Genomic DNA, 183,729 nt, shown 5'->3' on the forward strand with positions numbered 1-183,729 from the left:
ATCAGGCCAAGAATACATGCCTGAGTTCCTTACCTATACTATTGTTGTTATAAAATATTTTATAATAGTGATAGCCGGCTACTCCGTTATACAGGACACTACTAAAAATGAAATGTTTGTTTTTTTGTTACTAGGTGCAACTACCGTTTTTTTACAAATGTTCGTCTTTTACAACCCATTAAAAGATTATGGGCGTTACAGTGGGTTCTATTTAAATCCAAACTCATTAGGGTTTATTTGTATGATGGGCTATGGCCTTACCTATGGTTTGCAAAAAAAATGGCGAACGCTAGGTCAAATAGCCTTTACCTTTATTGGTTTTTTAACCTTTTCCAGAACATTCATCATAGTATGGCTTTTTATGAACTTATTATCCATACGCCTATCAATAAAAAATATTCGCGTTTTGGCCATAGGGTTAGGATTATTTATAAGTCTATTGATTTTTAATTCCTTCTTACCGAAATCAAACCCACGCTTAGAGGCCATGAGCAACATCTTACAAGGTAAATCAAACAATACCGGCAAGTTAGAAGAAGACAGCAGGACCCAAACCTGGGCCATTTACTACCCTGCCTTAATGGAAAAACCCGTATTTGGTAATGGTTATAATGCCTTTGCTGGTGGTGCCAAAGTATCGCCTGTAGGCCCGCATAATTCCTATATCAAAATTATGGGTGAAGGAGGTATATTTTCTTTGCTTATTCTTCTTATTTTATATGGGTTGTTGCTTAAAAATTCTTGGATTAATTTTATCGAAAAGCCTAGCTTATTTCTGATGACCTTTTCCTTGTGTCTCTACTTGCTGACCAACCATAATTTTTTTGATTCAGGCTATATTCTCTTTTTTACCATGTGGCTACAATATGAAATTTTAAAAAAATCATCTCAAATCAATGTAGAAAAAGAATAAAATTTGTAGCCGCAACAAGGATAAGTTATCCTCATATTCATTAAAAATTACAAATGAAAATAACCTTTGTCATATATGGTTTAAATTCCGGAGGTGCAGAAAGGGCAGTGACAGGCCTTGCTAACTATTGGGTTAAAGACCATGAAATATCTATTATTACATTAGTAAAAACTGCCCCATTTTATGAGTTAGATAAAAATGTAAATTTATTTCATTGTCTGGAGCAACCAAAAACAAGTACAACTGTTTTAAAATCCCTTAAGGATGGTGCTTTACGAATATTAAAATTAAGAAAAACATTAAACAGATTGCAACCAGACGTAGTAGTAAGTTTTATGCTTACCTCCAATATTTATTCCATTTGTGCTTCCAGAGGGCTTAAAATCCCTAGTATTATATGTGAAAGATCAAATCACAATGTGAACAGTTTACCTAAAATTCAAGAATATTTTAGAAATTTAAGTTATCCTTTCTGTTCTTCCCTAATTGTACAAACTGAAGGTAATAAAAACTATTATGAAAAAACTGTACCGAAAGTTCAGAAATGGGTCATCCCCAATGCTATTGCCTCCGAATTAAAATTAGCTAGACAACCCGTTGCCAATTCAGAAAAAATAATCTTAAATGTCGGTAGTTTTAAAAATGGCAAGGCCCAAGATGTTTTAATTCGTGCTTTTGCCCAATTGCCCACATCCGATTGGCGTTTGGTATTTCTAGGACATGGCCCCAATATGGATAAATTTAAAAACTTGGCCCAACAATTGGGAATCGCCGACCGTGTTTCATTTAAAGGGGCACAAAAAGATGTAGCATCTTATTACAACAAAGCGGCCATGTTTGTGTTTACCTCAGAGCACGAAGGTTTTCCCAACGCCCTTTTAGAAGCCCTATACTTTGGGGTACCCAGTATCTCCACGAACTGCCCCCATGGGCCATCGGATATGATTGCCGATGGTGAGAATGGTTTTTTGGTACCTGTTGGTGATGTAAATGCTTTGGCAAAAAAAATGCAACTATTGATGAATAATCCCGAACTACGAGATAAATTTAGCCAAGGCGCCTTGGAATCCACCAAGAAATATGAAATGGAACCCATTGCCCAGCAATGGATGCAGGTGATTACATCGGTGACCTCTAAAACAAATTAATAGCATTGTAAACAATCGAAATGTCGATGTTTCGTTATAGTAGCATAATAAACATCGAACCAAACTCTCTATATCAATATCTATGTGTGGAATCTACGGCACTACGCTTCCTTATAAAAAAGAACAAGTACAAAAAAAGTTGGAACGGACCCAATTCCGTGGACCTGACCAAATGGGTATTTTAACTTACGATAGCCGTATAGGGCCTATTACTTTTGGCCATAACCGACTTAGTATTATCGATTTGGATGCACGGTCTAACCAACCTTTTACCTACCAAGACCAAATACACTTGGTTTTTAATGGGGAAATATACAATTTTAGGGAGCTGCGGGAATCTCTCTCTAAAAAAGGATATGCCTTTACCACCACCAGTGATACCGAAGTGGTAGGGGCCGCCTACCTAGAATATGGTGAAGATTGCGTACAACATTTTAACGGCATGTTCGCCTTTGTTATCTATGATGTAAAAAAACAACACCTGTTTGGGGCCAAGGATCGTTTGGGGCAAAAACCTTTTTACTACCAGATAAGCGACCAGGGTTTTGAATTTTCAAGTCAAATATCGTCGATACAACTTTTTAACGACCGGTTAAGCATTAGTCAAAACAGTATTGAACAGTATTTAGCGTGGAACAGCATACCCCACCCCAATTCCATTTTTAACGAGGTAAAAAAACTGAACGATGGCCATGCCTTTACCTATGACCTAGAATCGAAAGGTTTTAAAGATTGGCGCTACTGGGATATTGCTTTTCCGAAAGCACAGGCCTACCAAGGCTCTTATAAAGATGCCAAAAAGGATTTGGAAGCATTGTTGACCGATGCGGTCGACCACCGTATGATAGCCGACGTTCCTTTAGGCGTATTTTTATCGGGTGGTGTAGATTCGTCCCTAATTGCTGCTTTGGCCGTAAAAAATTCGGAACAAAAGGTAAAGACCTTTTCCGTAAAGTTCAATGAAAAAGGCTTTGACGAAAGTGCCTATGCCCAAAAGGTAGCTGACCACCTACAAACAGACCACCATGTGATTAATTGTGATTATGCAGAGGGTATTGAGCTAATTGAAAATTTTAGCCATTATTATGACGAACCTTTTGCCGATGCTTCTGCCATCCCCTCTATGTTATTGGCAAAGCATACAAAGAAGCAGGTAACGGTGGCCTTATCGGGTGATGGTGCTGATGAAGCTTTCCTCGGATACCGTCGTTACCAGAAATTGGAAAAAATTGAAAACACCCTTAAAGTACCCTATGCACTACGTATGTTAGGCGCTCCCCTCTTAAAGATTTTTCAGAACAATAGATACAACGGGGTAAAGGATATACTACATGCCAAAAGTGCCGGAGAAGCGTATTTAGCCATGATGGCCAATACCAATGCCTCTTGGTTACATATTGACAAACGAGTTTCACAAGTTCAAGAGTTAAAATATTTACTGGAATCCGATAAAAACAGTTTTGAAAGCGCCGGAGATTTTGATCTAAAGACATATTTAAGTTGGGATATTAACACCAAGGTTGATCGTGCCACTATGGCCTATTCATTAGAGGCCAGGTCTCCCTTTTTAGACTACAGGGTCGTAGAAATGGCACAAAGCCTGCCTACTGCTTTTAAGTACCAAAAAGGAAAGCAAAAACGGATTCTAAAAGATATTTTATACGACCATGTTCCCGAAGCCTACTTTGATCGCCCTAAATCGGGTTTTGGAATGCCCTTAAACATCTGGTTTCGTAACGACTTAAAAGATCTGGTGCTTTCGGAGCTTTCAATGAATAACCTAAAAGATATTCCAGGAATCAAACCAGCCGTAGTGACAAAACTAATTGACCAACATATGAATGGTAGCTGGAACCACCATACCATGATATGGAAACTATTGGTACTCAGACAATGGCTAGGATCTGTAGGTAAACCATATTCAATAAAAGGTAATAATTCGTAATTATGAAAAAAGCATTGCAATCACTTTTCGTATTTATACTCCCTTTGATTCCAGACAAACAATTAGTTCAATTGAAGTTTAGATGGCATATGGGCTACTTTCCCAATCTTAAAAACCCATCTACTCTAAACGAAAAAATAAATTGGCTCAAGTTATATGATCGAACTCCCTTGCATACACAATGCTCGGACAAATATTTGGTAAGGGAATACATAAAGGAAAAAATTGGAAATCAGTTTTTAGTCCCTTTATATTTCACCACCACAAATCCAAAAGAGATAACTCCAGAAAATATTTCGGATGTACCATGTATAATTAAGGCAAACCACGATAGTAGTGGGGGTATATTTGTTCATGATAAATCTGAAATTAATTGGGAAGATGTACAAGAGACATTTAAAGAGCGTTTGAAATTAAATTACTATGTAGGGTCTAGGGAATGGCAATATAAAAATATTGAACCAAGAATAATTGTAGAGAAACTGCTACAAGACAAGAATGGCAATATTCCTTTTGATTATAAACTACATTGTTTTAATGGTAAGGTACGCATGATCAGTGTGGATATGGGAAGAGGTACCGACCAACACTATAGAAATTGGTACAATACCAATTGGGAACGCGAAGAATTTAAATGGTCATCTCCCAAGGGCAACGGAAAAAGTACCGACCCCAGCGAAGAAGATGCCGAAAGGCCTACAACACTCAATGAAATGATCCGTCTTTCTGAAATTTTGGCGGAACCTTTTTCATACGTCAGAGTCGACTGGTACGATGTAGACGGAGTTTTATACTTTGGAGAATTGACCTTCCACCATGATGGTGGTTTTAGACCTATCGAACCAAAAATATGGGATAAAAAACTAGGTAACGAATTAAAGTTACCTATATAAAGTAACAACTTTACAACTTAATTTTAAATTAATTAAAAGATGGGTTTTCGAAAATTATTTTATCAATTTATATGGACCGTAAAGTATTTAAGGGTCAAATATGTCTACAATAAAAAAATCGCTCTAATCAACAAAAAAAACAAGTGCGAACAAATCTCTTCATTATATAAGAACAATATTAAAGAGACATTCGGTTTATATGGTTTCAAAAAAATACCCACAGAATGGCATAGGTTTTATACGAATACCATAAAAAAAGAAGATGTTCAGTTTATTCCTGAAATACTATTTTATTCCCGTGTAGAACCATCTTTAAACAATTCAACGATGTATCCTGCTTTGGAGGACAAAAATTTACTGGACAAATTTTTTGATGATTCTTATTTACCAAAATCAATTATAAAAAATATTAATGGTTTTTTTTATGTGAACAATCTTCAAGTTTCAAAGGAAACTGCAATTGAAACATGTGCTAAACATAAATCTATGGTTATAAAACCCTCTATTGGAACAGTAGGAGGAAAAGGTGTCAAGAAGATTGAATTATCAAATAATAGCAGTCAAGAACTAGATACTTTGTTTAACAAATATAAAACTAATTATATAGTACAGGAAATTGTGGAGCAACACCCTCAATTGGCTTTATTGAATAATACCTCATTAAATACCATTAGAATCATTACCTATATGAGACAAGAAGAAGTGATTCCACTATCTGCGGTTATTAGAATTGGCAGAGCGGGTTCCTTTACTGATAATTTAACTTCCGGAGGTTATGCTTGCGGTATTAACGAAAATGGAGAGTTGCGTGTACGCGCATTTGACACTTATGGCAAGGGATATTCTAAAACTGATAATGGTACCATTCTTGAAAATTTTCAAATTCCGTGTTTTGATTCGATAATTTCTAGTGTTAAAGAGCAACATCAAAACATGCCCCATTTTAAGTTAATTTCTTGGGACATTGCTATAAATAACAAATCAGAAGTTATTATTGTCGAATTTAATGCTATGGGACAAGATATAAATCTGCATCAAATGTGTAATGGTCCTCTATTTGGAAAATATTTTGATGAAATTCTCAACATCACCAAAAATTATGACCCATTAAAGCATCTTATTGAATACGGCGGTTAACAAAATTGACAACTACTTAATTTAAAGATAATTATAGTATTTTATTTTTAACATTTACATGAATAAACCTATAAAAATAACATTTGTTTTGCCTACTCTACAGGCTGGTGGAGCCGAACGTGTAGTCTCATATATAGCTCAAAATATCAACAAAAAACTTTTTGAAGTAACATTAGTAGTTACCGGAAGTAAAGATGACACCTCCTATGAATTAGAATCTCTTAAAATCGTTTATTTAAACAAGAAAAAGGTACGTTTTGCAGTACTTTCCCTAATTTTTCAATTTATTAGAAACCCTTCGGACATTATCTTTAGTTCATTATCCCATTTAAATACCATAATTTCATTTATATCGATTTTATTCCCAAAGAAAATATTTATTGCTAGAGAAACCTACATACGTTCAAACACCCCTGGCTATAAACCATTCGAAAAAGGTAAAATTGATAAATTTATTGAATCAAGAAGTTTTAAACTTTTTGATTACGTCATTTGCCAATCGCAAGATATGCTGAACGACACTAAAAGTGAGTTCAACATAAATGATGAAAAATTAAAAATTATACAAAACCCTATTACTGATGGATTTTGTTTAAAAGATAATATGAGCGATAATAATGCTATATCTTACAAATTCATAACGGTTGGAAGACTGGCCGCAATCAAGGGTCATTTAAGATTACTAAAAGTCCTCTCAAAATTTAAAAAGCCTTTTAAATATACTCTTATAGGGGACGGTCCTTTAAAAACAGAAATATTAGAAAGGGCAAAAGAACTAGGTATTTTAGAAAAGATAGATTTTATACCCTTTTCTAAAAATGTTAGAGATTATTTAAGTAAATCAGATTACTTTTTACAAGGATCTTACACAGAAGGATTTCCAAATGCTTTATTAGAAAGTTGTGCCGTTGGAACACCCGTAATAGCTTTTAGTGCTAGGGGAGGCACAAAAGAAATTATAGAAAATGGGGTAAATGGTTATTTGGTAAATACCGAAGAGGAGTTTTTAGATCGTTTAAACAACCTTCCAGAGCTAGACCCCAAAGAAGTATCACAATCGGTCTATAACAAATTTGATAAAGCCATAATTCTGAAAAAATATGAAGATTTTTTCATGGAAGCCGTAAAAAACAAATAAGATGGAGAAACATCAAAAAATTTCCATATTCATTTATTCGATGGATGGCGGAGGCGCAGAACGTGTTATGTCCTATTTACTCCCCTATTTAAAAAACAAAGGCCATGATGTAGTCTTGGTGCTTATGAACGATACAATGGCCTATTCGATACCAGAGGATGTGCCTATTTACTATCTTGAAAAATCGAAAGGAGACGAACCCGGCATCTTCAAATTTCTAAAGCTTCCGTGGTTGGCGTGGAAATATGCCCGTTTGTTAAAACGCCTACAAATTACCCATTCCTTTAGTCTTTTAACAAGACCTTGTTACATTAATATTATGGCCCGTTGGTTTACAAACCATCCCTATAAACTAATGGTCAGTGAACGTAATTACCCAAGTTTACAGTACGGTTATGGCGATGCTCAAAGTAAAATCAACACATTTTTGGTAAAAAAACTATATCCGAAGGCAGATATGGTGATCAGCAATGCAAAAGCCAGTGCTGAAGACCTGGTACAAAATTTTAACGTTGCCCCCGAAAAAACAAGGGTCATCTATAACCCTATTGACCTTGAAAAAATTAACGCCATCACACCCGTTACAAATTTCTTTGATGCTAGTTATACCAACCTTGTTAGTGTAGGTAGATTACAAATAGTGAAAAATCAAAAAATTTTAATAGAAGCCGTAGCGCCGTTCGAAAAAGTACGCCTCTATATTTTTGGTGAAGGGGAATTAAGACCGGAACTGGAACAACAAATAGCCGACCTTGGTTTAGAAAACCGTGTATTCTTAATGGGGTTTGAGTCTAATCCATTTCAATACCTAAAAAGTGCCGATTTTTTTATTTTTGGCTCTATACACGAAGGTTTCCCTAATGTTTTATTAGAAGCTATGTGCTGCGGTCTTCCCATTCTAACCACCAACTGTAAGTCGGGACCGGACGAAATTATGGAACTGGAACACCCAAAAACAGACGATATAATGATTACCGATTACGGGATACTGACCCCGGTGGGCAATGTGGATCTATTAAAAAAAGGACTGGCCTATTGTTTGGAGCATCCTGCTTTTTTAGATAATTGTCGCGTACGTGTGAAAGAACGCATTCAAAATTTTGAAAGGGAACCTATTTTAGAATCTTATACCCATCATATTCTATCATAACCATTCTATGAAAGATCAAAAACACCCCCATAAAAAGAAAAAAGTAATTCGCACAGCTGCCCTATCGGGTTCTCTGTACATACTTCTTGAGGGCCAATTACGTTTCTTGAACCAATACTATGATATATTGGCCATTGGTTCAGATGATGAAGACCGGTATTTGGAGAAAATGGAGCAGCGCGAGGGCATTAGAACCAAAGAAGTTACCATAGAAAGAAAAATAAATATTGTACAAGATTTGGTTTCGTTGTACCGTCTGTATTGGGTCTTTAGAAAAGAAAAACCCTTTATGGTACATAGTATTACACCCAAGGCCGGACTATTGACCATGATGGCGGCGTACTTGGCCCGTGTACCTAAAAGAGCCCATACCTTTACAGGGTTAATTTTCCCTACCCAAACCGGGGCAATGAAAAAACTGTTGCTCTTCTTTGATAAACTTATCTGTAGGTTCGCCACCCATGTTTACCCAGAGGGCAATGGTGTTAAAAATGACCTATTGGCATATAAAGTAACCAAAAAGCCCCTAAAAATAATTGCCAACGGAAATGTAAACGGAATCGATCTTGATAAATTCGACCCTACACTTTTTTCAGAGGAAGAGAACATACAATTGCGCAAAAGCATTGGCATAAACGAAAGCGATATATTGTTTATCTACATTGGTAGATTGGTAAACGATAAAGGCGTAAACGAACTGGCCTATGCCTTTGGCGAGCTTTGTAACAAACACTCCAATGTCAAATTAATGTTGGTAGGTTCGTATGAGGGCGAAACCGACCTTTTACCCAGTAGCACCTGGGAAAAAATAAAAGCGAACAAGGCTATTCATTATGTAGGCCACCAAGACGATGTACGCCCTTATTTGGCCATTTCGGATGCATTGGTATTTCCTAGTTACCGAGAAGGTTTCCCTAACGTTGTATTAGAAGCCGGAGCCATGGGTTTACCGGCCTTGGTTACCGATATAAATGGCAGCAATGAAATTGTTATAGAAGGAAAAAATGGATTGATCATTCCCTCAAAAGATGAAAAATCACTCCTAAATGCCATGGAAAATCTATTGACCAATGATGAACTAAGAACGCAATTGGCTCAAAATGCCCGTCACATGATTTCATCAAGATTTAATAAAGATGATGTTTGGGCCGCTATACTTAAAGAATACCAAACTATTGAAAACGAGTAAAATACACTATAACCCAAGCAAAAAACAGTACTTTTAGCATAAAAACATCTAAAACGACTCCTTTTAACCATAATATCAGAACTTCTTCGAATTCTGAATTTACTTTCACCTGTTTTTGGTTTCTTTGAATTATGCAAAAAAGTATCATAGGTTATGGCTCTATCTTCCATAAAGAAGATCCTATCCAGTTTACTAAAGAATCGGATAGCTCGTTCTTAGGAGAACACCAACTTTTCTATGCCGGGCGTTATGCCATAAAACATATTATTCATGGCATTGCGAGACATAAGAAGATAGCAACTATTTGGTTGCCGAATTATTACTGTCCCTTTGTAAAAAAATGGCTAGAACAAGAATTCAACAGCATAAAATATTATGATGTAGACCCTTTTGATGCGGATGTAGAAATTGCTTGGTCTTCCTTTTCTTCTTCAGATGTTGTTTTGGCAAACAATTATTGGGGAATTAAACAATTTACCATACCCGAAGGAAAAAGACCAACGATCATAGAAGATCACTCACACGGTTGGTTGTCTAAAGGGTGTATAGAAAGTAAGGCCGATTTTTGCATTGCATCGCTACGAAAAACAATTCCCGTGCCATTAGGTGGTATTGCCTGGAAGCCCAAAACCAGTTCCTGTTCCATTCCTATGCCCTTAATGGAGAATAAAGAACTTAACGCAGAGAACCCCATGGTAATGGCGTGGAATTATATAGATAAGGCCATGACCAAAAAAGCGGTTTGCGAACACCAAAACCAAAAAGAGGAATTTTTGTCGGCCTATGGTGAAGGAGAAATGCTACTGCGAAACACGCAGGCCATATATCCACTTAAAAAACAACACGAGGCAATAATTCGTAACTTCCTTTTTAAAGATTATAACGCCTATAAAAAGAGACATTTGGCACTTATTGAAACGAAACTAACGCCTTCTAATATGTTCAAGGTGGTTTCTTCTAAAAACAATGTTCCGTTCGGGTTATTAGTAGCTTTTAAGGATAGGGAAATGTTGAACGATTTTAAACAACACCTAATTTCAAACGACATATACCCGGCAGAACTTTGGCCCCAAAACCAAATAGCCCAAGAATACAAGTATCTATTGAATGTGCATATAGATTATCGTTATAACGAACAAGACCTGTCATATTTCGCAGAAATAATCAATAAATGGCAGCCACAAACACTCTTTATGGACTCGCAGGACGACTCGGGAACAAAATCGGTACTGTCTAAATAACGGAGTCCCTATCCTTAAGTTTTCATACTAACAAAATAATCGATTAACTTAGCCGTTCACCAGTATAGCGAATAACACATACCTTAATGATCTATAAGAATTATTTTAAGAGACCATTGGATTTTATGATGGCTCTTGGAGGACTCATTGTTCTCTCCCCCATACTATTGATTGCTATTATAGTTTTAGCCATAAGCTTTCGTGGAAATCCGTTTTTTACACAAAGACGCCCAGGTAAAAATGAAAAAATATTTTCAGTTCTAAAACTGAAGACCATGACCAATAAAAAGGATGCCTCGGGAAACTTGCTACCCGATTCTGAACGCTTGACCCCCATGGGGATTTTTATACGTAAGACATCTATCGATGAATTACCTCAGTTGATAAACGTGCTTAAGGGCGATATGAGCTTAATTGGCCCTAGACCACTGTTAATCAGATATTTACCGTACCATACCGAAGAAGAAAGAAGACGTTTTTCTATACGCCCGGGAATTACGGGACTGGCACAAATTTCAGGTAGAAATTTCATCACATGGGAAGATAGGTTTGCCAAAGATGTAGAGTACGTAGACAACCTAACATTTGCCATGGACGCCAAAATTTTTTGGGAGACACTAAAGAAAGTGATTTCCTCGGATGATATCGAGGTCGATCCTCAATCTAATCCTCAAATGGAGTTTTTAGATGTTGAACGTAGTTCTTGGGAACAGTTTAAACACGTTAAAAAACAATAGCCATGAAAATTGTATTTATTGTAATGCGATTTGGCAAAGATGGCCTAGCTACCAACATTTTGGACCTTACACGAGGTTTGGTGCACAAAGGGCATGAATTACATATTATCACCAGTGGTTTTAAAAGCATTGCTTCTGACGACTACACCTTTTTTGAAAAACTAAAAACCGAGTTCAATACCCTTGGTGTTCAACTCCATTATTTTAAAGAACCTTCTGGCAACGCCTTAAAAAAAGGATTTGGTTCTATTGCAAGCCTTGTTAAAATAAGTTCTTTACTGGTACAATTGAAGGCCGATGTTATTCATTGCCATTCTCCGAACCTGACTTTTATTCCGTGGCTCTTACGTAAAAAATATGTGTCTACGGTACATGCAGATACCATACGGCCCAATGCCCGATACAAACACCCTAATTTATTGATCGCCGTAAGTAAAGGGTCTCAAGAATTTACGGAAACTGTAATGGGGTCGCCATCAGAAAGTATTAGAATGGTCTATCATGGTATCTCCGACAGATTTGCAAATGAAATACCCCAAGAGGACCTAAAAGCCCTAAAAATAAAAAACGGGATTCCTACCAATAAATTAATAATAGGGTTTGTTGGAAGAATTTCAGAAATGAAGGGCACCGATATTCTAATGGAAGCCATAGGCAAATACCTGCCCGGTCCATTAAAAGAAAAGATTCATATTGTACTGGTAGGCGATTACCTTAACAAGGACAAAGAGCAATGGTTAGAAAATATGTTGCAAGAAAATCAATTGCAAGATATGGTTACCGTCTTATCCTTTCAAGACCCAAAGCCCTTTTATCAGTTATTTGATGTTTTTGTGTTGCCATCACGTTCAGATACTTTTGGTTTGGTAGCGGTAGAAGCCATGATGAGCGGTTGTTGTACCATACGTGCCAATTCTAACGGTGCTTATGATCAAATAGACGATGGGGTCAACGGAATGATCTTCCCTATGGAAGATGCCCAACAATTGGGACAAAAACTGGCACAAGTACTTTCTGACGAAAATTTACGGGAAACCTTGGCAAAAAAAGGAAAAGAAAAAGCTTTGGCCAATTTTACACACAAACAAATGATCGATAATACCTTAAAGGTATACGAAGAACTTGTGAGCATGTAGCCAAGGCCATATATTTTTTAACAACCTGTAAACTAAAACTACCTGTTGTTTTCCCTATACTTGGGAAAAAAGCCCTCTCTTACATTTTCTATGGCCGCACGGTCATCGTCCACGGTTACCCCAGACAGTTTTAAGCATTCCAAATATTGTTCCGGCATCACAATTTTTCTACCGGTATAAAAATCGATATCATCATCAAAAGGGAAGTATTTCTTCTTGTACAGATATAGCTTGTCTTCCTTGCCATTAGACAGCCCACCGCCGATCAGATAATATTTGAGTCCTTCTTCATTGGCCCATTTAACGGCACTGATCTTTAAAAATTCATTAGGCCTCAATTTAAAATAATCGGAATCGGTTCCTCCCAAAAAGGAATACATAGTAGCTTCCGAAATCAAGAAAAGTTCTGTAGAGATCGGAGTGCCGTCTTTATAGACCAATCCGATAGCGCATTTTTCTTGATTATGCTTCCAAAATTCAACAAAATACTCCAATGGATGATAAAAAGAGTCAATAGCATCCCTCCTATCCATAGTACCTATATATACCTGATAAAAGTCCTTTATCTCTTTCTCGGTAATATCTTTATAAAAAAGCTTAAATTCTAAACCGGTCTTCTCGGCTTTACGAAATTGGTTTCTGGTATTGGATTTTAGATTGGACCAAAAAAGCTCCCAATCTGTAATATCTCCTTTCACATTTAATAAAGAATGTACCGCCTCCCCAGAATAATACTTATAATTATCAAAGAAATTAAACCGTAAGAATTCCGACACTACGTTGTTTTCCTTATACCACTCGTCTACAAACTTCCAAAACTCAACAATCAGATCCTCTGAAATACCCTCTTTAAAAAAAGGTCCGTTATAACCCCATGGGCTACTGACATCTTTAAAACCCGTATCCTTATCCTCAAAGATTATTTTTCTAAGAAAAAATGGCATTACGGCAATAACTTGATCATTTGAAGACCTAAAAACAAAAAAGTTCAAACGTTGTTGTTCGTTTTGCCCACTATTCAATAGTTCATAACAGTAGTATGCACTTTCACAACCTACTTCATTCAAAGCCTTTTTATAAAGTGCCGTATGCTGGTTGTTATCGAACGAATAATTATTTAGTGTAAAAGTCTGTGTAGACTGCATGTTTATATGTTTTGTGAAATAGAACGCATATTAGTTCAAAGAATTGTTTTTTTTGTCTACAAAAATTATTCTTGAATTAAACTTTGTTCCTCGTTTTAAAGTCAACAAAAATACGCTAAAGACGCCAGATTCAGAATCCTGTTCACTCATATTTTTCACTTCAAATGACAATAAAAAGTTGAAACAAAAAAACTTAGCTCAAAACAATGATACGACCTAACATTCTTTCCATAAGAATTAGGCAGTCCATTTGTAACTAAAAAACTACACAGATATAAGAATACGTTTACTTTTTTCCAAAATCGGACAAAAGACTAATTTTCAATGACATAATGATATAATTATTATTGTATTTAACTTTTTTTTATCATAATTTCATACCGTTCCCCTTTTAATCTCAAAATACACTAAAATGAGAAAAACCTCTTGGGGAATTATTTTCTTACTTTCATGCGTTTACCTTTATTTTGGTTTTGGTCCGCTCGTAGTTGAGCCAGGTCTAACAAACCCTGAACCCGTAGGCGCATTTTTGAACGGAAAATTTCCTGATGCCTCCGCATCGGATTTGCAATATCAACCTGCCTTTCCAAATATTTCTTTTGATTCTCCATTGACCTTTACAAGTCTTCCTAGTTCAAACAAGTTGGTCGTAGGCCAAAGGAACGGTGAAATATATTGGTTCGAAAATGATAACAATGTTTCTCAGAAAAACCTTTTGCGGAATTTGTCGGATGAAGTGGGCGTAGTTTGGGACGGAGGTTTCTTGGGTCTGGCAGTTCATCCGGAATTTGGACAGGCCGACAAAAACTATTTCTATATATATTACACGACCAAAGATAACCAAGGGCGTGATTACCCAGATGCATTCATCTCTGGTTTTGGTTGCGAGCGAGAAGATTATTGGGGTAATTTTTTAATACTAAAAAGAATTACCGTTGATCCCAACACATTTATATCGGACTCCAACGATGACTTGGTAATGATTAAAATGAGAATGTTCAGTTCTACCCACAGAGGGGGTGGCTTGGTTTTCGGAAACGACGGCTTTCTGTACTTGGCCACGGGAGACCAATCTGCCTATGCAAAACCACAAAATATTACGACCAATTTAGATGGCGGAGTATTGAGAATCGATGTTGACCAAGATCCATCAAAAAGCCATGCTCCTACCAGAACATTTACAGAAGACGGGCGTTTTTCAGACGAGATATCCGGCATCGGTTATGGAATTCCGAATGACAATCCCTTCTTGAGTCCGGATGGAAGTAATTTTGAGGAATATTACACGATCGGACATAGAAATCCCCATAGAATGACCAAAGATAGGGTTACAGGAGATTTTTATATCGGTGAAATAGGAGAAAGTAGACACGAGGAAATAAATAAATTGGAAGTCGGCAAAAATTATGGCTGGCCGGTTTACGAAGGAAATTACTTTAGGGGAACACAATGTGTAGATTTATTAGATAATATGCCACATAAAGCCCCTTTATTGGCTTTTTCAAGATCAGAAGCCAACGCCCTCATCGGTGGTTATGTCTATAGGGGCGATAACATGCCAGACTATTACGGTAAATATATCTGTGCCGATTATGGTGTCGGAGAAGAAATATGGGCAGTGGACACAAATACTGGCGACTATGAAATAATAACGCAATTTTCACCCACCAATATCATGTCGTTCGGTGAAGATAATAATGGAGAATTATACCTTTTAAGTCAAGGAGACAATGTTACCTTATATAAATTGGGGCAAGAAAGCTCCCTTTCGGGATCCATGCCTCCATCATTGTCCAGCACCGAGGCATTTGAAGACCTTGAAAATATGGAGCCAAGTACAGGACTGGTTCCTTACGAGCTTATAGAATCTTTTTGGTCGGACGGAGCACAAAAAAAACGATGGATGGCCATACCTAATAACGGTACTCACAATACGGCGGCAGAAAAAATTTCGTTTTCAGAAAATGGAGATTGGAATTTTCCCGTAGGTACCGTATTGATTAAGCACTTTGAGCTTCCCATTGATGAGACCGACCCAAACAAGACAAAAAAACTAGAAACCAGGTTCTCGATCAAGGCGAGTAATGGTTCGTTCTATTTTGCTACCTATAAATGGAACGAGCAAGAAACGGACGCCTATCTTCTAGAAACCGGTTTGGAAGAGGATATTCCTATAAAAAAAGCAAATGGAAGTACTGCATTTCAAAAATGGACCTACCCATCCAACCAAGATTGTATTGCCTGTCACAGCCCTGCAACCGGGGGCACTTTAGGACCTAGAACCCGATATTTAAATTCAGATTACACCTATGAAAAATCGGGGGTAACCTCTAATCAATTAGTAACCTTGAGCCATCTTGGAATCTTGGATGAAATAATTGACGATAACAAAACACAACAATACCAGACCTACAAGGCCCTTAATGACAACAATGCCAGTTTAGATGAAAAGGCAAGGTCTTATCTAGATCTAAACTGTGCTTACTGTCACAGACCGGGAAGCACCGGCGACAGAGCTCAATTTGACCTTAGATTGTTTAATGACCTGCAACAAACAAATTTATTAACGGCCGGGGTCAACACCCCCCTCGGTATTAGTGGTGAAAAAATTCTATATGCCGGAGATGCCGACAAATCTATTCTATATCATAGAATAAATAGCGCCGATCCAACAATTATGATGCCGCCAATTGCCAAAAACAAAGTGCATGGCGAAGCGGTACAATTAATAGAGGATTGGATCAATCAAATGGGATCACCTTCCACTCCCCCGAATACCGGTGACTATAGAATCGTAAACCACACAACGGGAAATACCCTTCAAGTATCGAATGCAGGACAAAATGATCGTGCCAACATTGCCGCAGGTGCTTATAACGAACTCGACAACGAACACTTTGCCCTCGAAGATGCAGGGGACGGTTTCTATCAATTTAGAGCACTTCATAGTGGTAGATATATAGATGTTGAAATGGGCAACACTGCCCCCGACACCAATGTTTGGCAATATGTAGGTAACAGTACGGACGCACAACTCTGGCAAATATTGCATGCAGGTAACGATTCTTTTTATATCGTCAGCAAACTTTCTGGGTATTACCTAGGGGAAAACCCCGATGGAAATGTTGCCGTACTACAAAACAATGATGGCAATGCCATACGTTGGAAATTTCTTCCTATGGGCGCAGTGCCAGATACGGGCATAGCATTACAAACCACGGCTATATCTACTTCGGAAGATGGCAGCGCTGACAATGTTGACATTAATTTAACTGCTGCTCCCGTAGAGGATGTTGTTTTACTGGTTGCTGGTAGTAACAATACCGATGAATACACAATTTCCCCATCGGAAATTACTTTCTCTTCTTCTAATTGGGATGTTCCCCAGACAATTACCATAACCGGTGCAGACGACTCTGAAGCAGATGGAAACCAGCCGTATACCATAGATATTTCCGTTGATGACTCTAGAAGTGATAGTAGTTACCATGGACTGTCCGTTGCCATAAATGGAACCAATATAGACGATGACGGTACCTGCAACGGCACCTTGGTGGACGTGACCGATCCCGTAGGAAGCGGCGACATCACCTCAAGGGACGACTTCATACCCAAGGAGGACAGGTTCAAGGCATTCGACAACAGGAAGGAAAGGGGCGATTTCAGCAAATGGCTCGATGCCGGGGGAATACCCGGACCGGCCGACCCCAGTTGGATACAGATCGTAATGGAACAGCCAAAAAGGGTCGAGGCCATCGTGATCACCAGTGCCAACGACGAGATAGGAAGGGACCCCGAGGACTTCAGGCTCATGGGATCCAACGGAGGCGCGTTCACCGAACTGGGCAGCTGGAGCGCACAGCAGTTCGACCAGAGGTACCAATCAAGGACATTCGAGGTCGCCAACCCAGGAACATACGCACAGTACAGGCTCGAGATAACAAAGAACCGGGGCGACCTGGAGATGACACAGCTCGCGGAGATCGAACTATTGGGGTGCGAGCCCTCCTCCAACGTGGAGATAGCGGTGACCGGTGTCGCCCTGTCCCCTACCGAAATGGAAATGGAAATCGGCGATACCGTTCAGCTGACCGCCACCCTGTCGCCCGATAATGCCACAAATACCGAAATAACCTGGGAAAGCCAGGACAACGCCATAGCGGAAGTGGACACCAACGGAAACGTTACCGCTCAGGCCACCGGTACCACCAACATTACCGTGACCACCGATGACGGGAACTTTACAGATACCGCAACGGTCACCGTACGGGAACCCGTCGTGGACGACGGTACCTGCAACGGCACCTTGGTGGACGTGACCGACCCCGTGGGAAGCGGCGACATCACCTCAAGGGACGACTTCATACCCAAGGAGGACAGGTTCAAGGCATTCGACAACAGGAAGGAAAGGAGCGATTTCAGCAAATGGCTCGATGCCGGGGGAATACCCGGACCGGCCGACCCCAGTTGGATACAGATCGTAATGGAACAGCCAAAAAGGGTCGAGGCCATCGTGATCACCAGTGCCAACGACGAGATAGGAAGGGACCCCGAGGACTTCAGGCTCATGGGATCCAACGGAGGCGCGTTCACCGAACTGGGCAGCTGGAGCGCACAGCAGTTCGACCAGAGATACCAGTCAAGGACATTCGAGGTCGCCAACCCAGGAACATACGCACAGTACAGGCTCGAGATAACAAAAAACCGGGGCGACCTGGAGATGACACAGCTCGCGGAAATCGAACTATTGGGGTGCGACCAAAATGAACCAAGTGCCGTTGGTCTATACTCTAAATTAGAATTCGACAATGTTTACCCTGAGAACGATAGCTTTATAATTGCACCGAACCCTGTAGGTGAAGCTAGAAATATCTCGCTTCAATTAACAAGTTCATTAACAAACAAAGAAGTGGCCGTTACGGTGTATAGTATGGAAGGAAAATTGGTTCATTCCTCTAAATTCATGAATAATGAAGGAATATCTGAACATTACATTCAACTGGATCGTAGCCTACCCCCGGGAATTTACATAATGGAGCTAAGAAACAATACGAATGAGAGGTATAGAAAAAAAATCATATTAAAATAGGCCCAATAACATACAAACTCTTTTAATAGCTTTTATACGGACTTTTAAATTTTAACGAGAAATTTTAAATGAATATAGCCTATAGAACACTAAAGTAAATTCATTAAAATGAACTTTACATAAAACCTTAAAAGTTCGCCCCTTAAAACAGAGATAATAGTTACTCATATGTTTTAATTGTACAACCATAGATTATGAAGCGTAAATTAAGAGACCTTATTGTTTACATATTAACACGTACACTAGGCAGGTGGCTTGTATATCTAAACCCTAAAAAAGCAACAGAATTAATAGAAAAAGGAATTACAAACCTAAGAAATACAAGTCGCTTAAATTGGAAAGAAAAATTAATGAGAAGGGCTATTCTATATACGGCCAAGAAGAAAGAAGATGTAGAATCCTTAGAAAAATTTCATCGTAATTATTGGGCAAACCATGGACATGATTTTTTTGCTTCGACAGAGAATCGAATGAAAAATGATTATTTACCCAAATACAAAGCAACATTTGACATTCTTGAGAAAGAACTTTTAAAAGACCCTAAAAAGTACACCGCCATCGTAGAAATTGGAACTGGAGATGGTAGTATTTTAAACTTTTTAAGTGAAAAGTTTCCTCAAATAAATAGAATGGTCGGTATTGATTTAAGTGAAATTCAAATTGAGAAGAACAAAATGAAATTTAAAGAAAACCCCAAATTGAAATTTGTTGCTACGGACGGTTTTGAGTGGGTGAAAGAAAACGGTTCAACAAATATGATTTTTGTAACATTCAGAGGTGTATTGGAATATTTCACGCAACAACGATTACAAGATTTTTTTCACAAACTGAACAGTCTGGGAAAAACGACTTTTTTTGCCGTGGAGCCTAACGGACTTGACCATGACTTTAGTATAAACCCAAATTCTCAAATCTATGGTAATGAATGCGCTTTCTCCCATAATTATGTCAAACTTTTCCAAAATGCAGGATTTAGCATATGGCATCAATCAAAAAAAATTGAAGGCGAACACCCGGATATTACAAGTATTATCGGGGCGAAAAATTTTTAACAAACCCTTTCTACTGTTAACACGTTAAATATCAACAATATAACACGCCACACTACCTTACCTTATTATTGAAATTGATAATGCTATGACCAATGAACAAAAAACAACAACTTAAATGGGCCAATATCTTCATATTAACGAATATTTAAGGATTATATAGGAAATTACTAAACTTATATTGCCACTCGTATTAACTTCAACAATTATAATGGTTTTGATCTATTTGTGAAATAGCTTTATAAACCGAAGAAATTCTCAATAACAGTAATAAATGGACGCATCCCAAAAAAAATTATTAGAGCAATATAAAACTCTTAACGATACTTTTGTTTCCTACCCAGAGGCTCCTTTACACCACCTTGTGAGCAAGCAGGCCTTAATGAACCCTGAGCGTACGGCGATAGAGTTTCATGGAAAAAAAATAACTTTTCTGGAGTTTGACCAAAAATCCAATCAATTAGCAAACTATTTATTGTCGTTAGGAACAAAACCCGGTGACTTAATAGGAGTTTGTCTACCACGTTCTGGAGACGTCTTGATTACCTTTATCGCAATAATGAAATGTGGTGCTACCTATGTGCCTTTAGATCCGGCGCATCCTTCCCATAGATTAGAGTTTATGTTATCTGATTCGGATGCCAAGTTTTTGATAACCACGACAGAATTATCTGAAATATTTTCTTCGGACCATAAAAAAATACTTAAAGATCAATCTATTGAAAAAATAGAAGAATTCTCTAAGGATAATCCAAAAATAGAGGTTCCTATGGATACGTTGGTATATATGATATATACTTCCGGTTCTACAGGCCAACCCAAAGGGGTTCCTATTTCCCATAAAAATTTAGTTAATGTACTGTGCAGTATGATAGATGAGCCGGGCATTGCAGAAGAAGATAGGATACTAGCCATAAATATTTTCTCGTTTGACATGTGCGGTGTTGAAATATATGCTCCTTTGGTAAAAGGTGCCTGTATTGTCATGGCAGACAATGACATGGTATTGGACAATCATGTTCTGTTGAACATTATCATAAATGAAGAAATAACATTTATGCAAGCCACCCCTACAAGATGGCAGTTGATTCTAAATGCCGGATGGGAACAACGTGTAAACTTAAAAGCACTTACTGGGGGTGAACCGATTTCAAAAAAACTAGCGAACGAACTATTGGATAGATGTGCTTCTGTATGGAATATGTACGGCCCAACGGAAACCACCATATGGTCTTCATTAAAAAGAATAGAAAGGGACGATGAGATAATTACCGTAGGTAAATCAATAGCGAATACAGCGATATACATTCTTGGAAAAAACGGGGAACTAGTACCATCCGGAACTATTGGTGAAATTGCCATTGCAGGTACAGGAACAGCTATAGGCTATTGGAAAAGACCCGATCTTACCCAAGAAAAGTTTGTTGAAAACACTTTTGAGCCGCAAAAAGGTAAAGTATTGTACAAAACCGGAGATCTAGGTAAAATTTTACCAAATGGAGAAATACAATGCTTAGGTCGAATAGACCAACAAGTAAAAGTTAGGGGGCACAGAATAGAACTGGGAGAAATAGAAGCTTTTATAGATAAGCTTCCGCATATTCAAAAATCTATTGTAGTCGTCAATACTTCCATGACAGGAGAACCCCAATTGGTCTCTTATATTAAGTCGGACAAGAAACTAAAGGACATGCCCGATTTTCACAAAAAAATCAGGGAAATGCTGCCAGATTACATGGTTCCTTCCTTTTATGTTCAGGTAGATGAATTCTCGAAAACCGCAAGTGGAAAAATTGATAGAAACGCCTTACCAGAACCAAAATATGAACGTCCGGATTATTTGGCTCCTTTCGTCAAACCTTCGACAAAATATCAAAAATTAATAGCCGAGGTATGGTTAGAAGTATTGAGAATACCTTCTATTGGTATAGATGACAACTTTTTTGAAATCGGAGGAACATCAATACTGGGACAAAAAGCGATAGTTATTTTACAGAAGAAGTTAAACACCTCTATTCCGATAACCAAGCTTTATCAATTTCCTACTATTCGAAAGCTCGCTGCCCATTTAGAAATTCCTAAGAAAAAGAATTCAACTAAAAAATCACAAAAAGGAAAAACCGAAAAGAATCTTCAGAACCATAAAGATATTGCGGTTATTGGAATGGCAGGAAGGTTTCCTGGTGCCCAATCTGTTCAAGAACTGTGGGATGTACTTTTAGAAGGAAGAGAAACAACTTCATTTTTTACGGCCGAAGAAATAGACAAAAATATACCAGAGGCCATACGCAAAGACCCTTTATATGTTCCTGCCCGTGGAGTTGTGCCTTCTGCCAAAGAGTTTGATTCTAAATTTTTTGGCCTTAATCCTAGGCTGGCCCTTGCCATGGATCCACAACAACGTTTGTTTATGGAAATATCTTGGGAGGTTTTAGAACAGACAGGTTACCTACCCAGACATTATGACGGAAGTGTGGGCGTATATGCCGGTTGCGGTTACAATACGTATTACATAAACAATGTTATACCGAACAATGACCTATTAGATCAAGTAGGTGAGTTTGTAGCCACTACCGTAAACGACAAAGATTACATAGCTACTAGAACCGCATATCACTTAAATTTAAAGGGTCCTGCCATTAGTGTCCATTCAGCTTGCTCCACTTCGTTACTTGCGATAGCAGAGGCTACAGAAGCTTTAAGAACAGGACAATGTGATGTTGCCCTGGCCGGTGCCGCCAGTGTAACGTCTCCAATGAACAGTGGACATTTATACCAAGAAGGAGCTATAAAAACACCGACAGGCCATTGCTGTCCATTTGACGAAAACGGTAAAGGAACGGTTTTTAGCGACGGTGCCGGAGTGGTATTATTAAAAACCTTGGAAGATGCCGAAAGGGACGGTGATACCATTTACGGAGTTATAAAAGGAATAGGACTAAGCAACGATGGCGGAGAAAAAGGAAGCTTTACCGCACCAAGTGCAGAAGGACAATCACAGGCCATTATCAATGCTTTGGACGATGCTCAAATATCTCCTTCGGAAATAAGCTATGTAGAGGCACACGGAACCGCTACTCCGGTTGGAGACCCTATTGAAATAGAAGGTCTTGAAATGGCTTTTGGTGAACAAGAAAAGAAAAATTTCTGTGCTGTGGGTTCTATAAAAAGTAATATGGGACACCTTACCTCAGCGGCTGGGGTTGCCGGTTTTATAAAGACAATATTGGCAATGTACCACAAACAAATTCCTGCTTCTTTGGGGTACTCAAAACCAAACCCACTGATAGATTTTGAAAATAATCCATTTTTTGTAAATAATGTTTTAAGAAATTGGGATGTTGAAGGAAAAAGGAAGGCAGGCATCAGTTCTTTCGGTGTCGGGGGCACAAATGTACATGTGGTTGTTGAAGAATATGAAAATAAAACAAAAACTAGCGACGAAGGAAGACCGGTACAACTGCTTACATGGTCGGCCAAGTCACAAAAAAGCTTAGATGGTTATCAAAAAGCACTGGGCGACCATATAGACAAAGCAGCTACTCCCCTAGCCGATATAGCCTATTCGCTCAATGTTACAAGAGACATCTTTAACAATAGAAGCTTTGTAGTAGCTGGTCAATTAACCGAGGCCAGCGAAAAACTATTATCTGAAAATAGTAAGGACGTAAAGAGTAACTCTTTAAGGACGATTCCAAGCGAACTAGGATTTCTATTTCCCGGCCAAGGATCACAATACCTGCAAATGGGAAAAGAACTCTATGAAAATGAGTCAGTATTTAAAGAGGCTGTAGATACATGTGCCGACATTTTACTGAACGAGTTTCAACTAGATATAAGAAACGTAATTTTTCCGGAAACAAATAACACAGAATCCGAAGAAAGATTAGAAGAAAGATTAAAAGATACGAAGTACACACAGCCGGCATTGTTCGTTATCGAATATGCCCTATCACAACTTTGGTTAAGCTGGTCTATTAAACCTACCTTTTTATGCGGACACAGTATAGGTGAATTTGTTGCCGCCCACGTAGCGGGAGTATTTACCTTGACCGATGCATTACGTTTAATAACGGTAAGGGGCAAATTGGTAAGCGAGCTTCCCGGTGGAAGCATGCTTTCCGCTAGAACCTCTGTAGACAATTTATCGAAGATTATACCGGAGACACTTTCAATTGCCGCGGTAAATTCAGATCAATTATGCGTAATATCGGGTCCGGACAAGGAAATTGAAAATTTTGCACAACAACTAAAGGCAGATGGCATTGCCAATATGCTTTTAGCTACGAGCCATGCTTTTCATTCTACCATGATGGAACCTATTTTGGATGTCTTTGAAAAAGAAGTCAGAAAAGTTTCTTTAAAAGCTCCGAATATACCTATGATCTCAACGGTAACAGGTACATGGTTAAGTGATACGGATGCTACAAACCCAAAATATTGGACAGACCATCTACGCGATACCGTGCGTTTTTCAGACGCAATGGATACTATTTTAAACATGGAGGATGATGCCCTACTTTTGGAAATAGGTCCAGGTCGTGCCCTTACGACATTGGCTCATCAGAAAAAAGGAGAGAAAACCGTAACTGCCATTTCCAGTTTGCCTTTACCCAAAAAGGGTGAAAACTCCTACCATGCGCTATTAACGGCATTGGGCCAATTGTGGTTAAAGGGTATAGAGCCGGATTGGAAAGAATTTTATAAAGACCAATCTAGACAAAAAGTACTGTTACCATCTTACGTATATGACCGTAAGCCTTGTTGGATAGACCCTCCAGCTTCAGTGCCTCAATTTATCGACAATTCAACCATAGAAGAAAACATTATTCAACAAGAAAGTCCTGTAGAGACTAAGATCAATCAAAGTATTACGAATATGAGAAAAGAGAATATCCTTCAAAAAATTTCAGAAATAATTTTAAAGACTTCCGGTATAGAACTTGAAGCAGGGGATACCACTTATAACTTTTTAGAACTTGGCCTAGATTCTTTAGTGCTAACCCAAATGGCCACTACTTGCAAGAGAGAGTTTGATACGGCCATTACTTTTAGGCAACTTAGTGATGAGTTGAATACACCAGAGCTCTTGGCAAATTATCTTGATGAAGTTTTACCTGAGGAAAGTTTTGCCCCTGAACCTGCACAACCAATAAGCATCCCGGTGCAGCAAGCAGTAAACAATACTTCTCCGACACCTGTTCCCCAGTCCATTCCGCAATCTACGGTGACAACAGGGAACCATTATATCAACAATACAGATAATACTGCAGTAAGCCTTATTGCCCAACAACTTCAATTATTAGGAAAGCAATTAGATTTACTTCAAGGGAACGGAACAATGCAAAATAGCCCTGTTCAAAATCAACCAGTTGCCCCTGTTACTCCCAATACAGTTCAAAATAATGGAAGTTTTAAAGCTCCTTTGACTTCTAGTACAACAACGTCAAATGATTCTTTGTCCGAAGAAGAGAAAAAAGAATTAAAAAAACCTTTTGGAGCTTCTCCGAAGATTGAAAAACAGCCCACCGAGATTACTCCCGAACACCAAGCATTTTTAGAAAAACTTATAAAACGTTATAACAAAAAAACAGCTTCGAGTAAGGCCTATTCGCAAAAACATCGCTCTTATATGGCCGACCCTAGGGTAGTTTCCGGATTTAAACCGGCAACCAAAGAATTGGTTTACCCTATTGTTATCGAAAGATCATCGGGCAATCGTTTGTGGGATTTGGACGGCAATGAGTACATTGACGCCCTTAATGGTTTTGGTGCCGGTCTATTTGGTCACCAACCAGATTTCATAAAAGAAGTTTTGCACAAACAAGTAGACCTTGGTTTCGAAGTAGGCCCACAACACCCACTTGCAGGTGAAGTATGTAAATTGTTATGTGAATTTACCGGCCATGATCGTGCAGCCCTTTGTAATACAGGTTCTGAAGCTGTACTGGGTGCAGTGCGTATTGCAAGAACAGTTACCGGACGTTCACTAATTGTCTCTTTCGCAGGTTCTTACCATGGTATCAATGACGAAGCCTTGGTACGAGGTTCCAAAAAATTAAAAACTTTTCCTGCTGCAGCAGGAATTTTGTCAGATTCCGTACAAAATGTATTGGTATTGGAGTATGGAACAGAGGAAAGTTTAAGAATCATTAAAGAAAGGGCAAATGAAATAGCTGCGGTCTTAGTAGAGCCCGTACAAAGTAGAAGACCGGAATTTCAACCAATAGAATTTCTTAAAAAAGTGAGAGAGGTTACCACGGAATCGGAAACCGTTCTAATTTTTGATGAAATAATTACAGGCTTTAGAACACATCCAGGAGGAGCACAGGCACTTTTTGGCATCAAAGCGGATATTGCAACCTATGGTAAAGTTATTGGTGGAGGTATCTCTATCGGGGCAATTTTAGGAAAAAGACAATATATGGATGCCCTTGATGGCGGGTTCTGGCAATATGGAGACGATTCTTTCCCAGAAGTAGGTGTTACCTATTTTGCTGGAACATTTGTACGTCACCCCTTAGCACTGGCCACTACCAAAGCTTCTTTAAATTTCATGAAAGAAAAAGGTCCGGAGCTTCAAAAAGGACTTTCTGAAATGACCGAAGGATTGGCCATTGAATTGAACAAGGAGTTTACTAAACGAAAACTACCTATTCAAGTCAATTATTACGCTTCTTTATGGAGACTTAAAATAATGGAGGATATTCCTTATTCCGAATTGCTATTCGTATTATTACGAGAAAAAGGAATTCATATTATGGATGGTTTCCCATGTTATATGACCATAGCGTATACACAAGAAGATATAAGAAAAATTATTGATACCATCTTAGAGAGTATCGATGAACTTATTGAAGTAGGCATCTTTAAATTGGAAACGAACGGTAGCGCTACCTCCAGTGGAAATAAGTCTTCTATAAAATCATTGAACACACCGCCTGTAGAAGGCGCAAGACTTGGTATGGACGAGTCTGGAAATCCTGCATGGTTTGTTGAAGATCAAAAGAAAAATGGATCGTACGTTAAATTTGACATTTAAAAGGTAACCCTAATCAAATAACCGAATTACTTTGATAGCATAAATCTAACGAAGTAAAACAATAAACAATATAATGCAAGACATAGTTGCCTTTAATCCGTTTGTCGGACCTGCAATCGAAAAAATAATTCCAATAGTACAAGCGCAAGCTGAAGTATGGATTGCCTGTAAGTTGGGGGGAGAAGATGCAAACCGAGCTTATAATGAATCTGTTTCCCTTATCTTAAAGGGCCATTTGAATAAAGCTGGACTAGAGGATGCCATACAGAAGTTAGTTCAACGTCATGAAGCATTAAGATCTACCTTTAGTAGGGACGGGCGTTTTATGACCGTTTTTGAGGAGCTACCCATTACACCTGTGTACAAAGATTTCTCGCAACTTGACGAAGCGGAAAAAAATAGGTCCGTAAAAGGTTATTTGTCTGAAGATGCCCATTATATTTTCGATTTGGTAGAAGGGCCATTATTTAAGATAGGTTTATTGAAATTATCGGAACTGGAACACCAATTAGTGCTCACGGCCCATCATATTATATGTGATGGTTGGTCTACAGGTATTATGCTCGAAGAAATAGGAAGTTTCTATTCAGCCTATACATCAGGAAAAACACCAGATGTTCCAGAACCCGAAATGTATAGCTCCTATGCCGAAGAAGAACAAGAGTTTATTCAAAGTAAAGACTATATTGTTACAGAACAATATTGGTTAAAACAATATGAAAAATCGGTTCCGACCGTAACACTTCCTACCGATTTTCCAAGGCCTCAATTAAGAACTTTTAAAAGTAATCGCTTAGATTTTGAAATTGACAGTGATTTAGTTGCCGACCTAAAAAAAGTTGGAATAAAATCAGGAGCCAGTTTTGTAGTTACCTTGATGGCCGCTTTTGAAGTGTTTCTTTACAGACAAACAGGACAAGATGACCTAGTTTTGGGGCTACCGGCCGCAGGCCAATCCCTGAGCGGAAAAACCCAATTGATAGGACACTGTGTAAATCTGTTACCATTACGAACTAAAATTGCCGCAAATATTCCTTTCAACGAATATTTAAAAACCAGAAAAATTGCATTGTTCGATGCCTATGAACACCAGCAATTTAGTTTTGGCCAATTACTTCAAAAACTTGCCATTGCAAGAGACCCTTCTCGGGTGCCATTGGTACCGATCATGTTTAATATAGACATGGGTATGGCCAATGCGGTTTCATTTGATGGATTGGACTATAAGCTAAAGAGCAACCCTAGGGCATATGAAGCTTTTGAGCTTTTTCTAAACGCGACCGGAACAGAAGATGAACTCATTCTAGAATGGGCCTATAACTCTGCTTTGTTCTCCTCTTCTACCATAGAGCAAATGATGGTTTCTTTTAAAGAAGTACTACACGGTATTGTTGCCAACCCAAGTATCGAAATAGGAAATATCGTAAAGATAGATACTAAACCTTATACGGACCTGAACAACACTGTGGTTTCTTATCCACAACTGGCATTACATGAACTTTTAGCCGAACAAGCTCAAAATACACCTCTAAAACAAGCTATAAAATTTGGCGATTCTAACATTTCTTACGAAAATTTAGAAAAGCAAGGTCACCAATTGGCACATTATTTTATAGAACAAGGGGTGGCGCCTGGCGATTATGTTGCCGTCTCATTACCGCGTTCAATTGAACTTGTGGTTACGCTTATCGCCATAATGGAATGTGGTGCCGCCTACCTACCTTTAGACCCTAACTACCCTAGCAAACGATTAGAGTTTATGTTAGAGGATTCTGAAGCCAAATATTTGATAACGACCAAAAACCTATCCTCTTCCTTAAAGTCCAATTCCAAGACTTTACTTTTAGAAGACATCTTTAAAGGCCTATCAAAATATCCCAATACATCTCCTAATATAAAAGTTGACAATAGTGAAGTAGTTTATTTGCTGTACACTTCCGGCTCTACCGGAAAACCAAAGGGAGTTCCTGTAACGCACAAGAATTTGGTCAATTTTCTGTATAGCATGTTACAAGAGCCCGGTATCAAAGAAACCGACAAACTACTCTCCATTACAACGATATCCTTTGATATTGCAGGTTTAGAACTTTTTGTTCCCTTATTAAAAGGTGCTTCATTGGTATTGACGGATGAAGAAACCGCCAGGGACAGCCGTCTTTTGTTAGAGGTCATGGAAAATGAGTCTATAACAATGATGCAGGCCACTCCAACAACTTGGCAAATGCTTTTAGATGCTGGCTGGAAAAAACCCTTGCCCATAAAAGCCTTGTGTGGAGGTGAAGCATTACCAATAGTATTGGCGAAAAATATATTGGAAAGAGTAGATGAGTTATGGAACATGTACGGCCCTACCGAAACCACAGTTTGGTCCGCCGTTAAGCAAATTTCAAAATCAGACGACCTGATAACCGTTGGAAAACCTATTGCCAATACTCAAATTTATATTGTAAATGAGCACAATCAGCTGGTAGAACCCGGTAAAACGGGTGAGCTGTGCATTGCCGGAGATGGTGTCGCCAAAGGATATTGGAAAAGACAAGACCTAACAGCTGAAAAATTCACAAAAAATCCTTTTGAATCAGATTTAGGCCCTATTCTTTATCATACGGGTGATTTGGCCAAATTACTTCCCTCCGGAGAAGTTCAATGTTTGGGTCGTATAGATCAACAAATAAAAATCAGGGGTCATCGTATTGAGCTCGGTGAAATTGAACAAGCCCTAGATTCTTTAGATGGCGTGCAATCATCCGTAGTATTGTTGAATGGAGATAATTTGGTCGCAAACCTAATTCCTGCACATATAGGAGATACAAGCACCGAACAAATAAACAGTTGGAAAGAAACTTTAAGAGAACAACTGCCCCCTCATATGGTCCCCCAGCAGTTTAATTTGGTAAAAGAATTTCCAACAACATTAAATGGCAAGATTGACAGAAAAGAATTACTTAATCTTTTATCTAAAAAAAATACTGCTACAAGTTTTGTCGACCCTAGCACAAAATCAGAAAAAATTATCGCCTCCATATGGCAAGAATGTCTTGGTATAGATAAAATAAATGTTAATAGTGACTTTTTTGAACTCGGAGGACATTCATTGATAGCCGTGAGGGTAATGACACAACTAGAAAAAGAAACAGGCAATAGATTGCCGTTAGTTGCCTTGTTGAAAAACCCAACGGTTAAAAAATTGGCAGCATATATGGATAGTGAATTCATTACCTGGGATTCATTGGTACCATTAAAACCAGAAGGAAACAAACCTCCTTTATATATAGTACACGGAGCTCATCACAATGTTTTTATATTTAATGACCTGGCCAAGCAATTAGACGATGACCAACCCGTCTACGCACTTCAACCAAAAGGTCTTAACGGCGTTTCGGAACCACATGACTCTATTGATGAAATGGCGGCACATTATGTCTCTGAGATTATAGCATCAAACCCTGAAGGACCTTATGCCCTCGCCGGATTTTCGTTAGGGGGAATCGTAGCTTTTGAAATGGCCAGACAATTAAGGGAACAAGGCAAAGAAGTAAAAATATTAGCTCTCTTTGATAGCTACGTCTTTCCGTACTATTACTATAAAAACCCTTTCAAGAAAAAAGTTGTATCGTTCCTATATCTTTTAGGAAGGGTAACTTTTATCTTCTTGAATATGTTCAGTAGTGCGAAAAATTTTAAAAGAAGGATCCAACTGATAAAGCTCCATGTTTCCGGATTATTCCTACGAATGAAAATCGGTAAGGAAAAACAACATGAAATGCAACATAACCGTTCATTGAAAATGGATACGATGCATAACCAAGCCACTGATCGTTACACGATTGTTCCACAAGATATGGTAGTGGACCTCTTTAGGGCCAAACAGGATATTTATTTCGCGCATGATTATAATTTATTGGGGTGGAAAAATATAGCTAAAAAAGGCATACGTAAACATATGGTACCTGGTAACCATATTGATATGTTCTCGTCGCCTAACGTAGAAGTATTTGCAAATAGCCTACAAGACGTTTTGGACAATTATGATACAGAAAACAAAGAGTAGGTTATTTTGTGGTACAGTAGAGACTCCTATTGATATTACTGCAACTATTTCTGAAAACAAATCTGAAATAAAGCTATTCAAAATAAAACTATCCGACTTTTACGATCGGAGCCCTGACCTGGAAATCTACCTAGATAATGTAGAATTACAGCGTTCACAAAAGTACCATTTTAAAAAGGACAGGAATAGGTTTATTATATGCCGGTCATTCCTTAAACTCTTGTTGGCGGAATATACCAAATTAGACGTTTCACAGATACATATCGACATACACCAAAACAAAAAACCCTATCTCCGCTCCCATCCATCCGTGTTTTTCAATGTTTCCCATACCAATGATTATGGCTTAATTGCAATAGGAAAAAATGCTGTAGGAATAGACGTAGAAAAAATAGATAGGGAAAACGATTTTTCCGAAACTATACCTTATATATTTAATAAAAATGAAGTTCTGGCACTAGAAAGTGCCACGGACAAGCAGAAGTTGTTCTATAAATTTTGGACCCGCAAAGAAGCTATTGTAAAGGCAACCGGAAAAGGTATAGAGGACGATTTTAGACAAATTCCATCTTCCGAAGGGCACCACTTGGTTACATCTCAATTATTGGCGGATATTACCGATCTAACGGTTTTAAGTTTTGATATTAACGAAGAATATATTGGAGCTGTAGCATACGAAGGAAATCATGAAGATATCGTTTCCCTGCAGTACTCACCACTTCCATCCATATCATCGTTTTAATTAAATGCGATTGTCATACTTAACCAGTACATAGTACGCTACTGGCTACTATACAACTTTGGAGTTTCTTAAAAAATATTATTTGGAATCAAATTGCATCTCTATTCTTTTAAAGAATTGGAGCGTGTTTTTAACCCAATATATCTTTAACATCCTATTAACCATCTTTACCCCTAGAATAAGTTTTATTCTCCTTCTTAACTTAGAAAAATAAGGTAACCAAGAACTATTAAAATGGTGAATAGCATAGGTATTCTTTGTAGTATGTATTTTTCCGGTTTCAACATCTTTAGGACTAAAGTACTCACATGGAAACAAATAAAACTTGCTCTCATCATTAATTAACCGATCCACCATACATACCTCCTCTTTTGTCATTGGCACAACCTGTCTTATCTTCTGTAGTTGCAACTTCATAATAGTAGGCATTATCACTATATCCATACTACCATCCTCTTTAACAAAGGATCTGTTGTCATAATACTTTAGACAATGTGCCAACCATTCGGAATTTTTCTCGGCCCCAAATACGGCCGCCTCGATGATATTGGCATACTCCAGTCCGACAAAATAGGGCAAGTGTAACAGGTTATCAAATTTCTTAAGAATTTGGACATCCGTATCTAGATAAATTCCACCATATTTATGCACTGCATACAACCTAACTATATCGCATGCGAAGGCATATTTTTTCTTTTCGAAAGCTTCTTTTGCAAATGGCCATTCTTCCAAATTAAAACGTTCCGTATCCCAAAGCATGAATTCATAATCAGGCAAAAGCGATTTCCAAGATGCTATATTTCTTTTTATGTCTAGTGGAAATTCCTCACCACTAAGCCAACAATAATGAATGATTTTAGGTATCATACATAAATTTTTTTATTGCACTATCGTTAAACTCGGGGGGGACTATGAAATTACCGTTTATAAAGCCATTTATTTAAAATAAACGTTCAACCAATGCTTTTATAAGATGAACTATAGATTCTTTATTCAACACAGTAAAACACACTAACATTTTAAAAATAAACATATTAAAATACTGTATTTCAGCTAATTATATTTCCTACAAAAGAGAAAGAAAAAACACGTACCATAATCCCTTTCTAACTTGAAATAGGACACTTTGCAACAAAAAAAGGCCGTTCAATATACTTGAACGGCCTTTTGAAGAAATTATAATTTATATGAACCTATTGAATAATTAAACGTTTTGAATCTGGCTCGTTGTTTTTGTACAATAACGTTACAACATATACTTCTTTCCTATAAAGACCTGTTGGTATTCGCAATCTATCTCCTTGTAGAACCTCATCGACCATAAATTGTCTAATCAGCCTACCAGCGCTATCATGAATCATAACACCTACTATTTCATCCATATCAAAATTATCTTTCATGATAACCTCTACATATTCGGTAGAAGGATTAGGTGCCAATATAAATTCAAAAGAGGGCTGTTCTAAAGTAACATTTTCTTCTGTTACTGTTATAGCTACGCTTGCTGTCGATTGTAACCCTGCATCATCCGTAACGGTTAAAATCACATCATAAGTGCCAATTACATCGAAGGTGTGTTCTGGATTGGCATCAGAAGACGTTACACCGTCTCCAAAATCCCAATTATATGAAACAATGCCTACATCGTCTGTAGATTGATCACCGGTAAAGGTCACCAACAACGGTGCCTCACCTTCGGTGACATCTGCACTAACTATGGCTATAGGTGCTTCGTTATCTACAACAGTTATTGTAATAGAGTCACTATCCATTAACCCTGCACTATCGGTAACGGTAAGTACTACCTCATAGACACCTGGCTGTGTATACGTATGTGCAGGACTATCTCCTGAATCACTTGTACCATCTCCAAAATCCCATGAATAGGTAACTATACCAACATCATCCGTAGATTGGTCTCCATTGAAAATAATTTCTACCGGTGCCACCCCATTCTGAATATTTGCATCCGCTACCGCCACAGGCGCTTCATTAACATCCACTACCGTAATTGTAGTAGTTGCGGTATCTTCTAAACCTCCTTCATCTGTAACGGTAAGTACCACTTCATAGACACCTGGTGTTGTAAAAGTATGGGTAGGGCTTTGTTCTGTTGAACTGGCTCCATCGCCAAAATCCCACAAATACGATACAATACCCACATCGTCTGTAGACGAACTACCATCAAAATTGACCTCTACCGGAGCTTCTCCTCCCGTATTGTCCGCTATTATACTAGCATAAGGTGCACCATTCACCGTAATGGTCAATGTAGAAGTATCCGACAGTCCACCTGCATCGGTAACCGTTAATTCAACCTCATATTCTCCTGGATTGTTAAAGGTGTGTGAAGGGTTGATTTCCGAAGAAGTATTACCATCTCCAAAATTCCACAAATAACCTATGATACCGTTATCATCCGATGATTGATCTCCTGTAAAATTCACTGATAAAGGTGCATTTCCACTAGTAATATCTGAACTGGCTACAGATTCCGGTGTACCGTTCACTGTAATCAATATAGCATCACTAGTATCGGTATAACCGTCACCATCGGTAACCGTTAATGTAACCGCATATGGTCCACCTGTAGTAAAGTCATACTGAGGGTTCACCTCTGTTGAGGAATCTCCATTACCAAAATCCCAGAGGTAACCTACAATATCATTTTTATCATCAGTAGAGGCACTACCCGTAAATTGCACGGTCAATGGCTCATTTCCACTAATAATATCTGCACTGGCCACAGCTTCCGGTTCAAACCCTGTTGGTAAGAATTGCCATTTATATAGATCACTGCCATCATCTGCATCTACAATTACATTGCCATCTGGTTCTACCGTTAAATAATAGCCGCCAGGGAAGACACTAATGATATAATAGCTACCATCGCCTGCCTCTACCACGTCCCATAACTGGGCGTCATTAAAATTACCGGTATACATCCAAACATTGGCTCCCGCATTTTGGTTTCCTCCTTGTATATCCAATACTAAATTGTCATGGATAGCCTTAATACTATAGAATCCATTTCCATCGGGTACCAGTTCAAAATGTTGATAGCTAGATGCATTATACACGTCTGTCACAAAGTTGGTATCTCTTGTAAGTCCACCATTCTCTGGCATAATACTTAGGGTGTTGCCAACATTTCGTAATCTATAGATTCCTGGTGGCGGTGCCCCATTGTCACCTCCATCATTATCATAATTGGTTCCTTTTATGTCGTCTCCCAATCCTATACCGTAATTAGTATCGGTGACAGGTGCTATAACCGAAACTTCTATGACTACCTCTTGGGCTCCATCCATATCTGCATCATCAACACCTGTAACCGTAACGGTCTGAGGTACATCCCAATTTGTTTGGTCAAAACTCAATTGCGTTGGTGATAAGGTCACCTCATCTGCACCTGATATAGCAGACACCTCAACTGTTACCGCAGCCGTAGGAGCTTCTGTAAGTACTACCGTAAAAGTATCGGTATCACCATCTTCGTCTGTATAAACACCATCCTTATTTATAACTAACCCGTAGTTTGACGAAGGATCTACTTCTTCAAACCTCCATTTAAAAATATCATCGCCATTCTCTACATCAACAATAATATTTCCGTTTGGCTCAATCGCTAAATAATGTCCTCCCATTTCACTAACAATAAAGTAAGTGCCATCTCCTGCATCTTCTAGACTCCATAATTGAGCCGGAGTTCCGTTAGCCGTATATTGCCATATGTTCGTACCTGGGTCTGAACTTCCCAACTCTACATCCATGGCTCTTCCACTGTGCACGGCAATAAGGGAGTACAGCCCATTATCTTCATATACCAATTCAAATTGTTCATGTGCTTGGCCTTGGTACAACCCTTGTTCTATATTTGCCATATTATCGGTATCGGCATTAGCAACTTCTATAGACAAGCCACTGCTCTCATTAATAATTCTGTAAATACCCGGCGCAGGTGGCGCTCCTTCTCCGCCATCGTTATCTTCATTATAACCACCAAATACCTCTACAAAACCGGCATAGGCACTATCACTACGAGGCCCATCAACGGCAATCTCAATATCATAATATTGAACTCCGTCCACATCTGCATCATCTACTCCCGTGACCGTAACTGTTTGTGGAACATTCCAATTCGCGGGCGTAAAGGTCAGTTCTGTATCGGAAAGTGTAAATTCATCGGTAGCTCCCGTGCCGGTCAGTACCAAGACCACGTCTTCTGATGGCGCCGATTTTAAAGCAACATCAAATTCATCGGCAGTACCATCTTCAGAGGTTATAAGTATGTCATCCAATATATCTATACCTATGGTAAAAGGTGCGCTCGTTGGCATAAATTCCCATCGTATACTATCGTCCAATGGATTTTCTACCACCAATACGTTTCCTGTATCGTCTTGTCCCAAATAATAACCCGACAATGTACTTATAATATTAAATGTACCATCTTCTGCATCCACTATTTCCCAAGTCTGTGCAGGTGAACCGTTTCCTGCATACTGCCATACATTAGTGTTTGGATCCAGTTCTCCGTACTGTACATCAAGATACCTGTTTGTACTATTCAATGCTCTTAGGTAATAATATCCTTCAGGTGTTTCTTGTAGCTCAAAATGTTGTTCTGGCAACCCTTCGTAGCTTCCACTAACAACGTTTGCCCCCTGTGAAACACTTCCCTCAAAAATTTGTAGTGTCTCGTTACTACCTCTATTTACAATTCTATAATTTCCGGCAGCAGGTGGTTCGGCCAGCGGTTGCAATTGATTTATCCAATCCATTATCAATTGTGCACCTTCCGTATCTACTTGCCCTTTGGCCAATGGTGGCATCATTACACCTGGGGTAGTACTCTGTACTCTATGGTATAACTGTGATTTTGATGCGTCTCCAGGATATACAATTCGCTCATCCGGGCCTAATCCGACGGACTCGTTCATGCCTGCAGTTAAAAGACCCGTTTGTGCCAAGGTATTGAACAATCTAAGATCAAAATCCCCACGATTTCCAGTAGCAGGCTGGTGACAATAGGCACAGTTATTATCTAAATAAGTACGAGCCTTTTCATCTATGGTTCCATTTACATCGCTCATGGCGACATGTGTCAAGTAATTTGGGGTATCGGTATCTGTAATGTTCTCGTTTAAAATACCCAAAGCACTTAATGTCACCAATTGATTTGCTTCCGTACCACTAGGGTCATGGGTAGAATAATCAAAATTTCTATTTAAAGAACGGGTTCGAGGCCCTAATGTTCCTCCTAAAGCCGGATTATGACACGTAACACAATCTGAATTGGAAGGATACAACCACTCTACATTACGTGTACCACCACCTGCAGCTGCAACCTCAATATTATCTGTTTCGCCTAATGACATGTCCACTAAATCAGCGTCGCTTTGGTCATCTCGCCATTTATAGGTTAGAAAATAGAAGTTGCCATCAGCTCCCTTAATTGAAAATCGGGTCTCTATTTTCTTTGTAATCGTGGGATCATTATCATCGACCGGGTAATCAAAATGTTTTACAAGAATAGACCCTACAGGAAATTCCCAATCGCCGTTTTCTGAAAACTGAATTTGTTCCTCAGGTGTATTGTGCGTACCATCATTGGGTATGGCCATCCATCGTGTTTTGTATGCTCCATCGGACCAGAATGGGTCTACCATCGTATAAGGGATAAAACCTTCTCTTACTGTAAGGTTGTTCATGTCCGTAAAGACCCCTGTATCCGAAAGTTTCTCTGGGGCAGCCTCCAAACTTATAGGGTCTTCTAAACGATACAGCTTAACACCGTTTCCTTGACTTAAAATATAAAGTTCTCCTTGATAATCTTGGCCAAAAGATACAGGCGCATAGGGTGTGAAATTACCCAATACCTGTTTTTCCCCTGTCGCAGTATTCACTTGCCAAATCGTCTTTTTAGCATAATCGGCACAAATATATTTACCTTGCAAACTAGGCATATCCGATCCATTATATACATAACCACCAATAATGGAGCTGGCTTCCGTTCTCTGAAATTCCACCAAGGGTTCCTCATGTGGCATATTGTTGTACAACTGTGCAACACAACTTGTTTTCGGACCTAAAGTTGCCTCATACAAGGGCCAGCCATAATTTTTACCTTTAGACAGTACATTAATCTCTTCGTGGGTATTCTCCCCTACTTCACCAATATAAAAAGTACCTGTAGCCCTATCTTTAGTCATTCTATGCGGGTTACGGTGCCCCAAAGAGTAATACTCTTCAAAGTTATCTCCGGTAAGGCTCGGAAAAGGATTGTCGTTAGGAATCCAATAATACTGACCCGAAAACTCATCGGCTTCACCTGCCCCAGGAGAAGAGAGCGTTCTTATCGGCGCATGACTCTTCGCTGGATCCATATCCACATCGATCCTCAACACTCCACCATCTAAATTCTCTGCAATATCCTGGGCATTTATATAAGCAGCTTGATCACCGGTAGATAGGTATAAAAACCCATCATCGCCAAATTCCATACCACCACCACGGTGTGTGGTATTGTACATTCTTCTCTTTATCATGGTAACCTTTGACCCAGGTACATAATTCAATGTAGTTGGATCCACCTCAAAACGTTCTAAATAAAGATAATTACCCTGAAAGTTTTCAACTCCACAAGAAAATCCTAAAGGACCATCCAATTCGTTATTTCCTGAATCACTTGTATAGTATACAAAAAAGTAATTTTTACCTGTCGTTCCAAAATCAGGATGTATGGCCAGTCCCAAGAAACCACCATCCCACACAACACCGACTTCCGCAGAAAGGTCCACCAATAAATTTTTATCTGCAGTGTTATCAACGTTGGGGAACCAATACACCTTACCGTCCCTTTGCCCGACTACAATTCTATTTTGCCCCGGTACAATATTAAAGTTCAAGGGAGTATCGAAATCCAAATTCGGAAATGCCACTTCATAAGGATCGGTAGCCGTTCCTGCAGGTGAAAAAGCAGTATCCGTAAAAGGATCAAAAGGCTCAGCTTCCGTTAACCCAGGACCAAAAAACATTGGTCCAAAACCCATGATCAAGGCTGCAGAACCAATAATACCTGAGGTAAGCAATAGATTCTTAAACGATTTTGCCTTAGTTGCGTAATTTTTCTTCATCATAATATTTTATAACGTGCGGTGTGCAATTTGTACTACAAAAAAAAAGCTTTATCACTAAGTGACAGATTAATATCGTTCAAAAGCCATATAAACACGTTTATTTTACGGGCTCCAAATTTACTTTATCCATGAAGTAAAGAGAAACCCTATTAGATTAAAAAAAACTACTTATCAACAATATTATCAAATAGGATGCGTTTTGAAATTGGAAATGGAGGAATGGCAGAGTGGTCTAATGCAAATAACAATGTATTTTGTTATTGAGGTTAACGCCTCCGAGGGTTCGAATCCCTTCTTCCTCCGCTAAAAAAGGCCTGTTTTTATACAGGCCTTTTTACTTTGTTTTAATTCCCCCAAAAAACCTTCTTACAAGTAGATAATCGATAATTATATCGACTTGGACAAATATTAGGCACTAGCCATTGAACTTCAATTATAATTAAAGAACTTTATACCAAATTTATTTTAAGAAAAATGTCTGAAAAAATTGCATTTGTAGGCGCCGGAATAGCAACTAGCTATACTTTGATTCCTTTTTTAGAGAGTTTGTCCACTAAAAAAACGGATAAAAAAATTGAACTTTTCATCATTGATAAGAGTCAAGATTTTTTTAAGGGAATGCCTTATGGCAATCGTTCGGGAAAATCGGTTCTTTTAATACAGGATCTTAAAAACTTTATTACCGAGCCACATAGAACACACTTTAAGAATTGGCTGAACGCCAATATAGATGCTCTTTCAGAAGAGTTTATGAAAAATGGTGGCCAGTATGCCACACAGTGGGTAGAAAAAAATAGTCCCTTATACAAAAAAGACCAATGGGACGATTTATACATTCCACGGTTTTTTTTCGGTAAGTATATAGATGAAGAGGTCCGCAAACGTTTGGATACATTAGTTGCTTCGAACAAAGTAAGCATTACATATGTTCAAAAAGAAACAGTAGCCATTAAAAAAAATGATGATAAATTTCACATAGCTTTTGATGACGCCACTGCAATCGAGACAGACAAAGTAATATTATCCATAGGTTCCCTTCCTTATAAAAAACTGTATAGCGACACTATTAAAAACAATAATACGGCACTATACATCAAAGAACCGTACGGCGTGGGCATGGAAGAAAACATGAACCAAATCGCCAACTTCATAAAAAATAGAAAAAAACAGGGGCTAAAAACCAAGATTGCCGTTCTTGGAGCCAATGCAAGTGGCTTGGAAATGATTTATAAAATCTGTGACAAACTACCAATTAACGAGTATGATACAACTTTTAAAACCCTATCGTCGCATGGCGTAATGCCCGACGGAACTTTTGATGCGGAAAAAGCCAAGCACTTTAAGGCCAAACACCTACAATCTTTGGCCGAAGCCGATAATTTAAGTGCCAGTGCAATTGCAGAGGCCGCCCATAAAGATATTGACGAAGCAGAAAAAATAGGACTGGGTGCAGCAACAACTGTGGGTATAATTTCTAAAGGTTTTGGAGCTTTATTACCAAAATTAAGTAAAGAAGAACTATTGAACTTTGCCTGTTTTCATGGCAACCAAATAGGTAGAAGACAGCGTTGTGCAGGTAATCATTACCTATCGGTAGTAGAAGAATTGACCAATCTTAAAAGATTTGAACATTTAAAAGGACGCTTTGTTGGATTAACGGAAAACCAAGATGGCCTGTCCATGAAGTATAAAACCGGCGAATCGTCCGATTCCAAAGAAAGTACCGAAAATTTCAATATTGTGATTAATTGTCTTGGAAGCGTTAACTTAACTGCTGACGACCTATCGCCCTTTCTTAAAAGCCTTGTTAACGAGGGGCTTTGTAGACCCAACCCTTCCAAAATAGGGTTTCATGTAGACGAAAATATGCAAGCTTCAAAAAACTTGTTTATTGCCGGCCCTTTATTGGCAGGTAACCAAATAGAAGACAAAATTTTCTGGCACTTAGAGCATTGCGCTAGAATAATTTGGTCCAGTTCGGTATTGTCAAAAAAACTGATGACATCTATTTAATTTATTGACATACTTCCTTTTATCGGTTAATTTTTAGGTGTTTTAAATCAAATAGGTTCAAGAATGAACTGTATATTTGGGACCGATAAAAAACGATTGCATGTCCCCGAATAAGAGTATTTTAAATTTAATAGTTTTATTTGTATTTTTTTCAATCAACTTGGCAACCAGTCAAGTGTCTTACGAAAACGCTTTTCCTAACCTAAGTTTCAATCTTCCGGTAGAAATACAAGCATCGATAGACGGCACAAACCGCCTATTTGTGGTAGAGCAACCTGGAGTTATCAAAGTATTTCCTAATTCACCTACCGCTAAAAACGATGATGTAGCGACGTTTTTAGACCTATCGGAAAAAGTAGCCTACAGCTCTGGACAAGAAATAGGTCTTTTAGGTATGGCTTTCCATCCAGAATACACAAAAAATGGTTATGTGTTTATCTATTATATCGACAGACCTTCCAACTATAGAATCAATATCGTCAGATACACCATCTCTAGCAGTAACCCCAATATGCTGGACCCCAACAGTGAATTCATTATCGCCAGGTTTACAAAAAATCAATCCGACTCTAATCATAACGGTGGTAAAATCTCATTTGGTCCCGATGGTTACCTTTACGCCTCTATAGGTGACGGCGGAGGCGGAGGCGACCCTCAAAGAAACGGACAAAACCTAGAGACCGTCTTTGGGAGCATATTGCGTATAGACGTAGATATTAACGGGGACAACCCAATTGAAACAAACCCTGAAGAACCGGATGGCAATTACGAAATACCTAGCGACAACCCTAGAGTTGGTTTATCCGGATTGGATGAGATATACGCATGGGGCATTAGAAATACATGGAAATTTTCATTTGACGAACAGGGTAGGTTATGGGGAGCTGACGTGGGACAAAACGTTTATGAAGAAATAAATTTGATTGCCAAAGGTGGTAATTATGGATGGAACAAATATGAAGCCAATAGCCAACCCAGTTATGGATCTAGCACCTCTTTGATAACAACACCAGAAATAGCACCTATCTTTTTCTATGACCATAGCGCAGGTGATGTTTCTATTACAGGAGGATATGTATATAGAGGTTCCCTGTCCGCTTCCGATTTACAAAACAAATACATATATGCCGACTATGTGTCCGGAAGGGTCTGGGCACTGGAATATGATGAAGCAAACGGAACTACTGACAACCAATTGTTATTTAGAACCAATGGTGAACTTATTTCCTCGTTTGGAGAAGATGAATATGGAGAATTGTATTTCTCCGGATATGGTTCGTCTGCTAAAATATATAAATTGACAGCAGAAAGTAGTGGTCCGGGAGTAACTCCGGTAAACGGTATCGGTAACTGGAAAAAAATATCATCGGGAATAAACGGTACCATAGAAACCATGGTAGAGTCAGAAGATGGAAGTATATATGTTGGTGGATCATTTACAAATGCCGGAGGTGTAGATGTTTCCAATCTTGCCATTATTAATGCAGATGGTAATTGGGAATCTTTTGCAGAAGGAAGTAATGGAACAATATACTCACTGGCTATTGCCGACAATGGAGATATTTTTGCAGCTGGGGATTTTACACAGATAGGAGGCACAAATGCAAACAATATCGCCTATTGGAACGGTTCTGACTGGTATACCTTGGGAGACGGAACCAATGGACCTGTAGCCAAAATAGCCTTTGATGCCACAGGAACACTGATTGTTGGTGGGGTCTTTACAACAGCTGACGGCATTACCGTAAACAATATTGCCCAATACAAAGATGGCTTGTGGAGTGCCTTGACCGATTCTTCAACGGGTATTATAGGCACAAATAACGAGATCAGGGCCATCGCTTTTGACGAGAACAATACGTTATATGTTGGAGGAAACTTTGATACGGCCGGGGGAAATGAAGCTGCTCGAATTGCACAATGGAACGGATCAAACTGGTCTGGTTTAGGAGCCGGCACCAGTGGATTTGTACAAGCCATAGTAGTACATGAGAACTATATTTATGCAGGAGGAAATTTTGCCTTATCCGGTTCACAAACCGTAAATAGAATTGCGAGGTACAATAGAACTACACAAGTCTGGGAACCCTTAGGAAACGGTTTAAGCGGAAATGTTAATGATATGACATCGGATGACAACTATATATACGTCGGAGGTAGTTTTGAAACCGCTAGTGATGACATAAACAATAATAAAATAATGATGAACACAGCCCGATGGAGTGTTGCCAATGGGTGGGAAGCCTTAGGCCCCAAAACAAATGTCGGGGTAGACAATAGGGTGAACTCTATACTATTTACCAAAAACAACACACAGCTTATAGTAGGTGGTAATTTTACGGCGGCCGGCGGTAATCCAACAAACAATATAGCCGTTTGGTCTGAAACTTTTTGTACGGAAGACAGCATAATAACCGAATATCGAATAAACGGGGAATCCAATAGTGGCAGTAATAATATTATAGTAAAAGAAGGAAGTGAGGTAGTTTTAAGTTTATTGCCCAACAACATTTCGTTTGACCTTACGCTACCTGACGGAACTATCGTTAACGGAGAATACACAATTGACACTATATCGCCAGAACAATCAGGAACGTATATCTATACTACGGAAATAGGATGCACCAAAAGCTTGGTAATTACAGTAGGTAACGACCAAGACAATGACGGAATCATAGATGCAAACGACATTTGTCCAAATACTCTAGAAGGGGAAACAGTTAATGAAAATGGTTGTTCGGCAAATGATTTTTCCGTCGATCAATTTCAGATTACATCCACAGGAACATCTTGCATCGGCTCAAACAACGGTTCTGTATATATAGAAGCAAAAACAGCTAATGATTACATCGCCAATCTAAGTGGCCCAGAAGGTGAAGCTTCCTTTCCTTTTTCTAAATCTTTGGAAATTTCAGATCTACAAAAAGGAACATACGATCTATGCATAACACTAGGTCCTACTTCTAACTATCAAAGTTGTTCTAAAATTATTATTACCGAACCCGACCCACTTGAAGTACAACTAGATTTTAATTCATCTACCAACAGTGTCACTTTAAAAATGAAAGGTGGCACGGAATACACCATTGATATAAATGGAAAGAGCACACATTACACCGATAAAGAAGAATTAAACCTTTTGCTACACGAAAATGTCAATAACATTACTGTTTTTTCAGACCAACCTTGTCTAGGAAAATTTGAAGAAACCGTAATTTTAGAAAATTCCTTTTTGGCATATCCCAACCCAGTAGAAAACAATCTTACCATAGATTTAAAACCACTAACCTCTACATGGGTCGAAATAACTATTTTTACGGAAACAGGTGTATTATTGAGCTCTAAAAAATACGAAGTAGACCAAACGCCGGTAACATTGGATACTAGCTCATTTGCTTCGGGTATATATATATTAAGATTAAAGAACGAAAAAATGAATGAATCTTTCAAACTGGTCAAACTATGAAAAAAGGTTTCGTGTTCATTTTATCCGGATTTATATTTAGTTCATGCAGTCCCGATTTGGATGTATTGGAATATACCAAGGCCAATATTAGCATAAATCTTGTTTTTCCTGAAAAGGATTCAGAATGTACCGAAGGTTCCCCTGTCTCCGACACACAAAGTGAAGTAGTTTTTGAATGGACCGATGAAAGGTCATCTGAGCCATATACAGTACATCTTACAAATATTTCCAATTCTGAAACAGTATTGATAGAGAGTGAAAGTACAGAAATACCTATAGTATTAGAAAAAGGCACACCCTATTCTTGGTATGTTACCGGAAAATATAATACCAGTAGCGATGTTTGGACCTTCTATAACGAAGGTAACGGCATTGCGTCTTTTATTCCTTTTCCCGCCTCTGCCCTATCCCCTATTTCCGGCGCTTCTATTTCTAGAACAAGTACCACCGTAAACCTAAGATGGAACGCAGAAGATTTGGATAATGATATTGTTGGCTACGACCTTTATTTTGGGGAAAGCACCGACCCCGAGTTACTAATTTCAGATATAGAAACCTCTAGCTATAGTGGAATACCGGTTACATCAGGAAAAACATATTATTGGAAGATAGTTACTAGGGACAGTATAGGAAACGAATCCACTTCTGCCATTTTTTCTTTTTCAGTAGGATAAGGGCCACCAATATTACTTACCAAAACATAATAAAAAAAATCCCGCTCAATTAAGAGCGGGATTTTTTGTCACTTATACTTTGGTTCATAAAACCTACTAAAACTCCAGAACTATAAATTCTGATCTCCTATTTACTTTGTGCTTTTCTTCTGGACAATATGTATTGTCATCACACTCATTCAATAACTGACTTTCACCATAAGCCTCGGTCGCCAATCTACTAGCTTCTACACCGGCTTTGACCAAATAATCTTTGGTGTTATCGACCCTTCTTTGTGATAGCCAATCATTATATTTAGAGGTACCTCGAGAATCTGTATGCGAAGTAATTTTAATTTTCAACTCCGGATTTTCATCAAGTATTGTTTTAATTTGATCTAAAACACCTTTAGATTCCCTAGTTATAGCAGAGGAATTTAGGTTAAAATAAACCAAGCCACTGTTTTTTATTTGATCTTCGATAGATTTTCTTCTAGCATTTTCAGCATCTTGTTTTGCTTTTTCAGCAGCGGCCAAAGCAGCGGCTTCCTTCTCCTTTTTCAATCTTTCCGCTAATAAAGCTTCTTCTTTCAATCTATTTACTTCAGCTATCGAATCTTGCTGACGTTGTCTTTCTGCCTCGATAGCGGCCATCAGTTCTTTCTTCTCCTCCCCTTTTTTCGAGAGCCCTTTTTCTATACCAAATTGGTATACGACCCCAGCTGCATGTTGAATGTGATTAGTAGCACCATCACCTTTACTCATGGCCCATTTACCGGAAGAATTGAAGTCCAATCCCCATCGATCAGAAATCCAAGTTCTGAAACCGACCACGGCATTGTAGGTACCACGCCCAAGATTGTTCGCGTCCGTGTAACCGGCACCAATTCCTACATAAGGATCAAACCAACCGGTCTCTCCTATAATCTTATTTAAGTCATAAGTAACTCTAGCGTCTATTGCATAATAATCGCTATCTTCTAAATTAACTACCCCATCTATTATCTTGCCTTCCTTGTACTTGTTTATAGTACCTATGGCCTCAAGCCCTAGACCATTTTTAAAATATCTGCCAATACTGATTCTTGACGGGTAAGGCAACATATTCCATTCATCACTGACGTTGAAAAGTCCGTCGAATACATTCCCCGAATCATCAACGGCATTAAATCCTATACCAAACATCCATGAGCTTTGAACAATACTGTCCTTAGCCGTAATCTCCAATTCTTCTTGGGCAAAAGTGGTATTGACCAACACACATACCAAAAAGAAACTCAATAAAATCTTAATTTTCATATATTATAATTTGGGTATTGAAATGTAAAATTACTACAATGGTTTTAGATTATAAAAAAAGTACTTTGTAAGGTAAGTATTATCGATTGATAGATGTATTCGTATAATTTACCGACGAAACTTACTGGAATTTAACAACCTTTTGGGTCTTAGGAAGTTTGTACATGACAAAAGGAGTGATTACCGCCCCTTTTAAATTAGACAAAGTCATTCTTTCCTTCTTTAAAAAGATACTTTGATCTGTGGTATTTTTAACGGACAACCTAAGTTTTGAAGAATCTTTATTTCCACCGCACCACACTATTACCATCTCTTTTTTGAAATCGACTTCAGGAATAGGCAAACCTGGCTTTCTTGTTCTATTTACTTTTCCAAAAAACTTTTCTAACTCATTTTGGTCATTTATGGTAAGAAATTCCTCTTCATCTTGCCCACTATAGTTGTCCTCTATAAGCAATGTTAGCTGCATTGTATCGGTATTGGCACTTTTAATCTGATCCTGACTTTTACAAGAAACTATTGAAATAACAAATAAAGAACACGCAAGTATACTCTTAAGCATTTTTAAACCTTCTTTTGTAAGCCCTTTCATAAACCTCTTCATACAAAGGCAATACTTTAAGTATATCGAACTTCTCCGCTTCTTTTACAGCATTTTTCTTAAACTTCTCAAGCGTAGCGTCATCCTGTAAGATAGAAATGGCCTTAGAGGCCATATCCTCAATATCACCAATATTGCTCAAATACCCCGTAACACCTTGTATATTAACCTCTGGTATTCCACCGGTATTACTAGAAATAACAGGAACCTTGTTTATCATAGCTTCCAAAGCCGCCAAACCAAAACTCTCTGTTTGCGAGGGAAGCAAGAACAAATCGGAGAAACACAGAATCTTATCTATCTCATTACTGTTGCCTAAAAAGATAACCCTATTGGAAATCCCTAAATCTTCACATAGTCTTTCCGCTCCTTCTTTCTCGGGTCCTTCACCGACCATAATCAGCTTCGCCGGAACTTTCTTCTGAATCTCATTAAAAACCTTAATGACATCAGGAATTCTTTTTACTTTTCTAAAATTACTGATATGGGTAACGATACGTTCATCTTCTTTGGCCATATTCGAACGCTGGCAATCTGTAAAAGAAGTATTGTATTTTTTCTTATCTATAAAATTAGGAATTACCTCAATCTCTTTTTTTATATCAAAAGTTTCTAAAGTACCCTGTTTTAAACTCTCTGACACAGAGGTTACCACATCGGATTGATTAATGCTAAAAGTAACCGCCGGCTTATAAAAAGGATGTTTTCCTACCAAGGTTATATCGGTACCATGAAGTGTGGTGACCATAGGTACATACATACCTTCTTCCTCTAACATTTTTTTTGCCATATAACCTGCATATGCATGTGGAATGGCATAATGCACATGTAATAGATCTATATTATAAAGCTTAATGGTATCTACCAATTTACTGGAAAGCGCAAGCTCATATGGTTGGTAGTGAAATAATGGATACTCGGGAACGTGAACCTCATGAAAATAAATATTATTGTTCAGAAGTTCTAATCTTACCGGCTGCCTATAAGTGACAAAATGAACCTCGTGCCCCCTATTTGCTAGGGCAATACCCAATTCTGTGGCCACTACCCCACTTCCGCCAAAGGTAGGATAACATACTATTGCAATTTTCATAGTTACAAAACTACTCTTTAATTTACAATGGAGTCGTAAATAGCTTGTTGAATCCTAGTTCTTAACCCAGATTTAACTAAAAGTGTATTGGATGCGGTAGGGTATGTTCTGTTCGACAAAAAGACGTATACGATCTCTTCTTCTGGGTCTGCCCACGTATATGTACCCGTAAAACCGCTATGTCCAAAGCTTTTCCTAGAAACACATCCGCAAGTAGGACCGCTATGTTCTAGTTGCGGTTTATCAAAGCCAACGCCCCTTCGTACATTTTTATCGCAAAAATAGCAGGTATTGAATTTTTTTACCGTTCTGGACTCAAAAAACCTTGTTCCTCCATAATATCCATTTTGCAAATACATCTGCATAATTTTCGCAATATCGTTGGCATTGCTAAACAACCCCGCATGGCCACCTATTCCTCCTTGCATGGCAGCTCCCATATCATGAACGTACCCTTGCACCGTCTGGTACCTATAGTAATCATCTTCTTCGGAAGGAACTATTTTGTTCTTCGGAAACTTCTCCAACGGATTATAGGTCGTGTAGTTTGCACCAATTCTTTTGTACAGAAAATCATCGGCCAATACATTCAGTTTTTTACCGTAGGTATCTTCGATGTACTTCTTCATTACATAATAAGGAACATCGCTGTAACGATATCTGTTCGACTTTAAATCTTGACGACCAATGCGATTATATATCGAATCGTTGTAAGCATCCATTAAATACAGATGATCCGCCACTTTAACCGAAAATCCGGGTGTCGGCTCACTTCTGTAAAATTCTTTCGACGGTTTTCTTTCCTTATCGAGCGTTCGTACATAAAAAGGAATCCACGCTGGTAATCTACCATAATGAGAAAGAGCCTTTAATACCGTTACATTTTTTATTTCCGTATTGGAATAATCGGGAATAAGTTCTTCAAATGTATCGTTCAAAGCTATTTTTCCTTCCTCTTCCATTTTCATGACCATAGGTAAGGTCGCCAATATTTTTGTCAAGGATGCCAAATCGTAAATATTATCGTTGGTGATTTTTGTATTGGCATCATACGTAGGTTTTCCGAAGCTCTTGTTATATACCACTTTCCCCTTTCTTGCCACTAAAACTTGGGCCCCCGGAAACATAAGGCTATCAAGACCTTGCTGTACCAATCTATCAACTTCTTTTAAGCCCTTGGTACTCAGCCCTACCCGCTCAGGAATACTATACCCTAATCTTTTCAACGGTTTTATCTGAACCCCACTACCAACCTTAAAATCGGCATTTGCGGTTACAGGCAACTTACCTATGGCCGGAATGGCACCAAAAAGCAATTCTGCCGTTTTTGCTTGGGCTATTTTACTGTTCTGATACGATACCACTACGGCATCAATATTCTGAAAGGTAGAAATAGCGGATAGCGCATAAGGTTTAGCAAATACACATAAAATAAGGTTTGATGTTCTAAGGTTAGAAATTTCCTGTAACCATGATAGCTCCCTATCGGAAAACTTATACGATTTCCATGGGCTATCATTACTTTTATGATGTCCTATAATCACCAAATTATAATTCGATAACTGGTTCTTTATCTCGGTAATATTATTACCGTTTATTTGCGTTACCTCGGCATACTTGTTCAACTCGTTAAAAAAGGTATCGTTGGGTGCATCGCCAAACTTCACATAAGCAATTTTCTTGTTCTGCAAATTTTTGATTCCTATCAGATCAAATTTGTTCTTTACGACGGTAATCGCATTTTCTATAGCCTCTTCATATATGAGGTCATCTTCCAGAGAATTCAAATCCTCATAAAGATTTTTAATTTTAATAGGATGATAATCATGGAGCCCTACCTTGTATTTGGACATCAAGATTTTCTTTACGGACAATGACAATCTCTCTTCACTAATTTTACCGTCATTGTACGCTTTTATCAACTTGTTTTTTGCCTCCGACACATTCTCCGGCATCAAAAGAATATCGTTTCCGGCCATAAAAGCGGCCAACTCCACATCGCCATCAGTACCAAATTTAGAAGCGCCTTTCATGTTTAATGCATCTGTAAACACCAAGCCTTCAAAACCCAATTCTTCTTTTAAGATCCCCGATATAATTTGTTCCGACAATGACGACGGCAAACCTTCTTTTATCTCTAAGGCGGGCACTTCTAAATGCGCTACCATTACACTACTAAGTCCTTGATCTATTAACTTTTTAAACGGATAAAGCTCTAAGCTATCCAATCGCTCTCTGGAAAATGGTATCAAAGGCAAATCTTTATGGGAGTCCACAGCGGTATCACCATGACCCGGAAAATGTTTACCGCTAGATAATACCCCGGCCTTTTCCATACCCTTCATAAACGCAATGCCTTTATTGGTTACGACCTCTCTGGTTTCCCCGAACGATCTATTTCCGATTATCGGATTTTTAGGGTTTGTATTGATATCTATATCTGGAGCAAAATTAATGTGAACACCCAAGCGTTTTGCATGTTGCCCTATCCTATACCCTACTTTTTCTACGATATTATCATCTTGTATGGCCCCTAAAGTCATGTTCCATGGAAAAGCATAGGTAGAATCTAAGCGCATTGCCAATCCCCATTCCGCATCCATACCGACCAATAATGGTATTTTAGAAACCGCCTGAAATTCGTTGCTTAATCTAGCCTGCCTTACAGGTCCTCCCTTCGAAAAAATAACACCACCGATCTGATGTGTCTTAATAAGTTCTTTTATTTTGTTGGCGTTCGATGTCTTTTGGTCAGAGGTTACACTAACCATAAACAGCTGTCCTATTCTTTCTTCTAAAGACATTCTTTGGTACTGCTCATTTACCCATGTTGCCTGGGCAAGGCTGTCTTCACTAACCAAAGGATTTTGTCCAAAAAGATTAAAAAAACCAAAAAATGTTATGATGCAAATTATATAAGGGCGCATGTAATTTGAATGTATGGAAATAACTTAAAAGCCCGAAAATTATTGCATTTCACCGATAAAACCTAATAAAAGTGGTGTTTAACAAAACATTGGCACTACAAAAAACGAGCGTGCCAACTTTCGGATGCAGGCACCTCCCAATGCTCTTTATACTCTCCTTTTGTAGCTACAAGGTTATTAAAAACAATCGTATTCTTCGAAATTGCTTTTTGTTTCGCCATTGCCTTAAAGTCCAACAATGTCTTGTAGGCCACATATTCACCTTGCTTATAAGACACGTTCATCTTATCCAACAGTTCTACGTTGTATTTCTTTTCAAGGGCCTGTATAAAATGAACCGAGGCATCAATGGAACAACCGGTGGCCGCTTGGTTTCTTTGATCTAGGGCAATGACCAAAAATCTATTATATCTTATCTCATAACCTGCCTCCAAATCTTTACCATGAGCGGTCCAATTTTCGATAAATGCATTCAACTCTTCTTTTATCTGAACCAATTCTTCTGGGGTAAAACTTCTATTCGCCTGGTAAATCCATACTCTTGAACTATCCGACAATGTATCAAAATCCACTAACATTATTCCTCCTATATTTTAATATTTGTAATATCCCTTTTTTTTTCAATTCAAGAAAGAACCTATAAATCCTGAGCATTGGCAATTAACTCGGCTATATCCAAAACTGCTATCGATGCTTCTTTTTCTTTGCTCTTTACACCATCGGTCATCATCGTATTACAAAACGGACAACCAGCGGCTATAATCTCGGGTTTGGTTTCCAATGCCTGCTCCGTTCTTTCTACGTTTACATCCTTATCTCCTTTTTCCGGCTCTTTGAACATTTGAGCACCTCCGGCACCACAGCAAAGCCCTCTTTGCTTACAGCTTTTCATTTCTACAAGCTCGGCATCCAGTTTTCTTATAAGGTCTCTAGGTGCTTCATACACATTGTTGGCCCTACCTAAATAACAAGGATCATGATAGGTAATACGTTTACCTTTATAACTACCACCTTCCATTGTAATACGGCCTTCTTCCAACAACTGTTTAAGAAACTGGGTATGGTGTACCACTTCATAATTACCGCCAAGCCCCGGATATTCATTTTTAAGCGTGTTAAAGCAGTGCGGGCAGGCAGTAACTACCTTTTTTACCTCATAAGCGTTCATCACCTCTATATTGGTAACCGCCTGCATTTGGAACAAAAATTCGTTACCGGCCCGTTTTGCCGGGTCACCGGTACAACTTTCCTCTGTTCCCAAAACTGCAAATGACACATTTGCCTTGTTCAGTATTTTAACAAAGGCCTTGGTTATCTTTTTGGCCCTATCGTCAAAACTTCCTGCACACCCCACCCAAAAAAGCACTTCTGGCTTTTGGCCCGAAGCGAACATTTCTGCCATTGTAGGCACATTCAATTCACTTGCCATTTCATTGTTTTTTTTAAGATTCTTTGCTCCAGTTTAGACGATCCAACTGATTAAAAGGCCAGGGAGCTCCATTATTCTCTATATTGCCCATCATATTATTTAGGTCAGAAGGGGCAGCAGACTGCTCCATAACAAGGTATTGCCTCATATCCATTATAATGGATAACGGATCTATACTTACAGGGCAAGCTTCTACACATGCATTGCACGAAGTACATGCCCATAACTCCTCTCGGGTTATATAATCGTCTAAAAGTTGTTTTCCGTCCTCTTTAAACTCACCCTTGTTCTTATCCATGATTTTACCCACTTCTTCCAACCTATCACGGGTATCCATCATTATCTTTCTAGGCGACAATTTCTTTCCGGTCAAATTAGCGGGACATTCACTTGTACACCGACCACATTCGGTACAAGAATAAGCATTTAAAAGCTGTACCCAATTTAGGTCCGTAACATCAGACGCACCAAATTTTTCAGGTTCGGCAGCATCTTCGGCAGGCGCCGCGAAGGGATCCGCAGATGGGTCCATCATCAACTTAACCTCATTGGTAACCGATTCTAAATTCTTAAACTGGCCTTTAGGCGTTAATTTACCATAAAACGTATTCGGAAAGGCCAAAAGAATATGTAGATGTTTTGAATAATATAGGTAGTTAAGAAAGAACAATATCCCAACAATATGCATCCACCATGTAATCCTTTCCAATAAAATTAAACCAGAAATGGACATGTCTCCGAACAATTGAGAAATGTATTGACTTACCGGAAACGAACCGGCCTGTACATAATGGTCTGCACCCAACTGCTGCAATTGAAAATCTGCAGCGTTCATAGTAAGGAACAAGAGCATTAAGACAAATTCTATATACAAGATCAGATTTCCATCCATCTTGGGCCATCCTTTCATTTCGGGCTTAAAAAAACGCTTTAACCGAATAATATTTCTACGGATCCAAAAAATGGTAACGGAAACGATTACCAGCAAGGCTAAAATTTCGAATGAAGCGATCAAAAAATCATATACACCACCCAAGCCTGCAAAAACCCTATGAGTACCAAAAATACCATCAATGATTATTTCCAACACTTCTAGGTTGATAATGATAAAACCTAGATACACTATAATATGTAATATGCCCGGAACAGGGCGAACGACCATTTTTGTTTGCCCCAAGGCAATTCGGGCCATATTAGCCCATCTCTGAGACCGGTTATCACTGACATCGACATCCTTACCTAAAAGAATGTTTCTTCTTAAACGAAAAATATTTCGAGTAAAGAACCCTATTCCTATCGCAAGAACGACAACAAAAAGAAAATTAGGTAAATATTGCATAACAACTATTCTATTTTATCTGCTGGATCTTCTTCGGGAACCTTATAATCTTTCTGTTTTTTACCAAAGACAGATACATTAACATAACGTTTTGGGTTTAACCTAAAATCTTGCAACAACAAATCCAACTCCCTTGAAGCATTATTTAAACTTACGTACAGCTCTTCATCTTTCATCAACTTGCCCAGAGTACCATCGCCTTCGTCAATTTTTGACATAATACCATTTAAACTGGCCATTGTAGATTCTAAGCTAGATAGTGTTCTACCTAGACCGGCATTGTTCAGCGTGTCGGAAAGTTCTGCAAAATTATGGGTCAATCGTTCAAAATTATTTAAAGAACTATCTAGTTTGCTCTCATTGTTTTTTAAAATATCATTCAATACCCTTGCACTTCCGTTAAGACTTACCATTAGCTCGCTCAGCCCATTAATGGCCTTTCGTAAATCTTGCTTTGTATTACCGCTTAAGACATCGTTTACATTTATAAGAACAGAATCTGCATCGCCTACGGCAGATTCGAACTTTTTAAACAAGGGGGTAAGTTTTTGTTGTGCGAGTTCTGTTAGGCCAGGCCTGGTCTGTGTGTTTAGGGTATCTCCAGACTCAATGGTGCGGGCACCATCAAAAACAGGTGTTATCTGTAGTCCTTTACCTCCGATAATACCGGTATCGTACAACTCTACGGTACTGTTCTTAGAAAATTCAAAATCACTGCTCACCGTAAAGGTGACCATAAGGTTTCCCTTTGCATCAAGAAACTTTATATCATTTACCTTTCCTACCCCAAAGCCGTTTATAGAAACCACGGTTCCTACTTGCAAGCCCCCAACATCGGGGTATATGGCATACAATGTCTTACTGTTGTCAAAAAGTGGAGTGGACTTTAAATAACTAAACCCCAATATGAATAAAAGTATTCCTCCAATTACTATAATTCCGGTTTTAATTTCTCTGGATAGTTTCAAGTAATCAGTTTTACGGTTAACAACAAAATTAGAAATAAATATTATATCAGGGAGATTTATTGCAAATCGTCTTGCAGCTCTTTTGGAACAGCTACCCTTTCTCCGTTCTCATATGCTACAATATAGGCGGAAGGATACCCTGTTCTGGCCGCTTTAGCTTGCATCATCTTAGCTTCCCTATAAGAACGTGTTTCTCCATACATGTATCTATAAAGATTCTTATAAGGCTCTTTTGAAAGTTGTGATAGGCCTTTAAAATTTTCTGGCTCCAAGGACAAATTTTTACCACTTGCCATTAACTGGACTTTAAAAATCACTTTCTGATTATTGGAACTCTCCGATGCATCGACCTTCTTTTCCTTTTCTATCACTACAACCTCCTTCACCTCTTCCTTTTTGGGAAGCTTTTTCTTTATATCATCGTCTATGGCCGGTTTTGGCTTACTTTCCTGCACTACCACTGCCACAATCTCTTCCGCTTTTTTCTTTTCTTCGGGTGTTTTCTGAGGCTCTTCTATTTCCGGAGCCGAAATTTCAGAACCAACAAGAGAACTATTACTTGTTGTTTCGTCTTTATATTTAAGAATGGCATCCGCTATCGCAGCTCCCATTTCCGATTGTCCTTTTTTCGAATTTAGATAAGCCCCTTCTTCTTTATTGGTCAAAAAACCGGTCTCTACCAACACACTGGGCATAAAGGTTTGGTGCAATACAATAAAACCGGCCTGTTTCACCTTGCGGTCATTACGCTTTAACCTACCGGACATATTTTCTTGTATTTTTTTTGCCAACGCAATACTTTGGTCTAAGAATTCTTCTTGCATTATGGTAAGTCCGATAACCGATTCTGGAGAGTTGATGTCGTAATCGGCATAACGGGTTTCATAATTATCCTCCAAATAGATTACCGAGTTTTCCTTTTTGGCGATTTCAAAGTTTTGTTTGTTAGCATGAAGCCCCAGCACAAAAGTACCTGCACCATGTGCATCTGAAGTATGCGAGTCGCAATGCACCGAAACAAAAAGATCGGCATTTGCCTTGTTCGCTATTTCCCCCCTTACATAAAGATCTATAAAGGTATCGTCCTTTCTAGTATAGATTACTTTAATGTCCTTATTCTTAGATAGTATCTCACCTACTTTCAATACAATATTAAGGGCTATATTTTTTTCTAAATATCCATTTCCCAAGTTTCCAGGGTCATGACCACCATGCCCGGCATCCAGTACAACTACAAAGGGGTCGGTGGTGTCCTCGACCGAATCATAATCGGTAAAAGAGGTAAGCAACAAGGGGCACACCAACAACAAGAATGCAAATAATGGTTTAATTTTCATATTCAATTGGGTTTTCACAGCCCTTTACATGGTTAAAATTATTGTAATACTCTATAAAGGGAATAAAAAATATATGTAAGTTTGACATCTGAATCTAATGGCCCACAGATTGCCAAACCTTTACAAAAATAGGATATATAGCCTTGCAATCAAATAAACAGAACGTACTTTTCCTATTCCTACTTTTTGTTGGTATATTTTCTCTGGTAGCCCAAGAGAACAAGGTTATACCCATTGAAGTAAAAGCGGAAAAAGACTCTATTGTAGCCCCTCTTTTCCCGAAACCTGTCGAAAACGACAGTGTTATGAGAGATTCTTTGGCTCAAGATTCCCTTAACCAAAAGCCTCCAATATTATTGGATAACATTAAGTACAAAGCCAAGGATTACGTTAAACTAAGCCAAAAAGAAAATAAAATATACCTGTACAACGAAGCAGAGATCTATTATCAAGATACCGAACTGAAGGCCGGTATCATTACAATGGACTACATTAAAAATGAGGTGTACGCCGGCCGTATAAAAGATTCTTTGGGCAATTACACCCAATTACCATATTTTAAACAGGGTTCCAATGTCGTAATTCCTGATTCTATCCGGTTTAATTTTGATACACAAAAGGCCATCATCTGGAATTCTAGAACTGAACAACAGGCGGCTGCAGGGCAGCTGGGAAGTGACGCCATGAAAGTTTATGCCGAAATCACAAAAAAAGAGAACGACTCGGTATACTTTTTAAGCGAGGCAAAGCTTACCACTTCAAAAGACACCATTAACCCCGATTATTACATCAGGGTAAGAAAAGCAAAATTTGTTCCCAAGAAAAAGGTAATTGCAGGTTTCAGTAATCTATACATTGCCGATGTTCCTACACCTATAATTATGCCTTTTGCCTATTTTCCATTATCCGTAGGTCGTGCAGCAGGTATTTTGATGCCCTCTTTCGGTAACGACCCCGATACAGGTTACTTTTTACAGGATATGGGCTATTACCTGCCTTTGGGAGATTATGCGGATGTAACATTTACAGGTGATTTTTACACTAACGGCAGTTGGGGGTTTAGAGCCACCTCGGTGTACACCAAACGATACAAGTACCGGGGAAACTTTAATATCAGGTACGAGAATCTAGTAAATAGCCAAAAGGGATTTAGCGATTACAGTCTTTCAAAAAACTATAACATTCAATTTTCACATTCCCAGGACACAAAGGCAAGTCCAAACTCAAGATTTTCCGCATCTGTTAACTTAGGAAGTAGCGAATATTACAGAAACTCTTTACAGCAACGAAATTTGCCCAGTACGCAGAACAACACTCTTTCTTCTTCTATATCATATTCAAAAACGTTTCCCGAATATCCGTCGGTAAACATGAGTTTGACCGCGACACACTCACAGCTAACGTCGCCTACGGTTCTTGAGTCCGATACGGACAACATTACTATGACCCTTCCTACCTTGCAGGCAAGTATGGAACGTATTTATCCTTTTGCCAAAAGGGATGGGATAAAGAAAGGAATTATTCAAAATATCAATTTTCAGTACGACTTAAACGCTCAAAATAGATTAACGACCAATGATGATGACTTTTTAACGGGCAAAATGTTCGACAACGCCAAAGTTGGCGCGGTACACACCATCCCTATAAACACCAACTTTAAAGTAGCAAAATTCTTTAGTGTTAGCATGGGCGGTAGTTATAAGGATGTGTGGACATTAGAGACCTTCAATAAACGTTATGATAGTGAATCGGACGCTGTCGTAAGAGATACCATAAGTGGCTTTGACAGATACAACCAATACAACCTTAGCGCTAGTATAGGTACCACCCTGTACGGAACTTTCAACTTTGGTGAGGACAAAAAGATACAGGCCATAAGACACGTAATGCGTCCCTCTTTAAGTTATGGATACGCACCCTCTTTTGATCAATTTTACGATGAATATATAGACGAAGATGGTGATGTGGTACAATACAGTCGTTTTGAAGGCACCCTTAACGGAGCCCCTAGTCTAGGAAAATCCAACAGTGTGAGTTTTTCATTGGCAAATACCCTCGAAGCAAAGGTCAGAGATAAGGATTCTACAAAAATAGAACCTAAGAAGATACCTATTCTAAGCAATCTTAACATCTCTACCTCATACAACCTAGAATCTGATTCTTTAAGGCTGAGCCCCCTAAGCATAAACGGAGGTACCACGATATTGGACAATAAAATGTCTATCAACTTTTCTGCGGGACTAGACCCTTATGCGATAGATAACAACGGTACACGTATAGACACATGGAATATTGATAACGGAGGTAGCCTTTTTAGATTAACAAGGGCTAACGCCAACATTTCCTATTCCATCAGTAGCGACATGTTCGGAAAAGATAAGGATGACAAAAAAGGTGAAGAGGAAGAAGACCCCTTCGACTATGTTGCCCAGAGTGGTGGTCGAACCGATGATTTATTTGGACGTGCCGATAGTTTTTCTGACAACCCTGTAAGACCGCAAGACAAGGACGAAGATGTTCAAAACCCCGTATATGGCACCAAAATACCATGGAACTTTAGGCTGGCCTATTCCGCAAGTTATTTAAACAGTGCACGGCAAAACGAGTTCAGCAGCCACTCTTTAATGTTTTCTGGAGATATAGAACTATCCCCGAGATGGAAAGTGGGCGGTTCTTCGGGGTATGATTTTAAAAACAAAGGTTTTACCTTGACCCAATTAAGATTTCAAAGAGATTTAAAGAGTTTTTCCATGCGTTTTAACTGGACACCTTTTGGCACATATAAAAGATGGTATTTCTTTATAGGTATAGACGCCTCTATATTGAGTGATCTAAAATGGGAAAACCGAAGTAAATCTTACTAACAACAAAACAACCACAATATGAAAAAGGTCATAAACACTGTAAATGCACCAGCACCGATAGGTCCATACAACCAAGCCATCTTGAGCGGAAACACCCTTTATATTTCTGGACAGATACCTATAGACCCAAAGAGCGGTGAACTTATTTCCGGTGACATTAAAAAAGAAACTCGCCAGTCCATGGAAAACCTAAAGGCTATTCTAGAAGAGGCCGATATGACATTTGAAAACGTGGTAAAGTCATCTATATTCTTGAGCGACATGAACCAATTTTCTCAAGTAAACGAAGTCTACAGCTCTTATTTTAACGAAGAAACCGCTCCTGCAAGAGAAACGGTCGAAGTTGCCAACTTACCTAAATTCGTAAATGTGGAGATTTCTATGATCGCTGTAAAATAAGCTACATATTCTCTCTATGAAATTCAACTAAGCCCTCTATAGGTCTTTGTCGAATAACACCTACGATCAAATCGTTTCTTTTTAATACGGTAGTAAGCTCATCCCTTAAATAATGGGCAATACTGCCTACAAAATTAATGGGCACCTTGGTAGCCAGTTCAAACTGCATAACGTAGTTGTTTATAAACTGCTGAAAACCTTTATCTATTACCCCTTTAGAATATGGGTGATCTTTGTTTTCTATCAAAAACCTTGCAAATGTAGCTAGGTACGTATTGGGGTTAGGTTGTTTATACAAATTCTCTTTTATGGTGTCGGCCTCCAAATCATATTGTTGGGCAAATTTAATACCAAGATCACCGGGCATTTTATTAAAGTAATAATCCCGTATCAATTTTCGGCCAAAGTAATTTCCACTACCGTCATCCATAGGAATGTAACCCAAAGAAGTTACCTTTTGAAACAATTGGTTGCCATCATAATAGCTACAATTAGACCCTGTACCAAGAATACATACGATACCCTGATGTCCTATTTTTGTTGTGGCATAAATAGCGGCATAGGTATCTTCCCTAACATCCGCTTTGGCATTCGGAAAAAAGTCTTTAAAAATATCCTTTAAAAACTTTTTCATTCTATCGGTACCGCATCCTGCGCCATAAAAAAACAGCTTTGTAACCTTGTCCCTATTTTTAGACAGCTCAAAATTATTGGCCAATCTATCCTCTATAACATCTTTGGTCAAAACTTCAGGACTCAAACCTAGCGTTTGGGTCAAAAAAAGCTCATTTCCCTTCTCATCCAAGGCTATCCAATCTGATTTGGTAGCACCGCTATCCACTATTAAAATCATACGCTTTCATTTAAAAAATAATCCTGAAAATAAGGAAAAATCGCCTTATAATCAGGATTAATATTATAAAACTAAATTGTTCCTTAAAGGCTGTTTACATGTTGAATAAGGTCTACCATTTTATTTGAAAAACCAGATTCGTTATCGTACCAAGAAACAAGTTTAAAGAACTTGGAATTCAACTCAATACCGGCACCGGCATCGAATACACTTGTTTTGGCCTCACCGATAAAATCTTGTGAAACAACCGCTTCTTCGGTATAACCCAAAACGCCGTTCAATTCTCCTTCAGAAGCAGCTTTGAAAGCTTTTTTAATTTCTTCGTAGGAAGTCTCTTTTTCTAAACGAACCGTAAGATCCACAACAGAAACATCTGCAGTAGGAACCCTGAACGCCATGCCTGTCAATTTTCCTTTTAAGGCAGGAATAACCTTCGTTACGGCAACCGCTGCACCAGTAGATGCAGGTATAATGTTCAACATCGCACTTCTACCACCTCTCCAATCTTTTTTAGATGGTCCGTCAACAGTCATTTGAGTTGCTGTAGTAGCGTGCACCGTGGTCATTAACGCTTCTTCGATACCAAAGGCATCGTTTAATACTTTTGCCATTGGCGCAAGACAGTTGGTTGTACAAGATGCATTGGAAACAATGGTATCGGAAGCTTTAACATCTTTATGGTTAACGCCCATTACAAACATTGGGGCATCTTTGGAAGGTGCCGAAATAACTACTTTTTTGGCGCCACCATCAATATGGTACTGTGCCGTTTCCAATGTTGTGAAAATACCGGTACATTCTGCAACAATAGCTGCACCGACCTCGTCCCACTTACAATTTTTAGGATCTCTTTCCGCAGTGATCCTAACAGTTTTTCCGTTAACGATCAAGTTACCGTCCTTAACATCTACGGTGCCATCAAAATGTCCGTGAACAGAATCATATTTTAACAAGTATGCCAAGTGCTCAACATCCAACAAATCGTTGATCGCAACCACGTCGACATCTCCACGTTTGATCGTTGTTCTGAACACCAATCTACCTATTCTACCAAAACCGTTTATTCCTATTTTTAAATTTGACATTTTCTATTGTTTTTAATCGATTAAAAAATTATGTAGTCATTATTTCAGAAACCCTTATCAGCTCCTTATCTATTTTTGTATGGCCCTTTATTGCCTTGTTTATAGGCGTTAAGGTTATTTTATTGTCCTGAACACCTACCATTAGATTGGTTTTGCCCTCTAATAGGGACTCTACCGCTTTAACACCCATTCTACTGGCAAGTACACGATCATAGCACGACGGAGCCCCGCCCCTTTGCATATGCCCCAATACAGAGACACGAACATCATAAATAGGCAAGTGTTCTTCTACGTATTCTTTTAATTCAAATACGTTTTTACCTGATTTATCACCTTCAGCGACTATAACGATACTAGAGGATTTTCCAGATTCCTTACTTCTTTTCAAAGATTCTAAAAGGCGGTCCAGACCTAAGTTTTCCTCTGGTATCAGAATCTCTTCTGCTCCTGCACCTACCCCGGCGTTCAAGGCAATATGCCCAACATCCCTACCCATAACCTCTACAAAGAAAAGTCTGTTATGGGAGCTGGCCGTATCCCTGATCTTATCTATACAATCTACTACCGTATTAAGTGCCGTATCAAAACCAAGCGTAAAACTGGTACCGAAAATATCATTATCGATAGTACCGGGTATTCCTATAATAGGGAAGCTATATTCTTGATTAAAAATCATAGCGCCCGTGAAACTACCGTCACCCCCAATAACCACAAAGGCATCTATACCTGCCGACACCAATTGATCATAAGCCTTTTTTCTGCCTTCGGGAGTTCTAAATTCGGTACACCTTGCCGATTTAAGAATCGTACCACCTTTATTGATGATATTATTCACGCTCCTAGCATCCATAGGTTTAAAGTCTCCTTCTATCATTCCTTGATATCCCCTATAGATACCCACACACTCAACTTTCATGTAGGCACATGTTCTCACGACCGATCTTATGGCCGCATTCATACCTGGAGAATCGCCCCCAGATGTGAGTACTGCTATTTTTTTAATATTTGATGACATGCGAAAATTTAAGCCAACGAAATTACTAAAACTTATGGCAATAAAGAAATGGCTCGACCATGCATTTTACTATAATCCCTTAAAAAAAAGACACTACTGTTACATATTAACCAAAAAATAATGTAAACCTGTAATTTATTAACATTTTAAGACATTCGAACACTTAAAATTCTAGAAAGATTTTGGCTTGGAATAAAAATTTAACAAGCTGTCTTTTCCCATTACGGTATCAGGATCGGGTGTTATTTGAGGCGTAGGGTTGTTTGCCGGACGTGCTCTTACAGAATTTTTCTTTAAAATTTTTCTGAACAACTCCCTAAAACTATCAAAATCTACCTCATAAGATAAGCCGGCGCCTTGGGTAGACCCTTGCTGGTCGGGAAGAATGGCCTCTATTTCACTTTGCCTACTAAAGAATTTCGCACTAAGACTACCTTCTTCGTTTAAAAGCAACTGTATCTCAAAGTCCCCCGCGATCAATGTTTCACTCGTTCCGCCGACGGGAACCCCTACTTGACCATTAAACAATACCCTATCCGATATTTGAGTGGATACGGTTACCCCTATACGATCATCCGTCTCCAAATCTGTACTTTGTATACCCTGTTCATACGATAGTCCAAAATTTAACTTATCGTTGCCCCCTCCCAAAATAGAGTTCAATATTCCTGAAGCGCTCTGCACCAAATTACCTGTAATCGCCTGCTGGTTTATACCACTTTGATCACTTACAAAAGAACCTTGGGCCAATAAGAAAATAGCATTTTTCTCCGCAACCGTAGGGTCTTGAAGCCTATACTCCAACTCAGATTTTACAATGGAGTTGGTTCCTGGAAAATCGATTCCAAATTCTATATCAGGATTTTCCAATTCGCCCGTTAACTTAATTATAACATCTGTTGCTATTCTACTGGTATAACTATCATCATCTAACAATGGGGCCGGATTGGCCGTTAACGAATACACGGCTTCCATATTCAACTGGGCCTGTAATGGCTTTTGATCCCAGTTTATAGTACCCCCGGGTTCCACTTTAAAAGTTTTATCTATTAACCCCCCGAATTTATAATGAAATTGACCTGTTACCACAACAAAGTCTCCGTACATCTCAAACTTGCCATTGGTATTTATCTGGATCAAAAGAATACCTTCCCCGGTTCCCTTTAAAGAACTGCCCGTTTTGGTATCGGTAACTATTTCCACTTCGGCATCTGGGGTTACATCTAGGTTAAATTCCAACTCCAGCCCCTGATAATCTTTTAATTCCCGTTGCTCATCAACGACTCCCTGATCATTCTTTTCTATAAAGTTTATAAAGGAATAATCTCCTACGGTCGCAACATCGCTTAATGGTATTTTTAAAGAAGTTCCTTTTGCCGTCTCTCCATCGACGGTAATATTCAATGCCGTTGTCGGTCCATAGATACGTCCCGTTCCATTTAAATAACCGGTTCCATAATACAGATCTCCTTCTTTAAATTCTGTATTCAATATCAAAAATCGATCATTATTGGTATTAACGTCTAAATTAAGGACCCAGTTATCAAAATAACTATGTGTAATGGTACCATCTAGGTTTGCCTTGGTCTTCTTGGCTACATCGGTTAAACCGATATTTTCAAAATCGAACGTCTGTTTATTTAGACGTACCCTAGATCTGGGCGCAAAGGCATAATCGACATTCAGATAAGGTATGGCAATGCCTGCATTGTCTAACGTAATTAGCCCGTCAAAATTAGGGTTGTTCACATCTCCGGTAATACTTACGCGACCATCCATATCGCCTCTAATATTATCAATGACCCCATCGCCCAAAGGACTAAAAGGTTCTAGATTAAAATTATTGAAATTGGCCACCAGATTCGCCGTAGGCACATCAGCTTTATTGTTTATTTTACCTACCACCCCAAATTTTTCCGTTCCGTTTTCACTTAGTTGCGAATTGACCTGAAACTCTGTTAGATCTCTATTTCCAACAATACTGATCGCCAAGTCGCCCAAGGGTATATCATTTATTCCAAACTGTTCTATATTCAAATTCGATGACGGTAGATAAATACCATCTTTCTGAAGAATATTCAAACTACCGTTCACTTCGCCCTGAAGCTTAAGACTATCTATTACCGGTGTAATCTTATTAAGGGAAACTATTTTAAATTGAAGTTGCAGGTCTTTATACGTAGAATCCGCCAACTGGCCCTTTAAACGAATTTGCTCCCGCTCATCGTTATTCATTACGATCTCTTGAATCGTAATACTATCCAAAGACCTATTTAATATGACTTTATTTTTAGAGTCCCCTTCTTTGTTAAGTATCCATTTATTGCCCTTAAAACTTACATCAGAGGTTTTTAGACCTATTACAGATTTGTTTTCTTTATTAAATGTATGATAAAAGTTTAGGTTATAACTGTCGTTGAACTCACTCCCCCCCTTAAATTCGGACCTAAAGAACAAGGTATCTTTCAATGTGGTGTTGATCAGGCTAAAATCTTTTACATCATAATACCTGGTCTTTAAATCACTAACGGACACATAGGTATTAAAAAGCGGGTTCTTGTTGTCTATCTTCAACTCTATATTATCGGCTTCATTGCCGTACGCCTCGATACTCGGAGATTTGAAATTCAGTTTAAAATCACCTTCGTCGGAAACAATTTTTCCCCTTATAAACGTATTGGGATCAAATTTCACCTCTGGAAAAAAGACATCTACTATCTTATTGTATATCTTGAAATTAAAATCGATGTTCTGCCCTTCCGATATTTCATACGGGCGGTAATTGGTATAAATACTACCTACGGAATTCTGCACCAATTTACCGAGTTCTTTCACCCTAAAGTTACCCCTCATATAACCTGTGATAATATCTGGGGAATTTATATTTATGGTTCTTACCGAATCGTTCTCAAAAGAGGACGTTACCTTAAAATCATCAAAGTAGTAGGTGTCGTTTGCATTCTGGAAATTTGTTTTTGAAAAACTTACATCCCCTACTATATTGTCTAAGGTCGTACCATTAATATTCATACTTACGTCACCCTTGAAGATAGAGACGCTATCGTTTATAAAATTTAATTTTCTAAGATCGGCAAATGCGACGGAAGCCTTAAAGTTAAAGTTGTTGCTTTCTGCGCCGAAATCTGCCAGCCCCTTAAAGTTAAATTTGATATTTTCATCGTTACTGGTAAGAGATCCATCGAACAGCTGTTCTTTTAAAATTCCGGAAACACTTAGGTCTTGATATTTATAATTATTAAACTCTATTGAGTAGATCTTACCAATGACCTCTGTATTTAGGTGCTCGGTAACAAATCCTCTTCCTTCCACATTAAAATCCAACGTAGTTTTACCCAGACTTTTACTGTTGACAAAATCTCCCAGGTCAAAATCTATCAACGAGACAAATCCTTTATACGTGGCAGCATCTATATTGTTAAAATCGGTTATGACGACATCTGAATAACTACTACCTACCGCGGTGTTCAAGTTTACCTTTGCATCTATTGAAGAATCTGTTACCAAGGCATTTCCCCTTATGGTAAATTGCCCCAATTTACTAAAGGTAGAAGGCAGGGAATTTCCTATCAAATTAGGCAACAAGGCATTAAGCTGGTAATAACTACTGGTTACGTTCTTCATCTTGGCATCCAAAATGAACGATTTCTGTTTATTGAAAAGATTTTTAAAATTAAAATCGCCCCTAACCCCAGTGTTATCCGAAATCAAGAACAAATTATCGACATTCAGATCATTTAGAACACCATTAAAATTGGCGGTTATCATTGCCTGTTTCCCTTTTCCGAATTCATCATAGACCATATTGACATCATCGAAGGAAACCGTTGATTCCTGAAAATCCGCAACCACGTTCACCTTATCGACAAAATCTTTAAAATCTTCTCTATTATAATTAAAAACAAGGTTGCCGTCCAGATTGGACTTGGCGGTTTTTATCTGGAGCGAATCAAACCGCATTTGTTGTTTGGTATACTTAAAATCGGTCCTCATGTCCTGAACCTGAATACCCCTTTTGCTCAAAAAGGACATTTCACCAATATCGGCAGTAACCTCGGGCCCCAAAATCTGAAAATCATCGGCTTCGATATTAAGCCCTTTAAAGTCCAACACCTTTTCATTTTCCAGGTTCTCGTCTATATATTGAAACCTGCTGTTGTTAATATCAACGAAGGATGATGAAAAGAAAAACGGAGGTGTACCGGGATCTCTTGGTTTGCCATCATCCAACTTATCAACGAATACATTGATGTTCGTGGTCCGCTCCCCGTAATAATTTTTCAACTTAAAATGAAGAGAATCAATATCGATATCCCCGAACTCTAAACGCCCCTGCACTAAATTACCTACGCTCAGAATAGACGTCTTTAGCTCGTTTATGTAGAAAAGCGTGTCTTTTTTATAATCCTCGATATACACCCCCCTCAAAGAAGTATCCCACGAAATCAAAGACACCCTTAGCCTATCTACATTTATATTGGTTCCATATTCCTTATTAATAGAATCTGTTGCATATTTGGCCAAAGTGGTCTGCACTATAGGCAATGAAAGCACAATAGTTCCCAAAACACAAGTCAACAATAGAACCAATAAAGTTCTAACCAGTATTTTCCTTAGTTTTTTGATAGGCCTTTTATGTTTTACCTTTGTGATTCAATTTTTGTTCCAAACATGACGGATAACGAAATTATTTATATTCTTGCCATAGAATCCTCTTGCGACGACACTTCGGTGGCCGTTCTGCAAAATGATACTATGCTGAGCAATGTGGTCGCATCCCAAAAAATTCACGAAGAATATGGCGGGGTCGTACCCGAGCTTGCCTCGCGCGCGCATCAACAAAACATTGTCCCCGTGACGAACCAAGCTTTAGCTAGGGCAAATATCGATAAAAAACAATTATCAGCCATAGCATTTACACGAGGACCTGGACTCATGGGATCTTTATTGGTAGGCACCTCTTTTGCCAAGTCTTTATCACTGGCCCTGAACATACCTTTAATCGAGGTAAACCACATGCAGGCGCATATTTTGGCCCACTTTATAAAAGATGAAAGCATGACCTCGCCCACCTTTCCTTTTTTAGCATTGACGATCAGCGGAGGTCATACTCAAATAGTACAGGTGAACGACTATTTTGACATGAAAATAATTGGCCAGACCTTGGACGATGCTGTAGGGGAAGCCTTTGATAAAAGTGCCAAAATTTTAGGGCTACCCTACCCAGGTGGACCATTGATAGACAAACATGCACTGAACGGAGATTCTTCGCGGTTCGAATTTCCAAAGCCAAAAGTAAAAGACCTTGATTTTAGCTTTAGCGGGTTAAAAACAAGTATCCTATATTTTATTCAAAAACAAACGGCACAGAACCCAGATTTTATAAGCGAAAACCTGGAAGATATATGCGCCTCTATACAAGGCACCATTATAAACATATTAATGGACAAACTAAAAAAGGCGGTCAAACAAACAGGTATAAAGAATATAGCTATTGGTGGAGGTGTATCTGCCAATTCTGGTATAAGGTCCGCACTTAAAGAAGCCGAAAACAAATATGGCTGGACGACCTACATACCCAAATTCGAGTTTTGTACAGATAATGCCGGCATGATCGGCATAGTGGGATACCACAAGTATAAAAGCGGACAGTTTACCGACCAAGGCATTTCTGCAAAAGCTAGATACAGTTTGACTTCTTAACACCTTAATTATGCAACTATTCTATAACGCCGATCTTAACGAGAACACTTCTCTATTTTCATTTGATTCTGCCGAGAGCAAGCATATCATCAAGGTGCTTAGAAGAAAAATAAATGATGAATTATTGATTACCAACGGCAAAGGTTTAATGCTCAGTGCCAAAATCATCGATGACAACCCTAAAAAATGTTCTGTAGAGGTTACCGGAATTAAAAAGGTACATCCACAAAAACATTGGTTGCACATGGTCGTCGCACCTACCAAAATGAACGATCGTTTTGAGTGGTTCTTGGAAAAAGCTACCGAAATAGGGGTAAATGAAATAACCCCCGTTATATGCCAGCGATCAGAACGAAAAACCATTAAATTGGAGCGGTACAACAAGGTGATCCTCTCTGCAATGAAACAATCTTTTCAGGCTTACTTACCCAAGCTGAACAATCTAACGCCTTTGGACGAGTTTCTCGAAAAACCCGCAGAAGGCAGCCTGTTTATAGCCCATTGCGAGAATATGGAAAAATATGAACTTAAAAGAAGCGTTATACCCGACACCCCCACCACCATACTCATAGGGCCAGAAGGAGATTTCTCTACCGTAGAAATAAAAAAAGCAACATCGAAAGGATATATGCCCGTCTCTATGGGCAAGAATAGGTTACGGACAGAAACGGCGGCTATTGTGGCCTGTACCACTGTGGCCATGATAAACAACGGCTGAACAATACGAGCTAATCGTTTTAAACCATATTCTCATATCGGCACAAAACATACCCTACCAAAAGCAAGAAATACCAACAATCAAGATAGTTTGGATTATTTCACGATCAATATTACGTAAATTTGATACTGAAATGCACCTTATAAAATGAAGCAATTTACTACAACACTGATCTTATTGTTTTTATTCGGCCTAAAGGTGAACTCCCAAGAAATTGCCATTTTAAAATATCAAGGCGGAGGCGATTGGTACTCTAACCCCACTGCCCTTCCCAATTTGATCAACTTTTGCAATTCCAATATAGATACCCGGCTAAACCCCAAACCAGAAACGGTAGAAGTGGGAAGCAACGCCATTTTCCAATATCCATTTATTCATATGACCGGACACGGAAATGTAGTTTTTTCACCGGAAGAAATGGAAAACCTTAGAAATTATCTGTCGTCCGGAGGTTTCTTGCACATAGATGACAACTATGGAATGAAACAATATATAGAAAACCAACTAGAAACCTTATTTCCCAATAACGGATTAGAGGAAATTGGGGCAGACCACCCTATTTTCTCTCAAGAATATAACTTTCCCCAAGGATTGCCAAAAATTCATGAACACGATGGAAAAAGACCGCAAGCCTTTGGCATTTTTCAAAACAATAGGTTAGTTTTATTGTTCACGGTAGAATCTGACCTTGGCGACGGGTGGGAAGATCCGGCCGTACACAACGACCCAGAGGAGATCCGGACCAAAGCACTACAAATGGGGGCCAATATTATTTCTTATGTTTTTAAAAACTGAATATGACTTCTAAAACCATTTCCAACGGAATTCTAAGAGCCCTGGGGATCATAACGGCAATTGTCGTTACCTTATATTTTCTTTATATAATCCGATCGGTTTTGGCTTATTTGGCCGCTGCCGCCATTGTTGCATTAATAGGAAGGCCCATTGTTCTTTTTTTAAGAGGAAAACTCAATTTTCCAAATGTTCTGGCGGTCGTCTTGACCATGCTTTTTATGATAGGCCTCTTAGTAGGTATTTTTGCCTTGTTTATACCATTGTTGACCGAACAGAGCAAAAATCTGTCTTTATTGAATATTGAAGAACTACAACATAGTCTAAACACCCTTTACCACACCATTACAGATTATTTTGGTTTATCGTCGCATGTGGTAGAGGATGTCATCGAAGACAACGAAATAGAAAAAAATATTCTTCAAGGAATGGATGTTGGTTTCATACCCGATTTTTTAAATTCCTTTTTAAATTTCCTAAGCTCTGCAAGTATGGGGCTTTTCTCCATTCTCTTTATTTCATTTTTCTTTTTAAAGGACAGTAAACTATTTCAAAAGGGTTTACTCACCTTTATTCCTAAAACCAAAGAACAGGGCACTATCAATTCAATTAATAAAATCAACAATTTATTGTCCCGCTACTTTGTTGGTCTCTTGCTTCAAATATTTATTCTTTTCGTAATATATACGATAGTTCTATTAATTGTAGGCATAGAGAATGCCGTTGTTATTGCATTTTTATGCGCCCTCTTCAACATTATACCATACATAGGCCCCATAATTGGTGGCGTATTAATGATTATACTAACAATGACCAGTAATCTTGGTGCCGATTTCAGCACTGTAATTCTGCCCAAAACAGGCTATGTACTAATTGGCCTTGCTATTGGTCAGCTAGTCGATAATTTCTTCTCTCAACCATTTATATTTTCAAGCAGCGTAAAGTCTCATCCTTTAGAGATTTTTCTCGTCATCATCATCGCCGGTCTGTTATTCGGGGTCGTGGGTATGATCGTCGCCGTACCTAGCTATACTGCCATAAAAGTTATTCTGAAAGAATTTTTGGCCGATAACAAGATCGTAAGGTCACTGACCGAAAACCTATGACATTAAAATGAACAATAATCTTTTAGAGAAAGAGGTTCAAGACTTCATTAAAAAAAACTTGAATACTAACGTACATAGTATTCTTCTAAAAAATATTGGTTTTTTAGATGTTACGCCCAAAGAACTTGTTGAACAAATAGAATCTAAAAATAGGGCAAAGAATAAATTGCCAACATGGTTTTCTACCACTGGAATATACTACCCCAACAAGCTAAACTTGTCGCAAACATCCTCAGAGACTACGGCCAATTACAAAGCGGAAATGATAGATGGTAAAACGCTGGTAGACCTAACAGGTGGTTTTGGGGTAGACACCGCCGCTTTTGCCAAAAGGGCCGAAAAGGTGTTTCATATAGAAAAAAACAGTACACTCTCTGCTATTGCCGCCCATAATTTTAAAGTTTTACACCAAAACAATATTGAGTCTGTAAATGAAGATAGCATCAACTTTATACAAAAAACTACCGAGACATTCGATTGGATCTATATAGACCCCTCTAGAAGGGACAAAAACAACAAAAAGGTCTTTTTTTTGGAGGATTGCGAACCAAATGTAATAGCGCACCTAGACCTTTTTTTTTCTAAATCTCCAAATATCTTAATAAAAACGGGGCCTCTTTTAGACATTAAGGCCGGGTTAGACCAACTAAACCACGTTAAAGAAGTTCATATAGTTGCCCTGCAAAATGAAGTAAAGGAGGTGCTGTGGGTTTTAAAAAAAGAGTTTTCCGGTAATACGATGATTAAAACCATCAACCTAAAAAAAAATGAGAACGAAGTATTTCAGTTTTACCTAAACGAAGAACCTAGTGCCTCTTTAGAGTATTCAGAACCCCTCACCTATTTATACGAACCCAATGCAGCCATTATGAAGTCGGGAGGTTTTCAAGTAATAGCAAAGGCATATGGACTCAAAAAGTTAAATCCACATTCGCATCTATACACTTCCAACCAACTAAAAGAATTTCCGGGCCGAAGATTTTTGATAGATACCGTTCTCAAATACAATAAAAAAGAAATTAAATCCTTAGGTATTACAAAAGCCAATATCACTGTACGCAATTTTCCTGATTCCGTAGATATTATCCGCAAAAAACTAAAGTTAAAAGAAGGGGGCGATAATTACCTATTCTTCACCAAAGACAATTTGAACAGATCGGCTGTATTATCCTGTAAAAAAGTGTTATAAAAATGATTGTAATACAATCATAGTATGTTGCACAACATACATATTAACAAGAAATAACCTACCAATAAATCCTTAAACTAAAATACCTTAAACAGGCCAGTATACCGATAAAATTAACACATTAGCCCGTCATGTTGTTAAAATTATAAATTATCAAATTAATAATTTAACCCCTCTTATTTTTTTTACAACCACTATATATTCAGTCATTTATAGCATTTACATAATTTTTAGGGCTCATTTTTAACACTTGCTTTTAAGAAATATCGAATTGCCCTTCCTTCATTTTTCATAATATTTTGTTATTATTACGGCTAATTTTGATTTTTCCCAACTCCGTTTACCCTAAAGGAATTGATGAAGATCAGAATTTTACAAATTAATTTAAACTAACAAACAACAAAGGATTATGAATCTAAAAAATGATTTCAAATCGGTGAAATCCAAAAGAAAGTCTTCTTTCTTTAGATTGGGGTTTTTATCGATGGTCATTTGCTTAGGAGCACAAACGGCTCTAGCAAATGAAAAGACCGATACCTCAAAAGAAGTAGAGGTCGAAACAATTCAGTCTACGGTTACCGGTACAATTACTGACGAAATGGGTGAAGTACTACCGGGAACCACGATAATCGAAAAAGGTACTACAAATGGTACCCAAAGTGATTTTGATGGTAACTACAGCCTAAATGTAGCAGATGGCGCTGTACTTGTATTTAGCTATGTAGGTTTTAAAACCCAAGAAGTTGCCGTTAATGGCCAATCTACCATAAATGTAACCATGGTGGAAGATGCAGCGGCATTGGATGAAGTAGTTGTAACAGGATATTCTACGCAGACCAGAGGAGACCTAACAGGTTCTGTAGGTAGTGTAGATGTTTCAGAGGCTACAAAAACTCCGATGGTAAATGCTGCCGAAGCATTACAAGGTAGGGTTTCGGGTGTTACTATTACCAACAACGGACAACCAGGAGCTACACCGGTTGTAAGAATAAGGGGATATGGTACGGGTAACAGCAACGACCCTCTATATATTATTGATGGAGTACAGACCGACGACCCTAGTATCTTGAACTCATTAAACCCTGCGGACATTGATCAGATGAACGTATTAAAAGATGGTGCTGCCGCTATTTATGGTGCAAGAGCTTCTAACGGTGTTGTTATCGTTACCACTAAAAGTGGTGGTTACAATATGGATACCGCTCGTGTTTCCGTAGATATGTACACTGGTTTCTCCAAAGCTACCAATTTACCAGAATTATTGGATACCGAACAACACGGACAAATGATATGGCAAAGTATCTTAAACGATGGTGGTACGCCCTCTCACGCCCAGTACGGAAGTGGAGCACAACCAGTTACACCAACTACCTTACAAAGAACCCCAGAAGGTATTACCGCTACGGTAAAACCAAATGGAGGAACAGATTGGTTGGATGAAATATACAGAACGGCCATTACGCAAAATGCCTCTATAACTTTAGAGAACGGTAATGAAAAGTCTAAATTCTTATTTTCCGCTGGTTATTTAAACCGTCAAGGTATTCAAATCGCTACAGGCTTTAAAAGAGGTTCCGTAAGATTAAACTCAGAATTTAAGATCGGTGATAGAATCAAGATCGGAGAGCATACCAACATCTCTTTTGATAGAAGAAGTGGCGGACAATCTTGGTACAATTTTGCTACAAGAATGTCTCCTCTAGTTCCTGTTTATGATGACAATGGTAATTATGCGGGTAACTATAGTAACGACACGGGACTATCGAACCCTAACAACCCAGTAGCCGAGGCTAACAGACAAGCGGATGATTTCCAAAAAACATTTAGGGTATTTGGTGATATCTATGCTACGGTAGACATATTGGACGGATTACAATTTAAAACCTCTATTGGTGGTTCTATTAGAGCTTACAACGACAGACGTTTTAGAGCTTTGATTCCTGAGTCTTCTGAACCAATTTCGACCAATACGCTTACAGAAGCGGACCAAGACACTTACGAGTGGGTATGGAACAATACCTTAAGTTACAACAAATCTTTTGGCGATCATGGCATTAATGCCTTGGTTGGTATAGAAGCTTTAAAAGTAACTGGAAAAGGCAAGGAAATTTCAAGAACTGATTACTTCTTCGAAACTCCCGAATATTACCTATTAAGTAATGGTGGTGGTGCAGCGAACGTTGCATATGCTTATGACAATGCTTCTTCTTTATTCTCTGTATTCGGTACTGTTAATTACAATTACGCAGGCAAATATTTATTGACGGCTACAGTTCGTCAAGACGAATCGTCAAGATTTATAGGAGATAACAAAAGTGATATTTTTCCTTCTTTCAGTGCTGGTTGGGTAGTCAGTAATGAAAATTTTTGGCCAGAAGATTCTTTTGTAAATCGTTTTAAGCTTAAAGGTTCTTGGGGACAATTAGGAAACCAAACTCTTCCTGTAAACAACCCAACTACCAATATATCTATATTAAGCGAACAATATGCCAACTACGGCTTTAACGGTAGTGGTGCGGTATCTCAAGGAGCTATTTTATCGGCTGCCGGTAACCCTGATCTAAAATGGGAGACCAGTGAAACCACCAACTTTGGTATAGAACTTGGTTTCTTTGACGGTAAGCTTAATCTTGGTGCAGAATACTTTATCATTAAGACCAAAGATTTGATCAACCAAGATGAAAGTTTGTTCAGTTCTACTTCAATAGATTCTGCTCCTCCTTATGTGAACCTTGGTTCAATTGAAAATAAAGGTATTGATGCCACGCTTAGCTTTGCCGATCAAACCGATTCTGGTTTTAGCTACGGTATCGATGTTAATTTCTCTAGTTACAAAAATGAGGTTACAGATTTGATCAGTGCCTTCCAATCTGGATATGGTGGTTTTAGAACTACCGGTACAGTTACAAGAACTCAGGTAGGTCAGCCTCTTTCTTCTTTCTACGGTAGAGTAGTTGAAGGTATCTTCGCTTCAGAAGCTGAAGTTAGCGCTAGTGCCGATCAAGGTTTTGCCTCTGCTGCTGACGGTGTTGGTAGATTTAAGTATGCCGATTTAAATGATGACGGTGTAATCAATGATGACGACAGAACCTTTATTGGTTCTCCACACCCAGATTTCACATATGGGGTAAACCTAACTATGGCTTACAAAGGTTTTGATATGTCTGCCTTTTTCCAAGGTTCTCAAGGCAATGAAATCTTTAATAACGATAAAGTATACACCGATTTTCCAACGTTTTTTAATGCAAACAGAAGTGTAAGAGTATTGGATTCTTGGACTCCGGACAATCTAGATGCCTCTTTACCGGCACTAAGCCAGAGTATTACCAACAATGAAGGTACGGCAAATTCATTCTTTGTTGAGGATGGTTCTTACATGCGTTTGAAAAACTTACAGATCGGTTACACATTTAATGATGAAATTTCTGGTTTACTCGGAATGGATAGTGTTAGGTTCTACCTTCAAGGTACCAACTTGTTTACTATTACAGGGTATGATGGTGTAGACCCAGAACTACAACCTAGATATAACAGCAATGGATCTGTCGACAACCTTACTATAGGTGTATCTGACAACAATTATCCATTGGCCTCGATTTATTCATTAGGTGTTAATTTAAAATTTTAATAAAATGAAAAAGAAATTAATTTATTCAATAACACTTACATGCATGATGCTGGGTGCATGTAGTGACGACTTTACGGAAATTGCTCCGACAGGGGCTCTTTCTGATGAAGCCTTACAAAATGCTACCGGTGTAGACCTAAAGTTGACCGCTGCATACTCTGTTATGGACGGTGAACGTATTAACAGACAAGGTGAAGGTGTTGCTGCAGGTGGTGACAACTGGTGGACCGATGTAGTTGCAGATGACGCCCATAGAGGAAGTACAGACGGTGATAACACTGCATTGTTTCAGGTTGAAACATTGGATTGGCAAACCGGTAATAACTGGTTTCTTGGAAGGTGGAGTGCACTTTTTGGTGGGGTAAACCGTGCCAATGCCGTTATCTCGCTCATAAACCAAATTCCAGACGGCGATTTTACCCAACAATTGGGAGAAGCCCAATTTTTAAGAGGGTATTTCAATTTTGAATTACAGAAATTTTATGGAAACGTTCCTTTTATCTCTGTAGAGAATTTGGACAACCAAGAATTTAACCAACCTAATCCTGGACCAATTTGGGCGGAAATCGAAGCTGATTTTCAAGCTGCAATTGACAATTTAGGATCAGATGTTGTAACAGGAAGAGCTAATTCTTGGGTAGCAAAAGCCTTTTTGGGAAAAGCTTATTTATACCAAGAAAAATGGGACGAAGCTTTTACCTTGTTAAACGAAGTGGCTACCGAAAGTCCTTATGAACTAAATAGCGAATATGTGAACAACTTCAACTTTGTTGGGGAAAACAGTGCAGAATCTATGTTCGCAATTCAATTCGTTTCAGATGACGGACGTTCATATAATGGTAATGGTGCCGGTACATTGAACTTCCCTGGTGGTGGACCATTGGAAACTTGTTGTGGTTTCTACCAACCGACCCAAGATTTGGTAAATGCGTTCCAAACAGATGGTAGTGGTCTTCCTTTATTGGATAATTACGCGGCAACAGATGTTACTAATGATTACGGAATTGAGAGTGACGAACCTTTTACTCCACATGCAGGGCCTTTAGATCCAAGATTGGATTACACCGTATCTAGAAGAGGCATCGATTATAATGGTTTTGGGCCTAATCCAGGAAAAGAATGGATAAGAGCTACCTTTGCCGATATTTCCGGTCCTTATTTACCTAAAAAGAACGTATACCAAGCTGATGAAGTAGATGCCAACCGCGGTACAGGTGGTTGGGGGTCTGATTGGTCCGGTATCAACTACAACATCATGCGTTTTGCCGATGTTCTGTTAATGGCCGCTGAAGCTGCTGTAGAAAAAACGAGTCCAGATCTTCCTTTGGCACTTGAGTATGTAAACCAAGTAAGAAACAGGGCAAAAAACATGACCTATGTTCAAAATGAAACTGGTGATGCTCCTGCTGCCAACTATCAAATAGAGCCATACGCTGCTTTTCCTAGTCAAGATTTTGCTAGAAAAGCGGTTCGTTTTGAGCGTCGTTTAGAATTTGGTATGGAAGGTCATCGTTTGTTCGATTTAAGAAGATGGGGTGTTGCCGAGGAAACTATCAATACCTACATCCAAAACGAAGGTGAAGACTTTACCATAGAAAAAGTTGTTGATGGAGAAACTGTTACGATAAGCGCTGGATATGACAGTAAATTCAAAACATATACAGATAAACATAATCTGTTCCCAATTCCAGTAAATGCTATTGACCAAAGTGGTGGAGTTCTAACTCAGAATCCCGGTTACTAATCAATAGTAAATTAAAAACAATGGAAAAGGGCGTTTATAACGCCCTTTTTTTATGGTCAAAAATTAATGAAAGATTAAGGAAAAATTAAACCCGACAACCTAAAGCTAACAGAAGATTAAAAACCTCTTCTTTTTTAAGACATAATTTAAAAAACAATAGCTTTTAACTAAATTTGTCTAAATATCATTTTATACAATATCATTGAGATATTTTGCTGTCATTTTCACTATATGACCCATATATACCATTCAACCAAATTATCACAAAGTTCTATGAGGAAATTAATGTTTTTCACGATAACAATTGTACTTGCTTTTTTTTCATGTAAAAAGGAAAAAGAAACCTTGTTCTCATTAATTCCATCGGATCGTTCAGGAATTACCTTTAACAATAAAATAGTTGAGACCGACAGCTTTAATATTCTAACGAGCGAATACATTTTTAATGGAGGTGGTGTTGCCATAGGTGATTTCAATAACGATAACCTGCCGGATATTTTCTTTTCTGGAAATCAGGTTTCCAACAAACTATACATAAACCAAGGAGACCTCGAATTTATCGATGTTTCCAAAGAGGCCAATATCGAAGCTACCAATAAATGGAATACGGGTATCGCCCTAGCTGACATTAACAACGATGGCCTTATGGATATCTATGTTTGCGCAGCTATGTTGGCCTCAGACGAAGAAAAAGCCAACATGCTTTTTGTAAATCAGGGAACCAACGATAAAGGTGTTCCTGTTTTTAAAGAAATGGCAAAACAATATGGTATCGCGGACATTGGTAATAGCATGGGAGCTACATTTTTTGATTACGACAAAGATGGTCTACTTGATCTATACGTTCTAAACAACGTGGATATACACATACTACCCGCTAACTATCGTAAAAAAATAACCGATGGTACCGCTTTAAGCAATGACAAACTTTACCATAACAATGGTGACGGAACTTTTACCAATGTCACTGAAAAAGCCGGCATTACCATCGAAGGATATGGCCTTGGCCTAGCCATTGCCGATATCAACTATGATAATTGGCCAGATATTTACGTAAGTAACGATTATTTGACCAATGACATTCTGTACATTAACAACCAAGACGGAACTTTCACCAACAAAATATCGGATTTTGTAAAACACCAGAGTAAATTTTCTATGGGGAACGATATATCGGACTTTAACAATGATGGTTACCTCGATATCATTACCCTAGATATGTTGGGGGAAACAAACCGAAGATTAAAGACCACCATTTCTAACAATAAATATACCAGCTATGTGCTTAACGATAGATATGGTTACGAGTACCAATACAGTAGAAATATGTTACAAAAGGGGAACGGAAACGGTATACCCCATAGTGAGATCGGATTAATGTCAGGGGTTTCAAAAACAGATTGGAGCTGGTCTCCCCTATTTGCAGATATGGACAATGATGGTTACAAAGACCTTTTAATAACCAATGGATTTCCCCGAGATATTACGGACCTTGATTTTGGGGAATTTAAATTTAACACCAGTAGATATCTAAGCCCTGATAAGATATTAGATTCTATCCCGACCATTAAAATTCCTAATTATGCCTATAAATACGATGGTGCCAAGAAATTTGTGGACAAAGGAAATGATTGGGGCCTGAACATTCCCTCTTTCTCGAACGGTGCCGCTTTTGCCGATCTTGATAACGATGGTGATTTAGACTACGTTGTGAACAACATAAACGACCCTGCCTTTTTATTTGAGAACAACCTAAACGACTCAAACGAAAAAAGTTCCAATTATCTAAATGTAAACCTCAAAGATTCCCAAACGAGGGGTATTGGGGCAAAATTGGTTTTAAGGTTCAATGATGGCTCATTCCAATATCACGAAAACTATCTTTACAGAGGTTATATGTCTTCGGTAGAGGGTATAGTACATTTTGGTTTGGGCACTGATAAAAAGATAAGTTCCTTAGAGGTTTTATGGCCAAATGGTTCGTATCAAAATATATCCGATGTTAGTATAAATCAAACAATATCGTTGAAGCAAAAAGATGCTGAACCAATAACCTCGAACAATCTAAAATTTCCTTTTGCCCCCAAGAACCATAAAAAACACTTCGCTGAAGTATCTGAAAAAATTGGTGTGGAATACCAACACAAAGAGCTGGATATAATAGACTACAACGTTCAACGTATCTTACCTCACAAACTAACACAAAATGGCCCATGCTTGGCCTCAGGCGATATTAACGGTGACGGTACCGAAGACTTTATTATCGGAAGCTCTGCAGGGTACTCACCAGTCATCTTTTACCAAGATGAAGAAGGAAACTTTAAGCAAAAGGTCTTGTTTGAAAATGAAGAGGACAAAAAATACGAGGAGGAAGGCATCGCCCTTTTCGATTTGGACAACGACGGTGACCTAGACCTATACCTAGTTTCTGGTAGCAATGAGTTTATGCGGGACAACAGCTTATACCAAGACAGGCTATTTATTAACGATGGTAATGGTAATTATGAATTGGCATTGGACAAAATGCCAAATATAAATGCCAGTGGATCGGTAGTTTCTGTGTATGATTATAATGATGATGGTTTTGACGACCTATTTGTGGGAGGAAGAACTCCCTTTTCTCAATATCCGCTGGCCGAAAATAGTTTTATATTAAAAAATGAAAATGGAAAACTAGTAGATGTAACCGATACCGATGCTCCTGAATTAAGAAAAATCGGAATGATCACCGATGCTTCTTGGGCCGATATTGATGCTGACGGACTAAAAGATTTAGTTGTTGTTGGTGAGTTTATGCCTATAACCATTTTTAAGAACGAAAAATCACAACTTACTAAAATTGAAAACACCGGGATAGATAGCTTACTGGGTTGGTGGGAAAGTATAGAACCCTATGATATTGACAAAGATGGCGATGTTGATTTTATTGTGGGCAATATGGGGGCCAACAACTTTTACCAACCATCAAAAGAAAAACCGGTAACGCTCATTTATAAAGATTTTGACAACAATGGCACTGTAGACCCAGTGATGTTCGCCTATTTTATGAATAGTTTCGACAATCCAGAATATAAATCCTTCCCTGTAAATTTCTGGGGAGACCTGTATGGCCAAAGTCCTTTGTTCAGATCAAAATACACTTCATATAAAGCATATGCCCAAGCTACGGAACATACATTGTTCAACGAAGAAGAACTTAAGGGAGCCAATACCTTATCCGGTAATTATGACAGAAGTATCTTTCTAGAGAATTTAGGAAATGGAAAATTCGATTACAAAGAACTTCCATGGGAGGCACAGTCCGCACCGATCAACGGGGCAACGGTTACCGATTATAACAATGATGGTTTATTAGATGTATTGCTGATAGGGAATGATCATGGAAACGAAATTTTTATTGGAAAATACGATGCCTTTAACGGCGCCCTATTACAAGGGGATGGAAAAGGAGGATTCTCTACCATAGACCCACAAACAAGTGGTTTTGTTGCCGAAGGTGATGCTAAGGATATAATTACCTTAAAAAATGCAGGTGGTGGCAATCCTTACATAATCGTGACTCAAAATAGAGGCCCGCTCAAAATTTTTCAAAAACAATAATGGTTAAATTTACCCACGGACAGAAGGTATTATTCACAAATTTGTTGGTACCCCTAATATGCCGAATAGAAATTGAATACCGATATTGATACTTTATATAAATGAAAGAAAAATCGATTATTAAAAATTTCATTGTCTCTTCTTTCATTTTATTAATTTTTATCGCCTGTACATCAAAAAAAGAAAAAAGAGCTGTAGCTCTTTACAAATCTTATTGCGCAAGTTGTCATCTATTACCCGAAATCAATGACCTTCCAAAACATATATGGCAAGATGGAGTGTTACCGGACATGGCCGCAAGAATGGGAATTATAGATTCTACCAATGATCCGTTAAGGCGAATTTCCAGAAAAGAGCAAGTTGCTATCATGGAATCTGGCATATACCCTAGAACCCCCATGTTGCCTCAAGAAGATTGGTCTCTGCTTAGTGAGTATATAATTTCAATGGCACCAGATTCTTTAGATACCGAAAACAACAAACATAAAACGGAAGAATTAGTTCAATTTACACCAGAAGCAATACAGTTAGATAGCACCAAAGGGTCTTTAATAAGTTTTTTGACATTTGATCAAAAAGAAAAAACAATAATTAGTGCCGACCTCAACGGGAACCTCATAAAATATGATGCAAAAAAAGCAATCATAGCATCATCAGAAAAAACAGTAGATGCATTAACCACATATATTCAAAAAGATGGTATAACATACATTACCTCTATAGGGTACTTAAACCCTTCCGAACGCCAGCGTGGTTCTTTAGATGTTTACAGGGACAGCATAAAGCTTAACAAGAAATCCATCATTCTCCACAGACCCGTGCACACTTTAGTGGAAGATTTGAACAACGATGGTCGTAACGAGATTGTTGTAAGCGAATTCGGCAACCTAACAGGTAGTTTATCCCTATTTCAAGAATCTGACGCCCATACCTTCGAAAAGAAAATTCTTTTAAACCTGCCCGGTACCATACGTACTATAGCAAAAGACCTGAACGGAGACGGAAAAACAGATCTTATGGCACTTACATCACAAGGGCAAGAAAGTATTGTTGCCTTTTACCAACAGCAAGACTTAAAATTTCAAAAAGAAACCCTACTCCGATTCAGTCCCGTATCTGGCTCAAGTTGGTTCGAATTGATAGATTTTGATGGGGATGGCGATGACGACATAATAACCGTACACGGCGATAATGCCGATAAAAGTTATGTTCACAAACCATATCATGGGCTACGTATTCATATAAACAACGGGAAAAACGAATTTAACGAAGCATATTTTTACTCTTTAAACGGTGCTACCCGGGTCAACTGTGAAGATTACGACCATGATGGCGATATAGACTTTGCCATCGTGGCTACCTTCCCCGATTATGAAAAAAACCCAAACGGTTCATTTGTATACTTAGAAAACAACAACCCCGATAATTTTGATTTTAAACCCTATAGTTTTGATACTTCTACTTTGGGCCGATGGTTTTTATTGGATTCCGGCGATGTAGACTCCGATGGGGACATAGATATTGTACTGAGTTCGTTTACCTATACATTTACCCCCGTACCGGATAATTTATATGATACCTGGAACAATTCGGATATTGATATCATCATATTAAAAAACAACCTCGTACCCTAATCTTTTTAAAGTATTGACAGGTTTTAGTTGTTTAATCGTTGCTCCATAAACCAATCATAGAGTTCATCAGTAGCATAAGCCCTTGTCCAAGCGTTATGACCAACATTTTCATATTTAGTAAAACGTACATCGTAGCCCATTTGCTTAAGTTTTGCCACCATAGTTTCCGACTCCTCCACAGGAATCGATTTATCTTCGGCTCCGTGAAACACCCACATGGGCATCTTTTTATTTATCCAAGAAGCATACGGTAAAGGGGTCATACCACAAACAACGGCCATGGCCGCAAAGGTATCCGGATATTGCACAGCCATTTCCCAAGCTGCTCCCCCTCCCCTGCTCAATCCTGTTAAATAAACCCTGTTTTTATCAACCCTATTATCAGAAACAACAGAATCCAACAACTGTTTTACCGCTCTTGTATTCCACCATTTTTTAGGATAAGGGTTTTGGGGTATCAATATCAGGAACGGAAATTTCTTGCCATCTACTATGAGCTTTGGAGGGCCACTCTTTTTAGTCTCTCCGAGACTTTGCCCCGATTCACCACCACCATGTAAAAAAAGTAATATTGGAAATTCCGTATTGGAATCCTTATCATAATCATCAGGATAGTATAAATAATAACTTAGTTTCTCCTTAACAGTGGTTTCGAACTCATCATCAATTAAGTTTGGACCTATTTGAGATGCACAGTTATTAAAAATTAGGAGTATTAGCAAATAGTGAATTTTCTTGACCAACTTAATTGTTCTTATTTGCAATTCAATATAGGCAAAACAACCTAAAAAAGCGAATACCACATTACAAAGAACCCCAAGATTTAAAATCTCGGGGTTCCCTGAACATTATATAAATTAAATAAACTATGTTCTATCTATACAGGGTAAAGTGGCCTACATAACGTGTCTCTTTACTCGCTAAAGCATTCACCACGTACCAATAATCTCCAGAAGGCAATTCTTTACCTTCGTAGGTACCGTCCCAGTTACTTACTTCGTTCAATATAGCGACTACCCTACCATATCTATCGTAGATCTTAACTTCTACGGTGTCAAAAAATTCGCGGTTCTTGGGCGACCATACATCATTTTCCCCATCACCATCCGGTGTAAAGAAATTGGGTATCTCCAACATACCGGTAAACTCGAAAGGTACTTCGACCTCTGCAACACATCCATTAGAGTCAACGACACGAACATTTACAGTACCACTGTCATTAGTGGTATAGACCGTTTCTTCTCCATAAGATTGTCCGTTAAAGAAATATTCATAACCCCCATATCCGCCTTCGGCAGAAGCCGTAAGTTCGTTTGGTCCGGTCTTTATTGCCGATAGGGTCAATGGATTATAACTATCCACCGTAAAATCTACCGAATTGGTACAACCGTTCTGATGATAGATATAAACGGTATGGTCTCCAGCCTGTAGATTACCCCATACATTTTCATCACCGGCGTTAGCGGTAATGGCATCCGTTGGATCCAATGGATCTAACGCAAACATGAGATCGTTCATATCTACACTTGCCAGCATTTGAATCGTTACGGTACTGTTGGGGAAAATTCCCTCACAACCATATTGTACCAAGGGTTCTGCCGTTAGGTCTACCCCAATGCCTACAGTAATCAACTCAACCGTAGAACAAAGATTCGCATCTTGTACATGTATCGCATATGACGCACCACCTTGTAAATTTTCAATTATTTGACCTGGAGTATACGGTGCAAATGTTCCTGTTCCCGTTTCATCCACAGGGTCTATCATTTCTATCTTATATTCAAAATAAGGAGTCGGGCTTACCAATGGATCATTAAACGGTGTTCCTCCAGTAATATTGAACGTTACAGTTCCATCATTGGCACCTATACACAATTCAGGAGTTGTTTGAATATCCACTACCTGCAGAACATCCGGTTCTGTTACAGTAATATAATCCTTTTCAAAACAACCGTTTTCATCTTGTATCAAAATTTCATAAGTACCTTGTGCAAGATCTTCAAACACATAGCTTCCCGGAGTGGCCGGATCACTAAAGAACTCGTTGAAGTTAGGTTCAATAGCAAATTGAATTAAGCCCACACCTCCAGAAAGTACCTCAACGGTAATGGTTCCATCCTCTTCTCCATTACAGGTAACAGGTGTGGAATAGGCATCAAAAGTTATTGGATCTGGCCTAACTATCTCAAAAGGTCCGGCAATATCCATACAAGAACTACCACTAGTTACAGCGATATAATAATCGTCTCCTTCAGGAAGACCTTCAAAAGTACCGTTATCTTGTGGCCCCCTGAACAAAGTTGCAGAAGGATCAGGATTAAACGCATCTACGGGATCACCGTTATATAGGTAGAACGTATCATCACCTACACCTCCGTTTACGAACGACTCTATTCTACCATCCAACTCCGAAGCACATGAAATGTCATCCGGTAGATTAGGTAAAATGGTGATACCGGTAGCATTTGTCATTGTAATACCGTTAGATCTAACCGCTAAACAAGTACTTGTTGCATTTATCTTTCTTACGTCAAATTGATACGTTATTCCCTGAACCCCGTTAATAAGAACCGAAGTACCTGCCATCGGTAGCCATCCTCCTATGGTCACACCGTTCTCTACTCTCATATACTCATAAGTATAAGATGGATCGGGATTTTCTATGGATAGTCTCATTTCACCGTCTCCTCCACAACCAGGAACACGGGTCTGTACCAATAAAGGCTCTATTGGTGGTGGTGGATCCACATAATAGGGTTCCGTTACATATAAACAGTCAAAACTTGAAGAAACTTCTATCGCATACCAACCGGCACTAATGAACCCTCCACTGGCACCTACAAATGTTGGGGTATTCTGCAAACCACTTGCAGATGCAATATCGGTATTGTCGTTACTGTTCAAGTACAATAATCTATAATTATAGCCTGCTCCTGGGAAACCTCCCGTAGCTCCTGCCAATGCCGTAGTCGCATCTCCAGAAGTAGGATCATAGGCTTCAAGAATTGCATTGTTTCCGTTCGGACAATCCAACCCTTGCGGTTGTCTTATACCTGCATCTATTTGTGGAACCTCTTCCAATTCAATTTCAAATGTACTAGAGCACAATTCCGAATCCCTTATCTGTACTTGATAAAATCCGAATGAAAGTCCGGTAAACTCGTTATTATTAGAATAAGGAGCTATTTCAGAGGTATAGGTGGCACCACCGTCCAAACTTAACATTAAACGATACTCATAAGGAGAATCGTCCCATCCACCTGTACCGGTAGCCTCTATTTCTCCACTATCGTTACCACAACCAACATTACCGACCGAAGTCGCAGTTACCTGCAATGCCCCATTAGGTGTTCTAATATTGGCTACATTACTATCATTTGAGCAATAAGGTTCATCTACGGATACTATCTCTACAATGAAATTTCCACCAGGTAAGCCCGTAATTCTCGCAGGGTCGCCATTGACATCGGGGAAATTATTGGTATCAAAACTACCACTTGCCAACGAGGTTGTTTTGGTTACATCGGAAGCTTCATATACATTATAATCATAAACACCGGAAAAGTCGGTTACTTCTATAAACAACTCTCCGTCACTACTTCCAAAACAACTTACAGGTTTAGCCTCGGAAATAGAAATTGTAGGTAATTGTGGTTCTGCCACCGTATGTACTGGCATAGGATAAGTACACCCGCCAACGTTATCGATAACTTCAAACAAATAATCGCCTGAAGCTGGTAAATAAACATCCACAAAATTATCACCAGGATTGTTGGTATAATTTGGTACTGGTACGGCAGAAACCGTCTGTATTGTAAAGTCGGTAGTACCTATCACTTCAATTCGCACCCTCTCATCATCCCTACAATTTAATGGATCCACTTCTATGATAGATGGCGTCACATCATCAGGTATCGCTATCGTAGGCACATCAAAAGTTGTTTGACACCCATTACCATCCATAGCATATACCGTAATATTTCTTGGACTACCATTATCTATGATCTCGAAAGTATTGGATGTTTGGTAGTTTGAAAAACCGGTAATACTATATTGATAACCACTACCTACAGTACCCGGATCCACCACATTTACAGTAATGACAGTTGAGCTATACCTATTGGCACCGGTCTCACAAGCAAAAGGAGGCGCAGATGCCGTAATTGAAAATGCAGGTGGCTCGGCAATCGTAACCTCTACCTCATCTGTACAACCTTTGTCCGTAACCACCTGGGCAACATAATCCCCTGGAGTTAAATTCGTAAAAGACCCCGAGGTGTTTGTAAATAACGGTGTCGGGCTTGGAGGTAATGGCAAAGTACCTGAATATATATTATAAGCGGCAATACCATCTATATCGGTACCCGGAGACAAAGTTAGATTTATGCTTCCGTCATTGGCACCATTACAACTAATATCACTTTTTCCATCGTCAACGATTAAAGGAGCCGTAGGTATTGTACTTATAATATTATCAACTGTGACAGTACAATTATTAGTACCGTCCGTAACTTGGTTATCGGTAACCAAAACTTGATATTCTCCAGCTCCGATTCCGGTAAAAACACCTGTGTTATTATTAGTAATATACGTTCCTAGGTTATCTTGCAGTTCATAATCGAAATCACCACTTCCTCCATCGGCTACAACGGTAATTATGCCGTCCGGATCTGTACAAGTAGGTTCCGTTGTAAATCTTCCTGAGGCCGATAGTTTTTGAAAAACCTCCGGTTCAGCAAAACCTTCACACCCGTTAGCATCAATTACATCTACTCTATAAACTCCAATACTACTTACTGTAAAAGTTGCTTCCCATCGGTTATCACCAGCATCAAAAACACCAAACTGACTTACACCACCTAAAGTAAAATTAGGGGTATCTATATTTGCGGGCATATACACATCAATGGTAAATGTTGCCGCTGTCACATCACATTGGTTACTTACATCAAAGTCTGGCGCGGGCAATGGAGGATCTTCCGCAATTACCGCAGTAGAAATCTGGTATGCACAATTTCTAGAATCCCTAACCCATATATCATAATTTATACCTGGAGCTATCGCACCTGGCAAGGATACGGTCGATGCCGTAGAAAAATCATCCGATGGATCTGCAGGTGTTAGCGTTCCATCCGTATCAACAGGTGAGCCAGCAGGCACAAAAGCATATTCGTAAGGTGCACCATCCGGTAATGACCCTGCGCCAGATGAAGGATAAGGAGTTCCCCCACTTCCCCTAACCGTTAGTTGCCCATCAGCGTTACAATTGGCATTTATATTCTCTATAACATCTACTCTTGGCATATTAAGTATGGCAACCGTAGACGCACCATCTGAACAATTCGTTCCATTATCATATACTAGAATGCTATACGCACCTTCCGGAACTTGATATGAATGTGTGAGGTCAGGTCTTGTTTCGGATAAAAACAAATCACCCGTCTCTGTATTCCTTATTTCTATATCAAATGGCCCCACAGCCGATAACCCAGTAATAGTATAGGTTAGATCCACTAAATTTCCGGGTATACAAGTAGCATTATCAATAGCCAAAGAAACGTCAAGATCCGTAGGCCCAGCCGGAACCTCTATTACTTCTTCGTAAATACAATTAGTTGCAGTATCTACCACTTCAACCGTAAAGGTCTGTCCGAATTGAATACCGCTAAAGCAATACCTTCTTATGCCCGGTGCCAAAGAAGTATACGTATATGGTGGTAAAGAACCATCGACCATACGAATATCAAATGGCCCAGTACCTCCCACTATATCTACGCAATACGTAAATCCGCCCGGAGTACAGATTAAAGGCAATGTAGTATTATCGGGCACTATATCTACTGTAGCACTTATAACCGTAACAACATCAATATCTCTACAGCCCCTAGAATCTAAAGTAATAACCTGATATTGACCTGGTACAATATCATCATGATAAATATCAAGAGGATAGGTAGTCGACCCATCCGTTGTTACCCTTGTTATTTCTGTACCGAACAAATCTTCTACTATGTAGGTATATTCGGGTACACCATCTGCAATACCTGTTATTTGAACACCCCCAGAAACGACACTGGCACTACAAGTGGCATCCAAAGGAGCTACCGTGGCATCTGGTGCCGCAATAGGATCTGGAGCTACCACCACATCTACAATACCAGGAATTAAACATCCTCTACTATCTTTTACCAAATACTCATAAGTACCAACGGACAACCCTGAATATACCGTTTGTGAAGAAAACTCATAAATACCATCATCTCCAACGCCATAAGTTAAGCTTCCATCAGGCCCAAATTTTATTTCAAAAGGCGGAATACCTACAGTGGGATCTGGAATAATTTCTACAAATCCACTATTAGAGTCCCCACAACTGGTTCCAGTCACATTATGTGTAGCTACAATACTAGTAGGCTGAACAAAAGTAATAGGTTCAGATATATCGGAACAGCCATTGTTATCCGTAACAGATACGGTATAATCACCGTGTTCACCGAAAGGTACCGTATAATTAAAAGAGTCAGATGGCAATTGAACATTTGTAGCCCCGGGAACAGCTACCCCATCTTTATATATTGTATAAGAAGTGGTTGATAAATCACTTATGTCCCCACCGGTTACATTGATTCCTAAAGTACCGTCTCCTCCACATGGTATCTCATCAATAATACTCAACGTTACATTAATCTGTGGTGGAACAGTAATCGAAACCTGGTTTCTACAATTATTGTCATCTTGCACTTCTATGATGTATGTTCCGGGTACCAAACCATTAAAGGTAGGACTAGCCTGAAAAGCGCCATTATTAATTCGGTATACATGCCCTGTACCCCCACCTGAAGAAGAGACAGTCACAGACGCATTATTTGCCGGAGAATAACATAGATCCGAACTCACAATATCTATTGTCGGAGGAATAAGCTCTTCTAAATCAAAGGTAAATGAAGCGGTACAACCTTCAGAATCCTCTACTGTCAAAGTATATACATCGGATGGATCTAAAATATCGGTAGGCTCCGTAAGATTACCAAAAAATCGACTCGATTTAGGGCCAACAGTGATACCAGAAGGATATTCCAGAGTATATCTATTTCCTCCCCATCCTCCAGTAACTACAGCTTCAACCCTGCCTATGTTATTATTATCGCACGTCATCGGTGTAACAATACTTCCACTTAGATCCAAAACAGTAGCTTCTTCTATATCAAAAGAAGCAGTATCCGTACAACCTGTATCCGCATCTGTTACCGTAATCGTATAGGTTCCTGCACCGGATAACGGCAAGTCTACCTCTGTATCGTTTTGAGGACCGCCAGAGTACAGTCCACCATTAATTTCGTAGGTATAGTTATTGGCAAAACCGTCTATTATAAAAGTTCCTGTACCATCAGTGGCACCATTACAAACCCTTAAATCACCACCAGATTTTACCCTAGCCCTTATAGAACTTATTACAGCAGGGCTAAAGCCTTCGGTATAGGTACAACCATTGTCATCCGTTATTTGAAAAATATATGATGATGAAGTACTTAAACCTACAAATATGTTACTGGAGCCATTATCATGGATAATAGGACTTATTATAGAATAGTTTGCTATGGGCGCACTGGAAGTCGGCGTCAAGGTAACATCGGAAGTACCTGCACTACAATTCACATTACTCTGAGCAAAATCAAGATCCGAAGGTGGATCTACATCTAAAATCTCAATAGGTGTAAGCTCTAAACGACATCCGCCTCCATCACGTATTATTGGTGTATAAGTACCCGCAGCCAAACCAGAATAGGATGTAACGCCTAAAAAGTTGACTCCATCGATACTAAATTCATACCCACTACCGGACCCTCCCGTAAAAGGGCCTACAAAATCTATTTGTCCACCAGTGGTACCTCCACTACCATCACAGGTAACATCGGATATCTTTGTAGCGGAGCCCGTAATGACACCCACATTGGTAACGGTTACGGAAGGTAAGCTCATAGTACATTCGAAACCACCTTGTTGATATCTAACCTCTATATCGTTATAAGTACCCGCAGCAACGGATATTTGAGGGGTCGTAACCCAAGGGTCTCCAGAATCTATTCTATAAGAGAGATTATATCCCCTGGCATCGTTTATAGTGAAATCGATTTTAGCTCCACCATTACTACACGTACCATCTATTCCAGATGCTGTTACATCTGGAGGTAAAAGTTCCTCTACATTGGAAGAAGCCGTTATAGTACAACCGTTACTATCGGTAATTAAAAAGTCATATGTACCTGGTGATGTAACGGTAAAGGTTGTTGAGCCCGTATCTGTGGATGGATCGCCATAAGAGGGCTGAACCGCCCCACCGTTTACCGTAAAAGAATAAGGTGCAGAACCTCCACTGGTATTTACAATGATATCTACACTGGATATGGTAGAACATCCGAAACTACTATTTACCTCGGTAGATGCATCTAATGCGCTAATATCCGAACCAATAGTTATAGGATTACCAAAGGTATCCAGGTTTTGTCTTGGTGGGTCTATTCCATTTAAAACATCTCCTTGACATTGTTGTGTTTCTACTTGCACGATATACGTACCCGAACCTACCGCCGAAAAAGTATAGGTTTCATCTGGAATAAAAGCCGTAAATTCTTGTGGTATACCACTAGAATTTAATATTGTGTACTTATAAGGGCCAAGACCCGGTGTTGGGGTAACCGTGATAGTACCTGTTTCACCATAACAATAAATATCTGTATAGTTAACAGATATATCCAAGCTTTTCTCTTCTATCACTATAGGTTCATAGGGATATTCACAAGTGTTCGGCGTATCTTTTAGACGAGCCTTTACCATATAGGTGCCAGGTGCCAAATTAGAAAAAATAGCACCTTGCCATGGTCCATAACCACTACCGCTATCTATACTGAATTCGTAAGCACTCGAAAGGTTGGTTATCTGTATTCTTCCAGGTACATCGCATATGTAATCTTCTTTAACATATGTCTGTGTAATCGTACTTTTTTTAACCTTAAAATAATAAATCTGTCCGTCGGCAACCACTCTGTATTCAGCTCCGACAGTAGATGGTACACTACTTGCGTCTAGATTAAAAGTTTGTCCACCTGCTACGTGAGAGTAACAAGACCCAGTATTTGGACAATCTTCATTAATATCAGGAGAACATGAACCTCCTAAAATTTGCCATGAAACAGAACTGTACGGTCCCCCCGACAAACTTATAATACGGTCATCGTTATTTCCACACAAATTAAAACGCGCAACGGTAAAACCATTATCACTACAGCCGACTTCTTCATCCGCCCCTTGTATAATAGTGGCGAACATAGGCGCCATTGCCAATTTCTTGTTGCTAACTAAAGTCTTTGAAACTGAATTAGACGAATCTGAGGCGTTGGACTCTTCTGATTTTACAGAAAGAGCACTATCAACCACTTTATCGAATACAAAGTTTACCTCGTCAATTAATTTGTTAATACTGGAGTCTGCAAGTGCCGTAGAGCCAACTACCGAGAGTAGTATCAGTAGTAGTACATACAGCGTCTTGCGCTGTTGTTTTGAATGCATAGGTTAAGTAGAGTTTGGTAAGAACAATGGCGCTCTTGGGGTGACACTATTGTTCTTGATGTAATTATTTATACTTATATTTTTCTCTTTATCTTTAAAAAATCATTTATCATATAACATTCTTCTAACGTCATATTATGAATAAAAGTGTATTCTTAGTCCTTTTTTTTATTGCATTGCTAAATTCATCTTGCGCACAAAACCCTGAAAATAAGGTTTCTAGCGTCAGCAACCCTTCTTACACCAGTGAGTTGTTCGTCGATGATATACAAATTCCATGGGGTCTCGCATTCTTACCGGATGGTAGCATGCTTATTACCGAGAAATCTGGGGAAATCATTCATTTTATGAACGGAAAAAAAACAAAAATTTCCAATGTACCCGAAGTATACCAACGGGGACAAGGAGGTTTATTGGATATAGAAATTCACCCAGATTATAAAGAAAACGGTTGGATCTACATTTCATACGCCTCTACGGACGGACCAGAAAAAGGGGGGCATACGGCCATTATGAGGGCTAAATTGGATGACAATGCCTTGATTCAAAAACAAGTACTGTACAAAGCCTCTCCCAATACCACTAAAGGACAGCATTTTGGCTCTAGAATCGTTTTTGATAATGACGGCTATCTATTCTTTTCTATCGGGGAAAGAGGCGAGCGTGATGTAAACCCACAAGATATAACTAGGGACGGTGGTAAAATTTATAGAATTTATGATGATGGAAGAATTCCCGAAGACAACCCTTTTGTAAATGAGGCCGGCGCCAAAACAGCCATATACAGTTACGGCCATAGAAACCCGCAAGGTCTTGTAAAACATCCTGAAACCGGTGAGATATGGGACAACGAACATGGCCCAAGGGGTGGCGATGAAATAAATATCATTAAAAAAGGTGCCAACTACGGGTGGCCATTGGTAACGTATGGCATTAACTATAGCGGCACCCCAATAACCGACAAAACAACAATGGAAGGAACAGAACAACCAATACATTATTGGGTACCGTCTATTGCACCGAGCGGTATGGCCTTTATTACCTCAGATAAATATGATGGTTGGCAAGGAAGCCTTTTGGTGGGGTCATTGGCCTTTCAATATCTAGAGCGTTTAGAGCTACAGGGAAATCAAGTTATAAAACGAGAAAAACTCTTAGATGGAAAAGGCCGGGTACGTGTAGTAAAACAAGGTCCCGATGGTCTTATATATGTAGGTGTTGAAGGTAAAGGTATCTACAAGCTAATTCCAAAGAAATAAACAAAAAAGGGTATTCAATTAATTTTGAATACCCTTTTCCAATGCTTTTTTAACGGAACCATATTTTTTCAGTAATCGTTCGGCTTCATCATAGCTAACTCCCAATCCTTCAACAATATATCTGGTTCCCCGATCCACCAATTTTTCGTTGGTCAGTTGCATGTTTACCATTTTATTGCCTTTTACCCTTCCTATTTTGATCATTAAGGCTGTGGAAATCATATTGAGCACCAATTTTTGCGAAGTACCACTTTTCATTCGTGTACTACCGGTCACAAATTCAGGTCCCACGTTTACCTCGATCGGTATGTCCGCCACTTCTGTAATCGGCGATTGCGGATTGTTGGTTATACAAGCCGTCAAAATACCATGGGCCCTAGCTTTCTTTAAACCTCCAATAACATAAGGCGTAGTACCCGAAGCGGCAATACCTACGACAACATCTTTTTCGTTTATGACATGTTGATTAAGGTCTACCCAAGCCTGTTCTGTATCATCCTCCGCATTTTCCACTGCTTTTCTTATGGCTACATCACCACCTGCAATAAGGCCCACTACCCTTTCATGTGGCATACCGAATGTCGGTGGAATCTCAGAAGCATCTAAAATACCAAGCCTTCCACTAGTACCCGCACCAATATAAAATAAACGCCCTCCGTTAGAAAATTTCTCGGCAAGGGCATCTACCAATTTAGTGATCTGCGGAATCACCAATGCTACGGCATCCGCCACTTTTTTATCTTCTTCATTCATTTTTTGAAGAATGGTAGTGGTATCCAATAATTCTAAATTATCATAATTGGAGGATGTCTCCGTTATTTTTTTATAACTCATATAATTATAATATTCTTATATCCAGACTCTTAAAAGCACCCAACAGACTATCCTCAGGGTCTAGCTCAGTAATCATCGTATTAATCGCATTTATATCGCATGTTTTATATCGATGTTGCGAATTTAGTTTTTCCGATATAGATAATAAAACCGTTTTTTTAGACGCCTTAATTACCGCTTTTTTTATTTGTACAATATCCCAATCAAACTCGGTTAGGCCATATACCGCGTCTACATACCCTGTACCTATAAAGCTGTAATCAACTTTGATCTCAGAAAGATTATGGATGGCATTCGCCCCTATAGAAATTTGAGATTCCTTTGACACCTGTCCACCAATAGATATAACCGTAATATTGGGTTTGTGGGACAGTTCCATAGCTACCGGAAGACTAATGGTAAAACAGGTCAGGTGCAAATTATCGGGTATAGACCTTACCAGCTCTAAACAAGTAGTTCCGCCATCAATGAAAATTACGGCACCGTCCTTTAACAAGGTCGTTGCCTTTTTTGCAATCTTCATCTTCTCTTCCAATGCATAAATATTGGTGTTTCTGGTATTTTTATTGGTAAAACCAAGAGATATGGCACCACCGTGTACCCTTTTTAACTTGTTCTCCGCATCTAACTCTTTAACATCGCGCCTTACGGTATCGATAGAGACATCCAAGCTTTCGGCTATATCCGTCAATAGAATCCGGTTATGCAATTCTACCTCGTTTAATATGGTTTGTTGACGTTCTTCCTTTAGCATTTCTATTACAGAAAAATATATTTCGGCAAATATAATTAAAAAAAACGACCTGCCGTTTTATACCGTTATAAGTAAAGCTAACATCAAATAATTCTTAATAAAAGCAAAAAACAGCATTAAAAAATGCAAAAAACAGCAAAATGAAATATTATTGCCTATATTTGCAAGGTTTAAAACAACAAACGCAGAACTTACCAATATGAAAACAATCAAGTCGAGAAAAAAGATAGACATCAGCCATAAGCCGATCGGCCAGTTTGAGGAAACACGTTTTGAAAAAATTCACAATGTTATTTTTTCGGATTCCAATGAGGCTTCTGTACGGGTAGCGGAAGAAATAGCCGACCTGATCAAGAAAAAACAAGCTCAGAACAAAACCTGTGTTCTTGGTTTAGCTACCGGATCTTCTCCGATACGTGTGTACGAAGAATTGGTAAGAATGCACAAAGAGGAAGGGTTGAGCTTTAAAAATGTTATCACTTTTAATCTTGACGAATACCTGCCAATGGAGCCCAGTAACATTCAAAGTTACCACTACTTCATGCACGAGCATCTTTTTAAACATATAGATATTGCACCAGAGAACATCCATATTCCGGACGGAACGGTATCCAATGAAGAAACTGTAGATTTTTGTTTGGCATACGAACAAAAAATAAAAGAATGTGGAGGACTCGATTTTCAATTATTGGGAATAGGAAGAACAGGGCACATAGGTTTTAACGAACCTGGCTCCCATTATAATTCGGGCACAAGGGTAATTACCTTGGACCACATTACAAGGGTAGATGCGGCACCGGCATTCTTGGGAATTGCCAATGTACCAAGAAAGGCGATCACCATGGGAATTGCCACGGTAAGAAAAGCAAAACGAATAGTACTTTTGGGCTGGGGAGAAAATAAGGCCGAGATCATAAAAAAAACAATCGAGGGTGAAATATCTTCTCAAGTACCGGCCACCTACCTTCAAAACCATGACAACTGTACTTTTATCTTAGATTCTGGTGCCGCCTCCGAGCTTACCAAAAACAAGACCCCATGGCTTGTTGATGCCTGTGAATGGACAGAAGAACTAAAAGCAAAAGCAATTATATGGTTGTGCGAAAAAACAGGAAAGACTATTCTTAGCCTTACCGATAAAGACTATAATGATAATGGAATGGCAGATTTACTTTCCATGGAGGATTCGTACGATTTGAATATTCAAATTTTCAATAAACTACAACATACTATCACGGGCTGGCCAGGCGGAAAACCAAATGCCGACGATACCAACAGGCCAGAAAGGGCCACGCCTGCAAAAAAACGTGTAATCATTTTTAGCCCCCACCCCGATGACGACGTTATTTCTATGGGAGGTACCTTCGACCGCCTAGTAGAACAAGGCCATGAGGTTCATGTGGTTTACCAAACTTCGGGCAACATTGCCGTTTCCGATACCGACGCACGTAAATATGCAGAAGTTGCCATGAAGTTGAATCCATCGGAAAAAGCACAAGAGATCATCAACGCTATTACGAACAAAACCGACAGTGAGATTGACACGCCAGAGGTTCGTACGTTAAAAGGAGATATCCGAAAATCGGAATCGTACGCCGCCACAAGGTACATGGGCCTAAAAGATGCCAATGTCCATTTTTTAGACCTTCCCTTTTATGAGACAGGTACCATTAAAAAGAATAATTTATCGGAAGAGGATATTGCCATAGTTACCGATATCATTAGATCCATTAAACCGCACCAAATATATGCGGCCGGTGATTTGGCAGATCCGCACGGCACCCATAAGGTTTGTTTGGACGCCATCTTTGAAGCTGTAGACAGGTTAAAACCGGAACCTTTTATGAACGATTGTTGGTTGTGGCTATACCGAGGTGCTTGGCACGAATGGGACATTAATGAAATTGAAATGTGTGTACCCATGAGTCCTAGCCAAGTTCTTAAAAAACGTCATGCCATATTTTGCCATCAATCGCAAAAAGACGGGGTAATGTTTCAAGGCGACGATTCTAGGGAGTTCTGGATGCGTGCCGAAGAAAGAAACCGTAATACGGCCAACAAATACAAAGCTTTGGGCCTTTCTTCGTATGCTGCTATGGAAGCATTTGTTAGATACAAATTCTAAAACATTAGAATACAAGAAACCTACAATAGCTTATTAGAAAAAGATGGTAAGACCACTAAAAAACCAGTTGATTTAATTTTAATCCTTAACATTAAAGGCCTATTTTAGATTTAGATAGGCCTTTTTTTATTTTAACATGCCAAGATACCTTTGTTTAGTAGCAGTACTCTTAATACTTAATTCTTGTAGTATTTTTAAATCTAACATACCTCAGCCCAAAACGGAGTTTAGAGGTGTATGGATCGCCACTGTCGTTAATATCGACTGGCCAAAAAATGGTTCGGACCTCGTTGATAAACAAAAGGAAGATTACCTTAAAATATTGGATTTTTACCACGAACTCAATTACAATGCCGTCATTGTACAAATTAGGGCCGCGGGCGACGCTTTTTATAATTCAGAAGAAGCACCTTGGTCACGATTTTTAACAGGTACCGAAGGGGAAAATTCAAAATGGCCAGAAGACCCTTTAAGCTGGATGATACACGAAGCCCATACCAGGGGTATGGAATTTCATGCCTGGTTAAATCCTTATCGAGCCACTTTCGATTTAAAAACGGAGGTTCTTAGCGACGAACATGACTTTAACACCCACCCGGAATGGATGTTGAAATATGGAAAAAAATACTATTATGACCCAGGATTACCTGAAGTACGTAAAAAAATGGTCGCCATCATCGATGAAATTGTATCAAATTACGACATTGATGCCATACACTATGATGATTATTTTTACCCGTATACCATTAAAGACGAAATTTTTAACGATAGCATCACCTACTATAACTGTGCCCAGCCCGAACAAAGTTTAGAAGATTGGAGAAGAAGTAATATAGATAGTCTCATCAAGGATAGCCATTCTATCATCAAAGCAAAAAAACCTTGGGTCCAATTTGGGGTAAGTCCGTTCGGGGTATGGAAAAACAATGCTACGGATCCTCGAGGTTCCGACACCAAGGCCGGACAAACAACCTATGACAACCTGTATGCAGATCCTCTTCTGTGGATGCAAAAAGGATGGTTAGATTACTTGGCCCCACAACTATATTGGAGCATGGACCTTCCCGCCGCATCACATTCAAAATTAATTGATTGGTGGGCCAGCAATAGTGTCAACACCAATATTTACATAGGAAACGGAGCGTATAAAGTACGTAACAATAGCGACAAGGCCTGGGACCAAAAAAAAGAATTGCCCAATCAATTTAAATTGGCAAGACGTATCCCAGAAATTCAGGGCAACATAGTTTTTAGTGCAAAATCTTTAATGAACAACAACCCCGATGTAGTATCGTACTTAAAAAAGAAATATTACCGTTGGCAGGCATTGCCCCCCACCTCCCCTATTGTAGATCCACCTAGAGACCAAAAGATCAAGATAATATCCAGTCACCAATCTGCCGATTACATAGAATTGGAATTGGACGGAACCAGCGATATTAGATATGCATTGGTATACAAGACCAGAAAAAAGGAAAAAGAAGTATATCCTATCAAAAAATTGAGACAGAAAATTTTTATAACCCCAGGTTCGAATACCTTGACCATTCCAAAAGAATTGATAAAAGGCAATTATTTTGCCGTTACTTTTTTTGATAAATATGGAAGGGAGTCAAAACCTACAATTTTACCTTTAAAAAAAATAAACGGATATGGTTCAAAAAGATAAAGGTGCTTGGGCATGGGTACCGGTATTGTACTTTACACAAGGGCTACCCTATGTACTAGTGGTTACGGTTTCTGTAATTATGTATAAAAAACTAGGGGTCAGTAATTCGGATATCGGCCTATATACAAGTTGGCTATACCTACCATGGGTCTTAAAACCCCTGTGGAGTCCTTTTGTAGATTTAAAAAGTACCAAAAGAAAGTGGTTTTTGTCTATGCAGTTATTAATTGCCGTAGCCCTGTTAGGTGTTGGCCTTGCCATACCCACCAATATGTTCTTTATTACCACCTTGGCCTGTTTTTGGATGGCCGCTTTTGCTTCGGCGACCAATGATATTGCATCCGATGGTTATTATATGATTGGCCTCACCGAAAAAAAACAATCCTTTTTTGTAGGCATGCGAAGTACATTTTATCGTTTGGCGATGGTTACCGGAGAAGGATTGATCGTGATCATGGCCGGTTTTCTGGAAAACAAATATGGAGACAACACCAAAGCCTGGAGCATAACCATGGTAATTGCAGCCGTATTGATGTTGATATTGACAATTTCCAATTTTTTGGTAACACCAAAATATGAATCCTCAACCGCAATTTCGACCGATAAGCCAGAAGGTTTTTTAGATGTTTTTACCTCTTTTTTTAAAAAGAAGGACATAGGCATCGCCCTCGCCTTTATCTTATCTTTCAGGTTAGGAGAATCGCAATTGGTGAAAATGGCAGCGCCCTTTATGCTAGATAGCCCAGAAAAGGGCGGTTTGGGCTATTCCACAGAACAGATCGGAACCATCTTCGGAACCGCTGGGGTGATAATGCTTTCCATAGGAGGAATTTTAGGAGGTATTCTTATTTCTAGGGACGGATTAAAAAAGTGGATGCTCCCCATGGTATTGTCCTTAAACGTTCCGAATATCCTCTATGCAATTTTAGCTTTCACCAAAACAACCAGTATTATACCCGTAGCGGCAACTGTAATATTCGAAAAATTCGGATATGGTTTCGGATTCACCGCATTTTTAATGTACCTGATATACATATCGGAAGGAAAATCAAAAACAAGCCATTACGCCATAGCCACCGGTTTTATGGCCCTTGGCATGATGCTTCCTGGCATGATCAGCGGATACATGCAACAATGGCTCGGTTATGATGGTTTCTTTATCTGGGTGGTCATCGCAGCGTTACCTGCCCTGTTCTTATTAAAATTTATTACTTATCCTCCAGAGTTCGGAAAAAAAACAAATGAAACGAATGCATAAAATAATACCCCTAGAAAAAGCTAAAAATGCGTTGAGCAAAGCCGAAAAGGTAGGACAGTTTTTTATGCCTGCCGCCTTTATCAATGATACCGAGGAAGAAATTACACAGTTAGAAAACCTCATCAAAAACTACGGGGTCGGTGGGTTGTGCTTCTTTCACTCTAGGGCAAGCGCAGCGACTAATTTTGAAGGCAAAAAAGAAATTATTAGAAACGAAAACAGTTTCGAGACCTTAAAAAAACTTGTGCAGAGATATCAATCGGTATCCAAATACCCCCTTTTTATTGCTATAGATGCGGAATGGGGATTGGCCATGCGAATAGAAAACACGCCCAAGTACCCTTACGCTATTACCTTGGGAGCCATTCATGATAATACCGATTTAATTTACCAAGTAGGTAAGAACATTGCAAAAGATTGTAAAAAAGCCGGTATTCATTGGAATTTATCGCCCGTCGTCGACATTAACAACAATCCCAACAACCCGGTAATAGGATATCGTTCTTTTGGCGACGATAAAAAAATGGTTGCCCAGAAGGCCATGGCCTATGTAAAGGGAACAGAAAGTGAAGGTGTACTTACAAGTATTAAACACTTTCCCGGGCATGGGGACACCGATGTAGATTCTCATCTTGGAATACCCGTTATTAACAAAACAAAAGAAGAACTGGAAAACAACGAACTTTATCCTTTTCAAGAAATAATAAACGAAGGTGTAGATGCCGTAATGGTAGGGCATTTGTCCGTTCCCGCACTGGCAGCAGGAAAGAGCACTCCTTCCAGTATATCAAAAGAAATCATAAAAGACCTATTGAGAAAGAAAATGGGATTTTCGGGCGTGGTAATATCCGACGCTCTTAACATGCATGCCGTATCCAAAAACTTTCCCGTAAAAGGTGAGTTGGAATGGCTTGCCTTTGATGCAGGCAACGATATTTTATGTTTCGCGGAGCACACAGAGGATGCTATAGATATGATCTTAAAAAAGGCTACCAACGAACAAATAGAAGAGAGTTTTGACAGGGTTTGGAAATTGAAAGAAAAAGCCATAACCGAAGAACTTACAGAGCTTACCAAAGAACTTGTATATGACACCGCCCTTAACAGAAAACTTGCGGAACAGAGTATTACTTTATACAAAGGTTCCGAAAAAGAAATCACGAAGTTTGGCGAGTCCGATTTTTGCACCTTAACCCTTAAAAGATACAACGAACAACAAGACGAAGATGATATTATTTCTTCGCTCGCCATATCTCGTAACGAAATTGAAAATGAGAATAACATTCTATTATTGTTGACCCCACCACAAATTAAACCCAATAACAATTTTGGTTTTTTACCAGAGGAAATTCAATTTATAAACGAAATATTGAGCACTAAAAATGTGGTACTATACCATTTTGGAAATCCGTATGCCCTGAAACTCTTTTCCATAGAAAACACCAAGGCTACGGTAATCGTTTATCAAAATTTCAAAGAATTTCAAGACGTGGCCGCCGCCCATTTTCAGGGAAAAATAAAATCTGTCGGAAAACTACCTGTGAAACTGAATATATAATTGCATAACAAAAATATATATACATGAAAGTATACAAAACAGTAGGAATGATGTCTGGCACGTCTTTAGACGGTCTGGACCTGGCCTATTGCCATATCTGGAAAGACAAAGATAAATGGGCGTTTGAAATTAAATGTACAGACAGTGTTTCGTACGATCAAAAAATGGAGAAAGAGCTCAAAGACTCCATTCACCTACCGGCAGAAAAACTGCTTCAATTGCACAACACCTACGGTACCTGGTTGGGCGAAAAGGCACATTCCTTTATTACCGATAACAATCTTGAGGTAGATTTTATTGCCAGTCATGGACATACCTCTCACCATAGGCCAGAATTGGGTCTAACTTTTCAATTAGGTTCAGGACAACATTTGGCAAATGCATCTCAAAAGAAAGTTATTTGCGATTTTAGAAGTAACGATCTTGCCTTAGGCGGACAGGGAGCTCCATTGGTACCCATTGGCGACCGACTTATATTCGGAGCATATGATTTTTGTCTGAACCTAGGGGGTATCAGTAATATTTCTTTTGAAGTAAAAGACCGCAGAATAGCTTATGATATAGGTCTGGCGAATATGATACTCAATTATATTACCAGAAAAATAGATTTGAACTATGACAAAGATGGTAACATGGCGAGATCTGGGGAGATAAACACAAGCATGCTCAATGAACTTAACAATTTAAAATATTACCTACTGCCCTACCCCAAATCTATTGGGTACGAGTGGTTCTTGGAAGAAGTGGTACCGATCGTTGAAAATACCGACGACACTATCGAAAATCTTTTGCACACATCCATTCATCACATTTGCGAAAAAATTGCACAGCAGGTCAGTTTAAACGCCAATAAGCAAAAACAACGATTGTTCATTACTGGCGGTGGAGCGCTAAATTCCTTTTTAATAGAAACCCTAAAACAAAAGTTAGATCCTAAAATTGAAGTAGTAGTACCGGACAAACAACTCATCGAATTTAAGGAAGCCCTGGTTTTTGCACTAATGGGCGTACTTAGGGAAGAACGCGAGATAAATATCTTAAAAACAGTAACCGGAGCCAAAAGAGACTCTTCTAGCGGTGTAATTTTCTTACCTAATTAAAGTATTTTCACTAAATTTCTGTCATAAATGAATATTTCATAAAAAATGTCGGACAAAAAAATGAAAGCCACCGCTTATTGGAAAGAGAACGTAAAATATCTCTTTTTGCTATTGACCATATGGTTCTTAGTATCTTATGGCGCTGGAATCTTGTTCAAAGACGCTTTGAACACTATAAAAATAGGAGGTTTTAAACTTGGCTTTTGGTTTGCCCAACAAGGATCCATTTATGTTTTTGTAATACTCATATTTGTCTATGTAAGACTAATGAACAAATTGGATAAAAAATATGGATACGATTAATTAACGCCCCCCCTTCACCAACAATTCCATTACCAAAAGAAATCAACCTAACCCAAAAAATGTTATGAGCGTACAAACTTGGACTTATATTTTAGTCGGAATTACTTTTGCGCTGTATATTGGAATTGCCATTTGGTCAAGGGCGGGCTCTACCAAAGAATTTTATGTGGCGGGCGGGGGTGTTTCGCCTTTGGCGAACGGTATGGCCACAGCGGCCGACTGGATGTCCGCGGCCTCCTTTATTTCTATGGCCGGCATTATTGCATTCGCCGGTTACGACGGATCCGTTTACCTTATGGGATGGACCGGCGGATATGTACTACTGGCCTTATTACTAGCCCCTTACTTACGTAAATTCGGAAAATTTACCGTTCCCGATTTTATAGGTGACCGTTACTACTCAAAAACAGCAAGAATTGTAGCTGTAATCTGTGCCCTCATAGTATCTTTTACATATGTAGCAGGGCAAATGCGGGGAGTAGGTGTTGTATTTTCCCGTTTTTTAGAGGTTGACATCAATACCGGTGTGGTCATCGGAATGATCATCGTATTGTTCTATGCCGTTTTGGGGGGCATGAAAGGAATTACATACACCCAAGTGGCACAATATTGTGTACTCATTTTCGCCTTTATGGTGCCTGCTATCTTTATTTCTATACAAATGACCGGCAACCCGATTCCGCAATTGGGCATGGGCTCCACCCTCTCGGACGGATCGGGAACATATCTTTTAGATAAATTGGACGGTCTTTCGACAGAACTAGGTTTTAATGAATATACCAGCGGCACAAAATCCATTGCGGACGTATTCGCCATTACTTTGGCCTTAATGGTAGGTACAGCAGGGCTGCCCCATGTAATTGTGCGGTTCTTTACCGTAAAACGGGTCAAAGATGCCCGAAAATCTGCAGGGTTGGCCTTATTGTTGATCGCCATCTTGTACACGACCGCCCCTGCCGTATCGGTATTTGCCAGAACCAACATGATAAATACCGTAAGCGACAAAGAATACGTTACCATGCCAGAATGGTTTAAAAACTGGGAAACTACAGGACTATTGCAGTTTGACGACAAAAACAAAGATGGAAAAATACAATATGTGGCAGATACCGATAAAAATGAACTTATTGTTGATCGTGACATCATGGTGCTGGCCAATCCGGAAATTGCCAATTTACCGGCTTGGGTAATCGCTTTGGTCGCTGCCGGTGGTCTTGCCGCAGCATTGTCTACGGCAGCAGGCCTATTGTTGGTTATTTCTGCTTCAGTTTCCCATGACCTTATCAAAAAAGTATTTAAACCGAATATCTCAGACAAAGGAGAACTATGGGCCGCAAGAATTTCCGCTACGGTCGCAGTAGTTATCGCCGGGTATTTCGGAATTAATCCGCCAGGGTTCGTTGCCGCCGTTGTCGCCCTGGCCTTTGGCCTAGCGGCAGCCTCTTTTTTTCCCGCCATTGTTCTAGGTATATTTTACAAGAAAATGAATAAAGAAGGAGCCATTGCAGGTATGGTCATAGGTACCTTGTTGATGTTGTTCTATATGACAAAATTCAAATTCGGATGGTTTGGTGGTGGCACACCGGCCGATTGGTGGTTCGGAATATCGCCCGAAGGATTTGGAAGTATTGCAATGATCGCGAATTTTATAGTTTCTATAGTTATCATGAAATTCACCCCGGATCCACCGGAAGATGTCCAAGAAATCGTAGAGGACATACGGATCCCCAGTGGGGCAAAAGAAGCCATTGATCATTAATTGTTTATAATTTAAAATGAAATCAGAATTTAGAGATGAGTAATTACCACATTAAACATTTAGAGGAGTATTATCAAGTTTACAGAAAATCGGTACGTAACCCAGAAGCTTTTTGGGAAGAAATCGCAGAAGAACATTTTGTTTGGAGAAAACGTTGGAACAATGTACTTAGTTGGGATTTTAGTAAACCGGAAATAAAATGGTTCGAGGGTGCTAAATTAAACATTACCGAAAACTGTATAGATAGACATTTACCTACAAGGGGAAACAAAACTGCCATTCTTTTTGAGCCGAACGACCCAAAAGAAGAAGCTGAACATATTACCTACAGGCAATTACATGAACGTGTATGTAAAATGGCCAATGTATTATTGGAAAAAGGCATTAAAAAAGGAGATCGTGTATGTATCTATTTGCCCATGATCCCCGAATTGGCTATTTCTCTTTTGGCCTGCGCCCGTATCGGAGCTATACATTCGGTGGTATTCGCAGGTTTTTCTTCCCATGCGCTTTCCACTAGAATTAACGATTCTGACTGTAAATTGGTAATAACCTCCGATGGTTCTTACAGAGGAGCAAAAACCATAGACCTTAAGAGTATTGTTGACAAGGCGCTTGTAGATTGCCCCGGGGTAAATACGGTATTGGTAACAAAAAGAATCAACAGCGACATAGAAATGGTCGACGGAAGGGATTATTGGTTACAACCCTTATTGGACGAGGCATACGGGGACAATGTTGCAGAAGTAATGGATGCCGAAGACCCCTTATTCATACTATACACCTCTGGATCTACGGGCAGACCCAAAGGAATGGTACATACCATTGGTGGTTATATGGTATACACGGCATATACTTTTAAAAATGTTTTTCAATACAAAGAAAACGATGTTTATTGGTGTACCGCAGATATTGGGTGGATTACAGGACACTCTTACATAGTATACGGTCCATTGGCAAATGGGGCAACCACGGTAATGTTCGAGGGGGTACCGTCGTATCCAGATTACGGTCGCTTTTGGGATGTAGTTCAAAAACACAAAGTAAACCAGTTCTATACCGCGCCTACGGCCATAAGGGCCCTGGCCAAAGAGAATCTAGAATTTATAGAAAAACATGACTTGTCCAGCCTTAAGGTACTTGGTTCTGTAGGGGAACCTATTAACGAAGAAGCTTGGCATTGGTACAACAACAATGTAGGTAAGAACCGTAGCCCTATTGTTGATACTTGGTGGCAAACCGAAACAGGGGGCATCATGATCACCCCTATCCCCTACGTTACCCCTACTACCCCAACCTACGCCACATTACCTTTTATTGGTATTCAGCCCGCCCTTATGGATGAAAACGGAAATGAAATAAAGGGCAACCAGGTAGAAGGTAGATTATGCGTAAAATACCCTTGGCCTTCGATTGCAAGAACCATTTGGGGAAATCACGATAGGTACCGAGACACCTATTTCTCGGCATATAAGAATATGTATTTTACAGGTGACGGTGCATTAAGGGATGCCGTAGGATATTACAGAATTACGGGTAGAGTTGATGACGTAATCATTGTTTCGGGCCATAATTTGGGTACCGCACCAATTGAAGATTCCATTAACGAACACCAGGCTGTGGCAGAATCCGCCATTGTAGGTTTCCCCCACGACGTAAAAGGAAACGCACTTTATGGATTTATAATACTAAAGGAAACCGGAGAAAGCAGGGATCGGGAAAATGTAAGAAAAGAGATCAACCAACAGATCACAGAGCATATAGGCCCCATTGCCAAACTTGATAAAATTCAGTTCGTATCCGGTCTACCAAAAACAAGAAGCGGAAAGATCATGCGTAGAATACTACGTAAAATAGCAAGTAAGGACACTTCTAATTTAGGGGACACCAGCACATTACTAAATCCAGAAGTTGTACAAGAGATTATAGATAATGCCTTATAGCATCAATATATGCTAATTACCTTTTTGTATTACAAGAATTCGTCAGACCCAAATTTTAAAAGGGGTCTGGCGAATTTTATTTTACAAGAGAAGTTGACAATACTATATCGGCATTCTCCCAACTTTTCTCCCTTAGCTCCTCTACTTCTTTTACCTTATCAAGATTGTTTAGGTTTTCATAAGCCAATTTTAAACCATGTAGCGCCCATCCATTTTTAGGCAATCTAATTAAGTCTTCTTTGTAGGTGTCTATGGCATCATTATATAACGCTGCCTCAATTTGAATGGCCCCAAGGTGGTGTCTTACCGAAAAAAACCAATCTGGTGGCTCATTATAATTTAAACTATCTTCAATTTCAATAGCTTCTTGTAGCAATGCTATACTTTCCGAATACTTAGATTGATTTGCTAAAATCTCGGCCTTTAAAACATTTCTAGCTATTTGAACCAATACATCGACCGAATTGATTTCCCAAATTGAAATTTCTTTTAAGCTGGCATCCGCCGCAAAAGTTTCTAATGAACGCAATTCTTTTTTTGCCTTTTCTATTTCATCCAATCTTAAAAAAGCCATACCACGTGCATAGTTTAGAATTGCAGATGGATATTTTAAAGAAGGTACTTCATTTTCCAATTCCAATATTTCACTCCATTTACCAAACTTCACGTTTATATAGAAAGGTATGGTATAAAAATGCTGTAGTGTTCCCCAACCAGGTTCTTTCATTAAAATAGTACTTGAATGTTTTGCTACGTTATAAGATGCCTTTAATGCCAATTCACTATTGCCCTCTAGCGCAGCGGTTGCTGCCATGAAATGATAATTATGCGGAAAATAAGCAATCGGATATGCACCTTGAGCATTGCACGTAGCAATATAACTGCTATCTACGGCCACTGCACGTATATTGGCCAATGTACCTTTATGATAGTCTCCTGTTCTAATATAAACATGGGAAGGCATATGAATAAGGTGCCCAGCACCGGGAACTAGATCATCGTCAAAAATTTTGGCGCTCTCGAGCGCATCTTCTGGATGTAAGGACGCTTCTAGCATATGAATTTTAAAATGATGTGCCCCCACATGCTTTGGATCAATTTCCAAAGCCTTATTGACTACCTCGATGATCTCATTCGTCCTTTCTTTAGGATTACCTTTTTTATCCCACAAATCAAAAGGAAACATATCCATTATTGATTCAGCATACAAAACTGCCACATCGGCATCATTAGAATAATTAATATAAACTTCCCGTAGCGCATTTGAATATTCCAGGTCCAGACTACCTCTGTCCCCTACCGGGAACTGAACATACCTTTTTGATAAGGCGTCAATTAGATCTTTTTCTTTCCGAGAAGCATTATTTTCTGCCAGTTCTTTTGCCTTTTGAATCGCATTGTACGCTCTTTGATAATTATCCGGCTCCATGCCTGCATTGTAATTAGGCCCTAAAACATATGCAAACCCCCAATATGCCATTGCACAATTAGAATCCAATTTAGTTGCATAATAAAATGACCTTGCTGCTTCTGCATGATTGAAGCCGTACGCCAACACCATTCCCTGGTTAATATATTTCTGAGCTAGCCTATTGTTGGTGGTTACAGGAAACTCCAATACATCCAAACCGTCAATAAGAGGGGCGACATTATCAGCTTGATACCACGCTATATCCGTTGTAATAGGAGCGCAAGCGATAAAGGGTTTGTTTTTAATATCGTTGCTATTGGTTTTATTCTTACACGCCATTAATACAAAGAGCGGCACCATCAAATAAAGGAATTTTTTTTTCATATCTGTCTACATGAATACTAATAAAAATAGTATACCTACAATATAAAGTCATGATTCTAAAAATCAACGACCCAACGTGTAAACAGCACTAAAAAATGTATAGATAACAACCTGATTAATTAAACGTATGACACTACCTATGCCTTATATTTATTATTATTTGGAGAAGGCTCGGTTACTCGCAAACAATGGTCTTGTTTTGAAAGCCATGAACAAGACCACTGAGAGTAATCCACAAATTCCAAATCCTGCAAAAAGACCCCATACCGATTCTTTAATGAATCCCCCAATAAAAATGGAAATGGGAATGGACAATACGGTAGAAACAAAACCTGTAATAGCCGCTCCAATACCAGCTATATGACCAATGGGCTCCATAGCTATAGACCTTAAATTACCCCAAACAAAGCCCAAGCACAAGAACAACACTGACAAAAAGCTTATTAAAACAGTCACACTCGGATTGGGCTCGCCCCAAAAAAGAAACATATACAAAATACCGATCAAGGTAAAGGAAGTTAATGCTACAAAAGATAAATTACGCATACCAAACCTTAATACCAAGGTACCGTTCATTAAGGTAGAAAAACCTATAGATATGGCCAGCCCGGCAAATACATAGGTAAAACTTTCCTTTAAATCGTACAGTTCTTCAAAAACGTGCTGCGCAGAGCTCAAGTACACCAAGAAAGAACCGGTGATCAAACCCGTCATAATGGTACAAGAAACCGTTTCTCTGTGTCTAAAAATTTCTTTGACACCTTTTATGAAAACCGAAACGGAAAATGGCACTTTATGGGCAGGTTTCAGTGTTTCTTCCTGTCTTTTATAAAACCATATACAAACAAGCAACGCGAAGAAAAGCTGTGCATAAAAAATACCATGCCATCCCATAACTTGCATAACAGCTTTGCCAAATGCCGGTGCCACGACCGGAACAAGAATAAAAAAAGCCGTCACAAAAGACATGATCTTGGCCATATAATCTCCCTTATAGGTATCCCTAACAATCGATATACTAATGGTTCTGGGAGCAGAAAGCCCTATACCCTGAAGAATTCTCCCTACGATCATAATCTCCAAATCAGGAGCCAATAAACAAACAACACTTGCTACGGCAAAAATGGAAAATCCGATATAAACAATGGGTTTTCTTCCCAAGCTATCAGATAAAGGCCCAAAAAACAACTGACCTACCCCAAGCCCCAAGAAAATCATGATGACCAACAATTGATTTTTGGTAGGGTCCAAACTATTGATCGCTATACCAATATCGGCAATGGCGGGAATAAGGGCATCTATCGTCAAAGCAACAATAGACATCAACGAGGCCATTAAAGCAACAAACTCAAAATTAGGTTTTACTTGTTTATTTTGCATCCGACAAAAATAAAGCTTAATGGTCGAAGGCTGTTTATCAAATCTTCATTTTTAGGTTTAGTAGAATTTTGAAGTTCAAATATGTATTTTTGACCCAAAGAAATTTCTATGTTGATTATTGGAATTGCCGGAGGTACCGGTTGTGGAAAAACTACAGTAGTAAATCAGATCATAAATGAGCTTCCCTATGAAGAGGTAGGTGTAATATCACAAGATTCCTATTACAACGATTTATCCCACCTTTCTTTGGAAGAAAGAAGAAAAACAAATTTTGACCACCCCAACTCCATAGACTTTCAACTTCTAGAAGAACATTTACAAGCATTAAAAAACGGAAAATCGGTAGAACAGCCCGTTTATTCTTTTTTAGAATGTAACCGTACCCAGAAAACCATTCCGACACACCCTAGAAAGGTAATGATCGTAGAAGGCATTCTGATATTGGCCAATAAGGCCATAAGGGATATGTGCGACATTAAAATCTTTGTACATGCCGATACCGATGAACGACTCATCAGAAGATTAAAAAGAGATGTGAACGAACGTGGCTGGAACTTGGATGAAACGTTGGAAAAATACCAAACCGTAATAAAACCTATGCACGATCAGTTCATAGAGCCAACAAAAGAACACGTCGATATAATTATACCGAATAATAAATACAATACGGTCGCCGTTGAAATCGTAAGGAGCATTATCAATGAAAAATTAGCACAGGCCTAATGGGGTTTAAAGAATTAAAACAGAAGAAATGGTTCAAGATCATGACCAATATTTATGTATTGGTATTGACCATGTTCGCCATATGGATGGTTTTCTTTGATACCAACTCGTTACTTATACATCTAGAATTAAAAAGAGAAATCAACAAACTGGAAAAAACCAAGGATTTTTTACAGAGTGAAATCGAAAAAGACAAAAAGGTCATCGAAAAACTATCGGACCAAAAAGAACTAGAAAAATTTGCCCGTGAGGAATATTATCTCAAGAAAAAAAACGAGGAAATTTATTTAATAGAGTACGAAGACAGCTTAAAACTAAAAGAAAAGGATAAAAAAGAATAAACAGAACGCTGTATTTAATTGTTAATCGCTTCTTAATTCACGACTTGTTAACGCTTTGATAAATAAAAGTTTAACTCTTTTTTAAACAAAAGTACATTGTTATTCACCTAGTGTTAACAAAATCCTTTTACCAGCCTCGCAAATAATTGTATTTTTACATCCTAACTTACTTTGAATATGGGCAAGATAATTGCTATCGCAAATCAAAAAGGTGGTGTTGGCAAAACTACCACTTCTGTTAATCTGGCTGCCTCTTTGGGGGTATTGGAGAAAAAGGTGTTGCTGATCGATGCCGATCCCCAAGCAAATGCCACTTCTGGATTAGGAATAGATGTGGAGAGTGTTGAGCTTGGCACCTATCAATTATTAGAGCATACCAAAACGGCGAAGGAAGCTATTATTCCAACAACATCCCCAAATGTTGACCTAATTCCCGCGCATATTGATCTTGTGGCCATCGAAATTGAATTGGTGGACAAAGATCAAAGGGAATATATGTTGAAAAAAGCCATTTTAGAGCTTAAGGACGATTATGACTACATTCTTATAGACTGTGCGCCCTCTTTAGGGTTATTGACCCTTAACGCCCTAACGGCTTCCGATTCCGTCATAATTCCCATTCAGTGCGAATACTTTGCCCTAGAAGGGCTGGGCAAGCTTTTAAACACCATAAAAAGTGTACAAAGAATACACAATCCACAATTGGATATCGAAGGAATGTTGTTGACCATGTACGATTCTAGGTTAAGATTGTCTAACCAAGTGGTAGAAGAGGTAAGCAAGCATTTTGGCGATATGGTCTTTGAGACCATAATCCAAAGAAATGTAAGATTAAGTGAAGCCCCTAGTTACGGGGAGAGCATTATTAAATATGATGCATCCAGTAAGGGTGCGGTCAACTACCTGAATTTGGCAAACGAGGTAGTAAAGAAAAACAAGCAGACAGTATAAGATGGCAAAGGCAATAAAGAAACAAGCTTTGGGAAGAGGTCTTTCTGCACTTTTGAAAGACCCGGAAAACGATATTCAATCTGCATCCGACAAAAACGCCGATAAAGTAGTCGGCAATATTATCGAACTTGATCTGGAGCATATAGAGGTCAACCCTTTTCAACCAAGATCCAACTTCAACGACGAGAGCCTTCAAGAATTGGCCACCTCTATTCGAGAGCTTGGTGTTATCCAACCTATAACAGTAAGAAAATTAGGTTTTAACAAGTATCAGCTGGTCTCTGGAGAAAGAAGATTCCGTGCCTCCAAGCTTATAGGACTAGAGACTGTTCCTGCCTATATTAGAATTGCCAATGATCAAGAATCATTGGAAATGGCCTTGGTAGAAAATATTCAAAGGCAAGACCTGGACCCTATAGAAATCGCCTTGTCCTACCAGCGTCTTATAGATGAAATAAACCTGACCCAAGAAAAACTGAGTGAACGTGTCGGTAAAAAACGGTCTACCATTGCCAATTACCTTCGTTTGTTGAAATTAGACCCTATCATTCAAACAGGAATGCGAGACGGGTTTCTTAGTATGGGACACGGCAGGGCCTTGGTGAATATAGAAAACAGAAAAGACCAAATCGCCCTTTACGAAAAAATCGTTGGGCAAAACCTATCTGTAAGGGATACGGAAAATGCTGTAAAAAACTACCATCAACAAGACGATAAAAAACCAACAAAAACAACTACAAAACAGAAGCCTCCGGTCTTTGTAAGCTCTGGTATAAAAGAGATTTCAAAACATTTAGACGTAGGGGTAGATGTTAAGACATCTGGAAAGTCCAAAGGAAAAATAACCATTCCTTTTAATTCCGAGGAAGAATTTGAGCGTATTAAAAAGTTAATTACGGGTGCATAGACTCTTAACCACATTCGCTATCGCTTTTTTTCTGGTTTCCAATAGTTATGCTCAAGAAGAGAACGAAACTCAAGAAACAAAAGAAATAGACAGCGTCGCTACTTCATTAAGTACCGATGTTGATATGGTCATCATTCAAGACTCTATTCAAAAAAAGGAACTGAAATTTAATCCGTTAAGCCCCAGTAAAGCAGCTTTTTACTCTTCTATTCTACCGGGTTTGGGTCAAATTTATAATAAAAGATATTGGAAAGTACCCTTGGTATACGGAGCCATAGGGGGCAGTATTTATGCCTACAGCTGGAACAACAACAACTACAAAAGGTTTAGGGTTGCCTTTAAAAGAAGGCAGGCAGGTTTTACAGACGATGAATTCTATGACCTAAACGGTGACAATGCCCCTGGCGACGATCCAGATCTGGATATAGACGACTTAGAGAACCAACAAGAAAGGTTTCAACAAGACAGGGATCTATGGCTAGTAATCTCAATTGCGGCCTACGCACTTAATATCATAGATGCGAACGTAGATGCTCACTTAAAACAATTTAATATAGACAATGACCTTTCCGTAGATTTTGAACCTTTTCTAGATTTGAATAGCGTAACAAACGATCCAATATACGGAATGGCCTTAACCATAAAATTTTAAAAATGAAGATTGCACTTTTCGGTTATGGAAAAATGGGTAAGATGATCGAGCGTCTGGCACTGGAAAGAAACCATGAAATCGTAGCCAAAATAGATAACGATTCACAAGAAATAGATTTTTCGAAAATAGAGGTCGCCATTGATTTCAGTATGCCCAGCGCAGCGTACGGCAACATTACCAAATGCATAGAAAACAATGTTCCCGTAATTTGCGGTACCACTGGCTGGCTAGACAAATATGACGATGTCGTAAAATTGTGCAAAGAAAAAGAAGGCGGTTTCATCTATGCCTCCAATTTTAGCCTTGGGGTCAACATATTTTTTGAACTGAACGAGTATCTGGCAAAAATGATGCGCCATCTGTCGCAATACGACATACGAATGGAAGAAATACACCATACACAAAAACTGGATGCTCCCAGCGGTACGGCCATCACATTGGCAGAGGGCATTATGGCAAATTCCGATTACTCAGGTTGGAAACTCGACGAAAAAATAAAAAACAATATCCCCATTACATCTAAAAGAATCGGAAACACACCAGGTACACACACCGTAGACTATGTAAGCGATGTTGATAGTATCGAAATAAAACATACGGCCCACAACCGTGAGGGATTCGCATTGGGAGCCATAGCGGCCGCGGAATGGATTATCGGTAAAACAGGTGTTTTCACCATGAAAGATGTGTTAAACCTTGGTTAAAACAAGTAACAAAAACTAAATTTTAGGACAAATGGTTATTAACGAATATCCACACTATGGACCCAAGGGTATTCTGTAAACATAAAATTATAAAATCATGAATGGCACTCAATGGATTATATTCATACTCATAATACAAGTTATCCATTTTCTTGGAACATGGAAACTCTATGTAAAAGCAGGACGTAAAGCATGGGAGGCTGCAGTACCGGTGTACAACGCTATAGTTTTGATGCAAATAATAAACCGGCCAAAATGGTGGGTGGTCCTTTTGTTCATTCCTATCATCAACCTTCTAATGTTTCCCGTTATTTGGGTGGAGACCATTCGTAGTTTTGGAAGAAACAGTGCTTTGGAATCTTGGCTGGTAGTTCTTACCCTAGGCCTTTATATTTTTTATGTCAATTACTCTTTGGATGTTACCTACATACCCGAAAGAAGCTTACACCCGAGAACAGCACTTGGAGAATGGGTAAGTTCTATTGTTTTTGCCGTGGTAGCGGCCACTTTGGTACACACCTATTTTATTCAACCGTACGTCATACCTACCGGTTCGCTAGAACGTACGCTAAGGGTGGGCGACTTCTTATTTGTGAGTAAATTTCATTACGGGGCAAGAACCCCGATGACCACGGTAGCAGCCCCTATGGTGCACGACACCCTACCTATATTGGGCATAAAATCATATTTGAACAAACCTCAACTCCCCTATTTTAGATTACCTGGCTTCACCAAGATCGAAAGAAACGATATTGTAGTGTTCAGTTGGCCAGCAGATACCGTTCGGGTATTTTTCAAAAAAGAGGCAGGTGTAAAAAAACCTATCGACAAAAAATCGAACTATGTAAAACGATGTGTTGGTATACCTGGCGATTCCCTAGAGGTTAGAGACGGTTATGTTTTCATAAACGGCAAACAATTAGAATTGCCGGGCAGTGCAAAACCCCAATACGATTATATAGTATATGCCCAAAAAGGAGTATCCTCAAGATTATTGGATAATTTGGGTGTTACCGATTTTACAAGAAAATACGTTTCCGGTCCGCTGAACCAGGAACAGGGCCAAATTTTGAATAAATATTTGATCGGATACAACCAAACAAACGATGGCCAATTGGAAATCTACACCAAGGCCTCCGGTATACCGATAGACGTAATTAAAAAATACCGTCTTTCACTCAAAGAAATAACCGATAGGGAACGTTTTGTTCCGTTAACCGATGAAATGGCAGCCACTTTACGCAAAGATTCTTCTATCGACTCTGTAGTGCGTCAAATAACCCCAAAAGGACAAAGAGGAAACAACCTTTTTCCTCAAAGCCCCGATTACCCGTGGAACTACAGTCAAATGGGACCTATTTACATTCCTGAAAAAGGAAGTACGGTCGCCTTAAACCTGAAGGTACTCCCCTTGTACAAGAAAATAATTAGGGAATACGAGGGCAATACATTAAGCGTAAGCGGAAACCAGATCCTTATCAACGGAGAGGTCGCCGATTCATATACCTTTAAACAAGATTACTATTGGATGATGGGTGACAACAGAGACCACTCGGAAGATAGCAGGGCTTGGGGATATGTACCGGAAAACCATATTGTAGGTACCCCTATTTTTATATGGATGAGTTTCGACAATTTTACCGAGAGCATAGGTAATTGGAGACCACGATGGGATCGTATCTTCACCACCGTTAATGGTGACGGCGAACCACAATCTTACTTTAAATATTTTCTAATATTGCTTATAGCATATTTTGTAGGAAGTTGGTTATGGAAAAGAAAAAAGTCTAACTAGTTTTTAAAAAGATGCATCTTTTACATCCGGCATATTTTCCCAATATCGCTTTTTTCAGTGTTTTCATAAACGATAAAACAATATGGGAAACACAAGACAATTTTCAGAAACAAACATATAGAAACAGAGCTTATATATGTACTGACAGGGGCCGCCATATGTTGAGCATTCCGATAATTCACGGTAAAACGGAAAAAGGAAGACAGCTCTACAAAGACGTTAAGATAGATAACTCGTACTCATGGCAGCGCCAACACTGGAGAACATTGGAAACGGCCTACAGGACTTCTCCTTTTTTTGAATTCTATGAAGACGAGATAAAACCGATTTACGAAAAAAAATTCAAATTTTTAATGGACATCAATCTTGAGTCCATAGCACTTATTTGTGAAGCTTTACAACTCCAAATGCCCGATGCAAAAACCTCTACCTTTGAACTAAACCCTAAAGAAGAGGATTTCAGGTTTTTGATAAATGCCAAACAAAGTGTCAATTATACCGCCGACCATTATACACAGGTTTTTGGGGAGCGCCATGGTTTTATCCCCAACACCAGTATATTGGATGCACTATTTAATTTAGGCCCCAATACGGTAAGCTATCTAAAGCAGGTGCAAATAAAAAAGCCCAATGATTAGATTTTTTCTCCATTATGGCATTCATTTCATAGTACCCTTCATTATTGCATTTATTTTTTTCAAACAATATAAGTGGAAAGTTGCCCTTATACTTTTAGCAGGTATCATCATAGATATAGATCATATATTGGCCGACCCAATTTTTGAAGCTGATCGTTGTAGCATCAATTATCACCCCCTACACAGTTATTGGGCCATTGGTGTTTACCTTTTGATGCTATTATGGAAAAAGACCCGTATTTGGGGTATTGCCTTTCTAATACACATTATTGCGGACATTACAGACTGCCTACTCATTAGAACCAACCTTTAAGGAAACCATTACAGGTTCGTGATCGGAAAGCCCTACATTATAGTTCTTGTGCATTAATATATCGAAGGCCGGATCTGTTAATACAAAATCTATTCTCAATGGAAATCTCCAAAAATTAATGGTTCTTCCATAACCAAATCCTTTCTCCTCAAAACTATCCTTCAATCCTTCTCTTATGGTTCTATAGACACTAGAATACTGCGTGTTGTTAAAATCACCACAGATTATATTTTTATAAGGAGAACCTTTAGCATGCTCCACTAAAATTTCCGCTTGTTCTTGCTGCATGGAGAAAGAGCTTCTTAATCTCTTAAAAAGCTTATCGGACTCTTCCCTTTTTATATTCCATGGTCTTACTTTTAAAGACTCTAAATGTAGGTTATAGAACCGTATAGTATCTTCTTTATAAACTATATCCGCATAAATAATGTTATTAATGGTGTTGGGAAGATTCAAAGACCCTTCTGATATTATAGGATATTTAGAGAGTATACTTTGTGTACTTTTATGTTCTTCGTAAGGGGTCTGGCTTATAAAAGGATATTGCTTAAACTTTTTGCCCCAACTACCCCTATACTCTTGAAAGCAAATGACCCCAGGATCTTCCTCTTTGATAAAATCAACTATTTGCCCCCCTACATCTGTGGCGTGTATAGAGTTCATGGCATTGAATTGCTGAGCATTGAAAGACATAATTTTAAGACCTTCTTCCGAGTTGTTTTCAGCCTTGCCGTTAAATACCACAAACGACCCCAAAATAAAGTAACCAGCCACCAACACCACAAGGGACAACCATATAAGCCTTCTTTTAAACAGAAGCCAGTACACCAAGAAAACAATGTTCAACACTACGAGCAACGGCACCGCCAAACTCAAGAAAAATAGGCTTGCAATAGTGGTAAAGGGGACCACGCACGCCAATAACAAAGTAAGTGCTACGACACTATTAAAACCATAGATGATTCGATTAAAAAAAGACAATCTTTTCATTCACCTATTATTCCTTACCAGCTTTGAAAAGAAAATCCTTTTCAGCCTTTGAAAGGCTTTCATAACCAGATTTGCTGATTTTATCTAGAATGGCGTCTATTTTTTTCTGATGGCTCTGCGCATCATAGCTCTTTGATGAAGTTGAAGTTCGAGATTGTTTTTTATACACTGTTTTCAAAGGTGCTTTCTTCTCTGAACGTTTAAACAGATTGGCAACACCATCTACAAATTTCGAAAAACCAGCTCCTATATCCGTTCCTTTAAAAAGTTGTCTTGCATATAAATACCCTAACAAAGCACCGCCCAAATGAGCTAAATGTCCTCCGGCATTTCCACTAGAGGGCAACTGAATTAGATCCATAAGAACTACAAAGACACCTATATACCATAGCTTGACATTAAAAAAAATGACTCTTACCTCTTGATTGGGAATATAAGTACATATAAAAATTAAAATGGCACTGGCACCTGCGGATGCCCCAATTAAATAGGCATTTACGTTAAAAAAAGCAGGAAAGATATTATACCCCAGTATAAAGAAAAGACCTCCCATTATAACACCCAATAAATAAACGTTCAAAAAACGTTTCGGATCAAATAGGTTCAGAAATATGCGTCCCACAAAATAGATGAGCAACATGTTCCAAAATAAATGCCCCAAACCTCCATGAAAAAAAGAATAGGTGATTATGGACCACGGCTGTACAAGAAAATCAAAGAAATCATTTGGTAATTCAAACCATTGCACAATGCTATTCTTTGAAATTCCGAACAGGAAGGGGACAAGAGCGTTCACAATGAACACCAACACATTCACAGCGATTAGCTTTTCCGCTATGCTTAACCTATTAAATTGATATCTTAAGTTTGTCTCCGTCATTCTTTAATTCCAACGGTTATTGTTAAACTGATTCTTTTTCCAATACCACATCATCAAAAATCCGAACAACGCCCCCCCTACATGTGCAAAATGCGCAATACCTTGTCCAAAAATACCATAGCCGGTTACTCCCGAAAACAGATCCAATCCTATTAACACAGGTATAAAAAATTTGGCTTTAATGGGTATCGGAAGAAAAATAAGAAATAATTCGCTATTGGGATAAGACATTCCAAACGCCACCAAAATTCCATAAATAGCTCCTGAGGCCCCTACAGCTGGCGTATGGTAGGCACTTAAAAAGTTGTCTATCGTAGATTTACCTGCAATATTGTACCATTCTGTACTGTACTGTCCGCTCGAAACAATATCCATAACGGTACTTTTCGGTATACCGGAATTCACCAAAGCGTTCATCCCCTCATTAAAATAATAATAATTGACCCCTGTATGGATCAATGCGGCACCCAAACCTGCGGATAGATAAAAAAACAAAAACTTATTTCTACCCCACATACGTTCTAAAGGTGACCCAAAAGCATACAGAGCATACATATTAAATGCAATATGCATAAAGCCCCCATGCATAAACATATGGGTAAGAATCTGCCATATACCAAAATTCTCGTTTTTGGGAAACCACAGAGAAAACCACTGGTACATTTGATCCCCGTAAATATTCGTTGCGATAAAAAACAAAATATTAATTATCAATAAATGTTTTATCGCCTCTGTTATTCTAGTCATTTATATAAATTTTCTATCAATATCATTTTCTGTAATGGTAATATAAGTTCTTTTGTTAAAAGGGCTCAATGTAGCTTCTTTACACGCGAACAAATCATTTACCAAGCCTAATTGCGATGCATCGTCTAAAACCTCACCTGTTTTAACCGATAATGTTTTGGCCAATGTTTTTGCAAGCATATCACTTTGCGAAAAACTATCTTCGGAAACCTCCATTTGAAAGTCCGATATTAATTGCTCCATAACCATTTGTACCTCGCTTTCGGCAACCATCACGGGCACCCCCTTTATTTCAACGGCATCATCCTCTATACTACCAAAAACAAAGCCTACGGCACAAAGGTTCTCCTTTATTTCCTTTAGTATCTCCAATTCTATTTTAGAAAACGATAATAAAAGTGGAAATAACAATTGTTGGCTAACCCCTTCCTTAATGGTCAGGTTCTTTAAAAAACCTTCATAAAGAACGCGCTGGTGTGCCCTACTCTGGTTAATGACGACCATTCCCGATTTTATAGTGGTAACAATATACTTCTTGCGTAATTGAAAAGTGGTCGTAATTGTATCCGCAACATCTCTATCAGAATCAAAGATAGAACTATTGATCTCCTCTGATTCCACTTCAAAAGAACTTACTCCGCTATCAAAAGATTTTTTTTCCAGGCCCTGATACATATTCTCCCATCCCTTGGCACTGGTCTTGGTATAGCTCGGTGTACTTTTTGGAGAAGTGTCCTCCTTAAACGGATTAAAACCAACATCTACCGTTATACTTGGGGCCGGCGCATTCTTGTTTTTAAAATCATAGGGGGTTTCCAAGTTCTGGTCTTTATCAAAATCCAAGGAAGGTACCACATTAAATTGGCCCAGACTATGCTTTATGGTCGATTTTAAATAAGCATATAACGTATGCTCATCATCAAATTTCACCTCTGTTTTTGTAGGGTGAATGTTAATATCTATAGTTGCCGGATCCACTTCTAAGCATATAAAATATCCTGGATGAGTGCCCGGTTTTATCAACCCCTCGAAAGCACCCAATACTGCGTGGTGCAGGTACGGACTTTTTATAAACCTATTATTGGCGAAAAAAAACTGCTCCCCCCTACTCTTTTTGGCAAACTCGGGTTTTTGTATATACCCGGAAATCTTTACGACATTGGTCTCTTCGTTTACGGGAACCAACTTTTCATTCGCCTTTCTACCGAAAATATGAACGATCCTTTTTCTAAAATCGTTCGCGGGCAGATTAAACAGCTCTCCCCCATTGTTATAAAAATGAAATTCGATTTGCGGATGCGCCAGGGCCACCCTATGGAACTCATCTGTGATATGCCTAAATTCTACCTGATCGGATTTTAAAAAATTACGTCTTGCAGGAATATTGAAAAATAGGTTTTTGACCAGCATAGAGGTTCCTTTTGGTACCACCGCTACTTCTTGGCTACAAATTTTGCTACCTTCTATTTTAATATGCGTGCCCACTTCTTGACCCTCTGTTCGGGTCATCATTTCAACATGGGCAATGGCAGCGATAGAAGCCAAAGCTTCTCCCCTAAACCCCTTGGTATTTAAATTAAAGAGGTCTTCCGCCTTTTGAATTTTAGAGGTGGCGTGGCGCTCAAAACTAAGCCTGGCGTCGGTATCGCTCATACCGATACCATTGTCCACTACCTGTATCAAGGTCTTTCCCCCGTCCTTAATAATCAATTTTATTTCTGTCGCCTTGGCATCAATAGCATTCTCCAGTAGTTCTTTAACTACGGATGCAGGACGCTGAACTACTTCTCCTGCTGCAATCTGATTGGCAACATGATCTGGTAAAAGTCTAATAATATCTGCCATTATCAGGAAAAAAATATAGAGAGGTCAAAATCTATGATATATAGAAAAATAAAGATGAGCACCCCTAGAATTATTAAAAAACGAATTTTAACATTACGGTCACCTTTCCTTTTTGTGTCCTCTAGAGCATTACTGATCTTATTTTTAAGTCCCCTTTGGTTACCGAGGGTGCTTCTAAATTGATCGAACTTCGGTTCAATTTTATATGGATTACCCTTGCCTTTATCATCAAAAAACCTAGGATTGTACTCAAACTTCCTGTTTTTTCGTAAACGCGTTATTTTACTTAGCATCCCCATATTCCTCAAAGTTACTTAAATTCAAAAAATGCGGTGTACAAGGAATGCCAAAATTTGTTAACAGAATTCCTCTTTCAAAAGCTATAGGAAACAATTTATCCCTACAAACATAAAAACTAAGATAATCGGATCGAAAAAACCGGGTTACTTACCCAATACAGCCATTTTAATGGCTGCGATGGCCGCTTCCGAACCTTTGTTGCCATATTTTCCACCACTACGGTCAATGGCCTGTTGCATGTTGTTATCCGTTAACACACAAAAAATTACAGGTATGTCGTGTAAAACGTTCAAGTCTTTAATGCCCTGTGCAGTAGCATCACAAACAAAATCAAAATGCTTGGTCTCTCCTTGAATAACACTGCCAATCGCAATTACGGCATCTACATTTTCTTGATGCAACATTTTTTTACAACCAAAGGTAAGCTCAAAACTACCAGGAACGTTCCATCTAACAATATTGGATGATTGCGCCCCACAATCCAACAAGGTTTCCTCGGCCCCTTTATACAACCCTTCCGTTATATTCGAGTTCCATTCAGAAACAACAATCCCAAACCGAAGATTCTTCGCGTTTGGGACTGTAGCCTTGTCGTAATCTGACAAATTTTTATTCTTTGTGGCCATTACGCTCCACTTTTGGCAATTCCTATAAAGGCATCGATAGAACGAGCTTCATCTGAACTGGAAAATTCATTCTTAATTCTCTCGAAATATTTTAAAGCTTTGGCCTTATCACCCATTTCAAGGGCAGTTACTCCCGCTTTATACAAAAATTTCGGTGTCGTATACTCATTGGTACTATGTGCAATGGCGGCCTCATAATATTCCAAAGCATACTTGGGATCGTTCAATTGCATAAAAGCATCTCCCATACCACCTTTGGCAAGAGCACCCAAAATCTCATCGTCTGACTTAAATTCTTCTAAATAGTCAACGGCCTCTTCATATTTGTTCATATTCAAATAAGCCATACCAGCAGAATAATTTGCCAAATTGGCCGCTTTTGTGCCACTGTATTCCTCTATTATATCCAAGAAACCATATTTACCCTCGGCACCTTCAAGAGCCAAAGTAAACAGTGAATCTTTGGCAGTAGTACTTGCCAAGGCTTGATCAAAATATTGTTGTGGGTAGTACATTTCATTTGCCGCACTAGCTTCTTTGGGATTTTGTACAAATTGACTGTACGCCAAGTAACCCAACACACCAATTGCGATAACCCCAATAGCTCCTAAAATGTAGCTTTGATTTCTTGAAACCCATTCTTCGGTCTTGGATGCACTCTCGTCCAAAGTACTGAATACCTCAGCCGTTGTACTTTCTTGCTCTTCAAACTCCTGAGCCTCAACCTTGGTTTTAGGTTTAAATCCTCTTTTCTTATATGTTGCCATCTCTAATTTTATTGGTCGCGCAAAAATAAAGTTTTTATTGAAATCCAATAGTGTATTTATTCGTTATTTTTGGAAGCCCTAGTAGCTATTTCACATTCACGGATAAAAAAAATGGATATTTTTTAATGTTTCTCAAAAAACTATCACTTCTAAATTATAAAAATTTTGATTCGAAAAATATTGAGTTCGATTCAAAAATCAACTGTTTTGTAGGTGACAATGGTGTAGGAAAAACAAATATACTGGACGCTATCTATCACCTTTCGTTCGGTAAAAGCTACTTTAACCCCGTCTCTTCGCAAAACATAAAGCACGGCACTGATTTTTTTGTGATCGAAGGCCTTTTTCAAAAAGAGGAACGTGAAGAAAAAATTGTATGCAGCCTAAAAAAGGGCAGCAAAAAAGTTATCAAAAGAAATGGCAAGGCCTATGAGCGATTTGCGGACCATATTGGCCTATTGCCCTTGGTTATTATCTCACCGGCGGACAGAGATTTGATCCTGGAAGGGAGCGATGTCCGAAGAAAGTTTATAGACGGTGTTATCTCACAATCTGACAAAGACTACCTACAGTCGTTGATCAACTACAACAAAATTCTTTCACAAAGAAATGCCCTATTAAAATATTTTGCCGCAAACCACACTTTTGATAAGGCCACCCTTGGTGTATACAACGAGCAATTACATGCGTACGGATCAGAAATATATACCAAAAGAATACAGTTTTTAGACACCTTCATTCCAATTTTCAAGGAACAATACGAGGCGATCACCAACAATACGGAAGAAGTTGGCCTTACCTACGATAGTAAATTGTTGCACAACGACCTTTCTTCATTATTGGAAGAAAACCTAGCGAAAGACAGAGCCCTACAATACACCAGCGTAGGGATACATAAAGACGACCTTAGTTTTTCAATAAAAGATTACCCCATTAAAAAATTTGGCAGTCAAGGCCAACAAAAATCATTCTTGATAGCCCTAAAATTTGCGCAATTCCATTTTATGCAAGAATTGGCAAAAACCAGTCCTATTTTAATTTTAGACGATATTTTTGACAAACTGGACGAAAACCGTGTGTCCCATATTATTTCGTTGGTGAACCAAGAAAACTTCGGACAAATTTTTGTGAGCGACACACATGCGGAAAGAACCGAAAAAGTTGTAAAAAAGATTCATCAGACCTATAAAATATTTAAGTTGTAATTAAGCATGAAAAAGCTAATACTCACCATCATAACATCATTTACCCTCTTCGCTTGCTCCGATAAAGTCTCTAAAAGTGACCTAAACCACCTTAATGGTTATTGGGAGATCGAAGAAGTTGTTTTTTCCGATGGAAACAAAAAGGAATACAAAGTAAATTCCATCATCGACTATATAGAACTTGATGATCTTAAAGGATACAAAAAAAAGGTGATGCCACAATTTGACGGAAGTTTCAAAACATCGAACGACGCAGAACCGTTTACCATAAAACAAGAAGAGGACGGTTTTAAAATTTTATACAAAAATGAGTTAAGCGAATGGGAAGAAAGTATTATCTTCTTGTCAGAAGACAGTTACTCTACAAAAAACGAGGAAGGTACTGTCTACCATTTTAAACGTTTTGAGCCTATAAAAATTGAATGATAATGTCACGAAGAGAAAACGATAACCTTAGCATGCAAGATGCCCTTTCTGCGTTCATAAAAAAGAACAAGCTGCAAGATGGCATAGACAAGGTAGATGTAAGAACAGCATGGTCTAACCTTATGGGCAATGGTGTTCAGAACTACACCACTGATGTTGAACTAAAAAACAGCACCTTGTTCGTATCTCTTTCCTCTTCAGTTCTTAGGGAAGAACTGAGTCTGGGAAAATCAAAAATCATACAAATGATAAACCAAGAACTTGGAAAAGACCTGGTAAAAAAATTGGTCTTGCGCTAAACATTGCCAATAAAAAAATAAAGGGGCCGATACAGTTGTATCGGCCCCTTTATCTTACTTAACAATATAGTTTAATAGATTTCTCTTCCAGCAAAGTGAAAAGCACCTTCAATTGCAGCATTCTCATCGCTATCAGATCCGTGAATAGCATTTTCGCCAATACTATCCGCATATAGTTTTCTAATAGTTCCTTCTGCAGCTTCTGCCGGGTTGGTAGCACCTATCAAGGCCCTAAAATCCTCTACCGCATTTTCTTTTTCTAAAATAGCCGATACGATAGGACCTCTGGTCATAAACTCTACCAATTCGTTAAAGAACGGACGTTCTTTATGAATCGCATAGAATTCTTGAGCATCCCTAACACTCAACTGTGTGTACTTCATAGCCACGATCTTAAAACCAGCAGCTGTAATCTTATCCAAAATAGCCCCTATATGCCCTTTTTCAACAGCATCTGGCTTTATCATTGTAAATGTTCTATTCGTAGTCATTTTTTAAAATTTTGCGCAAAAATACGCTTTTCGGAACAAACAACAACTTTCAATTGTTTTTGAATCAGGTCATAAATTAAAACTATGACATATGCACCCACTTATGGGCAAGCCGATAACCCATATTCCATTTGCTATTATATTGTATCTTTGCGCCCATGAATTTTGAGCAAATAGAGGCACTTAAAGGATTGTTATCCTCTTCTAAGAGGATAGCTATCGTTCCACATAAAAATCCAGATGGCGATGCTATCGGGTCTACACTGGCCCTTTGGCATTATTTAACCAAAAAAGGACATAAAGCCATTGTACTGGCACCAAACGATTTTCCTAAATTTTTGAAATGGATGCCCGGTGCCGATCAAATCTTAAACTTTGAACGCAACAACTCTGAAACAAAGAAGCACATAGCGGAAGCCGAATTGATCTTTACATTGGATTTTAATGATTTTGGAAGGGTCGGTCAAATGTCGGAAAGCCTTCACAGCGCTACGGCAAAATTTGTAATGGTAGACCACCACCAAGAACCATCGGACTATGCCACCGTAATGTATTCCGACGTAAGTATGAGCTCTACTTGCGAAATGGTCTACAACCTTATTTCCTATTTAGACGATGTAGCCCTTATAGACAAAGATATAGCCAACTGTCTGTACACGGGGATCATGACCGATACCGGATCTTTTAAGTTTAAGGCGACTACCAGCAAAACACATCGGATCATCGCCGATTTGATGGACAAGGGAGCCGAAAACACCGAGATCCATCACCGTATATATGATACCAACTCACCCAGCAGATTACATCTTCTAGGTTGTGCCCTTAAAAATATGGTAATCTTAAAAGATTTTAGCACGGCCTATATCACATTAAGCCAAGAAGAGCTAGACCGCTATAATTACGAAAAGGGAGACACCGAAGGTTTTGTGAACTACGGACTTACCTTGGAAGGTATTCGTTTTGCGGTAATATTTATAGAAAACAGAGCAGAAGGTATTTTTAAAATTTCTTTTAGATCGGTCGGGGATTTCTCCGTAAACGATTTTGCCCGTAAACATTTTGACGGTGGCGGACACCATAATGCCGCAGGCGGTAAAAGTGAAAGAAACTTGGAAGACACTATTAATTATTTTTTATCATTACTTCCTCAGTATAAAACTGTATTGACACAATGAGAAATATTATTTTAGCTTTTGTTACCATATTACTTTTTAGTTGTGACGGTCCAGAACCAAGAAAACCGGTAGAAAGAAAAAGCGGTAGTTTTTTTAAGGCTTCGGTAGAAAGAAGCAGAAAACTCTTGGAAGCCGAAGAGAAAAAAATTCATGAAATTATAAAAAACGACTCCTTAAAACATTATACACATAGTGCTTCAGGTTCTTGGTACCACTACCTAAAAGTCAACGATAGTTCTGACTATACGCCAAAAACAGACGATTTGGTCATCTTAAAGTACAATTTGCTAACACTGGATAACGACACCTTGTACTCAGAATCTGAAATAGGCACCGTTAGTTATAAGGTAGACAAACAAGAGCTTTTTCTAGGGTTAAGAGATGCCATTAAGCTACTAAAGGAAAACGAAAAGGCAACTTTTCTTTTTCCTTCATCCATAGCATATGGTTACCATGGCGACAACAATAAAATAGGAACCAACGTTCCCTTAAAGTCAACGATCACCATTTTAAAAATTGAAAAACAACAAAACAACACGAAAGATTAAACCATTTATTATGATAAAAAGAATTTACCTATTGGCTATTATCCCATTGGTTATGGCCAGTTGCAAAACCAGTAAACGCGCCGACCTTGGAGATGGTCTTTTTGCCGACATCAAAACCTCTAAAGGCGATATTATCGTTAGACTGGAACATGATAAAACACCAGTGACCGTAGCCAATTTTATTTCTTTGGCCGAAGGCGAAAGTCCATTTGTAAGTGAAGAGTACAAAGGAAAAAAATATTATGACGGATTAACTTTCCACAGAGTCATGAAAGGTTTTATGATCCAAGGTGGAGACCCGTTGGGAGTAGGCACGGGAGGCCCTGGATACAAATTCATGGACGAGTTCAACGACTCTTTAAAACATGACAAAAAGGGTGTTCTTTCAATGGCCAATCCCGGACCCGATTCTAACGGAAGCCAATTCTTCATCACCCACGATGCAGCCCCATGGTTAGATGGTCGCCATAGTGTTTTTGGAGAAGTAGTAGAAGGCATGGAAGTAGTTGACTCCATAGCCAACGTAGCGGTTGAACCCGGCAGTAACAAACCGTTGGAAGCTGTTACGATGAACACAATAGAAATCATCAGAAACGGTAAGGAAGCCCGTAAATTCGATGCCGTAAAAGTAATGACGGATTATTTTGACAATGAAGAAGAACGTCTTGCCAAAGTTGAGGCCGAGAAAGCTGAAAAATTAGCTGCACTTAACAAAATAAAGGCCGATTTTGCTGCCGAACTTCTTACCCAAAAAGAAAAGGCAAGCGCTTTACCGTCTGGACTTAGAATTTTAAAATTAGAGGAAGGTGATGGCGAAAAACCAAAAATAGGCCAAAAAGTAGATGTAATGTACGCAGGTTACTTAATGGACGGTACTTTATTTGATAGCAACTACGAAGAGATTGCCCGTAAATATGACCAATTTGACGAAAGAAGGCTACAAGGTGGCGGCTACATGCCAGCAGAAATGGAATATAGCCCCGACACAAGGTTGATCGCAGGTTTCAGAGAAGGTCTATTGACAATGAAAGTCGGTGATAAGGTAAGGTTGTTCATACCTTCTCACATTGGCTACGGCGAACAAGGTGGTGGCCCAATACCCCCGAATGCCGATTTAGTTTTTGACGTGGAAATAACAGGTATTAAATAACCGTAAGTACAACAATAAAAAAAGCCCCGCAATACATATTGCGAGGCTTTTTTTATTGCTATTTTTTTAAGAAGTGCGTTTTAAAATTTCCAATAAGAAATTCCAGAATTTTTGGACAGAAACTACACTTACGCGCTCATCGGGAGAATGGGCTCCCTTTATAGTCGGACCAAAACTTATCATATCCATCTCTGGATATTTCTCCCCTAAGATACCGCATTCTAAACCGGCATGGCAGGCAACCACACGAGGTTCTTCTTTAAACAAATCGGAATAGGTTGTTTTGGCTACGGAGAGAATCTCTGAATCGGGATTTGGATTCCACCCAGGATAAGCCCCGCTGAACGTTACATTGAACCCACCAAGCTCAAACGCCGACCGTAACGAATTTGCCAAGTCCAATTTCGCCGTATCAACCGACGACCTTGTTAAACAAGCAACCCTAATACGACCATCCTTTACTTCTACCTTTGCTATGTTGTTTGAAGTTTCAACCAAATCGTCCATAGCAGCGCTCATGGCATACACTCCGTTCGAGGCCGCATAAATCGCTTTGATCAATTTTTCTTGCGAACCAAGGCCCATTACTTTTTTAGCGGGCTTTATTTCCGATAGGCTTATCTCCAAATTTGGTTCTTGAACCCTTAATTCCGACTTTATCGTATCGGATAATTTGTTGATGCGTTTTATAAATTTTTTAGCATGCTTTCTGCCTATGTTCAATTTACAGACACTTTCTCTCGGGATAGCATTTCTTAAACTGCCCCCTTCCAAAGAACTGATACGCATATTAAAATCGAGTCCTAGATAAAGCAGCCGGTTCATTATCTTATTGGCATTTCCATATCCCTTATGAATATCCATACCACTATGACCGCCCCTTAAACCTGAAACCGTTATCTGAATTCCTTCATCACCATGCCCACCTTCTTTTACATTATAGGTTCTACTGGCCGTAACATCGATTCCCCCGGCGCATCCTATATCTATCTCATCATCCTCTTCCGTATCCAAATTCAATAAAACATCTCCTTTTAAAATACCTTTTTCTAAATTAAAAGCTCCCGTCATACCGGTTTCTTCATCAATTGTAAACAAGGCCTCCAAAGGCGGGTGCGCTATCTGATCACTTTCCAGCAATGCCATAATGGCGGCGACCCCCATACCGTTGTCGGCACCCAAAGTAGTCCCTTTGGCCTTTACCCATCCATCGGCATGGTACATTTGTATACCTTCCGTATCAAAGTCAAAAACAGTATCGTTGTTCTTTTGATGCACCATATCCAAATGCGATTGCAACGTAACCATTTTTTTACCTTCCATACCTTCACTGGCGGGTTTACGGATTATAACATTGCCTATTTTATCCTTAAAAGTTTCCAACCCCAAAGATTTTCCAAAGTCCAACATAAATTCAATGACCTTCTCTTCTTTCTTTGATGGTCTTGGGACTTCATTCAACTTTGAAAAGTTCGCCCAAACCTCTTTAGGTTCTAGCTTATTGATTTCTGTATTCATATCAACTAAAATATTTGGTCAAAAATACTGACCAAAAAATCAATTCCCTATTTTTGAGGCAATGAAGATGAGATTAAAAACAGGAATTGCCCTATCGATAATTCCCCAAATTATCCTGATCAAGTGGCTTGGCACTAAAACTTCCTTTATAGAAGAAGTCTACAGCACAGGTATTTACCCTAAAATTTCTATCTTTTTTAGAATGTTGTTCGGCCGGATACCATTTTCTGTAGGCGACATTCTATACTTTCTCTTGGTCATCACCGCAATCGGTTACCTATATAAAAACTGGCGATCCATTAAACATCATAAAATTTTATTTCTACGGGATATTCTTATGGTATTGTCCATCGCCTATTTTACCTTTCACCTAATGTGGGGCTTTAATTATTACCGTGAACCCCTGGCCGACAAACTAGAAATAAAAGAAACCAAAGATTACCACGAGCTTGTAGATTTTACCAAGAAACTTATTCAAAAGACCAACCAGATACAACTAAAACTTACAAGAGATTCATTGACCAAGGTAGAAGTCCCCTACTCTAAAGAAGAAATATTTCAGAAAAGTATAGACGGTTATAAACAGTTATCAAAAAAATACGACTTTCTTACGTACGCAAAACCAAGCGTTAAAGCATCGCTATTCAGTACCGGACTCACATATATGGGGTACGCGGGCTACCTTAACCCGTTTACCAACGAAGCTCAGGTCAATGGAATATTGCCCGGTTTTAGGTTACCGATAGTTACCGGACATGAAATTGGACACCAATTAGGGTATTCTGCAGAGAACGAAACCAACTTTATAGGATATCTTGTAACCGCCAACAATGATGATCTTTATTTTCAATATACCGCCTACGCATATGCATTGGGTTATTGCTTAAGTGATGTTCGAAGGGGAGATATCGAATTGTTCAAAACCATGTTCGCAGAATTAAACCCCGGGGTACGCGCCAATTTTCAAGAAATGGCAGATTTTTGGAGCCAGTATGAAAATCCGATGGAGCCAGTGTTCAAATCTATTTTCAATTCTTTTTTAAAAGCCAACAATCAATCTCAGGGTATTAAAAGTTACAACGCCGTAGTTTCTCTTTTAATAGCGTACCATCAAAAATACCCACTTCAATAATCAGCAATAATCCATAGGATTAAATGAGAAATAATCGATTCTGCACCAAAGAAAAAGGAAGTTGCTAGATCTCAATAATTTAATTGTTAAAAAATACTAAAATTTTCTTTGAGCGACTTTTCAAGTCTTAATTTTAAACGACTAATCAAACAAACTCAAAATGAAAAAAATTCTTTTTTCACTATGCTTTCTATGGTGTAGTGCCTTGGTCTTTTCACAAGACTATTTTCCTAAGAACGACGGTGTTAAGGCAACAAACAATAACTATACCGCCTTTACGAACGCCAAAATTTTTGTAACACCTACCCAGGTGATCCAAAAAGGTACATTATTGATCAAGAACGGAAAAGTTGTAAATGCCGGAAAATCGGTAAAACTTCCAGAAAATACGGTCGTAGTGGATCTTGAAGGCAAATCTATCTACCCCTCTTTTATCGATATTTATTCAAAATTTGGTGTGGAACAACCCAAAAGAAAACCAGGAAGGAGCAGATCAGCACAATACGAAGCCGAAAGAGAAGGATATTACTGGAACGATCATATTATGCCAGAAAACACGGCCATCAGTAGTTTTAAATATGATGAAAAAGCGGCCAAAGAATTGATCAATGCAGGTTTTGGTGCAGTAAACTCGCACATACACGACGGTATCGCAAGAGGAACCGGAGTACTGATCGCACTAAACGGCCAAGGTACAGATGCCAATCGTATTTTAGACGACCGTTCCGCCCAATATTTTTCTCTGACCAAAAGTGTATTAAAAAAACAATCGTACCCCACATCATTAATGGGTGCATTGGCGCTGTTACGTCAAATGTACAGTGATGCAAATTGGTATGAACAGGGTAATGCCGATACCAAGGACCGTTCTTTGGAGGCTTTGATAAAAAACAAAGATCTTGTACAGATTTTTGAGGCCAAAGATAAAGGAAACGCCCTTAGGGCAGATAAAATTGGAGACGCCTACGGCATACAATATACCATTCTCGGTGGTGGTAACGAGTTTGAAAGAATAGCAGAAATAAAGGCAACGAACGCCAAGTACATCATACCTCTTAATTTTCCGGATGCCTATGATGTTTCAGATCCCTACCAAGCAGATTATGTTTCTTTAAAAGATATGCGTTTTTGGAACCAAGCCCCGACAAACCCCAAAGTTTTGGCCGATAACGGGGTTCCGTTTTCCTTAACGGCCTATGATCTAAAATCAATGTCTAAGTTTAAGGAAAACCTCTTAAAGGCCATCACTTATGGCCTATCAAAAACAAAGGCTTTGGAAGCATTGACTACCATACCGGCCCAAATTTTAGGTAAATCCGATGAACTGGGAAGCCTTACCTCTGGAGCCCATGCCAACTTTTTGATTACTTCGGGCGATATTTTCGACAAATCCACCATCTTATATGAAAACTGGGTACAAGGAAACAAAAATGTAATCAACAATAAGGATACCAAAGATATTAGGGGCGATTATAGTATAGCCCTGGAAGGAAACTCTTATGATATCTCTATTACAGGTGAAATATCAAAACCTAAAATAGAAGTAAAAAAGGACACTCTTAAACTACCTTCCAAACTATCTTACAAGAACAATTGGGTAACATTCTCCTTTTCTACCGACAAAGGTGAAAAAAACTACCGGATGACAGGTGCTGTCGTAGCTGATTCCGATAACCTATCGGGTAGATTAATACTACCGGACGGAACGGAAAGCTTTTTTACCGCGACCAAAAAATCAGGTTTGGCCGAAACAAAGAAAAGGGAAAGGAATGCTTCCAAGGCACATGAAATTATGCCCGTAACCTATCCAAATGTTGGGTATGGCTATAAAACTAAACCGAAGCAAGAAACACTGTTGTTTAAAAATGCCACTGTATGGACCAGTGAAGATGCAGGTATTTTAGAGAATACCGATGTTCTTATTAAAAACGGTAAAATCACCAAGATCGGAAAAGATCTAAAATCGGCCGGGGCCAAAGTAATCGATGCCACCGGAAAACATCTTACTGCAGGCATTATAGATGAGCACAGCCATATTGCCGCACTTGCGGTGAACGAATCGGGACATAATAGTTCTGCCGAGGTTAAAATGGAAGATGTAGTAGATCCAGAACACATGGGCATCTACCATTCTTTAGCAGGGGGAGTCACCTCATTACAGTTACTACACGGTTCCGCCAACCCCATCGGGGGCCGCTCCGCCATCTTAAAACTTAAATGGGGGGAAGATTCAGACGGACTGATCTACGATAATTCGCCCAAATTTATAAAGTTTGCACTTGGTGAAAACGTAAAACAGTCGAACTGGGGAAGCTATTCTCGTTTTCCACAAACCCGTATGGGTGTTGAACAGGTATTCACCAACTACTTTCAAAGAGCCAAGGAATACGATGCAAAGAAAAAAAGTGGGGAACCCTATCGTTATGACGAAGAAATGGAAGTTCTCGCCGAAATATTAAACGGTGAGCGTTTTATCAGTTGCCACTCGTATGTACAGAGTGAAATAAACATGATGATGAAAGTTGCCGATAAATTTGGCTTTCGTTTAAATACGTTTACCCATATTCTTGAAGGTTACAAAGTAGCCGATAAAATGGCAGAACATGGTGCAGGCGCCGGTACTTTTAGCGATTGGTGGGCCTACAAGTACGAAGTTAACGATGCCATACCCTACAATGCGGCCATAATGCAATCTCAAGGCATTACCGTAGCCATAAACAGTGATGACCGCGAAATGATACGAAGGTTGAACCAAGAAGCTGCAAAAACAATGAAGTATGGTGGAATGTCAGAATTGGAAGCTTGGAAAATGGTTACCATCAACCCTGCAAAACTTTTGCATATTGATAATCGCGTAGGCAGCATAAAAGAGGGTAAGGATGCAGACGTTGTCCTATGGTCCGGCCACCCATTATCGGTGTATAGCAAAGCTGAAAAAACAATAATTGAAGGTGCCGTATATTTTGACCTTGAAAAAGATAAGATGCAGAGAGAGGCCATTAAAAAAGAAAGAAGCCAATTGGTAAAAATGATGTTGAAGGAAAAAGACAGTGGTAACAAGATGCAAGGTCCTAAACAACGAACCAAAAGAAACTTTACTTGTGAAAGCCTTTAAAATTCTCCTCAAACGATAATAAAATTTATGATGAAAAAAATAATATTTCTATTACTAGCAATAGGTGTTTATGTACCAAGTATGGCACAACAGACCCCTGCTTCCAAACAAACCGAAGCCATTACTATCGAAGGGGCCACCGCCCATTTAGGAAATGGCGAGGTCATAGAGAGCTCCTTGATAATGTTCGAGGATGGAAAATTGACTTTTGTTGGTGACTCAAAAATGAGGATTGCCAGAAAAGGAACTATAATCAATGCCGAGGGAAAACATGTATATCCAGGATTTATCGCTCCTGGAAAATCTTTAGGTCTGGTCGAAGTAGATGCCGTAAGGGCGAGTGACGACCAAGACGAAATCGGTGATTTAATACCGCACGTTCGTAGTTTGGTTGCCTACAATGCAGAATCGAAAGTTGTGGAAAGCATGAGGCCCAATGGGGTTTTAATTAGTCAGATAGCACCTGTAGGAGGAAGAATTTCAGGTACTTCCTCTATTGTTCAGTTCGATGCTTGGAACTGGGAAGATGCAGCGATCAAAGTTGATGACGGTATTCATTTACATTGGCCAAATACCTTTAGACGAGGCCGCTGGTGGATGGGCGAAGGTAGAGGCTCTAAGCCAAACGAGAAGTATGCTGAAGAAATTGACGAGGTCGTTACCTTTATAAAGAATTCATATGCATACGGAAAAAGCACTCCTAAAGAAGTGAATCCTGCTTTTGCCGCCATGCAGGGACTTTTTGACGGATCTCAAAAATTATATGTCTATGCCGATGGTGAAAAAGAAATTATTGATGCAATAAACACTTTAAAAGCGAACAATATAAAGGATATTGTTTTGGTTGGCGGCTACCACGCCTATAAAATCACCGACTTCATAAAAAAGAACAATATTCCGGTTCTTGTCCAATACACTCATAATCTTCCGGTTTTCGACGATGATGATTATGACCTGCCATACAAATTACCTAAATTGTTGGTAGATGCCGGTTTAATGGTTGGGCTACAGAACAGTGATGCCGAGAACTTTCAAACCCGTAACCTAGCTTTTTATGCTGGGCAAATAGGGCAACAAGGTATGGATAAGGAAATAGCCCTTCAGCTGATTACAGGCAATAACGCTAAAATTTTGGGTATCGATGATAGTTATGGTACACTGGAAGTCGGAAAAAGCGCTACTCTTTTCATTTCAGAAGGTGATGCTTTGGATATGCGCACCAATCAATTGACACATGCTTTTATCGATGGAAGAAATATCTCTTTGGAAACCCACCAAACAGAACTATGGAAACGATATATGGGCAAGTACGACGGTAAATAAGATCTTAACTTCAACTACATCGTAAAAAAGCCGGGTTTTAGAACCCGGCTTTTTTATTTTAATATTTTAAACAATTACAACCTTGTGGCCCATTTACCTCCTATGTAAGCCATGGGAATATAAGCCACTACCAAATCTAGAACACTAAACCAGAGCGGTCCACCCAACATACTAATGTTTATCGCTCCCCCTATAAAAAAGAATCCCCCTATGATCAGGGCCATTTTAATTTTATGGCTTGCCGCTATTTTGGCCGCAACAAATGCCCCTACCAAAGTACCTAATGCATGGGCCAAAAATGGGAACACAAAATGTTTGGGCTCAAACAAATGCATGGTTGCCTTTAAGCCTTCCATTGTGGTAATATCACCACCTTCAGGAGGTGGAATTATAGACCCACTGATCATTACAATACCCATATTCACGGCACTTCCGACAACAAGCCCTACAATAACAGCGATTATATTCTTAATAATTGGATTCATAATTTTAAAGTTAAGTTATAAGAATAAGCAATCAATCAAAATAAGCCCCCTCATAAGAAAACTTAAATCACTTATAAACAGAAAGGTACGATAATTTTCAGAACAGTTTACCAAGCTATCTTGTACCTATAAAGTGTACCAATTCACCCACTTGGTACTTATTCGTTTTTGGTTCCAAACAAATGAATCCATCGGCCTTAGAAAGGCTCGTTAAATCACCAGAACCATTTTCTACCACAGGTTCGGCCCACAAACACCCATCTCTCCACATTTTTTTTACTTGAATAAATCGTGTTAACGGGGGAACAATTTTTAAATCGGCCGATAATTTGGCCCACTCCTTTTCTACGGGAATATCATATGAAGAATACAACCATGGCAAAAAATAGATATGGTAGTTTGCAAACGTAGAGACCGGATTTCCCGGAAAAGAAAAAACAACCGTCTTTAATTCTCGTTGCATACCGAACCAAAAAGGTTTTCCCGGTCGTTGTGCTACCCTATGAAATATTTTCTCTACCCCTAGCCGCTCCATTACCTCTGGTATAAAATCAAATTTACCTTTTGACACCCCTCCGCTCAATAAAAGCACATCGTTCTGGTTCAAAGCTTTTTTCAATCCTTTTTCAATGCTTTCTTTATCATCTAGTAAATGCAAAGAACTACCTTGTATACCGAGCTTGGAAAGTGCTGACAAAATGGTTATACTATTCGATTTTCGTATTTGGTGCGGTTCTGGTTTTATATGAACATCCACCAGTTCATTACCTGTAGATATAGCACATACCTTGGGTAGTTTCTTTACCAAAACTTCCGCTTTTCCTACAGACGCCATTACCCCTATTTCAGCCGGGGTAATTCTAACGCCGCTCTGCAAAATTCTAGCCCCTTCAGATTCATCACTCCCTTTATAATGAATATTTTGCCCTTTGGACACTTCTTTATTAATGGTCGCCACGCCATCAACAATACTTATATGTTCGTACATAATAACGGTATCGGCATTTTTTGGAACCATGGCCCCCGTCATCACCTCCATACATCCATCTAAGTTAAGCAGTGTCTGCCGTTCCATTCCCGCACTGGCCATACCCTCTACAGGCATGTCTTTTATATTGTTTTCTATTACCTGAAAATTAATGGCGATCCCGTCTTTTGTAGCTCTATTGAACGGAGGAAAATCGCGATCGGCATAAATAGGCTCGTCCAAAAACCTTCCTACACTTTTAAGTAACGGTACATATTCCGACCCTAAACTTAGTTGACTGCCAAGAACCTTATCCAAAGCTTCATTATACGTAATCATACCCTAATCTTTATCTTAACTACTATTTGTTGCGTAACCTTTATGGTAAATTCCTTATTCTAGAAAACATTCAGCCCATTTACCAGTAGCACTCTTATACCTACAATAAATACCAACAAGGCCGTTATCCTTTTTATTTCATGTGCAGAAAGTCTTTTTAGGCTTATTCTAATTCCCAATTGCCCCCCTAAGAAAACCGTAAGTCCCAAACACAAAGTTTCTACCCATGGCAATGTCAACGAACCACTGGATACCAGCCCCAAAAGACCGGATACAGAATTCACCAAAATAAAAAAACTGGCCAAAGCCGCAATTTTGATCGCCTTGTCCCATTTTAAATGATTTAATACCGGCGCCAGAAAAATACCACCACCAATACCTACCAGTCCAGATAAAAACCCAATACCCACCCCCAAAATATAACTTAGGTATTTAGGGTATTTTATAGTTTCTTTTTTTACTGGTTTCCAAGTAAAGGTTTGCAGTGCCAAAAACACCGCCGATAGTATCAGGGAAATACCAAGGATCACAAAAAAAATGTTCTCTTTTAACCTAAAAGATGCTCCTAAAAATGCCAAGGGTATGCTTGTAATCACAAAGGGCAAAAAGTCCTTTAGCTTTGCATGTCCGTTTTTAAAATACAAATAAGTACTTCCGGAGACTACTACCAAATTACAAACAAGGGCTATAGAACGTATTGCAAAAAAACTACCTAAAAAAAGAGTTAACAATGCCAAATAACTAGATCCACCGCCAAAACCTACCGAAGAATACAATGTTGCTATGACAAAAAAACCCAAACACAATAATATTAAGTTCTCAATAGGTATTTGCATAAGTTCCAACTAGGTTCATTCCTCCTTTTACATTTATGAATTCCTTATCGGGAAAAAGTTTTTGCATCAACAATACAGCTTTTTGACTTCTTACTCCCGACTGGCAAATTAAATAGACGGTTCCAGACATATTTATAGTATCCTTTTCTCGCTCCAACATGTTCAAAGGAATATTTTTTGCTCCCTTTAAATGTATTTTATCAAATTCTTGCTTGGTACGAACATCTACCAATTCTATATGACCTTTTGAAAGTAATTTTTGAATTTGCAGCGGTTCAATAGATTTAACCTTTGTATTGCAATCAAAATCATAGCTTTCGGCCAAACCTGTCAACTTCAGGTTCTCTGGGTTTAACTTAAACCTTATCTGTCTACTTTGTTGTGAAAGTGCATCATACAACAATAAAACACCTGACAAAACTCCTCTAAGGTCGGTAAGAACCTTGACCACTTCCAAGGCCTGAAAATTACCTATTATACCCGGTAAAATTCCTAAAACACCATGCTCATTACAATTTGGAACCTCATCGGCATTCGGCATTGTCGGAAACAAGCAACGATAGGTAGGGCCATTTTTATAGTTGAAAACACTAACCTGCCCCTCAAAACCATGTAAGGCACCATAAACAAAAGGCTTTTTTAAAACTACACAAGCATCATTGATCAGGTACCTTGTCGGAAAATTGTCGGAAGCGTCCACCACCAAATCATATTTTTCAATAATTTCCAAGGCATTATCGGTACCCAGAAATACTTGGTAGATATCAATTTTTGTTTCAGGGTTCTGTGCTTTGAGTTGATCTTTGGCCGCTACGACTTTAGGTTGCCCAACCATTGCGTCGGTATATAAAACCTGCCTATGTAAGTTAGATTTAGATACCTTGTCGGCATCTACAATGCCCAAGGTACCTACTCCCATTGCATTTAAATAGACCAGCACAGGTACACCTAACCCACCTGCCCCGACTACCAGCACTTTCGATTTTTTTAGGGCAGCTTGCCCTTTTTCTCCAAAGTCGGATAAAATAATTTGTCTTTGATACCTACCGTTCACGATTCTAGTTTTAGACGTGCCTCGTTGTACTCGGTTTGTGAATTGGCGTTCATCAATACTTCGGGACAATTAGGAAAGACCAACTCTATATCATTATTGATCAAAAATTTACGCGGACATGAGCCATTACCTTGTTCTAAATAAACAATAGACTTTTTTAAGGCCTGTGGCTCCCAAATAGCGCACAAAGGTTCTGGCAACGGATTTTCTTTTATTACATAAGCAGTTGCCAATTTTACAGAATTCCTTTTAAGCACCAAATCTCTCAAAGCATCCTCATTCATTAAAGGAAGGTCACATGCCAAAACCAACCAAGCCACCTCCGGATGTTTTTTATGTGCGGAAAGCAAGCCATTGAACGGCCCCCGAAATTCGTCGGAGTCTACAATAGTATTGAACCTATCATCTATCTCTTCCAATTGATCATTACGGACACTCATAAACACTTTTGTGCAGACCTTTTCTAAAAGTCCATACAAATATTCGCGTTGCGGAATGCCGTGATAAGGTATCAGTCCTTTATCAGTTCCCATTCGACTACTCTTTCCTCCTGATAGGACCAGCCCGTAAAGCTTATCTTTTGAAATCATTTTTTCCTCCTGATTTTTGTTCAAGTTGTACTCCAGAAATAAGGATATCATGCGTCAAAGCCTTGCACATATCATAAATTGTCAAAGCAGCGACAGATACCCCGGTCAAAGCCTCCATCTCTACCCCCGTTTTTCCGTTACATTTAACGGTACAGGTAATTTTAAACTCGTTAACACCAGGTGTTATATCTACATCAATTTTAGAAAGGTTGATCTGGTGGCATAAGGGTATTAGTTCCGACGTTTTTTTAACCCCCTGTATTCCGGCTATTACCGCCGTTTGCACAATACTCCCCTTTTTTCCCAGAAAATCTTGTTGTGCCAGTATTTCAAAAATGTGGGAAGGAAACTTTACTTTACCCGTAGCTACGGCGACCCTGGTCGTAGGTATTTTCTCAGAAACATCTACCATTGCCGCATTTCCATCTTCATTAATATGTGATAATTTTTCTTTCATTATCCCCCGATTGAAGTCATTGAATTAGAAAATACATTTTTATACTTTTCTTGGGCCTCAAAACCTGTCTTGGCCCTATTGCCAACGGCCAATAAAATCTGTTCTTTTATTTTTTCCTCAGAACCGGTTTTCCTCATAACATCCCTAAGATTATTGCTCGCCTTGGCATACAAGCAGGTAATTACATCACCGGTAGCAGAAATACGGAGACGATTACAGCTACCACAAAATGTTCTACTAAAGGATGGTATTACCCCAAAAGTACCTTTAAAACCGGGTATCTTATAATTAATGGAGGTAGAAGTCTCCGGAGAAGGCAACCTATAATAATCCGGATGAGCAGATTTTATATGTCTCAATATATGCTTGTAATCCCAAGTTATCTTCTGAAAAGATTTTGAGCCGCCATTAAAGGGCATTTCCTCTAAAAACCGAACAGATACCTTATAATGTTTTGCCAACTCTAAAACAGGTAATATATCTTGGGTGTTCTGATGCTCTAAAGCTATAAAATTGACACGTACATTAAACCCCTCGGTAATAAGCCTTATGAGATTGTTGTGCACCGTATCATATTGATCCCTTCTTGTAATACGTTCAAAAGTTGCTTTGTCTATAGCATCTAAGCTTACATTTATATTCTTGATCCCCAAAGATTTTAGCTCATCTATATATGGCCCGATTAAAGTGGCGTTGGTGGTAATGGAGATATCGTTCAGCCCTTTCATTTTTGTTAGCTGGCGCATCAAATGCATTAAATCTTTTCGCACGAACGGTTCTCCTCCGGTAATTCTAATTTTATCGATGCCCTGAGAAACCAATATGGCACTCAACCGAGACAATTCCTCAATGGTCAATAACCGATCGTTCTTGACAAAATCAATACCTTCGGCGGGCATACAATAATTGCAACGCAAGTTACACCTATCGGTTACCGCGAGTCTGAGGTAATTAATTTTTCTTTGATGGTTATCTACTAGCATCGTATTTTATAATATCCTTTTTTTTTTGCATTGCACCCCATATAATTATTAGTGGGTTTGCGCTTTTCCTATGGGATCTTATGGATGGGCCGAAACCCAAACAGACTTATTCTTAAATATTTCCTTTTTCCAAATGGGAACAGTCTCCTTCAAGGTGTCTATTAAAAACCTACAGGCTTCAAAACAAGCCGACCTGTGTGCCGAAGAAGCACCAACTATAACTACTGGCTCTTCTACCTTTTTCTTTCCGACCGCATGTTTTATGACCACTTTATTCAAGTCCCACTTAGCTATGGCCATATCCGCAATTTTATCCATTTCTTTTAATGCCATGGATTTATAGGCCTCAAATTCCAAGGCCGTTACCTCTTCATTATCGGTAAACTCCCTAACGGCCCCAAAAAAAACACATATTCCGCCACTACTACGATCCGATAATTCTTCGTAGACCGTTTTGGTATCCAGGTCATCTACTATTGCTACTGTTTTTTTCATTATCAACCTCCGCTTACCGGTGGAATTACGGCCACCTCATCGTTGTTTTTTAAAACTAAATCATCTTGGGCATATTCGCCGTTCACCGCTATTGCAAAGGTAGATAGTTTGGACAGTGCGGGATAATCCTTTATTAATTGCACCTTTAAATCACCCACAGAACCGACAGTTTCCGTAGTAAAAGAAAACTTCATCTGTGAGACCCCTACAATATCTTTGGCAATGCCAAAAAACAACATTTCCACACCCATTCAATTATTTTTTCTAGAACTTCTAAGATACTTATAATTATACAAGAAGTAGACTATACACCTTTCGATTTAACCTTTCTTTAAATATACCGATTAGGACAAACGGTCTTACTTTTTACCGTTTACATAATTGCCTCCCTCAGGTTTATCATAAAACCCATTGTCTTTCGCCATTTTTTGTAACATTACATTCTCAAAAGACACTTTATTTCTTACCGCTATCATTTTTTTGTCTTCATGGGTATACCAAGATATCGATTTGGGCAAAACAACCTCCCCTACCTTCATCCAATCGTTATACCTGATCCAATTAACCGAATCTGAGGCCTCCCCAGTCCTGTAAGTAACGGTATAACCCAACCATTCCATCTGAAATGTATCTGGATTGTAATATAGGTAGTATTCATCTTTTGGCGAGGCCCCTACCCCATTATCATAGGTTATACGAATACCTGGGTAAGACATACCTTCAAACTCTAGGTTTTCGGCCTCTTGGTAGTTTATACCCTCGTCACCAAAGACAAAAGGCATTGTATAAAAATAGAACATTAGATTATGATAAAATGCAGGATTTCCCTTGTACGCGCCCTTTGGGTCGGACAACCAAACTTGTTCACCGTCAAAACCCAATGCCACATCATTGGCATCTATTGTTATTTTGTCTTTTCTAGTGATCAAATCTATGTAATGGGTCTCTTTAATATCGCCTTTGGGCAAATCATAAGAAAGGCTGCGATACCCTTTCCAAGTATCAAATCCGCCATGTGCATCAAAAACCTTCTTTAGATTTTCAGGAAATTTTTTCTGGTCTTGCTGCACGGTGGCCACAACATCCTTTTTTACCGGCTCTTTTTTTTGGGCCTGTTCTTTACATCCAAAAAATCCGATTACAACTGCTAACAATACTAATTTTTTCATCATTCCTTTAAATTATATTTCCCCTTAGGTCGAAACTATTGCTATTACTTAACAGATTCAAGTACTTTTGCAATTTATGGAAGATATAAAACATATTAGTAGTATCCAGAATGCCTTGGTAAAAAGAGTAGTTCTTTTAAAAGAAAAGTCAAGAGAGCGAAAAAAAACCGGTCTTTTTGTATTGGAAGGACAACGCGAACTTAATCTTGCTGTAAAAGGAAACTATCGAATAGAAAATATTTTTTATTGCGAACCACTTGTAGGCCAAACGGCACTTGACCTGTTGTCCGACATAGATTCTTCAATTCTTATATCGGTAAGTACAGAGGTGTATAAAAAAATGGCCCATCGCGATTCTACAGAAGGCATCGTTGCTTTGGCAAAAGCAAAGAACCACGATTTGTCACAATTAAAAATAAAAAATAAAAATCCGTTGATCTTGGTAGCGGAAGCTCCTGAAAAACCCGGTAATATAGGCGCATTACTGAGAACTGCCGATGCCGCAAATTTAGACGCCGTATTTATTGCCAACCCAAAAACAGATCTTTACAATCCGAATATTATAAGATCTAGTGTGGGGTGCGTGTTTTCTAGAAACATAGTTATGGCGGACACCGGTACCATTATCAGTTTTTTCAAGGAAAACAATATAAAAATATATTGCGCCGCCTTATCGGCGTCGCTACCTTATACCGAAGTTGATCTTACAGAACCTGCTGCTATAGTCGTAGGCACCGAACATAGCGGGCTTAGCAACGAATGGCTTTCCAACTCTTTTCAAAACATCATAATACCTATGGAGGGTCAGATAGATTCTATGAACGTTTCGGTCTCGGCTGCAATACTTATATTTGAAGCCAAAAGACAACGAAGAAAATTCTGACAACAAATTTTAGAATTTATCGTTTATTTCAAAAACCTATATGGATAGTACGTTTGTTTTTTATTGCATTATAGGGATACTAATAAGTGAATTTTTATTAACGACCTTCTTAAACTATCTCAACGCCAAAAGGTTTAAAGACCCGGTGCCCGAAGACGTAAGAGATCTTTACAATGCCGACGAATATGAAAAATCACAGGCATACAAGTATACCAACTATAGATTCGGAATATTGACCTCCACTTTTTCATTGGTCTTGATCTTAGGTTTTCTCTTGTTAGGTGGATTCGGATGGGTCGATAATTTGGCAAACCAAATCACTACGGCCCCAATACCAAAGGCGCTGATCTTTTTTGGCATTATACTTATCGGGAGTGATATATTGAGTACTCCTTTCTCTTATTATCAAACTTTTGTCATAGAAGAAAAATTCGGCTTCAACAAAACGACCCTAAAAACCTTTATCTTGGATAAATTGAAAGGATGGATAATGATTTCCATCATCGGCGGTATAATCCTGTCAATGGTGATATGGTTTTTTCAGTGGGCCGGAACCAACTTTTGGATCTATACATGGATATTGGTAGCCTTATTCACTGTATTCACGAACTTGTTCTACAGCAAACTTATCGTTCCATTGTTCAACAAACAAGAACCACTTCAAAATGGTAGCCTTAAGGAAAAAATAGAATCGTACGCGAACAAGGTAGGTTTTGAACTCAACAACATATTCGTTATAAACGGTTCTAAACGTTCAACAAAGGCTAACGCTTACTTTTCGGGGTTTGGAAAAGAAAAAAGGGTCACCCTTTACGACACCCTGATCAATGATCTGGAAGAAGATGAAATTTTGGCAGTACTGGCCCATGAAATCGGACATTATAAGAAAAAGCATATTATCTTCAATCTAACCACTTCGATATTATTAAGCGGTTTAATGCTCTTTGTCTTGTCCATTTTCATAAACAACCCAAACCTTTCTTTGGCCATAGGCGTTGCCCAGCCAAGTTTTCATGCCGCGCTGATCAGTTTTGGCATTCTCTATAGCCCCATATCTGAAGTTACAGGGTTGTTAATGAACTATTTATCTAGAAAATTTGAATATGAAGCCGATAATTTTGCTAAAAATACTTTTTCGGAAACACCCCTTATATCCTCTTTAAAAAAATTATCAAAGAACAGTTTAAGTAACCTTACCCCTCATCCTGCATATGTTTTTATGCATTACTCTCACCCCCCATTAGTTAAAAGAATACAGAATTTAAAGGCATAATTTTTGTTGTCTAGCAGTTAAGATTGTACTATTTTTAATCTAGTATGTTACAGACTGCAATAGAAAAAGAAAACAAACTTATCGCCAAGCAATACAAAGAGTTGCTTAGAATCAGCTACCAAACGTTGACAGAAGACGACAAGAAGCTGATAAGGAGTGCTTTTGAGGTTGCTGTAGATGCGCATAAAAATCAACGTAGAAAATCGGGTGAAGCCTACATTTTCCATCCAATCGCGGTAGCTAAGATCGTAGCTTCCGAAATAGGATTGGATGCCGTATCCATCGCCTCAGCACTTTTACACGATGTTGTAGAGGATACTGAATACACCTTGGACGATATAGACCGTATGTTCGGTGAAACCGTAGCACGTATCGTCGATGGACTCACGAAAATTTCGCACCTAAAGAAAGATATGAACATATCTCAACAGGCCGAAAATTTTAGAAAAATGTTGCTTACCCTTAATGACGACGTTAGGGTCATCATTATCAAAATTGCGGACCGTTATCACAATATGCTCACCATGGATTCTATGCCAGAGCATAAACAAGTGAAAATATCGTCTGAAACCCTGTACATCTATGCACCACTGGCCCATAGAATAGGACTTTATAACATTAAAACAGAATTAGAGGACCTAAGTTTAAAATATACCGAACCGGAAGTCTATAACGACATAAAGAGTAAAATTGAGGAAAGCAAAGAAGAGCAACAAGCCTATATAGATGCTTTCTCGGATGTTATAGACAACTCTCTAAAAAAAGAGGGGCTCCACTACACCATCAAAGGCCGCATGAAATCTATTTTCTCTATGCGGAGAAAAATGAAGGTACAAAATGTCGGCTTTGACGAGATATACGATAAGTTCGCTATCCGTATTATATATAAAAGCGATGCCAAGAACGAAAAGTTCTTAGCTTGGAAAATATATTCTATAGTTACGGATCACTTTACCCCAAACCCGGTTAGACTGCGAGATTGGATCTCTTCACCCAAATCTACTGGCTACGAAGCGCTTCATATAACCGTTATGGGCCCAAAGGGCAAGTGGGTAGAAGTGCAGATCAGAAGTGAGCGCATGCACGAAATTGCGGAAAAGGGGTATGCCGCCCATTTTAAATATAAGCACGGGGACCAAAAAGAACAAGGTATCGAAGTATGGCTCAACAAATTACAAGAAGCCTTGGAAAACTCGAATACCAACGCCGTAGATTTTGTTGAAGAGTTTAAATTAAATCTATATTCCAAAGAAATTTTCGTCTTTACTCCGAAAGGAGAACTAAAATCGCTGCCAAAAGGCGCTACGCCCCTGGATTTTTCTTTCAATATACATACAGAAGTAGGTATGAGGACAAGAGGTGCCAGGGTCAACGGAAAGCTGGTTCCCCTTAACACTACATTACATAGTGGAGATCAAGTAGAGATTATTACTTCCGATCAAGCCAAACCAAATCAGAATTGGTTGGATTATGCAACAACGGCGAGGGCCCGCGCAAAGATTAAATCAGTTCTTAGGGAAGAGAAAAAATCAGTTGCGGAAGACGGCAAAGAAATATTACGAAGAAAATTAAAATCGCAGAAGATAAACCTGAACGAGGATTCCATCAACAAGATGGTGAGCTACTTTAAGCTAAAAACCAGTTTAGACCTGTTCTATAGAGTGGGCATTGGCTCTATAGACAATCAAATGATAAAAGATTTTGCTTCTTCGTACAACAATGCGTTTATAAGCTTTTTCAAAAACAGGATCAGAAGAAACCCCGTTTCAGAAGATATCAACAAAGAAGAGATCACTTCTAAATATGATCTTTTGGTCTTTGGCAAAGAAGAAGAAAAATTAGATTACAAACTATCTCAATGTTGCAATCCAATACCCGGTGACGAAGTTTTTGGATTTGTAAGTGTTTCCGAAGGTATTAAAGTGCATAAAAAGAACTGTCCCAATGCAATTTCATTACAATCCAACTATGCCTATCGTATAATTAGTGCCAAATGGGTAGATTCTACACAAGAAGAATTTAAGGCCGATATTGAGCTAACCGGTATCGATAATCTTGGGTTGGTAAGTAATATAACCGAAATTATATCCAACAACATGCACGTGAACATGAGAAACCTAAACTTTAGTACCGATGGAGGAACTTTTACCGGTAGAATTACGGTGGTGGTCAAAAACAAGGGTATTTTAAAGAGGTTGATCGACAATCTAAAACAAATAAATGGCATCGACAAAGTCACAAGACTTTAGAATAGGAATTAAAATTTAACTGTACCTTTGTGCCTTAATATAGTTGTATATGGCTCCCAATAAAAATCAGGAAATCGTCAAAAACGTCTTTACTACTTTTTTGGAAGACAACGGACACAGGAAAACACCTGAGCGTTATGCTATACTTCAAGAAATTTATGATAGTGACGATCACTTCGACATAGAATCTCTCTACATAAAAATGAAGAATAAAAACTACCGTGTCAGTAGAGCAACCTTATACAACACTATAGAATTATTGTTGGATTGTAAATTGGTAAGAAAACATCAATTTGGCAAAAACCAAGCGCAATACGAAAAATCATATTTCGACCGTCAGCATGATCATGTTATCTTAACGGATACGGGAGAGGTAATGGAATTTTGCGACCCTAGGATCCAATCCATCAAAAAAACCATAGAAGAAGTATTCGATATAAAAATAAACACGCACTCGCTTTACTTTTATGGAGTTAAAAACAAAAAAGAAAACACAAGTAACTAATCAAGCAAGCATATTTAAATGGCAGTAGATTTATTATTGGGCCTACAATGGGGTGACGAAGGAAAAGGAAAAATCGTTGATGCACTTACAAAGAATTATGATATTATAGCACGTTTCCAAGGCGGCCCTAACGCCGGCCATACATTGGAATTTGATGGGATCAAACATGTACTACATACCATCCCCTCCGGTATTTTTCATAAAAAAGCCATCAATGTGGTAGGTAACGGTGTGGTTATCGACCCCGTTATCTTTAGAAAAGAATTGGATGCATTAAAGAAATTTGACCTCGACATCAAATCCATCCTATTAATTTCAAGAAAAGCTCATTTGATCCTGCCTACCCACCGCTTGTTGGATGCAGCTTCAGAAGCCTCAAAAGGAAAAGCGAAAATCGGTTCTACACTAAAAGGAATAGGACCTACCTATATGGACAAAACCGGAAGAAACGGTATGCGCGTAGGTGATCTGGAACTAGACGATTGGAAAGAGAAATACAGAAACCTCGCCAACAAGCACGAAGCCATGATCAGCTTTTACGATGTGGATATACAATATGACCTGGCAGAATTAGAGGCCGATTTCTTTGAAGCTATCGAAGAGCTCAAAAAACTTACTTTTATAGATAGTGAGGAATACCTGTACCAAGCACAGAAATCAGGTAAAAAAATATTGGCGGAAGGCGCCCAAGGTTCATTATTGGATATAGATTTTGGAACCTACCCATTTGTAACCTCATCGAATACCACTGCAGCAGGCGCCTGTACAGGTCTAGGGGTTGCCCCAAATCAGATCGGGGAAGTGAAAGGTATCTTTAAAGCGTATACCACACGTGTTGGTAGCGGCCCTTTCCCTACAGAACTGTTTGACGAGGATGGTGCTACGATGGGCCGTGTAGGTAACGAGTTCGGTGCTACCACAGGTAGGCCAAGAAGATGCGGATGGTTGGATCTAGTAGCTTTAAAATATGCCGTTAGGGTAAATGGCGTTACCGAATTAATGATGATGAAAGGTGATGTACTAAGTGGATTCAAAAAATTAAAAGTGTGTACTGCATATAATTATAAAGGCGAAAAAATTGAACATCTTCCCTTTAATATAGAAGCTGACAACGTAACCCCTATATTTACAGAAATGGATGGATGGGAAGAAGATTTGACCAAAATGGACAAATTCGACCAATTACCGACAGGCATGGTAAAGTATATTGAGTTTATAGAGAAAGAACTTGAGGTTCCTATTAAAATAGTTTCTGTCGGACCGGACAGAACACAGACTATTTACAGGTAATAAAAAACACCATAGCATACTACTTTAAGGATAGGGGTATCGACAAAAGTTGATACCCCTATCCTTTTTTTTATTAAATTACAGAACCAAACCAAAAACCAATACAACCCACCATGAGATATCTTACGTTTCTCCTTCTTGTTCTGCTTATAAATCAATCTTGCAAAACGGATAAAAAAGTAGAAAAAGACACAGTTGCCCCGCAAGAAACCCCTAACAACGAAGAATGGATCATCTTATTCGACGGCACAAGCACAGAAGGCTGGCGTGCCTATAATGGAGAAGAACTACCACCAGGCTGGATAGCAAAAAACGGGGAGCTTACTTTTGACACCGAATTGGGCCTTGAACAAAATTATACCGGCGGTAAAGACATCATCTACGGTGCAGAAGAATTCGAGAATTTTGAACTTTATTTGGAATGGAAACTTCCAAAAGGAGGAAATAGCGGAATTTTCTACCACCTAAAAGAAGGATATGACGGACCTCCAGAAGTAGCACCGGAATACCAATTGATCGACGACGAAAATTACGCAAGTATCCATGACCTTGTCGCCTACAATAAAAGTTTAGGTTATACGGAAAACCCCGAAGAGCTTAAGCCCTTACAACAAACGGCTTCTGATTACGCCATGCACCCGGCCGATGCCAGCAAGAAAATTTTACATCCTGTCGGAGAATGGAACACTACCAAAATTGTATTTACTCCCGAAAAGGTAGAGCACTGGCTAAACGGGCAAATGGTCTTATCTTTTGTACCGTGGTCTGAAGATTGGTACGAAAGAAAAAATTCGGATAAATGGAAAAACAGTGAAGACTACGGTAAATTCAAGTCTGGCTACATAGGCTTTCAAGACCACTCTAGCCCAATCTGGTTTCGAAATATTAAAATCAAAAAACTATAATTCATAATTCATGAAAAAAAGAGAATTCTTAAAAAAATCGGCTTTATTGGCATCCTCGACCGCTATTATGCCCACTGTACTATTATCCTGTAAAGACGAAAAGAAAGTAACGGCAACACCTCAAAAACGTCTCCGAACGGCACATATAGGTGTCGGCAATATGGGAGGTGAGGATTTGAGAGACATCTCTTCACATGCAAAAGTAGATGTAACGGCATTGTGTGATGTTGACTCCAATAATTTGGCGGCAGCAAAAAAATTACATCCGAATGCAAAAACATATACCGATTATAGGGTAATGCTTAATGAGATCGGAGATGAAATCGATGCCGTAATCGTATCTACCCCAGATCATACACACGCCCCAGCTTCTATGATGGCCATGAATATGAGCAAACCTGTCTATTGCCAAAAACCTTTAACACACTATGTTTCAGAAGCGAGAGCTATGAAAAAGCTGGCGGAAGAAAAGGGCTTGGTCACACAAATGGGCATACAAGTACATTCTTTTTATGATTATAAACTAGCCACATTATTAATACAATCGGGCATTATAGGCAAGGTACACACGGTACATGCATGGTCTCCAAAAAATTGGGGTTATGACGGTCCTGTCCCTGAAGGCGAAGACCCAGTACCAGAAACCCTAGATTGGAACCTGTGGTTGGGCACATCGGCCGAAAGACCTTATAAAGAAGGTGTTTACCATCCCGGTAATTGGAGAAAATTGGTAGACTACGGTTGCGGTACCTTAGGAGACATGGGTGTACACATCTTCGATACCCCGTACAATGCCTTAAATCTAGATGTTCCCAGAACCATCAAAAACGAATGTAGGGAACCCAACGGATTCGGATTTCCAGAGAAAAACATCGTAACCTATGAATTTCCCGGTACCGAACACACAGCAGAAACATTAAAATGGATCTGGTACGATGGCCCCGGAGCACCAGAAATGCACGAGGACCTGATACTACCCAATGCTACAGACAGTTCATCAAATAAAGACGCTTCACAAAATAATGACGAATCTGTAGAGGATAAAATTTCTTTGGACGCCAAAATTGCGGGACAAGGAGAATTACCCGAACAAGGAGCCATGTTCGTTGGAGAAAAAGGGAGATTATTGCTACCTCACTTTATGCAATTACCACAAAAAATAGTGGATGGAAAATATGTGGACATATCTGCCGAAATTGCAGAAGTGGAAAAAGCAAACAATATGGGCAAACCAATTAGGGATTATGCATCTGAGGGGCCCAAACATTATCATCAATTTGTAGATGCCTGTTTGGGCGAAGGCGAAACCAGTGCTCCTTTCTCATACGCATCAAGACTTACGGAAACCATACTTTTAGGAGTTATTGCCGGTAGGTTTCCTAACAAAACCCTTCATTGGGACAGTGCCAATGCCAAATTTTCAGAAGAGGAAGCCAACGCATTCTTAGAAGGCAATTATAGGGATTTCTAAAAAAAAGCCCCGTTTTATCATAAAAAAGCCACCTTTTGGTGGTTTTTTTATGATTATATTTAAGAGCCAATTTATTCTAACAATGAATACAAAAAAACCGACCCTCTATTTTTTACTGTCACTTTCATCTCTTTTTTTATTCTTCGCCTGTGCCGAACCAAAAGACCCCTTGGTCAACATCAAACCTAACAGCAGCATTGTTTTACTGGGTAACAACCTAGGATCAAGAATGCAGAATTATGGTTTTTTTGAAACTGAAATGCACCTTAGGTTTCCTGACGATTCGCTCAAAATCAGAAATATGTGCGATGGTGGCAACACCCCCGGATTTAGGCCGCACTCGGCGCGTAATTCTCCTTGGGCATTTCCGGGAGCAGAAAAATTTCAGACCGAACTTGCACAAACTTCCGGTAGTGAAGGCTTTTTTCCTTCTCCCGATGAATGGTTAACACAATTAAAGGCAGATATCGTTATTGCCTTCTTTGGCTTTAACGAATCTTTTGAAGGTCCAAACGGTTTAGAAAATTTCAAAAATGAACTAGCCGCCTTTATACGGCATACCAAAAATCAAAAATACAATGGTTCGGAAAGTCCCGACCTAGTGGTGGTCTCCCCTATCGCATTTGAAGACCTTTCCGATAAAATGGACCTGCCCAACGGCATTGAGGAAAACAAGAATTTAAAGTTGTACACCGAGGGCATGAAAAAGGTCTGCAAGACCAACAATATCACCTTTATAGATGTTTTTACACCAAGTTTAAGTTGGTTTGAAGATGATACCGACCATACCATAGATGGCTCTCAGTTAAACAAAGAAGGTTATAAAAAATTAGCCACGTACATAGCGGACCACTTAAGTGGAAACACCGCGATAAAACACTCGAAGAAAAGAGATGTCGTAAATAAAATGGTAAACGACAAAAACTTTTATTGGCACTACGATTATAAATTTCCGAACGGGGTTCATGCTTATGGGCGAAGGTATGATCCTTACGGTCCGGACAACTACCCCTATGAAATTCAGAAAGTAAGGGAATTGACCGCAATTAGGGATACTGCCATCTGGTCTATATTACAAGACAAAGATTATGATGTTTCAAAAGCGGACGGAAGAACCGCCTCTTTACCTGAAGTTGAAACCAATTATAATTTAGGGGACGAAGGTGAAATAGTCTCCTATAAATATGGAAAGGAAGCGGAACAAACCTTAACGGTCCCCAAAGGATACAAAGTAACGCTCTTTGCCTCCGAAAAAGAATTTCCCGATTTGGCGAATCCTGCTCAAATTTCCTTTGACAACAAAGGTAGGCTATGGGTAGCGACCCTACCCTCTTACCCCCATTATAGACCCGGAGATGCAAAACCCAATGACAAGCTGATTATTTTAGAGGACACCGATAAAGACGGTAAAGCGGACAAACAAACTGTTTTCGCAGATAGCTTACACCTTCCTATAGGCTTTGAGTTTGCCCCCGAAGGGGTTTACCTAAGCCAAGGAACCAATCTTAAACTTTTAACCGATACCGATGGTGATGATAAGGTTGATAAAACAGAAATTATTTTAAGCGGTTTTGACGACCATGACACCCACCATGCCATTTCCGCTTTTTGTGCAGATGCTTCCGGAGCCTTTTATATGTCAGAAGGTGTTTTTCTCCACACTAACGTAGAAACACCCTATGGTCCTGTAAGAGCTACCAATGGCGGGTTTTACAGGTACAACCCTCAGCGCAAAAAACTGGATAGAGCCGTACAAGTGAGTATTCCCAACCCCTGGGGCATTGCTTTTGATGAATGGGGACAAGACTTTTTTCTTCACACTTCCGGACCTACCGTGAACTGGATGATGCCCAGCACACTTAAGCCGATCTATGGTATTACCTCTCCCCTGACCGAAGACCTAATAGAAGAGGCGCACCGGGTAAGGCCTACTTCTGGATTAGAATTTGTTTCCAGCAGACATTTTCCCGATGAAATACAAGGAGACATGCTTCTTGCCAACTCCATAGGCTTCTTAGGTATAAAACAACATCAAGTATCGGAGAACGGAACAGGTTATACCACCAAGCATAGACAAGACTTAATAAGTAGTACCGATAAGAACTTTAGACCCGTAGAAATGGAATTTGCCCCAGATGGGTCTCTCTATCTAGTAGATTGGCACAACGTACTGATCGGCCATATGCAACATAATGCCCGAGATCCTTTACGCGATCATGCGCATGGCCGTATTTACAGGATCACGTATCCGTCCAGACCTTTGGTCACACCTGCTAAAATCGATGGTGCCACTATTGAAGAACTATTAGAGAATCTTACACTACCAGAATACAGAACACGATATAGGACCAGAAGAGAATTAAGAGGCAGAAATGCCGATGATGTGCTTAAGAAACTAAAGACATGGGTAGGCAATCTAGATAAAGAAGACCCAAAGTATGAGCACCACAGACTAGAAGCTTTGTGGGTTACCTGGGGCCTGAACCAAGTAGACCAAAACCTTCTAGAAGTCCTATTGCAATCAGAAGACCACAGGGTAAGAGCTGCCTCGGTAAGGGTTTTAAGATATATGGGGCATCAATTGAACAATTCGTTGGCGCTTCTAAAAAAGGCTGCCGGAGATTCGCATGGCCGTGTTCGCCTAGAGGCCATCACGGCCGCTTCATGGCTACCAAAAAAAGAAGGTTTGGCCGTATTGGAAGTAGCTAAAACACATCCTTTGGACAAATGGATGAAAGACTCTTTCAGCTTTGCCGAGACCAGACTTACAGGTAATTTTTTAAGTAACGACGATGAGGAAGCGATCGTATCGCACCTAAAGGGAGACGACTTGGAAATTTTCAAAAAAGGAAAAAAAATATACGAAACAGAAGGATACTGTATTACTTGCCACCAAGAAAGCGGAACAGGCCTACAACAGGCCGGTTACCCTACCCTTGTAAACCAACAATGGGTTACCGGTGATGAAGAGCGTTTAATAAAACTTGTACTTCACGGACTTTATGGCCCTATGGATGTCATGGGCAACCATTACGAAGGGCAAGTACCCATGATGGCCTTTAAGGGGTTGCTCAAAGATGATGAAATAGCTGCCGTACTTACGTATGTTAGAAACTCATTTGGCAATAAAGCATCGGTCATAGACCCTAAAAAAGTAAAAGAAGTAAGGGCCGCCACAAAAGAAAGGAAAGATTTCTATACCCCTAGCGATTTACTGAAAGAACACCCCATGAAATAATATTATTAAAGATCTTACAATGAAATCGATCATTACAAAAAACCATTTTCCATATCTTTTAATGCTATGCATGGTGATATCCTCATGTGGAGAAGAAAAAAAAGAAAGCAAAAACACCCCTAGCGAAAACGAAAAACAACTCCATATCGTTTTTGTAACTGGGGATGAAGAATACAGGTCGGAAGAATCTATGCCCATGCTCGCCAGTTTGGCAAAAAGAGAGTTAAATGCCAAGGTTACCGTATGTTATGCCTTGGATAGTTTAGGTTTTATAGACCCAAACAGAACGGATCATATTTCCGATTTAAAAGCACTGGAATCTGCAGACCTCATGGTACTCTTTACCAGGTTTAGAAACCTGCCAAAAGAAGAACTAAAATATATTACAGACTACGTGGAATCGGGAAAACCTATTGTTGGTTTTAGAACGGCGACCCATGCCTTTATGTATAAAAACGATACCACCTTGGCAAAAACCTATAACAACAAATGGCCGACAAAAGTATTCGGCCAACAATGGATAACGCATCACGGACATTTTGACGACGGCAAATTACCGGTAACAGAAATATCAGCAATAGACACCAATAACGTAATTTTAAGAGGTTTTTCTCCCTTCAAGGCATATTCTTGGCTATACCATGTAGATGGTGGCGACTGGAAATTATACGGAGATTCCACTCCTTTTCTTCAAGGCCGCTCATTAAAATCGCAACATGAAATCGATGGAAAACTAGATAAATATCCTTTGACAAACCCGGTGGCATGGACGAAGAGCTACACTGGGCAAAGTGGCAAAAAAGCAAGGGTATTCTTTACGACCCTTGGGCATCCGTACGACTTTAAAATACCTCAAGTACGCACAATAGCACTGAACGGCATCTTTTGGGCCTTGGGAAAAGAAGACAACATTCCCGATAATGGTGTCAATATAACATTGGACACCCCCTATGAACCAAACAATTCGGGTTTTGGAAAATTATATAAATTGAGCCAAAAACCACGCCCCGTTCATTAAGGATTGCTAAAAGAATGCTAATCATATCATCCCCTGATTTAAAATATCCTATTTTTGAAAAAAAAATAATAAATCTTGCATCGTACTGTTTTAGGAGCTATACTTCTTCTTTTTACTTCATCTGTTTTCAGTCAAGAGAAACCTGAAGAACCTAAACAAATAAACATTGTTTACGGGGCCAACTTTACCAAAAATGAAACCGAATATCCGGGAGCATCCATATTTAGTAAAGATGAGAGACAAGTCCAGTTTGAACATCAAGGTGCCGATCTATGGTGCGATGTTGCCATCTACTTCCAAAAAGAAAACAGGTTAGAGGCCATTGGCAATGTCTTATTAAAGCAAGGGGACTCTATAGAAATGACCGCCAAGAAAATTAATTATCAAGGCGATATCAAATTGGCCAAAGCTTGGGGAGACGTGGTACTTACAAACGCCGATATGACCCTTAAAACGGATACCTTGCGTTTTGACAGAATAAAACAAGAGGCCTATTACCAAGACAACGGTACGGTCATAGATTCTGCCAACACCCTTACCAGTAAGATAGGAAGGTATTTCATGGAACTAAAAAAATATCAATTTTTGGATAGTGTACACATCCAAAATCCTGAATACATATTGGACTCTGAACAGTTAGATTATTACACCACTTCAAAAAATGCCTACATGTACGGGCCATCTACCATTGTCGGGGACACTTATAAAATATACTGCGAAAGAGGGTTTTACGATACAAAAATAGAAAGTGGTTACGGTATCAAAAACACGAAAATAAATTACAACAACCGTATTGTAGAAGGCGATAGTGTATATTTTAACAAAGCACGCGAATTTGCCTCTGCCACCAATAATATTACCGTTACCGACACTATTAACAATGGAATTATACGTGCACATTATGCAGAAGTGCATAAAGCCAAAGATTCTGTGTTTGCAACAAAAAGAGCCGTTTCCATCTTGGTTCAAGAGCAAGAGCAAGATTCGCTTTACGTTCATGGCGATACGCTAATGGTTACCGGCAAACCGGACGAGCGTATTACAAGAGCCTTTAGAAATGCCAAATTCTTCAAAAAAGACCTAAGCGGAAAATGCGATTCCATTCATTCCGAAGAAAAAACGGGCATCACCCAATTGATAAAGAACCCGATTATTTGGAACGGTGCCAATCAGATGACTGGTGACAGTATTCACCTCATCACCAATCTCAAAACAGAAAAATTAGATTCCTTAAAAGTATTGCAAAATGCCTTTATCATCTCGTTGGACAGTATTGGAAAAAAGGGGTATAACCAGGCCAAAGGCATAAATCTCTATGGTAAATTTATCGATAACGAACTAAAGATCATAGACCTTGTTCAAAACACCGAAGTTGTTTATTATATGTATAACGATGATGATGAACTAATAGGAATAGACAAGACCGTTTGTAGCGCCATAAGAATTACCATGGAAAACAATGATGTGGAAGACCTTACATTTTTCATAAATCCCGATGGAACCATCTACCCAGAAAAAGAATTACCTGAAAATAGCCGAATCTTAAAAGGATTTGTATGGCGGGGAGATGAACGTATCCTCACCAAAGACGATATTTTTGATGAGGACGACAACAATATAGTGCTTCCGGTGATACGTGGAATAAACAATCCAATAGATATCGATGCCGAAGAAGCCGAACGGAGCCAGAACGAAAATGACCCTATAAACAATATTCCGAATAGTAAGGCCACGGATCCCCGGCCTAAAAAATCTTCGAACTAAATATCAATAATTTCGTGAAGGATGATTTCTTAAAATACCAGGCCCAAACTTCACTACACCCGTTGGGGATGGAAGTCTCACATGCCAAAGGCAGTTATATTTATGACACAGAAGGAAACGCCCACCTGGATTTTGTTGCAGGTGTTTCGGCCTGTAGCCTAGGTCATTGTCACCCAAAAGTGGTGAATGCCATAAAAGAACAGGTCGAAAAATATATGCATGTGATGGTCTATGGGGAGTATGCCCAATCACCGGCCACCGAATATGTAAAACTTTTGGCCCACAACCTGCCCGAAGGGCTAGATGTAACCTATTTGGTAAACTCGGGCACCGAAGCCATGGAAGGCGCCATAAAATTGGCCAGGCGTTATACGGGCCGATCTAGAATCGTGGCAGCAAAAAACGCCTATCACGGTAACACTATGGGTAGCTTAAGCCTTATGGACTATGAAGAGCGAAAAGGAGCCTTTAGGCCTTTGATTCCCGATGTACACCATATCAACTTCAACTCTTTCGAAGACTTGGAAATGATCACCGATAAAACTGCTTGCGTAGTGTTAGAAACCATACAAGGTGGTGCCGGATTTATACTACCGAAAAAAGAATATTTAAACAAGGTCAGTGAACGCTGCAAGCAGGTAGGCGCTTTGTTGATATTAGACGAGATCCAGCCCGGTTTCGGCAGAACAGGCAAATTATTCGCCTTTGAGCATTTTAACTGTATTCCAGATATAATGGTCATTGGAAAAGGCATGGCCTCTGGAATGCCGGTCGGGGCATTTACCTCTAGCAAAAAGATAATGCGGACCCTTAGTGAGAATCCAAAAATGGGCCACATTACCACATTTGGTGGCAACCCGGTCATTGCCGCGGCAAGCTTGGCGACCCTGAACGTGTTGCTGCATTCCTCGATTATGGAAGAAACTATCGAGAAAGAAGCGCTCTTCAGAAAAAAACTTGTTCACCCTAAAATAAAAGAGATTCGCGGTAAGGGGCTCATGCTGGCACTCATATTGCAAACTCCGGAAATGGCCAATGAACTGATTCTGAAGGCAAAAGAGGAAAAGCTAATTTTATTCTGGCTTTTGTTCGAGCAAAAAGCAGTTAGAATATCGCCGCCATTAACCATTTCCGAAGAAGAAATAATGGCTGGTTGTGATATTATATTACGTCTTTTAGATAAGCCGTAGCAATATTTTGTTAACTAATTTGTTAATAATATAGCGTCAAAGTCTACCTTTGACCCCATACAAAAGATTACTTTTAAATCCATAGTTTAAACAGAATGTTCCTATGGCGTTAGAATCTAACGAAAGACCTGACAAGCCAATTACCAAATTTGAATCCATGCTCAAGACAGACGATGTCTATTTCTTTGATGCGGAGGATTTCGAGGATATTATTCACCATTATTTAAATAACGGTAAAATCTCCTTGGCAAAAAAAGGTATAAAAATTGGACTTCAACAACACCCTGCTTCCATTGAATTAAAATTGCTGCAGGTAGAGGTAATGGTTTTTGAAAATAACCTTGAAAGTGCCGAGGAATTATTGGACGAATTGCAGTTGTTGGATGCGCACAATGAAGAAATATACATTCAGCGCGCAAATATCTACTCTAAGAAAGACAACCATGAGGCCGCTGTGGCACTTCTTCAAAAAGCATTGGATATATCTACCAATTCTTTTGATATCTTTTCGCTGCTAGGTATGGAATATCTTTTTATGGACGATTTTAAATCGGCCAAAAAAAGTTTTATGCGGTGTGTAGAGTTCGACAATCAAGATTATTCCTCATTATATAATGTTATTTACTGTTTTGAATTTTTAGAGGATTATGATGGGGCCATAGCCTACCTAAACGAATACTTGGAGAAAAACCCCTACTGCCAAGTTGCTTGGCACCAGCTGGGCAAACAGTACTATGAAAAAGAAATGTTTCAAGAAGCATTGACAGCTTTTGATTTTGCGGTTATTTCCGACGATACCTTTATCGGCGCTTATTTTGAAAAAGGAAAAGTGTTGGAAAAATTAGGTAGATATGAAGAAGCTATAGAAAATTATGAAACGACCATAACCATTGAGGACCCCACCTCACACGCCTTTTTAAGAATCGGCAAATGCTATGAGAAGTTAAAAAACAAAGAAATGGCCAAGTACTATTTCTATCAGACGGTACATGAAGACCCTTTGCTAGATAAAGGTTGGCTGGCCATTACAAATTTTTATTACAACGATAAAAATTATTCGAAAGCACTGTACTATATAAACAAAGCACTGAATATCGATGGTGAGAATCCTTTGTATTGGAAAAAATGCGCCAATATAAATTTTGCCCTAAAAAATTATGACCAAGCAGACTTCGCCTTTAAACAAGTAGTGGACCTAGGAAACTATGAATTGGACACTTGGCTAAAGTGGGCAGATGTGGCACATATCAATGGAGACACCTATGCTGCGGTACAGATACTTTCACAGGGAAAAGAATTTTACCCCAATAACTTAAAGATTATCTATAAGACCGTAGGTTTTTACCTTATTTTACAGGATTTTATAAATGCCAGAATCAGTTTAATGGACGCCCTTAAACTTGATAAAAAGCAAAAACAAATACATTTTTTCTTCAATCAATTTCCCGAATTCAGTAATTCCGATTGGATTAATACTATTTTAGCGAGCTATAAAAAAGCTTCTTGACGTTTTACTCCTAAACTATGGGAAATAGAAATTTATTAGACTATATATTTATTATCCTGAAAGGTATGGCCATGGGTGCGGCAGATGTTGTACCTGGGGTATCCGGTGGCACCATTGCCTTTATTTCAGGCATATACGAAGAACTGATATCCTCTATAAACAGCATAAACCTAGGCTTATTAAAGACTTGGAAAGCCGATGGCTTTAAAACGGTTTGGGGCAAGGTAAACGGCAATTTCTTGCTAGCCCTTTTCACGGGAATATTCATCAGCCTTTTTTCGTTGGCCACCCTCGTAAGTTGGTTACTAGAAAACGAACCCATTTTACTTTGGTCGTTCTTTTTCGGTTTGGTCGCCGCAAGCGTATTTTTTGTAGGCAAAGAAATTCAAAAGTGGCATGTAGGAACCATTACGGCCCTTGTATCGGGAGCGCTGATCGCTTTTTTTATTACTACTTTACCGCCGAGCGAAAATATCGACGGTCTACCCTTTTTGTTCTTGTCGGGGGCGTTGGCCGTTTGCGCCATGATCTTACCGGGTATCTCTGGAGCCTTTATCTTGGTTTTACTAGGTTCTTACAAAACAATATTGGATGCCGTTCATGAAAGGGATATTAAAATAGTTATTACCGTCGGTGTAGGAGCCGTTTTTGGCCTTCTCAGTTTTGCCAAACTTTTAAAATGGATGTTCACTAATTACAAGAATATTACATTGGCCCTTCTAACTGGTTTCATCGTAGGTTCTTTAAACAAAATATGGCCCTGGAAGAGAGTTTTAGAAACAAAGGTCTACGGTGAAAAAACAGTAATTATAGATACCAACACCTCTCCACTGAGCTATGAGGGCGATCCTCAAATATTCTATGCCATCCTTGCTGCGCTCATAGGTTTTTCCCTTATTTTTATATTGGAAAAAACTGCTTCAAAAAAGTAAGAGAGCTCCCCAATGAACGAATCACGAACCTTACAGGATAAACTATTCCTAATCATCAAAGGACTTTGTATGGGTGCCGCCAATAAAGTTCCCGGTGTTTCTGGCGGTATCGTCGCTTTTGTAGCCGGATTTTATGAAGAGTTTATTTATTCGCTTCAAAAAATCAACGGAAAGGCCTTAAAATTATTGGTCAACGGTAGATTTAAAAGCTTCTATAGATACATCAACGGCTCGTTTCTCACCTTATTGATCTTTGGTATGCTGGTAAGTTATTTCAGCATTTCAAAAGTTTTGGACTACTTTCTTGAAAAAAAGGAACTATTTGTATGGGCAGCTTTTTTTGGAATGATCCTAGGGTCTATCTATTATATCGGAAAAGATTTTGGGCATTGGACAAAAAGGACAATACCTGCCGCCCTAATTGGCCTGGCCGTAGGCATATCCATCAGTTTTTTAAATCCTGCCAAAGAAAACGACAATCTCCTGTTTATTTTCTTCTGTGGCATCATCAGTGTATCAGGTATGACATTACCAGGGCTCTCGGGATCTTTTATCCTTATTTTATTGGGAAATTACGTCTTGTTATTAGTAGACTCGGTAAACGCACTTTACGATACGTTTTCAGAAATTTTAATAGGAGACTTTAGTTTCACCTCTAATACAGAACGTCTAAGAACCTTAAAAATACTGGCAGTTTTCACATTAGGGTCCGCCACGGGCCTAGTTACCTTGTCACATATTCTAAGTTATGTACTCAAACATTACAAGCATATTACCACTGCGGTAATTTTAGGTTTTATAACAGGGTCTTTAGGGGTTGTATGGCCGTGGAAAAAGGCCGTCTTTAAAAAGGACATCAACGGCGATATTCTTTTTGACTCGAACGGAAAAGAAATAATAACGAACTACGAACGATATCTTCCGCACCTAGATATTTCCGAAACGTGGTGGGCGTTCTTTTTTATTATTTTTGGTGTCAGCATATTATTACTTTTAGATTGGTATGGAAAAAACAGAAAAAGAACCACATAAGTTCGGATTGGTAGGCAAAAATATTTCCTACTCTTTTTCCAGAGGTTATTTCGCTAAAAAATTCGAGGATTTAGGTCTAGACGACTATAGCTATGTAAATTTTGACCTAGAAAACATCTCCGAACTAAATGACCTAATAGCCCAAACAGAAAACCTAAAAGGTTTAAACGTTACCATACCGTACAAAGAGGAGATTATTCCCTTTTTAGAAAATTTAGATGATGCCGCTGCCGAAATAGGTGCCGTCAATACGGTCAAGTTCAACAAAGGTTTCATGACGGGCTACAACACCGATGCCTACGGGTTTCAAAGATCATTGGAGCCTTACCTTAAAGCACATCATAAAAAAGCCTTGATATTAGGTACGGGCGGAGCGTCAAAAGCCATTGCATATGTCTTAAAAAACTTGGGAATTTCCTTCAAATTCGTTTCTAGGTCAAAAAGGGAGGACGGTTACACCTATCCCGAATTGACAAAAGACATTATCGAAGACCGTCTGCTCATAATAAATTGCACTCCCTTGGGAACCTACCCCGATGTAAACAACAAGCCCAACATACCATATGACCACATAAACAAAAAACATCTTTTGTTCGATTTAATATATAACCCAGAAACAAGTGCTTTTCTACAAAATGGACAAGCAAGGGGAGCTACCATATTAAACGGATTAAAAATGTTGGAGTTTCAAGCAGAAAAAGCATGGGAAATATGGAATAGATAGTCAAAATAAAGCTACCTAAAAGCTCTACAAACAAATCAATTCCCATTTTAACAAAATACGGGGAATAAAATATTTCACAAGAACATTGACCTATTGCACAAATCAAAAAGAACAGTTATATTCTTTGCAATTCTTATCGTTGTTACTATATTGTAAACACCTAATATTGGAAAATGTCAGAAGAGAAAAAAAACATAATACCTGAGAAAAAAGTGATAGAAGACAACCCTAAAGTTGCCAATGCGGAAGAATCCAATTTAAAGGAAAACGCAGAAAAAGCGGAGGAACAAAAGACTGTCGAGGAATCCGACAACGCGTCAGAAACCCAAAAGGAATTGGAAGTCTTGGACGAGATAGAAGAAAGCAACGCAGAGGATGCGGAGGATACCGATACGCAAAAGCGCCATGAAATTCCTTTGTTGGACTACCATTCGATGTCAATGGAAAACTTGGTCGGAGAACTGCAAAGGTTGATTCGAAACGAAAAGGTACAAGCTATTAAAAAGCATGTGGACAGTATTCGCGATGAGTTCAATTTAAAATTCCAAGATTTTATTGAACAGAAAAAGGAAGATTTTATCGCGAACGGTGGCAATGAAATAGACTTTAAATATAACTCTGTAACCAAAAGACAGTTTAATGAAGTTTATGCCGAATATCGTGAAAAGAGAAATCAACATTATAAAAATTTAGAAAAAAGCCACAAAGAAAACTTGGCGTACAGGCTAGAACTCATCGAGAATTTAAAAGGCCTTGTCAATGTTGAAGAAGATATAAATACCACCTATAAGAATTTTAAGGAAATACAGGAGAAGTGGCGAAATGCCGGCCCCATACCTAGAACGGAGTACAACAATGTATGGCGTACCTATCACCATCATATTGAAATTTTTTATGATTTTCTTCATTTAAATAGAGAACTTAGAGACCTTGACTTTAAACACAATTTAGAAGAAAAACAAAAAATCGTAGAAAGAGCGGAAGCTTTGGCAGCCGAACCCGACCTAAACAAAGCTTTTAGAGAATTACAGGTACTGCATAAAATCTGGAAAGAAGATATTGGGCCTGTAGGAAAAGAACATAGAGAAGAAATATGGCAACGGTTCAGTAATGCCACCAAAGTAATACATGAAAGAAGGCAAGAATACTTCAAAGAGCTGGACAAGCTTAACGAACAAAATCTAGAAAAGAAAAATGGTATTATCGAAGAGATTAAAAAACTCTCGGAAAATATCGCAAACAATCATAGAGAATTACAAAAACAGATAAAGCAGCTAGAGGAGCTTAGGGAATCATTCTTTAAGGCAGGCAAAGTACCCCAAAAAGACAACGAAAAAACATGGTCAGCATTTAAGACCGCGGTCAGAAGTTTCAATAGAAACAAAAATGCCTTCTACAAGAACCTAAAAAAGGAACAACAAGAAAACCTTGACAAAAAAAGAGCTCTTTTAGAGATTGCGGTTTCATTAAAGGATAGTGATGACTTTGACAGCACCACTGCAGAAATGAAACGTATTCAAAGCGAATGGAAAAAAATTGGCCATGTACCTAGAAAGTTTTCCGACAAATTATGGAAAGAGTTCAAAGAAGCTTGCAACCACTATTTTGACCGCTTGCATGCTTCAAAGAACGATTCTTATAAAGAAGAGTCTGAGAATTTAGAAAAAAAGGAAGCTATATTGTCCAATTTAAAGGCGTTTGAACTTAGTGGCGAAAGGGAAGCCGATTTGCAGAGTATCAAAAAATTCATAGAAGATTGGAAAGCCATCGGCCATGTACCCTTTAAACAAAAGAACATAAACCAAAAGTTCAATAAAATAATAGACGCTCTTTTTAACAAGCTAAATATTAGTCCTCAAGAATCAGAACTACTAAAGTATGGCAATAAGATCCAAAAGCTGAAAGAAGATGACAACCAAGAAAGGGCCATTCAAAAAGAACGTAGTTTTATCAGAAAAAAAATAGAGGAAAGTAAAAATGAAATCCGCCAATTAGAGAACAACCTTCAGTTTTTCTCTAACGATTCGGAAAACAATCCTTTGGTAAAAGACGTAATAAAAAGGGTAGAGAGCCATAAAGAGGCCCTGACTTCATGGAAAAACAAACTTAAGAAACTGAATATCCTTCAAAATAACCTTCAAAAGGTCTCCGAGGAAGAGACTGGTCCTGAAGAAGAGTAGATGGTTATATTCTATAAATATTCGTTAATGACAACACTGCATACTTGTTTTATAAACTAACCTTTTTATAATATAGCAATGAAAACATATGTTCAAAAAAGTTTAGCTCTTATAACCCTAGTATCTTTAGCTAGTTGTGGCGATTTTGATAGTTTTAAAAAACATGAGGAAGAACCGTTATCTACCGTAGATTGGTCGCATAAAGAGGTAAACTTAAAAAGTATAGACTCTTTGATATACGGAAAATCATATCTATCGGTCTACTCTCAAGTTTATAGTTACACCGAACACACGTCTTTAGACCTGACCGCCACGGTAAGTATACGAAATACAAATTCTGACGCGAAAAGCTATTTAATAAGAGCGGACTACTACGATACCCATGGCAAAAAATTACACTCTTACGTTGATGCGCCCATAGCTGTAGATGAACTGGAAACCTTAGAAATAGTTATTGCAGAATTTGATCAAAAGGGAGGCACAGGGGCCAATTTCATCTTTGAGTGGGCGGTAGAGCCATCGACCAGCAAACCTATTTTTGAAGCTATAATGATATCTACTTATGGCCAACAAGGATTATCTTTTATTAGTCATGGACACCAAATAGAATAAAAAATTATATCCATAAAAAAAGAGGGCCATTGGCCCTCTTTTTTATAACTATCTGTTTTATTACTTTGCTACGTTTACCGCCCTTGTTTCTCGAATTACGGTAACTTTTACTTGTCCGGGATACGTCATGTCGGTTTGTATTTTTTGAGAAATCTCAAACGATAACTGGGCCGCCCTCTCATCGTTCACTTTTTCACTTTCTACGATTACCCTAAGCTCTCTACCGGCCTGTATCGCATAAGCCTTCTGTACACCGCTAAAACCAAAGGCTATTTCTTCAAGGTCTTTTAGTCTTTGTATATAAGAATCCAATACCTGTCTTCTTGCTCCAGGTCTAGCACCGCTAATGGCATCACAAACCTGCACTATTGGAGATATCAATGTTTTCATTTCTATCTCGTCATGGTGTGCCCCTATCGCATTGCACACTTCCGGTTTCTCTCCATACTTTTCGGCCCACTGCATACCTAAGATAGCATGTGGTGTTTCTACTTCTGCCTCGGTATTTGGCACCTTACCTATATCGTGTAACAAACCTGCCCTTTTAGCAATTTTCGGATTAAGACCCAATTCAGAGGCCATAACACCACAAAGCTTGGCAACCTCACGCGAGTGTTGCAATAAATTCTGCCCATAAGAAGAACGATACTTCATTCTACCTACCGCTTTAATAAGTTCTGGATGTAATCCGTGTATACCTAAATCTATAACCGTACGTTTTCCTATCTCTACTATCTCGGCCTCTATCTGCTTTTCGGTCTTCTTAACTATCTCTTCGATTCTTGCCGGGTGTATTCTACCATCGGTCACTAACTTGTGCAACGACAGCCTTGCGACTTCTCTTCTTACGGAATCGAAACAGGACAGAATAATCGCTTCAGGAGTATCGTCTACTATTATCTCTACCCCAGTCGCAGATTCAAGCGCCCTAATGTTTCTTCCTTCCCTACCAATGATCCTACCTTTAACATCATCAGATTCTATATTGAAAACAGAAACACAATTCTCAACGGCCTCTTCGGTTCCTATTCTCTGAATAGTGTTGATCACTATTTTTCTTGCTTCTTGTTGCGCCGTAAGTTTGGCCTCTTCCACCGTCGTCTGAATATACCCCATGGCATCGGTCTTAGCCGTGTCCTTGAGGCTTTCTATCAACTGACTTTTAGCTTCTTCGGCAGAAAGCCCAGATATAACTTCCAGTTGCTGAACTTGACTCTTGTGAAGCCTATCTACCTCTGATTGCTTTTTCTCGTAAAACTCTTTTCTATGCTCAACGTCTTTCAGTTTATTGTTCAGCTGAGCATTCAATTGCTTGTTTTTGGCAAGCTCACTGCTTATCTGTGATTCTTTGTCCCTTGTTCTTTTTTCTGCTTCGGCAATTTTCTTGTCTTTATTGATAATGACCTTTTCATGTTCGGCCTTCAATTCCAAAAACTTCTCCTTTGCCTGTAGGATCTTATCCTTTTTAATGTTCTCCCCTTCTATTTTAGCCTCTTTCACAATATGGGCCGCCTCTTTTTTTGCATTGGCTATTGTTTTAGAGGCCTTGCCTTTTTCCATAAACTTGGCGATCGCGAAACCAATTGCCAAACCTATAATACCTACTATTATAATCATTGTACTATCCATAGTGTCATATATATTTAAAAAAAAAGCCCACATTGGAGAAGTTTTGTACAAACTCCGGTAAACAGGTTTAGGGCTAACAGACTGATCAAGGATCCTTATACAAGTAAGGCTTGCTTTTACAACCTAAACTCACCCTTTTTAAACAAATTAATGTTGAGTTCGTCAAAAGATAATACCAATGTGGGCAGTAACTTAATGTATTTTAAAGAACGTTTTTATTTTGTAGCCAGCTGTGAATCGACCAAATCGGCAAGGGCTTTTAAACGTTCCTCCGCTTTTTTGGTTCCTTCGGTTTGTTCTATGCCCTTTTGCTCTATCTTAGAGGCAAACTGTAAGGCGCACATGGCCAAAACATCTTGCTTGTCCCTAACAGCATAATTTTGCTCAAACTTTTTGGCCAAATGTTCTATATTTTTGGCCGCTTTCCTTAAACCTTCCTCTTGGCTGGGATCTATCGTTAATGGGTAGACCCTATCGGCAATGGAAAGCTTTATTTTGAGCTTTTCTGACATATCGTTAACATTATTCCGAAAGCTGCGCTATACAATAGTCCAACTCTCTTATCAATGTATTTATTTTAAGCTTAGCTTCTGTTTTATTTGTATTACTGCCAAGCATCGTATTTGCAAGTTTGAGCGAATTATATTTTTCCTCCCATTCGGAAACCATTTGCTGAGTTTTCTCTTGATCGGCCTTTATACTCATCAATTCATTTTCCAGCGTCTTATTAGCCTTGTTAAGAACTTCCAATCTATGAAGCAACTTGCTAATCTTATTCTCTAAGGAATCAACGATTTGAATTAATTCGCCCATACACAAATTTGATGCGATTTACACAAAGTTAACATTCGTTTATTGACTTAGCAATACTTTTTATAAATATTCTTTTGTGAATTACTTAAACCACCACAAACATTAGACCTTATGGACATTTGTTATATTTACCTTCTTCAACTTTCACCAATTGATGGCTATTATTTATTTTCGTACCAACTTTGTATTTGCTATGAAAAAAATTGCCACCACATTACTATTGATCTTTTCCATGAATTTGTTCGGTCAGGAGAATTATCCCAAAGATGCCTTTAGGCTTCCCTTGGATATACCAATAATTTTGGCAGGAACCTTTGGCGAATTGCGTTCCAACCATTTTCATTCCGGTATCGACATCAAAACCCAACAAAGAGAAGGTCTTCCGGTATACAGTATCGGAGACGGTACTATTACAAGAATAAAAGTATCGCTTTGGGGGTACGGGAAGGTCATTTATGTAGCACATCCAAACGGGTATACCTCTGTATATGGGCACCTTCAAAAGTTTTCCCCAAAAATAGAAGCCTATATCAAAAAACTACAGTATAAAAAAAAGTCATACGAAGTTGAAGTCTTTCCGGATTACGGAGAGTTAAAGCTAGAGAAAGGGGAGCTTATCGCTTATAGTGGAAATACAGGAGGGTCTTCTGGGCCTCACCTTCACTTTGAAATAAGAAGTAGTATTTCAGAAAAACCTACAAATCCATTGTTATATGGCATAGATGTGGCCGATGCGACCAACCCTACCTTAGAAAAATTGTTCGTATACCCCCTATCTAAAGACGCACAAGTAAACCAAAGTACCGATAAAATTCAAATTAATTACAGCAGACAACCAGACGGCACCTATTTGACCAACAAAATAAATGCCTTGGGAAAGATCGGTATCGGATTCGTTGGCTTTGACCGCCAAGATATGGCAGCAAATAAAAACGGGGTGTACTCGGTCTCTTTGACGGTTAACGGAAAAACCTATAGTTCATATGATTTTGAATCTTTTTCTTTTGGCGAGACCAGATACATTAACACGTTGATAGATTATGAGTATTATGGCAAATACAGGCAAAGAATACAAAAAACATTTAGGTCCCCAGGCAATAACCTAAGTATATACAAAGAGCTTTACAACAATGGAACCATTGATATAAGAGAAGGTTTAAGTTACAACGTTCAACTATTGATCAAGGATTATAAGGGAAACGATGTTACCGTTAACATTCCTATCGAAGGAAAAAGAGAAGAAATCAAAATAACAAAGGACAATGACAAAACGGATAATTTTGTTATCGCCAAAAAGCCCAATAACTTTGATTTGGGAGGTGCCAAGGTTTATTTTCCCGAAAACACTTTTTATGAAGACTTTTATATTGATTTAAAAAAGGGAAAAGATACTGTTGGCATTCATAGAAATACGGTTCCGGCACACAGAAACTTCACCATCACATTTGATGTGGACAAATACACCCAAGAAGAACGTAAAAAGCTCTTTATCGCCAGACTGGACAGCAGGTTAAGACCTAGTTATGTTAGTACCTATAAAAGAGGCAATACATTCACCGCCAGAACCAGATACCTGGGCACGTATACTTTGGCAAAAGATACTGTTCCACCAAAGATCAGGACCAAGAATTTCAAAGAAAAACAGTGGCTTAACAATTATAAATATTTAAGCATTCATATATCTGACGACCTAAGCGGCATTAACACCTATTCCGCCACCTTGAACGGCGAATGGATCTTAATGGAGTACGAACCCAAAAAAAATACACTTACCTATAATTTTGATGATAAGATCTTAGATAAGAAACAATGTAAACTTGTAGTTACCGTTACAGATAATGTAGGCAATACAAGTACATTGTCGACTTCCTTTTATAGAAAATAAAATCTTTGGGATTTTGTAAACATTTTTTTCTGCTCATATTATTCTGCCATACTTATAGTATTGCGCAGAATGCCACTATTACGGGGGTTGTATTGAACGAGGACAATGAACCTTTATCTAACGTAAATATTATCTCAGAAGAAAACGGAACCGCTTCCGACGAAAACGGTTTTTATATTTTAAACGTACTTTCCGACACGAAGGTTTCTATTACATTTACCCATCTAGGGCATAAAAAGGTGGTATTAAAAAACCTTTTACTAAGCACCAACGAGACTTTTGAGTTTAATCCGGTGTTGAAATCAAATACCATTCAGGTAGATGGAGTAACCGTGACGCCAAACGGCAAAAAAGAGGTAAACGGTATTCTATCTATTTCACCTGAACAAGCAAGAAAAATACCCGGGGCCAATGCAGGTGTAGAGAACATTTTAAAATTACTGCCGGGCGTTACCTCCAATAACGAACTTAGCACACAATATTCGGTACGAGGTGGCAACTATGATGAAAACCTGGTATACATTAATGAAATAGAGGTATATCGTCCGTTCTTGATCAGATCCGCACAACAAGAAGGCCTAAGTTTCGTAAACAGCGACCTAACACAGGATGTCAAATTTTCATCGGGAGGTTTCCAAGCCAAGTATGGCGACAAGCTGTCATCGGTACTGGACATCACTTACAAAACTCCATCTTCGCTCTCCATTAAAGGTGATATTAGTTTATTAGGAGTTAGCGCCAGTTTGGAAACAAGATCAAAAAACAAAAGATTCGGTAGTATTACAGGCGTACGCTATAGAAACAACGCCTTATTGTTAAATAGCCTACAGACCCAGAGTAATATCAGGCCTTCGTTTACGGACGTTCAAAATTATATGACCTATCAATTCTCCAAAAAATTCAACCTTAACTTTTTAGGAAATATTTCCGTCAACAACTACAAGAACGAGCCCTTTCAACGACAAACAAATTTCGGCACTTTTGATGCTCCCCAAGCTCTTACCATTTTTTATGAGGGATCCGAGGTAAATCGTTATAGCACAGCCCTCGGAGCTTTAAAAGGAAATTACTATTTAAACGAGAATACTACCCTTAAATTAATATCCTCTATTTACCATACCACAGAAGAGGAGTATTCAGATGTTGTGGCCTCCTATGAATTAGGAGAGGTGGACAGTAACCCAACTAGTGATAATTATGGCGGAGCCACCAATACAAGGGGCGTAGGGTCACAGTTCAATAGATCTAGAAACGATCTAGATGCCTTGATATTTAATCTTGAACACAAGGGCATTCACCAAAAAAACGATACAAAATTAGAATGGGGGATCAAATACACCCATGAAGATATAAGAGATCAGCTCAGAGAATCTGAATTTATAGATTCCTTAGGATTTTCGGTCCGCCCCCCTACTAGCGAATTCATAAACGATCAACCAGAAACACCTTTTAATGCCCCTTTGGTAGCCTACCAGAACGTAAACGCGACCAATTTTGTTAAAACAAATCGCTTTTCAGGATATGTACAGGTAGGGATCCAAAAAAAATGGAAAGAACATAACATCTATTATAATCTAGGGCTTAGGACTCAACATTGGACAGTAAGCGGCAAAAATGTTGAAAAAGTAGCACAGACCGTTCTTAGCCCAAGAGCACAATTCACCATTAAACCGAATTGGAAAAGAGACATGCTCTTTAGGGTATCTGGAGGTGTATACCACCAACCTCCTTTTTATAGAGAGCTAAGAGACAGTACCGGTACCGTTAACCCAAACGTTAAGGCACAAAGATCTTTACATTTGGTACTAGGTAACGAATACAGTTTTTTGTTATGGAACAGACCGTTTAAGCTTATCACCGAAAGCTATTATAAAAAATTGGATAATGTAAATCCATATACACTAGAAGATGTTCGTATAAGGTACAGTGCCGATAACAGTGCAAAAGCCTATGTCTATGGAGCCGAATTAAGAATGAACGGAGCTTTTGTTCCGGGCACCGAATCGTGGATAAGCCTAGGCTATCTGCAAACCAAAGAAAATAGAGACAACAGGGGCTATATTTCCAGACCCACCGATCAACGCCTTAAAATGGGGATTCTTTTTCAAGATTACATTCCAAATATTCCCGATTTAAAAATGTATTTGAACTTGATATACAGTACAGGTGTGCCTGGCGGTTCCCCTAGTTATGCCGACCCTTATATTTTTCAGAATAGATTAAGAGATTATAAGCGTGCAGATTTAGGAATTTCCTATATTTTTGTAGGCAAGAACAAAACCTTTGATAGTAATCATTGGTTACGTTCTTTTAAAGAACTAAGTGTTGGTTTTGAGATTTTTAATCTGTTCAACAATCAAAATTCCATAACAAACACATGGGTACGTGACGTAGATAGCAAAAATGAGTATGCCGTGCCTAATTACCTTACGTCCAGAGTTCTTAATTTAAGACTACAAATGAGATTGTAATTACTATGCAAAAAATAATTTTCTTCTTAATATTATTAGGTAGCGTTACCGTAAACGCTCAAAAGAATATTTATGAAAATGCCCGGTTCGACCAATTGAGCCGCAACCACAAAGTACTGGCAATACTGCCATTTCTGACCAATTTAGATTTAAAAATCAATGCCACGGCCGAAGATTTAAAATCTTTGGAAGAAAAAGAAGGCTATGCCGTTCAGAATGCCCTGGAAACTTATTTCTCTAAAAGAAAGAAGAAAAAGAAATTGTCGGTAGAATTTCAAAACACCAAGGATACCAAAGCTATTTTGGCCCAGAACAATATCGATTATAGTAATATTGATGTATACACGACAAAACAATTAAGTGAAATATTAGGTGTTGATGCGGTCATTAGCGGTACCATCGACTTAAAAGTTCTTTTATCAAAAGGGGTCTCTACGGATTTTAGTATCACCGATTATTTTTCTGGAAACGCCGATTATGGTCGTATAGGTGTTAAGATCAGTGATGGTGATACTGGTAAGTTACTCTGGAAGTACGAAAAGGAAATCAATAAAAAAACAGGCAAGAACACCACTGACCTAATTGATAAAATGATGAAACTTGCCATTAGAAAATTCCCTTACGAAAAAGAGAGAAAAAAGGACAGAAAAGAATAAGAAGCTGCTACCTTATTGCAGCGTAAACTCCTTTAATACGCTTATCGTATAATCTATCTCCTCTTTTGTGTTATATTTTGAAAAAGAGAAACGCAATGATGGTTTCTTCAAATCTTCCTCACTCAATATTTCCGACAGTACATGCGAACCCTTGTCGCTTCCCGACTGACACGCACTACCTTTAGAACAGGCGATACCTTTAATATCTAAATGAAACAATAGCATCAACCCTTTTTCTGGGGTTACCGGTAAACAAACATTTACCAAAGTATAGGTGCTCTTATCCATATTACCGGAAAGGCCGTTAAACTTGGCATCGGGTATTTCCGCCTTTACTTTTTCGATAAAGTATTTTTTTAGGTCCGACACGTATTGTTGTTCTTCCCTTAAATTGTCATACGCCAAAACAAAAGCCTCTTCTAACCCTACAATGTTATGAAAGGCTTCGGTACCGGCTCGGTATCCCCTTTCTTGAGACCCGCCGGATATCATACAACCAAGTCCAGAATTTTTTCTGATAAAGGCAAAACCAATCCCTTTTGGCCCATGAAATTTATGTGCGGCGGCGGCTAAAAAATCTACGGGAACCTCTTTAACGTCCCATTCAAAATGCCCAATGGACTGTACAGAATCGGAATGAAAAAGAGCTCCATGTTCTTTCACCAAATTAGCAATGGATAGAACATCAATCTTATTACCTATTTCATTGTTCACATGCATTAAACTTACCAGCTTCTTGCTATCGTCCTTTTGAAGCAATTCTTTTAAATGGTCCTGTTTTGGGCACCCATCGGCATCAAGATCCACAAACTCTAAGGTTATTAGGCCATTATCCCTTAAATCTTCGACCGTATGAAGCACCGCGTGGTGTTCAATTTTACTGGTAATTATGGTCTGTACTCCCAAATCTTTGACTGCGCACCTCAGTATCATATTATCTGCCTCTGTACCGCCAGAAGTAAAAATAATCTCTGAAGGATGAGCGTTCATTCGTTTTGCAATGGTCTTTCTTGCGCTCTCTATCGCCGTTTTGGCCGTTCTTCCGAAACTGTGGGTAGATGACGGATTACCATAGTCCTTCATCAATGCATCTTGCATCTTGGCAATTACCTCGTCCCTAACCCTTGTTGTAGCCGCATTATCTAAATAAACATGTTTCATTGCTCTCACCGTCATTTTAAAGGGGACAAAAATAATTTAATTTAAGTTAATTTACACTTAAATGAGTTTAAAGCTTTCTCGGCATATCCAATATTTAATTTAAATTTGAATCATGAAAAAATGCATCGGTATTATTCTCTTTACACTATTGTTTTCTTGCAACGATGGTGACCTAGAAATAGAAACCCTAGATTTTGACAGTATTGAGACTATTCAGTATTGTGATGAAATATCCACAACATCATCCAATGTTCTTTTTAAGATAAATGGAGACGAGGCCTTGATTATAGAACTTCCGAGTGAAGCGATAAAAAATGAAGCTACGACCGAGGATATTGTTGTTGAAGTAGATGAATCGGGGTCTGTGATTTACCGTGTATTTTCCGATGACGTAACCTCTAGCTATTTTTGCGACGATGTCCCTCCTGTATCTCCAACAGTATTAACAGAGGTCAATGCCGAAGACGGACAAATTTATATTACTACCGTAGCCATAGACTCAGTAACGTTTCAGCATACCATAGCATTAAGCGGTATTTCATTGGTAACCGACAACGACAATAGAATAACAGACTTGAGCATCAACGAATTTGGGGTTATAACCACAAGTTTATAGTAATCAATAATTCTGATAAATATAAATTTCGGTGGCGCCCAGACCGTATTTCTGATAATCGGCATCGTAGTACTTCACATTTTCGTACTTTTTAAATAGGTAATGTAGCTCCTCTTTTAATACGCCTGCTCCTACCCCATGTATAAAAACAACTTTTTGTATCCGCTTGCGTATAGCAAAATCCAACTGTCTTTTGGCTGTCTCCAATTGCAAGTTCAACATGTCGTGGTTACTTAATTTTTTTGGGTTTTTAACCAATTGATTAATATGGAGGTCAACCTCCATTTTCGGCATATTCCTTTCTTTGGGTTTTACGACCTTTGTATTTTTCCTTTTAGGAAGTTCCTTTTCTTTTTTAACCAAGGCAACTTCATAGTTGCTCACCTTTATATCATCGGCTATTCTTACCAATTCACTTTCATCGAATTGTAAAGGAAAACCATCATCACTATTAACGGTAATAATGGAACCGTCGATCTTAATGACCTCACCACTGACCACATCATCAATGGCCTCTACCCTGTCTCCTATTTTTAAATCTGCCAAAATTTTGTTTTGATTAGTCAAAAATAATGGTAATTTTCGGCTTTAGAACAATTAACAAATATGCGATTTTTAACTTTTTTATACTTCTTAGGTATTGAAAACTATATGCTTCCTTGCTTTACCAAACAGGTCTTTGACATGGATTGCCCCGGTTGTGGCCTGCAAAGATCTCTTCTTTTTTTAATTAGAGGTGAATTTGTTTCCGCCTTTAAGATGTATCCCGGCATATACCCCATGCTTTTACTGTTCTTATTTTTACTGATAAACAAATCTGTCAACATCAAATTTTCCAATCTGATCACTAATGTGTTAATGATAATAACAGCGGGGACTATAATAATTAATTACACACTAAAATTCATATAACTAAACCTTTAAAATTATGGAACAACAAAAATTACCCAACGTTACTATTATCATAGTACTATCCATTCTTGGCTTTGTTTGCTGCTGCTTCGCAGGATTACCAGGAATATTATTAGGAGGTATAGGACTATTTCTTGCTCAGAAAGATGAAAAAACCTATAGAGCAAATCCAGAAGATTATTCTAACTACAGTACTTTAAAAACCGCAAAAATAATTGCTATCGTGGTTCTTGTATTAGGTATAATCTATTTTTTAATGACTGCCTGGTCTATCTACAATACCGGTTGGGACGCACAAATGGAACAATCTCGCCAGATTTTAGAACAATGGGGAATCGAAGAATAAATATATATGGCCAATCAACCTTTACCAGGAGCAAGTAATGCTCTAACATTCGGAATATTATCCATTGTATTGACCATATTCTGTTGTGGTCCGTTCGGTGCTATATTTAGTTTTATCGGTTTGAGCAATGCTAAAAAAGCCGAAAATGCCTATAAAACCGATTCGGATAATGTTTATAGTGGTTTCGAAAATGTGAAAACAGGAAGGATCCTATCCTATATCGGATTAGGCCTTGCCCTTGTTTATTTAATTTTCGCCATTATTTACTTTGGTGCCATTGTCGCTTTAGTGATGGCATCGTCGCAAGGAGAATTTTAATTATATATAATACCAGCGATAAAAAAAATCCTCGATGTACATCGAGGATTTTTTTATTTCTATTTTTTAAATTCGGAGAGTGTCTTAATAATAATGGAAACACAATCCATCAATTGTTCACGGTTCATCACCAAGGGCGGTGCAAACCTTATAATGTTGCCATGGGTAGGTTTGGCCAATAATCCATTTTCTTTCAATGCCATACAAATATCCCAAGCAGTAGAACTATCTTCGGTATCGTTGATCAAAATTGCGTTTAAAAGACCTTTGCCCCTAACGCTATTTACCAAATCACATGTTGGTATAAATTTATTTAACTCTGATCTAAAGAGTTCGCCTAACTCGAACGCATTTTCAGCAAGATTTTCTTCCTTAACAACTTCCAGAGCCGCCATACCCACTGCTGCCGCTATAGGGTTTCCGCCAAAAGTACTACCATGGTTACCCGGACGTATAACTCCCATTACACCATCATCCGCCAAAACGGCCGACACAGGATAGGCCCCTCCAGAAAGAGCTTTACCTAGAATCAAGATATCAGGTTTTACATTCTCATGATCAACTGCTAACATTTTACCAGTTCTGGCAATACCTGTTTGCACTTCATCAGCTATAAAAAGAACCCCATATTCTTCGCACAGTGCCTTAGCCTTGCTCAAGTAGCCTTCAGTAGGTACATAAACGCCAGCTTCTCCCTGAATAGGTTCCACCAAAAACCCAGCAACATTGTTATTGGATTTCAAAGCCGCTTCCAAGGCTTCAAGATTATCGTACTCTATCTTAATAAATCCGTCGGTATACGGTCCAAAATTCTTACGTGCTATGGGATCGTTACTAAAAGATATGATAGTAGTGGTTCTACCATGAAAATTATTTTCACAGACAATGATCTGTGCCTCGTTTTCTGATATTTTCTTTTTCTCGTAAGCCCATTTTCTACAGATTTTCAAGGCTGTCTCTACAGCTTCCGCCCCCGTATTCATAGGCAACAATTTGTCGAACCCGAAAGTCTCAGTCACATATTTTTCATATCGGCCCAACATATCATTGTAAAAAGCCCTTGAAGTCAAGGTCAATCTTTGGGCCTGATCGGTCATTGCCTTTACAATTTTTGGGTGGCAGTGCCCTTGGTTTACTGCCGAATAGGCAGAAAGAAAATCGTAATACCTCTTTTCTTCAACATCCCATACATACACACCTTCACCTCTGCTCAGTACTACTGGTAACGGGTGATAATTGTGTGCTCCATACTTGTTCTCTAAATCTATCGCTTGTTGCGATGTTAATTGCTCTAAAATAGCCATTTCATTATGAAATTAAAGTTGATAAAATAACCATTCCTACTGTACCTTTATTCTTTCGAAGACTCGAAAAAGCAGCGTGGGAGAGAAATCATCCTTGAAGGGTGTCAAAAATACAAATTTAAGTTATCAAAATAAACAATATCGACGAACGCCCACATTCATTGTTAATACTATCCATAACTATATTCGCATTCCAAAGAAACCATTTATTTTTGCGCTATGCGAAAAAAGAAAAAGCGGCAGGTATTCGAAAATGTCGAAGTAATAGATGCCGGAGCAAAAGGAAAGACTATTGGAAAGGCACCAGACGGAAGGGTCATTTTTTTGACCAATACTGTTCCAGGGGACATAGTGGACGTTCAGACCACCAAAAAGAGAAAAGCCTATTTTGAAGGAACCGCTATAAAGTTTCATACTTTATCGGACAAGCGAGTTTCTCCCCAATGCCAACATTTTGGTGTCTGCGGAGGCTGTAAGTGGCAAAATATGGGCTACGAGCACCAACTCTTTTTCAAACAAAAAGAAGTTGAGAACAATCTAAAACGCATAGGCCACTTAGATCTACCCAAAATTGACCCTATTCTGGGTTCTAAAGAACAATATTTCTATCGAAACAAGATGGAGTTTTCATTTTCCGATAGTAGATGGTTAACCTTGGATGAAATAAACTCTGACGAGGAAATAACCGATAAAAATGCTTTAGGTTTTCATATTCCGGGTATGTGGGACAAAATATTGGACGTCAAGAAATGTCATTTACAACGTGATCCTTCAAATGCCATAAGGCTAGCGACTCGTGATTTTGCCATAGCGAACGGATTGTCATTTTTTAACCCCAGACACCAGCACGGTCTGCTCAGAACCCTTATGATCCGTACCGCATCTACAGGTGAGCTGATGGTGATGATACAGTTTTATGAGGACGATAAGGTCAAACGAGAGCTTTTATTGAACCATCTTAAAGAAACCTTCCCCGAGATAACCTCTCTTTTATACGTAATCAACCAAAAGCAGAACGATACCATTTATGACCAAGAAATCGTATGTTTTAATGGGCGCGATCATATATTTGAAGAAATGGAAGGCCTTAAATTTAAGATAACGGCCAAATCTTTCTACCAGACCAATTCTGACCAGGCATACGAGCTTTACAAAATAACAAGACAATTTGCCGACCTTAAAGGCGATGAACTTGTTTACGACCTGTATACAGGTACAGGAACCATTGCCCAATTCGTGGCCCAAAAGGCAAAAAAAGTAGTAGGTATAGAATCGGTACCGGAAGCTATTGCAGATGCAAAGGCCAATGCTACCCGCAATCAAATAGATAATGTAGATTTTTATGTGGGCGACATGAAAAATGTTTTTAACGAACAGTTCATTGCCGAAAACGGGGTGCCGGATATTATTATAACAGACCCCCCAAGAGATGGCATGCATAAAGATGTGGTTCAGCAAATCTTGAACGTATCCCCAGAAAGAGTGGTCTATGTTAGCTGCAATAGTGCCACACAGGCCAGGGACCTAGCGTTAATGAAAGATATGTACAATGTGGTAAAAGTGCAACCTGTTGATATGTTTCCACAAACGCACCATGTTGAAAATGTTGTACTTTTGGAAAAGAAAAAATAGCATGGCGAAATTTCGATTGTTTGTTTTTATTTTACTCGGTATTCTCATGGTCGCCTCCTGTGAAAAGGATGATATATGTATTGAAGGGGACACCCCTCTATTAGTTATCGAATTTTATGATATTTCCGATACTACAGAATTAAAAAGTGTAACTGCCCTACGTGTGGTAGGCGAAGGCCAAAGCACCACAGTAAACACGATTTCTGACAGATCCGATTTAAATACCATCACCCTTCCGTTAAAAACCGATGAAGACGAAACAACTTTTCTGCTAATTTCAGATTCTGCCTCTGATGAATCAGGAGCAGAAACAGGTAATATAGATACGGTTACGTTTAATTACGAACGTATCGAGGATTTTGCCTCACGTGCCTGTGGCTTCGTTATAAGTTATTCAAATCTATCGGCAAATGTGCAAACGGACAGCGAACCTTGGATAGCCGACATTGAGGTCGTCATAAGTAATTTTACAAACTCAGATTCTACCCATGTTAAGATATTTCACTAGTATTTTTATTTTTCTAAGTGTAATATCCTCTATTGCACAAAGCAAACCCATTGATACAAAACCAAAAGATACGGTGGTTTACAAACAGGCCTACGGCATTAGGGCTGGTATAGACTTGAGCAGACCTATAATCTCGGCGCTTGATGACAATTATAAAGGATTCGAGATCGTAGCAGATTATAGACTTACACAAAAACTATATATTGCTGCCGAACTTGGAACGGAGGACAAAACCAAACAAGAGGACCTATACAACTTTACTACTACCGGAAGTTATATAAAAGTTGGTATTGACAATAATACGTATGCCAATTGGTACGGAGAACAAAATTCTATCCATATGGGCGGACGTTTGGCTTTTAGCTCATTTAGCCAAACCTTGAACAATTATCAATATTACGACTCCAATAGATACTGGAATCCAGATTCTTTTTCAGATGGCTCTAATGTTGCTGAAGAATTTTCTGGAAGAACCGCAGTTTGGGTCGAAGCTGTTTTTGGTACCAAAGTAGAATTATTTGCGAATATTTTTATGGGCGCCAGTATTAGATTGGGTTTTTTGGTATCAAATAGTGATGGAGGAGACGATCGTTTCCCCAACCTATGGATTCCCGGTTTTAACAAGGTTACCGACGGAAGCAACTTCGGAGTAGGTTATAACTACTCAATTTCATACTTCTTGCCTCTATATAAGAAGAATAAAAAAACTGAGAAGAAAATAGAAGAACTGGAAAAAGAACAATAACTATAGTTCTTTGATCTCTTTAATAAAAATCCACTTCATCATTAGTTTTTCTTTTCCTTTAATCTGAGCCACCGCAAATTTAGGAGATACGACCATTGCTATTATAGCCGAAAGAATAGAGATATAAACTGGTTTGATATCTGAAATAAATGCGAGACCAAATCTTGCCAACAAAAAAATAACGGCAAATCCGATAAAATTAAAAATTAATGCCTTTTGTTTTGCTTTCATTTATTTAAGATCTGTTGTGTTTGGCTTTTTTACTTCCTTCGTACATCTCGTATTTTACCAGTCTTGATTCTAAGTGGCTATTAAAAACTTTTATCTTTCTAGAAGGCCTAAGTCCCACAAATTTCAAAGCCTCTAAGTTAGATGTTATCAGCCAAGCATTGGTACCTGGGTACCCCTGTTTTAACGTGTCACCTATAGCACTATAAAAATTTTCCATTTCAATATCCAAACGCTCCCCATAGGGCGGGTTGAAGCAGATATGTAACGGTCCTACGGTTTCTTTCCTTGTTTTAAAAAAATCTTTTCTCTCTACGGTGATATACTCAGACAAATGAGCGTTCTCAATGTTATCTTCGGCCTTTCTTACGGCAGACGGCGCTTTGTCATAACCTATAATGTTATGATGAAACTCTCGTGCTTTTTTAAGGCTTGCATCCACGATTTTATTGTACAGCTCCTCATCAAAATCGTACCATTTTTCAAAGGCAAACCCTTTTCTGTTGATATTGGCAGGAATATTACAGGCAATCATAGCCGCCTCGGTCAACATGGTTCCACTTCCACACATGGGATCTAAAAAATCGCATTGTCCGTCCCAACCGCTCAGCAGCAAAAGACCTGCGGCCAACACCTCATTTATTGGAGCTATATTGGTAGCTGTTCTATACCCTCGATGATGTAGGCTACTACCCGAACTATCTAAAGATACATTACAGTTATTTTTATGAATATGAATATTTATCCGTAAATCAGGGTTCTTAACATCAACATCCGGTCTTTTACCATCCGTATCCCTGAATCTATCAACAATAGCATCTTTTGTTTTTTGAGAAACATAAAGTGAATGTGTAAAATTATCCGAATTTACCGTAGTATCAATGGCAAAGGTATCATTGACAGAAAGGTACTCCGACCAATCCATTCTATAAATTTTACGATAAAGGTCATTTTCGTTACTTACCTGAAACGAGTGTATTGGTTTTATAATTTTAATAGCCGTTCTAAGACATAGGTTCGCCTTGTACATAAAACCGTTGTCTCCCTCAAAAGAAACATTACGCACACCTTCTTTTACATTGCCTGCACCAAGGTTTCTTAGTTCCTTGGCCAGTATTTCCTCAAAGCCAAAAAGTGTCTTGGCCACCATTTTAAAATTATTACCCATAAGCTATTTTTAGCGTAGCGCAAAAATACACTAATTTTGACGCAGAGAAAGGTTCAGCTCTCTAATCAAATACGAAATAAATTATAGATGATTTATATTTTACCAATTCTTGGGGTACTGTTAAGCTTTCTTTTTGTTGTAATCGTCAAACCCAAGAAAAAAGAGCATTTTAGATTGTTATTAGCTTTTAGTGGGGCCTTTCTATTAGCACTGACCATTTTTGAATTACTACCAGAAGTATACGCAAGTTCAAATACAAAGCTGATTGGCATATGCATTATGCTAGGTATCCTTTTACAGGTTTTTTTAGAATTTTTTTCAAAAGGTGCAGAACATGGGCATGTACATTTATCTGGAGAAAACACCACTTTCCCTTGGCTCTTATTCGTAAGTTTAACTTTACACTCATTACTGGACGGTATCCCTATTTCTGACCACGGAACCATCATTTATGGTATTCTAATTCATAAAATACCTATTGCCATTATACTAAGTGTTTTTCTACTAAACTCTAAACTAAAACCAATATACGCAGGCTTATTTATGGTATTATTCTCTCTTATGACGCCTTTAGGCACTTATTTATCCAACAATGTAGATATAATACTTTCCTTTAAAAATGAGTTGAATGCAGTGGTTATAGGAGTGCTTTTGCATATTTCTACCGTAATACTGTTCGAAAGTTCAGAAGGGCATAAATTTAACTTGAGAAAAATGATAGTAATTTTACTTGGCATAACAATCGCTTATTTTCTATAAATGTTCAGTAAAGAAGAATCAAGAAAATTACGAGAAGAGTTCTGGATTTCATTTGGCAAATCCTATCCCAGAAAATGGATTTTATATAAAACCAAAATCAAGGGACTTTCCTTTAAATTTCACTTTGATGTAAAAAAGGCTATGGTCTCTTTAGACATTGAAGGCGATCTAAATAAACGTATAGAACTGTGGGAAAAAATTGTCTCCTTAAAATCTATCTTAATTTCTGATTATCTGCCCGATGCACATTTTGAAGATTATCACCTATTGGATAATCACAAAGAAATATCAAGGGTATACCTTATTAAAGACAAGGTATCCATTCACAATAAAAACACTTGGCGCGAGACAATGGAATTTCTAAACAAGAATATGGCAGCTTTCGAAGCATTTTATACAGAATATAAAGATATTATCCAACCATAATCGTTTTTTGCCCTTACAAAGCCCTTACTTTTGTTTCTTGGGTATTATTCATCGGTCATAAACCTATTTGTTCTATACTACATCTAAATAGATAAAAAACCAATGGCTAATTGCGCCTGCCAGTACAAATAAATGCCAAATAAAATGATTGAAAGGTATTTTTTGAATGGCGTAGAAAATAATACCCAACGTATAGAACAATCCTCCTGAAATCAATAAAATAATTCCTAGATCGGTAGTATTTAAAATCAGGTTTCCAAAATCGAAAACGATCATCCACCCCATGGCAACATATAAAATCAATGAGAGAAACTCATACTTTCCCGTAAAAAAGAGTTTAAGCACGGTACCTATTATAGCAATGCCCCAAACAACATAAAATATCTCCCAACCATTACCATCGGCTAAAGTAATTAGGGAAACCGGTGTATACGTACCAGCGATCAACCAATAAATATTTGCGTGATCTAGAATTCTTAATTTGCTTTTAACCGTATTTCTTTCCACCGCATGGTAACATGCAGAAATAACGAACATAGAAATCAATGAAATACTATATACGACAATACTTATAACTACTAAACTACTATTGGAACTATTCTTTTTTAACAAGAAGAATAACCCTAACAGCGAAAGAAATGCACCTATTAAATGTGAAATAGAATTATAGAATTCTTCTTTAGGTAACCTACTTAATTTCATTTTATGATAAAAAACAAAATTTACTAATTGTAAGAAAGCGATACAAGAAGAGCGAAACCATTTTTAATAAAAACACT

At 38.8% G+C, this 183,729-nt stretch carries 135 protein-coding genes, 1 tRNA gene and 1 other RNA gene (1 of these 137 cut by a window edge); 87 read left to right on the forward strand and 50 right to left on the reverse strand.

What is annotated here, in order from left to right:
- From J8L85_RS14395 to J8L85_RS14445, 11 genes are all read left to right on the forward strand, one after another.
- Nucleotides 1-913 carry the 3' portion of an O-antigen ligase family protein gene (locus tag J8L85_RS14395; protein WP_211018422.1) on the forward strand. It extends 212 nt beyond the left edge of the window, so the window shows 913 of its 1,125 coding nt (coding positions 213-1,125); the start codon falls outside the window, past its left edge; its stop codon occupies nucleotides 911-913.
- Between the two features lie 53 nt (nucleotides 914-966).
- Nucleotides 967-2,061 carry a glycosyltransferase family 4 protein gene (locus tag J8L85_RS14400; RefSeq protein ID WP_211018423.1) on the forward strand — a complete coding sequence of 365 codons (1,095 nt, stop codon included), beginning with the start codon at nucleotides 967-969 and terminating at the stop codon, nucleotides 2,059-2,061.
- Between the two features lie 82 nt (nucleotides 2,062-2,143).
- Complete coding sequence (asnB, locus tag J8L85_RS14405) at nucleotides 2,144-4,006, forward strand: asparagine synthase (glutamine-hydrolyzing) (protein WP_211018424.1); 1,863 nt, start codon at nucleotides 2,144-2,146, stop codon at nucleotides 4,004-4,006.
- Nucleotides 4,007-4,008: 2 nt separating this feature from the next.
- On the forward strand, nucleotides 4,009-4,899 hold the full coding sequence (locus J8L85_RS14410) for an ATP-grasp fold amidoligase family protein (protein ID WP_211018425.1): 891 nt from the start codon (nucleotides 4,009-4,011) through the stop codon (nucleotides 4,897-4,899).
- Nucleotides 4,900-4,938: 39 nt separating this feature from the next.
- On the forward strand, nucleotides 4,939-6,036 hold the full coding sequence (locus J8L85_RS14415) for a sugar-transfer associated ATP-grasp domain-containing protein (protein WP_211018426.1): 1,098 nt from the start codon (nucleotides 4,939-4,941) through the stop codon (nucleotides 6,034-6,036).
- Nucleotides 6,037-6,094: 58 nt separating this feature from the next.
- Nucleotides 6,095-7,174 (forward strand): glycosyltransferase, encoded by a 1,080-nt coding sequence (locus tag J8L85_RS14420; RefSeq protein ID WP_211018427.1) that lies wholly within the window; start codon nucleotides 6,095-6,097, stop codon nucleotides 7,172-7,174.
- Nucleotide 7,175: 1 nt separating this feature from the next.
- Nucleotides 7,176-8,324, forward strand: coding sequence for a glycosyltransferase (locus tag J8L85_RS14425; RefSeq protein WP_211018428.1), 1,149 nt, complete (start codon nucleotides 7,176-7,178; stop codon nucleotides 8,322-8,324).
- A gap of 7 nt (nucleotides 8,325-8,331) precedes the next feature.
- On the forward strand, nucleotides 8,332-9,513 hold the full coding sequence (locus tag J8L85_RS14430; protein ID WP_211018431.1) for a glycosyltransferase family 4 protein: 1,182 nt from the start codon (nucleotides 8,332-8,334) through the stop codon (nucleotides 9,511-9,513).
- Nucleotides 9,514-9,644: 131 nt separating this feature from the next.
- Nucleotides 9,645-10,754 (forward strand): hypothetical protein, encoded by a 1,110-nt coding sequence (locus tag J8L85_RS14435; RefSeq protein WP_211018433.1) that lies wholly within the window; start codon nucleotides 9,645-9,647, stop codon nucleotides 10,752-10,754.
- Between the two features lie 89 nt (nucleotides 10,755-10,843).
- A complete protein-coding gene (locus J8L85_RS14440) occupies nucleotides 10,844-11,491 on the forward strand; it encodes a sugar transferase (RefSeq protein ID WP_348771767.1) in 648 nt (215 codons plus the stop codon).
- A gap of 2 nt (nucleotides 11,492-11,493) precedes the next feature.
- A complete protein-coding gene (locus J8L85_RS14445) occupies nucleotides 11,494-12,627 on the forward strand; it encodes a glycosyltransferase family 4 protein (RefSeq protein WP_211018437.1) in 1,134 nt (377 codons plus the stop codon).
- A 38-nt stretch (nucleotides 12,628-12,665) separates the two neighbouring features.
- On the opposite strand, the gene J8L85_RS14450 is transcribed toward J8L85_RS14445, so the two are convergent.
- Nucleotides 12,666-13,772 (reverse strand): GNAT family N-acetyltransferase, encoded by a 1,107-nt coding sequence (locus tag J8L85_RS14450; protein ID WP_211018439.1) that lies wholly within the window; start codon nucleotides 13,770-13,772, stop codon nucleotides 12,666-12,668.
- Between the two features lie 412 nt (nucleotides 13,773-14,184).
- On the opposite strand from J8L85_RS14450, the gene J8L85_RS14455 reads away from it, so the two are divergent.
- The 5 genes from J8L85_RS14455 to J8L85_RS14475 all read left to right on the forward strand — a co-directional run bounded on the left by J8L85_RS14455 (nucleotide 14,185) and on the right by J8L85_RS14475 (nucleotide 31,745).
- Entirely contained in the window at nucleotides 14,185-18,861 is a 4,677-nt protein-coding gene (locus J8L85_RS14455) for a PQQ-dependent sugar dehydrogenase (RefSeq protein ID WP_211018441.1), read from the forward strand.
- Between the two features lie 194 nt (nucleotides 18,862-19,055).
- Entirely contained in the window at nucleotides 19,056-19,913 is an 858-nt protein-coding gene (locus J8L85_RS14460) for a class I SAM-dependent methyltransferase (protein WP_211018442.1), read from the forward strand.
- 271 nt (nucleotides 19,914-20,184) lie between these two features.
- Nucleotides 20,185-26,952, forward strand: a complete 6,768-nt coding sequence (locus J8L85_RS14465; protein ID WP_211018444.1) for a polyketide synthase — start codon at nucleotides 20,185-20,187, stop codon at nucleotides 26,950-26,952.
- A 73-nt stretch (nucleotides 26,953-27,025) separates the two neighbouring features.
- A complete protein-coding gene (locus tag J8L85_RS14470; protein ID WP_211018446.1) occupies nucleotides 27,026-31,003 on the forward strand; it encodes a non-ribosomal peptide synthetase in 3,978 nt (1,325 codons plus the stop codon).
- On the forward strand, nucleotides 30,981-31,745 hold the full coding sequence (locus J8L85_RS14475) for a 4'-phosphopantetheinyl transferase superfamily protein (protein WP_211018448.1): 765 nt from the start codon (nucleotides 30,981-30,983) through the stop codon (nucleotides 31,743-31,745). The genes J8L85_RS14470 and J8L85_RS14475 overlap by 23 nt, the downstream gene beginning before the upstream one ends.
- A 78-nt stretch (nucleotides 31,746-31,823) precedes the next feature.
- Here J8L85_RS14475 and J8L85_RS14480 read toward each other — a convergent pair whose 3' ends face one another.
- Both J8L85_RS14480 and J8L85_RS14485 read right to left on the reverse strand, forming a co-directional pair.
- A complete protein-coding gene (locus J8L85_RS14480) occupies nucleotides 31,824-32,612 on the reverse strand; it encodes a glycosyltransferase (protein ID WP_211018449.1) in 789 nt (262 codons plus the stop codon).
- Nucleotides 32,613-32,938: 326 nt separating this feature from the next.
- Nucleotides 32,939-38,887, reverse strand: a complete 5,949-nt coding sequence (locus J8L85_RS14485) for a PKD domain-containing protein (protein WP_211018450.1) — start codon at nucleotides 38,885-38,887, stop codon at nucleotides 32,939-32,941.
- A gap of 213 nt (nucleotides 38,888-39,100) precedes the next feature.
- Here J8L85_RS14485 and J8L85_RS14490 point away from each other — a divergent pair.
- From J8L85_RS14490 to J8L85_RS14505, 4 genes are all read left to right on the forward strand, one after another.
- Nucleotides 39,101-39,190 (forward strand) — tRNA-Leu (locus J8L85_RS14490).
- A gap of 171 nt (nucleotides 39,191-39,361) precedes the next feature.
- Nucleotides 39,362-40,900, forward strand: a complete 1,539-nt coding sequence (locus J8L85_RS14495) for an FAD/NAD(P)-binding protein (RefSeq protein WP_211018451.1) — start codon at nucleotides 39,362-39,364, stop codon at nucleotides 40,898-40,900.
- A gap of 100 nt (nucleotides 40,901-41,000) precedes the next feature.
- The gene (locus J8L85_RS14500) at nucleotides 41,001-44,366 is read left to right on the forward strand and encodes a PQQ-dependent sugar dehydrogenase (RefSeq protein WP_211018452.1); all 3,366 of its coding nucleotides are present in this window, start codon (nucleotides 41,001-41,003) and stop codon (nucleotides 44,364-44,366) included.
- On the forward strand, nucleotides 44,363-45,040 hold the full coding sequence (locus J8L85_RS14505) for a hypothetical protein (protein ID WP_211018453.1): 678 nt from the start codon (nucleotides 44,363-44,365) through the stop codon (nucleotides 45,038-45,040). Before J8L85_RS14500 ends, J8L85_RS14505 begins: the two co-directional genes overlap by 4 nt.
- Nucleotides 45,041-45,136: 96 nt before the next feature.
- On the opposite strand, the gene J8L85_RS14510 is transcribed toward J8L85_RS14505, so the two are convergent.
- From J8L85_RS14510 to J8L85_RS14550, 9 genes are all read right to left on the reverse strand, one after another.
- Entirely contained in the window at nucleotides 45,137-46,318 is a 1,182-nt protein-coding gene (locus tag J8L85_RS14510) for an OmpA family protein (protein ID WP_211018454.1), read from the reverse strand.
- A gap of 121 nt (nucleotides 46,319-46,439) precedes the next feature.
- On the reverse strand, nucleotides 46,440-46,880 hold the full coding sequence (locus J8L85_RS14515; RefSeq protein WP_211018455.1) for a hypothetical protein: 441 nt from the start codon (nucleotides 46,878-46,880) through the stop codon (nucleotides 46,440-46,442).
- Nucleotides 46,873-48,012 carry an N-acetyl-alpha-D-glucosaminyl L-malate synthase BshA gene (gene bshA / locus J8L85_RS14520; protein WP_211018456.1) on the reverse strand — a complete coding sequence of 380 codons (1,140 nt, stop codon included), beginning with the start codon at nucleotides 48,010-48,012 and terminating at the stop codon, nucleotides 46,873-46,875. The genes J8L85_RS14515 and bshA overlap by 8 nt, the downstream gene beginning before the upstream one ends.
- A gap of 17 nt (nucleotides 48,013-48,029) precedes the next feature.
- Nucleotides 48,030-50,939, reverse strand: a complete 2,910-nt coding sequence (locus J8L85_RS14525) for a glycoside hydrolase family 3 N-terminal domain-containing protein (RefSeq protein ID WP_211018458.1) — start codon at nucleotides 50,937-50,939, stop codon at nucleotides 48,030-48,032.
- Nucleotides 50,940-51,034: 95 nt separating this feature from the next.
- Nucleotides 51,035-51,517, reverse strand: coding sequence for an ABC transporter ATPase (locus tag J8L85_RS14530; RefSeq protein ID WP_211018460.1), 483 nt, complete (start codon nucleotides 51,515-51,517; stop codon nucleotides 51,035-51,037).
- A 59-nt stretch (nucleotides 51,518-51,576) separates the two neighbouring features.
- Nucleotides 51,577-52,368, reverse strand: coding sequence for a (Fe-S)-binding protein (locus J8L85_RS14535; protein ID WP_211018463.1), 792 nt, complete (start codon nucleotides 52,366-52,368; stop codon nucleotides 51,577-51,579).
- A 13-nt stretch (nucleotides 52,369-52,381) separates the two neighbouring features.
- Complete coding sequence (locus tag J8L85_RS14540; RefSeq protein ID WP_211018465.1) at nucleotides 52,382-53,707, reverse strand: (Fe-S)-binding protein; 1,326 nt, start codon at nucleotides 53,705-53,707, stop codon at nucleotides 52,382-52,384.
- Between the two features lie 5 nt (nucleotides 53,708-53,712).
- A complete protein-coding gene (locus tag J8L85_RS14545; RefSeq protein WP_211018467.1) occupies nucleotides 53,713-54,675 on the reverse strand; it encodes an MlaD family protein in 963 nt (320 codons plus the stop codon).
- 56 nt (nucleotides 54,676-54,731) lie between these two features.
- Entirely contained in the window at nucleotides 54,732-56,012 is a 1,281-nt protein-coding gene (locus J8L85_RS14550; RefSeq protein WP_211018468.1) for an N-acetylmuramoyl-L-alanine amidase, read from the reverse strand.
- A 143-nt stretch (nucleotides 56,013-56,155) separates the two neighbouring features.
- On the opposite strand from J8L85_RS14550, the gene J8L85_RS14555 reads away from it, so the two are divergent.
- Both J8L85_RS14555 and J8L85_RS14560 read left to right on the forward strand, forming a co-directional pair.
- Nucleotides 56,156-58,876, forward strand: a complete 2,721-nt coding sequence (locus tag J8L85_RS14555) for a putative LPS assembly protein LptD (RefSeq protein ID WP_211018470.1) — start codon at nucleotides 56,156-56,158, stop codon at nucleotides 58,874-58,876.
- Nucleotides 58,877-58,894: 18 nt separating this feature from the next.
- The gene (locus tag J8L85_RS14560; protein WP_047245808.1) at nucleotides 58,895-59,275 is read left to right on the forward strand and encodes a RidA family protein; all 381 of its coding nucleotides are present in this window, start codon (nucleotides 58,895-58,897) and stop codon (nucleotides 59,273-59,275) included.
- 1 nt (nucleotide 59,276) lies between these two features.
- Here J8L85_RS14560 and J8L85_RS14565 read toward each other — a convergent pair whose 3' ends face one another.
- The 4 genes from J8L85_RS14565 to J8L85_RS14580 all read right to left on the reverse strand — a co-directional run bounded on the left by J8L85_RS14565 (nucleotide 59,277) and on the right by J8L85_RS14580 (nucleotide 66,812).
- A complete protein-coding gene (locus J8L85_RS14565) occupies nucleotides 59,277-60,128 on the reverse strand; it encodes an N-acetylglucosamine kinase (protein ID WP_211018471.1) in 852 nt (283 codons plus the stop codon).
- 83 nt (nucleotides 60,129-60,211) lie between these two features.
- The gene (gap, locus tag J8L85_RS14570; protein ID WP_211018472.1) at nucleotides 60,212-61,213 is read right to left on the reverse strand and encodes a type I glyceraldehyde-3-phosphate dehydrogenase; all 1,002 of its coding nucleotides are present in this window, start codon (nucleotides 61,211-61,213) and stop codon (nucleotides 60,212-60,214) included.
- A 28-nt stretch (nucleotides 61,214-61,241) separates the two neighbouring features.
- Nucleotides 61,242-62,228 carry a 6-phosphofructokinase gene (gene pfkA, locus J8L85_RS14575; RefSeq protein WP_211018473.1) on the reverse strand — a complete coding sequence of 329 codons (987 nt, stop codon included), beginning with the start codon at nucleotides 62,226-62,228 and terminating at the stop codon, nucleotides 61,242-61,244.
- Nucleotides 62,229-62,399: 171 nt separating this feature from the next.
- Nucleotides 62,400-66,812: a translocation/assembly module TamB domain-containing protein gene (locus J8L85_RS14580; protein ID WP_247656683.1), complete on the reverse strand. Its 4,413-nt coding sequence runs from the start codon at nucleotides 66,810-66,812 to the stop codon at nucleotides 62,400-62,402.
- A 105-nt stretch (nucleotides 66,813-66,917) separates the two neighbouring features.
- On the opposite strand from J8L85_RS14580, the gene tsaD reads away from it, so the two are divergent.
- The 9 genes from tsaD to J8L85_RS14625 all read left to right on the forward strand — a co-directional run bounded on the left by tsaD (nucleotide 66,918) and on the right by J8L85_RS14625 (nucleotide 82,360).
- Nucleotides 66,918-67,949 carry a tRNA (adenosine(37)-N6)-threonylcarbamoyltransferase complex transferase subunit TsaD gene (gene tsaD, locus J8L85_RS14585; RefSeq protein WP_211018474.1) on the forward strand — a complete coding sequence of 344 codons (1,032 nt, stop codon included), beginning with the start codon at nucleotides 66,918-66,920 and terminating at the stop codon, nucleotides 67,947-67,949.
- A 10-nt stretch (nucleotides 67,950-67,959) separates the two neighbouring features.
- Entirely contained in the window at nucleotides 67,960-68,667 is a 708-nt protein-coding gene (locus J8L85_RS14590) for a 16S rRNA (uracil(1498)-N(3))-methyltransferase (protein WP_211018475.1), read from the forward strand.
- A gap of 147 nt (nucleotides 68,668-68,814) precedes the next feature.
- Nucleotides 68,815-69,462, forward strand: a complete 648-nt coding sequence (locus J8L85_RS14595; RefSeq protein WP_211018476.1) for a DUF4159 domain-containing protein — start codon at nucleotides 68,815-68,817, stop codon at nucleotides 69,460-69,462.
- A 2-nt stretch (nucleotides 69,463-69,464) separates the two neighbouring features.
- The gene (locus J8L85_RS14600) at nucleotides 69,465-70,565 is read left to right on the forward strand and encodes an AI-2E family transporter (RefSeq protein WP_211018478.1); all 1,101 of its coding nucleotides are present in this window, start codon (nucleotides 69,465-69,467) and stop codon (nucleotides 70,563-70,565) included.
- A 7-nt stretch (nucleotides 70,566-70,572) separates the two neighbouring features.
- A complete protein-coding gene (locus tag J8L85_RS14605) occupies nucleotides 70,573-71,754 on the forward strand; it encodes a class I SAM-dependent methyltransferase (RefSeq protein ID WP_211018480.1) in 1,182 nt (393 codons plus the stop codon).
- Nucleotides 71,755-72,163: 409 nt separating this feature from the next.
- Entirely contained in the window at nucleotides 72,164-75,382 is a 3,219-nt protein-coding gene (locus tag J8L85_RS14610) for a TonB-dependent receptor (protein WP_247656684.1), read from the forward strand.
- Nucleotides 75,383-75,386: 4 nt separating this feature from the next.
- A complete protein-coding gene (locus tag J8L85_RS14615; protein ID WP_211018482.1) occupies nucleotides 75,387-77,126 on the forward strand; it encodes a RagB/SusD family nutrient uptake outer membrane protein in 1,740 nt (579 codons plus the stop codon).
- A 273-nt stretch (nucleotides 77,127-77,399) separates the two neighbouring features.
- On the forward strand, nucleotides 77,400-80,726 hold the full coding sequence (locus J8L85_RS14620; protein WP_211018485.1) for a VCBS repeat-containing protein: 3,327 nt from the start codon (nucleotides 77,400-77,402) through the stop codon (nucleotides 80,724-80,726).
- Between the two features lie 101 nt (nucleotides 80,727-80,827).
- Nucleotides 80,828-82,360, forward strand: coding sequence for a VCBS repeat-containing protein (locus J8L85_RS14625; protein WP_211018487.1), 1,533 nt, complete (start codon nucleotides 80,828-80,830; stop codon nucleotides 82,358-82,360).
- Between the two features lie 23 nt (nucleotides 82,361-82,383).
- On the opposite strand, the gene J8L85_RS14630 is transcribed toward J8L85_RS14625, so the two are convergent.
- Together J8L85_RS14630 and J8L85_RS14635 are read right to left on the reverse strand one after the other, a co-directional pair.
- The gene (locus tag J8L85_RS14630) at nucleotides 82,384-83,082 is read right to left on the reverse strand and encodes a PHB depolymerase family esterase (protein ID WP_247656685.1); all 699 of its coding nucleotides are present in this window, start codon (nucleotides 83,080-83,082) and stop codon (nucleotides 82,384-82,386) included.
- Between the two features lie 151 nt (nucleotides 83,083-83,233).
- Entirely contained in the window at nucleotides 83,234-91,927 is an 8,694-nt protein-coding gene (locus J8L85_RS14635; protein ID WP_211018489.1) for a T9SS type B sorting domain-containing protein, read from the reverse strand.
- Between the two features lie 137 nt (nucleotides 91,928-92,064).
- Here J8L85_RS14635 and J8L85_RS14640 point away from each other — a divergent pair, with 137 nt between their 5' ends.
- A complete protein-coding gene (locus J8L85_RS14640; RefSeq protein WP_211018491.1) occupies nucleotides 92,065-93,186 on the forward strand; it encodes a PQQ-dependent sugar dehydrogenase in 1,122 nt (373 codons plus the stop codon).
- A gap of 18 nt (nucleotides 93,187-93,204) precedes the next feature.
- On the opposite strand, the gene murQ is transcribed toward J8L85_RS14640, so the two are convergent.
- Complete coding sequence (murQ, locus tag J8L85_RS14645; RefSeq protein WP_211018503.1) at nucleotides 93,205-94,020, reverse strand: N-acetylmuramic acid 6-phosphate etherase; 816 nt, start codon at nucleotides 94,018-94,020, stop codon at nucleotides 93,205-93,207.
- Between the two features lie 4 nt (nucleotides 94,021-94,024).
- On the reverse strand, nucleotides 94,025-94,774 hold the full coding sequence (locus J8L85_RS14650) for a DeoR/GlpR family DNA-binding transcription regulator (protein ID WP_211018504.1): 750 nt from the start codon (nucleotides 94,772-94,774) through the stop codon (nucleotides 94,025-94,027).
- A gap of 199 nt (nucleotides 94,775-94,973) precedes the next feature.
- On the opposite strand from J8L85_RS14650, the gene nagB reads away from it, so the two are divergent.
- The 8 genes from nagB (at nucleotide 94,974) to acs (ending at nucleotide 106,489) form a co-directional block, all read left to right on the forward strand.
- Nucleotides 94,974-96,899, forward strand: coding sequence for a glucosamine-6-phosphate deaminase (nagB, locus tag J8L85_RS14655; RefSeq protein ID WP_211018505.1), 1,926 nt, complete (start codon nucleotides 94,974-94,976; stop codon nucleotides 96,897-96,899).
- A gap of 136 nt (nucleotides 96,900-97,035) precedes the next feature.
- The gene (locus J8L85_RS14660; RefSeq protein WP_211018506.1) at nucleotides 97,036-98,568 is read left to right on the forward strand and encodes a family 10 glycosylhydrolase; all 1,533 of its coding nucleotides are present in this window, start codon (nucleotides 97,036-97,038) and stop codon (nucleotides 98,566-98,568) included.
- Entirely contained in the window at nucleotides 98,552-99,826 is a 1,275-nt protein-coding gene (locus J8L85_RS14665; protein ID WP_211018507.1) for an MFS transporter, read from the forward strand. Before J8L85_RS14660 ends, J8L85_RS14665 begins: the two co-directional genes overlap by 17 nt.
- Nucleotides 99,819-101,384, forward strand: a complete 1,566-nt coding sequence (locus J8L85_RS14670; protein WP_211018508.1) for a glycoside hydrolase family 3 protein — start codon at nucleotides 99,819-99,821, stop codon at nucleotides 101,382-101,384. Before J8L85_RS14665 ends, J8L85_RS14670 begins: the two co-directional genes overlap by 8 nt.
- Nucleotides 101,385-101,407: 23 nt before the next feature.
- Entirely contained in the window at nucleotides 101,408-102,484 is a 1,077-nt protein-coding gene (locus tag J8L85_RS14675) for an anhydro-N-acetylmuramic acid kinase (RefSeq protein ID WP_211018509.1), read from the forward strand.
- A gap of 45 nt (nucleotides 102,485-102,529) precedes the next feature.
- The gene (locus J8L85_RS14680; protein WP_211018510.1) at nucleotides 102,530-102,787 is read left to right on the forward strand and encodes a DUF4212 domain-containing protein; all 258 of its coding nucleotides are present in this window, start codon (nucleotides 102,530-102,532) and stop codon (nucleotides 102,785-102,787) included.
- A gap of 64 nt (nucleotides 102,788-102,851) precedes the next feature.
- On the forward strand, nucleotides 102,852-104,546 hold the full coding sequence (locus tag J8L85_RS14685; RefSeq protein ID WP_211018511.1) for a sodium:solute symporter family protein: 1,695 nt from the start codon (nucleotides 102,852-102,854) through the stop codon (nucleotides 104,544-104,546).
- A gap of 35 nt (nucleotides 104,547-104,581) precedes the next feature.
- The gene (acs, locus tag J8L85_RS14690; RefSeq protein ID WP_211018512.1) at nucleotides 104,582-106,489 is read left to right on the forward strand and encodes an acetate--CoA ligase; all 1,908 of its coding nucleotides are present in this window, start codon (nucleotides 104,582-104,584) and stop codon (nucleotides 106,487-106,489) included.
- Nucleotides 106,490-106,565: 76 nt separating this feature from the next.
- Here acs and J8L85_RS14695 read toward each other — a convergent pair whose 3' ends face one another.
- Both J8L85_RS14695 and J8L85_RS14700 read right to left on the reverse strand, forming a co-directional pair.
- Nucleotides 106,566-108,284: a hypothetical protein gene (locus J8L85_RS14695; protein ID WP_211018514.1), complete on the reverse strand. Its 1,719-nt coding sequence runs from the start codon at nucleotides 108,282-108,284 to the stop codon at nucleotides 106,566-106,568.
- A 156-nt stretch (nucleotides 108,285-108,440) separates the two neighbouring features.
- Nucleotides 108,441-109,664, reverse strand: a complete 1,224-nt coding sequence (locus J8L85_RS14700) for a multidrug effflux MFS transporter (RefSeq protein ID WP_211018516.1) — start codon at nucleotides 109,662-109,664, stop codon at nucleotides 108,441-108,443.
- 108 nt (nucleotides 109,665-109,772) lie between these two features.
- Between J8L85_RS14700 and udk the strand changes: the two genes are divergently transcribed.
- The 9 genes from udk to J8L85_RS14745 all read left to right on the forward strand — a co-directional run bounded on the left by udk (nucleotide 109,773) and on the right by J8L85_RS14745 (nucleotide 116,688).
- The gene (gene udk, locus J8L85_RS14705) at nucleotides 109,773-110,387 is read left to right on the forward strand and encodes a uridine kinase (RefSeq protein WP_211018518.1); all 615 of its coding nucleotides are present in this window, start codon (nucleotides 109,773-109,775) and stop codon (nucleotides 110,385-110,387) included.
- Complete coding sequence (locus tag J8L85_RS14710; protein WP_211018520.1) at nucleotides 110,387-110,728, forward strand: septum formation initiator family protein; 342 nt, start codon at nucleotides 110,387-110,389, stop codon at nucleotides 110,726-110,728. The genes udk and J8L85_RS14710 overlap by 1 nt, the downstream gene beginning before the upstream one ends.
- Nucleotides 110,729-110,905: 177 nt before the next feature.
- Nucleotides 110,906-111,679 (forward strand): AAA family ATPase, encoded by a 774-nt coding sequence (locus tag J8L85_RS14715; protein WP_211018522.1) that lies wholly within the window; start codon nucleotides 110,906-110,908, stop codon nucleotides 111,677-111,679.
- A gap of 1 nt (nucleotide 111,680) precedes the next feature.
- Nucleotides 111,681-112,586, forward strand: a complete 906-nt coding sequence (locus J8L85_RS14720; RefSeq protein ID WP_211018524.1) for a ParB/RepB/Spo0J family partition protein — start codon at nucleotides 111,681-111,683, stop codon at nucleotides 112,584-112,586.
- Nucleotides 112,579-113,238, forward strand: coding sequence for a DUF5683 domain-containing protein (locus J8L85_RS14725; RefSeq protein WP_211018527.1), 660 nt, complete (start codon nucleotides 112,579-112,581; stop codon nucleotides 113,236-113,238). Before J8L85_RS14720 ends, J8L85_RS14725 begins: the two co-directional genes overlap by 8 nt.
- Before the next feature lie 2 nt (nucleotides 113,239-113,240).
- On the forward strand, nucleotides 113,241-113,942 hold the full coding sequence (gene dapB, locus J8L85_RS14730) for a 4-hydroxy-tetrahydrodipicolinate reductase (protein ID WP_211018529.1): 702 nt from the start codon (nucleotides 113,241-113,243) through the stop codon (nucleotides 113,940-113,942).
- A 97-nt stretch (nucleotides 113,943-114,039) separates the two neighbouring features.
- A complete protein-coding gene (gene lepB / locus J8L85_RS14735; protein WP_211018531.1) occupies nucleotides 114,040-115,737 on the forward strand; it encodes a signal peptidase I in 1,698 nt (565 codons plus the stop codon).
- Nucleotides 115,738-115,748: 11 nt separating this feature from the next.
- Entirely contained in the window at nucleotides 115,749-116,375 is a 627-nt protein-coding gene (locus J8L85_RS14740) for a WbqC family protein (protein WP_211018533.1), read from the forward strand.
- Nucleotides 116,368-116,688, forward strand: coding sequence for a DUF6122 family protein (locus J8L85_RS14745; RefSeq protein WP_211018535.1), 321 nt, complete (start codon nucleotides 116,368-116,370; stop codon nucleotides 116,686-116,688). The genes J8L85_RS14740 and J8L85_RS14745 overlap by 8 nt, the downstream gene beginning before the upstream one ends.
- Here the strand turns inward: J8L85_RS14745 and J8L85_RS14750 are convergent.
- From J8L85_RS14750 to J8L85_RS14775, 6 genes are all read right to left on the reverse strand, one after another.
- Nucleotides 116,665-117,678: an endonuclease/exonuclease/phosphatase family protein gene (locus J8L85_RS14750; protein ID WP_211018537.1), complete on the reverse strand. Its 1,014-nt coding sequence runs from the start codon at nucleotides 117,676-117,678 to the stop codon at nucleotides 116,665-116,667. The genes J8L85_RS14745 and J8L85_RS14750 overlap by 24 nt on opposite strands.
- Before the next feature lie 7 nt (nucleotides 117,679-117,685).
- Complete coding sequence (locus J8L85_RS14755; protein ID WP_211018538.1) at nucleotides 117,686-118,558, reverse strand: rhomboid family intramembrane serine protease; 873 nt, start codon at nucleotides 118,556-118,558, stop codon at nucleotides 117,686-117,688.
- Between the two features lie 3 nt (nucleotides 118,559-118,561).
- On the reverse strand, nucleotides 118,562-119,305 hold the full coding sequence (locus J8L85_RS14760) for a rhomboid family intramembrane serine protease (RefSeq protein ID WP_211018539.1): 744 nt from the start codon (nucleotides 119,303-119,305) through the stop codon (nucleotides 118,562-118,564).
- Nucleotides 119,306-121,150 carry a DNA mismatch repair endonuclease MutL gene (mutL, locus tag J8L85_RS14765; RefSeq protein ID WP_211018540.1) on the reverse strand — a complete coding sequence of 615 codons (1,845 nt, stop codon included), beginning with the start codon at nucleotides 121,148-121,150 and terminating at the stop codon, nucleotides 119,306-119,308.
- A 443-nt stretch (nucleotides 121,151-121,593) separates the two neighbouring features.
- Complete coding sequence (gene ribH / locus J8L85_RS14770; protein ID WP_211018541.1) at nucleotides 121,594-122,076, reverse strand: 6,7-dimethyl-8-ribityllumazine synthase; 483 nt, start codon at nucleotides 122,074-122,076, stop codon at nucleotides 121,594-121,596.
- Entirely contained in the window at nucleotides 122,076-122,843 is a 768-nt protein-coding gene (locus tag J8L85_RS14775; RefSeq protein WP_211018542.1) for a tetratricopeptide repeat protein, read from the reverse strand. The genes ribH and J8L85_RS14775 overlap by 1 nt, the downstream gene beginning before the upstream one ends.
- A 125-nt stretch (nucleotides 122,844-122,968) precedes the next feature.
- On the opposite strand from J8L85_RS14775, the gene J8L85_RS14780 reads away from it, so the two are divergent.
- From J8L85_RS14780 to J8L85_RS14790, 3 genes are read left to right on the forward strand one after another with little or no spacing between them, the layout of a single operon-like run.
- The gene (locus tag J8L85_RS14780; RefSeq protein WP_211018543.1) at nucleotides 122,969-124,048 is read left to right on the forward strand and encodes a DNA replication/repair protein RecF; all 1,080 of its coding nucleotides are present in this window, start codon (nucleotides 122,969-122,971) and stop codon (nucleotides 124,046-124,048) included.
- A 6-nt stretch (nucleotides 124,049-124,054) separates the two neighbouring features.
- Nucleotides 124,055-124,474 carry a hypothetical protein gene (locus J8L85_RS14785; protein ID WP_211018544.1) on the forward strand — a complete coding sequence of 140 codons (420 nt, stop codon included), beginning with the start codon at nucleotides 124,055-124,057 and terminating at the stop codon, nucleotides 124,472-124,474.
- A gap of 2 nt (nucleotides 124,475-124,476) precedes the next feature.
- Nucleotides 124,477-124,773: a DUF721 domain-containing protein gene (locus tag J8L85_RS14790; protein ID WP_211018545.1), complete on the forward strand. Its 297-nt coding sequence runs from the start codon at nucleotides 124,477-124,479 to the stop codon at nucleotides 124,771-124,773.
- A gap of 71 nt (nucleotides 124,774-124,844) precedes the next feature.
- On the opposite strand, the gene J8L85_RS14795 is transcribed toward J8L85_RS14790, so the two are convergent.
- Complete coding sequence (locus J8L85_RS14795; RefSeq protein WP_211018547.1) at nucleotides 124,845-125,264, reverse strand: nucleoside-diphosphate kinase; 420 nt, start codon at nucleotides 125,262-125,264, stop codon at nucleotides 124,845-124,847.
- A 158-nt stretch (nucleotides 125,265-125,422) separates the two neighbouring features.
- On the opposite strand from J8L85_RS14795, the gene J8L85_RS14800 reads away from it, so the two are divergent.
- Genes J8L85_RS14800 through J8L85_RS14810 form a run of 3 tightly spaced genes read left to right on the forward strand, consistent with a single transcriptional unit; the run spans nucleotide 125,423 to nucleotide 128,137 of the window.
- On the forward strand, nucleotides 125,423-126,439 hold the full coding sequence (locus tag J8L85_RS14800; protein ID WP_211018549.1) for a DHH family phosphoesterase: 1,017 nt from the start codon (nucleotides 125,423-125,425) through the stop codon (nucleotides 126,437-126,439).
- Complete coding sequence (gldI, locus tag J8L85_RS14805) at nucleotides 126,436-126,987, forward strand: gliding motility-associated peptidyl-prolyl isomerase GldI (protein ID WP_211018551.1); 552 nt, start codon at nucleotides 126,436-126,438, stop codon at nucleotides 126,985-126,987. Before J8L85_RS14800 ends, gldI begins: the two co-directional genes overlap by 4 nt.
- 10 nt (nucleotides 126,988-126,997) lie before the next feature.
- Nucleotides 126,998-128,137: a peptidylprolyl isomerase gene (locus J8L85_RS14810; protein ID WP_247656687.1), complete on the forward strand. Its 1,140-nt coding sequence runs from the start codon at nucleotides 126,998-127,000 to the stop codon at nucleotides 128,135-128,137.
- Between the two features lie 66 nt (nucleotides 128,138-128,203).
- Here J8L85_RS14810 and J8L85_RS14815 read toward each other — a convergent pair whose 3' ends face one another.
- The gene (locus J8L85_RS14815; RefSeq protein ID WP_211018553.1) at nucleotides 128,204-129,655 is read right to left on the reverse strand and encodes an aminoacyl-histidine dipeptidase; all 1,452 of its coding nucleotides are present in this window, start codon (nucleotides 129,653-129,655) and stop codon (nucleotides 128,204-128,206) included.
- Between the two features lie 61 nt (nucleotides 129,656-129,716).
- Here J8L85_RS14815 and J8L85_RS14820 point away from each other — a divergent pair, with 61 nt between their 5' ends.
- The 3 genes from J8L85_RS14820 to J8L85_RS14830 all read left to right on the forward strand — a co-directional run bounded on the left by J8L85_RS14820 (nucleotide 129,717) and on the right by J8L85_RS14830 (nucleotide 135,225).
- On the forward strand, nucleotides 129,717-130,787 hold the full coding sequence (locus tag J8L85_RS14820; protein ID WP_211018555.1) for a DUF3810 domain-containing protein: 1,071 nt from the start codon (nucleotides 129,717-129,719) through the stop codon (nucleotides 130,785-130,787).
- A gap of 160 nt (nucleotides 130,788-130,947) precedes the next feature.
- Entirely contained in the window at nucleotides 130,948-133,902 is a 2,955-nt protein-coding gene (locus tag J8L85_RS14825; RefSeq protein ID WP_211018558.1) for an amidohydrolase family protein, read from the forward strand.
- A 30-nt stretch (nucleotides 133,903-133,932) separates the two neighbouring features.
- Nucleotides 133,933-135,225: an amidohydrolase family protein gene (locus J8L85_RS14830; RefSeq protein ID WP_211018632.1), complete on the forward strand. Its 1,293-nt coding sequence runs from the start codon at nucleotides 133,933-133,935 to the stop codon at nucleotides 135,223-135,225.
- Nucleotides 135,226-135,299: 74 nt separating this feature from the next.
- Here the strand turns inward: J8L85_RS14830 and J8L85_RS14835 are convergent, their stop codons facing one another.
- The 10 genes from J8L85_RS14835 to J8L85_RS14880 all read right to left on the reverse strand — a co-directional run bounded on the left by J8L85_RS14835 (nucleotide 135,300) and on the right by J8L85_RS14880 (nucleotide 142,603).
- Nucleotides 135,300-135,710: a hypothetical protein gene (locus J8L85_RS14835; RefSeq protein WP_211018560.1), complete on the reverse strand. Its 411-nt coding sequence runs from the start codon at nucleotides 135,708-135,710 to the stop codon at nucleotides 135,300-135,302.
- Between the two features lie 115 nt (nucleotides 135,711-135,825).
- The gene (locus tag J8L85_RS14840) at nucleotides 135,826-137,016 is read right to left on the reverse strand and encodes a molybdopterin molybdotransferase MoeA (protein WP_211018561.1); all 1,191 of its coding nucleotides are present in this window, start codon (nucleotides 137,014-137,016) and stop codon (nucleotides 135,826-135,828) included.
- A 59-nt stretch (nucleotides 137,017-137,075) separates the two neighbouring features.
- Entirely contained in the window at nucleotides 137,076-137,852 is a 777-nt protein-coding gene (locus J8L85_RS14845) for a sulfite exporter TauE/SafE family protein (protein WP_211018563.1), read from the reverse strand.
- The gene (locus J8L85_RS14850) at nucleotides 137,836-138,906 is read right to left on the reverse strand and encodes a HesA/MoeB/ThiF family protein (protein ID WP_348771765.1); all 1,071 of its coding nucleotides are present in this window, start codon (nucleotides 138,904-138,906) and stop codon (nucleotides 137,836-137,838) included. The genes J8L85_RS14845 and J8L85_RS14850 overlap by 17 nt, the downstream gene beginning before the upstream one ends.
- A complete protein-coding gene (locus tag J8L85_RS14855) occupies nucleotides 138,903-139,496 on the reverse strand; it encodes an NTP transferase domain-containing protein (RefSeq protein ID WP_211018565.1) in 594 nt (197 codons plus the stop codon). The genes J8L85_RS14850 and J8L85_RS14855 overlap by 4 nt, the downstream gene beginning before the upstream one ends.
- Nucleotides 139,480-139,953, reverse strand: coding sequence for a cyclic pyranopterin monophosphate synthase MoaC (moaC, locus tag J8L85_RS14860; RefSeq protein WP_211018567.1), 474 nt, complete (start codon nucleotides 139,951-139,953; stop codon nucleotides 139,480-139,482). The genes J8L85_RS14855 and moaC overlap by 17 nt, the downstream gene beginning before the upstream one ends.
- A complete protein-coding gene (gene moaA / locus J8L85_RS14865; protein WP_211018568.1) occupies nucleotides 139,953-140,936 on the reverse strand; it encodes a GTP 3',8-cyclase MoaA in 984 nt (327 codons plus the stop codon). The genes moaC and moaA overlap by 1 nt, the downstream gene beginning before the upstream one ends.
- 78 nt (nucleotides 140,937-141,014) lie before the next feature.
- Nucleotides 141,015-141,431: a molybdenum cofactor biosynthesis protein MoaE gene (locus J8L85_RS14870; RefSeq protein WP_211018569.1), complete on the reverse strand. Its 417-nt coding sequence runs from the start codon at nucleotides 141,429-141,431 to the stop codon at nucleotides 141,015-141,017.
- 2 nt (nucleotides 141,432-141,433) lie between these two features.
- Entirely contained in the window at nucleotides 141,434-141,682 is a 249-nt protein-coding gene (locus J8L85_RS14875; RefSeq protein WP_247656688.1) for a MoaD/ThiS family protein, read from the reverse strand.
- 108 nt (nucleotides 141,683-141,790) lie between these two features.
- On the reverse strand, nucleotides 141,791-142,603 hold the full coding sequence (locus tag J8L85_RS14880; RefSeq protein ID WP_247656689.1) for a DUF6503 family protein: 813 nt from the start codon (nucleotides 142,601-142,603) through the stop codon (nucleotides 141,791-141,793).
- A gap of 73 nt (nucleotides 142,604-142,676) precedes the next feature.
- On the opposite strand from J8L85_RS14880, the gene J8L85_RS14885 reads away from it, so the two are divergent.
- The 17 genes from J8L85_RS14885 to J8L85_RS14965 all read left to right on the forward strand — a co-directional run bounded on the left by J8L85_RS14885 (nucleotide 142,677) and on the right by J8L85_RS14965 (nucleotide 165,373).
- Complete coding sequence (locus tag J8L85_RS14885; protein WP_211018570.1) at nucleotides 142,677-143,483, forward strand: RNA methyltransferase; 807 nt, start codon at nucleotides 142,677-142,679, stop codon at nucleotides 143,481-143,483.
- A gap of 40 nt (nucleotides 143,484-143,523) precedes the next feature.
- The gene (locus J8L85_RS14890; RefSeq protein ID WP_211018571.1) at nucleotides 143,524-144,756 is read left to right on the forward strand and encodes a M48 family metallopeptidase; all 1,233 of its coding nucleotides are present in this window, start codon (nucleotides 143,524-143,526) and stop codon (nucleotides 144,754-144,756) included.
- A 44-nt stretch (nucleotides 144,757-144,800) separates the two neighbouring features.
- Complete coding sequence (locus J8L85_RS14895) at nucleotides 144,801-147,005, forward strand: RelA/SpoT family protein (RefSeq protein ID WP_211018572.1); 2,205 nt, start codon at nucleotides 144,801-144,803, stop codon at nucleotides 147,003-147,005.
- A gap of 49 nt (nucleotides 147,006-147,054) precedes the next feature.
- On the forward strand, nucleotides 147,055-147,510 hold the full coding sequence (locus tag J8L85_RS14900) for a transcriptional repressor (RefSeq protein WP_211018573.1): 456 nt from the start codon (nucleotides 147,055-147,057) through the stop codon (nucleotides 147,508-147,510).
- 18 nt (nucleotides 147,511-147,528) lie between these two features.
- A complete protein-coding gene (locus tag J8L85_RS14905) occupies nucleotides 147,529-148,800 on the forward strand; it encodes an adenylosuccinate synthase (RefSeq protein ID WP_211018575.1) in 1,272 nt (423 codons plus the stop codon).
- Between the two features lie 113 nt (nucleotides 148,801-148,913).
- Nucleotides 148,914-149,705, forward strand: coding sequence for a DUF1080 domain-containing protein (locus tag J8L85_RS14910; protein WP_211018577.1), 792 nt, complete (start codon nucleotides 148,914-148,916; stop codon nucleotides 149,703-149,705).
- 10 nt (nucleotides 149,706-149,715) lie between these two features.
- Nucleotides 149,716-151,176 (forward strand): Gfo/Idh/MocA family oxidoreductase, encoded by a 1,461-nt coding sequence (locus tag J8L85_RS14915; protein ID WP_211018579.1) that lies wholly within the window; start codon nucleotides 149,716-149,718, stop codon nucleotides 151,174-151,176.
- An 82-nt stretch (nucleotides 151,177-151,258) separates the two neighbouring features.
- Nucleotides 151,259-154,414 (forward strand): PVC-type heme-binding CxxCH protein, encoded by a 3,156-nt coding sequence (locus J8L85_RS14920; RefSeq protein ID WP_211018581.1) that lies wholly within the window; start codon nucleotides 151,259-151,261, stop codon nucleotides 154,412-154,414.
- 19 nt (nucleotides 154,415-154,433) lie between these two features.
- Nucleotides 154,434-155,432, forward strand: coding sequence for a ThuA domain-containing protein (locus J8L85_RS14925; protein ID WP_211018582.1), 999 nt, complete (start codon nucleotides 154,434-154,436; stop codon nucleotides 155,430-155,432).
- Between the two features lie 75 nt (nucleotides 155,433-155,507).
- The gene (locus J8L85_RS14930; RefSeq protein WP_211018583.1) at nucleotides 155,508-157,196 is read left to right on the forward strand and encodes an OstA-like protein; all 1,689 of its coding nucleotides are present in this window, start codon (nucleotides 155,508-155,510) and stop codon (nucleotides 157,194-157,196) included.
- Between the two features lie 14 nt (nucleotides 157,197-157,210).
- Entirely contained in the window at nucleotides 157,211-158,386 is a 1,176-nt protein-coding gene (locus tag J8L85_RS14935) for an aspartate aminotransferase family protein (protein WP_211018584.1), read from the forward strand.
- A gap of 103 nt (nucleotides 158,387-158,489) precedes the next feature.
- The gene (locus J8L85_RS14940; protein WP_211018585.1) at nucleotides 158,490-159,893 is read left to right on the forward strand and encodes a tetratricopeptide repeat protein; all 1,404 of its coding nucleotides are present in this window, start codon (nucleotides 158,490-158,492) and stop codon (nucleotides 159,891-159,893) included.
- A 17-nt stretch (nucleotides 159,894-159,910) separates the two neighbouring features.
- Nucleotides 159,911-160,825 carry a DUF368 domain-containing protein gene (locus tag J8L85_RS14945; RefSeq protein WP_211018586.1) on the forward strand — a complete coding sequence of 305 codons (915 nt, stop codon included), beginning with the start codon at nucleotides 159,911-159,913 and terminating at the stop codon, nucleotides 160,823-160,825.
- A 12-nt stretch (nucleotides 160,826-160,837) separates the two neighbouring features.
- On the forward strand, nucleotides 160,838-161,857 hold the full coding sequence (locus J8L85_RS14950; RefSeq protein WP_211018587.1) for a DUF368 domain-containing protein: 1,020 nt from the start codon (nucleotides 160,838-160,840) through the stop codon (nucleotides 161,855-161,857).
- A complete protein-coding gene (locus J8L85_RS14955) occupies nucleotides 161,829-162,581 on the forward strand; it encodes a shikimate dehydrogenase (protein ID WP_211018588.1) in 753 nt (250 codons plus the stop codon). Before J8L85_RS14950 ends, J8L85_RS14955 begins: the two co-directional genes overlap by 29 nt.
- A gap of 173 nt (nucleotides 162,582-162,754) precedes the next feature.
- Complete coding sequence (locus tag J8L85_RS14960) at nucleotides 162,755-164,761, forward strand: DUF349 domain-containing protein (protein WP_211018591.1); 2,007 nt, start codon at nucleotides 162,755-162,757, stop codon at nucleotides 164,759-164,761.
- 78 nt (nucleotides 164,762-164,839) lie between these two features.
- Nucleotides 164,840-165,373, forward strand: coding sequence for a DUF3124 domain-containing protein (locus J8L85_RS14965; RefSeq protein WP_211018593.1), 534 nt, complete (start codon nucleotides 164,840-164,842; stop codon nucleotides 165,371-165,373).
- A gap of 60 nt (nucleotides 165,374-165,433) precedes the next feature.
- Here the strand turns inward: J8L85_RS14965 and rny are convergent, their stop codons facing one another.
- The 4 genes from rny to J8L85_RS14985 form a co-directional block, all read right to left on the reverse strand.
- Nucleotides 165,434-167,002 carry a ribonuclease Y gene (gene rny / locus J8L85_RS14970; RefSeq protein ID WP_211018594.1) on the reverse strand — a complete coding sequence of 523 codons (1,569 nt, stop codon included), beginning with the start codon at nucleotides 167,000-167,002 and terminating at the stop codon, nucleotides 165,434-165,436.
- Nucleotides 167,003-167,051: 49 nt separating this feature from the next.
- Nucleotides 167,052-167,161, reverse strand: a non-coding RNA gene (gene ssrS, locus J8L85_RS14975) — 6S RNA.
- A 56-nt stretch (nucleotides 167,162-167,217) separates the two neighbouring features.
- Nucleotides 167,218-167,514: a cell division protein ZapA gene (locus J8L85_RS14980; protein ID WP_211018596.1), complete on the reverse strand. Its 297-nt coding sequence runs from the start codon at nucleotides 167,512-167,514 to the stop codon at nucleotides 167,218-167,220.
- Nucleotides 167,515-167,524: 10 nt separating this feature from the next.
- Nucleotides 167,525-167,815: a hypothetical protein gene (locus tag J8L85_RS14985; RefSeq protein WP_211018597.1), complete on the reverse strand. Its 291-nt coding sequence runs from the start codon at nucleotides 167,813-167,815 to the stop codon at nucleotides 167,525-167,527.
- Between the two features lie 193 nt (nucleotides 167,816-168,008).
- Here J8L85_RS14985 and J8L85_RS14990 point away from each other — a divergent pair, with 193 nt between their 5' ends.
- From J8L85_RS14990 to J8L85_RS15000, 3 genes are read left to right on the forward strand one after another with little or no spacing between them, the layout of a single operon-like run.
- Entirely contained in the window at nucleotides 168,009-169,700 is a 1,692-nt protein-coding gene (locus J8L85_RS14990) for a M23 family metallopeptidase (RefSeq protein ID WP_211018598.1), read from the forward strand.
- Nucleotides 169,701-169,705: 5 nt separating this feature from the next.
- Nucleotides 169,706-172,171 (forward strand): carboxypeptidase-like regulatory domain-containing protein, encoded by a 2,466-nt coding sequence (locus tag J8L85_RS14995; RefSeq protein ID WP_247656690.1) that lies wholly within the window; start codon nucleotides 169,706-169,708, stop codon nucleotides 172,169-172,171.
- Between the two features lie 5 nt (nucleotides 172,172-172,176).
- Nucleotides 172,177-172,827, forward strand: coding sequence for a hypothetical protein (locus tag J8L85_RS15000; RefSeq protein WP_047245889.1), 651 nt, complete (start codon nucleotides 172,177-172,179; stop codon nucleotides 172,825-172,827).
- A gap of 12 nt (nucleotides 172,828-172,839) precedes the next feature.
- On the opposite strand, the gene J8L85_RS15005 is transcribed toward J8L85_RS15000, so the two are convergent.
- Nucleotides 172,840-173,988 carry a cysteine desulfurase family protein gene (locus J8L85_RS15005; RefSeq protein WP_211018599.1) on the reverse strand — a complete coding sequence of 383 codons (1,149 nt, stop codon included), beginning with the start codon at nucleotides 173,986-173,988 and terminating at the stop codon, nucleotides 172,840-172,842.
- A 112-nt stretch (nucleotides 173,989-174,100) separates the two neighbouring features.
- On the opposite strand from J8L85_RS15005, the gene J8L85_RS15010 reads away from it, so the two are divergent.
- Nucleotides 174,101-174,604 carry a hypothetical protein gene (locus J8L85_RS15010; protein WP_211018600.1) on the forward strand — a complete coding sequence of 168 codons (504 nt, stop codon included), beginning with the start codon at nucleotides 174,101-174,103 and terminating at the stop codon, nucleotides 174,602-174,604.
- Between the two features lie 3 nt (nucleotides 174,605-174,607).
- Here J8L85_RS15010 and J8L85_RS15015 read toward each other — a convergent pair whose 3' ends face one another.
- Entirely contained in the window at nucleotides 174,608-175,150 is a 543-nt protein-coding gene (locus J8L85_RS15015; RefSeq protein ID WP_211018601.1) for a Smr/MutS family protein, read from the reverse strand.
- Nucleotides 175,151-175,255: 105 nt separating this feature from the next.
- On the opposite strand from J8L85_RS15015, the gene J8L85_RS15020 reads away from it, so the two are divergent.
- Genes J8L85_RS15020 through J8L85_RS15030 form a run of 3 tightly spaced genes read left to right on the forward strand, consistent with a single transcriptional unit; the run spans nucleotide 175,256 to nucleotide 176,180 of the window.
- Entirely contained in the window at nucleotides 175,256-175,516 is a 261-nt protein-coding gene (locus J8L85_RS15020) for a DUF2752 domain-containing protein (protein WP_282103043.1), read from the forward strand.
- A 16-nt stretch (nucleotides 175,517-175,532) separates the two neighbouring features.
- Nucleotides 175,533-175,862: a CCC motif membrane protein gene (locus J8L85_RS15025; RefSeq protein WP_211018604.1), complete on the forward strand. Its 330-nt coding sequence runs from the start codon at nucleotides 175,533-175,535 to the stop codon at nucleotides 175,860-175,862.
- A gap of 6 nt (nucleotides 175,863-175,868) precedes the next feature.
- Entirely contained in the window at nucleotides 175,869-176,180 is a 312-nt protein-coding gene (locus tag J8L85_RS15030) for a CCC motif membrane protein (protein ID WP_211018606.1), read from the forward strand.
- Nucleotides 176,181-176,239: 59 nt separating this feature from the next.
- On the opposite strand, the gene rocD is transcribed toward J8L85_RS15030, so the two are convergent.
- Nucleotides 176,240-177,484, reverse strand: a complete 1,245-nt coding sequence (rocD, locus tag J8L85_RS15035; protein WP_211018608.1) for an ornithine--oxo-acid transaminase — start codon at nucleotides 177,482-177,484, stop codon at nucleotides 176,240-176,242.
- A gap of 219 nt (nucleotides 177,485-177,703) precedes the next feature.
- Between rocD and rlmD the strand changes: the two genes are divergently transcribed.
- The 3 genes from rlmD to J8L85_RS15050 are packed head-to-tail and all read left to right on the forward strand — an operon-like array spanning nucleotide 177,704 to nucleotide 180,369.
- Nucleotides 177,704-179,116 carry a 23S rRNA (uracil(1939)-C(5))-methyltransferase RlmD gene (gene rlmD, locus J8L85_RS15040; protein ID WP_211018610.1) on the forward strand — a complete coding sequence of 471 codons (1,413 nt, stop codon included), beginning with the start codon at nucleotides 177,704-177,706 and terminating at the stop codon, nucleotides 179,114-179,116.
- Nucleotide 179,117: 1 nt separating this feature from the next.
- Nucleotides 179,118-179,624: a DUF6452 family protein gene (locus J8L85_RS15045; protein WP_211018612.1), complete on the forward strand. Its 507-nt coding sequence runs from the start codon at nucleotides 179,118-179,120 to the stop codon at nucleotides 179,622-179,624.
- Nucleotides 179,605-180,369 (forward strand): DUF6048 family protein, encoded by a 765-nt coding sequence (locus tag J8L85_RS15050; RefSeq protein ID WP_211018614.1) that lies wholly within the window; start codon nucleotides 179,605-179,607, stop codon nucleotides 180,367-180,369. The genes J8L85_RS15045 and J8L85_RS15050 overlap by 20 nt, the downstream gene beginning before the upstream one ends.
- Here the strand turns inward: J8L85_RS15050 and J8L85_RS15055 are convergent, their stop codons facing one another.
- Both J8L85_RS15055 and J8L85_RS15060 read right to left on the reverse strand, forming a co-directional pair.
- On the reverse strand, nucleotides 180,370-180,600 hold the full coding sequence (locus J8L85_RS15055) for a hypothetical protein (RefSeq protein WP_211018616.1): 231 nt from the start codon (nucleotides 180,598-180,600) through the stop codon (nucleotides 180,370-180,372). It abuts the gene before it with no gap.
- A 4-nt stretch (nucleotides 180,601-180,604) separates the two neighbouring features.
- The gene (locus tag J8L85_RS15060; protein ID WP_211018617.1) at nucleotides 180,605-181,765 is read right to left on the reverse strand and encodes a THUMP domain-containing protein; all 1,161 of its coding nucleotides are present in this window, start codon (nucleotides 181,763-181,765) and stop codon (nucleotides 180,605-180,607) included.
- 87 nt (nucleotides 181,766-181,852) lie between these two features.
- Here J8L85_RS15060 and J8L85_RS15065 point away from each other — a divergent pair, with 87 nt between their 5' ends.
- The gene (locus tag J8L85_RS15065; protein ID WP_211018618.1) at nucleotides 181,853-182,524 is read left to right on the forward strand and encodes a ZIP family metal transporter; all 672 of its coding nucleotides are present in this window, start codon (nucleotides 181,853-181,855) and stop codon (nucleotides 182,522-182,524) included.
- Nucleotides 182,525-182,950, forward strand: a complete 426-nt coding sequence (locus tag J8L85_RS15070) for a DUF4268 domain-containing protein (RefSeq protein ID WP_211018619.1) — start codon at nucleotides 182,525-182,527, stop codon at nucleotides 182,948-182,950. It abuts the gene before it with no gap.
- Nucleotides 182,951-183,022: 72 nt separating this feature from the next.
- On the opposite strand, the gene J8L85_RS15075 is transcribed toward J8L85_RS15070, so the two are convergent.
- Complete coding sequence (locus tag J8L85_RS15075) at nucleotides 183,023-183,652, reverse strand: hemolysin III family protein (RefSeq protein ID WP_211018620.1); 630 nt, start codon at nucleotides 183,650-183,652, stop codon at nucleotides 183,023-183,025.
- Nucleotides 183,653-183,729 lie beyond the last annotated feature (77 nt).

Origin of the sequence: Maribacter sp. MMG018 (assembly GCF_018100785.1) — a bacterium.
Classification (GTDB): domain Bacteria; phylum Bacteroidota; class Bacteroidia; order Flavobacteriales; family Flavobacteriaceae; genus Maribacter.

Bases quoted from the DNA above. Each gene is read 5' to 3' on its own strand.
- J8L85_RS14400 (WP_211018423.1), top strand. From the start codon at position 967: ATGAAAATAACCTTTGTCATATATGGTTTAAATTCCGGAGGTGCAGAA.
- asnB (WP_211018424.1), top strand. From the start codon at position 2,144: ATGTGTGGAATCTACGGCACTACGCTTCCTTATAAAAAAGAACAAGTA.
- J8L85_RS14410 (WP_211018425.1), top strand. From the start codon at position 4,009: ATGAAAAAAGCATTGCAATCACTTTTCGTATTTATACTCCCTTTGATT.
- J8L85_RS14415 (WP_211018426.1), top strand. From the start codon at position 4,939: ATGGGTTTTCGAAAATTATTTTATCAATTTATATGGACCGTAAAGTAT.
- J8L85_RS14420 (WP_211018427.1), top strand. From the start codon at position 6,095: ATGAATAAACCTATAAAAATAACATTTGTTTTGCCTACTCTACAGGCT.
- J8L85_RS14425 (WP_211018428.1), top strand. From the start codon at position 7,176: ATGGAGAAACATCAAAAAATTTCCATATTCATTTATTCGATGGATGGC.
- J8L85_RS14430 (WP_211018431.1), top strand. From the start codon at position 8,332: ATGAAAGATCAAAAACACCCCCATAAAAAGAAAAAAGTAATTCGCACA.
- J8L85_RS14435 (WP_211018433.1), top strand. From the start codon at position 9,645: ATGCAAAAAAGTATCATAGGTTATGGCTCTATCTTCCATAAAGAAGAT.
- J8L85_RS14445 (WP_211018437.1), top strand. From the start codon at position 11,494: ATGAAAATTGTATTTATTGTAATGCGATTTGGCAAAGATGGCCTAGCT.
- J8L85_RS14450 (WP_211018439.1), bottom strand. From the start codon at position 13,772: ATGCAGTCTACACAGACTTTTACACTAAATAATTATTCGTTCGATAAC.
- J8L85_RS14455 (WP_211018441.1), top strand. From the start codon at position 14,185: ATGAGAAAAACCTCTTGGGGAATTATTTTCTTACTTTCATGCGTTTAC.
- J8L85_RS14460 (WP_211018442.1), top strand. From the start codon at position 19,056: ATGAAGCGTAAATTAAGAGACCTTATTGTTTACATATTAACACGTACA.
- J8L85_RS14465 (WP_211018444.1), top strand. From the start codon at position 20,185: ATGGACGCATCCCAAAAAAAATTATTAGAGCAATATAAAACTCTTAAC.
- J8L85_RS14470 (WP_211018446.1), top strand. From the start codon at position 27,026: ATGCAAGACATAGTTGCCTTTAATCCGTTTGTCGGACCTGCAATCGAA.
- J8L85_RS14475 (WP_211018448.1), top strand. From the start codon at position 30,981: ATGATACAGAAAACAAAGAGTAGGTTATTTTGTGGTACAGTAGAGACT.
- J8L85_RS14480 (WP_211018449.1), bottom strand. From the start codon at position 32,612: ATGATACCTAAAATCATTCATTATTGTTGGCTTAGTGGTGAGGAATTT.
- J8L85_RS14485 (WP_211018450.1), bottom strand. From the start codon at position 38,887: ATGATGAAGAAAAATTACGCAACTAAGGCAAAATCGTTTAAGAATCTA.
- J8L85_RS14495 (WP_211018451.1), top strand. From the start codon at position 39,362: ATGTCTGAAAAAATTGCATTTGTAGGCGCCGGAATAGCAACTAGCTAT.
- J8L85_RS14500 (WP_211018452.1), top strand. From the start codon at position 41,001: ATGTCCCCGAATAAGAGTATTTTAAATTTAATAGTTTTATTTGTATTT.
- J8L85_RS14505 (WP_211018453.1), top strand. From the start codon at position 44,363: ATGAAAAAAGGTTTCGTGTTCATTTTATCCGGATTTATATTTAGTTCA.
- J8L85_RS14510 (WP_211018454.1), bottom strand. From the start codon at position 46,318: ATGAAAATTAAGATTTTATTGAGTTTCTTTTTGGTATGTGTGTTGGTC.
- J8L85_RS14515 (WP_211018455.1), bottom strand. From the start codon at position 46,880: ATGCTTAAGAGTATACTTGCGTGTTCTTTATTTGTTATTTCAATAGTT.
- bshA (WP_211018456.1), bottom strand. From the start codon at position 48,012: ATGAAAATTGCAATAGTATGTTATCCTACCTTTGGCGGAAGTGGGGTA.
- J8L85_RS14525 (WP_211018458.1), bottom strand. From the start codon at position 50,939: ATGCGCCCTTATATAATTTGCATCATAACATTTTTTGGTTTTTTTAAT.
- J8L85_RS14530 (WP_211018460.1), bottom strand. From the start codon at position 51,517: ATGTTAGTGGATTTTGATACATTGTCGGATAGTTCAAGAGTATGGATT.
- J8L85_RS14535 (WP_211018463.1), bottom strand. From the start codon at position 52,368: ATGGCAAGTGAATTGAATGTGCCTACAATGGCAGAAATGTTCGCTTCG.
- J8L85_RS14540 (WP_211018465.1), bottom strand. From the start codon at position 53,707: ATGCAATATTTACCTAATTTTCTTTTTGTTGTCGTTCTTGCGATAGGA.
- J8L85_RS14550 (WP_211018468.1), bottom strand. From the start codon at position 56,012: ATGAAAATTAAACCATTATTTGCATTCTTGTTGTTGGTGTGCCCCTTG.
- J8L85_RS14560 (WP_047245808.1), top strand. From the start codon at position 58,895: ATGAAAAAGGTCATAAACACTGTAAATGCACCAGCACCGATAGGTCCA.
- J8L85_RS14565 (WP_211018471.1), bottom strand. From the start codon at position 60,128: ATGATTTTAATAGTGGATAGCGGTGCTACCAAATCAGATTGGATAGCC.
- gap (WP_211018472.1), bottom strand. From the start codon at position 61,213: ATGTCAAATTTAAAAATAGGAATAAACGGTTTTGGTAGAATAGGTAGA.
- pfkA (WP_211018473.1), bottom strand. From the start codon at position 62,228: ATGTCATCAAATATTAAAAAAATAGCAGTACTCACATCTGGGGGCGAT.
- tsaD (WP_211018474.1), top strand. From the start codon at position 66,918: ATGACGGATAACGAAATTATTTATATTCTTGCCATAGAATCCTCTTGC.
- J8L85_RS14590 (WP_211018475.1), top strand. From the start codon at position 67,960: ATGCAACTATTCTATAACGCCGATCTTAACGAGAACACTTCTCTATTT.
- J8L85_RS14595 (WP_211018476.1), top strand. From the start codon at position 68,815: ATGAAGCAATTTACTACAACACTGATCTTATTGTTTTTATTCGGCCTA.
- J8L85_RS14600 (WP_211018478.1), top strand. From the start codon at position 69,465: ATGACTTCTAAAACCATTTCCAACGGAATTCTAAGAGCCCTGGGGATC.
- J8L85_RS14605 (WP_211018480.1), top strand. From the start codon at position 70,573: ATGAACAATAATCTTTTAGAGAAAGAGGTTCAAGACTTCATTAAAAAA.
- J8L85_RS14610 (WP_247656684.1), top strand. From the start codon at position 72,164: ATGAATCTAAAAAATGATTTCAAATCGGTGAAATCCAAAAGAAAGTCT.
- J8L85_RS14615 (WP_211018482.1), top strand. From the start codon at position 75,387: ATGAAAAAGAAATTAATTTATTCAATAACACTTACATGCATGATGCTG.
- J8L85_RS14620 (WP_211018485.1), top strand. From the start codon at position 77,400: ATGAGGAAATTAATGTTTTTCACGATAACAATTGTACTTGCTTTTTTT.
- J8L85_RS14625 (WP_211018487.1), top strand. From the start codon at position 80,828: ATGAAAGAAAAATCGATTATTAAAAATTTCATTGTCTCTTCTTTCATT.
- J8L85_RS14635 (WP_211018489.1), bottom strand. From the start codon at position 91,927: ATGCATTCAAAACAACAGCGCAAGACGCTGTATGTACTACTACTGATA.
- J8L85_RS14640 (WP_211018491.1), top strand. From the start codon at position 92,065: ATGAATAAAAGTGTATTCTTAGTCCTTTTTTTTATTGCATTGCTAAAT.
- murQ (WP_211018503.1), bottom strand. From the start codon at position 94,020: ATGAGTTATAAAAAAATAACGGAGACATCCTCCAATTATGATAATTTA.
- J8L85_RS14650 (WP_211018504.1), bottom strand. From the start codon at position 94,774: ATGCTAAAGGAAGAACGTCAACAAACCATATTAAACGAGGTAGAATTG.
- nagB (WP_211018505.1), top strand. From the start codon at position 94,974: ATGAAAACAATCAAGTCGAGAAAAAAGATAGACATCAGCCATAAGCCG.
- J8L85_RS14660 (WP_211018506.1), top strand. From the start codon at position 97,036: ATGCCAAGATACCTTTGTTTAGTAGCAGTACTCTTAATACTTAATTCT.
- J8L85_RS14665 (WP_211018507.1), top strand. From the start codon at position 98,552: ATGGTTCAAAAAGATAAAGGTGCTTGGGCATGGGTACCGGTATTGTAC.
- J8L85_RS14670 (WP_211018508.1), top strand. From the start codon at position 99,819: ATGCATAAAATAATACCCCTAGAAAAAGCTAAAAATGCGTTGAGCAAA.
- J8L85_RS14675 (WP_211018509.1), top strand. From the start codon at position 101,408: ATGAAAGTATACAAAACAGTAGGAATGATGTCTGGCACGTCTTTAGAC.
- J8L85_RS14680 (WP_211018510.1), top strand. From the start codon at position 102,530: ATGTCGGACAAAAAAATGAAAGCCACCGCTTATTGGAAAGAGAACGTA.
- J8L85_RS14685 (WP_211018511.1), top strand. From the start codon at position 102,852: ATGAGCGTACAAACTTGGACTTATATTTTAGTCGGAATTACTTTTGCG.
- acs (WP_211018512.1), top strand. From the start codon at position 104,582: ATGAGTAATTACCACATTAAACATTTAGAGGAGTATTATCAAGTTTAC.
- J8L85_RS14695 (WP_211018514.1), bottom strand. From the start codon at position 108,284: ATGAAAAAAAAATTCCTTTATTTGATGGTGCCGCTCTTTGTATTAATG.
- J8L85_RS14700 (WP_211018516.1), bottom strand. From the start codon at position 109,664: ATGCAAAATAAACAAGTAAAACCTAATTTTGAGTTTGTTGCTTTAATG.
- udk (WP_211018518.1), top strand. From the start codon at position 109,773: ATGTTGATTATTGGAATTGCCGGAGGTACCGGTTGTGGAAAAACTACA.
- J8L85_RS14710 (WP_211018520.1), top strand. From the start codon at position 110,387: ATGGGGTTTAAAGAATTAAAACAGAAGAAATGGTTCAAGATCATGACC.
- J8L85_RS14715 (WP_211018522.1), top strand. From the start codon at position 110,906: ATGGGCAAGATAATTGCTATCGCAAATCAAAAAGGTGGTGTTGGCAAA.
- J8L85_RS14720 (WP_211018524.1), top strand. From the start codon at position 111,681: ATGGCAAAGGCAATAAAGAAACAAGCTTTGGGAAGAGGTCTTTCTGCA.
- dapB (WP_211018529.1), top strand. From the start codon at position 113,241: ATGAAGATTGCACTTTTCGGTTATGGAAAAATGGGTAAGATGATCGAG.
- lepB (WP_211018531.1), top strand. From the start codon at position 114,040: ATGAATGGCACTCAATGGATTATATTCATACTCATAATACAAGTTATC.
- J8L85_RS14740 (WP_211018533.1), top strand. From the start codon at position 115,749: ATGCATCTTTTACATCCGGCATATTTTCCCAATATCGCTTTTTTCAGT.
- J8L85_RS14745 (WP_211018535.1), top strand. From the start codon at position 116,368: ATGATTAGATTTTTTCTCCATTATGGCATTCATTTCATAGTACCCTTC.
- J8L85_RS14750 (WP_211018537.1), bottom strand. From the start codon at position 117,678: ATGAAAAGATTGTCTTTTTTTAATCGAATCATCTATGGTTTTAATAGT.
- J8L85_RS14755 (WP_211018538.1), bottom strand. From the start codon at position 118,558: ATGACGGAGACAAACTTAAGATATCAATTTAATAGGTTAAGCATAGCG.
- J8L85_RS14760 (WP_211018539.1), bottom strand. From the start codon at position 119,305: ATGACTAGAATAACAGAGGCGATAAAACATTTATTGATAATTAATATT.
- mutL (WP_211018540.1), bottom strand. From the start codon at position 121,150: ATGGCAGATATTATTAGACTTTTACCAGATCATGTTGCCAATCAGATT.
- ribH (WP_211018541.1), bottom strand. From the start codon at position 122,076: ATGGCCACAAAGAATAAAAATTTGTCAGATTACGACAAGGCTACAGTC.
- J8L85_RS14775 (WP_211018542.1), bottom strand. From the start codon at position 122,843: ATGGCAACATATAAGAAAAGAGGATTTAAACCTAAAACCAAGGTTGAG.
- J8L85_RS14780 (WP_211018543.1), top strand. From the start codon at position 122,969: ATGTTTCTCAAAAAACTATCACTTCTAAATTATAAAAATTTTGATTCG.
- J8L85_RS14785 (WP_211018544.1), top strand. From the start codon at position 124,055: ATGAAAAAGCTAATACTCACCATCATAACATCATTTACCCTCTTCGCT.
- J8L85_RS14790 (WP_211018545.1), top strand. From the start codon at position 124,477: ATGTCACGAAGAGAAAACGATAACCTTAGCATGCAAGATGCCCTTTCT.
- J8L85_RS14795 (WP_211018547.1), bottom strand. From the start codon at position 125,264: ATGACTACGAATAGAACATTTACAATGATAAAGCCAGATGCTGTTGAA.
- J8L85_RS14800 (WP_211018549.1), top strand. From the start codon at position 125,423: ATGAATTTTGAGCAAATAGAGGCACTTAAAGGATTGTTATCCTCTTCT.
- gldI (WP_211018551.1), top strand. From the start codon at position 126,436: ATGAGAAATATTATTTTAGCTTTTGTTACCATATTACTTTTTAGTTGT.
- J8L85_RS14810 (WP_247656687.1), top strand. From the start codon at position 126,998: ATGATAAAAAGAATTTACCTATTGGCTATTATCCCATTGGTTATGGCC.
- J8L85_RS14815 (WP_211018553.1), bottom strand. From the start codon at position 129,655: ATGAATACAGAAATCAATAAGCTAGAACCTAAAGAGGTTTGGGCGAAC.
- J8L85_RS14820 (WP_211018555.1), top strand. From the start codon at position 129,717: ATGAAGATGAGATTAAAAACAGGAATTGCCCTATCGATAATTCCCCAA.
- J8L85_RS14825 (WP_211018558.1), top strand. From the start codon at position 130,948: ATGAAAAAAATTCTTTTTTCACTATGCTTTCTATGGTGTAGTGCCTTG.
- J8L85_RS14830 (WP_211018632.1), top strand. From the start codon at position 133,933: ATGAAAAAAATAATATTTCTATTACTAGCAATAGGTGTTTATGTACCA.
- J8L85_RS14835 (WP_211018560.1), bottom strand. From the start codon at position 135,710: ATGAATCCAATTATTAAGAATATAATCGCTGTTATTGTAGGGCTTGTT.
- J8L85_RS14840 (WP_211018561.1), bottom strand. From the start codon at position 137,016: ATGATTACGTATAATGAAGCTTTGGATAAGGTTCTTGGCAGTCAACTA.
- J8L85_RS14845 (WP_211018563.1), bottom strand. From the start codon at position 137,852: ATGCAAATACCTATTGAGAACTTAATATTATTGTGTTTGGGTTTTTTT.
- J8L85_RS14855 (WP_211018565.1), bottom strand. From the start codon at position 139,496: ATGATTTCAAAAGATAAGCTTTACGGGCTGGTCCTATCAGGAGGAAAG.
- moaC (WP_211018567.1), bottom strand. From the start codon at position 139,953: ATGAAAGAAAAATTATCACATATTAATGAAGATGGAAATGCGGCAATG.
- moaA (WP_211018568.1), bottom strand. From the start codon at position 140,936: ATGCTAGTAGATAACCATCAAAGAAAAATTAATTACCTCAGACTCGCG.
- J8L85_RS14870 (WP_211018569.1), bottom strand. From the start codon at position 141,431: ATGAAAAAAACAGTAGCAATAGTAGATGACCTGGATACCAAAACGGTC.
- J8L85_RS14875 (WP_247656688.1), bottom strand. From the start codon at position 141,682: ATGGGTGTGGAAATGTTGTTTTTTGGCATTGCCAAAGATATTGTAGGG.
- J8L85_RS14880 (WP_247656689.1), bottom strand. From the start codon at position 142,603: ATGATGAAAAAATTAGTATTGTTAGCAGTTGTAATCGGATTTTTTGGA.
- J8L85_RS14885 (WP_211018570.1), top strand. From the start codon at position 142,677: ATGGAAGATATAAAACATATTAGTAGTATCCAGAATGCCTTGGTAAAA.
- J8L85_RS14890 (WP_211018571.1), top strand. From the start codon at position 143,524: ATGGATAGTACGTTTGTTTTTTATTGCATTATAGGGATACTAATAAGT.
- J8L85_RS14895 (WP_211018572.1), top strand. From the start codon at position 144,801: ATGTTACAGACTGCAATAGAAAAAGAAAACAAACTTATCGCCAAGCAA.
- J8L85_RS14900 (WP_211018573.1), top strand. From the start codon at position 147,055: ATGGCTCCCAATAAAAATCAGGAAATCGTCAAAAACGTCTTTACTACT.
- J8L85_RS14905 (WP_211018575.1), top strand. From the start codon at position 147,529: ATGGCAGTAGATTTATTATTGGGCCTACAATGGGGTGACGAAGGAAAA.
- J8L85_RS14910 (WP_211018577.1), top strand. From the start codon at position 148,914: ATGAGATATCTTACGTTTCTCCTTCTTGTTCTGCTTATAAATCAATCT.
- J8L85_RS14915 (WP_211018579.1), top strand. From the start codon at position 149,716: ATGAAAAAAAGAGAATTCTTAAAAAAATCGGCTTTATTGGCATCCTCG.
- J8L85_RS14920 (WP_211018581.1), top strand. From the start codon at position 151,259: ATGAATACAAAAAAACCGACCCTCTATTTTTTACTGTCACTTTCATCT.
- J8L85_RS14925 (WP_211018582.1), top strand. From the start codon at position 154,434: ATGAAATCGATCATTACAAAAAACCATTTTCCATATCTTTTAATGCTA.
- J8L85_RS14940 (WP_211018585.1), top strand. From the start codon at position 158,490: ATGGCGTTAGAATCTAACGAAAGACCTGACAAGCCAATTACCAAATTT.
- J8L85_RS14945 (WP_211018586.1), top strand. From the start codon at position 159,911: ATGGGAAATAGAAATTTATTAGACTATATATTTATTATCCTGAAAGGT.
- J8L85_RS14950 (WP_211018587.1), top strand. From the start codon at position 160,838: ATGAACGAATCACGAACCTTACAGGATAAACTATTCCTAATCATCAAA.
- J8L85_RS14955 (WP_211018588.1), top strand. From the start codon at position 161,829: ATGGAAAAAACAGAAAAAGAACCACATAAGTTCGGATTGGTAGGCAAA.
- J8L85_RS14960 (WP_211018591.1), top strand. From the start codon at position 162,755: ATGTCAGAAGAGAAAAAAAACATAATACCTGAGAAAAAAGTGATAGAA.
- J8L85_RS14965 (WP_211018593.1), top strand. From the start codon at position 164,840: ATGAAAACATATGTTCAAAAAAGTTTAGCTCTTATAACCCTAGTATCT.
- rny (WP_211018594.1), bottom strand. From the start codon at position 167,002: ATGGATAGTACAATGATTATAATAGTAGGTATTATAGGTTTGGCAATT.
- J8L85_RS14980 (WP_211018596.1), bottom strand. From the start codon at position 167,514: ATGTCAGAAAAGCTCAAAATAAAGCTTTCCATTGCCGATAGGGTCTAC.
- J8L85_RS14985 (WP_211018597.1), bottom strand. From the start codon at position 167,815: ATGGGCGAATTAATTCAAATCGTTGATTCCTTAGAGAATAAGATTAGC.
- J8L85_RS14990 (WP_211018598.1), top strand. From the start codon at position 168,009: ATGAAAAAAATTGCCACCACATTACTATTGATCTTTTCCATGAATTTG.
- J8L85_RS15000 (WP_047245889.1), top strand. From the start codon at position 172,177: ATGCAAAAAATAATTTTCTTCTTAATATTATTAGGTAGCGTTACCGTA.
- J8L85_RS15005 (WP_211018599.1), bottom strand. From the start codon at position 173,988: ATGAAACATGTTTATTTAGATAATGCGGCTACAACAAGGGTTAGGGAC.
- J8L85_RS15010 (WP_211018600.1), top strand. From the start codon at position 174,101: ATGAAAAAATGCATCGGTATTATTCTCTTTACACTATTGTTTTCTTGC.
- J8L85_RS15020 (WP_282103043.1), top strand. From the start codon at position 175,256: ATGCTTCCTTGCTTTACCAAACAGGTCTTTGACATGGATTGCCCCGGT.
- J8L85_RS15025 (WP_211018604.1), top strand. From the start codon at position 175,533: ATGGAACAACAAAAATTACCCAACGTTACTATTATCATAGTACTATCC.
- J8L85_RS15030 (WP_211018606.1), top strand. From the start codon at position 175,869: ATGGCCAATCAACCTTTACCAGGAGCAAGTAATGCTCTAACATTCGGA.
- rocD (WP_211018608.1), bottom strand. From the start codon at position 177,484: ATGGCTATTTTAGAGCAATTAACATCGCAACAAGCGATAGATTTAGAG.
- rlmD (WP_211018610.1), top strand. From the start codon at position 177,704: ATGCGAAAAAAGAAAAAGCGGCAGGTATTCGAAAATGTCGAAGTAATA.
- J8L85_RS15045 (WP_211018612.1), top strand. From the start codon at position 179,118: ATGGCGAAATTTCGATTGTTTGTTTTTATTTTACTCGGTATTCTCATG.
- J8L85_RS15050 (WP_211018614.1), top strand. From the start codon at position 179,605: ATGTTAAGATATTTCACTAGTATTTTTATTTTTCTAAGTGTAATATCC.
- J8L85_RS15055 (WP_211018616.1), bottom strand. From the start codon at position 180,600: ATGAAAGCAAAACAAAAGGCATTAATTTTTAATTTTATCGGATTTGCC.
- J8L85_RS15060 (WP_211018617.1), bottom strand. From the start codon at position 181,765: ATGGGTAATAATTTTAAAATGGTGGCCAAGACACTTTTTGGCTTTGAG.
- J8L85_RS15065 (WP_211018618.1), top strand. From the start codon at position 181,853: ATGATTTATATTTTACCAATTCTTGGGGTACTGTTAAGCTTTCTTTTT.
- J8L85_RS15070 (WP_211018619.1), top strand. From the start codon at position 182,525: ATGTTCAGTAAAGAAGAATCAAGAAAATTACGAGAAGAGTTCTGGATT.
- J8L85_RS15075 (WP_211018620.1), bottom strand. From the start codon at position 183,652: ATGAAATTAAGTAGGTTACCTAAAGAAGAATTCTATAATTCTATTTCA.